The following is a 230686-nucleotide window of genomic DNA, read 5'->3' on the forward strand; positions in this document are numbered from 1 at the left end:
GCCTATCTGTATGCCCAGCGCGGTCGCCTGTTCGATCCCGCATGTGTCGACGCGCTGATCCGTGGGCGGGCGCGGCTGGACGACATCTGCGAACGCTACTCGACGGTGCAGAGCCGTCCAGGGATGGAGTGAGCCATGTCCAACGTCCTTACCTGGGTCAAATCCCGCCTTGAGCATCGCGGCGACAGCGAGCACGGCCAGGCGCTGATCCGTGTCGCGCTGATTTCCATCATCCTGGTCTACGCGCTGCTGCCCTCGTCGCGCGCGGCGCTGCCTACCGACGAGTATTCCATCGTCCTGACCATCATCGTCTCGGGCCTGGTCAACGGGCTGGGCATCATTGCCTGGCTGCTGGTGCAGCCTGGCAAGTCGCACGTGCGCCGCGGGCTGGGCATGATCGCCGACTATGGCCTGCTGGCCGCCGCGATGAACGGCATGGGCGAGCCGCTGTCGTGGGCCTACGTGGTGCTGATGTGGATCACCGTGGGCAACGGCCTGCGCTATGGCAACCGCTACCTGGTGGTCGCGGTCACCATGGCCAGCACGGCTTTCGCCGCCGTGGTGTGGATGAACGATTATTGGCGCGCCAACGCCACCCTCGGCGTCGGCCTGGTGCTGGGTCTGATCGCCGTGCCCATGTACCTGTCAGGCCTGCTGCGGGACCTGACCCGCGCCACCGACGAAGCGCGCCGCGCCAACGAGGCCAAGAGCCGTTTCCTGGCCAACATGAGCCACGAGTTCCGCACGCCCCTGAACGGCCTGGCCGGCATGTCGGAACTGCTGGCCACCACGCGCCTGGACACCGAACAGCGCGAATGCCTGTCCACCATCCAGGCGTCCACCCGCACCCTGCTGGGCCTGGTGGAAGACGTGCTGGACATTTCCGCGATCGAGGCGGGCAAGGTCAAGCTGAACGTCGTCGAGTTCTCTCCACGCGAACTGGTGGAGAGCATCGGCCTGATCCTGATGCCGCAGGCGCGCGGCAAGCAGGTGCGCTACGAAGGGCGGGTGGACGACGCCATTCCGGCCAAGCTGCGGGGCGACGCGGGTCACCTGCGCCAGGTCCTGCTGAACCTCGCGGGCAATGCGGTCAAGTTCACCGACGAAGGCGAGGTGCGCCTGACGGTGGCCCCCACGCTGGTGGACGGCCAGCACCTGCGCCTGCGTTTCACCGTCACCGACACCGGAATCGGCATCCCCGTGGCGTTGCGCGAGCGCCTGTTCGAGGCGTTCGAACAGGCGGACGGCAGCCTGTCGCGCCGCTACGGCGGCACGGGGCTGGGGACGACCATCGCCAAGGGTCTCACCGAGGCGATGGGCGGCACCATCGGCTTCGAGAGCAACGAGCAGCGCGGCAGCTGCTTCTGGGTCGAGCTGCCGTTCGACGCGGTCCCGGAGCGCGTCATCGTGCCCGCCGTGCAGGGCCACGCCGAATGGCTGGAGGAAACGCCGGATACGGCCAGCGCCGAGAACATCATCGCGTTCTCGGATCCGTTCCTGCGCCACCGCGCGCGCGTGCGCAGCATGCAGATCCTGGTGGCCGACGACCACGAGGCCAACCGCATGGTCGTGCAGCGCCTGCTGCAGAAGGCGGGGCACCGCATCACCTGCGTCAACGGCGGCGAAGAGGTGCTGGACGCGCTGGAATCCTCGTCCTACGACGCGGTCATCTGCGACCTGCACATGCCGGGCTTGAGCGGCCTGGACCTGCTGAAGCAGCTGCGCGTGATGGAAGCGGGCAGCGGCAGCCGCACCCCGGTACTGATCCTGAGCGCCGATGTCACGCCCGAGGCGATCCAGCGGTGCGAGCAGGCGGGCGCGCGCGCATTCCTCGCCAAACCGGTGGTCGCGACCCGGCTGCTGGATGCGCTGGCCGATGTCGCCACGTCGGGTCGCGTGGCCGCGACGACGGTTTCGAACACGCCCGTGCGGCCGGAGGTGTCCGACGGTGTGCTGGACGTCAGCGTGCTGGACGAACTCACTGCCTTGGGCATGGGGGACGCGTTCGAACGGGAATTCATCGAACAGTGCCTCAACGACGCCGATGGCTGCATCGGCGCCATGGCCCATGCGATGGAGCGGGGCGACGGCGAACATCTGCGCGAACATGCGCATGCATTGAAAGGCGTAGCCAGCAATCTGGGCTTGGTGAAGCTGGCGGCGGCCGCAGGCGAGATGATGGGTCTGGCCGACTGGCAGATCTCGCGCGAATGGCGCCACCGCCTGGCCGCGCTCAACTCCCACCTGAGCCATGGCCGCGCGGCACTCGATGCGCGGCAGCGGGTGCGCGGCGCGACGGAGAAGGGCGGCGAAGGCTCCTCGTCCTGACCGCGCGTGGTTCCGTCATGCGGGTGGCGCGAGCGCGATCCGGCGGGATAGCTCACCGGGCACCGGCAGAAAGCCAGGCCCGTGGCGAGTACGGTGTCCCGGACTCGCCCTTGAAGGCGCCTGCGCGCGCTCCAACCCCTGATGCCCCTGTAGTCCCCTGTACTTGCAGCAGACGTGCGGGTGCCGCTCAGGCAGCGCGGATGGAGCGCTTTTCCTGGGCGCGGACGATGCGCTCCATCATCTTCAGCGACTTGTCGCCCAGCGTCAGGGCCGTATCCACCCAGACTTCGGTGATGCCCATCAGCTCGTCGTAGCCGACCGGCTGCGCCAGGTTGCGGCAGGCATTCAGCGCCAGGTGCGCATGGGGTGAACGGCGCTGCTTGTCGATGATCGTCTGCACGGCCGCCGCTCCCTGGCCCTTCGGCACCAGCACGTCCACCACGCCCATCTTGTATAGCTCGTCGCTGGTGTAGATGTTGCCCTCCAGGATGATCCGCTCGGCGACCTGCGGCGACACGCGCTTGCACAGGAAGGAATAGGCGCCCATGCCCGGGAACAGGCCGAACAGCACTTCCGGCAGGCCCATGTCCACGCCTTCTTCGGCCACGATGGTGTGGCAGGACAGCGCGATCTCCAGGCCGCCGCCCAGCGCGTCGCCCTGGATCAGCGCGATGGTGCGTACGTCGCCGCCCAGGCCGGTGTTGAGATGATGCACGCCGTCGATGCAGCGTCGCGCATAGCTGAGCAGGCGGTCGCGGTTGTTCTCGCGGATCAGCTGCGAAAACAGTTCGAGATCGCCGCCGAGGTTGAAGGCGCTCGCATCGGACGCCACGACGAGGTGGCGCAGCTTGCCCGGCTGGCGCTGCGATTCGCGCAGGGTGATCGAGTTCATGAAGCTCAGCACGTCGTCGAGCATCTGGCTGCGGAAGCACGGACGCACGCCGGGCGCGACATCCGAATGCATGTACATCCAGTGGGCATCGCCGCTGGGTTCGGACTCGACGCGGATGGTCGGGAAGGAACGGGTGCGCTGCAGTTTTTCGACGTTGTTCATGGAGAGCTCCTTGGAGGGGTTTCTTGCCCGCGGCAGGGGAAAGCGGGTGACGGATTAATGTGACGCAGGTGGCATCACGCGCCGATCCTACACCTGAACGAATAATTAAAATCCAGTGCACACGCGCGCTTGCGGCAAGATGCCGGGGGCAGGAAGGCATCAGTCTCGATATTTGTGACAAGCGTCTAGAATCCACCCCTAAAGTCCTGAACCAAAAGAAAAAGGCCGGCACAGGGCCGGCCTTCTCCATAAAGCTGAACAGGGGTCAGCCAACCTTGGCGGGCTCGCGCAGTTCCTTGCGCAGGATCTTGCCCACGTTGGTCTTCGGCAGTTCCGTGCGGAACTCCACGTAGCGGGGCTGCTTGTAGCCGGTGAGGTTGTCGCGGCAGTACGCCTTGATCTGCTCGACGGTGAGCGACGGGTCCTTCTTCACGATGAAGACCTTCACCGCCTCACCGGACTTGTCGTCAGGCACGCCCACCGCCGCCACCTCCAGCACGCCGTCCAGGCCGGCAATCACGTCTTCCACCTCGTTCGGGTACACGTTGAAGCCGGATACCAGGATCATGTCCTTCTTGCGGTCGACGATGTAGAAGAAGCCGTTCTCGTCCATCTTCGCCATGTCGCCGGTGTGCAGCCAGCCTTCGGCGTCCATGACCTTCGCCGTCTCCTCGGGACGCTGCCAGTAACCCTTCATCACCTGCGGACCCTTGATGCACAGCTCGCCCACTTCGCCGAGCGGCACTATGTTGCCGTCGTCGTCCTTCAGGCAGGCATCGGTGGACGGCACCGGCAGGCCGATCGCGCCGTTGTAGTCGTGCAGGTTCATCGGGTTGATGCAGGCCGCCGGCGAGGTCTCGGTCAGGCCGTAGGCCTCGACCAGGGTCACGCCGGTGACCTTCTTCCACTTCTCGGCGACCGCCCGCTGCACGGCCATGCCGCCGCCCAGCGTCATCTTGAGGTTGGAGAAATCCACTTCATCGAAGCCGGGCGTGTTGAGCAGGCCATTGAACAGCGTGTTGACGCCGGTGATGGCGGTGAAGCGCGTGGCCTTCAGTTCCTTGACGAAGCCCGGCATGTCGCGCGGATTGGTGATCAGGTGGTTCAGGCCGCCCAGCTTCATGAAGACCAGGCAGTTCGCCGTCAGGGCGAAGATGTGGTACAGCGGCAACGCGGTGATGATCACTTCGTTGCCGTAGTCCAGGCCGGTACCGACCCACACGCCGGCCTGCTGCATGTTGGCCACCAGGTTGCGGTGCGTGAGCATCGCGCCCTTGGCCACGCCGGTGGTGCCGCCGGTGTACTGCAGGAAAGCGATGTCGCCGGAATCGATGTCGACGTCGGGCAGGGCATGCAACTGGCCCAGGGTCAGCGTGTCCTTGAAGCGCACCGCGCCCGCGATGTCGTAGTCGGGCACCATCTTCTTCACGTACTTCAGCACGAAGTTGACGATGGCGCCCTTGGGGAAGCCGACCAGGTCGCCCAGCGCCGTGGTGATGACCTGCCTGACCTGGGTGCCGGCGAGGGCCTCCTGCGCGGTCTTGCCGAAGTTGTCCACCACCAGCAGCACGCTGGCGCCGGAATCCACCAACTGGTGCTTTAGCTCGCGCGGCGTGTACATCGGATTGACGTTGACCACCGTCAGGCCCGCGCGCAGCACGCCGAAGATGGCGATGGGATACTGCAGGCAGTTGGGCATCATGATGGCGACACGGTCGCCCTTCTTGAGCTTCAGCTCCCCAAGCAGGTACGCCGCGAACTGGCGGCTGAGCTTGTCGATCTCGCCGTAGGTCAGGGTCTTGCCGAAGTTGCGGAACGCGGGGCGGTCGCGATACTTGCTGATCGCCTCATCGAAGACGGACACGATGGAGCGATACTGCTCCAGGTCCACTTCGTGGGGCACGCCTTGCGGGTAACTCTTGAACCACGGACGTTCCTGACTCATCGTTCTGCTCCCTCCCCAGGGTCTTCTGGCTTCGTTGCGGCGTACTGTGGGCCGGCGCCCGGTCGCGGCGCCTTTCGGGAGCATACCGTTCCGGATGGAAAAGGCGAAGGTTTCGATGGCAGTCACGGAAAAGAAGATGCGGGTCGCCGCGCTGGCATTGCTGTTGGGACTGGTGGCGTGCGCACCCGCAGCGCCCGAGCACAGGCTGCGGGCGCGCTTCGGCGAGATGCAGGCGGCGGTGGAAAAAGGGCAGGCCGGCGACTTCATGGAAGGCGTCAGCCCGGATTTCACGGGCGAGTCCGGGATGGATCGTGCGGCGCTGCACAATCTCCTGCGGGCGCGCATGCTGGCCGACTCACACTTGGGCGTGACCACCGGGCCGTTGGAGGTGGTCGTGCAGGGCGACAACGCAACCGTCGCGTTCGATGTGGTGCTGACCGCAGGCAACGGGCGTCTGCTGCCGGATCAGGCACGTGCCTATCGGGTCACGACCGCGTGGCGGACGGAAGACGACGAGTGGCGCGTCTACCATGCGCGCTGGAACGGCACGCCTTGATCATTTCACCGGCGTGAGCTTCCCGGGCGTCCAGCGGTAGCGCAGTGTCTTGGCGACGGAGGGACAACAACGGGGATCGTTCGGACCTGGCCATTTGGTCTTCAGCTCGATGGTGCCGTTGCGTACCAGCATGCCTTCCACGCTACCAAGCGGCTCGCCGGTCTCGCCGGCGGGCATATAGCGCTGTCCTTTGTGCGCCAGCACCGTGACGCCGTGGTGCCAATAGGTGGGGCCCAGCATCGTCCACAGCACGACGACCTCCGCCTCTCCGTCGCCATCCAGGTCGGCCACGGCGATGTCGCCCGCTTCATAGGCTTCCTGCGGGCTCGCGCTTGCCTGCTGTGTGGCCAGGAACTGCTCGGCGATACGCCTGGCCTGGTCGGCGTCGGGTGGTGCGGCGCGTGCGTTGGCATGGACGGCGAGCAAAAGGAGCAGGCAGGTGGAACGCAGGACAGGGATTCCCATAGCGGCGTCTCGGCTGACCTCCAGCGAAGGCCTTCAACGTCCCGAACGCCGTAAGCGCGCCCAACCGGCAACCTTCCCGTGCGTGGTCTTGCCTTGGCAGGGGAGGAGCCATGATGATCGGCTCGTCCAAATGGGGAAACCGCTCATGTCGATTCGCTGGAAACTCTTGGCGTGCCTGTGGCTGGCCGCTGGAAATGCCCTCGCGCAGGACGCGCTGCCGTACCAGACGCCCCCCGCCGAGATCCTGCAGCTCGCCGACGTGCAACGCCCGCCCACCGTTGTGACGGACAGCCGCAAGCAGCACCTCGTACTGTTCTACCGCGATACGTTCAAGTCGCTGGCGGAACTGTCCGACGAGGAGCTCCGTCTCGGTGGCCTACGGGTCAATCCGCGCACCAACATCGCCAGCACCACGACCTACTACAACCACGTGCAGGTGCAGGAGCTGCAGGGCGGAAGCGCGCGGCATGTGACGGGATTGCCGGCCTCGCCGCGTCTGGCAAATTTCACCTGGTCGCCCGACGAGCGCCGGCTGGCGTTCACGCACACGACACGGACCGGTGTGGAAGCGTGGGTGATGGAACTCGCGACCGCGCATGCTACACGCCTGACGGAAGCCCGCGTCAACGCCAATGTCGGCAATCCGCTCACGTGGTTCCGCGACAACCAGGCGTTGCTGGTCCGCATGTTGCCTTCACAGCGCCCGGCGCTGCTCGACACTTCACGCGCCGTCCCGACGGGACCGACGGTTTCGGTAAGCGATGGCAGCAAGGCCCAGAACCGCACCTATCAGGACTTACTGAAGAATCCCTCGGATGAAAGCAATTTCGCCGTGCTTGCCACCTCCGAGCTGCACCGCGTGCCGTTGAAGGGCCGCCCAACGCTCTGGCGTGCGGCGGCCATGTACACGGGGGAGTCGTTCTCGCCGGACGGCCGCTATGTATTGCTGCACACGCTGAAGAAGCCGTTCTCCTACTTGGTGCCCTATGGCCGCTTCCCTTACCGTGCGGAAGTGGTGGAAACCACGGGCAAGCCGGTGGTGACCGTCGTCGATGCTCCCTTGGCGGAAAACCTGCCGAAGGGCTTCATGGCCGTGCGCGCGGGGCGTCGCGACATCGAATGGCGCGCCGACCAACCCGCGACCTTGGTGTGGGCAGAGGCGCTCGACAAGGGCGACCCGGCGAATGAAGTGCCGTTCCGCGACGAGGCCTTTGCCTGGCAGGCGCCGTTCTCCAGCACGCCGCAATCGCTGTTCAAGACCGTCGATCGCGTGCAGGGCATCCTGTGGGGCGACGACACGCATGCGATCGTCACCGACTACTGGTGGAATACGCGCCACACGCGGACCTACGTGCTGGATCCGTCGAAGCCGGGCGCACCACTGCGCGAACTCGTCAGTCGCAGCTACCAGGATCAATACAGCGATCCGGGCCAGTTCGAGACGCGGAAGAATGCAGCCGGCGAGACCGTCCTTGCACTGGATAATGGGCAGGTGCACCTGATCGGCGAAGGTTTCACGCCTGAGGGTCAATTCCCCTTCATCGACAGGATGGAACTGGCCACCGGCGAGAAGGAGCGCCTGTACACGTCGAGGCTGGAAGGCCAGAAGGAGAGCATCCAGGCGCTGCTGGATCTGCAGCAGGGCACGGTACTGGTACGCATCGAATCGCCGACCGAGTTCCCTAACTATTACGTTCGTCACCTGAAGCAGCGGATCGCACCCGTGCCGGTGACGCGCTTCGAGAATCCGTTCAAGGCGTTGCAGGGCGTCTACAAGGAAGTCCTCGCGTACACGCGAGCGGATGGCCTGCCGCTGACCGGCACGCTGTACCTGCCGGCCGGCTACGACCGCAAGGCCAGGCGCGAGAAGCTGCCGCTGGTGATGTGGGCGTATCCCACCGAGTACAAGGACCGCGACAGCGCCGGCCAGAACACCACCAATCCTAACGAGTTCATCTTCCCGAGCTACGGCTCGCCTGTGTACTGGGTCGCGCGCGGCTATGCCGTGCTCGATGATGCCGCGTTCCCGATCGTGGGCGAGTGCAAGGACGAGCCGAATGACACCTTCATCAAGCAGCTGGTGGCCAACGCAAAGGCGGCGATAGACGCCGTCGACGGCCTCGGCTACATCGACCGTTCGCGCGTGGCCGTGGGGGGGCATTCCTACGGAGCATTCATGACGGCCAACCTGCTGACGCATTCGGACTTGTTCGCGGCCGGCATCGCGCGCAGCGGCGCCTACAACCGCACGCTGACGCCATTCGGCTTCCAGCAGGAGGAACGCAACTACTGGGAAGCTCCCAGCGTCTACAACGACATGTCGCCCTTCATGCACGTGGACAAGATGAAGACGCCGCTGCTGCTGGTGCACGGCGAGGCCGACAACAATTCCGGCACGTTTACCATGCAGAGTGAGCGTTACTTCAATGCGCTCAAGGGCTTCGGCGCGCCGGCGCGACTGGTGCTGCTACCGAAGGAGAGCCACGGCTACGCAGCGAAAGAATCGGTGCTTCACCTGCTGTGGGAACAGGACCAGTGGCTGGAGCGCTACGTGAAGAACAAGGGGCAGGCCACCGGCGCGTCACCAGCGGCCGCTCGCTGACCTCGGACGCACCTGCATGAAAAAGGCCGCCCGAGGGCGGCTTTTTTCTTTCCGTGTCAGTGCTGTCAGGCGGCCCTTCGCCCAGCCAGCTGGCGCAGCACGTAGTGCAACAGGCCACCGTGCCTGAAGTACTCGACTTCCTTCGGCGTCAGCAGCAGGACCTTGGCCTGGAACTCCACCGCCTTGCCGTCGGCCTTGTGCGCCGTGACCGTCGCTACCTTCGCGGCGCCGTCCTGCAGGCCGGTGACGTCGAACGTTTCCGATCCATCCAGGCCCAGCGACTGCGCATTCTGGCCATCGACGAACTGCAGCGGCAGCACGCCCATGCCGACCAGGTTGGAGCGGTGGATGCGTTCGAAACTCTCCGCGATCACCGCCTTCACGCCCAGCAGATTGGTGCCTTTGGCCGCCCAGTCGCGAGAGGAACCCGTGCCGTATTCCTTGCCGGCGATGACCACCAGCGGCACGCCGTCGGCCTTGTACTTCATCGCTGCATCGTAGATGGACAGTTTCTTCGGCGCGCCGCTGCCGTAGTACAGCGTGTTGCCGCCTTCCTCGCCGCCGAACATCAGGTTCTTGATGCGGATGTTGGCGAAGGTGCCGCGCACCATCACGTCGTCGTTGCCGCGGCGGCTGCCGTAGCTGTTGAAGTCGACCGGCTGCACGCCACGCGAGATCAGGAAGCGCCCTGCCGGCGAGTCCTTCTTGATGTTGCCGGCGGGCGAGATGTGGTCGGTGGTGATGGAATCGCCGAACAGGCCGAGCACGCGCGCGCCGTGCACGTCATCAATGCTGCCGACGGCCATCGACATGCCGTCGAAGTACGGTGGGTTCTTGATGTACGTCGAGCTGCCGTCCCACGCGTACAGGTCGCCATCGGGCGAGGCGATGGTGTTCCAGCGCGTATCGCCCTTGAACACGTCGGCGTAGTTCTTGGCGAACATCTCCGGCCCGATCGTCGCAGCGATGAAGTCGCCGATTTCCTTGTTGGTCGGCCAGATGTCCTTCAGGTAGACCGGCTGGCCATCGCTGCCGATACCCAGCGGCTCGGTCGTCAGGTCGATGTCGGTGGTGCCGGTGATGGCGTAGGCCACCACCAGCGGCGGGCTGGCCAGGTAGTTCATCTTCACTTCGGGATGCACGCGGCCCTCGAAGTTGCGGTTGCCCGACAGCACGGAGGCCACCACCAGGTCGTCGGCGGCGATCGCGGCCGAGACGTCGTCCGGCAGTGGACCCGAATTGCCGATGCAGGTCGTGCAGCCGTAGCCGACGACATAGAAGCCCAGCTTCTCGAGATCGTCCAGTACGCCGGCCTTCTCCAGGTAGTCGGTGACCACGCGCGAGCCCGGCCCCAGCGAGGTCTTGACCCAAGGCTGCGCCTTCAACCCCTTGGCCACAGCGTTGCGGGCCAGCAGGCCGGCCCCCAGCATCACCGCCGGATTGGACGTGTTGGTGCAGGACGTGATGGCCGCGATGACCACGTCGCCGTCCCGCAGCTTGGTCGCGCCGCTGTCGGGCGAGGATTCATGCGCCGCCTCTTTGGCCCCGACGGCGGTACCGCCACCGCCTTCGTTCTTCAGCCGGTCTTCCTGCACCAGGTCGTTGCGCTTGCGGCGGGCATCGGCGAACGGCGCCAGGTTGTCGCGGAAGTTCTGCTTGACGTCCTGCAGCAGCACGCGGTCCTGCGGGCGCTTGGGGCCGGCGAGGGAGGGCTTCACGTCGCCCATGTCCAGGTGCAGCGTGGCGCTGTACTCCGCATGCGGGCTGTCCGGCGTGTGCCACAGGCCCTGCGCCTTGGCGTAGGCCTCGACCAGCGCGATCTGTGCTTCGCTGCGACCGGACAGGCGCAGGTAGTTCAGTGACTCGCTGTCGATCGGGAAGATGCCACAGGTGGCGCCGTACTCCGGTGCCATGTTGCCGATGGTGGCGCGGTCGGCCAGCGGCAGGTGCTGCAGGCCGTCGCCGTAGAACTCGACGAACTTGCCCACCACCCCCAGCTTGCGCAGCATCTGGGTGACGGTCAGCACCAGATCGGTGGCGGTGGCACCCTCCGGAAGTTTGCCGGTCAGCTTGAAGCCGACCACCTGCGGGATGAGCATGGAGGAGGGTTGGCCCAGCATCGCGGCCTCGGCTTCGATACCGCCCACGCCCCAGCCCAGCACGCCGATGCCGTTGATCATGGTGGTGTGGCTGTCGGTGCCGAACACGGTGTCGGGATACGCGATGGCCTGGCCGTCACGCTCGCCCGTCATCACCACGCGGGCCAGGTTCTCCAGGTTCACCTGGTGGACGATGCCGGTATTCGGCGGCACCACCTTGAAATTGTCGAATGCCTTCTGGCCCCAGCGCAGGAACCCGTAGCGCTCCTTGTTGCGGTCGAACTCGATCTTGCCGTTGAGGTCCAGCGCGTCGGGCTTGCCGAACACATCGACCTGGATGGAGTGGTCGATGACCAGTTCGGACGGAATCAGGGGGTTGATCTGGTCCGGGCTGCCGCCCAGCTTGACCACGGCGTCGCGCATGGCGGCCAGGTCGACGACGCAGGGCACGCCGGTGAAGTCCTGCAGCACCACGCGGGCCGGCATGAAGGCGATCTCGGTGTCCGGTTCGCGGGTCGCCTCCCACTGCGCCACCGCCTGGATGTGTTCGGGCAGCACGGTCACGCCGTCTTCGCAGCGCAGCAGGTTCTCCAGCAGGATCTTCAGCGAGTAGGGCAGGCGGGCGAAGCCTCCCTGCGGGTCCAGCCGTTCGGCGAGCGCCGGCAGGCTGTAGTAGGCGTAGGACGTGCCGTTGACGTCCAGGGTTCGGCGGGTGGCGAAGGAATCGCTCATCGCGGAGGCTCCTGTAGCGGGGGAAAAGGGTGCGAGGGCAGCATAAAGCGTCCGTCCCGCGCGTCTTGTCGAGGCTTGCCCGGATTATCCGCCAACCCAGGCGCGGGCCGGGACCCGACCAACGGATGGGGTGGCGGACCGGGGAGGCATGCGGTACGTCAATGAAAGTATGTATAATTCATCCATACTCAAGAGGGCGTGACGATGGAAGCCACCGTTGCCGAACGCGGACAGATCACCCTCCCCAAGGCCGTGCGCGATGCGTTGGGCCTGACCAAGGGCAGTGTGCTGAAGGTCGAGCTGGAAGGTAGCCGCATCGTGTTGCGGAAGAGCGTCGACGACGCGATCTCGCGCGTGCGTGGCAAGTTCGCCCTCGATGCAGACGTCGCGAAAGGCGCCGCCAGCGAATGATCGCCGTCGATGCCCCCGTGCTGATCGAGCTGCTGACCGACGGTCCGCGCGCGGACGCCGTCGAGGCCGGGCTGCGCCAGAGCCTGGGCAGCGGCCGCGTCGTCGTCTGCGATGCCGCGCTGGCGCAGCTGTGCGCGTCGCTGCGCAATGGCGCGGAAGCGCTGGCGGCGCTGGAGGAGATGGGTGTGCATTTCAATGCCGTCGAAGCCAAGTCCGCGCTGCGCGCGGGCGAGATGCAGCGCCGCCACCGCCAGCGTGAGGGCGACGCCAGGCCGATCGCCGACTTCCTGGTGGGTGCGCACGCCCTGCTGCAGTGCGACGGCCTGATCACCTTCGACACCGCCTTCCACCGCGACTATTTCAAGGGCCTGAAACTGATCGTGCCCGCGAACGAATAAGCAGCACCCCGCTTTCCCATTCCACCGCATCAACGAACGACCGGAGCCACCCATGTTGGAAGCCTATCGCCACCACGTAGCCGAGCGCGCCGCGCTGGGCATCCCGCCGCTGCCGCTGTCGGCCCAGCAGACGGCCGAGGTCATCGAACTGCTGAAGAATCCGCCGGCCGGGGAGGAAGACTTCCTGGTCGAGCTGATCACCCACCGTGTGCCCGCCGGTGTCGACGATGCCGCCAAGGTCAAGGCGTCCTACCTGGCCGCCGTCGCATTCGGCACCGAGAAGACCCCGCTGATCACGCCCAAGCGCGCCACCGAGCTGCTGGGCACAATGCTGGGCGGCTACAACATCCACCCGCTGATCGAGCTGCTCGACAACGCCGAGCTGGGTGCGACCGCCGCCGAAGGCCTGAAGCACACGCTGCTGATGTTCGACAGCTTCCACGACGTGCAGGAGAAGGCCGAGCAGGGCAACGCCCACGCCCAGGCCGTGCTGAAGAGCTGGGCCGATGCCGAGTGGTTCACCAGCAAGCCGGAAGTGCCGCAGTCGCTCACCATCACCGTGTTCAAGGTGCCCGGCGAGACGAATACCGACGACCTGTCGCCGGCACCCGACGCGACCACGCGCCCGGACATCCCGCTGCACGCGCTGGCGATGCTGAAGAACAAGCGCCCCGACGCGCCGTTCGTACCCGAAGAAGACGGCAAGCGCGGTCCGGTGCAGGAAATCCTGTCGCTGAAGGAGAAAGGTCACCTGGTCGCCTACGTCGGCGACGTGGTCGGCACCGGTTCCTCGCGCAAGTCGGCGACCAACAGCGTGCTGTGGTTCACCGGCGAGGACATCCCGTTCATTCCGAACAAGCGCTTCGGCGGCGTCTGCCTGGGCAGCAAGATCGCCCCGATCTTCTACAACACCATGGAGGACGCCGGCGCGCTGCCGATCGAACTCGACGTGTCGCAGATGAATCACGGCGATGTGGTCGAGCTGCGCCCGTACGAGGGCAAGGCACTGAAGGACGGGCAGGTGATCGCCGAGTTCCAGGTCAAGTCCGAGGTGCTGTTCGACGAAGTGCGTGCCGGTGGCCGGATTCCGCTGATCATCGGCCGCGGGCTGACCGCGAAGGCGCGCGAAGCGCTGAAGCTGCCGGCGACGGACCTGTTCCGCCAGCCGCAGCAGCCGGCCGACAGCGGCAAGGGATTCTCCCTGGCGCAGAAGATGGTCGGCCGCGCCTGCGGCCTGCCGGAAGGCCAGGGCGTGCGCCCGGGCACCTACTGCGAACCGAAGATGACCTCGGTGGGCTCGCAGGACACCACCGGCCCGATGACCCGCGACGAGTTGAAGGACCTGGCCTGCCTGGGCTTCTCGGCCGACCTGGTGATGCAGTCGTTCTGCCACACCGCGGCCTATCCCAAGCCGGTCGACGTGAAGACGCACCACACGCTGCCCGAATTCATTTCCACCCGTGGCGGCATCTCGCTGCGTCCGGGCGATGGCGTGATCCACAGCTGGCTCAACCGCATGCTGCTGCCCGACACCGTCGGCACCGGTGGTGATTCGCACACGCGTTTCCCGGTGGGCATTTCGTTCCCGGCGGGCTCGGGCCTGGTCGCGTTCGCCGCGGCCACCGGCGTGATGCCGCTGGACATGCCGGAATCGGTGCTGGTGCGCTTCAAGGGCCAGATGCAGCCGGGCGTGACCCTGCGCGACCTGGTCAACGCCATCCCGTACTACGCCATCAAGTCTGGCCTGCTGACGGTCGCCAAGCAGGGCAAGAAGAACATCTTCTCCGGCCGCATCCTCGAAATCGAAGGCCTGCCGGACCTGAAGGTGGAGCAGGCGTTCGAGCTGTCCGACGCCTCGGCCGAGCGTTCCGCGGCCGGCTGCACGGTGCGCCTGAACAAGGAACCGATCATCGAGTACCTCACCAGCAACATCACGCTGCTGAAGTGGATGATCGCCGAAGGCTATGCCGACGCCCGTTCGCTGGCCCGCCGCATCGCCAAGATGGAAGCATGGCTGGCCGACCCGCAACTGCTGGAACCGGATGCCGACGCCGAGTACGCCGCCGTCATCGAGATCGACCTGGCCGAGGTGCACGAGCCGCTGCTGGCCTGCCCGAACGATCCGGACGACGTGAAGACGCTGTCCGACGTGGCCGGCACCCAGATCGATGAAGTCTTCATCGGCTCGTGCATGACCAACATCGGCCACTTCCGTGCGGCCGCCAAGCTGCTGGAAGGCAAGCGCGACATCCCGACCCGCCTATGGGTCGCGCCGCCGACCAAGATGGACGCGTCCGAGCTGACCAAGGAAGGCCACTACGGCACCTTCGGCACCGCCGGCGCGCGCATGGAAATGCCGGGCTGCTCGCTGTGCATGGGCAACCAGGCGCAGGTGCGCGAGGGCGCGACGGTGTTCTCCACCTCGACCCGCAACTTCCCCAACCGCCTGGGCCGCAACTCCAACGTGTTCCTGGGGTCGGCCGAGCTGGCCGCGATCTGCTCGCGCCTGGGCAGGATCCCGACCAAGGCCGAGTACATGGCCGACATCGGCGTGATCAACGAGAAGGGCGCGGAGATCTACCGCTACATGAACTTCGACCAGATCGAGGAGTACCAGGACGTGGCGAAGACGGTCGCCGCCTGATCGCCCGCTGCAACGAAGAGGCCCGGCAATGCCGGGCCTCTTCTTTGGGACGGTGGCGGATGGGTCAGGACAGCCAGTCGTCGACGGCGTCCAGCATCTGCCGGCGGCTGAAGACGAAGTCCCACATGCTGCCGCCCAACTGGCGCCACAGCACGGCCGAACGCACCGCCGCCAGCAGGATCGCCCGGATCTCCGCCACCACCCCCGGTTGGCCGAGGTAGTGCGGGTTGCCCTGGACCATCACGCGCGGGCGCAGGTGGCTGATGGTGTCGGCGTAAAGGCCGCCGAGCGCCGACAGCACATCGGGATGCGTGCTGCCGTGCTGCTCGGCGCGCGGCGCGATGTCGGCCAGGCCGCAGGTAACGGCGTGCACGGTGTCGTCTTCGCGCACGAACCGCCGCTCCAACTGCAACACCGCCATCGCCAGGCGTGGCAGGCCGTCGTCCTGCGCCTCCTTGGCCAGATAGCCGCGCAGTACCCGCAGCCCGGGGGCGATGTCGCCGAGACGGCCGTACACCGCCAACGGCGTGGCGGCTTCGATGCGGAACACGCTCTCCAGCGACGCCTGCACGGCCGAGGATTCGGATTGACCCGTTTCGGCGATGCGCCGCACCTGGTGGAGGGCCTGTGCCAGCCCGGCCAGGGCCAGCACACGGTCGGAATATCGGTTGCTCAAGCTGCTTGCTCCGCGAAACGGGTTTCCAGAGGGGCGTCGGTGCGCGCGATGACCGCACCACCCAGGCATTCGTCGCCGTCATACAGCACCAGCGACTGTCCCGGCGTGACGGCACGCTGCGGCGTGGTGAACTCGACCATGACGCTGCCATCCTCCATCACCTGCACCCGGCACGGTTCGTCTGGCTGGCGATAGCGCGTCTGCGCGGTGCAGTCGAAGCGCCCGGCGGGCGGACTGCCCGACACCCAGTGCGCCGTTTCGGTCCACAACCGCGTGGACATCAGATAGGGACTGTGCGTGTCCTGGTCGACGTACAGCACATTATGGGCCACGTCCTTGCCCACGACATACCACGGCGCCTGCGGACGGCCACGCACGCCACCGATCTGCAGGCCTTCGCGCTGGCCCAGCGTGAAATAGAACACGCCCGGATGCTCGCCGACCACCTGGCCCTGCGGGTCGCGCATCTCGCCGCGCCGCGCGGGCAGATAGCGCCCCAGGAACTCGCGGAAATCGCGCTCGCCGATGAAGCAGATCCCGGTGGAATCCTTCTTGTCGTGCGTGGGCAGCCCCGCCTCGCGCGCGATCCGGCGCAGGTCCGACTTCTGCAGTTCGCCGATGGGAAACAGCGTGGCCGACAGCTGGGTCTGGCCCAGCTGGTGGAGGAAATAGCTCTGGTCCTTGCCGCGGTCCATGCCGCGCAGCAGCCGCCAGCGTCCGCCCGCTTCGCCCACGCGGGCGTAGTGGCCTGTTGCGATCTTCTCGGCCCCCAGCTCGCGGGCGGCGTCCAGGAAATGCTTGAACTTCACCTCCCGGTTGCACAGTACATCCGGGTTCGGGGTGCGGCCGGCGGCGTACTCGGCCAGGAAATGTTCGAACACGCCCTGCCAGTACTCGGCCGAGAAATCGCGGAAATGGAACGGGATACCCAGCCGGCCGCAGACGGCCACGGCATCGCGGCGGTCGTCTTCGGCACGGCACTCGCCGGTGCCGTCGTCGGCCCAGTTCTGCATGAAGAGCCCGGCGACGGCCTCGCCCTGCTGCACCAGGCGCAGCGCGGCCACCGACGAATCCACGCCACCGGACACGCCAACGATGACCCGCGGAGCGCTCATGCGATGTGCTGCAGCGTGGACAGCGGCGAACGACGGCCGGCCAGGTAGTCCTGCACGACCCGCCAGACCAGCGGACTGCGATGGCGGTCGGCCTGCGCCTGCAGTTCCGCCGGCGTCAGCCACACGGCCTGGACGATGCCGTCATCCAGCGGACGGTCGGGCAGGTGCCGAACGGGATCGGCGGAAAAGGCGAAGCGCAGGTAATGCCGCCCGGTCTCGGCTTTCCACTGGTAGGCGCCGATGAAGGCGGTCGGCGCCACCTCCCAGCCGGTTTCCTCGAGGGTTTCGCGACGGGCGGCGTCCAGCAGGCTTTCGTCCGGCTCCAGGTGGCCGGCGGGCTGGTTGAACACCAGCCGGCCCTGAGCGCGCTCTTCCACCATCAGCAGCCGGCCGTCGCGGACCACCACGGTGGCCACGGTGACGTCGGGCTGCCAGAACCGGCCCTCGCGATAGCTCACTTACAGGTCGTCCTGGTCGCCGGAGAGTTCGATCTCCTGGTTGTCGGCTGTCTCGGCCGCGATGTCCATCGCCGCTTCCAGCGCCGCCGCATCCACGTTGTCCGGCAGCTTGATGACGAAGTACAGCACGTCGCCGGCGATCTCCCAGCTGCCCAGCTTCTTGGTGCGGCTGTCCGCCAGCAGCGCCAGCGCCTGTTCGCCGTCGATGCCGTCGGCCGCGATGCGTCCGGCCGGCGAGAACACTTCGCGGATGCTCAGGCCGCTGATCTGCTCGGTGCCGCCCGACACGAACACCAGCTGGGTGCGGTTTTCCTTGTCGTACGAATAGGTGGCCTTGTAGTCGCCGTCGGCATCGATCTCGTACTGGATGCCGCGCGCCTTCAGCCGGGCCTCGACCGACGCATCGGCGGCGGTGGCGGGTGCCGCGACGGCGGCGGCGACGCACAGCAGGGCGGGGATGGGCAGGCGGGACAGCGTCGGGATCATGGTCGGCTCGGGGTGGATGGAATGGCGCATTGTGGCCGGGGTCACGCATGGCGTCCATGCGGGCGACAGCGGCCAGCGCCTATAATCGGCACATGCCCCGCAAGAACGAAAACGAACGCGACCACGGCCTCATGGTGGAGACCAGCCGGCCCGAGGTCGCGCCGCCGCCCCTCTACCAGGTGCTCCTGCTCAACGACGATTACACCCCGATGGATTTCGTGGTGACCGTGCTGCAGCAGTTCTTCGCCATGGACCTGGAGAAGGCCACCCAGGTGATGCTGCACGTGCATACGCGCGGCCGCGGCGTGTGCGGGGTCTACACCCGCGAGGTGGCCGAGTCCAAGGTGGCCCAGGTCAACGAGTTTTCCCGTATGAACCAGCATCCCTTGCTGTGCACGATGGAGAAGTCCTGAGGGATTCCGGCACGGGCAGGCCGGACCGGCCCGAGCGGTCTGGGGGCGTCGTGGCCTGGTGCAAGGCAACGATCCCTGAACACTGAAATCCGGTAGGCTGATGGAAAACCGCCCGCCAGGCCGCATATTGTCGGCATAGGCCCCGGAGGCAACCATGTTCAGCAAAGACCTCGAGCAGACCATCGGCCAGTGCTACAAGCGCGCCCGTGAAGCTCGGCACGAATTCATGACCGTCGAGCACCTGCTGCTCGCCCTGTTGGAGAATCCCTCGGCACAGGCCGTCCTGAAGGCGACCGGTGCCGATGCCAACCGCCTGCGCGCTGACCTGGAGCAGGCCATCGAGGCCTCGGTCTCGCGCCTGGCCGAAGACGATGGCCGCGATACCCAGCCGACGCTGGGCTTCCAGCGCGTGCTGCAGCGTGCCGTCTACCACGTGCAGTCCTCGGGCAAGAAGGAGGTCACCGGCGCCAACGTGCTGGTGGCGATCTTCGGCGAGAAGGATTCGCACGCCGTGTATTTCCTCAACCAGCAGGACGTGACCCGGCTGGACATCGTCAACTACCTGTCCCACGGCATCGCCAAGCAGGGCGAGGAAAACGAGGCCTCCGGGCATCCGGAGGGCGAGGGCAAGGCCGAGGGTGCGGAAGGCGAGGGCAAGGGCGACGCCCTGGCCGAGTTCGCCAGCAACCTCAACGAGCTGGCGCGCCAGGGCCGGATCGACCCGCTGGTCGGCCGCGGCGACGAGATCGAGCGGACCATCCAGGTGCTGTGCCGCCGGCGCAAGAACAATCCGCTCTACGTGGGCGAGGCCGGCGTGGGCAAGACCGCGCTGGCCGAGGGCCTGGCCAAGCGCATCGTCGAGGGCGAGGTGCCCGACGTGCTGCTGGATGCCGTCATCTATTCGCTGGACCTGGGCGCGCTGGTCGCGGGCACCAAATACCGCGGCGACTTCGAAAAGCGCCTGAAGAGCGTGCTGGCATCGATCAAGAAGATCCCGGGCGCCATCCTGTTCGTGGACGAGATCCACACCATCATCGGCGCCGGCTCGGCTAGCGGCGGCACGATGGATGCCTCCAACCTGATCAAGCCGGCGCTGGCGTCGGGCGAGCTGCGCTGCATCGGCTCGACCACGTTCCAGGAGTACCGCGGCATCTTCGAGAAGGACCGCGCGCTGGCGCGCCGCTTCCAGAAGATCGATATCGTCGAGCCCACGGTGGGCGAGGCCTACCAGATCCTGCAGGGACTCAAGCCCAAGTACGAGGCGCACCACGGCGTCACCTACGCCGACGATGCGCTGCAGGCCGCGGTCGACCTGTCGGTCAAGCACATCGGCGACCGCCTGCTGCCGGACAAGGCCATCGACGTCATCGACGAGGCCGGCGCCCGCCAGCGCCTGCTGCCGCAGGAAACGCGCAAGGAACTGATCGACGTCGAGGAAATCGAGACCATCGTCGCCAAGATGGCGCGCATCCCGGCCAAGCAGGTGTCCTCGTCCGACAAGGACGTGCTGCAGCACCTGGAGCGCAACCTGAAGATGGTCATCTTCGGGCAGGATCCCGCCATCGAGACGCTGGCGTCGTCCATCAAGCTGGCCCGCAGCGGCCTGGCCAACCCGGAGAAGCCGATCGGCAGCTTCCTGTTCGCCGGTCCGACGGGTGTGGGCAAGACCGAGGTGACCAAGCAGCTGGCGCTGCAGCTGGGCATCGAACTGGTCCGTTTCGACATGTCCGAATACATGGAGCCGCATTCGGTCAGCCGCCTGATCGGCGCGCCCCCGGGTTACGTGGGCTTCGACCAGGGCGGTCTGCTGACCGAGAAGATCGTCAAGACGCCGCACTGCGTACTGCTGCTGGACGAGGTCGAGAAGGCCCACCCCGACATCTTCAACATCCTGCTGCAGGTCATGGATCGCGGGGTGCTCACGGATACCAACGGCCGCGAGGCGAACTTCAAGAACGTCATCCTGGTGATGACCACCAACGCCGGCGCCGCGCAGGCGTCGCGGCGGACGATCGGCTTCATGCAGCAGGACCATTCCACCGATGCGATGGAAGTGATCCGCCGCAGCTTCACGCCGGAGTTCCGCAACCGACTGGATGCCATCGTGCAGTTCCAGGGCCTGGGTTTCGACCACATCCTGCGGGTGGTGGACAAGTTCATCATCGAGCTGGAAATGCTGCTGCAGGAGAAGCACGTCAGCCTGTCGGCCACACCGGCGGCGCGCGACTGGCTGGCCCAGCACGGCTTCGATCCGCTGATGGGGGCGCGTCCGATGGCCCGCCTGATCCAGGACAAGGTGAAGCGGCCGCTGGCCGACGAGCTGCTGTTCGGCAAGCTGGTCAATGGCGGGCGGGTCGGTATCGACGTACGCGATGGCGAGCTGGTGGTCGATGCGCAGGCAGAACCGGAGCGTTTGTTGCCGGCGACCGTGTAGATCACTGCCGGAATCGATTGCAGGCGAGAAAAAAGGCGGCCCGCGGGCCGCCTTTCTCGTATCGCTTCCCGCGGCTCGATCGCCGCCTCAACGCCGCGCGCGTTGCTTGCGCTTGGCGAACTCTTCGGCGGAAATCGTCTCGACGACGCTGACATCGCAGGTCGAGGTCTTGGTACGCACCTTGGTGCCGGCGGGGCACAGCCGGTCGGCCTGGCCATCGGCGCTGATCTGGATGGTCGGCGTCATCGTCACCGAATCGCAGTTGCGGGCGAAGCCGAGGCGGTAATGGGATTGACCATCGCGAAGGAAGATCTGGCCGCCGCCGCCGGCACGGACGATCTCCTGGCTGCTTCCCAGTGCGACGCAATCGGCAACCGGTTCGCCAGCCATGGCGAAAAACGGAGAGAGGCCCAAAGCCAGCAGGGCGGTCATGGAGAGATGACGAGGTTTCATGGCAGTCGTGATTGGAGGCAGCCCGTATCGGCCGACATCCATGCTAGGGATCACGCTGCCGACGCGAATCTGCCCAAAGTCGCCATGACCACCGACCCAATGACGAAGGTCATTGAGAGGCGACCGCAATAACGAAGAAAGCGGCCCAGGGCCGCTTTCCGATCAGACGCATCAAGAAGCTTATTTCATGCGGTAGGTGATTCGACCCTTGGTGAGGTCGTAGGGGGTCATTTCGACCTTCACCTTGTCGCCGGTCAGGATGCGGATGTAGTTCTTGCGCATGCGGCCGGAAATGTGGGCGATGATCTCGTGCCCGTTTTCCAGCTTGACCCGGAACATGGTGTTGGGCAGCGTCTCGGCGACGGTGCCTTCGAATTCAATGGAATCGTCTTTCGACATGTAAACCTGTGTGTGCCGCGAGGGATGGCGGGTGCCATGAAGCCCGGTATTGTACGCCCCGCGCGCGCCAGGTGCAAAAATTCCGTTATGGCACCGATGCTTGCGCCAGTTCGGCGGCCGGCATGCGTCCGAATCGGAGGGTCCAGGGGCCTGCGGGCGCCGGCAGGTCCACCAGGCCTGCGACCTCGGCCAGGAAACGATATCGGGGCATCCGGACGGCTCCCAGCGAGACCAGATGGTCGTTTTCCACCTGGGCATCGATCAGCGGCCAGCCCCACCCGTGCAGCCGCGCCGCCAGCGCGGCCAGCGCGACCTTGGAACCGCCCGACCGGCCACTGAACATGCTCTCGCCGAAGAACATGCGCCCGATCGCCACGCCGTAGATGCCGCCCACCAGGGCGTCGCCCTCGAACACTTCGACCGAATGGGCGTGCCCGTGGCGATGCAGATCGATGTACGCCTGGCGCATGCCCGAGGTGATCCAGGTGCCGTGCTGGCCCGGCCGTGGCGCCTTGGCGCAGGCCGTGATCACCTGCTCGAACGCGGTGTCCGCCCGGACCTCCCACGGGCTGTGCCGGAGGCCGCGGCGGAAGCGGGAAGACAGGCGCACGCCATCGGTGGCGAACACCATGCGCGGATCGGGCGACCACCACAGCGGCGGCTGGCCGGGCGAGAACCAGGGAAAGATGCCGTGACGATACGCATTCAGTAGGCGCGGCAGCGACAGGTCGCCCCCGATCGCGAGCAGGCCGTCGGGCTCCTGCATGGCGCTGTCCGCCGGCGGGAAGGGCGCGCGGGGATCGGAGGAAAGGACGAACGGCCGCTGGCGCATCGGGTGATCCTGGGCTCGGGCCGCGCGCTCAGGCACGGTCCTGCTGTTTGAACGGCGAGTGCGACTGCAGCGTACGCGCATAACGGCGTACCGCCTGGCTTTCCTCGTCGCACCAGTGCGCCAGCGCACCGGCGAACTCCGGGTCGGCGATCCAGTGTCGCGAGCGTACCCAGGCCGGCAGGAAACCGCGTGCGATCTTGTGCTCGCCCTGGGCCCCGGGCTCGAACCGGGCCAGACCCTCGCGGAGGCAGTAGGCGATGCCCTGGTAGTAGCAGGTCTCGAAATGCAGTCCCGGCAGGGGCGCTTCGGCCCCCCAGTAGCGGCCGTACAGCGTGTCGTGCCCGCGCAGGCACAGCGCGCCTGCGATGGTGCGGCCGTCGTGGTCGGCCAGGAACATCACCAGCTGCCGCGGCATCGTCTGCGCCAGATGCTGCAGGAACGGAAGCGTCAGCGCAGGCGAATTGCCGTAGTCCTGGAACGTGCGCAGGTAGAAGCCGAACATGGCCTCCAGGTCGGCCGCGGTCGCCTCGTCGCCGTGCACCGTGCGGATGACGACGCCGGCCCGCTGGACCTTCGCCCGTTCCTGGCGGATGTTCTTGCGGTGCTTGTGGTCGAAATCGGCCAGGAAGCCGTCGAAGTCTCGCCAATGCCCCGGATTCCGCCAGTGGTACTGCACGTCGATCCGCGGCAGCCAGTCGGAAGCGAACGCATCGTCCTCGTCTTCCGCATGGAAGTTGACGTGCGCGGACGACAATCCCAGGCGCAGCACCTCATCGCGCACCGCGGTCAGCAGCGCCTTGCGGTGCGCGGCGTCCTGCGCCAGCAGGCGCGGTCCGGTGACCGGCGAGTAGGGCACGGCACAGAGCCATTTGGGGTAGTAGTCCCGCCCGTAACGGGCATAGGCATGCGCCCAGGCATGGTCGAAGACGAACTCCCCGTGCGAGTTGTCCTTCAGGTAGCCAGGTGCGGCCGCAACCAGCGTGTCGCCCTCCCACAGCGTCAGGTGGTGCGGTGTCCATCCCCAGTCCCGGCGCAGGCATCCCTGTGACTCCAGCCCGTGCAGGAAGGCGTGGGTCACGAAGGGATTCCGACCATCGTGCAGGGCGTCCCAGTCGCGCGCGCGCACGTCGGCCAGGGACGGAAGGAAGCGGGCGTCGTACATCGTCCGCGATGCTAAGGGCGCAGGTCCAGCACGTCGATGGTCGGCGGATTGAACAGGCGCATCGGCAGGCCGATCTCCCCCGTGCCCACGGTGGTGTACACGCGGACGCGGCCGTGCGGCGTGCGCAGGAACTGTTCGCCGCGATCGAAGCCGTACTGGCTGGGAATCACGTGCCGGTACAGCCAGGGAATGCGGATCTGTCCGCCGTGCGTATGGCCCGCCAGTACCAGGGCGACGCGGGCAGGGTCCAGCGCGATGGCGCTGTCGGGATTGTGCGCCAGCACGAGGGTGGGGCCAGGGGCTGGACCGGCCGCAAGGAAGCCCGGATCGTCCTTGCCCGCCCAGCGATCCCCCAACCCGGCGACGCCGAAGCCACGCACGGTCACCGTCCGGCCTTCGATGACCTGCACGCCGTGCGTCGCCAACGCCGCACGCAGCTCCGCATCGATGTCGGGGCCGGGAGCCTGCTGGTCGTGGTTGCCCAGCACCGCGTAGACCGGCTTCTGCAGGGTCTCCAGGGGGGCGAACATGCGCTCCAGCGGCTCGCCGTCAGGCTCGTAGGTGAAGTCGCCCGCGATCACGACCGCGTCGGCCCGCAGCGTGTTGATGCGGTCCACCAGCCGCTGCAGGTAGGCGCGGTCCTTGTAGACGCCCAGATGGATGTCGCTGATCAACACCAGCCTTGCCTGCGCGCCGGTGCCCGTCAGCACCGTTTCCTGCACGCGGATACGCTGGGGCTCGACGAAGCGCGCCCATGCGAACACCAGGCAACCGGCCAGCAGCAGGGCGACCAGCCAGCGGCCACGGCGCTCGCGCAGTCGCCATCCCAGCCACGCCATGAACGGCACGACGAGCCAGCTCCCGTGGAACAGGCACTGCTTGATCAGCAGCTTGTCCATCCTTGGCGGGTGTCGCTGCCCGGATCAGCCGTCCTTGTCCAGGAAGCGCTCCGCATCCAGCGCCGCCATGCACCCGAAGCCGGCCGAGGTGATGGCCTGGCGGTAGTGCTGGTCGGTGACGTCGCCGGCCGCGAACACGCCCGGGATGGTGGTGGCGGTGGCGTTGCCCTCGATGCCGGAGCGGATCTTCAGGTAGCCGTTGCTCATGTCCAGCTGGCCTTCGAACAGGCCGGTATTCGGGGTGTGGCCGATGGCCACGAAGAAGCCGTGCACGTCGATGTCACGCGTGCTGCCGTCCTGCACCGACTTCACCCGGATGCCGGTGACGCCGGCATCGTTGCCCAGCACCTCGTCGACCGTGTGGTGCCACACCGGCTCGATCTTGCCGGCCTGGATCTTGGCGAACAGCTTGTCCTGCATGATCTTCTCGGCGCGCAGGGTGTCGCGGCGATGCACCAGATAGACCTTGCGGGCGATGTTGGACAGGTACAGCGCTTCTTCCACGGCCGTGTTTCCGCCGCCGATCACCGCCACGTCCTGGTCGCGGTAGAAGAAACCGTCGCAGGTCGCGCAGGCGGACACGCCGCGGCCCTTGAAGGCCTCTTCGGAAGGCAGGCCCAGGTACTTGGCCGTGGCGCCGGTGGCGATGATCAGCGCGTCGGCGGTGTATTCGCCACTGTCGCCGATCAGCTTGAACGGCCGCTTGGACAGGTCGGCGGTATGAATGTGGTCGAAGATCACTTCGGTCTCGAAGCGCTCCGCATGCGCCTGCATCCGCGCCATCAGGTCCGGACCCATCAGGCCATGCGCGTCCCCCGGCCAGTTGTCCACTTCGGTGGTGGTCATCAGCTGGCCGCCCTGCTGCAGGCCGGTGACCACGACGGGCTTGAGGTTGGCGCGGGCCGCGTAGACGGCCGCGGTCCAACCGGCGGGGCCGGAGCCCAGGATCAACAGGCGGCAGTGCTTGGAAGTGCTCATGTATACTCGCGAAAAGGGGTGATCGGGCAGGCAACGACGCGTTGGCGCATCATCCGCAGGCACATAGAGTGGCGGGGCGTATCCGGCGAATCAAGGCACGCTGCTGGAATGCGGCGATGCAGCCGGGACCATGCCGGGCTCGATCCAGGACGCTGCGCCACCGCGCGGCGTTTTTGCTATCCGGGCAGACCCACGGTGAGAACGGACCGCTGTTGCCGTACTGACGATTCGTTTACTATCAATCACTAACAGAAATTTCCTAAGGTCTGGTCCCAAGGTGGCGAAGCAGCTCCCGGACAACGGCAAATCCAAGGGCGGCAACGCCGCCGCGCGCAGGCAGGCGTCACCGCCGAACCCGCGCAGGCAGCGCCTGTGGCGCGATCTGGCGCTGATCGCCATCGCGCCGCTGCTGCTTTATCTGCTGGCCAGCCTCTTCACGTTTTCGCCTCAGGACCCCAGTTGGTCGCAGGCGGGCAGCCTGACGGCGCCGGTCCACAACATGGGCGGACTGGCCGGCGCCTACCTGGCCGACATGCTGTTGTGGCTGTTCGGCTACGTCGCCTTCCTGCTGCCGTTGATCCTGGGCGCGGTAGCCTGGATCGCGCTGTTCGGCATGGATACCGACGGTGATGGCGAAGCCGACCTCGGCCCGGCGCTGCGCCTGATCGGCATGGTGGGCTTCCTGATCTCCGCCACCGGCCTGCTGCACCTGCGCGGCGTGCCGGCGGAACATTTTTCGGCCGGTGCCGGCGGCATCCTCGGTACGCTGGTCGGCAAGTCGCTGCTGAAGCTGTTCGGCGGGCTGGGCGGCAACCTGTTCCTGCTCGTGCTGTTCCTGACCTCGGTGACACTGGCGACCGGCCTGTCGTGGTTCGCCGTGATGGAGCGGATCGGCAAGTACGTGCTGATGCTGCCGGACCTGTTCCGCCGCGGCAGCCAGCAGGCCAACGAGTGGCAGCAGACCCGCGCCATGCGCGAGGAACGCGAGACCGTCCGCAAGACCGACGCCATCGCGCGCGCCAAACGCGAGCCGGTGAAGATCGAACCGCCGGCGCCGGCGGTCGTCGAGAAGAGCGAACGTGCCAAGCGCGAGCAGCAGATCCCGCTGTTCCACGGTACCGGCGGCGACGAATCCGGCCTGCCGCCGCTGTCGCTGCTGGACGATCCGAAGCCGCAGACCAAGGGGTACTCGGAAGAGACCCTGGAAACGCTGTCGCGGCAGATCGAGTTCAAGCTCAAGGATTTCCGCATCGACGCCCAGGTGGTCGGCGCCTATCCGGGCCCGGTGATCACCCGCTTCGAGATGGAGCCCGCGCCGGGCGTGAAGGTCAGCCAGATCAGCTCGCTGGACAAGGACATCGCCCGCGGTCTGTCGGTGAAATCGGTGCGCGTGGTCGACGTGATTCCCGGCAAGTCGGTGATCGGCCTGGAGATCCCCAACACCAGCCGCGAGATGATCTTCCTGTCCGAACTGCTGCGTTCGAAGGAATACGACAAGTCCGGCAGCGTCCTCACGCTGGCGCTGGGCAAGGACATCGCCGGCCGCCCGACCGTGGCCGACCTGGCACGCATGCCGCACCTGCTGGTCGCCGGCACCACCGGCTCGGGCAAGTCGGTGGCGGTCAACGCGATGGTGCTGAGCCTGCTGTACAAGGCCTCGCCGAAAGACCTGCGCATGCTGATGATCGACCCGAAGATGCTGGAGCTCAGCGTCTACCAGGGCATCCCGCATCTGCTCGCGCCGGTGGTCACCGACATGAAGGAGGCCGCCAACGGCCTGCGCTGGTGCGTGGCGGAGATGGAGCGCCGCTACAAGCTGATGAGTGCGGTGGGCGTGCGCAACCTGGCCGGCTTCAACAAGAAGGTCAAGGACGCGATGGATGCGGGCCAGCCGTTGATGGACCCGCTGTTCAAGCCGAATCCCGATCTGGCCGAGGCGCCGCGCCCGCTCGAGCCGATGCCGTTCATCGTCATCTTCATCGACGAATTCGCCGACATGATGATGATCGTCGGCAAGAAGGTCGAGGAGCTGATCGCCCGCCTGGCGCAGAAGGCACGCGCCGCCGGCATCCACCTGATCCTGGCCACGCAGCGTCCGTCGGTCGACGTCATCACCGGCCTGATCAAGGCCAATATCCCCACCCGCATCGCCTTTCAGGTCAGCTCGAAGATCGATTCGCGCACGATCCTGGACCAGTCCGGCGCGGAAACGCTGCTTGGCCACGGCGACATGCTGTACCTGCCGCCGGGTACCGCGATGCCGGAACGCATCCACGGCGCCTTCGTCAGCGACGAGGAAGTGCATCGCGTCGTCGAGCATCTCAAGGCCAGCGGCAGCGCGGACTACATCGAAGGCGTGCTGGAGGAAGTCCAGACCATGGGCGATGGCATCGTCGTCGGTCCGACCGGCCTGCCGGAGTCCGGCGGCGGTGGCGGCGACGAGTCCGATCCGCTGTACGACGAGGCGGTGAAGATCGTCACGGAGAGCCGCCGGGCCTCGATATCGGGGGTACAGCGCCGCCTGAAGATCGGCTACAACCGCGCCGCGCGCTTGATCGAAGCCATGGAAGCCGCGGGCGTGGTCAGTCCGCCGGAACACAACGGCGACCGCCAGGTGCTGGCGCCGCCTCCGCCGCGCTGACGCCGCCTGAATGGACGGGGTTGGGGCCGCCCGTGGTCTGCAGCCTGTTCAGTTTCGCCACGGCACACTCCTCACCACGTCCCCACAACCGGAACGCCCATGCTCCGTACCGCCCGCTACGCCCTCCTTGCCACGGCCCTGTTCGCGACCACCGCGCTCGCCGGTGCGCGCGATGAGCTGAAGACGTTCACCACCGGCCTGAAAGGCCTGGATGGCCAGTTCACCCAGAAGGTCTACGACGGAGGCGGCAAGCTCAAGGAAACCTCGAATGGCCGCGTTGCGCTGTCCGCGCCACGCCTGTTCCGCTGGGAGTACAACGCGCCGTACGAGCAACTGATCGTCGCCGACGGCAAGCAGGTGTGGGTCTACGACCCCGACCTGCAGCAGGCGACCGTACGCGAACAGGGCATTGAAGAAGAAAACAGCCCGCTGGCGGCGCTGATCGACCCCAGCAAGCTGGACCGACAGTTCAAGGTCGCCGAAGCAGCCGGGCAGGGTGGTGTGCAGTGGCTCACCCTCACGCCCAAGAACGAAGGCGAGGCCAGCTTCCAGACTGCCCGCCTGGCGTTCGCCAACGGGACGCTGGTCAGCATGGAAGTGAAGGACGCCGTAGGCCAGCGCACCGAGATCCGGTTCTCCGGCTGGAAGCGCAACCCGGCGTTTGCGACGGGCACGTTCAAGTACGCGCCCGCGAAGGGTGTGGACGTGGTCGGCGGCCCGTAAGCCCGAACGCATTCTGGCGGGCGCATGCAACGCCGCCCCCGCATGCGGACATGATCGTGCATCGGGCGTGGTGAGCCGCCGCCGATGATTGCGTGCGCCGCGGCTTCTGCCCGGCGCCGCTACAATGGGCCGTGGCCCGATCGAAAACGCCCCTGGAACCGTCGACCGACCTGTTGAGCGTCGACAACGAAACGCTGCGCCCGCTCGCCGAGCGGATGCGTCCGCGCACGCTGGACGACATGGTGGGCCAGCGCCGGCTGCTCGCGCCGGGCAGTGCGCTGCGCCGCGCCGTGGAAAGCGGCCGCGTGCACTCCATGATCCTGTGGGGCCCGCCGGGCTGCGGCAAGACCACGCTGTCACTGCTGCTGGCACGCTACGCGGACGCCGAGTTCAAGGCGATCTCCGCCGTGCTGTCCGGGCTGCCGGAAGTGCGGCAGGTACTGGCCGAGGCCGCGCAGCGCTTCGCCAGCGGGCGGCGCACGGTGTTGTTCGTGGACGAGGTGCATCGCTTCAACAAGGCGCAGCAGGATGCGTTCCTGCCGCACATCGAGCGCGGCACCATCATCTTCGTCGGTGCGACCACCGAGAATCCCTCGTTCGAACTGAATTCCGCGCTGCTGTCGCGCTGCCGCGTGCACGTGATGGAAGCCGTTTCGCCCGACGACATCCGTCAGGCGCTGCAGGCCGCGCTGGATGACGCGGAGCATGGACTCGGCGGCCTGGGCCTGCAGGTCGATGACGCCGCGCTGCTCGAGATCGCTGCCGCCGCAGACGGCGACGTGCGGCGCGCGCTCACCCTGCTGGAGATCGCCGCCGAGCTGGCGGCCGACGAAGGCGGACGCATCACGCCGCAGACGCTGGTGCAGGTGCTGGCCGACCGGACGCGACGCTTCGACAAGGGCGGAGAACAGTTCTACGACCAGATCTCCGCGCTGCACAAGTCGGTACGCAGTTCCAATCCCGATGGCGCGGTGTACTGGCTGGCGCGCATGCTGGATGGCGGCTGCGATCCGTCCTACCTGGCACGCAGGATGACGCGCATGGCGGTGGAGGACATCGGCCTGGCCGATCCGCGCGCCCTGCAGATGGCGATCGATGCCTGGGATACGTACGAGCGCCTGGGCAGTCCGGAAGGCGACCTGGCGCTGGCGCAGCTGGTGATCTACCTGGCCAGCACCGCCAAGTCGAATGCCGGCTACAGGGCGTTCAACGCCGCCAAGGCCGACGTGCGCGAGCACGGCACGCAGGAGGTGCCCATGCACCTGCGCAACGCGCCGACCAAGCTGATGAAGTCGCTGGGCTACGGCACCGGCTACCAGTACGACCACGATGCCGAGGGCGGCATCGCGCTGGACCAGACGGCGTTCCCGGATGCGATGGGCGAGCGCATCTACTACGCGCCGGTCGAACGCGGGCTGGAGATCAAGCTCAAGGAAAAACTCGACCGCCTGCGTGAGGCGCGCGTGCAGGCGCGCCGCGCGTCCGGGCGCGAAGACTGAGCGGACAGGAGCACGACGCATGCCGGTACAGGCCTGGGTATGGTGGCAGCAACTGGGGCTGGTGATGGCCGGCGGCGCGCTGGGTGCCGCCGCGCGCTTCTGGCTAGGCGGCGTGTTGATGCGGCACCTCGGCAGCGGGTTCCCGTGGGGGACGTTCGCCGTGAACATGATCGGCTCGTTCGCGGCCGGTTTCCTGGCGATCTGGCTGGAATCGCGCGGCCCCTCGGCGCTGTACTGGCGTGCATTCCTGATGGTGGGTGTGCTGGGCGCTCTGACCACGTACTCGGCGCTGATGGTGGAATGCCTGCTGTTCGCGCGCAGTGACCGGCAGGGCCTGGTGCCTGCGTATCTGGCCGTCACCCTGGTGGGCGGTCTGGCGCTGGTCTGGCTTGGCGCACGCCTTGCCGGCCTGCTCCGCGGCTCCGCCTGGTAGCGGCACAACGTCCACGCCGGACGCGTCCGGCCACCTCCCATGCGCTCATGACAGGCCCGGTCCGCCTGCGGACGAGCGGCGCGTGCCGGAACGAAAATTTAACGCCTGAGGCGGATACGCCTAACGATTCCCGTGCAAACGTGACCCGCGTCGCTCTTTAGGGGCTTCCCCTGGGCTCCGGATCGACCACAAGGAGAATCAACATGTGCATTCGCAAGACACTGATCGCTTCGGCGGTACTGCTGGCACTCGGTACGACGGGACAGGCACTCGCGCAACAGACCAACAACGAGAGCGGACGGGGTGACGACATCCTTGTCAACCTCGCTGTGGACATGAGCAACAACAGCACCAACACGGACAACAGCGACAACTCGGACAACTCGGACAACTCCGACAATTCCGATCACAGCGACAACAGCTCCCACGACGGCGACAACCGCGACAACCGGGGGCGCGCCAATGCGGAAGGATTCGGCTCGACCGCCGCGAACAACGGCAGCACGGCCACATCCACCTTCTCCAACTCCTTCAACCACAGCAAGGCGGTCGCCGAAACCAAGCTCATGGGCTCGGTGTCGGGCGTCACCGTGCACGACATCGGCAACGTCGCGCAGAACTGGGGCGACGCCAATGGCGGTGACGGCGGCAAAGGCGGTGCCGGCTACGGCGGCAAGGGATACGGCGGAAGCGCGGCCGGCGGCACCGGCAATGGCGGTGACGGCGGCGATGGCGGCAACGGTGGCAGCGGCGGCAGTGGTGGCGATGCCAACAACGGCAGCGCGACCGCGGGCGACTCGTCCAACGGCAGCGCCACCATCGGTGATGCGACTGCGGGCAACGGCGGCCGCGGCGGCAACGCCAACGATACCGGTGGCGCCAATGGCGGCGACGGCCAGGGATGGGGCGCGGACGGCAACGCGACGGCCGGCGACGGTCGCGGCCGCGGCGGCGATGCCGGCGGCTGGGGCGGTGACGGCGGCGGGGCCAGTGGTGCGTCCGGCGGCGATGCCGGCAGCATGAGCGGCGACACCGGTTCCATTGCGGGGGCCTCGGGTGGCGACGCCGGTGCGGGCAGCGGCAACGTGCGCGAGCGCGGCAACGGTGACGGGACCAGCGGCGACGGCACGGCCACCGGCGGTGCCGGGACCTCGGGCGACGCGACTGCGACCGGTGGCGCCAGCACGGCGACCGCGGGTGCGGGCACCTCGGGCGACGGCACGGGTACGGGCGGCGACGGCTCCGGCACCGGCGGTGCAGGCTCCGGCACGGGTGGCGATGCCACCGGCACCGGTGGTGCAGGCAATGGCTGGGGCGGGGCCGGCGGCAGCGTGACCGCGACCGCAGGCAACGGCGGCGACGGCGGCGATGCCAGCAACGGCGATGCCACCAACGGCGGCGCGTCGTCCAGTGCCAGCAATGGCGACGCCACGGCCGGCAACGGCGCCAGTGGTGCGGTGGGTGCGACCGGTGGTGCGGGCGGCGTCGGCAACGGCGGCGACGGCAACGGCGGTGACGGCAACGGCGGCGTGGGCAACGGCGCGACCGGCGGAGCCGGCGGCGCAGGCGGTTCGGTCGCGGTCGACGCGGGTGCGTTCGACATGTCCAACAACATGACGAGCGTCGGGCAGTCGGCGGCCGGCATCATGGTGGCGGCGCAGAACAGCGGCATGGCCTCGCTGATCCAGCAGGGCATCACCGTCCAAGCCAACCTGACCGTAGGCCCATAAGCGATCCGCCGGCGTCCCGGCCCGTACGGCCGGGGCGCTCCGCGCGGACGTCGGGCGCCCCGCTTCGCGGCGGGGCGCCTTGAGGCCGCACGGTGGACGCATGGCAAGGGAGACTGACCATGCATACGCACCAACAGGCCGGGTTGCGCATCGCAACCTGTGGATTGCTCGTCCTGGCGTTCGCCGCTTCGGCCGAAGACGGCATCGCGACCGGCGCCGCACAGGCACCCGTACTCGTGCTCGAATCCCCCGTACCGGAGCTCCCGGTCGTGGCGGTCAGCGAACTGGGCCACGCCGTCGCGGTGGACCGGCTGTCCGCCCTGCGGGGAGGCGACGGCAGCCAGACCGAGAACCTCATCAATGTCGATGGTTCCGTGGACGACAACACGGCGCACCACATCACCAGCGGCACCAACAGCATCGCCGACGGCGCCTTCAGCAACGCCAGCGGCATCAACACGGTCATCCAGAATTCCGGCAGCAACGTGCTGATCCAGAACGCGATGATCGTGACCGTCGACTTCGCCGGCGGCCCGCAATGAAACGTCGCGTCCGGTCCTGGCGATGGCCTGCCTACGCGGCACTGGCCTGCGCGTTCGCCGTACTGGGCGGCGCGTCGGCCGCGACCAGCGACGTGCGCGTGCCCGGCGGCGCCTACAACGTCCGCCTGACCAGCCTGAAGGAAGCGCGCTTCAAGACCACGTTGCCGCAGCAGTACGACTTCAGCTGCGGCTCCGCGGCCACGGCCACGCTGCTGACGCACCAGTACGGCCATCCGGTCAGCGAAGTGGACGTGTTCGTGCAGATGTACAACAACGGCGACCAGGCGCGCATCCGCAAGGAAGGCTTCTCGCTGCTGGACATGCGCCGCTACCTGCGCTCGAAGGGCTACGAGGCGGATGGCTTCGAGCTTCCGCTGGACAAGCTGCAGCAGGAGAACGTCCCGGCGATCGTGCTGCTCAACGATCGCGGCTACCGCCACTTCGTCGTGGTGAAGGGGCTGCGCGACGGCCGCGTGCTGTTGGGCGATCCGGCACGGGGCACGCGCGCGATGCCGCGCTCGCGCTTCGAAGCGCTGTGGGACAACCGGGTGATGTTCGTGGTGCACAACCAGCGCCAACGCGCCCGCTTCAACCAGGCCCGTGACTGGCAGACCGCTCCTCCGGCGCCGCTCGACATGGGAATCCAGCGCGACGGCCTGCGCAACGTCACCGTGCCCCGGCGCGGTCCAGGAGACATCTGACATGGACGCAAGACGACACCCGGCCCTTCGCCTGGCGCTGCTGCTGGCGGTACTGCTGGTTCCCTCTGGCGCGCGCGGGCAGGGTGGCGAACTGGGCACCGAATGGCAGCCGGTGGATCCGGCGCGGCTGGCGCAGATGCGCGGCGGCTTCCAGATGCCGTCGGGCATGATGCTGTCGTTCGGCATCGAGCGCGTGGTGTTCCTCAATGGCGAACTGACCGCGCGCATCGCCGTGCAGATTCCCGACGTGGCGCGCATCACGCCCGAGCAGGCCCAGGCCCTGGCCGACTTCAACCGCGGCATGGTGGTGCAGATCGGCGAGGGCAACCGCTTCGATCCGGCCCAGGTCGCCGGCGGGCTGGTCATCCAGAACACGCTGGACGACCAGGACATCCGCACGCTCACCCGCATCGAAGTGGGCGTGGACACGCTGGGCGCCTACCAGAGCCTCAATGCCAACGGCGCGCTGACCGATGCGCTGATCCGCGCGCCGGGCGGCCCCTGATCCGCACGCCGTCCTCCACGCACACGAAGGGGAACACCATGAAAGGGACGTCTCTGATCGAAGTGGCACCGCTGGCGCTTGCCGTGGGGCTGGGCGTGCAGGCCGGACAGGCGAGGGCGCAGGTGGGGGTCGATCCCGCCCCTCCAGTATCGCCGGTCCCCCTGCAGCCCTACGAAATCACCGCCGACGCACGCCTGGACGCGCTGCAGCGGCAGCTCAACGAACAGACCCAGCGCCTGCAGCAGATGCGCGAGGCGATGCTGGCGCAGGAGCAGCAGATCTTCAGCCTGCAGAATGCGCTGAACGAGGAAATCCTGGCCAATGCACGCGCACGCGGCGCGCCGGCGCCGGTCATCGTGCCGTCGCTGAACCAGGCGCCGACCTTCCGCGACACGCCGGCGCCCGAGCCCACCTACATGGTGGTCGGTCCCTCGCCGCCACCTGCGTCCGCTGCCGTTGCGCCGGTCGCATCCGCCGGCCAGGGCGTGCAGGTCGCGCAGGCCGGTGCGCCTGCGCAGCAGACGGACGGCACGCAGGCGCCGCAGCGCGTGGGGCAGGCGCCCGAAAGCGACTCGCGCCCGCCGGAAGTGGCGCAGATCTTCGACCAGCCCGGCGTGCTGACGCCCAAGAACAAACTGGTGCTGGAGCCGGCCCTGCAGTACGGCTATTCGGCCAACGACCGCGTCGCCCTGGTGGGCTACACCATCATCCCGGCCATCCTGATCGGCCTGATCGACGTGCGCCAGGTGAAGACCACCACCGCCGTGGCCACGCTGACCGGCCGCTATGGCGTGAGCCGGCGCATGGAGGTGGAAGCCAAGGTGCCGTACGTTTACATCCACAGCGACACCGTCAGCCGCGAGATCTTCACCGGCTCGGCGCAGGACCGCGTGTTCAACGCGCGCGGCAGCGGCATCGGCGACGTGGAAGTCACCGGCCGCTACCAGCTCAACCGCGGCGGCCCCGACAAGCCGTTCTACATCGCCTGGCTGCGTTACAAGAGCAGGACGGGACAGGACCTGTTCGACGTGACCACCGATTGCGTGACCCGCTGCGTGGCCAACACGACCGGCACCGGCCTGCCGCTGGACCTGCCGACAGGCAGTGGCTTCAACGCGGTACAGCCCGGCCTGACCTGGCTGTATCCCTCCGACCCGGTGGTGTTCTTCGGCAGCTTCAGCTACCTGCACAACTTCAAGCGCAGCAACGTCTCGCGCCGCGTGCTGGGCGGGCAGACCGAATTCCTGGGCGACATCAAGGCCGGCGACATCATCGGCTTCAATCTGGGCATGGGCCTGGCGTTGAACGAGAAGGCCGCCATCAGCATCGGCTACGACCAGAGCATCGTCGGCAAGACCAAGCAGGACGGGCGGGAAGTCGCCGGTGCGGTGCGCACCACGCTGGGCACCTTGCTGCTGGGCGGCACGTACCGCTTCAGCGACCGCATGTCGTTGAACGTCGCGCTCGGCGTGGGCGTCACCCGTGACACGCCGGACCTGACGCTCACCGCGCGCGTTCCGATCAACTTCTGAGGCGCGCTCGCCGCGCCTGGTTCAGACGGACCGGCCCTGCCACCACAACCCAAAGGCCGCCGCCAGCATCAGCCACTCGGTCACCGCGAGCGCGAGCGTAGCGGTTTCCACCGGCCACCAGCGCAGCAGGGCGACGCTGCGGAACAGCACGATGGGCAGGTAGAGCGCCATCGCCAGGACCAGGCCCGTGCGCATCTGCTGGGTCCAGGCGAACCACGCGAACAGGAAGGCAAGGCCCAGCTGCAGGCCACCGTAGATGGTCAGATACTCGGTCTGCCCGGACCGCGTCAGCGATGCGTAGCCGACGGCCGCGGCGGTGCGCGCGGGTGCCAGCGTGCACCACACGGCCAGCAGCAGGTAGATCGCCGCGTTGAGGTACAGATAGGCGCTGGTCATGGTGTTGCTCCTGCAATGGAATGACGCGGTTCTCGCATGGCAGGGGGTGATGGCGCAGTGAATGCGCGGAGAAATCCGATGCCCGCATGCGGTGTGCGCCGATGCCACGCCCGGATGATCCACGCGATCCTGCGTGCCCGCCCTCAAGGAACGCGCCATGTCCCGCTCCCATGCCCCTGCAGGACGCCTGCTGCTGGCCTGCGTGCTCATCGCATTGGGCTCGTCCACGTGGGGCAGCGATCCCGTCTACAAGTGCCGCGACCACGCCGGCCAGGCGCACTACCAGGCCAGTCCATGCCCGGCCACGCAGCACACGGAATGGAGGCGCGAGTATCCGGACAAACCCTCTGCGCAGACGGACACCCGCCCCATTGCGGCCCGCGTGGCGGAGCAGCCACACCCAACCGTTAGCCGACGTGCTGACCACAGGCCACGCCGTGGCGCGGCGGCCCAGGGCGCGGTGATCTCGCTGTATCGCGACCCGGCCGCCTGCGAACGCGCGCGGCAGGCCCGCGACAGGGCGCACGCGCGGTTGGGGCTGCGCCGGGACTTCGCCACCAGCCGTCGCCTGGACGACCGCGTCCACGACGCCTGCCGCTGAACGTCGGCGTCGGCCGGATCAGACCGTGCGGGAGAACCGGGGCGCGTCGGGGGCGGGCGTGGCCGGCAGGTAGCGGTCGAAGCACATCGCGATCACGCGCAGCAGCAGGCGGCCCTTGGCCGTGGCCTGGAAACCCACCCGCGTGAAGGTCAGCAGGCCGTCGTCGGCCAGCGCCTGCAGGCGGGGCAGGGCGTCGGCGAAGTACTCCGCGAAGTCGATGCCATAGCGCCGTCCCACGCGTGCGTAGTCCAGTCGCCCGTGGCACATCAATTCCTGAATGACCTCCGCGCGCAGCACGTCGTCACGGTCCAGCGGCATCCCGCGCCAGACCGGCAGGCGACCGTCGTCGATGGCGCGTTCCCAGCTGGCGATGTCGCGCGGGTTCTGGCTGAAGCTGTCGCCGATGTGGCTGATGGCGCTCACGCCGAACCCGATCAGGTCGCTGTCGGCATGGGTGGTGTAGCCCATGAAGTTGCGGTGCAGGTCGCCGCGTGCCTGCGCGCGCGCCAGTTCGTCCTCCGGCAGCGCGAAATGGTCCATGCCGATGTACACGTAGCCGGCCGCGCCCAGGCGCTCGATCGCGCACTGCAGCAGCGCCAGCTTGTCCTCCGCGCTGGGCAGATCCTCCAGCACGATGCGCTGCTGCGGCTTGAACAGCTGCGGCAGGTGCGCATAGCTGTACACGGCGATGCGGTCCGCACGCGCCTGCACCACGATGTCCAGCGTGCGCTCGAAGCCTTCGCGGGTCTGCTTGGGCAGGCCGTAGATCAGGTCGATGTTGACCGACCGCATGCCGTGCTCGCGGCACGCGGCCACGATGGCCAGCGTGTCCTCCACGCTCTGCTCGCGGTTGACCGCCTTCTGTACCTTCGGGTCGAAATCCTGCACGCCCAGGCTGGCCCGGTTGAAGCCCACCTTCGCGAGTTCGGCGATGTCATCCGGCGTGACGAAGCGCGGATCCAGCTCGATGGAAAAATCCATCGTCTCGCGCGGTGCGAAGCTGAACTGGCTGCGCAGTTCGGCCACGCAGTCCGCGATCTGGGCCGGGGTAAGGAAATTCGGTGTGCCGCCACCAAAGTGCAGCTGGACCACGGGACGGCCACTGTCGAACAGCGGCGCCATCCGCGCGATCTCGCGGTACAGGTAGTCCAGGTAAACCTCGCCGCGGGCCTTGTCGCGGGTGATCACGCGGTTGCAGCCGCAGTAGAAGCACGGACTGGTGCAGAACGGGATGTGCACGTACAGCGACAGCGGCCGCGCGTGTTCCTGCTGGTTGCTCGCCCGCGCATGCTCGCGCAACTGCTGTGCACCGAAGTTGCCGCTGAACTGCGGCGCGGTCGGATAGGAGGTGTAGCGGGGGCCCGGCGTGTCGTAGCGCCGCAGCAGGTCCGCATCGAACAGGGGGGAAGGGGAGACTTTGCCCATGCGGCACAGGCTAGGGCGCCGCATCTTCCCCCGCATTGATCGGGATCAATTCCGCGCCGGTTCCCCGCGTCCGTGGTCGGCCGTATCGGGAATCTCCGGCAGCATCTCCAGCGCGGTCGGCGTGGTGCGCAGCATGGGGTGGAACCGGCCTGGATGCAGCAGCCGGCGCGCCTTGAACAGGCGGCGGCCGCCGGCCACCAGTGCCAACAGGCCCAAGGTGCAGGCGAAGAACAGCGGCAGTGCCTCCGCACCGAAGCGCTGCATCAGCGCACCGGCCACGGCGGGCCCGATCGCGGCGCCGATGCCGTTGAGCAGCAGCAACGCACTGCAGCCTGCGAGCAGCTGTTCGCCCGGCAGACGATCCAGCAGGTGCGCGACGGCCAGGGGATACAGCGCGAATGCCAGACCGCCGAACAGGAAGAACAGGGCGTGCGCCTGACTCTCGAAGCGCAGCGCGAGCAGGGCGGTAGCCGCGCCTGCGGCGGCGACCAGCGCCAACGTGCTGCGGCGGTCGCCACGATCGGACAGGCGGCCGATCGGCAACTGCAGGGCGGCGCCGCCGATGATGCTCACGGCCATGAAGGTACCGACGCCTGCGCGATCCAGCCCCAGCGAGGCCGCATACACGGCGCCCATGCCCCAGAACGCGCCCAGCGCCAGGCCGGCGAGCACCGCGCCGGCGGCCGCACTCGGCGCTGCCCGGCAGATCTCCAGCAGGTGCACCTTCGGAGCGACGGTCATCACCGGCGGCGAAAGCCGTGTCGCGCTGACCGGCAGGATGGCCAGCGCGAACAGGATCGCCACGACGCTGAACAGCACCGGGCTGCGCGGAGGCTGCAGGTCGAGCAACAGCTGGCCGGCCGCCAGGGCGAGCAGCGAGACCACCATGTACACGCCAAACACGCGGCTGCGATGCTCGGGCGCGGCCTGCGCGTTCAACCAGCTTTCGATCACCGTGCACAGTCCGACCAGCGACATGCCGGTGACCACGCGCAGCAGCATCCACCCGACAGGCTCCCTCCACAGCGGGTACACCAGCACCGCCGCCGCCGCGAGCGCGGCATGGAACGCGAAAGCACGGATGTGGCCAACGCGCCGGATCAGAGGCGGCGCCGTGAACGTACCCAGGAAGAAGCCAACGAAGTAGCCCGACATCACGAGGCCCGTCGTGCGCTCGCCCCAACCTTCCGCCTGGCTGCGCATGGCCAGCAGCGTTCCAAGCAGGCCATTTCCACCCAGCAGCAGCGCAACGCTGGCGAGCAGGGCAGTGAGCGGAAGCAGGAGGCGGATCACGGGAGGCAGGCGGTACCGGGGCAGGGGAGGTCCACATGCTAGCAACCCGATGCTGAGCGTCCGGTTCACGGGCGCCACGCATGCATGACGCATGCATGCCGTGCGAAGCCATCGGGTATCCTGCAGGCGTCTCTTTCTCCGGCACGCAAGGGCAGGGATCCGATGAGTGAGCGCAAGGTCCCGGGCATCGACGAGTACGACGGCGCAGCCGGCGGATGGGGCGCACTCGCCGCCGTCGCACGCGCGGTGAAGGGCCAGATGGCGGTCGGCCGCGAAACCGCCGCCCTGCGACGCGTCAACCAGCCCACCGGTTTCGACTGCCCGGGCTGCGCCTGGCCGGATCCGCAGCACACCTCGTCGTTCGAGTTCTGCGAGAACGGTGCCAAGGCGGTGTCGTGGGAAGCCACCGGCAAGCGCGCGACTCCGGACTTCTTCGCACGCCACACGCTGGCGGAACTGTGGGAATGGAGCGACCACGCGCTGGAGGACGAAGGCCGGCTGACGCATCCGATGGCGTACGACGCCGATGCGGACCGCTACGTGCCGATCGGCTGGGACGAAGCCTTCGCCCGCATCGGCGCGGCGCTGCGGGCGTTGCCGCATCCCGACATGGCCGAGTTCTACACCTCCGGCCGCACGTCCAACGAGGCCGCCTTCCTGTACCAGCTGATGGTGCGCGAGTATGGCACCAACAACTTCCCCGACTGCTCCAACATGTGCCACGAGGCCACCAGCGTGGGGCTGCCCGCATCCATCGGCGTGGGCAAGGGCACGGTGACGCTGGACGATTTCGCCCTGTGCGACGCGCTTTTCAGCTTCGGCCACAATCCCGGCACCAACCACCCGCGCATGCTGTCCACGCTGCGCGAGGTATCGAAGCGGGGCGTGCCCATCGTGGCGGTGAATCCGCTGCGCGAACGCGGCCTGGAGCGCTTCACCTCGCCACAGCATCCCGGGGAGATGCTGACCAACACCGCCACCCCGATCGCCCAGACCTATTACCAGGTGAAGATCGGCGGCGACCTGGCGCTGCTGAAAGGCATGATGAAGTGGCTGCTGGAGGCCGACGCGGCGGATCTGGCTGCCGGCGGTGCCGGCGTGCTGGACCATGCTTTCATCGCCGAACACACCGAGGGCCTGGACGCGCTTCGCGACGACCTGGCACAGACGTCGTGGGACGACGTGGTGGCGCAGTCGGGCCTGTCGCGCGACGACATCGCCGCGGCCGCACGCCTCTATGCGCAGGCCGAGCGGGTGATCCTCTGCTACGGCATGGGCATGACCCAGCACCGCCGCGGCACGCAGAATGTGCAGCAGATGGCCAACCTGTTGTTGCTGCGCGGGAACATCGGCAAGCCCGGCGCCGGCATCGCACCGATCCGCGGTCACTCCAACGTGCAGGGCGACCGCACGGTGGGCATCACGGAAAAGCCGACGCAGGCGCTGGTCGATGCCATCAGGCAGCGTTACGGCTTCGCGTTTCCGCTCACCCATGGCCACGATGCGGTGGACGCCGTGCGTGCCATCCGCGACGGGCGCTCGCGTGCGCTCGTCTGCATGGGCGGCAACCTGGCCGTGGCGATGCCGGACCCGGACACCACGATCCCGGCGATGCGCAATCTTGACCTGGCCGTGCATATCGCCACCAAGTTGAACCGCTCGCACCTGATCCCCGCCCGGCAGGCGTTCCTGCTGCCGTGCCTGGGCCGCACCGAGCGCGATGTGCAGGCCAGCGGCCTGCAATCGGTGACGGTGGAGGATTCGATGTCGATGGTGCACGCCTCGCAGGGCGGGTTGCCGCCGGCGTCCGAGCACCTGCTGTCCGAACCCGCCATCGTCGCCGGCATCGCCAAGGCCACGCTGCCGCAGACGAAGGTGGACTGGGATGGGCTGGTCGGCGATTACGACCGCATCCGCGACGATATCGAAGCGGTGTTCCCCATCTTCAGGGATTTCAACCGGCGCGTGCGCGAGCCGGGTGGGTTCCGGCTGTACATCGGCGCATCGGAGCGCGACTGGGGCGCGGCGGGCAAGGCGCGTTTCCTGGTCGCGCCCGGGCTGGGCGAGGATCCGGCAGGTGACGGGGACGCCTTGCTGACGCTGACCACGGTGCGTTCGCACGATCAGTACAACACCACCATCTACGGCTTCGACGACCGCTACCGCGGCGTCAGTGGGCGGCGCGACGTGGTGTTCCTCAACCGCAACGACATGCGGGCGCGTGGCCTGCAGTCGGGCGACCGGATCGAAGTGGAATCGCGCGTCGGTGACGCCGTGCGCCGGCTCTCGGGCTTCATCGCAGTCGAATACGACCTGCCGCGCGGCTCGGCGGCGATGTACTACCCGGAAGGCAACCGGCTGGTGCCGTTGGACAGCCACGATCCGCACTCGGGCACGCCGGCCTACAAGTCGATTCCCGTCATGGTGAGCAAGCTCGACGATCCGGCCGTCCATGCCGGCTGATCGCGTCGACGGAGTGGCTTGGCGCGAGGTCGTCGATGTCGCCGGCGGCGTGTCGGCCGTGCGCCGTGACCAGGTGGCCGAGGAGGTTCCGCTGGCGATCCACTGCAACGGCGAGCCGTTGGCGGTGATGATGGTGTCGCCGTGCGACCTGGAGGATTTCGCGCACGGCTTCGCGCTGACCGAACTCGGGCTGGGGCCGGCCGATCTCGTTTCGGTGGTCCTGCAGTCGTTGCTGGAGGGCATCCAGTTGGATCTCCGCACACGCGATCCCTTGCCTGCACGCGCCTTGGATCCGCAGCGCTGGCTGCCAGGCCGCAGTGGCTGCGGCATCTGCGGTCACCGGCATCTGGAGGATGTGGTCAGACAACCTGCGGCCGTGGGGCAGGGGAGTGCCATTGCATCTTCCGCGCTGGAGGTGGCGCTGCGCCAGATCGAGCAGCGGCAGCCGTTGAATGCGGCCACCGGCGCGATCCACGCGGCGGCATGGGCGAGGGTGGATGGCTCGCTGGTCCTGGTCCGCGAGGATGTCGGGCGCCACAACGCGCTGGACAAGTTGATCGGCGCCATGCAGCGCGAAGGTGTCGATCCGGCATCGGGCTTCGCGCTGGTCACCAGCCGCGCGAGCTACGAGATGGTGGCGAAGGCCGCGACGGCCGGCATCCCGCTGCTGGCCGCGATGTCGGCGCCGACGGCATTGGCAGTGGACCTGGCGACGGGATGCGGAATGACGTTGGTGGGGTTTCTGCGCGCGGGTCGATATGTGGTTTACAGCCATGCTCATCGGCTTGCATCAGACTGAAGATGCTCCGTTAAGTACTGCAGGGCATCGCTGGTAAAGAAAGCCATCATCATGGGCGGTTGCGCCCGTCGCGCAAGCTGAGCCTGCCTCCGCTGGCACCGTGGTCGGCTACCGCCCCGGATCGCGTGGCGACTTGTTCCCGCGCAGCCCCGGCTACGATCCGGGAAATACCTACACGGGGCTGACTACAGGGCTCTAGGCCGGTCGATTTGAAGGTATATTCGCGCCCAGCAGCGTAGGGGTGCGCAATGAAATGGATTTTTGGAGTGCTGCTGGCCGGGCTTGCGGTCAGTGCTGGGGCTCAATCTGTCTACAAGTGTCGGGATGCCAAAGGGCAGCCGGTCTATCAGTCTGACCCGTGCCCGGACGCCGAGAAGCGCTGGGACACCCAGCCGTCTACCACGACGTGGGACGACTATTACAAGCGCCAAGCGGCTGATCGCAAGATTGCGGCGGATCGTCGGCACATGCGGGCAAGAGCGCGGGATATTTCCGCCGGCGGAGGGCCTGTTGGGACCGCCGTCACCTCTTCCAATGCAAACGCTTGTGCTGACGCGAAGCGCGCACGCGATAAAGCGTACGAAGCTATGGGAGTCAGTCGGACCTTTGAGGCCTCGCGCTATTGGGACAATCTCGTCTGGAACGCCTGCAAGTAAATTCCATTTCGGAGAAAGAGGATGAGCGTTGAGTCACTGATGTCCGGCTTGATCGGCGCACTTGCCGGTGGGTTGATCACGGGGGGATTCACCATTTATGCGATCAATCGCACCGAAACGTTTGCGAAATCCAGTGCCGCTGAGAACGAAGCTGGATTGGTTCGATCGCTTCTGCATGCAATCCACGACGAGCTGGAAGTTGTTTTTGAACGCTATCGGCGGCACGTCGCGCCTCAGGTGGAAGCGCTGCAGCCAAATACGCCATTTGCGCTATTTTTCCCGGTTAACAATGACTACTTCACCGTGTTCAATGGGAACGCCCATCTGGTTGGTAAGATTAAGGATCACGATCTGAGGCGGTCCCTAGTCCGCACCTACGTATTGGCAAAAGGGCTTGTCGACACCTTTAGGATGAACAATCACATGCTGGCTGAGCTTGAGCGCGCGGAGGAACTGGCGGCGGCTACCGGACTAGAGTCGGACGAAAGGGTGAGAAGAGAGAGGTATGCCGCGCTTTGCGACTATGGTGCGTTGATTCAGAAAGATCACTATGAGGCGCTCAGTGCCTACGAAGATCTATTTCGTCGGCTTCATAAGAATGGAGTTCTTAGCCAATAGCGAAAGTAGGGGCGCGAGCCCCTACAGTGGAAGCGACTGGAAAGAGCGGGCTTTTTACCCGGCGCGGCTGCCGAAGTGGCGCGCGTGCCAGTCGGCCAGTTCCACGACAACGACCTTGACCGGTCCCTGCGAAACCTTGCGCTTGGCGTTCCGGGCCCTGGCAGCGTCTAGGCGGGCCTCAGCATCAAGCCGCCACATGATTCCGCGCATGCGTTCCGGGCTGATCCGCTGGCCGTCCGGCGCGACCAGGTATCGGCCGCGCTGCTTCCAACCGAGCCAGTCCGCGCGCAGATCGGTGTGACCATGCACAACGCGCTCGTAGTGCGCCAAGGCGCAGGGATTCTGCTTCTTGCCGTCTTGCCAGCATGGCGGGCGGTCCATCATACGAAAGCCTCCAAGGATCCTTTGGAGGGGGTATCGGCACGGGCAGGGCCTTTCAGGAACCAACTGGCGGGATCAGTAAACCCGTGACAAGCGCGCCTCATAAATAACAATGACTTAGAGCGATCCCGATCCGAAATGTCACAGCTCTCCCGATTTTTGAGATCGGTAAAACTGTTACATATTCTGGGCTTGCCGGCATATTTGAGACATTCCCCAAGCGCGCTGCACGCACGGCCGCCGACCCCATGGTCCTGAGCCTGCCTGTGGAAGGGGGCCGTGCAGGGCGATGAGCATCGTCACCCGCCGTTAGTGGGACACATCGACGGCTGACCGCTGCGAGGGCTGCAGGGTTGATAGGACCTCGTCGAAGCCTTCCTCGTGGATGTGCGGCAGTACGCGTCGCCGCTGCATTGGTCGATCAACTGAGTGTCAGCCAGGCCTCATGCCAAATGCGGCCGCGGCGGCCTCCGCCTGGAGCCCGTTCTTCACGCCGGCCCAGTCAGAGGACAGGGTGGCGTAGTCCTCAGGATCCAGCATGGGCTCAAAACCGTAGATCGAAGAGCGAAGACTCAGTGCACGCATGCGTTGCTTATTCTCCACGGTATCGTGGACAAGGACGATCCTCGTCGGGAATCTTCGCAACATTTCGCGTCCACTGTGACTACGGTGTCCGACGCGCTTTAGCCAAAGCAGGGCACTTTCTACCGCGCTGTGCAGGCTGTTTGCCACGTCAGCGCCCCCTTCGCTATGCCTTACCCATTCCAGTTGGCCAATCGAAGCGGCTGACCGTCGGCAGCACTCTTCGAGCGTTTCAATCAGCCCCGCATCCGAGGTCTCATCGCGGCGGTCCGGCAAGAAGTGCCAGACCGCCATATGAAGCAGGCCCAGTAAGAGCGTCAGGGCTTCGGGGGTAGCATCGACGGCCAACCCATCCAGTGAGAGGCGCTCCGCGGTGGCCAGCCCCTCTGGATCGTGCTCACGCCAGGCGTGGACGCTCTCGGGACTCAATAGGGCCATCGACCGTGCTTGCAGCATCGCGGCAACGTTCTGTGCACTTTGATCGATGGTTGGCTCACCGCTGAAGTACGCATCTGCCTCACTCAGCAGCCAGGGCTGGGACTCAGGTACACGCGCCACTACGCGCTGAAAAAGATTGAACTTCTGCCCTGAACCATCGGGCTCGTTGAAGTAGGCGCCGTCAGGATTCTTGCCGAGCTCATAGGTTCGCCTAAACATGTCGGGAATCGACGGGTCCGGGTTCGGCGTCACGCCGAAAACGAAGGTCCCCTCTGTTTCGACGACCTGCAGTGCCAGCTGCGCGTTGAGCGCACCCAGTTCGCAGGAGAACCGGTGCAAGAGGAATCGCACCCAAAGCAGGGGGCCGATGGTGTCCGAATACGACTGCTTCTTCTGGGCCATAAGACTCTCTGACCAACGAGGGAATGGATTGCGGCTCAATCCATCTCTGACAGCTACCCGAGCTCTGTCCTAGCATCCGTCAATTGCGCGCAACGGAGGCAAGGCGATGAGCTGATCGAAATGTATTCCATTCGGCAGGCAAAAAAAAACCGGCTGGCGGGCCGGGTTTTTTCTGAAGCGGATTGGCACAACGATTGACGACTTGACTCTAGCGCGCGGGTTTTCCTGTGTCAACAGGCTCTGCTGCGCCGGACGATGCCCTCCGTTTTACGCCTGCCTTTCCCTAATCCCTAGATAAGGAAAGGTATGAAGACGTCAAAATCGCCCGCGCAAAAGGGGCGAAGCGCCATCGCGGACGCGGTTCGCAGGCGAGGGCAGAGTCCCTACAACCTGTGGATCATCCGTCCACCTCTGCAACAGCAAGACATCATCGTCAACTCCGATCCAAAGATGGAGCTTGTCTATCTGTTGGAGGGTGATCCGACGCTGGAAGAGATCGACTACGGCCCTTTGCGGAGAGCACCTGACGAAGAGCGAAAAGCCAAGCGTCTGAGCGCATCCGAGCAGCCCGAGCACTTCGCAGATGTCGTGCGCTCCGGAGTCAAAGGACGTGTTTTCTGGGGAGGGACGCAGCCGCCACCCCCAGAAATGTTGGCGCCATCGGATCTCTACCTGAGCATTCCGGACCTGGACGCCAACGTTATGCGGATAGACAACTGGCGGCGCATTGCGCCGGCCATTCGCCGCGTGAGCGCTCATCCCACCGACGCGTTGGAACGCCAGATGATCACGCTGCTGAGCAAAGGCAGCAAGATGTCGGTGGCAGACATTCTCTCGGCCCTGATCGGACACCCTCCTGCGCTGGTTCTTGGCGTCGTGGGCATTCTTCTTCGCCAACGACAGCTGGAGGGCGACGTCGACCAACGCCTATGGTCGTTGCATACCCGGGTGTGGGCGCGGAGGCCAGCATGAACCGGTACACCCGAAGCAACGCACCCGTTGACCTGCTGAAGTACGACGAATGGCCCGAGGTCAGCCTGAGCGCGCTGGATGATGAGGCGGTTGCGCGCTTCACGGCGCTCAAGAAGGCACTGATACGGTACATGGAGGGAGACAAGGTCCAGGAGATTCAGGACGACGAGGGCTACTCCCGTGAGGCGCTCATTCGTGCGTTCAATCGCTGTATCACACGACGGCCGGATGGCCGCTTGGTCGGATGGCTGGGACTTGTGCCAGGCGTTCGAATCGGCGCGCCGGCGCGCGTCAAACCGCTGGCGCCCAGCGGGAGAAACGGAAAATCTGGGCTCACCGGTGCATGCGCCTTGTTTATGAATCAGCATCCGAAAATCGAAGCTGCTTTCAAGAAGTACCTTTTCAAGACCGCAACCCGCCAAGTGGCGCACGAGAACAAGGTTCGCCCCGGTATTGCCCACAAGTGGTTCATTGCTCACTGCCGAGAGCAGGGAATCCCTGAGAACCAGTGGCCCTTGAATACCGACAAGCTCGGCAGGGGCGCGATCAGCGAATACATCCGCCTCTACTTGGCTGCGAACTACGATGCCATCGTGGCGACACAGTACGGCCAGAAGGCCAAGACGAAATCGCACAGTGGCACCGGCACATTCTCTCGCCTGCGTGCAAGTCAGTTCCTCGACGTGGTCGAACTGGACGAGCACCTGTGCCATTTCAAGGGCTGGATCGCCTTTGAGACTCCCGGTGGGAAACGCTGGGTCAAGAGCCCTCGACTGAGCCTGATTGCCATGGTCGATCGCTTGATCGGTTTGGTGGTCGGACTAAAGATCATCTTTCGATCCCAGGCTCGGGGCGATGACATTCTTGAGGTGTTGCATCACGCGTGCACTGGGGGTGGGGTGCTGGTTGATGCGTCTGCGGAGGGGGAAGCGAACGAGCCTGCAATGCCAATCGATCTGGGCGTGCCATTCGAATGGTGCGGCTTGAATCAACTTCTGGTCGACAACGCCTTGTCCCATCTTGCCGAAGAGATCCAAGGCCGCGCGCGGGCCCTTTTGGGATGCGACATCAACTTTGGTCCTGTGCGACGCCCGGAGCGGCGACCCAACGTCGAAGGGCTTTTCAGTGATCTGGAACGCCTGGGTTTCCACAGACTCGATGAGACGACCGGCTCGGGCCCGCAGGATCCCATCCGGATCGAGGCGCCGCCGGCCCGGGAACCGCAGATGACCGAGGCCGCTGCCATTGCGTTGATCTATCGCAGCGTCCGGTTCCACAACCGCAAACGCTCCAGCGGTGCGTACGGCGTGCGGCGCATTGAGCAGTTGCAAGGCTGGGTCAACGACACCGAGCAGGGTCTGATCTTCCCCATGCTTCCACCGCCCCTGGATCACCTGCCCAGCCTGGATGTCAGCGTGACTCGGCTCAAGGTCAAGGGCAGTGAGCAGACCGGCGTGCGAGCGCACCTCTACCTCCAGGAGGAATCCTACGCGGGAGAGGTGCTGTCTGAGCGTTGGGACTTGATCGGTCAGTGGGTCATGGTCCACATGAACCGTCACGATGCGCGGTACATGCGCTTGTTTACCCTGAAAGGGGAATCCCTGGGCACGGCCACGGTGACGGGGAGGTGGCGGCATCCCCCTCATACGCTAAGTCAACGCATCATCACCAACAAGCTCATCCGCGACGGACAGCTGCGTATTGGCTACGACGAAGATCCAATCGCAGCGCACTTGGCGCAGATTGCGCACGACGCTGCAAAAGACACGCCGCTGTCGGCTGACCAGATCAAGACACTGACCGCGCACGCCGAGAACGAACATTCACGCCAACAAAGCGCCAACTCAGTTGCGCAGGCGGCCGTCACCGCGGCCATTGAGAACGCCAAGAAGGAGCCAGCAAGGGATGGCAAAGAAGAGCGGCGCTTTGTCATGCCGCAGCTGAGGGCCTTCAACAGGGGGCAGCGGTGATAGAGGAGTTGATCGTTGAGCGTGAGCGACTATGGGCCGTGCATCCGATCATCTGTGAGGCAGCGGTGCTGCCGTCGACATCGGTACAGAATGCCGTTTGGGCGGTCATTGAAGGGGCCAGGAAGACGCGCTTCTCCTATGCGTCCTGGGCTGATCCGGTTACCGGAAAGTCCAGCTGTCTGACGGCTATCGAGAACTTCATTCGACAGGAGCATCCCGGCAGTGGGGTGCTTCGCTATGAAGCCATGCGGGAGGAATCCTCTGCGGAAGGCCGGTTGCTGGAAGACATCCTGCTACAGATGGCGATCGCCGCGCCCATCGCGCGAAGCCTGGCGGGAAAGCGTGACCAGCTGACGCGTGCTCTTTTGGCCCTTGCCGGAGTGGACATGCACTTGTACATGCTGATCGATGAAGCGCAAGAGCTGCACATCAGAGAGCTCAACTGGCTCAAAGGGGTAATCAACAAGGTGATCCTAAAGCAGGTAAAGGTCACCGTGGTGTTGATGGGACAGAAACAGCTACTCACCCGCATCGATGAACTTAAGGCGGCGGGTCGGCAGGACTTGTTGGAGCGCTTCTTCAAGCGCGTGGTCGAGTTCAAGGGGTGCCGTACCGTCGAGGACCTGGCCACGTTGTGCGAGGCGATGGACATCAAATCCGAGTATCCCGAGGGGAGCGGTTGGAGCTACACGATGTTCTTGTTCCCGCGCGCCTACGAAAACGGCTTGCGCTTGCAAGCCAAAGCTCAGGTGCTATGGCAGGCATTCACAGCCCAGCGCAGCGCTTCCGAAGTCCAGCGCGGCATACCCATGGAAGCCATTTCGTCATATCTGGCCCAGATATGCCTGTTACACAAGGACCTGGACAGCGCGGATATGGAACTGGATCTGGGGCTGCTGGAAGAGGCGGCAAAGGAGACCCTGTCGTGACAAGCAAGCGTATCGTCCCGTGGCGCGATGACTGCTTGCTTCCCGAGGAGTCGTTGTACTCGGTGATCAGCAAGATCGCCTGGTTCCAAGCCATGCCGCCACTCCGCTATCTGTCGACCATTCTCGGGCGCAGCCACGTTGAAGGCCTTGTACTGGGTCCTACCGAAAAGTGGTTGTCCACCATTCGGGACCATCACATGGCGCCGGACGTAGGAGGTCTGCCGTTCGCTGACGGGATAGCCGAATGGGTACTCACGGAGAAGGTGGACACGCCGATCGCGTGGAGAAGTCGCAGCCTTCGCGTGTGTGATCACTGCTTGGCCGACGGGGTGCATCTAAGAATTCACCAGGACCTGGCGGTCCACAAATGTCCGCTACACATGGAGCCGCTGCATAGTACGTGCGGACATTGTTTCGGTCATCTGACCCTTTCCTACGCTCGGCGTACGGAAGCGTTCTGTTGTCCTCGTTGCAGTGCTCCACTGACAGCTGGCCATGTCTTCGGTATGCCGCGCCCGGAGACCCAGCGCCAGGCCGTCCAGACGGCTGTGCGAGCTGTGAGAAGCTCGGTGCTGAAAGTGCGCAAGATCATAGGGCCGCATGTCGACTCGGTACTGAGACCTTCATCTTCCGGATCATGCGCCAATATGAGTCATTTGCGCCTGGATAGCGTTTGTGCACAGGCAGGCGTCCATCCCGCGCTCAAACGCCTGCACATTCCGAAGGTGGAACTGAAAACGGAGTCGGTCAAGTTCAGAACCGCAGACGATCGGGCCGCCCATCCCGGAGGTCTGATAGAAGCTTGCAGCATGGCAGAGTTCCAGTTGGCGATGTCCTGCATCGTTCGTTGGTTCGTCAAGGCCAAAGGCAGATCGCACGGGCAGTGTCTGGATTCCCCTCTTCGGATGTTTGGGCCTGACTTCGGCCTCAGTATCCGGAATGCGCAGGATATCCTTGGATGTTGCCCGGTGGCTGCTGGCTTCTGGCTGTGGAGGCTCTCAAATTGCCGACAACTGGAACGCTATCTCAGGCAGCCGCCATCTGACGATGCGCCCATCAGGCGCCATCGCCTGTTGATCCTCTACAAAGCCTTGAAGAGCCATCTGCACTACTGCCTGCACGTGGCGCAGCGCATGCTGCACACCGATCTCAGGCATCTCGATGATCAGCTGAGAGTGCGGGCACTGCATCGTGTGTGCGCCATGTCTGTGGAGGACCTTCAGTTCAGTACCCTGCGCTCAGTCTCATCAACGCTGGTGCGCTACGAGATGCAATGGCGCTGGATGGATGTGCCCTGCGACGGCTTTGCCGCTTACGCCACGCGCCTGCGCAGGCAGTGCGAGGAGGAAGCAGCGCCACGGGAAAACTTCGCGGGAGGGCCCCTGTATGGCGTCGACGTCGAGCCGCCGGCAGAGGGTCGTGCTCGGATGCCGTTCACGCTCATGCGGTTGGAGGGGTTTCTTCGCTGATGAAGCCGCTACCGGTTCCCCGCAGTGCGTCCCTGGCGTTGCTACGTATCAGCACCGCGCTGTCTCGTACCCCGAGCACGTTGCCGGAAAGGGACGCTTGGGTGCCCACGCAAAGCTGTCAGCAGACAGTTCCTACAGCCCCACGCGCGCGGCCGCCCTGAGCAACTGGTCCCGGTTGCCTTCGCTAGGCCACCCCTCAACAGTCGATACCAATTTTCCATCCTGGAGGAAATAGAACGTGGGTGTTGACCACGAATCGAAGTCAGGCCACTCCGCCCGATCGAAAGCGATGACCATGGGGTGCTCGGGATGTTCGCGGTTCCATTGCTGAAGAATCTGCAGGTTGAGCTTTCGGTCCACCGGGGCCAGCCATAGCGAGCGGGCCATGGCCTTGGACAGGGCTGGGTCCGCCTCAATGGCGGCCATGGCATTGCGCGAAAAGTGGCAGAGCGGGTGGGAGATGACGACCACCCGAGCGCCCCGATCCACATCCAATGGGGTGCGCGTGACGGTGGTGCCCGATGCCGGCACTGCAAGCGCGGTCTTTCCCGAGTTCGATGCGGCCGCCAGTGTCGGCGCAGTCTCGACATCCCACTGGGGAAATTCTTTCTCCAGAGCCGAGGCCTGCTCAAACTGACGCGAGGCCATAAGGGCCGCGTGCATATCCGAGAAGCTGCGCTGCTCGACCAAACCCCGCGCCTGGAGTTCACCAAAGGCGCGCTGCATCGCCTGCAGGTGCGTGGCCTGGATCGAGTAAGCGTGAGCGATGTTGGCCGAATTGAAGAGGGTCGCCAGATCCTGGCTATCCATGCTGGCCGGATCACGCGCCAGCGCGGCGGCGAAGCCGTTGTCGAAGGCGACCGACATCGCCGTCGCACGCTCGGCCGTGGACTGCCCGCGCGTCTGCTCGTGGACCTCCATGAAACGGTCGTAGCGCCCATCAAGCGTTTGGCCAGCCAGCGTATGGGCCGGCCAAGCGCTCAAGGCACCGATGCCGATGAGTAGCAGGGCGCAGAACTGCCGCTGGATCCTGTGCATGGATCTTCCTGAGCATCCGGTAGCCGACAGACTAGCAATTTCTCATGCAGATCGTGTTGATGTTGTAGGAACAGGTCGCTTTCTTGGCGCACTCGTAGCCTTCGTAGTCACAAGGCTGAGATGGGCACACGGGACCGGGCGGGCCGCCCAATGGGCGCATGATCTGCTCATCGACTGTGTTCTGGATGCGCACATTCCGCATCATGGCCACGGTGTGCTGGGCACCAAACAGGCTCATCACCTGATAAATCTGCGAGGCGTTGAGTTCAGCCTGCAGGTCGCCGTAACTGAAGCTCGTGATGCCGCTGTCACTGAACTTCAGACTAGCGATGAAGCGGCGCTTGCCCGATTCCGAAAGCGCGGCCAGCGGCGAAGCGCTTCCCGAGTTGCGTAGATGTTGCTCGAGATCCCGACGCGATTTGATCGGGGCCAATTGCAAGGCCACATCCTGTTGCAGCATCTCCTGCTGTTGTGTGACGCCGTTGACATGCGTGGGTTCGACACTGGCATTCTGTGCGTGTAATGACGTACTAGAGGCCAAGACGGCGAGTAGACCAACTAGTACCGTAATGAATCGGCTCATCGTTAGTTCCTCCATGCGACGTTGGAAGTAGTTGCTGGAGCCCGTCGCCTGTCCAGCACACAGCACGCTAGTTCGCTGATGTTAGTGATGTGTGGTAGGCCAGACACCTACATGAACGCATGATCGCCATCTAGCGCCTGCTTAGCCGCGAATGTGCCAGTAGGCGGTAGCTTGCGGCCCGCGCAGGAGTAGAACTGTTAGAGCGAAGAGAGGCGCTCTGGCAAGCTCATTGCAACATAAATGCGTGAATTCAGATCGCAAGCAGACAACTGCGACAACACATCAGTACCCGTCACCGGTGCTCACGGGGTGCATGACGCAACTGAGCGACCGAAACGGTGCTGCGCTGGGCAAAGCCAGACTCACCTGCATCGGTTGTCACGTTCAAGTCGGACAACACCGCACTCGTAGCTGAGAGAACTCCTACAACAAGTCAGAACGTGCCACTCTCGGGCGCTACTGATCGTGAGCTATGCTGTCAGTCAACAGAGAGTGTATTCCCAGGCCCATCGATTGTTGACCTGATGATCTACTTGGGCTTGTTTCTGGCTGCGTTCCTGGCCGCCACGCTGGTGCCGGCACAGTCCGAAGCCGTGCTGGTGAGTCTGCTGGTCGCCGGCTATCCGGTGTGGGCATTACTGCTTGTCGCCAGCGCCGGCAATGTGCTCGGCTCGGTGGTGAACTGGTGGTTGGGCGGGCAACTGCTGCGCTTTCGCACCCATCGCTGGTTCCCGGTATCGGGCCAAGCCCTGGAGCGCGCCCAGCGCCACTACCAACGCTATGGCAGCTGGTCGTTGCTGCTGAGCTGGGTGCCGATCATTGGCGATCCGCTGACCTTGGCCGCCGGGGTCATGAAAGAGCCGCTCTGGCGCTTCCTGCTGCTGGTGACGCTGGCCAAGGTGGGCCGTTACCTCGTGCTGACGCTGATTACCCTGCAGGTGCTGTAGCCATCGCTGCGCTCGCGCAGCGTCATGCCCCTTGGCCGCGACGGGCCTGGATCTTGGCTCGCCGCCGTGGCACGTCCGACAGGATGCTGCGTCGCTTGTGCTCGGTGTACTTGCGCCAACTGCGGATCTCCTCGGTGGTGCGAAAGCAGCCCACGCATACGTCGGTCTTCCGATCGAACTGGCAGATGTCCGTGCAAGGGGAGGGGCGGCTCATCGCGGCGTTTCACTGAGCGCGGTCCGCGCCTCGATGGTGACGTGCACGATCTCCTGGTGAATGGCCAAGGCGTTCTTGAAGTGATCCGGATGCACGGCCGCCTCGGTCACCACTTCGGCCACACAGGCGAACTTGCCACGTCCCACCTGCCAGACATGCAGATCGCTGATCCGTGCCGGCACCGGGCCTTGTTCGATGGCTTCGCGAATTTCCTCCACTACCGGGGCATCCATCTGCGCATCGAGCAAGACCTTGCTGGTCTGCCGAATCAGGCCCCAGGCCCAGACCGAGACCAAGGCCGCGCCGACCAGGCCCATCACCGGATCCAGCCAGGCCGCGCCGAAGTACATGCCGCCCAGCAGCGCGATGATCGCCAACACCGAGGTCGCTGCATCGGCGATGACATGCAGGTAGGCCGAGCGCTGGTTCAGATCGTGATGCGCGCTGTGTCCGTGATCAGCTTGATGCTCATGGTGATGATGATCGTCGTGGCCGTGACTGTGACCATGCCCGTGATCATGATGATCCCGCAGCCACCAGGCGCACAGCAGGTTGACCGCCAGGCCCACGAGGGCGATTGCAATGGCCTGTTCGTAGTGGATGGTGCTGGGGCGGAACAGGCGTTCGATGGATTGGAACGCCATCAGACCGGCTACACCGAGCAGCAGGATGGCGCTGGTGTAACCGCCCAGGATTTCGATCTTCCAGGTGCCGAAGGCAAAGCGACGGTCCTGTGCGAAGCGGCGCGCGCAGGCGTAGGCAAACACCGACAGGCCCAGGGCCAACGCGTGGGAGCTCATGTGCCAGCCGTCGGCCAGCACGGCCATCGAGTTGTACCACCAGCCTCCGGTGATCTCCACGACCATCATGATCAAGGTCAGGATCATGGCCCGGCGGGTGTTGCGCTCGGCCAGTGGATTGCCTTGGTCGAAGGCGTGGGAATGGCGCCGCGTAGCGGCCAAAGCATCGAGGTTCATGACGGGGCAGGGCGGGTTGCTGGATACCCCCTAAGGGTATATGATCGCGTCCATGGCGCATACCCACCGCGACAAGAAGAAGCTGCTCACCCGCGTTCGCCGCATCGGCGGCCAGGTCGCGGCGCTGGAGCGTGCACTGGAAGCCGAGGGCGACTGTGGCGATCTGCTGATCCAGATCGCCGCGGCCAAGGGCGCCATGCATGCGTTGATGATGGAAGTGCTCGCCGGTCATCTGAGCGAGCATGTGGTGGCCGCCGAAACCGAGGCCGAGCGGGCCAAAGAAGCCGGCGCCATCATGGACTTGCTGACCCGTTATGCCCGTTGATCGCAGACCGTTGGTGGGTGGTGCTTTCCCGAACGTCTGTGCTGGACAGGCCCGTCCTTGACCCCGTAGGCTAATGCAGTGATCCGGTTCTCCGCCCGCGCCCAGAGTGTCCTGCACATCAGCATGCTGTTGCTGCTGGTGCTGGGCGTTCTCGTGCGGCCGGCGCTGAATTTCGTCGGTGAAATCCACGGCGCCGCGCACGCGGCCGAAGTCGCCAGCGAGCACGGCCATGGCCATCCCGGCGATGGCCACGATGCCGATCACGATCAGGACCACGCCTCGGGCACGCACCTGCTGATGCACCAGGCCGATTCGGGTTCTTCCTCCGGCCTGCTCACCAGCTTCCGCTTACCGCCCGTCGTGGTGGCAGCCTCCCCGCGTCTGCAGTGGACGCCGGTCTCCTCGCTGCCCCAGCGACTCTCATCGCCGTTTAGACCTCCGATTGCCTGATGACAGGGCCGGCCGCCGTTAGCGCGGCCTGAGTACGTCTGTCCATCAACCAATCGGAGATATTCCGTGAACTTGCGTTATGCATGGGTTCTGGCCTTGGCCGGAGCCTGTGGTGTCGTGCCATGGGCACACGCCACTGAACCTCTGCGCCTGCAGGAGGCGGTTTCCCGCGCCTTAGGTGCAAATCCGGCCCTGGCGGCCGAAGCAGCCCAACTCGATGCCGTCCGTGCCCGCGCCCAGCGCGAGGGCTTGGCTCCGCAGTACTTCGTCACCGGCGAACTGGAGAACTTGGGCGGTACCGGTTCGCTCAGCGGGGTGAACTCGGCCGAAAGCACGCTCCGTGTCGGCCGTTTGATCGAGTTGGGCGGCAAGCGCGCCGCACGCCAGGCCCTGGGTGCGGCGGAGATCGATCAGCAACAAACCGCGGCCGATGCCACGCGGATCGAACTGGCCAGTCGCACCGCGGCGCGCTTCATCGAAGTGGCCGTGGATCAGCAACGCCTGGACTTTGCCAACGAACGCGTTCGCCAGGCCGAGCGCACGCGTCGCGAGGTAGCCGGCTGGGTCTCGGCCGCGCGCAATCCCGAATCGGATCTGCGTGCGGCAGAAATCGTCGTGGCCAACGCCGAGTTGGATCGTGAGCATGCCGAGCACGAGCTCAGCAGCGCACGCACCACCTTGGCCGCGAGCTGGGGCGACTCGATCCCGGACTTTGACACGGTGGCGGCCGATCTGACCGATCTGCCCGAGGTCGAACCGCTGGACACGCTGCTGGCGCGCTTGCCCAACACGATCGATCAGCAAGCCTTCTCGCGTGAGGCCCGTCTGGCCGAAGCACGGCGTCGGATCGCCGAGGCCGCGCGCAAACCCGATCTGAACTTCAACGTCGGCGTGCGTCGCCTGGAAGGGCCCAGCGATCAAGGTCTGGTGATGTCGGTGTCCGTGCCGTTGGGCAGCCGCACGCGGGCGGGGTACTCCATCGCCGAGGCCGACGCGCAACTGGCGGCCATCGAAGCACGCCGCAAGGCCGAGCAGTTCGAGCGCCATCAGCTGGTCTTCGAGAAGTACCAGGAACTGGGCCACGCCCGCACCGAAGTGGAGTCCTTGCGCGGACGCGTGGTGCCCAAAGCCGAGCAAGCCCTGGCCTTCACCCGGCGCGGCTTCGAAGCAGGGCGGTTCTCGTTCCTCTCGCTCTCCCAGGCGCAGACCACGCTCTTTGAACTGCGCGAGCGCCTCGTCGAGGCCTATGCGCGCTACCACACCTTGCTGGTGGAGCTCGATCGGCTCACCGCAACCACCCAGGACACCCTTCCATGAGTCGTCATCTCACTCTCTTGCTGTTGCCTTTGCTGTTGGTGGCGTGCGGCGGTGAACCGGCATCCCAGGCCGGCGAAGCCGCCGCTGAAGCGGCCCCGGCCAGCGGCGACTACGAGCGTGGCCCCAATCGCGGCCGCATGCTGCGCGATGGGGATTTCGCCATCGAAGTCACCATCTTCGAAACCAACGTCCCGCCGCAGTTCCGTCTGTATGCCTACAAGGACGGCAAGCCGGTCAATGCCAGCGAAGTGGTTCCCACCGTCACGCTCAAGCGACTGGACGGGGAAACCAACGTGTTTACCTTCAAGCCGGAAGGCCAGTACCTGACCGGCAGCGGCCAGGTGACCGAGCCGCATTCCTTCGATGTGGAAGTCAAAGCCCAGTACGCCGGCAAGACGCATACCTGGACCTACGATTCCTATGAAGGCCGCACGACGATCCCGGCCCAGGCCGCCAAAGCCGGCGGTGTGGTGGCCGAGAACGCCGGGCCGGCTGTGATCCGCGAGACCATCCAGGTGATGGGCAACGTGGCCGTGGATGACAACCGGCGCGCGCAGGTCAAGGCACGCTTCCCCGGCATCGTGCGCTCGGTTCAGGTCCAGCAAGGCGATCGCGTCAAGCGTGGCCAGACGCTAGTCACGGTCGAGGGCAACGACAGCATGCGCACCTACGCGGTCACCGCCCCCTTCGATGGCATCGTGCTGCAGCGCCCGACCAACGTGGGCGATGTGGCCGATACCAACACGCTGGTAGAGATTGCCAACATGTCGGATGTGTGGGTGGATCTGCGGGCCATCGGCCCGGATGCAGAGAAGATCATGCCCGGCCAGGCGGTCAAGGTGTCCTCGGCCACCGGCGGTACCAGTGCCGAAGGCACGATCGAGACGCTGCTGCCGCTGGCCTCCGGTCAGACGGTGGTGGCACGCGTGACCCTGCCCAATGCCGAAGGGCGCTGGCGCCCGGGCATGGCGGTCTCGGCCGAGGTGACCGTGGCCTCGCGCGAGGTCCCGCTGGCGGTCAAAGAGTCGGGCCTTCAACGCTTTCGCGATTTCACCGTGGTCTTTGCCCAGGTAGGGGAGACCTACGAGGTGCGCATGCTCGAACTGGGCGCGCGCGATGGTGAGTTTGTCGAAGTGCTTGAGGGTCTGAAACCCAATACGCCCTACGTCAGTGAGCAGAGCTTCCTGATCAAGGCCGACGTCGACAAGTCTGGCGCCAGCCACGACCACTGAGGACAGGACAATGCTAGAACGCGTCATAAGAGCCGCGATCGCGCATCGCTGGCTGGTCCTGCTGTTGGTGTTAGCCGTCAGTGCGCTAGGCGTCTGGAACTATGGGCGTCTGCCCATCGACGCCGTGCCTGACATCACCAATGTGCAGGTCCAGGTCAACAGCGAGGCGCCCGGCTACTCACCGCTGGAAGCCGAGCAACGGGTCACGTTTCCCGTTGAGACCGCCTTGGCCGGCATGGCCGGCATGCAGTACACCCGCTCGATCTCCCGCTATGGCCTGTCCCAGGTCACGGTGGTGTTCGAAGACGGCACCAACATCTACTTCGCCCGACAGCAGGTCAGCGAACGGCTCCAACAAGCCGCCTCGCAATTACCCGCTGACGTGAAGCCCACGCTCGGTCCGGTCGCCACCGGTCTGGGTGAGATCTTCATGTACACGGTCGAGGCCGATGCCGGCGCCAAGAAGCCCGATGGCACCGCGTGGACATCGACCGATCTGCGTACGTTGCAGGACTGGGTGATCCGCCCGCAGCTGCGTAATCTGAAAGGCGTCACCGAGGTCAACACCATCGGTGGCAATGTCCAGCAGTTCCACATCACGCCTGACCCTGCCAAGTTGCTGGCCTTCGATCTGAGTATCGATGACCTGCTCACGGCGGTGGAGCGCAACAACGCCAGCACCGGCGCCGGCTACATCGAGCGCGGCGGTGAGCAGAACCTGATCCGCATCCCCGGTCAGATCGGCGATGAGGCCGGCCTGCGTCAGGTGGTGGTGGCGACCCGCGAAGGATTGCCGCTCAAGGTGCAGGACGTGGCCGATGTGCATATCGGCTCGGAACTGCGCACCGGTGCGGCGACCAAGGACGGCCACGAGGTCGTGCTGGGTACGGTGTTCATGCTGGTAGGCGAGAACAGCCGCGAAGTGGCCCAGCGCGCCGGCGAGAAGCTCAAGCAGATCGAAGCCGGCCTGCCCAAGGGCGTGACCGCCAAGGCGATCTACGATCGCACCAACCTGGTCGATCGCAGTATCGCCACCGTGCAGAAGAACCTGCTGGAGGGCGCGCTGCTGGTCATCGCGGTGCTGTTCCTGCTGCTGGGCAATATCCGCGCGGCGCTGATTACTGCGGCGGTCATTCCGGTGGCGATGCTGCTGACCATCACCGGCATGGTGCAGAACCGGGTCTCGGCCAACCTGATGAGCCTGGGTGCACTGGACTTCGGTCTGATCGTGGACGGTGCGGTGATCATCGTGGAGAACTGCCTGCGTCGCTTCGGCGAGCGGCAGCATCAGTTGGGCCGTCTGCTCACCCGCGAGGAGCGGTTCGATCTGGCCGCCGTGGCCAGTGCCGAAGTGATCAAGCCCAGCCTGTTCGGCTTGTTCATCATCGCGGCGGTGTACCTGCCGATCTTCGCCCTGACCGGTGTGGAAGGTAAGACGTTCCACCCGATGGCGATCACCGTGGTGATGGCGTTGACCGCAGCGATGGCCTTGTCGCTGACCTTCGTTCCGGCCGCGGTGGCCCAGTTCGTCACCGGCAAGGTCGAGGAGAAGGAAACCAAGATCATGCGCGGCATGTCGCGCCTGTACGGCCCATTGCTGGAAAAGGCGTTGGCCATGCGGGTGGCGGTGGTCTCGGCGGCGGCGGTGTTGGTGGTGCTGTGTGGGGTGTTGGCCACGCGACTGGGTACGGAGTTCATTCCGAACCTGGACGAGGGCGATATCGCCTTGCACGCCCTGCGCATTCCCGGCACCAGCCTGACCCAGGCCATCAGCATGCAGGAGCAGCTGGAGACGGTCATCAAGGCCTTCCCGGAGGTCGACAAGGTCGTGGCCAAGCTCGGTACGGCCGAGGTGGCCACCGATCCGATGCCGCCCTCGGTGGCCGACACCTTCATCATGCTCAAGGATCGGGATGAGTGGCCCAATCCGCGCAAGCCGAAGGCCGAACTGGTGGCCGAGTTGGAGAAGGCCGTTCGCGCCATTCCCGGCAACAACTACGAGTTCACCCAGCCGGTGCAGATGCGCATGAACGAGCTCATCGCCGGCGTGCGTGCGGAAGTGGCGATCAAGGTCTTCGGCGATGACATGGAGCAACTGGAAGCCCTGGGCTCCCAGGTCGAGGACGTGGCCAGTCGGATCGAAGGCAATGCCGACGTGAAGCTGGAGCAGGTCACCGGTCTGCCGTTGTTGGTCATCGATCCGGACCGTGCCGCCTTGGCGCGCTACGGCTTGGCGGTGGCCGACATCCAGGACACGGTGGCCGCCGCCCTGGGCGGTGCCAACGCAGGCCAGCTGTTCCAGGGTGATCGACGTTTTGACATCGTCGTGCGACTGCCCGAAGGCAAGCGTCAGGATCTGAAGGTGCTCGCCGCACTGCCGATCATGGTGCCGGCACAACGCGATGCCAGCACCCAAGGCATGGCGTTGCCGTCTTCGGTTCCGCTGGGGGCGGTGGCCAAGATCGCCATCGAGCTGGGACCTAACCAGGTCAGTCGCGAGAACGGCAAGCGGCGCGTGGTGATCACTTCCAACGTGCGCGGTCGCGATCTGGGTTCCTTTGTCGAGGAGCTGCGCGGCAAGGTGGCCAGCGAGGTGGAACTGCCGGACGGCTACTGGATCGAGTACGGCGGCACCTTCGAGCAGTTGATCTCGGCCAGCGAGCGTTTGACGGTCGTGGTTCCGGTGGTGCTGGTCATGATCTTTGGCCTGCTGTTCATGGCCTTCGGATCGGGCAAGGACTCGGCCATCGTCTTCAGCGGTGTACCGCTGGCGTTGACCGGTGGCGTGCTGGCATTGGTGCTGCGCGGGATTCCGTTCTCCATCTCGGCAGGCGTGGGCTTTATCGCCCTGTCCGGTGTGGCGGTGCTCAACGGCCTGGTGATGATCACCTTCATCCGCAAGTTGCGCGAGGACGGCAAGTCCTTGCACGAGGCGGTGGTCGAGGGTGCGTTGACGCGCTTGCGGCCGGTGTTGATGACCGCACTGGTGGCCAGCCTGGGCTTCGTGCCGATGGCGCTCAACGTGGGCACCGGTGCCGAGGTGCAACGTCCGCTGGCCACGGTGGTCATCGGCGGCATCATCTCCTCCACCTTGCTCACCTTGCTGGTCCTGCCGGCGTTGTACCGCATGGTCCATCGCAAGGAAGAGCCGCGCGCCGAGGCGCCGCCGAAAGTCGAGCACGTTCCGAGCGCCCCGTAATCCAGTGGGGTGGGGCGCGCGTGCGCTCCACCCCCTCCTGATCCCTTCCACATACCTATAGATGCGAATGAACTCACTTCTCTACAAACCCTCCGGATGGGGCGGCATGATCTCCGCTTCCACCACGCGCACGCTGGTTCTGTTGGCAGGCCTGCTGCTGTTGTTGTTCACCGCCAATGGCGCCTTGGCCCATGCCGTAGCCGAAGGCGATAAGGGCTACATCCAGGAAATCAGCGGGGTGCACCTGCTGTCGTTTGCCTACCTGGGCGCCAAGCACATGGCCACCGGGTACGACCACATCCTGTTCCTGCTGGGCGTGATCTTCTTCCTGTACCGCATGAAGCAGATCGCGTTGTACGTCACGCTGTTCGCGGTGGGTCACTCCACCACGATGCTGTTGGGCGTGTATTTCAACGTGGGCATCAACAGCTTCCTGATCGACGCGATCATCGGCCTGTCGGTGGTCTACAAGGCGCTGGACAACATGGGCGCCTATCAACGCTGGCTGGGTTTCCAGCCCAACACCAAGGCGGCCACGTTGATCTTCGGTCTGTTCCACGGCTTTGGCCTGTCGACCAAGATCATCGAGTACGACATCTCCCCCGATGGCCTGGTGCCCAACCTGCTGGCCTTCAACGTGGGCGTGGAAATCGGCCAGCTGCTGGCCCTGGGCGCAATCCTGATCGTGATGGGCTACTGGCGCCGCTCGCGCGGCTTCTGGAAGCACGCCTATACCGCCAACGTCGCGATGATGTGCGCCGGTTTCATCCTGATCGGCATGCAGCTCACTGGCTACTTCGTTTCCTAATTCAAGACATTGCGAGAACACACCATGTACAACAGCAAGCCTCTCAACACCGATCTGCCGTCCTCGCGCCAGTTGCTGCGCTCGACCATCATCGCCTTCATCGTCGCGGTGGTGCTGCTGGTCACCGTCGTGCTGCCTTCCGAGTACGCCATTGATCCGACCGGCATTGGTCGCATGCTCGGCTTGACCGAGATGGGCGAGATCAAAGGCCAGTTGGCCGAAGAAGCCGCCGCCGATGCCGCACGTGATGCGGCCGCGGCCGCAGCAGGCGCGCCGGTCTCATCGGCCGCTACCTCCGCCAGCCCGGCCGCACCGGCGGCCGCGCCGGCCGTGGACGCCACGCAATGGCGCGATCAGATGCAGGTCGTTCTGGCGCCAGGAGAAGGCGCCGAGGTCAAGCTGGCGATGACGGCCGGTCAGAAGGCGAACTTCACCTGGACCGCGCAGGGCGGTGTCGTGAACTTCGATACCCATGGCGATGGCGGTACCGGCGGCGAATCGACCAGCTACGAAAAAGGACGCGGCGTAGCCGCCGACGAGGGCGTGCTGGAAGCGGCCTTCAACGGCAGCCATGGCTGGTTCTGGCGTAACCGCAGCGAGGCCACGGTGACGATCACCTTGCGTACGGCCGGCGACTACGCCCAGATCAAGCGCGTGATGTAACCCCGTGGCGGCCAGGCGCCTTAAGCGGGTCGTGGCACTGCCGCGACCCACCGTCGCGAGCCTGGGTCCTCGCGACACCTACCCATCCTCGGCCACGCGCCGATCACGAAGGAACTGAAGATGAAAGCTCGTTCACTGTCCATTGCCGGCCTGGTTGCGATGTCGCTGGTCTCGCTGTCGGCCCTGGCCCATCCGGGCGCGCACGACGAAGAGAAGGAAATCCCCAAGACCTGTGAGGATCTGAAGGACACCAAGCGCTTCACCGACGACTCGGCTTTCCCCGAGGTCAAGGCGCTCAAGCAGAAGTGCGGCGTGCCGGAGAAGCCGGCCAAGGCCGAGGGCGCCAAGAAGCCCGCCGCCGAACCCAAGAAGACCAACTGATCGTTCGCCGTCCCGGGCGGTCGGCTTCCGACCGCCTGGGGACATTTTCTCTGTCGAGGTGAGGTATGTCCGCCCAATCCAGCGCAGGTCAGGGGCGTATCCAGCACGCTCTGGTTCGCCTGGCACGCGAGGTGATGGAGCTGCCCGGGCTCCAGCGCATCGGCAAGCCGATGTATCGACGCTATTTCTCCAAGCCCTACGAGCACGGCAACCTGTACTACGGCATCTACGGCAGCTATGAGGATGCGCTGCTCGATGCCGAGCGTCTGTCCTCGGAGCGATTGCCTGCCAGCTACGACCTGGATCAGGTCACGATCATGTATCGCCAGCAGCTCAACCGGCTGCGCGCCTGCGACTACCCGGCGCTGTACTGGATCGATCAGCTCATCGCCGATGGGGCCAGACGCATCTTTGATCTGGGCGGACACGTAGGCCTGGCCTACTACGGCTTTGGTCGCTACATCGACTATCCGGCCGGCCTGATCTGGAACGTCCACGACTTGGACAAAGTGTTGCAGGCCGGTCGGTTGTTATCGGCGCGACGAGATCCCTCAGGCCAGTTGCGTTTCGTCCATATTCCGGAAGCGGCCGATGGGTGCGATGTCCTGATCAGCACCGGTGCATTGCAGTACCTGGAGTACAGCCTGCCCGAGCTGCTGGACCGGCTGATCGCGCCGCCGCGCCATGTCCTGTTCAACCTCACGCCGCTGCATGCCACCCGCGAGTTTTTCACCTTGCAGAACCTGGGCGTGGCGGTGTGTCCGTATCGGGTCCAGTCCGATGCCGCGCTGGTGCAACAGATGGCCGAACGCGGCTACCAGATACGCGATCGCTGGGAGCTGCCCGAGCGCCACCTGCGCGTGCCCTTCGCGCCGGACTACGACGTGAGCGCCTACTTCGGCATCTATTTCCAGCGGCAGAGCCTGTAACCGTCATCGCGCGATCGCCATCACCCCTGAGGTCTTCCCATGCTGGACGTCCTGACCAATCTCACTTTCCGCAAGCTCTTCGCCGCCCAAGTCATCGCCTTGCTGGGCACCGGCCTGGCGACCGTGGCGCTGGCGTTGCTGGCCTACGACCTGGCCGGCGATCAGGCCGGGCAGGTGCTCGGCCTGGCCCTGGCCATCAAGATGATCGTGTACGTGCTGCTCTCACCAGTCTCCGGTGCGGTGGTGCCGCCGCACCGTCGCAAGCTCGTGCTGATCGGCCTGGATGTGATCCGCGCCCTGGTCGCCCTGGCACTGCCGTTCGTGACCGAGATCTGGCAGATCTACGTGTTGATCGCCGTGCTGCAGTCGGCCTCGGCGTGCTTTACCCCGCTGTTCCAGTCGGTCATCCCGCAGATCCTGCCCGACGAGGCCAAGTACACGCGGGCCCTGTCCCTCTCGCGTCTGGCTTACGACCTGGAGAGCCTGCTCAGTCCGGCCCTGGCTGCCGCGCTGCTGACGGTGATCGCGTTCCAGGGATTGTTCGTGGGCACCTCGGCCGGCTTCCTGCTGTCGGCACTGCTGGTGATGTGGACGACGTTTCCTGCCGGTACGCGCAGCACCAGCGCCGGTGGGCCCTACGATCGGGCCCTGCGTGGCATGAAGATCTACCTGCGTACCCCGCGCCTGCGCGGCTTGCTGCTGCTCAATCTCTGCGCCGCTGCCGGCGGGGCGATGGTGTTCGTCAACACGGTCGTGGTCGCGCGCACAGTGTTGCAAGGCGGCGAGCGTGAGGTGGCCTGGCTGCTGGCCGCCTTCGGCGTGGGCTCGATGCTGGTGGCCCTGTGCCTGCCGCGCCTGCTCGATCGCATCGCCGATCGCCGCATCATGCTCTCGGCCGCCACCGCGATGACGCTGGTGCTGAGCGCGGCCACCGTGTACTGGTTCAGTGTCGGCGGCAAGCCTGCCTGGCCGGTCGTAGCAGCCATCTGGCTGCTGCTGGGCATGTCGTACGCGGGCCTGGTGACGCCCGGCGGCCGGCTCATCCGTCGTTCCGGCGCCGAAGAGGATCTGCCGTTCCTGTTCGCCGCACAGTTTTCCCTCTCGCACGTGTGTTGGCTGCTGGCGTACCCGATCGCAGGTTTCCTGGGCGCCAAGCTGGGATTTGCAGCAGCGTTGGGGATTTTGTCCATGGTGGCCTTGCTGAGCGCAGTGCTGGCCCGCTGGGTGTGGGGCTCTAGTGATCCCGAGCAGATCACGCATAGCCACGAGGAGCTGCCCGAGGGCCACGCCCATCTGGGGCAGGGCGGAAAGCAACATGCCCATCGCTATGTCATCGACGATCTGCACTCGCGGTGGCCGCAGTGAAGGCGTACGTGCGCGTCCTGTCAGGAACTGCGACGTGATCTACGCGCTGTCGGCCATCTTCGTGCTGGGTGTGGGCCTGGGCACGGTCTGCGTCTTCGTCATGCCGTGGAGCGGGATGCACTTCGCGCTGGCCTGGCTGGGATCGGTGATCGGGGCGGTCTTCCTTACCTTGCTCGCGCTGCACGGATGGGACGTCAGGCTCGCGGCCACGCAAGGGGATCTGTCCTCCCTGAAGCGTTTCTGGCACGCACTGCGTCCTTCGCTGGCCGATACGCTACTGGCAGGGGTGCTGACGATCGCCGGCCTCTGGCTGGCACGCACGGCCACCTCGCTCTCGCTGCTACACATCGCCGTGTCGGGCCTGCCGGTGTACCTGCTGGCCGTGGCCCGGATCGCGACCAAGCTCGGACGCCCGCACGTGGCGGCGCCCAAGGCACGGGCCCTTGTCCTGTGTGCCGCGCTGCTGATGATGAGCGCGGGCAGCCTGTACATGATCTGGCTGGTCGTCGCCGGCGATGTGCCGGTGCTGGCCAAGGCCTGGGTGATCGCGCTGCAGTTGGTGAGCGCGCTGTGCTGTTACATCGCCGCCTCCAACTATCAAGTGGCCATGGCCACCGGTGAGATTCGGCGATCCCCCACCGTGATGCTGATGCTCAAGGAGCTGTCCGCGGTAGGCATGGGCGATATCGCCACGCCCGATCCCAAGGGCAAGCGGGTCACGCAGGACGCGTTGCCGCCCCTCGGGAAGCGGCCGGTCAAACGACCCCGACGACCGCGCGGCCGATAGGCCGTATCCACGCTCCAGCGCGCTGCCGCCTCGCCAGAGCACCTTTCATCATTACGAGGAAACCCTCATGCGCCTGCATCCACAACAGACTTCATCGCGTGTATCGCGGCAGCCGATGCCGCTGCTGCTGGCGGCCTGCCTCTTTGCATTGGCGGCCTGCAGTAAGCCACCGCAGGCAAGCGATGAGGACCTCAAACCCGTGGCCGCCGCCGCGGGCGAGGTCAACCTGTACACCACGCGCGAACCTTCATTGGTACAACCGTTGCTCGATGCGTTCACCGCGCAAACCGGCACCCAGGTCAACACGGTGTTCGTCAAAGACGGCCTGCCCGAACGCCTGCGCGCCGAAGGCGAGCGCTCGCCGGCCGACGTGCTGATGACCGTGGACAGCGGCAACCTGATCGAGCTGGTCGATGGCGGACTGACCCAGCCGGTGACCTCCGAGGTGCTTAGTGCGGCGATTCCCGCACACCTGCGTGCGGCCGATGGCCAGTGGTTCGCGCTGTCGCTGCGCGATCGCGTGCTGTATGCGCGCAAGGACCTGTCGCTGGCAGGCTTCACCTACGAAGACCTGGCCAAGCCGGAATGGAGGGGCAAGGTCTGCATCCGTTCCGGCCAGCATCCGTACAACGTCAGCCTGATCGCAGCGATGATCGCGCACGCCGGCGAAGCGGCGACCGAGCAGTGGCTGCGCGGGGTAAAGGCCAACCTGGCGCGCAAGGCCGCCGGTGGCGACCGCGAAGTGGCGCGCGACATCCTCGGCGGCATCTGCGAGATCGGGATCGCCAACGCGTACTACGTCGGCCGCATGAAGAACAGCGAGGCGGGTTCCGAGCAGCGCCAGTGGGGCGATGAGATCCAGGTGGTGCGTCCGGTGTTCGCCTCGGCCACGCCCAGCGGCACCCACGTCAACATCAGCGGCGCGTCGGTGGCGAAGTTCGCGCCCAACCGCGACAACGCAGTGAAGCTGCTCGAATACCTGGTCTCGGACGACGCCCAGAGCCTGTACGCCAAGGCCAACTACGAGTACCCGGTGAAGGCGGGCGTGGCACTGGATCCGGTCGTGGCCAGCTTCGGCGAGCTGACCAGCGATCCGCTGCCGTTGCCGCAGATCGTGGCGCAGCGCAAGAAGGCCAGCGAGCTGGTCGACCGCGTGGGCTTCGACAACTGAGGCGCGCGCCGTGCGGCAGATCCTCGATCTGATCCCAACGGCGCGGGCTGAAGACCCGTTTCGAGGAATCGTTGGCCTCAGACTGCCGGGGTGGATGTGACTTGGGATCGAGGAGCCCGCCGGCCATCGGTACGCAAGCGCCATGGCCATGCGGAAGGCCTCGCCATTAAGATTGAGGCCCTGACATGCAGCGGTTCTTGTAATGGCTAGAGCTCTCACCGAAGAAAGCAACATCATGGGGCAGATCCCAGAGGTCATCGCCTGGATGTCGAGCTTGGGCCTTCGCGCCAGAAATTCACGCTATGCGCGCTACGAGGAGCACATCAACGCGTTCTTCAAGCAGGGATACGATCCGGCCTCGGAGGAGGGCGCGCTGCGCTGGCAACATCTCACCCAGGCCTACCGCGAGTGTCTCGATATCTGCCTGGTCTACAGATGCTTCAAGGATGTGCGACACCCGAGCCTGATCAAGACACTTTCCCACGTCATATCCGGTCAAGATGTTCCCGACCCGCATGACGCAGCGGCGTCGCGCAACTTTCTGTTTGAGCTATTGGTAGCTGCCCGCTTTCACCTGGCCGGCTATGCCATCGAGTTTGGTGAGAAAGGGGATGTCGTCGCGCGACGCGGTCCGGTCCTCGTCCGCGCCGAATGCAAGCGGCTGGTCTCGGAAGCGCAACTGGTCAAACGCATCAAATATGCCGCCGGTCAGCTTGAGGAGGTCGTTGACGCGGAGAAGGGCGAGATCGGCCTGATCTTTGTCGATGTCTCGGCCTGCATTGCCTCCGATGCTCGTACGATGGTCGAGACTCGGATTGAGGCAAGAGATGAGATAAGAAATTCTCTCCAACGGCTTGTTGTGCGCAATGGGAACAACCTGGAGACCCTGAATGCAAAGCATCAGCACGTCTCGCACGGCACCTGTTTGGTCGGGGTACTGCCAATCTGGAGCGACGGGGGAGTGCTCAATACATGTATGGGAACGCGGGTTGTCGTTGCAAAGGAGCTCAGCGTCGATAAGTACAACGCGCTCAGGTTCGCCTTGGCGAACTTCGAGGAAGCCTTCGTGAAGGCATTTCATTGATTACGATGTTTCCGGGCAAGCAGTGCATCACAATCCACCCATGACGAACCCAATCAAGCTCACGGACGAGATCTATGTATGCCTGCACGAAGCCGGACATGCATGGGTTACCTACCTTGAAAAGGGGTATGTGGAGTTCGTGGAGTTGTCTGTTGAATCAGACGGAAAGTGCAAAGGAAGAACCCGGGCCAATCGGCCACCGGCGAGCAAGCAGGCCATTGCATGTGGCGGATTCGCTGTGGAGTACCTGCTTTTCATGCGAGATCGCATTGTCGATGAAGATGGTGTACCGATTACTGAGAGCGCCTTCATCAATGCTGCAATGAACAACGCTAGGGAAGACAAGATTTCTTACTTTGGTGTGGATTTGAATGACGCCACGGGCAGGTGGCCAGCGGAGAAGGACGACGCGTTCATGACGGCGGGAATACGCCTGTCCGGCAAGCTTCAGCCGTCCTTTGCCAACATCGAGGCACTGGCCCGTGCCCTGCAATCGAGCAAGAAGGTCGAGCGGACCGAGATCGAACGCATTCTCGGGTTCTAGGACGAATTTCCCTCCCTCACGCTGTTCGCCCGCACCTGCGGTCAGTGGCTGACGACAGCTCTGCAGCTGCGGACGCGTGGTACGCAAGCGCATGACGTCACGCGGCGTCCGCCATTCTGATATGATAATGGTTGTCATTTGCACTTGATCCATTGGCGCTCGTACCGCGAACGCGCTGACGATGCACTCGAACCCTAGCCAGCCTTCCGGGCACCGGATGCGCGCCACCGCGTGGCTGCATCGACACACGCGCCTGGTGGCGGTCACATGCAGCCTTGCGTTGCACCTGATGCTGCTGCTGTTCGCGTTTGGCCAATGGCGCCTGCAGACGCAGCTACCGGTCCTGATCGAAGACCGCGTCCGGATCCAGATGTACCTGGCACCGCCCTCCGCGCCGCCGGTCCCCGTCGCTCCCCAAGAAGCCCCCGTACTCACGCCCGATAGTTCGGCGGCAGAGGATCGACCGGAGCAGGCCGCACCCGCGCCGGCACCGGCGCCCGTGCTGCCGCCTCAGCATGCGCTGCTGATGCCGGCAGCGCAGGAGGTCGGGCCCAGCACGCAATCGAGCAACGGCCCAGCCTCGTCGACCTCAGTGGCGTCAGTGGCTTCGCAAGCGGCAGCGCCCCCCTCGCCATCGCTGCCGCCCGCGCCAACGTTGGCAGGCATGAGCGAGCCGGATTGGGTCGGCGAGGTGCTGGCACGACTGGAGAAGTTCAGGCGTTACCCACGCTCGGCGCAGATGCACGCGCAGCAGGGCGTGGTGTATGTCCGCGCCCGGATCAGCCGAGAGGGCAAGGTGCTGGCCGTGCAGATGCGTTCCAGCAGCGGCTATGCACTGCTGGACCAAGAAGCGCTGGAAACCTTCCGTCGCGCGCGATCGCTGCCGCCACCGCCGCCGGCCCTGCCGGACCCGGTGGAACTGGATGTCCCGGTGGAGTTCTTCCTGCGCTGATGCTGCGGCTTACAACGCCTCGAGGAAGGCGACCAGTGCAGCGCGCTCGTCCTTGTTCAACTGCAATGGCTTCAACAAGGGATCGGTCTTGGGGAACAGCGGATCGTCGAGCTGGTCCGGCTTAGGGCGAGGATGCGCCCCGCCGGCGTTGTAGAAGTTCACGATGCCGCGCAGCTGGGGGAAGGTGCCGTTATGCATCCACGGTCCGCTGCGGGACACGCCGCGCAGGGATGGCGTACGGAATGTGCCGCTATCGCCGGGCATGCCGGTGACCTCGTAGCGCCCGAGATCTTCCAGCTCGCGGCCGCGGAAATGCAGGCCCAGATTGTGGAACTTGTCGTCACTCAACGTCGCGCCGTTGTGGCAATTCATGCATCGGGCGCGGGTGCGGAACAGATGAAGGCCTTGCAGCTCCTGGTCATTGAGCAGATCACGACGGCCGGCGAGGAACCGATCCAGACGACTGTTGCGGGGCGCCAGGCTGCGCTGAAACGTGGCCAAGGCCTGCGCAATCTGTTCGGTCTGGATACGGCGCACGCCGAACACACGGGCGAACGCATTACGGTAGGCGCTATCACGGTTCAGACGCCGCTCCAGCTCCTTGCTGGTGAACGCCATTTCCTTGGCGTCTTCGATGGGATGAAGCGCCTGCTCCTCCAGTGAGGACGAGCGGCCATCCCAGAACAGCGATGTGGCGTAGCCTGACATGGCCAGGCCCATGGAATTGCGTCTGCCGCGCTGGCGGTCGTGTCCAAAGGAGACGCTGCGCCCGTCGCTCCAGCCCAACTGGCGATCGTGGCAGTTGGCACAGGCGATCTGGCCCGAGAGGGAAAGGCGAGGGTCTTCGAACAGCTTGCGCCCCAGGGCGATCTTTTCCGGTGTCGCCGGATTGTCCGCAGGCGCGGGGGGCGTACTCGGCAAGGTCGCCAGCTCTTTCCAGGCCACGCCGGTATCGATGTGCGGGGCCGGCCACTGCGTTGTCGGTTGCGCGTAGAGCAGTCGAAGACAGGCGATCTCCAGGGAGGCGCCCGTGGTTAGGCGCTCATCGCACGGCAAGCGCTCGAGCACCTGACCGTTCTGGGTTTGCGCATGGACGAATGCCGCACCCAGGGCCAGCGGTAAGCCGGCCAAGACGAGAAGGAAAGGGAGGTGTCTGAGCTTCATGGGAGGCGATCAGGCGGGCGTTCGCTTCATGGGAAGCGGCGTGCCGGGAAGTAAGCCGCGCGCCTACGCCGTACGTAGTGCGCGCGGGTGAGGCGCTTGCTCAGAACTTGTAACCCAGCTCAAGCCAGAACGAGCGGCCGGTCTCGTAGTAGCGCGAGGCGTTGGCACTGGTGAAACTGGACTGCGCATACACATTGACCCTGTCCAACACGTTGAACACGTCGATGTTGGCGAACAGCGCATGGCGTCCGGCCAACGGCAACTCAAAGGCCAGGCGCGTATCCCAGGTGAAGGCAGCGCCGAACTCACGCCGATCCCACACATCAACCTGCGCTCCCTGGTACTCGGTGTTGACGCCGGTGTCGCCGATGTCGATGTAGCCAGCGCGATAGCGCAGGAAGTTACTCCAGGTCAGATGCAGTTTGGGTACGTCGGTGATCGTGCTCAGGCGCGCGGTCCAGGGACGATTGAAGTTCTCGACCGGCCGGTCGGAATAGCGAATGAACGCGCCGCGGTACTGGATGACGGGATTGTCGAAGTACCGATTGCCTTCTGCATCGTCGAAGTAGGTCGGGGAGGCGTACTTGACGTCGGTGTAGTCCAACGCCAGCAGGGCGGTGGTGCGCGTGCCCGCAAAGTCGATGCTCTTGAGCGGGGCCACCGTCAAACTGTAGATGTCGGCCTCGCTGCGGCCATCGTTGGTCCAGGTGGTGTAGCTGTTGGACAAGGTGGGATCGTCGGCAGGCTCGCCCAGGGTGGTGCCGCTGACCTGGATGACCTGGTCGCGGCCCTTGCGGTTGACGAACTTGAAGTTGAATTCCATGCCCTGCCAGCGCTGCGCCAGACCAAGCATCAACTCATCGTTGTAGGCGATGTCCAGTTCGCTGAACTTCACGCTGTTGGGTGACTGCGTTCCTACGGACCATGCCTCATCCAGCGAGTTTCGGGCCTCGTTGCGCCAGGTCAGCTGACCCAGTCCCTCGCGCAGGCGCCACGCGGCAATGTTGCGGCCGTAATAGCGGTTGGCACCGGCCCTAATCAGCGTGGTGCCCTGGCCGGTGACGTCGAAGCTGGCGGCCAGTCGGGGCGCCACGGTCGTTTGGTCCATGTACGAATCCTTGTCCACGCGCAGGCCCGGGCGGACCTGCAGGCGACCGATCTGGATATCGTCCTCGGCCCAGAGTCCGACGCTGTTGGTGTCGTAGGCAAAGCGCCCGGTGGTGACACGGGTGCGGCGCGTGAGGAACTGGCCGGGCCAGTTGCCGCTCTCCGTCAGGCCCATGGCACACGTCAGCGTGTCGGTCACGCCCGCGCTGTTGGTGCAGGTCGTGGTGGTCCTAGGTGTGGTGTAGGTGCTGGTCTCATCCAGGCGCGCGTAGTGCGTGGTCTGCGTGGCCAGTTCGAGGCCGGCGCGCACGCGGTGCGTCGAGGTGCCTAGCGATAGCGGGTTCAGCCCGGCAGTCAGCTTGTAGCTGAGCGTCTTCTGCTGCTGTTCGATGTCGCCATTTTCGCCTTCCAACGTGAGCGTCGGGGAGGTGCCCCAGGGCTTGGACGTCGAGCGCCGCCAGGTCATCCAATTACTGGATTCGGTGTCGCGCGAGAGGTCGTAGCGACTCCAGCCCAGCTGTTGCTCCAACTCGCCCCAATCGGCCTGCCAGAATGCTTTCAGGTTGGCCTGCAGGCCATCGCGCACGATCTCGAAATCCGACCCCTGCATGCCCGATCGGAAGTAGCGATTGCGCTCGGGCGCATAGGTCACGCTGCCTTCCACGTTCCAACGGTCGCTGGCCTGCCAGACGCCTTTGACGAACCAGTTGTCGATGCGCAATTCCGAGTTCTTCTTCTCGGCGCTGATCGTATCCTGGTAGTTCTCCTGGTACAGGTAGGTCGGAAGCACCGAGCGCTTGCTCACATAGCTGGCCAACACGCCGAAGTTCTCGGTCACGTGGCCTTCTAGGCTGGCGCGCACGGTTGTCTTCTCGAACTCGGGCTGGTCGCCCCAGCCGGAGGCGTGCTCGAAGCTCTCCCGCATGCGTTCGTCGATGTGATAGTTGGTCCATTCCGAGCGCGACTGCTGCATCGAGAACTTGCCGCTGAGCTCTCGCGAGGGGTTTCGCGTGGTGGCCTCCACCACGCCGCCGTTGAAGCCGCCAAAAGCGGCTGAAATGTTGCTGTCGAGGACGACGATGTCCTGCAGAAGATCCGTATCCAGGGCCATGCCCTGGCTGGAGCCGGGCACGGCGAAGTTGCGGTAAGGCGTCTCTTCCTGGGCCGGATCGATGTCGTTGTTGAAGTTCACGCCATCGACAATGAAGGCGTTCTGATAGAAGTGGGCTCCATTGATGCTGATCTCGGCCGGCTTGATTTCGCCGGGAGTGAAGCTGCTCTGCGCCGCATTGTCGTACTGCACGGCCGGTTGGATTTTCAGCAGGCTGGTGATATCGCCGTTGCCGCTGGCTTGGCTGGCGATGTAGCGCTCATCCAGCGCCAGCCCGCCCTGGTAGGCGATGCCGGGTTGGCCGCCGCCTACGCGCAGGGTGGGCACGGGGATCGCGCCATCGCTGGCGGCTTTTAGCAAGGTGTAGCTCCCATCAGCCCGGGCCGACAACTGCAGGCCCGATCCGGCGAGCAGGCGTTGAAGACCTTCTTGATCACTGACGTTGCCCTGCAGCGCCGGGGCTTGCAGACCCGTGGTCAGCGCCGGGTCGAAGGACAGGGCGATGCCACGCTGGCTGGCGAACAAACTCAAGGAACGTCCAAGCGGACCGGCAGGCAGGTTGACCGGACGCTCGCCCGCGGCCTGAGCTGCGTGGGCGGGTGCACTGTAAAGGGGCAGGGCGGCAGACAGAGCCGCCGCCAGCAAGGTGGCGGGCAGGTAGCGGGAGCGGGAGGTACGGGACATGTGGGGAGGGTCGAGTGGCAGGGATTCGTTGCTTTGCCACGCGAGAACAGAAAAAGGGTCACCCGGCCCGCAACGGCGTTCTCAGCTCGCGTGCAGTAACCGTCGCCAGACGTCTCACCGTGGCCCGACGGTGGTCCAGTAACCGCCCGCGGCCTGCCGAATGTCCAGCGGATAGGTAGAGGTCAGCATCGTCAGGCTGCGCTCGGTGTCGTCCAACGGAAACGCCCCCGAGACCGGGAGCGTGGCCACCGCGGGGTCGCAGCGCAGCAAGCCGCGGCGATAGCGCCCCAGTTCTGCCACGACCTCGCCCAAGGGCAGTCGGTCCGCTGCCAGCATGCCGTGGCGCCAGGCGACCAAACGCTCATCTGCCGCGGTAGCGGTGGCCACGCGGTGCGCATCGAACCAGGCCTGCTGCCCGGCCTGGATGATCGTTGCGCCGATGCCGGCGATGCTGGTGACCCGCACGGCACCTTCCAGCACGGCCACACGACTTTGGCTGTGCTCGCTCAGCACGCTAAAACGGGTGCCCAGGGCGTGCAGCAGGCCGTGAGGCGTGGCAACGGTGAAGGCACGTGCGGGGGACTGAGGATCGGGGGAGGTTTCCACCAGGATCTCACCCCGCCGCAGTTCCAAACGCCGCTGGCGGACATCGAAGGTGATGTCTACTGCGGTATTGGTATTGAGTTCGAGATGGCTGCCGTCGGGCAAGGGCACGGCGCGGCGCTGACCGACGGCCGTGCGCGCGTCTGCGGTCCAAGCAGCCTCATTCCACGCCTTCAACGCCAGCCAGCCACCGGGCGCGCACGCCAGCAGCAGCCCCAGCTGTTTGATCGCCGAGCGTCGGCCAGGGGAGGAGGGACGGTCGAGGACGCGTGCACCCAGCGCCGGCGGAATCTGATCGAGCAACTTTCGCAGCTTCTCCGCGCGCTCCCACGCGCGTGCATGCTCAGGATCACTGTCGCGCCAGCGAGCCAAGGCTGCACGCTCTGCGTCGGTGGCGCTGCCGGAGTTCAGGCGCAGCAGCCAGTTCACGGCCTGATCTAGCACGAGCGGGTCCAACGGTTCGTCCGTGAGAGATGTCATCGGTCAGATCGCGGCCAAACAACCGAGGAAGGCACGTTTCATGTGCCGCTTGACCGTGCTGAGTGAGATGTCGAGGCGGCGGGCGATGTCCTCGTAACCCAGACCCTCGAGCTGCGACAGCAGGAACGCCTGCCGCGCCACGGTTGGCAGGCCATCGAGCATGGCGTCGATCTGCAGAAGTGCCTCACGGACTAGCGCCTGCTCCTCGACCGAAGGCATGACGCTTTGCGGGCAGGCGGCCAGCTGTTCGAGGTAGGCACGCTCCAGCGACTGCCGGCGGCACCAGTTCGCCACCAGTCCCTTGGCCACAATTGTGAGAAAGGCCCTAGGCTCGCGAAGACCGCCCAGATCCCGACCACTCGAGATTCGCAGGAAGGTGTCCTGTGCCAGGTCCGCCGCCGTCTCCCGACACCCCAAACGCCCCATCAGCCAGCCGTGCAGCCAGGATTTGTGGTCGCGATAGAGCGTCTCGACCAGGTGATGTTGGTGGGGCATGGGCGGATGGGTCCAGCCGGATCTACCCCCAAATGATAGTGAGAATCGTTGTCAATTGCCATCCGCGACGGGGAAGGCGAAGGCCCTACATCGCATGCGCCCACGCAGGCATCAGCCCGAGGGCACCGAGCCCCATCCAGACCGCCATGGCGACCATCATTAGATTCTCGGTCAGCGAAACGAAGCCCAGCGGCACGTTGCTCGATCCACCCACGCAGGCACATTTCAGTTCCCGACGGTCGATATACACCGCCTTGAACACCGACATCGCCCCGACTGTGCCGATGAACAGGGCAAGGGGCACCGAGAGCCAATTCAACACGCCGGCAATCATCAGGATCCCCGCCAGGCCCTCGGCAAAGGGATAAAGGTAGGAATACGGCACCCAACGCTTGGCCAGAAGATCGTAGTTGAGGAACATCGTCGCGAAGGACTCGATGTTCTGCAGCTTCAGCAGCGCCAGTACGGCCATGCTGAGCCGATGAACCATTCGCCGGCACGGATTGTGAAGGGTGTGCCGTACATGGCGAGACTCGTCGCAAGCGCAATGAGCAGCGTCATGCCGAAGAGCGCGATCACCGGCTGATAACTGGTTGCCTTGGGATCGGCTACGGGCTTGCCGAAGTAGCGACGCAGATCGTCATAGCCACCGATCCGCTGGCCTTCGATGAAGATTTGCGGCGTTGTCTTGACCTGGTGCTCGTCCTTGAAAGCGTCCACCGCCTCATGCGTGGTCAGCCAGCGGTCCTCGACTTCGTAACCTTGGCGGCGCAGTAGATCCTTCGCCTTCAGACCGTAAGGGCAGACATGCTGGACCATCACCATGCGATACAAGGTGGCGCGCTTGGGGTGCGGTGGGCTTTGAGCGTTCATTGATTTCTCCGGCGAGCGTTTGGCCTCGAATGGCAGTCATCCTAAACTCCGTACCATAGTACGGAGTCAAGCCCATGAGCCTATCGATCAAGAAGTACGCCGAAGCAGGGGGCGTCGGCGTCGAGACCGTCCGCTTCTACCAGCGCAAAGGGCTGCTGGAGACGCCTGGAAAAGAGGTCGGCATGCGCCGCTACGGCGAGGCAGATATTCGCCGCCTGAGGTTCATCCGCATGGCGCAGCACGCTGGATTCACGCTTGAGGAAATCAGGGAGTTGTTGGCGCTGGACTCAGGTCAGGATCGGCAACGGGCGCGCGAACTGGCCCAGACCAGGATCGCCAAGCTCAATGAACAGATCACGCAGATGGAACAGGCGCGCAACTACCTGCAAAAGCTGGCTCGGCAATGCACCTCGAAGGCGTCTGGACCTTGCCCGATTCTGGCGTCCTTCGATGGTTAGTCGCCGGCGAGCCCTTAATAGAGAGGGCTGAGCGTCCCACTTGCCATCGCAAAAGCTGGCCGGCATTCACGGACGCCCGCTTTCGACCCAAAGCAGCCCCCGCAGTTGGCGCGCCTCGCTTCTCTCGGTTGGGTTGCACGTCTACTTGTTGGGCGACCCAGCCAACCATAAGATCGAACTGTACAAAGGGACAGCCCGTCATACGACGCGCTGTGAATAAGTCGCATATTCGGGTCCGTGGACCCGGTTCTAAGATAGTTAGGGATGACATGACACTTGTGATTGCAGGAATGAAAGACAATGAAACGGCATTCTTCTGTGCCGATAGCACCATCTCCAGTAATGGAAGAACCTTGCTGGGCGGATTTCGAAAAATCTACTCAATTCCAGTCATAGCATGGCAGCCCTACTTCATTGGGGAAACGTTCAAAGACTACTTGCAGGAGCACACTTCCACTCAGTGCGTGATTACATTCTCTGGAAACACGCTAACTGCACAACATCTTCTCAATAGCATCACTTCGCATCTATCGAAGCTGAGACTTAGTTGGTGCTCAACAAAAGCTTCGTACGTGATCCTGCGCCACTGCGACGCCAGGAATGAGCTATTCAAGGATGGGCACCTGTGGGACGAATCAATGTTTCTGGAGAGTGATTTTCAAGGACTCCTGACCTGCGACCTGATCTTTGACATCATTTTATACAGCGTAAATGAGGCCATTTCTTCAGCCCGAAAGTACAAGCTGGATCAGGATGGATATAACTCATTGACTACAGCATTTATTGCCGCAGCGTACGACCCGGCAAGAAGACAAGCCAAACTGGCGCGCTTTGATATGAAGAGTGAGATAAGTGAAGATGGATATCTCAATCCCGTTTTCGAGCTGACACATTTATCGAATCAAGACGTTTCGCAGATTGGAGACTCTCACCTCATAGGCGAACAGGACGAGATTCGTCGAATTTCTGAGCGGGACGGCGTATCAATTGATCACGCAAGCTTCAAGCACTTGCTAGAAAAGATCGACTCAAGCCTAGACGAAGGAAGGCGTTCTGTTGACTATCCTGCTGTCATGAAGCACTTCAAGTCGGGTGAGCTCAGTGTTGTTAGGCATGTTAAAAGCCGCTAGAGCAATCAACATGTGAGTCAGCGCTATCAATTTTTTTCCAGCCGACGCCGCTTTATGGCGCAGCTTGACCGTCGGCACTCTTGATGGCTCGCTATTGGCCGATAGTAGACATCCGCGAGTTCCTTAGGCGTTGGAGCTCTGCGTTGGCTGGCGTAACGTCGAAAGAATCACGCAATCGGCCCGCTGTCCGCCACGGCAACTAACGATGACGCGCTCCAGTTCATCGGCCATCCGGCGAAGATCTTCCTGGCGCGCGCGAATATCGATCAGATGTTTCCGCGCCAGACGGTCGACGTCGTCGCACGACATGCGCTCATCGCTGGCCAGTTGCAGGAGGCTGCGGATCTCTTCCAGGCTGAAGCCCAGATCACGCCCCCGTGCAATGAACCTCAGTCGCTCGATGTCGACGCTCGTATATACCCGATAGCCACTGTCCGTCCGCGTAGGGTGGGGTAGCAGTCCGATCTTCTCGTAGTAGCGAATGGTTTCAAGGTGACATCCGCTGGCCTCGGCGGCCTGGCTGATCTTCATGGGAGACGGGCTTGACTCTGTAGTTGCTACAGACTTTACGCTAGTCCGGTCCCACTGTGCCCATAGGTCCTCGACGGAGAGCGTGCAATGTCTGAATGCTGTGGCTGCGGCAAGGTCGTGGATGTGGCGCGTATGCAAGCCAAGCAGCGCCAGGTGCTGGTCATCGTGCTGATCATCAACCTTGCGACCTTCGCCATGATGGCCTTGGCGGCCTGGCGCTCCCATTCGTCCTCGTTGCTATCTGGCAGTCTGGACAACTTGGGCGATGCGTTGACCTATGTTGTCAGCTTGGCTGTGGTGGGTGCGTCTGCGCAAATGAAGGGTCGCGTCGCATTGCTGAAGGGCTTTCTGATCCTGGGGGCCGCTATAGCGGTGGGTGTGCAGATCGTATGGCGCTTGGCCAATCCCCAGATCCCGCTCTTTGAGAGCATGGGCGTGGCCGCGTTGCTGAATCTGGGCGCTAACGCGGTATGTCTGTGGCTGCTGACCCCGTATCGCTCAGGCGACATCAATATGGCCTCGGCGTGGGAATGCTCGCGCAACGACATCTACGAAGGTTTCGCCGTCATCCTGGCCGCGCTGCTGGTTTGGGTGTTTGGCGCAGGATGGCCCGATCTGCTGATCGCGGCCGCGCTGCTCATTCTGTTCCTGCGTTCGGCAACCCGGGTGTTACGCGCGGCGTGGAAGGAGAGCCGGCCCAATCCGGCCCGCTCTCAACCATTGGGTCCGCAGCACGAATAGTCCTGCGGACACGACCCAGCAAATGAGCACGGTTACGACGTCGTGCGAGAGGAAATGCGCACCCCGTAGCTGTTGTCCAATGCCAAACACCAGACCGATACCCGCGCCCAGCGCCAGCCCCATCCATCGGTACCGGGGGGCGACTTCGGCAAAGAAGAAGTACAACGCAAGCCATGCGTATCCACTGCTTGCATGTCCGGCAGGGAAACAACCCCCTGCCAGCATCCGGGAATCAAACAGCGTGATGTAGGGATGCGTTCCGCCAAGCCCCACGATGCTCCACGGACAGTCCAACCCTGAGTACCGTTTCAGAATGGACACAAGCGCTGTGGAGATGACAAGGGCCAACAACAGCCTGATCGCAGGCCCGCGCCACCGCGTGAGCAGGGGGCGCAAGTAGCTCAGCGCGATCAGGATGAGAACCGACAGTGCTCCCAGCCCGGTCATCAGCCGGCCGGCTTTGTGGATGATCCGCTCCGTCCAGAATCCGTTCTTGTAGATCCACTCATTTCCTCCGGACGAGTAGATCCACGAGGCGATCCTCATATCCCATTCACCGGTTAGAACGAGGGCAAGCGCCGTGAGCACAGCGGTAGGCAACACCAGGCCCAGCCATCCACTAAAGTGAATTGCCGTTGGATGGCCGCGCTCGAGCGTACCGGTTGCATCCACGGCAAGGCGGGCGCAGGCGGTCTGGGCGCAGGTCTCTTCAATCATTGACGCTCTCGCGCGTAGTGGCCTTGGTTGACCCTCGCCGCGTTCAACGGTCGCGCCCCCCCAGATCACCTTCAGGCCGCGCGTTGCTTGAATCTGACCCTCCTCGACCGGTGCGCAGATCCAGATACAAGCTGTACGCGGCCGTGAAAGCCGGCAGCAGGTTCTGCAGGACACCGACCGCGTCCTGTTTGGAGGAGAACAGGAAGTAGCTCAACGCCATCAAGCTACCGCACAAGCTCATGTACCAGAACAGGCGCGGGATCACCGGTCGGCCCGCACGCCTGGACGCTACGAACTGGACCAGCCACCGCACCCCGAACAAGGCCGCGCCGGTCAGACCAATGAGCTTCCACGGCGTGGTGTGCAAGCCCGTCCAGCTCAGCCACAGGATTTCCTGGTCCATGACGTTCATGACTTGGGGCCGGCGCTAAGCTCGCTGGTGGCGGTCACGTGGCTGCGCTGGATCAGCCAGGCCACGCCCATCAGGTCGCGGATGCCCACCAGGGCACGGCCCAGGTTGGTGTACTTGGACTGGCCCGATCCCCGCGGTCGGTGAGTGACCGGCACACTGAGCGTCTTCCAGCCGGCGCGCTGCATCAGTGCCGGCAGGTAGCGGTGCATGTGATCGAAGTACGGCAGGTCCAGGAAGGCAGCGCGGTCGAACAGCTTGATGCCACAGCCGGTATCGGGCGTGTCATCCCGCAGCAGCGATTGCCGGATGCGATTGGCCCAGCGCGAAGCCCAGCGCTTGCTGGCCGTGTCCTTGCGCTCGGTGCGCCAGCCGGCGAACAGCCGTACCTGCGGTGACGCGGCCTGGCGAGCCGCTAGCAGCTTGAGGATATCGGCTGGATCGTTCTGGCCATCGCCATCGAGCGTGGCGATCCAGGGCGAGAACGCGTGCTTGACGCCATTGCGGATGGCGGTGCTTTGCCCACTGCGTTGATGGTGCAGCAACACCCGCAGTTCGGGTACCTCGACTTTGAGCCAGCCGAGCACCTCGCGTGTGTCATCGTCGGAGCGATCATCCACACAGATGATGTCGAAGGCGATCTTGCCGCGCAGGTGGTGAACCACCTCCTGCACGAGCGGCCCGATGTTGCCGCGTTCGTTGAAGACGGGAATGACGACCGACAGACTGGGCATCCGGGGCAGTGACGGGCTTTGCATGGCGAAGGACTCAGCAGTGAGGCGTGCGGGAAAGGAGGGGAGAAGTCAGTCTTCGCTGACATCGGCTGACCACGTGGCCGGGACTTCGCAGTCCGCGATCCAGGCCGTGCCCGGTGCAAGAATCCAGGCGCGTCGATTGGAGGCGCCGATGTCGATGACCTGCGTTGGATCCAGGCAAGGCCCAATGGCTTCCTTGCGCAGGAACAGCCAGCGTCGCGTGGGGTCCTGCAGCAGCCAGGTGTGCGCCTGCTGCCATTGCTCTACCCAGGGCTTCTTGAAACCGAACTCGGTAACCGGTCGGTCGGCCTGGAGCAGGTGCTGTTCGCGCCAGCCGAGCATGGCCAGTTCCGCATCCAGATCGATGGTGGCCTCCACGCGCTGCATCAGCGCTTTGGCAGAACTGTCAGGACTGAGCGCCGGCATGAATCCCACGCCATAGGCGATCCACAGCGAGGCGGTGACTGCCACCAGCGCAAACACCACCCGCCGGCGTGCGGCGACCATCACGACCAGGCTCACGACGGTGAAGGCCAGCAGCCAGCCGCTGACCTGCTTGACGGTGCTCATGTCCATGCCGCGTCCGTCGAGCAGGCCTTGCACCCGCTCGGGCGAGGCGGTCAGCAACCACAAGCCCAAAGCGCCCGTCAGGGTGACCACGACCGACAGGTATGACCACAGCACCGCGCGTACGCCATGCCGGCGTAGCAAGCCGGCCAACAACGGCGATGCGGCGAGCGCCAGGGCAGGCAGCATCGGGAAGATGTAGACCTCGCGCTTGCCCGGGCTGGCACTGAAGAAGACCAGCACCAGCAGCGTCCAACCGAGCAGCAGCGCGTAACGCGGATCCACGCGACGCAAACGCCGCCACCACGCCGGCAGCAACCACGGCGCGAGCAGCACACCCGGCAGCCACAGCGTGAGCATGGTCTGCAGGTAGTACCAGGCGGGTTTTACGTGGTGCCAGGCATTGGCGTAGCGGGTGCCAGTCTGCTTGAACAGCATTTCCCGCGCGTAGGTGTGCAGGGCCGGATCCGATGAGGCCGCCACCGTGGCCAGCATCGGTACCAGCCACACACCCGCGCCCAGCACAAAACCCGCAATGCCGGCCAGCACATGCACCCCTCGGTGCGAGGGCAGGGGGTGGGGCGACTTCCACCGCACCCACAGCCAAGGCAGGAATACCAACAACGGCAGAAAGCCCACGCCCTTGGTGACCGTGCCCAGGCCGGCGGCGAAGGTGCCCACCATCAGCAGCCAGGGGCTGGGCTTTTCCAGCAGGTAGCGCACCAGCGCCCATAGCGAGAGCGTGGTCATGCCCACCAGCACCATGTCGATCTGCGCGCGCTTGGCTTGCAGCACGAACTGCAGGCAGACGAACAGGCCCAACACGGCGTAGTCGGCCGTGCGCTTTCCCCACAGGCGCCGGGCAAGATCGCCGGTCAGCCACAGCGTCAGCAGCGCGGCCAGCAAGGACGGCAGCAGGAATGCCACATCCCAACTGCGCACCAGCACATAACTGGCCGCCTGCAGCCACATGAAGGTGGGCGGCTTCTCGGCGTAGAGCTCAATCCCGCGCTGCGGGAACAGCCATTGGCCGGTCTCCACCATGGTCTTGGCCGCCAGTACGAAGCGTGGCTCGTCTGCGGGCATCGGCTCGCGTAAGCCCAGGCCGGCCAGCAGCGCCGCGATGACCAGCAAGATCAGCAGCCACGTCTGGCCAGAGGAGAGGTCGCTAAGGGAATGACGCATCGGCGTATCGCTCGTGCAAACAGAGGAAAAAAGAGGAACCTTCGGTGCGGGACCGCGCGATCTAGAAGCGGCGTCGACGCTTTCGTCCGCCCTGCGGCGGCCCGGAGGGGCCTTTGCGCGAACGCGGCGACGTCCCGTCCGGTGGGGACGGCCGGTTCTGATGGCGGGGAAAGGGATTGCCGAAGCTCTCGATCACCGGCGATGACAGGGCGCGTGCCTGCTCGATCGAAGCTCTGAACTTGGCGGCCGACACCCAGGCCGCGATCGCTGCCAGGGCCGACGTCACCCCCAGCCACGGCGCGGCGCCCTGCATGCCCGTGCGGGTGGCGACAGCCGACTGCAGGACCGCGGTGATGGCGAACAGGGCGCCGTAGATCACGCTCAGCACAAGGCCCGTGCGCCGCCGACGCCCCTGCGTGGCCTGCAGGGGTCTGGCCATCAGCGCTGCCGCGATGGCCAGCGCATAGAACGGCGCCTCCAAAGCGGCGACCACCGTGCCGGCAGTGCCCACGGACCGATAGGCGATGAGCAAGCCCAGCACCATTACCGGGGCGGCCACCAGCAACTCACGCGGGCGTGGCCGCATCGCAGCCGCGAACTCGGACAGATACCGGCGATCGTCGCGCTTGAACGCCACCAGCAGATCCAGCGCATGCAGGGTGACCACCACCCAGAACAGCGCGCCGGTCAGCACCACCGTGCTGCTGAGGATGACGGTCAGGCCATCGGGGTGGGGAATCGACATCGCCGATTTGAGGCCCCAGCCCACCGCAAAGATCAGTGCTGCTAAAAGGATGTACGCCATATCAACCTCCAGCCCGATGACATCAGCTGGCCAAGATGGCCAGCCATGTCAGGGCGGTAACCGCCAACGTCATGAAAACCGCAGCCGAGCCCATGTCTTTGGCACGACCGGCCAGTTCGTGATGCTCGGGGCCGTAGCGCTCGATGACCGCCTCGATCGCCGAGTTGAGTAGTTCGACCGGCAGCACCAGCAAGACCGTGGTGGCCAGCAGGGCGCGCTCTACACCGGTCTCGCCCAGCAGCAGGCCCAAAGGGGCAAGCACCAGGGCGAGCACAACCTCGAGCCGAAAGGACGACTCATGCAGCCAGGCCGCACGCAGTCCTTGAGCAGACCAACGTGCCGCCATCATCAAACGCTTGGGACCACGCGGCAGGTGGCCATAACCGTCAGCCATGGGAAATTCCTTCAGAAGAAGTGGGTGCCTGCTCCAAGCGCGAGGCGCGAAGCGGCCGAAGGCCCGGCAACAGATGCCGGGCAAGAGGTGAGGGGCCATACGGGAGCCTCATGGCGAGGCTCCTGCCGTGGTCTGGCATCCCGAGAACACATCCAGCTTCGGGTCGTAAGCCGTGGTGCTGACCTGCATCAGACCGAGCACCGAATGGAACAAGTTGTCGTGACTGATCGGCTGGCTTGCCCGACTGCGCACACACGCGGTGTTGACGCCCTTGCCGCTGGCCATGCCCGGTGAGAGCCAGGCCACCATCGGCACCTTGATCTGGGTGTCCGGCGCAATGGAGTAGGGCAAGCCGTGCAGATAGACGTTGCCCTCGCCCAGCGACTCGCCGTGATCGGAGACATAGATCATCGCCGTGTCGTGCGTGGTGTCCTGCGAGAGCATCTGGATCGTCTTGGACAGGAAGTCATCCGTTTCCAGGATGGCGTTGTCGTAGGCGTTGACGATCTCCTGCCGCGTGCAGCTGCCAAGATCCGCGGAACGACAGTCAGGCCGGAACTGGCGCAGCGCTTCCGGATAGCGCTTGAAGTACGCCGGCCCGTGATTACCCAGTTGATGCAGGACCACCACCGTGTCGCCGGGGTTGTCATCGATCACATCGTGCAAGCCCTGCAGCATCACCGCATCACGGCAGGCTTGGTCATCGCACAGCGAGCTGTCCGGCGGCTTGCGGTAGGACTCGAAGGACAAGCCATCGCAGACGCCCTTGCAGCCGGTCTGGTTGTCCCGCCACAACGTCTTGACGCCGGCCCGCTCCAGCACGTGCAGCAGCGACTCGGAGCCCACGATGTTCTCGCGGTCGTAGTTGCGCCGGCCCGCAAGGGAGAACATGCAGGGCACGGAGACTTCCGTGTTGGACCCGCACGCGGTGACGTCGCTGAAGTTGATGACATTCAACTTCGACAGCTGTGGCGTGGTCTGCCGTTCGTAGCCGTTGAGTCCCCAGTTCTGGGCGCGCACGGTTTCACCGACTACAACCACCAGCAGGTGGGGTTTGGTCGATGGCGCATGCACCTGTTGCTTGGCATCGGCAGCCACCACTTTCCGTGGGCCCTTCGGACTCTTGGCTTCCTCGCTGAGTACGCGGGAGATGGAGACGATGTAATTGCCCGGCGCGATCAGATAGCGAAGCGCCTTGTCATTGCGCATCAGCGATGACAGGTCCTGGAAGGTCGCCATCACCCCGACGCAGGCAATCAGCAACATCGCGCCCAGGAAGAACGTGCGCCGCAACAACGCTCGCTTGATCGACACCCGAGGAAAGTGCACCAGCCACAGCGCGGCGGCAGGCAGCACGCCCATCAACAGGACGGTCCCCAGCATGTCCCACGTCAGTAGCTCGCGCGCCTCCTGCGTATCGGTCCTGATCACGTTCCGGACCATGCTCGGATCCAGATAGACCGCGTACGTGCTGGCGAAGTAAGCCGCCGAGGCGGTGGCCACCAGCAGGACCGCCAGAACAGGTCGGGCAATCCAGCGGTTGAGCACCACGCCGAACAGCAACGCATGCAAGCCGACCAGGGCGGCGGTCACCCCGATGTAGAAACGCAGCTCTCGCGCGCCGCTCAGGACGCCTGACTCTTTGACACTGGCCCAGAAGGCGCCGTTCGCGCTGACCGCAAAGAAGATGGCAACCATCAGGATGACCAGCTCCAGGCTCAGCGCCACCCGCCAACGCGGACGGTGTGCGCTTGTTGAACCTCGGAGCGATGCGTCTTGGAATCGGGCGAACACCTTGCGGAAACTCGCTCGATTCCGGTCAGGCATGGCCCACCTCGCTTTTGCACGAGGTGCGTTCCACCTGCAAGGTCACGTCGTGGATATCGAACTGCTGCTCGATCACCCGGGTGAGCTCGACCTGGATCGTCTCCGGATCGGGCACATCGGCGGCCAGCACGATGTGGGCCGTCAGCACGACCTGGCGCGTGCCCAACGACCACACATGAAGGTCGTGGACCTCTTGCACGGCCGGCATCTCGATCAGCCGCTTACGGATGGCCGCCACATCCATGCCTTCCGGAACGCCTTGCATCAGGACATGCCCGGCCTGCCGGAGCAGGGTCCAGGTACGGGGCAGCACCCACAGGCCGATCAACACCGCAATGATCGGATCGACCAGTGTCCAACCCGTGACCTTGATGACGATCGCGCCAATGATCACGCCCACCGACCCGAGCATGTCGCTCCACACCTCCAGGTAGGCACCCTTCACATTCAGGCTGGTGCCACTGCCGGCGCGTAGCAGGCGCATGGAGATCAGGTTGACGATCAAACCCAGGATGGCGATGACCAACATGCCCGTGGAGGCCACTTCCGGCGGCTCACGAAAACGTCCCACCGCCTCCCACAGGATGTAACCGGCGACCACGAACAACAGGCCGCCGTTGATGATCGCGCCGATGGCTTCCATACGGGCATAGCCATAGGTACGGCGAGCATCGGCCGGACGTCGACTCATACGCACCGCGATCAAGGACACGGTGAGGGCGATGACATCGGTCATCATGTGCGCCGCATCGGACAGCAGCGCCAAGCTATTTGTTACCAGACCGCCGATGATCTCGGCGATGAGGAACGTGGAAGTCAGGCCGAGCGCCCACCATAGGGGCTTCTCGTACCGGATCTCGGACGTTCCATGATCATGCCCTGTGCTCATGCGTGTTCTCCTGGGAACAGATGCAAAAGAGCGGCGAGGAACGGGGTAGGGCGGCGGTGCGTACACCGCCGCCGTGCCCTGTCACGATTTCATGTGCGCCGGGGTGCGATTGAAGCGGGTGTGCACCCACCGGTAGAACACCGGCAGTACCACCAGCGTCAGCAATGTGGAGGAGATGATTCCGCCGATGACCACGGTGGCCAGCGGACGCTGCACCTCCGAGCCGGCACCCACGTTCAGCGCCATCGGCACGAAGCCCAGCGAGGCCACCAGCGCGGTCATCAGCACCGGTCGCAAGCGGGTCAGCGCGCCTTCGCGAATGGCTTCGGCCATCGGCTGACCGCTCTCACGCAGGCTGCGGATGAAGCTGATCATCACCAGGCCGTTGAGCACCGCCACACCCGAGAGCGCGATAAAGCCCACGCCGGCCGAGATCGACAGCGGAATCCCGCGCAGCGCCAACGCCAGCACGCCACCGGTCAAGGCCAGCGGGACACCGCTGAAGACGATGAGCGCGTCCTTGGCCGAACCAAAGGCCATGAATAGCAGGGCAAAGATCAGCACCAGGGTCACCGGCACCACGATGGACAGACGCTTACTGGCCGAGATCAGCTGCTCGAAGCTGCCGCCGTATTCGATCCAGTAGCCGGTAGGCACGGTGACCTGCTTGTCGATGGTGGACTGCAGTTCGGAGACGAAGCTGCCCAGATCGCGGTCACGGACATTGGCGGTCACGATGATGCGCCGCTTGCCGTTCTCACGATTGATCTGGTTGGCTCCCTCGGAGATCTCCACGCGCGCCACCGAACTCAGCGGTACGACCTGTGCCTGCGCGGCGTTGGCCTGCGTACCCACCGACTCATCAGCCTGGTTGGCCGCAATGGCCGCCGTCAGCGAGATGGGCAAGGCGGAGAGCGCCGTGGGATCCAGTCGCTGCTGTTCTGGCAAACGGACCACGATGTCGAAGCGTCGATCGCCCTCGAACAGCTGGCCGGCGACTTCACCCCCGATGGCGGTGGCCACGTTGCGCTGCACGTCAGCCGGATTCAGGCCATAGCGCGCCAAGGCATCCCGATCGGGCAGCACCGAGAGCATGGGCAGGCCAGCGGCCTGTTCCAGACGCACGTCGGCCGCACCCGGTACGGTCCGTGCCGCCGCCTCCAGCTTCTGGCCCACTTCCAACAACGTGTCCAGGTCATCGCCGTACAGATTGATCGCCACGTCCGCACGCACGCCCGAGATCAGCTCGTTGGTGCGCATCTGGATCGGCTGGGTGAACTCGTAGTTGTTGCCGGGGATCTTCTTCATCTCCGCCTCAACTTCGGCCACCAGATCCGCCTTGAGCTTGCGCGGGTTGGGCCACTGATCACGCGGCTTGACCATCACGAAGGTGTCCGCCACCGAGGGCGGCATCGGGTCGGAGGCGACCTCAGCCGTACCGATCTTCGACCACACGCGCTCCACTTCCGGGAACTGCAGCAGGCGTTCTTCCACGATGCGTTGCATGCCCAAGGACTGGGTCATGCTGGTACCGGGAATACGCATGGCCTGAAGCGCGAAGTCGCCTTCATCCAGGCTGGGAACAAACTCGCTACCCATGCGAGAGGCGAGCAGGCCACTGCCAACCAGCAGGGCGATCGCGCCGACGGCCACCAGCTTGCCGCTACGCAGGCTCAGATCCAGCAAAGGCTCATAGCGCCCGCGGAACCAGCGCATCAGCCAGTTTTCCTTCTCTTCGACCTTGCCACCGAGCAACATCGCCACGGCAGCCGGTACGAAGGTCAGGGACAGGATCATCGCGCCCGTCAGCGCCAGCACCACGGTGATGGCCATCGGGTGGAACATCTTTCCTTCCACACCGGTCAGGGCAAAGATCGGCAGGTAGACGGCGGTGATGATGCCCAGACCGAACAAGCTCGGACGGATCACTTCAGCCGAGGCGCTGGAGGCCACTTCAAAGCGCTCTTCCAGCGTCATCTCACGCCCGAGTTCATGCTGACGTTCGCCAAAGCGACGTAGGCAGTTCTCGATGATGATGACGGCACCGTCCACGATGAGACCGAAGTCCAGGGCGCCCAGGCTCATCAGGTTGGCCGACACGCCGCCACGCGCCATACCGGTCAGGGTGAACAGCATCGACAGCGGAATCACCGCGGCCGTAATCAACGCCGCACGGAAGTTACCCAGCAGCAGGAACAGGATGACGATGACCAGTAGCGCGCCTTCGATCAGGTTCTTGGCGACCGTGGTAATCGTGCGATCCACCAGCGAGGTGCGGTCGTACACCGGCGTGGCGGTCACGCCCTTGGGCAGACTCTTGGCCGCTTCCTGAAGCTTGGCGGCCGCGGCTTGGGAGACGTCACGGCTGTTGGAACCCACCAGCATGACCACCGAACCGAGCACGACTTCGTGGCCATTCTGGGTCGCCGCACCCGTACGCAGTTCTTCACCGTCGGCCACATTGGCCAGATCACGAACCCGAATCGGCACGCCATCACGACGGGTGACGACGATCTTCTGGATGGCGGGGATGTCCGAGACCTGGGCCGGTACACGCACCAGGAACTGCTGGCCGTTACGTTCGATGTAGCCGGCGCCCACGTTCTGGTTGTTGGCCTGCAGGGCCGTCACTACATCTTCAAAGGTCAGGTCCAGCGAGCGCAGCTTGGCCGGATCGGGCGTGACGTGAACCTCACGCTTGAAGCCGCCCATGGTGTTGACTTCGGTCACACCGGGAACGTTGCGCAGCTGCGGACGAATCACCCAGTCTTGCAGCGTGCGCAGATCGGTGGCGGTGTAGGGCGTGCCATCGGGTTTGCGGGCTTTGGGATCAGCATCGATGGTGTAGGAGAAGATCTCGCCCATACCGGTGGCAATCGGACCCAGGGTGGGTTCGATACCTTCGGGCATTTGCGCCTTCACCTGCGCCACGCGCTCGGAGACTTGCTGACGAGCAAAGTAGATGTCCGTCCCGTCCTTGAACACGACGGTGACCTGGGACAGGCCATAGCGGGAGATCGAGCGGAAGTACTCCATCTTCGGCAGACCGGCCATGGCCGTCTCGATGGGGAAGGTGACGCGTTGCTCCGCTTCCAGCGGCGAGTAACCGGCCGCTTCGGTGTTGATCTGAACCTGGACGTTGGTGATGTCGGGGGTGACATCGATAGGGATCTGACGGGCACTCCAGATGCCGATGGCGATCAAGGCCACCGTCAACGTCATGACCAGCCAGCGATGATTAATCGCGACTTTTATGATTTTTTCGAGCATGACGGTCTCCTTAGTGCGCGTGTGTCGCGCCGGACTTTTCGATGTCCGCCTTGACCAGGTAGCTCTGGGTCACCACGATGTCCTCGCCGGCCTTCACGCCTTCCAGCACGGCCACTTGCGTGGAGTCACGATCACCCAGCTTCACCGGCCGCGCCGTGTAGGTATCGCCGTCACGCACAAACACCACGTCCTTGCCGTCCATGCTCTGGATGGCCGACTGCGGAATCACAACGCCCGCATCGCTGGTGGACATCGTGATTTGCGCTTTGACTGCAGTGCCTGGACGCCAGAAGCCATCCTCGTTGGGCAGTGCGGCACGGGCGACCAGGCTCTGGCTCGCCGTTGACGTGCTAGGCAGCACGCGTTCGATGGTCGTCGTAGCGCTGACGTTGTCGTACAGGCGACTGACCGTGACGGCCACGCCCGGACGCAGGTACTGCGCATCGGCCCCGAACACGTGCAGGTCGACCCACACCTTGGACAGGTTGCCGATCTCAAACAGCGGCTGGCCTTCGGCGGCTACGCCACCGACACTGCCTTGTCGACTGAGGACAACGCCGCTGATCGGTGCGGTGATGGTGTAGGTGGTGAGGCTGAGATTGCTGTGCACCACGGCCAGCGCCTGGCCTTGACGCACGGTATCGCCCACGTTGGCGCGCAGGGCACGCACCACGCCCGGGTAGCGCGCAGTGACCTGGGCCACGCCGCCTTCCATCGGCGTCAGCACGCCTTGGACTTCCAGTTCGTTCTTGATGGCACCCTCACTGACCTTGGCCACTTTCACGCCACTCTTGTCAGCTTCTTCCTGCGGGATCGTGGTCTTCTCGGCACCTTCTTCTTCATGACCGCCGGCTTCCTCACCGTGGCCAGCTTCCCCTTCCTCGTGCCCGGCTTCGCCTTCGGCGCCGTGATCGTCGCCCTTAGCGCTGGCCTCTTTGGCAGGCGCCGTTTTCTCTTCCGTGGCGTCCTTGGAACCACCGCAAGCGGCCAGCATCAGGACAGCGCCCAGCAGCAACGTCGGAGCTGCAATCTTTGCAACGTTCTTCATGTGGAAATCCTTATGGGGTGGTGGTGCCGCTGGCGACGATCGGCTGCCCGGTCAGGCGCTGGATCTCGATCAGGGCAGCTTGTGCATCGACGGCCACTTGCAGCTGGCGCACGCTGGCTTCCACGCGTTGCGCCTGCAGCTGCGACCACTCCAGATAGCTGATCGCACCGGCTTTCCACGCGTACTCGGCGGCCTTCTCAGCCTTCTCCAAGCGCGGGATCACGTCGGTACGCAGGCGACCGACTTCCAACCGTGCCGTGGAGTAATTGCCGTAGGCGTTGGTGAGCGCGGAGTACAGATCGATGCGCAGGGACTCGCGTTCGATCGGCGTCATGGCCAGTTCGGCTTCAGCCGCCCGGATGCCCGGTGCGGCACGGCGTGCCGACCCCAGCGGAATGCTGATGCCGGCCATGAACCCCACATCGCTGGTGGCACGGTTGTAGCGTCCACCGGCCTGCCACTGCAGATCAGGCGTTGCTTGCGTGCGGGCCAGGCGTAGCTGAGCCTCACGCACACGCTCCACACCCGCCAACTCAGCGAGTTCGGGCGTGTTCTGCAGGTAGTCACTCAGTGCATCGAAGCTCTGCAGTTCCGGCAGCACCAAGGGATTGCCCGCGGCCACGGTGAAGCTGGGCGTGCGCTCATTCCACAGGGCCGCCAGGTTCTGGCGCGTGGCCGCTTCATCGGCAATGGCACGATCCCGATCCAGCTCGGCCGTGGCCAAGGCAGCCTGTGCGGTGAGCACGACAGACTCGGGCGAGGCACCGGCGGTCAGGCGGGTACGTGCCGCATCGACAGCGCGCCTGCGTTGGACGATGTCCAACTCGGCGATGCTCTTGCGCTTGGTCGCCGCGGTAACCGCTAGATAGCGCTGCGCCGTCTCGGCCAGCAGGTCCAGCCGTGCCATTTCGCGCTGCGGCGCCAACGTATCAATGTTGGCCAACGCCAGGGCTTGCCGGGCATTGAGCTTGCCGCCGCGCTCGATCACCCCGGCCAGGGTGACGGTGAGCTCGGCCTCGCTGAAACCGCGATAGTTGCCGGTGCCGAGCGTGTTTTCGATGGTTGCGCCGAGTGTCATCGGGGGCTTGAGGGCCGCCGATGCCAAGTTGGCATCCAGGACCTGACGACGTCCGTCGAAGATGCGCAGGTCAGGGTGTGTCGTGGCAACGCGCGCGATGGCGTCGTCCAACGAAAGGGTAGAAGAAGGCGCCGTCCCCGTCTGCGCGTACGCAACGGGCACGACCAAAAAGGCAGCGCATGCTGCCAGTCGCAACCACATGAGGTATCTCCGATTAGGCGAAAAAACGATGCACCGGCAAGCCGGCGTGCAGCGTTAGGCCGTAATCGGAGGACGGGTCAGGGACAGCGGCTGCAGGGAATCCAGCGGCTGGATCTCGTGCACAGGCGCGATCGCCTGAGGAGCGAGCGGTTCGACCACAAGGGCGGGCGAGGGAATAGCCACCGGGTGGCCGCAGGCATGGGCGCCATGGACCAGCGCGTGCAGCAGATCGCCGGCCGAACCCTCGTCCTGATCGCCGGCATCCTGATCAACCACCGCGCTGGTGGCGTCATCGCTGACATCGCAGTGCTCGGGATCGGCATGATCGGCCACGGCCTGGGCCGACTCGTGGATATCGCCCACGGCCGCCAGCACCGGATTGGCCACCACCGCGAACAACAGCAGTGCCAGCGCCGGCAGGCGCAGGAATCGGCTGAGTTGGCGTAGGGCACGCGTCATGGTGCGCGCATGGTAGTCAGTCCCTTGCGCGTTAGACAATCACGCAATTCAGGAAACTGTCATCGCGCTGCAGCGTTAGGGTGTAACAGCGCTTGGCGTGCGCGACCGGGTTGGGTATCGTCGGGCCATTCGTGCAGCCCGGGACCCCCGCGTGCGCCTTCTGACCGCCCATCCCCGATCCTGGCTCGCCTTGGGCGCGCTGTGGCTGATCGTGGCGGCGGTGCTGGCCCATCCGGTCCTGACCCAGCTCGGGCAGCTGCATGGTCTGGAGCACAGCGCGCCGCACCTGCGCGCAGCCGCGCATGCGCACGATGCCAAGGGCGAGGTGCCCGATGAGCACGCCAAGGGAGCGCACAGCCTGTTCCATCACTCGGACGTGTGCGCACACGCGGTGATCCTGCCGGACTTCCCGGCCCCTGGGCCGCTCATCCCCGGCCAGGCCTATACGCCCATCGCCGCGGTCCTGGCGCTGGCCCAGCGCTCTACGCACCCCTTACGCCCACCCATCGCGTGATCGCGCCAGCGCACGCCGCCTTGGCGTAGCCGCTGCTTCGGGATCGCGTGCGCCGGTCGCAACGACCGTGCTGTCGCGTGGCACTCACTTGCGCTGTGGACACTCAGGTTCATCTGCGCAGCACTTACGAGATCGATATGGATACCTCCCCTGGCAAGTTGCGCCTGGACATTCCCGTTGTGCTTCCCCACGTGCGGGATGCCGCCGATGCGTGCATCGAGCGCCTGCAGAGCGAACTGCTCGCACGCCCCGGTGTGGATCGCGTCCACATTCGACCTGCCGAAGGGGAGGGGCTGGGCCAGCTGTGCGTGCACTTCGATCCGCAGGTGATGTCGCTGGCCCGCATTCGCGAGCTGGCCCAGGCCGCGGGCGCACGTGTCACCGAAAGCTTCGGCCACCTCACCTGGACGGTCACCGGCATCGGACATGAGCGACGCGCCCGCACGGTGGCCGAACAGATGAGCTCGGTGTTCGGCGTGCTGGAGGCCCGCGCCAGCTCGGCCGGCACGGTGTACCTGGAGTTCGAGCGCGAGAAGATCGACGAGGGCGGGTTGGAGGCCTCTCTCAAGCGCATGGGCGTTACACGCGTGGTGACGGGCAAGCCGTCCCAGCACGAGGATCATGCCGGTCATGCTCATGACGGCAAACAAGGGGAGCACGGAGAGGAGAAGCACGACCACGACCACACCGGCGGCCTGCTCGGCCCCAACACCGAGCTGATCTTCGCCCTGACCTGTGGTGTGTTGCTGCTGGTGGGCTTTCTGATCGAGAGGTTCGCCGCTTCATTGCCGGGGTGGTTGCCCACCGCCTGCTATATCGGTGCGTATGTCTTTGGCGGCGCCTACACGCTGCGCGAGGCCTACGACAACCTCAAGCTCAAGCGCTTTGAAATCGACACCTTGATGCTGGTCGCCGCCGCCGGCGCCGCCGCGCTGGGCTCCTGGGCCGAAGGTGCGTTGCTGCTGTTCCTTTTCAGCTTGGGTCACGCGCTGGAGCACTACGCGATGGGACGCGCCAAGCGCGCCATCGAAGCGCTGGCCGAACTCGCGCCGGATACGGCGATCGTCATCCGCGGCGAGTCCACCACCGAGATTCCGGTCGGCGACCTGCAGCTCGGTGATCGGGTACTGGTGCGTCCCAACGAGCGCCTGCCGGCCGATGGATTCCTGCTGAAGGGCAACTCCAGCATCAACCAGGCACCGGTGACCGGCGAGTCCATTCCGGTGGACAAGCGGCCGGTGGAAGATGCCGCGCTGGCACGAAGCCGGCCCGACAGCGTCGATGCGGCCAGTCGGGTCTTCAGAGGCACCATCAATGGGGCCGGTGCGATCGAAGTGGAAGTGACCAAGCGCGCCGAGGACTCCGCGTTGGCGCGGGTGGTGAAGATGGTGAGCGAGGCCGAGACACGCAAGTCGGCCACCCAGCGCTTCACCGATCGCTTCGAGCGGATATTCGTGCCTGCGGTACTGGCGCTGGCGTTCCTGCTGCTGTTTGCCTGGGTGGTGGTGGATGAGCCGTTCCGCGACAGCTTCTATCGCGCCATGGCCGTGCTGGTGGCCGCCAGTCCGTGCGCGTTGGCCATCGCCACCCCGAGCGCGGTCCTGTCCGGTATCGCCCGCGCGGCGCGTGGGGGCGTGCTGATCAAGGGCGGTGCGCCGCTGGAGGATCTGGGTTCGTTGAAGGCGATGGCCTTCGACAAGACCGGCACCCTGACCGAAGGGTGCCCGCGCATCACCGATGTGGTGCCGGTGGACGGGGCGTCGGAGACCGAGCTGCTGCAGGTGGCGGTCGCGGTGGAGTCGCTGAGTGATCATCCGCTGGCGGCCGCGATCGCGCGTGATGGTCGCAGCCGATTGGATGCGGGCAAGTTGCCAACGGCCTCGGACTTGGAAAACCTGATCGGCCGCGGCGTCAAAGCCCGTCTGGGCGATCAGCCGGTATGGATCGGCAAGGCCGAGATGTTCGGCGCAGACGGGGTTCCCGCCCTGGGCGCCGCCGCGGCAGCGGCCATCGCCGCGTTACGCGAGCAGGGCAGGACGACCATGGTCGTGCGGTTGGGCGATCGGGAGCTCGGCGCGATCGGCTTGATGGACACGCCACGCGAGGCGGCCAAGCAGGCGCTGGTGCGCCTGAAGGCAATGGGCATCAAGCGCATGATCATGATCTCCGGCGATCACCAGAAGGTGGCCCAGGCCGTGGCCAAGGAGGTCGGCCTGGACGAGGCGTGGGGCGACCTGATGCCCGAAGACAAGGTCGAGGCGATCCGCAAGCTGCGCGATCAGGACAAGGTCGCCATGGTTGGCGACGGCGTCAACGATGCGCCTGCGATGGCCAACGCCACTGTCGGCATTGCCATGGGCGCGGCCGGCTCGGACGTGGCCCTGGAAACGGCCGATGTGGCGTTGATGGCCGATGACCTGAAGCACCTGCCATTCGCCGTGGGCCTGAGTCGTCACACGCGCGGCATCATCCGCCAAAACGTCTTCGTCAGCCTCGGCATCGTCGCCTTCCTGGTGCCGGCCACGATTTTCGGGCTCGGCATCGGTCCGGCGGTGGCCGTGCACGAAGGCTCCACATTGTTGGTGGTCTTCAACGCACTGCGTCTGTTGGCCTATAAGGACAGGTCCTAGCGCCACAGCCTCAAGCTGATGACCTCACGGTCGCGGCAGTGCCATGTCGAGATCCTTCTCCACGTCGTCACGGCCTGCCGAATACGTCGGCAGGCCGCGCCAAGGTCAGGGCTTCTTTCGGGTGCGCTGGAGTTCGGCTGCCACGAGCGCGCTCAGTTGCTGAGGACCCAGTTCGGAAAGCAGCTTGCCGTTGACGAAGAATGTCGGCGTGCCGCGAATGTCGGCCGCTTCCACGGCGGCCACTTCGCGCTTGATCAGGGTCTCGACGACCCCGGTCGCCAGATAGCGCTCTGCGCGTGCACGGTCCAGGCCCGCGACGACGGCGAACTCCCACACCTTCTTCGGGTCCGACGCGCCATGGCTGGCCCAGACAGGCTGGTTTCGCATCAAGGTCTCCAGCACCGGCTCAAACTTCTTCTGTTCCCGGGCCGCTTCCAGCACACCAATCGCTTCCTTGGAGACCTGTCCATGGAAGGGCACATAGCGGATCACCAGACGCACGTCCTTAGGATGGGCGGCCAGCAGTTGCTTCACGTGGGGATACATCGCACGGCAGGACTCGCAGGCCGGGTCCAAGAACTCCACGATCGTGACCGGCGCACTCACCGGTCCCAGAGCCGGTGCGCCGGCAGGTGCCAAGGCGGCGGCGCGGGTAGGGGTTTGAGCCATCACCGGGCTCACCGCAACGAGCAGGCTGAATCCAAGCGCGATCAGGAGGGATTTGAAGGACATCAGCTGGCATCTCCGGGTCAAGGAAGTCGCATTGTCGCAGATGCATCAACGCCGCCGCGCAGGCCCTGAGTGCCGTTGCGATCCTCTTCCGGCACAGCCGAATGCATGCAGCTAGCGGGAGCCCCGTCGGCTGATATTATCGACTCAGGGGTGGGCGTCCCTGCCTGTGGTTCAGGGCGCGAGTCGCGTCCGCCATCGCGGTATCACTTGCTTCTCCAGCACGGCGCCCACCCCTGCTATGAGCCTTGATGACTACATCCCGCAGTTGGCTCGACCGGCCAACGTTGAGCAACTGGCCAAAGCGCTGGGCGTTGCGACGCAGATCTTCACGTTCATCGCAGACAACAGCGAGCCTGAGCGCATCTATCGCCGGCATCTGATCCCCAAGCGGGCCGTCCGTGCATTGCCCTCGGTGCCTGTTGAGGACGCTCGGGGGATCGTCACGCTCTCGCTCGATAGCTTTGATCTGAGCAAGTACCGCGTCGTGTGGGAAGCGCACAGCCCGGTCATCAAGCATGCCCACAAGTCTGCCGCCCGGGTTCTGGAGCGTTACCTCTCCCGGCCCGGCGCCCTGTTTCCCCATGAGGCCGCCTTTGGCTACGTCAAAGGCCGCTCCACACGACACAACGCAAGACGCCACGTGGGTGCCAAGCGGCTACTTAGCGCAGATATTCAGGACTTCTTTCCCTCCATCACGTTGGCGCGCGTCGAGCTCGCCCTGGAAGCGGCAGGCTTGCAGCCGGCAGTGACCAACGCCTTGGGGCGCTTCCTGACCATCGAAGGCTCGCTTCCTTTGGGACTTAACGCCAGCCCGATGATCGCCAACCTGGTGGCAACGCCCCTGGACCACGATTTGAGTGCGTTGGCCAAGGAGTGGGGGCTCACCTACACACGCTATGCCGATGACATTACGTTGTCCGGCGATGGCGAGCTGCCCACACGAGAGATCATCGAAACGGTACTCAAGCGTCACTTCTTCCGACTGAACAAGAGCAAGTTCCGCACCTCAAAGCTCGGCCAGAAGCACTACGTCACCGGCCTGAGCGTGGCCGACAAGGCCGCGCCCCACGCCCCGCGCGCGATGAAGCACAAGCTCAGGCAGGAGCTCTACTACATCGAGAAGTTCGGCTTCCTGGAGCATCTATCGCGGGGCGGCGAGGGGGGCACCGAGCAGCACAACGTCAATCGTCTGGATGGCACGGTCAACTATGTATCCAGCATCGAACCGCGTCTGGCGCATCGACTGCGCGCTGCCTGGAAAAAGGTATGCGACGAGAATGACATCGCCAAATCATTCGAGCCCAGGCCCGTCATCCAGCTGCGACCTGCTTCGTGGTTCGTTGATGAGGCCGAGATCGTCCATCCGGATGGCACACGGCTTCTCGCGCTCTGCCTTGCCGACGTTCTGGAGCCTGGCCGGTTGGATACAGAACTACGGACGCTGTTCGCCGAAGAGGCCGGAGATGCGTTCGGGACAGCCGATCCGCTGTCCATCATCCAGAAGGGGTTGCATTGGAGCGATGCGACGTGGTCCCAGCGTGAGGCCGTGGTCAAGCTTATCGCCGCCTCGCCTGTCAGGGTCATGGTCGCTATGGCGCCGCTGACTAGCCCAAGCGAGTACACCACGACCTACACCGACCTGCTTTGCGAGATTCTCGAGACAGCCCTGAAGATTGCTGATGATGCAGAGATCGCGATACACGTTGAGGAGAACCGTTCAAAGGTCTCGAAGGCAGACGTGCAGGGGGCGGTGACCCGCGCCTACACGGAGCTGGAAACCAAGAACCAGCGTCGACCGTTGCAGGCGCCGGAGGTCAACATCGTGTCCAAGGGAGCGACACCCTGCTGCTGTGTACCCGACACCGTACTGGGCGCACTGCATCGCTATGCTGTCTCTCGCAAAGACGGAAAAGAGGGCTCACTGGCGGTCACCCTGTTCGAAAGACTGCGTAACCATTACTCCGTCATCTTCGACCACCACGCCAACAAGATCTATCACCATCGATCACCCTTCAAGCGCTGGTGAGAGCAACGCGTCCGGCATACTCATACAGATTCCCGCCATCCTTCTCGATAGGGGGCCAATGGATCCTTCACCAGAAAGCGGGGCACCCTCATCGACGGCGGCTGCCGCCATATCCTCTGATCGGCATGGCTTCCCGACCGGCCGCATCCTGGCCGCCGGCCTGATCCTTGGACCGATGTACGGGGTCCTCGCAGTTTCCCTGTCGGCCACGGCATCTGCTGTCGTCATTTCGATGGCGCTCGTGGCCGGCATCTTCCTTCCTGTGATGTGGATCCTTGCCAGAGATCTGAAGCAACATGGCCTCAGTGGTCTATCTATACGGAAGCTACTACTGGTTGCATGCTGCTTTGCGGGCGTCTGTATCGTGTCCTTCCTTGCATGTGTCATCGCGGTTGTGACGGTGTGGCCACATTTGGGTTTACCGCCAATGCCCAGCGATTAGAGCTCAGTGCTTGTCGACGAGGATCACTTAGCGGCGTTGGCGGACGTTGCCGCAGGCGCTTGGGTGGGGCTCTCGGCTCAGGGGCAGGGCGCCGGCGTGTGCGATCGCCTCGCCGAGATCGCCATGGCGTAAGATGAGACAAAGGAGATGGCATTCCTCCTAAACCGCCTCTGGCTGATGATGCCTACGTAACCCTGGGAAGGGTCGTAGGCTACTGCGTCCTTTTCCAGCACTCACTCCCTGCCTGGAAAATCTCATGTACAGCTCTCTTCTTGCCGTCGTTGTAGGCGGATCACTGGGATGTGTCGCTCGCTGGCTCCTGGCCATCAAGCTCAATCACCTGCTCCCGAACCTTCCCTTGGGTACGCTGCTGGTAAACCTTGTGGGCGGATTCATCGTCGGCATGGCGATGGCATTCTTCCTGAAGTTCCCGGCCGCCAGCCCGGAATGGAAGCTGCTGGTGGCCACCGGCTTCTGCGGCGGGCTGACGACCTTCTCGGCTTTCTCTGCCGAGGTTGTTCTCATGCTGCAGCAGGGACGCACGGGCTGGGCAGCCGCGACCGTAGTCACCCATGTAGTGGGCTCTCTGCTCATGACATTCGGGGGCTACCATCTGATGTCCCTGATCGTTTCCTAGAACCTGCGCCGAATGACAGCCGATTCACCCCACGTCGGGCCCACCGAAGATCTTGCTCAGATCATCCAGCGCTCGGGGGAACTGACCGCCCTGATCGTCTCGGCCTGGCAATCGGTGGAGCGGCCGAATGATCCGCCCTCACATGCCGCTGAAGGCCTGTGCTCACTGGCCATTGAGCATGCCGTGGCGATCCAGTCTCTCTTGGGCGCGTTCCCGGCGTCGGCCATTGCCCTGATTCGCCCCCAGTTCGAAAGCCTGGTACGGGCCGTATGGGCGAAGCATGCGGCAAGCCCATCGGATCTGGATCGCCTGATCGCGCCTCTGAGCGCCCAAAGTCAGCAGGCCGCCAAGAAGCTGCCCGCCGTTCCCGAGATGCTGGCGCGACTGGAAAAGCGTGGGCCGCGCGGCACGGCGGCCCTGCTCGCCAAAGCGCGTTCGCGGTTGGGGGATGGATTGAATTCCTTCGTGCACGGCGGCATCCATCCTTTTGCGCGCAATCGTGATGGCTATCCGATCAGCCTGCTGATCGACATGCAGAAGAACTCCAACGCGCTCTCATTCCTGACGTTGATCGTTCTGGTCGAGATCACGCTGGATCCTGACGTTTCGGACTTTATGGCCACACTGCATCAGGAATTCGATGATGTCTTGCCTGCGTTAGAACCTTTCGATGTGCCAGCGCCCTGACATTCTTGCGCGTCGAAGCGTGGGCCTCAGATGGCATGACCGAGCCTGATCTGACGCCATAAGCAAAAATGTTGACACATAAGCATTTTTGCGTATTCTGTCAGTCACCCTTTCCCGGAACCTAACCCATGGCCGAACCTTTCCCAGTCCAATCAATCACTTAATTCGAGGAACCATTGAACAGCCGTTTGTTACGGCGGTGGTTGGTCAGTTTGGGTGTGCAGATGATTGAAGGATCCAGGCACACGAAGCTGTACTACCAAGGCAAGCAATCTACGTTGCCTCGCCATACTCAGATTCCTGATGTACTTGTTAAGGCAATACTGAAGCAATTGGGAATTGTGGAGCCGCCCCCATAAGGGGGCGGCGTTAGCAAACCGGCATGTCAACCAGACAAGAGAGAAAACCGAGGAGCCGTCCCCATGTATCGCTATCCCGCCAGGATCCTTCCTGACGGCACCGGATACGTCGTCAGCTTTAGGGATATCCCTGAAGCCCTAACGTCAGGATCAACAATGGAGGAAGCCATCGATATGGCTCGCGATGCTCTCGCGACCGCGATGGACTTCTATTTTGAAGACCGCAGAGAAGTCCCAACGCCCTCAAAAGCAAAACGTGGAGAGGTCGAGATCGACCTTTCCGCGAGTCTGTCTGCAAAAGTTCTTCTCCTGAACGAAATGCTTCGGGAGAAGGTCACCGCGGCTCAACTGGCACGTAAGCTTGGAACAAGCCCGCAAGTTGTGAACCGGATCGTTGACCTGCATCACGCAACAAAGATCGATACCATTTCCGATGCACTTTCGGCGATGGGCAAGCGGTTGGTGATGTCGGTCGCTTGAAGTAGCTGAAAGACTCAACGTCATAGATGCGTAACTACCGAGACCCCCGGCAAATGCCGGGGGTCTTTTTTTGGTCAACCGTGTCGCGCTCGAGCTGTCTATGAAAGAAGGGCAGGGACGCGCTAGCGGACCTAGGCCTGACTGTTTGGCGGCCGCTCAAGCCGTTGGCGTCCGCACTACCCACAGACCGAGTAGGGATGACCACAGGCTTTGGGCAAGGACCACCGCCGTCATCCCCGCCACGTCCAGTGAAATCAGCCCTGTCGCATAAGCCGTCAGGCAACCGATGCCGGCGAGCAAGCCGTAGCAACCGCAGGCCGCGGCGAGCCAGCCGCGCTCCTGGACCGGCCAGAGTTCTGTAGACACTCAGTCGCCGCTCTGCGCGTAGCGCCTTTCAAACTCTACCGGTGACAGTCCGCCAGCGGAACCATGCCGGCGGATCGGGTTGTAGAACATCTCGATGTAGTCAAACACGTCCGATGCCGCCATGGCGCGTGTCGGGTAGATCCGCCGCTTGATCCGCTCCTTCTTCAAGACGCTGAAGAAACTCTCGGCCACGGCGTTGTCGTGGCAGTTCCCGCGTCGGCTCATGCTCGGCACCATCCGGTGCGCTTTCAGGAACGACTGCCAATCGCTGCTGGTGAACTGACAGCCCTGGTCGGAGTGCACCATCACGCCAGGACCGGGCTTGCGCCGCCAAGCCGCCGCCACCAGTGCCTGCAGCACCAGATCGCTGGTCATCGTCGAAGCGGTTGCCCAACCCACGATCTGGCGCGAATACAGGTCCATCACCGCCGCCAGGAACAGCCAGCCCTCGTAGGTCCGGATGTAGGTGATGTCCGTGACCCAGACCTTGTTCGGTGCCTGTGGCCCGAAGTCCCGGTTGAGCACGTTGGCCACCACGCCCGCCGGGCCGCCGCGATGACGCGGCTTGCGGCCATAGCCGACTTGGGCACGCAGACCTTCTGCCCTCATCAACCGCAAGACGCGGTGCCGACTGCATTGCTCGCCGGCCTCGCGCAGGTCCAGGGTGATCTTGCGATAGCCATACACCGTGCCGCTGGCCAGCCAGTGGTGCTTGATCAGCCCCAGCAGACGCTGATCTTCGCGCTCACGAGCGCTGGCGCCATGGCGCAGCCAGGCGTAGTAGCCGCTGCGCTGCACGCCAAGCACCCGGCACATCGCCACCAAGCGGAACTCCCGGGCGTGCGCGCGCATGAACGCGTACTTCGCCCTTACCCCTTGGCAAAGTACGCGGCGGCTTTTTTTAGGATGTCGCGCTCCTCGGTCACCCGCCGCAGCTCAGCCTTGAGCCGTCGGATCTCGGCCGAGTCGCTCGGCGCAACCGTGGCTCCAGGGGCCGGTACCGTCTTCTTGGCCGCCTGCACCCAGCCATACAACGTGTGCTTGGGAATCCCGATCCGGGAGGCGACATCCACGACCGTGAAGCCACGCTCGATCACCTGCTTCACCGCTTCGGCACGGAACTCATCCGTGTACTGCTTGCTGTTGCCCATAAACACCTCGGTCATTGCCATGAATTATGGCAACCGGATGTCTACGAAAGGCTGGCCGGTCCACTGTCTGGCACGCTCGCGGCCACCACCGCCTTCCTTTACGCCACTGATATGGTTTCGTCTGCGCGAGGCCGCAACACGGTCTACCTGCAGAAGTTCTACAAGTCGCTGCACTATGACCTTCTGATAACAGCAAGTAACAGCTTGGTGATCTACGTGATCCTGAGCGCTTCTGCCCAGCAATACGTCCTATCGAACATCGATATCGGGCTCTCGGCAGTGCCGTTCTTCTTGGCCGGCATCTACGCCTTGGTCTTGCCTCATTCCGCCACGCTGGCTTTTCGTCCCAAGAAGCGCATGATCTGGCTGATGGCGGCCGTCCACGTCATGCTGATGACGGCGTGCTGCCTTCTGCTTGTGCGCATCCATTCGGGGCAGTTCTCAGGCCCTGCCTCGCTCTGGTTGCAGCTCTCAATCTTCGCTGTTGGCTGGACGCTCTATGTGGGCGGGAAGCAAGCGCGTTACCTCGTAGCAGGCGGACGTTTGGACTTTTCGGAAACCCATCGCCAGTTGTTCTTGCAGCTTAGAGGCGGAAGACCTGGGCTATACGACGAACTAGCAGCCGTAGCGGAGGCCACGAACAGTAAGTTGCGTACGCTGAAGGCCAAGCAGGCGGCCGACCTTAGAAGTCAGCGTAGGCAAGGCAAACCCAGGGGCCGACTCAAATCGGGCAAAGGGAGCCGGTCCTGACACCCTCTTGGGTAGGTTCCGTCTCAGATCAACCCTAGTGCCGGTGGAGACATCCAGAAGGTATCGCCAAGATCAGTCGCAATCGTCGAGAACACCTGAGTAAGTGCACTGTCGGGGAGCGAATGCGAGGGTGAGAAGCATAGCTTGCCGTCCATCGCGGCCCGAGCGTACCTGAGCCGACGCGGCAGCTCACTGCTCAGAGTGAACTTCAATATCTCCGCATTGCCTGGATACTGCAGCGACACGGAAGCCATGCTGCGCACGGCCGCCCAGCAGGCATAGCGCCAATGCCCCAAGCCGTACTGACTTTCGTCACGCGCCAGGATCGGAGCCAACTCAGAGAGAAAGACGTCACCGAATTGGTGGATACGCAACTGATGCTGGAGGTAGGCCGTTACTTCCTGGGGTATCAGCTCCTGCCATATCTCCAGCCAACTCGTCGCGTATGCCGATTGACGACCATTGCTCGTCAGGTAGTGCTTAAGGCAGCCCTCCAGTTCAGTGAAGGGGGTCTGGGTCCAGGTGTAGGTCCATGCGATCTTCTCGCCAGCCACGATGTTGCTATCTGGCTGCAACTGGGGGTCGACGCGGATCAGGCCCAGCATCACCAGTACGGAAAGCAGGGCATGAGTCGCCTGAGGCGTGGGCGCTAGCCGAGCGCGCGTGTTGTGGGCATGTACGAGCGAAAGCAGGTAGAGCGCACCACGGGCGCCCAGGTGTTGGACATCGCTAATGATCGGCGCGTCGGGGCGGCTTGCGTCAGCAAGGAGCGGCTTTGTGCTGTTCATGATCCGACAAAGGCACCCAGGCCGATCGATCTCAGGGCTGCTGGCCCGGGAGGGCCGTTGCCTACCCTCTAAGAATATCTTAGTATCCAAGTGCCCGTCACTTCCGCCATCCTTATTGCTTCCTTGAGGGGGCAAAAGTGGCCAGGCGGACAGCAGAACACCCGGTTTTCGCACAACGGCTCGCGTTTGCGCGCGAGCGTGCCGGGCTGTCGCAGAAACAGCTCGGCATCCTTGCCGGCATGGACCCCGCCGTGGCCTCTCCGCGCATCAACCAGTACGAACGGGGCAAGCATGAGCCCCAGCTCAAGACAGCCAAGCAACTGGCTGAGGCACTGGGCATACCTGCAGCATTTCTCTACACCGAGGACGAGCTGTTGGCGCAGCTGCTGCTGCAGTGGAATGGGCTCTCGCTTCGTCAGAGAAAGGACGTGCTGAAGAGCCTCGAGAAGGCGTCCGGCACACGTAAGCCCACGGCCTGCTAGGGACGAACCCACACTGAGAGCTTGATAGCGGGGCGGGCTGGATTTGCCCGGCACCTCACGGGCGCGGAGGCGGAGACTTAACGCGGCTCGGCTACATACACATGCACCTGTCCATCGTCGGGGTGATGCATTTGTACGATCAGTCGCTTCTCACTCTCCGCCACCTGCAACATGTGCACGCTCAGCAATTGCCAGATCAGTTCCGCCCATTCTTTGACGGGCCGGACCAGATCGATCACTCGGGGGCCGGGCTTGTATGGATTCCAGGTATGCAGGACTTCACTGGTGACGTCATAGAGCAGGGTGAAGTCTGAGCGTGTCAGGGCGGGAGTATCGACTGGGACCAGATGCCCGGAGCCTACACCCGAGACGGGAACCGGAAAGAAGTCCGGGTTGATCAATTCCAGCTTCTTCAAGATGCGCTCGGCCTTCCAATGATGGCCAAAGTCCTGGTGATGCTTGGCGTAGGCGTCCTTGTTCGCGGCCAAGGACGAAAACGCGATGAGCTCGAGCACACGGCGCAGACTGAGGCAGGCCAACTCAAGGTCGAATTCGGTACGCGAGGTGGAGAACTCGCCCGCATCCAACTGACGTATGAGCCCGACGCGCTGTTTGGCATCGGTCATTAATGCACAGTAGAGCTGGGCTTCGGCTTCCATGAATGCAGGCAGTTGGTTAGCGCAGTGGAGCAGACACTAGCGGGGCGACAGCGTGTTTTCAATCGAACACAGCCCCCCGGCTCGCGTTCTCGGCAAGCCGCCCAACACGACTCACATGCGGTGATGTGCCAGGACGCTCTATCATTGCTAGTAGCCGACATCAGGACGCCCCTCACCATGCCACTGAAAGTCATCCTGGATACAAACGTGTACACCAGCGACCGATTCCGGCAAGGGCAGGGGTTCAAGACGCTGAGTACCTTGTGCACCAACGGGCACACGGAGGTGCTGCTTCCTCACATCGTAAAGCGCGAATTCGAGACGCAGCTCGATGCCAACGCCGCCAAAGTAATCGCAGAGTTCGAGAAGGCCAGCAAGCAGTTGGCACGCGGCCCTATTCCCAAGGATCTTCGAGCTGAACTCGATACCCTTCGGGAAAAGTTCAAGACACGGAAGCCGGAAGTAATCGGCTCCCACGCAGCGAGCTTTGCCGAGTGGCAGCAGGCCCATGGAGTGAGCGAACTGGCGCTCAATGGCGACCATGCCGTGGCGGCCATGCTGAACTACTTCACCGGCGGCCCACCGTTCAAATCAGCCAAGAAGCGAGATGACATTCCTGATGCGCTGCTGTACCAACAGGTAGTCGACCTGGCACAGCAAGGCCCCATCGTCTTTGTATGCAAGGACGCGACTCTCTCCGCGTCTGTCGGCGGTATCGCCAACATTACGCACTACGCCGACCTCAACAGCTTTGTGGCGTCGCCGCAGATTCAAGCCGTCATAGCCCAGCAAGAGGCTGCGGAGAATGCGACAAAGTTGTTGCAACGGCTTAAGGCCTTTGCAGCCGACCTACCGAACGCACTAACCGAGTATGTCTCCGATCACGGCGCTGAAGATTTGGCCAGCACCCACTTCAGCTCGCCCAGCATTCCCGGTGATGACCGCGAAGCCTACATCTACATGTTTGGCAGCTTGTACGACATCGAATTCGATTGGGACAGTGCGAGCTATCACGGCGACATGGTCTTCGTGGTGCCCTTCTCAGGGGAAGGGGAGTTCAACATCACCTACTACGTGCCGAAATGGGACGTGGAGGAGATCGATAACCGAGGCGGCAGTTATAGCTACCACAACGACTACGTAGTGGAGGCCGACGAGGAAGCCGCCCTGTGGGTCAATGGCAGGTTGCGCATCAAGCTTGCTGACGACTATCAACCCGGGGACGAACTTGAGGATGCAATCGAGGAATTGACGATCGACGAGGTGGATCCACCGGTTCTAGTCGAAGACAAGAACTAACGCTTCAGCGGCGACAAACGCTGCTTGATGCGGAGCCGACACACTACGCCTCCCGGTCCAGCATGGTCGCCGCCGGATTGGCTTCGGCACTGCCAGCCTGAAAATACCCGATCGCCTGGGCGACCGAGCGGTGCTCGGTCAGCGCCATCAAGGCGGGCAGGGCGATGCCCTGGCGGCCACCTTCGGTGATGAAGCCCGAGCGCAGGCTGTGGCCGGCAAAGTCGCCGCTCAATCCAGCCAGCACCGCCCGCCGCTGCACGATCGCCGCGACCGCCTTGGGCGAGAGCGCCGGGCCCACCCGATCGCCCCAGAGACGGCGGAAGAGGGGACCTTCGGCAATGTTCGCCGCCCGCAACCAGGCGTCCAGCGCGGCGCCGGCGCGCCCCAGCACCGGCTTGTCCGGCGTGGCGGACGCACTGGGGCCGGCCTGCTGGGTCTTGCTGTGCTCCAGCCGGTAGACGAAGGCGGCGGCGCCGACACGACGCAGGTCCTGCCAGTCCGCCGCGGCGATCTCGCTGCGCCGGCGCCCACCACTGGCGAAGCCGAACAGCAACAGCGCCGCATCGCGCCGGCCCTCCAGCGAGTCATCGCAGGTGGCCAGCAGCGCCTCGAGCTCGGCGCGGGTGATGGCGGTCTTCTTGTGCGGCCGCTCGCCGCGTTTGACCGAGGCCCGGCGCCCGCGCTTGAGCAACTGGCGCACCGCCGGCGCTTCGCACGGGTTGCTCGCCTTGTGCGCCTGGTGGGCGGCCGAGAGCACGGCCACGCGGTGCACGACGGTACTGAGCTTGAAGGCCCCGGGTTTCTGTTTCAGGCCGGCGGCGATCAGCTGCGCATCCAGCGCCGGCGGCAGCTCCCAGGCCAGCCCGGTTTTGCCGCGCCGGGCCAGATGGTCGACCACGAACTGGACCACGGCCGGCTCGGGCACCGGCAGCGCGATCGGCTGGCCGAAGCGCCCCTGGAACCAAGCCGCCCAGTAGCGCAGTGCGCTGGCGTAGCTGCGGGTGGTATTGGCCGCGGCGGCCTCGGCCAGCAGCTCGCGCACGGCCTCGGCCGCCTGCGCGGCCAGCCGGTCCGGGGCGAGGGCAGGGAGGTTGTCGGGGCGCGGCACCAGTGTGTTAGATTTCATATGTCGTATGTATCACTTTGTACGAAATAGAGCATCTACTGCCGATAACTATCCCTTATCGGCGGTAGATCAGCAACGGGGCAGGGCGCGCGCGTAGGAGGCAGTGAGATGGCCAGAGGCGTACAGGAAACCGAGGTATTCGAGGCGGCCGACGCCTTGCTTAGCGCCGGCGAGCGTCCCACGGTCGAGCGCGTGCGCCTGCGCCTGGGTCGCGGCTCGCCGAACACGATTGGGCCGCTACTGGACGCCTGGTGGGCCCAGTTGGCCGCGCGTGTGCAGCACCGGCTGACGCTGCCGGCCGTGCCCGAGGACGTCGGCGTAGCGTTGGCCCAGGTGTGGGAGCTGGCCTTGCAGGCGGGGCGCACCCTGGCCGAGGCCGACATCGCCCCGGAGCGGGCGGCCTTGGCGCAGGTGCTGGCCACCCTCGATGCGCGCCTGGCCGCCGAACGCGAGGCCGTCGCCCTGGCCCAAGCGGGCCAGCAACAGGCCACGGCCGAGGTCCAGGCCGCGACGGCTGCGCTGGCCATCAGCGAGCAACGCGCCAACGATCTCAGCGGCCAGGTCCGCCAGCTGCAGCGGCACCTGGAGGAGGTAGCCCAGCGCGAGGCCGCGCAACACGCACAGCTGCAGGCCGCGCTCACCCAGGCCGAGCAGGAGCGGAGCACGGCCACGCGCGAGCGTGAGGCGCTGCAGGCGCATCTGCGCCAGAGCGAAGACCGCGCCTACACCGAGATCGATCGGCTGCGGCAGGAGCTCAAGGCGACCAAGACCCAGCTCAGTACGCAGGCACGCGAGCATGCCAGCGCGTTGCGCGCCGCCGAGCAAGCCCAGCGGGCCGCGGAGAAAGCCCAACACGTGGCCGAGCGCAGCAGTGCCGCAGCCCAGGCCCGCGTGCACGCGCTTGCTGCCGCGGCGCCATCGAAAGCGCGCCCTGCAAAGAAGACGGCCACGAGCGCCCGCCGTCGCGCGCCCGCGAGCTGACGCCGGGCGCTGGCTCGCCTCTCGCTTCGCAGGTAAGCTAAGAATTCCTTAGTACTGGATGGTGGAGCTCAGCGATGACGCTGCCGGACGAGCGCACGCGGAATGTGCTGCAAGCGGGAGCCTTCCTCAGGCAGCTGGCCGCCAGCCAGGCCGTGCCGAAACAGGTGCGGCAAGAGGCCTACCGCCTGCTGCGCCACTATCCCACCGTCAGCGATATCGAGGCCATTGCCGAGCACGAGGAACGGTTGCGCACGCTGACCCAGTCGGCCTTCGTGCGGCCCTACCTGACCAGTCAGATCGAGCCGGACTGGTTCCGCGGCTACCCGCTCGGCCCCCATCGCCTCTGACGATGAAGCGATCGAGCAGGCCGCGGGGAAGCGGGGCCACGGCGGCCGAAGCGGCGCTGGAGGCTTCGTTTGAACGCGCCCGTGACAGCGCGGGCGAGGAACGCGCCTTCTTCAAGCGGCTGATGGATGCGATCGTGTACGTGCATGCGCCGGTGTCGGACGATGCGCGAACACCGCGACTGGTCCAGTTCCGCCATCCTGACGGGTTCGATGCGATCCCTTTCTTTACCTCGCTCGGCAAGGCGCAGGTAGCCAGCTCGGCGGCGGTCAAAATTCTGGGCGTGTCCGGCCGTGAGCTGCTATCCGGTACGCGCGGGGCCACCTTGATGCTCAATCCCAACGACGGTGGCGTTGTCCTCTATCCGGAGGAAATCGCGACGTGGCTGGATAGGGGCTTTCTGGCCAGGGTAGAACGGCTGGCGCCGGCGGAGTTCGTGGTGGGACCTGCCATCGGCGCACCGGCTTGGCTCGTTCCTGCCATTAGCCGCAGCCTCGAGCACGCCACCTTCGTGTCGTCGGCGTATCTGTTGGAAACGCACGCGTCAGCGGGCACCGAACAGCCGCCTGGGCTGTTGATCTGGCTGGTGGTCGAGCTGGCCTTCGCCGAGCGGGCCGCGCGGCTAGTGACCACCGCCATACAGCCTTTGTGCGCCGAGGTGGACGTCATCATCGACGTGGCGGTCCACGACGTCTCGCAGCCGCTGCCGGCGGGCCTGGAGGATCCCCAGATCTTGCCCGTGTTCACGAGAATCCCGCCCACCTGAGCGCAGCTCACCCGTGCCATGAGCCCTGAAGACAAGCTACTAGCACTACTTCCGGAATTGACCGAGGAAGAGAAGGATCGCCGGACCCGCGAGGGTTTGGCCGACGTCGACGCCGGACGGACGATTCCGCACGAGGAACTGCTGCGATGGGTCAGGCGGCTGTCGGCGCCTTCTTAAGGCTCAGGAGTGTAGAAGCGGGGCGCAGTAGCTGAGTATGTGAGTTAGAACCCACCCGCATTGCCATCTTCAATGAACTCAATGCGGGCCGCTTCAAGGACAGCCTGCGGATCGTGTGCGAGCACCTCGGCCGGACACTCCCCGTTGAGAAGCACATGCGGGGTAAGAAACCATTCGACTTCACTCCAGCCGGTGGGCGAGCGGTCCTTGTCGAGGTAGCCGCCGTGGTCCCGCATGATGCGCAGCATCTCTGAGAAGTGAGCAACGGGCCATCCGTCTTGCTGAAACTGCCACGCGGGGAATCGGTAGTGGGGCTGGGGGTCGGTGAGATACACCCCGAGCAGCTGCCCAGACTTCCGCATCTCGGTAGCGCCCGCGCCAAGGTCTTCTGCCGTGGCCCAGTTCCTGGACAGCTCGGTGCGCCGTGCTGCGGCCATCGCTAAGATCGATGTTGGGTCAGGCACGCCTGGACTTGAGGTCATGGATCCGTTCCAAATCGGGGCGGCATCAGGCTGCGACGTGCAAGAACCTGGGCCGTCCAGTAAAGCCGTGACATTTCCTGGAGTGGCCTAGATCGGGAAATGTCACAGGTTTACCGGCCGGGATGTAACAGATATACCGATCCCGCTGTTCATCGCAGAGAAACTGGTAGCCGCTAAGTAACTGTTTCTTGGTACGCCTCGGCGCACCAGAGCGACTGGGCTTGCAATGACCATTGCAAGCAATGTGGGACTTCTCGGGACCAATGTAGACATTCTTACCGCTTTGGTGCCCATCGCAGAGATTTTTCGGGCTGTAGAGTGTCTGCCTTTCTAACCAGTAGGCTGGTCTCCAAACCAGAGGAAGTCCAATCGGCTTCGCTGCCACCTTCTGCGAACGAAGACGACCGGCTTCCAGGCCACTCCCGGTGGCGTATGGGGGGACTCGATTTTGGCCAAGGTGTGATAGGCCGCGGTCGCGTATCCTCGGAACAATACTCGTCCGTAGGCACGCATGTAGTCGTCGAGGCGATCACAGTCCGCGTGTTGGGCCATCGTCAGGCAGATCTGCCGGAGAATGGCTTGGACGGGCCGAGAAAGGATGCGCCCGTCAAAATAGAGCCTGTCCTTAACACTATATGCCCTCACCAGAATTACAGAGGGGCGGGGCTGCCACTCCTCATACTCGGATGTGCCATCGATCCCCAAGCAGATTCGCTCGCGCTCGGAGAAGCTGCCGGCCGGAAACTTGGAAGCCACACAGCGCGACACCCGCTTCATGGGCAGTTCGAAGGAAAGGGGTAGCTCCAGGAAGAGATCCTTGGCTCTACCTGTGTCACTTGCTATCCGTAAGAGATTAGCCCGTTCAGCATTCTCGGTTCTCTTAGCTTGATGTTGAACGGTCGACCGTCTGGTCAGGACATCCGTTGCTGTCGGTGAGGGGTGGCGCCAGGGGAGCTTGGTCTTGAAAAGCCCCATCGCCGCATCCTCCCAGAGGGGCAAGTCCTGCTCCAATCCGAATACGTCTCGCTGGATACGGCTTTCGCGGGCCCACTTCAGATACCGCCCCACGTGCCTGGTTCTGGCATTTATCAGCTTCGCAGGTTCCTGGAGCAGTTGCCGGTCATCCACAAAATCCATTCCGCACACGCACACTAGAGGCGATACGTCGGGCCGAATGCTCTTCCAGAGGGGCGCAGCGCAGGTAGGGCAGCGTGATGTCAGTGGGACATCATGCCAGGGACAGCGATTGACCCAAGGCATTTGAAACAGCAGCGAGTGATATCCGGTCTGAAGGCATTCGAGACATACAGTCAATGTTGTGCGCCAGTGGATATGCGCATTACCGAATGCCTGCCACTGTTCAACATTCCACGAAGGACGCAACGCCGATGCAGATGGCACCGCCTTTAGTAGCGAATCAATCAGTTTCCGTGATCGGCATAAGCGCTGGCTCCAGTCTTCGCTATAAGTCAGGCGCACGCCCATTGTGGCGAAGGCGTCCGATGGGACGAAGTAGTTGATCCGTAGGTTCTGGACGACAAATCCAAAAGAGGAGATGCCAGCGAGATCACAGACATCGCGGTGACCAATGGTAGGTAGGCTGCTGCAATCAGAGGTCATCACTGAAAACCACCTCGCCTGATTCGGCGTTGTACAGGGCCAGATCCGAGAAGCGAACGGCCGCGCCGATGTGCTCAGGAGTAAGTCCAGAAAAGCCAGGGGAGCAGATCACTCGAGTCGAAAGGAAGTATGCGATCAAGCTGGTTGCCTTCATGGGCCAATCATCAAACTGCGATCGACGAGCAGCCACTCTCTGGATGCAGCCCTCTTCCCATATCCGAGCGCTCTCATTACACATGCGGAACTCGCCCTCATAGATTCGCGGGGCGAGGTGCCTTGGTAAAGAAACACCGGCTCCCGCTGCATGCTCTACTTCGTCCTCGAATCGCTGTAGAAATACATAGAGGTCGTCTGGGCCACGAATTCCGTGCATGCGGTGGTAGCGTGTCAGATAGCGACTTCGAATCTGCGGCGGAACCATGAGTGTGTTGATGCCTTCTTTCTTTCCAGAGGTATGGCCGTCCTGAAAGAGGAATATTCCGAAAAATGAAACTCCGTTCTTGTAAAGAGCTTTGTCGATCGTGCAGATGTGGTTGAAAGCATCAGCCTCCAGTAGGTTGGCGTCGTCGAATATCGGCATGAAGCGACGTGCTCCTGTGGGCTGGAGCTGCATCTGGACATTGCTCACAATTCTTTCGAGCTTCTGATCACTACCCTGTCGAGCAACAGTTCTTACTCCGATCTGCGTTAGGAACCAGTCGAATACGGCGCCCTCACCGCTTCCAACCGCTCGCAGATCGAGATGTTTGGCCACGTAAGCCACTCTCTGCCAGGCGTGGTAGACGCATATAAACTCTGCAAGCGTGCTCTTTCCAAAGCGGGTGAAAGAATGCAACCCCATCCCGTGGTATTCCGCCTCTATGGCTGATGCAACCTGCGTGAGCTGATCCTCCATTGCCGCCGTCGGGATGATGGGACGCCCCTCATGATCGAAGAAGGTGGTCATGGCGGACTTGCCTTCTTGCCAAGATTCACCCGTCCCGTGAGCGGGACGTACACGTCGACCAGACGGGAGGCTGGTTTGGCGGAAGCAGTACTGGAAGCGGGTTCTGTGACCAGCTGGGTAGGAGAGGGAAATGAACCTGCGGCAGCCAGCTCCGTACGGTGTTTTGCCATCAGGGTGGCGGCCTCTCGACTTTCCGAGAACTTTTCACGTAAGTAGTGCTTCAGTGCATAGACGGCGCAGGCGGCGCCCTTGATCTCAAGCCTGCCCGCGCGCGACAGACGGTGGATCGTTTTTCGAAGTCCTAAACTATGCGGCGTGCGGCTCCATGGCCGCAGGGCTCGAAGGACAACAAACAACTCCCCCTTTTCGTCATACAGGTTGATAAACCTAGCATCGAGGATGTCGACCGTTGCAGAGTACTTCTTTCCCACTAGATCCCAACGGCCCCGCAAAGAGATGGAGCGGTATCGCGCATGTCGGAATCTCACGTAGGGTTGTCGCTTGCGCTTCTTAGATCCCGAGATCTTGACCGAGCATTGCAGAGTGGACAGCATGTTGGCACGCTCCGCATGGTCACGCGCGGCGAACACCCAGCCACCCGTTCCCACAAATGTTTGAAGCACCTGGATGGGGGAGCGATTCTGTAGCGCATCCAGTTCCGTAGCGTTTGCGCCGCTGATCGTGACATCCATCAGATCCTCAAGCGCAGTGGTATCGGCGGGGTAGACCTGAGGATCGGACGTGTTTGTGTTGGTGGCCGTATCGCTGTTCTCACCCGCGGGGCGATAGGCTCCGGGAATTTCCCTTATGACAGTCTCTTCGATTCTCTTGTTCCACGCTTCCAAGTGACCGCGCGTCTCCGGAACGTGAGCGCGACCGAAGTGGATGACTCCCAGCAGCTGGCTCGCCATACGTTGGCGATTGACGTCCAGCCGATGCGCCATTGCGTTGTCTGCGCTGGTTATTGATGGCATCGCCACGACGCCGATCGCCGGTGCCGTGCCAATGCCACTGCCAGGCACGTAAACCATCGTCGGCGCAACCAGGTCGCGTGGCGCCCATTGCCGAAGACTGTTAGCGCACGTCACATTGAAGTCAGTGCCGCTATAATTGAGGCCGAAGGACAGCGTCCAGCTCGAGCACAAGCGCAACAGCGCAAAGTAGCCGACGATCAGCCAGGACCGGAGGATCTGCTGCAGAAAGGGCTGGCCGTTGCCATCCTCACCTTCAATATAGAACGGGCAGTCCAAAGCATGTCCGTCGTACTGTGCCCAGTCGGTGAGCTGCAGGGCAAACACCTCGCCCAGTTGGCCCGCTGCATTTGCATCCTCGACCTCAAAGTCCTCATCGATGAACGGTTGTCCTTCGCGCTGCACATGCAAGAATGCGAGAATGCTGCGACGCGCGTAGGTCTTGTCGTTGGCGGGATAGCGATCTTTAGGCACGTTGTCCCGTATCCACTTGCACAGGTTCTTGAAGAAGGATTCGAACCTCCTGCTGGGAGCATTGCGGCCTGGAAGCGGACCGGAGTAGTCGGTCAGCAGTTCCTGGAAGGCAGTAGCCTTCTTCAGAAAAGCCTTGAACGCACCAGGGGCGGCAAAGGCTGGGTACTCATCGGCTTCGGCGGTGTTGGTATGCCTGACGCGATGGGGAATGCAGGCGCGCCAGCCCCAAGGCTTGCGGTCTGGTGCGATCGTGCGGGCCTTCTCTATGGTCGCTGCCAGCGTCTTTACGTGGACGCCATACTGTTTGGCGGCCGACGTCATGGACGATCCCGCCGCGACGGCGCGTACAGCTTTGCGCCGAGCGTCGAAGGCATTCTTTTGATCAGGCAGCAATTCGCTGGGCTCAAACTGATCCCACTGTCCAATCTCCAAGAGGTTCAGCTCATGCATGGGCTGCCTCCGGCAAGGACACCCGTGTGGAGACCATGAGGCGCTGGTTCACATCGAGATGGAGAAGGCCGCGATGGATGAGCCAGCACGTCGCGCTGCGCACGTCACGCCAGTCAAACGGGCCGCACAGGGTTCTTTCAATGGCATGGAAGGAACTGAAGGGATGGGTCCGCATATGCTCAAGGACGGCATCGGTGAATACGGTGAGACCTGCCAAGGCATCGGCCGCTTGTACGTAAGGCAGCAATTCCAAGCGCGTGGCATTTGCGACCCTGGCCAAGATCAGCGACTGGGGCTTGCGGATGGCCAGTGTCAACCCGGCGGTTCGGGCCGCTTCCAGGAGCCTGCTGCATACACGTTCTTCGGCTCGTACAGCCTGAATGCTGGGCTTGGACTGGCGGCGAAAGATGGAAAAACTCTCGGCGCCGCTTCTCCGACTGACCCAGAAGCACAACTCGATCTGACGATCCTCGACTGAAAGGAACCGTGGTCGCTCGACGTAGCTCACCACATCGGGATCGAACTCATACTCCAGCGCGAGTGCAAGTCGGCAGGGTTCTACGACGGAAACGACCCGCATCTTGTGCTTGGGTGACAGGTAGTAATACACGTCGTTCTTGCGCTCTTCACGGGGGGTAAGAGCGCGAGAAGTTAGGGGTGGGTGCGGATCCTCTGCATAATACGCACGCGATTCGGGGTTCAGGGGGCTAGTCACGTGCTTCCCCACCTTCGGTAGATGCACGTGAGGAAGACTGAGCTCCGGTCGTGAATAGTCCAAGGGTTGGGCGGACCTGTGTCGAGAGGACCGGAATGTCCATGACGGTATCGGGCAATGGCAGTCGCCACTCAGTCAGCACGTGCTCTGGCTCTTGGTAGACAAACAATCGAACCAGACGGTTTCGGGCCACGTCATAGACCGCGTAGCCTTCGTACTGACGTCGGCCAAGCTGGGGACGGGGCGAGGTATCGTCGTGGATCACTTCCACCCGGTGCACATACATTTCGGGCAAGTGATAGGGACGCGGCTCAGATCTGGAAAACACCAGATACCGGGGCTCGACCTTTGAACGGATAGGGCTCATGGCGCTACTCCAAGCAGTTCTCTCCCGCACCCGAACTTCCAGATAGGAAGAGGTGTACCAAGTGGCGAAATGGGAGTAGGATCAGCGCGTTCGTGCTGTTCGCTGCTCTAAAGACGCCCGGTCGCCACCGGGCGTCAACATTTCTGGCTTAGGCCGCTGGTCTGAAATACTCTTGAGGTGCCTGCGTGAGGTCGGCACTGTCACCTATCGCGGACGCGGGAGTGCGGCATAGCTCCCGGATGCACTTACTGGGTTGAGCTAAAAGTGAAAAGACGGTCGCCGCCAGAACGGCGATACTGGTGCGCCAGCCAATTGGCGACGTCTTGGGCCAAAGCGAACTTGCCGCGCCGGTTTTCCACGGCAAACACACGCACAGGCACGGTGCCACGCAATTGCGCCTGGCGAAAAGCGTCCAGCGAGCTGTATCCGAGAGCCCGCCAAAGCTCCTCCTGGCCGATCAAGGGCCCATAGGTACGGAGCAGATCGCGCGTCAGCAGGTCTTCCAACGCCTCAGGTGTTGGTCCCAGTGGAGATGCAGCAGGCTCCGCCACACACATGCTCCTTCGGGTCTATGTCATGACAACGCTAGCGCGTTGCTCCGTGGGAAGGTAGGAGTAAAGGGTTTACTCTAGCGGTGTCATAAGCCACTGGGCGGCCTACTGATGTCCGAGTACGAGTCCAAGCGCATTGCGCAAATCTACAGGCGGATTGATGCCGGAAATAGTGCCTACTTGATGGAGCAGGTAATCGGTGTACTACGGGTCAGTGCATGGTTTGAGTTTTTACGCGCCAATTTGCCTGGCGATGCACCGCTTACACCCTATGCGGTAGGAAGACTGCTTCAGCCCGAAACCTATGTGAAGGAGGGAGCGCATCACCAGAACCTCTGGGCGAAGTATGCGCAGGGACAACATGTTCCAAGTGCTCTCACTCTCAGCAAGATTGAGGTTCATGTGCCCGGAAGCGCTGCAGTGCTGAATTCGCGGTTATGGTGGATGCTCGATTGCAAGCGGCCGAGGCATATGGATGTGGCGATGCTGGATTCGCTGCCTTATCCGATACGCGACTGCATGTTTGTCCTCGAACAAGGTCGAGTCGTCATCGCCCGATCTTGGGATGACTCGCTCGATCGCCTATGTGAGCGAGCCAGCGGCTTGGAAGCGTTGGTGGCGGCCGTCTGGGTGCTTAGGGAGGCTCTGCATGCCGGAGATGAGGATAATTACCTGAGCATCGGGGAGTATCTTCACTCCATCCTGCTGATGGTGCTGGCATCGAAAGAGCTGCACTGCATCCGCTACACGTTGATGGCCTTCTTCTTCGAGTTTGTTTTCCCGCTTTGCAGCGGCAGGGACCTGACGTTAAATCCTGACCCCCAGCAGTTATTGGAGAGCGCCGAGGCATTTGATGAGGTCCGCTGGCTCTACGAGGACAGTGGAACCGTCGAGCCTGTCCACCATGGCGATTCCTCGTCTTGCTACGCGTTGTTTGAGGGAAGTTTGGGCTGGGATATGCGCCTTGGGCTCGGTCCCCACTATGGCGTCCGCGAAGGGGCCAGCAATCCGGAGGCTCACTTGTACGCTAGGCGCTGTCGAATCTATCGGACCTGCGCGCTGGCTGTATTGGGGCAGGGCCCTGCCGTGAGTGTGCCGCCTAGAGCGGTGCGCCTGAGAGTATGTGGCGGTGAAGCCAGCGCTGCGTTTCGATCGCGGCGTCTGCGCGATATGGCTGTTTCATAGGAGCGTCGTACCTGCGATACTGCACTAGGAGAGCTTGCTGAGCGCGAGCGTCGTGATTTCGCGCGGCAATATGGTCACGCAGTTCAGCCGGACCAGGAGTCCGCTTCTCGGTAGGGATGCGATCGATCCAAGCGGGCATCAAGCACACTCACAGCAGGGTGTTTACACTCCATTTCCCGCTGCTTTCTTTTCCAAAGGTCACCACACCGCATGAGTAAGCCCACCCTGGACTCCATCGCCACGGCCAAAGCCAAGCTGGAAGAAGAACTTCGCAACCTGGAACGGCAGGAAGTCCAACTGCGCCAACAACAGGCGGCTGATGCTTTTGCCGAGGTTATGAATCTGGTGGGCCAGTACAACGCGCATTTCAGCGCCAAGCAAAAGGCAGAGATAGTGGCAGCGGTCGGGGCTAGCAACGCCGCTCGGGTCAAAAAGTCCACCGGCAATCAGGGGGTGGCGCCCAAGTACTGGTTGCCACACACGCAGGAGACGTGGAGCGGCCGCGGGCGCCCGCCACGCTCCTTTACCGCCTGGGAGGGCACCGCGGCCTACAAGGAATGGAAGGCCAAGCATCCCAACGAGAAGTTCCCCAAGTATCCGGGCGCCTAGCCAGACGTCATAAGTGCAGGGTGCAGGGCCTCGGTACTTGGCAGGGCGGTCCAGTAGGTGGGTCCGAGATTGAACCACTGACACGCAAAGCCTTGCGCCAGCGCCGTCGGCGGCCGCACCGAAGATGGGGTGAAGCCACAGCGGCCGTAACGACCGGCCGCCACTGCCGCGGCACGTCGCAGGATCTCGCCATACATGCCTTCGCGTACCCGGGAGGCGGGCAGGGTGCCTTGGCGCGCCAACGCGGCGCCTTGGCGGACCGCCGCCCACGCGCAGTATCGCCATTGCGCGGCGCTTAGCGACAGGCGCGACAGGCGCTGGGCAAAGGCCATGTCCTGCTGCCAGTGAAGGTCGAATTGGCAGCGGACTAACTGCTCGGCGTAGAACGCTTGGGCCTCATCGCACACTAGGCGTTGCCACAACGCCGCACCTAGGGTCAGGACCAGTTCGTCGCAAGGTACCGAGGCCAGAAAATCCTCGATCGCCGGCAAGGCGCTCTCGGCCTGGTAGGAACTCCAGGTCCACTTCCATGGAATGCCCTCCAGCGGCGTCTGCCGCGCTCCTAGCATCGAAACTGATGCCTCCCCCGGCAGGGCCAGGATCTGATGGGAAGCCAGGATCTGCAGGGCTTCCATGGCCAGCTCTGTCGTGGGCGCAATCGCCAAACGCTGCTGGTGAGCTTGAAGCAGGGCCCACAGGTACACGGCACCAGGCAATCCCAGGTCATCCAGCGTGTGAGGCGTCATCGAAGCCGGCCGCATTGCAGGGATACTAAGATTAACTTAGTATCCAGCGGCAGGCACTTCGGCCATCCTTTTCATCTGGATGCGACCCGAGGCCTGTGTGTCCGAATCAGCTGACAAGCGATCGAATTTCGCCAGGCGCCTGAAACAGGCGCGCCTGGGACGAGGCCTGACGCAGGCTCAGCTGGGTGTTTTGGCTGGTATGGAGCCCGACGTGGCGAGCACCCGCATCAACCAGTATGAGCGTGGCGTCCATGAGCCGCGCTCGGCCACGGCCAAGCAGCTGGCCGAGGCCTTGGGCGTTCCGGCCGCCTTTCTCTATACCGATGACGATCTGCTGGCCAAGCTGCTGCTTCGGTGGGGATCACTGACCAAGCAGCAGAAGCGCGAGCTGGTCAAGCTGGTCGAGGCCACGCCCGGAAAGTAGAGGGACAATCGCATGGGCGATAGCCTTGGGGAGGTGTCCCGTCGGGCACTGACTCCGCCAGCGTGCTCATTCACCCTACCGAGCCCTGACATGGGGTCGTCATCTGCTGATGGCGAAAAGACCAGTTCGGAATAACCTCCGAGATTCTGGGCAATGAATCGGATTGAACGATTAGGGATCGTTATCGAGGGTAGGGCAGTTGTGGGTCAGTGGTGCCGGCTACTACCTACGGATGGGCACGGTAGCCGGCCAGTGGCGCTACCTGGCGACTGTGATGGATCGCTACTCCCGCCGTCTGCTGGGCTGGTCGCTGGAGCCCGAGCGCACGGCTTTGCTGACCCGTCGCGCCCTGGCTGCTGCCCTGCGGACACGCGCGCCGGCCTGCGGTACGCTGTCCACAGTGATCGGGGCATCGAGTTCATGGCCAACGGCTTCAGGCGGGGATTGGCGCGGGCCGGGCTGGCGCAGTCGGTCAACCGGCCGCACCGCATGAACGACAACGTGCACATGGAGTCATGGAACAAGTCGATGAAGTCGGACATGTATCACCGCTACCGCTTCGACAGCGAACGTTCGCTGCGCTCGGCGATCAACTACTACATCTAGTTCTACAACCGCCAGCGCCTGAACTCGGCGCTATCGTTCGCCGGTGGAGTTCGAGCAGTGTTGCTAGAGAATCGGTGTCCACTGTTCCGTAGGAGCTGCCCGCCACTTCGCGGCACAGCTTAACTCAGACACTAGGTTGCTTATGGAAGAGTCCCGCCATCGAGCGAAAATGGATATTCTCCAAGCGCAGCCCCATGTAATTCGCCGTTCGGAATCTGCGGCGGTTCGCCCTTCAGGCATGCCGTTCGATATTCTGTAGGCGTGATTCCCATGAGCGCTTTGAACGCGCGATTAAAGGGCCCTAGCGAAGCAAACCCACTCTCACCACTGACATGCAAGATATTATCGACGGCTGTGGGCATCGCTAGCAGTTTGCAGGCATGAGCGACGCGGTACCGGTTGAGCAGCTGATTGAAATTTCGTTCGCCCAGTTGCCGAGTGATCAGTTTGCTCAGGCGATACTCGGCAGTACCCAGCCGCGCCGCGAGTTCGGCCACCTTTAGGTGGGGCTCGCGGTAAACCTGCAGGACCTCTAATTGTTGTTTCAGCAGCGTCGCCAGCCGCGCATCGTCTTCGCATGGGGCCGGGGCCTGCTTGGTCGGGGCGGGGCGATCGCGATGATTGGATGGTGCGGGAACCTGGCGCCGATAGCGGAAAGCAAGGTGGGTGAACGTGATCATCGCGGATGCGCAGAGCGCTACAATGCCGGCGCGCCACGGAGCCAATGTCGGGAATGCATGCGCGAGTTCACCGAGTAGGGTGGTGGACAGCACAGAACTGCCATAAACCACCATGAACGACAGACGCAGCCGTCGTTCAGAGGGCGTCCACTTCATCGACCAGCCGCGCAGCGGCTCGAGAAAACTCAACGCCAGCAGGGATGTGCTCGTCAGGGTGAGCATGGCATCGATTGCCACCACTAGCATCGATGGCGAGGCGTTCGCTTGCATGGCGGTGCCGCGGTGGATGGCGATCAGGAGTGCGACCCCAACCGCCAGTAGGAGATGCCGTAGATGGACGCCCTGCTCGCCGCGGAACAGGGCCCTCGACACGAGCCAGAAACCATTGCAGGTCGCCGAACCCCCAATCGCGACGGACCATCTGATCCATGCCGGCGCATCTCCAATCCAGGGCGACATCAAGGACAGCGCCAGCGATCCGCTAACCACCGCAAACAAAACCTCAGCGTCCCGCTTGGCCCGTCGCAGCAGCAAGATGAACAACGACAACAGCGACATCGCAACCGCTACCGCGGTCATCGCAATCGCCACTTCGTGCATCGCCATGTCCCCCCGAGCGCCTGAGCGGAAATTGTAGCAGACAGACTGGACTGCATCCGCCAGGGGTGGCTGCTAAACGGCGCTTGAACGACGATTTCCGTTCACGCAATTCGATTAGCCGATTCGCGAAACGGCGAGATGCAGGGGGGGGTAACCCGGCAAGGTTCTGCCATATCCGCCCATGCCTGCGCCCGTCGAATGACCCCAATCCCCACCCTCTCCCCCACGCGTGCCTTGCAACTTGGCGCCTCGGCCTGGTTTGTTGCCGCAACACTGGGCCAGTGGGCATTCGTCCTCTTCATCTTGGCGTTCTTCGGCGGGCACACCTTGGGTGGCGACCTGGCCGGCCTCAACGACAAGCCGCACGTGACCGGCTACGTCCCCGGGGATACGTTCGGCAACCTCCAATTCATCGCACACGCTCTGATGGGGGGCATCGTGACCTTCAGCGGCACGTGGCAGCTCATTCCTGCATTGCGACGCCGCTGGCCGCACATCCATCGCTGGAATGGACGCCTGTTCCTGGGCATCTCCCTGCTGGGCGCATTGTCCGGGCTGTATCTCACCTGGATCCGTGGATCCCGATTGGGGACGGGAAGCAACGTGTCGATCACCCTGAACGGGCTGCTGATCCTCGTCTTCGCCACGATGGCCTGGCGCAGCGCATTGAAACGCGATTTCGTTCGGCACCGCAGGCACGCCCTGCGCGCGTTCCTGCTGGTCAATGGTGTCTGGTTCCTGCGCATTGGCATCATGCTCGCTGGCTTGGTGCTGGCTCCGCTCGGGGTCGAGATCAACTACCAGGGGGTGGTCTTCGTCGGCGTCAGCTTCGCCAGTTGGGTGCTTCCGCTGGCGGTGCTGGAGCTGTACCTGCGCGTCGAACGCTCGCAGCGGGCTGCGCCCCGATACGCCATGGGCGGGACCCTTGGCGTGCTCGCGCTGTTGATACTGACTGGCAGTGCTGCGGCCGTCGCCTTCATGTGGCTACCGGCGCTGAGCCCGGGGAGCGCGCCATAGTTCCCGCAGAACACGTTGAGTCGGCCCCAATTACGCACTACCCCTCCGCGAAACAGCGTGGTCGACCACTGGTCGGCCGGCCAGGGACTAGACCAGAACTTTCTTTGTGAAATGCCAGGAGACTGAAAATGAAACGCAATGCTGCAACCACGGCGGTCCTTTTTCTGCTGCTTGCCGGTAGCGGTCCCATTATCTCGAACGCCGACGCGCGCGATGCGGACACGCGGACCGATGGCGGCGGACCCCGCGGTACGGATGCGATCGACGTCAGCGACAAGGCCACGAGGAAGATCTCGATGGCGCTCGGCATGGAAATCAATGATTTTGTCGTCACCAGGCAGGAAGATGTCGAGTCGGCCGCAGGATCAACAACCACCCAGTACACGGTGAGGACGTCCGACGGCGGAAACTACAAGTGCCAGATCATCGAGCCTTCCCGCGCTGGAAAGTTCTTCTCGTTCGGTACTGCTGCAGGCGCGGATGCACTGTGCACAGAATTCACTGGCTCGAACGTCAACGAGACACGAACGGCGAGCACCGCAGGTGGAAAGGGCGCCAGTTCCAGCTCAAGGTCGGAACCAGTTGCCCCGGTCACAATCAGCGCCAAGGCCGCGAAGAAGATCTCGATGGCTATCGGCGAGGATACCGACCGCTTCGTGGTGACAATGCAGGAAGACGTGGAATCTTCCGTGGGCATGAACGGCACCGAATACACGGTCAGGACGAACGGCGGGAGGACCTATAAATGCCAGGTCCTGGAGCCTTCGAAGCTGGGAAAGATTGTGAGTTTTGGGACCGCCGGTGGCGCGGATGCCCTATGCACAGACTTCACCAAAGGTTCCCCCGATCGAGGCAAGACCAACCAGGCCAACTGCAACGCCCTACTGCGTGCGGCGCACAAGTGCGACTAACCTGCGGCGCGTCGCCGAAACTGTCGAGAGCGTGATGAAAGCAGCCAAGATACTGTTGCCGTGCCTCATTGCATGCCTTGTGTTTCCCACGCAGGTCTTCGCCTTGAGCGTGATCGTGCAATACCAGGGCGCGGTCGAGAATCGCGAGGTGTATTTCGCCGACATGCGTTCGGTCTCGAACCAGCCTCCGGCGGACATGGAGGCAACAGGGATGCAAGTTCGAGCCCTCCCCGTCACGGTGGTGTACGAAAACCCGAACAAACCAGAGTTCGTGCACATGGAGTTGTTCTTCAAATGCCCGGAGCGGTTCAGTCTAGATCACGAGCAGCGGACAACCTCCGAGGACAAGAAGGCCACGGGTACGAGCGATGCAGTGACATTTCAGATTGGTCCGGGCAGCTACATGCTGCGGCGTATCGACTTGAAGACCGAAGAAGTTCCCCAGAGCGACTGGAAGACATCCAACGCCCCCATGCTCTCCAAAGCGGCCATCCTTGCCTGCAACCACTTGGAGATCGACCAGGCACTAAGGGCAGCCATCAAGGATGATAGCTTCGACTTCGACGGCTTCGGTCAGCGCATCGCCAAGCTCGGCCTTCCGGCCGACATGGCCGTGATCGGCGAGCACTTGCCATCGGAGTACATGGATTTCGCCTGGGAGACGTTCTGGTGGGACAAGGTTGTTGCCAAGAAGCGCCCTGATCCCACCGGGAAGTGGGCTGAGGCGCTCTCCGGAGCTAGCGGTCATGCCGTCATGGAGGCGGTCAACAAAGAACAGCAAAGACCGGATGCCGGCCCTGCGTCTATGCAGGCCAGTCTGCTTGGGCGCATCAAGAGCAACCGGTCCAAGATGACGTCGGATCTGGCAGCCGCTCCTAGCGCAGGCAAGCATCCCGATGGTTCGAAAATGAACAAGCGTGAAGCGAGGCTAATGGCCGCTTTCGGAGGTAGGACCGAGCAGGAGGTGGTCGCGACCATGGGCAATCCCGATGACTTCTACCAGGGCGCGGGCTCGCGCTTCCTGCGCTATAGCGCTTGGTGGGAAGAGCAGGGCGTCATCGTCTACGGTGCCTACGGGGTTATCGGTGGCCAGTCGGGCGGGTATGCCGAGTGCTACGCCGAATTCAACACGCGTCAGGATGCCTACGGTGACTGGCGTGTGTACGACATTATCGTCCAGGGAGACTACGAAGGGACGGGGTCACGCGAAATCCGGCTTGTTTGCAACGATGCCACGAGGCCAAAGCGCTGATGCCTCGGCCATTCCCACCCCATTCGGCAGGGTTTTGTCATCCCAACCCACCATCCTGCAGCGATCAGATGCCTGACTCTAAGGGACTTATGGCGATAATCAAACGTGTCGTTCTGGCAGCCGGCTTGCTGGCCGCAACGGCGTCCATGCAAGCGTTCGCCCAGGTGGAGGGCGGAGCATTCGACGTACTGGCCTCTGTCATGGAAACCCACGACACGGAGATCAACGCCAACGATGCCCTAGACTCGAACCGGAAGCAGGCGCAGCAGTATCGAGAGAAAGTAATCGCCGGCTGGTGGGAGTTCATGCAGGCCAGTTCGAAGGCCGGGCCGGGAGAGTATTGCGCGGCGTCATTCCTGCGTGCCAAGCGCCAGACACGACCCGGCAAGGGCGACGGGCTGAAGGAAGGAATCGTCGTCACCTTGTTCGGTCCCGGCGGAAACTACCGAGGTGCCTTGCTGGCCTTTTCGCCGCTGGGCAAAGACTCGGTCGCGGCGTTCCCAAAGCTGGAGAATGGGAAGCCGGTTCGCGTCACGCTGACGCAGGGCGACATCAAGCCCGTGACGCTTAATGCGATCTATGTGCAAACCGGCCCGAAATCACCCCCACTGCTGGCGTTCGCCGTGCCCGACATCGAGGCATTGATGGCCGGCATGAAAGACAACTGGAGTTTCGACGTCGGCTACGAGGGTAAGTCAATCGCAAACATCGAGTGGCACGATGGACTCATGGCCCGCAATGAGCTCAAGAAATGCCTCGCCGGCAGTTTTCCCACACCATGAACGTCACTGGAAAGACTGAATTCGATCAAATCGTGGAGTGGGCTCGTTTAGCGTCACGGCGTATGCACAAGGCCATAAACATCGGGTGCAAGATCTACGCTAACCCAACGGTTGCCGACCAGTTGAGCCGCGCCGTCCGGCAGGAACGTGTCCTAACGGCACGTACAGAAGGCAGCATTAACTCTGGGTTGAAGGATCGCTCCGGATTGCTCGCCGAGAAGCCGCGATCCGCCACGCCGCAGGGAACGCAACAAGCGGAAGTGGTCACAAGGCTGGTGAGGCCTAACAATTCGTGCAAGCCGATTCACTTCGCGGCCTCGGCGCTGGCGAACAAGATTGAATTGTCGCCGTGTCAGCTGCGCAACCTAGCTCAACTAACGTGTCAAGCGAAAAGGAGATTTTGTGGGCCATTCGACTAAGGGAACACAAAGGCAGGTTGTGACGAAAATTCTTGTCATCTCGATGATGATGGCTTTCTCTGGCGCTGGCGCTATCTTTCAAACGGCAGAGGCGGAGCAAAGTATGCCCGCCTACGCTGACACATTGCGCCGAGCGGTCGTCTTTGAGAATGAGTCTGGCAACAAGCTGTCCCTTACCGATCGCATGGAGCGATGGAAAGTCCCGGGCATAAGCGTTGCTGTCATCGACAACTGCAAGATTGTAGATAGACATGGCTTCGGCATCACCCGGAAGGACGGTGCCAAGATCCGGAGTGACACGCTGTTTCAGGCCGCATCGGTGACCAAGCCGGTGGCTGCGTTTGCCGCTCTCCGACTCGTCGATCAGGGGTTGCTATCGCTCGACAGTGATGTGAATGTCGAATTGCAGAGTTGGAAGGTACCTGCGAGCCCATTTCTTGAGGGGCACCCAATTACGCTGCGAGGCATCCTTGGTCACAGCGCTGGCCTGATCCCCGGCGGATATGGCGGGTATTCCCACGGCGAACTGATACCAACGCTGCTCCAAACCCTTAATGGAGTCGAGCCAGCCCGGCCGAAACCAGTGCAGGTCGCTTATGTGCCAGGTTCGGACTGGCGCTACTCCGGGGGCGGCTATCTCGTTGCGCAACTGCTGATGACCGAAAAGATCGGCCAGAGCTTCGACAAGATCGTCCATGATCAAGTTTTAGAGCCGACTGGCATGATCCGGAGTGGCTTTGCGGAACCATCCGCGAGCGCGAGAGCCGACGTCGCCGCAGGCCACGTCGCAGATGGCTCGATGGTTCCGGGGGGCTGGCACGTTTACCCGGAGCTCGCTGCTGCTGGCTTGTGGAGCACGGCACCCGATCTGGCTAGTTTTGGTTTGGCGGTAATGAAGGCCGTCCGCGAAGAGCCCAACACCCTACTCAGCCCAGCACTCGCCAATCAGATGGCTACTGTGCAATCTGGACCACGCAGCTTGGGCTTTGAAGTTGGTGGTGAAGGCAAAGCCCGCCACTTTGGGCACGATGGCACAAACGAAGGTTACAACTCGTCACTCATCCTCTATCCAGGAACATGTCAAGGCGCGGCAATCATGGCCAACTCGGACAATGCAAAGCCGCTTATCGCGGAGCTTCTTCGAGGCATCGCCGATACCTATCACTGGCCTGACGCCATGGCTTCAACTGTGATGAAGCTGGATCCGCAAAGCCCAATTTCAGTCGCTAGATTCCAGGGGACTTACAGCTTTACGGACATCTCCGGTGTCGCGCCATTCAAGATCATTTCGACTGGCAACGGCAGTTTCACCTTCGACCGCGGCGATGGACACCGGGAGCCCTTGTATCCGTCAAACGAAGGGCTGGTGGGTGCCGATAGCGGCATCATCATTAAAGCCATCTCACCGGCTAATGGGCCGGCTGAAACCATCACCTATGCCCGGATTGGCGGTCGCGGCGCTGCTAGGGCGAAGCGAGTAGAGCCGAGACCATGAGTGCGGACAAGTTGCCGCATAACAACTTTCTCACGCTGATGCTGGTTCCTGCCTCGGATCAGCTCAAGCGTTCTTTCGATGTCCGCTTCTGCCCGCGAATTCATATGATCGATGCGAGACGCGGATAGCTGCATATGCAGCAGGAGTGTTGCGGGTGAAGCGCAGGAAGAAGATCTACTACACCGACCCCCCAGATGACACTGATGTGAGATCGCTGGCAGCAAGGCGAGTCCCTGTACCAGATCGCGTCCCTGGTCGATCGGCACCGCCGCTCCGTCCGAAACATCCTGGCCGAGCACGGCGGCATTCGTCCGCAGGTGAGGCGAAGGTCTCGAAGGGTGTTGAGCCTGGCTGAGTGCGAGGAAATCTCCCGCGGCTTGGCGGCGGAACAATCGATCCGCACGATAGCGGTATCGCTGGCGCGGGCCCCTTCCATGATCAGCCGGGAGATCGGTCGCAAAAGGCGCTGAAGGCTACTGTGCCAGCCAGTTGCTCGATCCCCGACCATTCTTCAGCGACCGACGCGGCCTTAGGCGCGGAGTACATTTGCTTTTACAGATTAGTGACGCTTTGCCGTGAACAAGTAGTTAGATCGCCGACCGATTACGTTTGTCCAAAATCGATAAAAGCACCGCCTGGGTGTATGGCGCGGTCGATCTCTCGAGGTTATTCCAGATAGAAGCTAGGTCTGTCCATGAAAATCGTGTGAACTCAAAATTCTATGACAACGTGGGTGCCAGGGCTCTCCTTCGCGCGCCGAAGAATGAGTAACTCGAACCCTGATGTCGACGCTGCTTATAGCGTGACCAAAAAAAGTAAGACTTGTCGCCGCTGGTGTTCATCCATCTGATTGTGCTGTTCATCCCAAGGGATGCGCTTTGGTTCTCGCTCAAGTGCAGGCTCGGCGTAGGTCAAGCCAAGCCGATGACAAAGCGATAGCGAACAAAGCCATGTTCTCGATAGAAGGACAGCTACGTAGCGCTCGATCAAGCGGGGATCTTTGGCACATGCGATAAGCCAAAAGCCTGTAGTCAGGGGATTGACAAAAAACCGGGAGGATAGGCATGAAGTTGCAATCGTACGCCGTACTGATGGCTCTTGGCATGGGGCTGCTCTCCACGTGTGCACACGCTGTCGAGCCCTACCAGGAGTATCGCAAGCGGATCGAATCGTCGCAGAGGCTGACCGCATTCACTGATCAAATGATGGGCGACAGCATCAGTCTTTACAACGGATCCACCGAGTTCTCGTTGACCGATATCGACATTGCAGGAAACAACGCGCTACCGGTCCAACTCACGCGTCGCCTTCACATCAAGATCGAGCCCGCCGGTGTTACCAGCTACAACCCGGATCTGGGAGGAGCGGGCAACTGGGATCTGGACGTCCCCCACATCTCGGGAATGTTCGACTCACGGTACGGATGGGGCTCCTCGACGGTCCCGAGTCAGCGATGCTCATTGCTTGGCGCACCGCAAGTCAACGGTGCGTTCAACACCACCGACATCTGGCAGGGCAATACGGTCCACATTCCGGGCAGCGGTGATCGCACGATGTTGTTGACCGAGCCTAAGACCCTCGTCCCTAGCGATGGTCAGCTACACCGTTGGACGACGCGCGAGCGCGACGCATTTACGTGCATACCGATGAAGAAGGGATTGAGTGGAGAAGGCTTCGCGGTGACCACGACCTCTGGCATTCGATACGACTTCGATGTGGCAGTCACCCGTGCCGGAGGAACGATGAATTACTACGTCCATGGCCTATTCTTCGAACTTCCAAATGGTGGAACGGTCGTTCGAACAAAGATCTACCTGTTGGCGAGCAAGATCACCGACCGCTTCGGAAATACGGTCAACTTCGAATACAACGATGCCGGGTATCCAACAAGCATCTCTTCGAGCGATGGTCGCTTGATCGCCTTGACCTATGCAAACGGCCGGTTGTCTGCGGCGCGGGCCAATGGACGCGAATGGCGATACCAGTACGAAACCGGCACGGACGAAGGCTTGCTGACTACTGTGGTACGTCCGGATGCCAGTCAGTGGAAGTACGCCTACAACGGGACATTGTCGCCCAACTACGAACCCTGGGATGGCGGCAGCAATTCCGGCTGCACCTTGAAACCACCGGCCATTGTCAACGACTTCGGTCTGACGATTACCCATCCGAGTGGCGCAATCGGTGCATTTCATTTCTCCAACGCTCGCCATTATCGTTCCGGAATACACGCGAGTGCCTGCCAGGACCACGTGATTCCATCGGACGGATCGACCTACGTCCATACGTACGTTCTTGCCATCCCGAACTACTTCGATGTTATGAGTCTGCAGAGCAAGACCATGAGTGGTCCGGGGCTTGTCCCCATGACATGGATTTACGACTACGGCATCACCAGGGAAGGCCTTTGGGGGACGAACGCACAGGCGGGGAACTACCCCTGCGGGACATGCGATACGGAGAAGCTAGTAACCGTCGCGCAGTCAGATGGGACGCTTCGCCAGTATCGCTATGGATTCTTGTATGCGCTGAATGAAGGCCGCTTGCTGGGGAGTAGCGTCATCGATGCTAAGGGAGCGGTCCAACGGACTGAATCGACGACGTACCTGCCTGAGTCGAGCGCCAGCGGACAGCGATTCTTCCCGCGCTATGGCGTGATCATCAATGGCGATGATCCGTCGACGGCCGTCGTCCGTCCGGTCGTTTCGCAGACGACCCAGCAGGACGCTGCCACCTTCACCATGCAGGCTGATTCCGGCAGTGCCTGCGGAGGAGCCGGGATCTATTGCTTTGATGTCTACGGCAAGCCCACCCGAGTGATCAAGTCCAGCAAACCCAACTAGAACATTCGCCTTTCCGAACAATAATCAAACCCTAGCTACACGCGATGCAAAGAAGCGTGGCACGCGAGGATGGTCATACAAGCCAATCGGGAAGAAGGAGAAACCTGAGATGAATCCCAGCCACATAAAAAGTGATGGAAGAAGTATGCGGAAGACCGTTCATCTGTGGATGGTAGTGATGGCTGCACTGCCTGCCGGCGCGGTACAGGCACAGACATTCAGCAAGACCGAGGCCTTCACCTACAGCAATAACACGTCCAAATGGGTGCTTGGCCAGTTAGCATCGACGACATGCTCGGCTTCACTGCCGGTCGATCCGTCTTGCAATGGCGGAAGCGGCTCCATTGAATCCGAAACCATCTATGACTTGGAGTGGGCGGTGCCCATCCAGAACAAGGCATTTGGAAAAGTCACGCAGACCCTGCACTACGACACCGCCTCCACCGTGGAAAGTGGGCAGCGCGGAACGCTCAGAACCGTCAAAGATGGCAACAACAACATCACTTCGCTGACTAACTGGAAACGGGGCGTTCCGCAATTGGTCTCCTTTGCCGACGGAACTACGATCTCTGCAACGGTTGACGACAATGGATGGCCCGTGTCCGCAATCGATGAAACGGGCGCCAAGACCTGCTACACCTACGATGCGATGGGACGCATGGCCTCGGTGAAATATCCGTCCGAGAAGGCATCAGGTACATGCGACGACTCTCGCTGGAACATGACGGGTTACATTTTCCGGCCCCTGGCCGCCAGTGACTGGATGCCGGCGGGGATTCTTCCTGGCCAGTGGGTCCAGATGACCTATACGGGCAGTGCCCGTAAGATCACCTACTTGGATGCAATGTGGCGGCCGGTGCTGACGAATGAGTACGACGAGGCCAACACCGCGGGCACATTGCGTGCCGCAAAAACCATCTACGACAGCAGAGGTCGGGTCAGCTTCCAGTCCTTCCCCGCGTCGACGAATGTTCCGGGTGCTGTGGGCACCCGCACTTTTTACGATGCCCTCGATCGTGTCGTTCGGGTTGAGCAGGACAGCGAACTTGGCGTGCTGGCTACGACCACCGAATATCTGTCGGGCCTGAGAACGCGTGTGACCAACCCTCGCGGGCAGCAGACCACCACCAGCTTCATGGCCTGGGACCAGCCGACCTACGATTTCCCGATTCGCAGCGACCAACCCGAAGATAAGGTCATCCGCATCATTCGCAATCCCGCGTTTGGCTGGCCAACCGAGCTCATCCAGCAGAACTCTGCTGGCACCCAGTTTGCGATCCGACAGTATGTCTACGATGGCAACAGACGGCTGTGCAAAATGATCGAACCGGAAGCCGGGGTTACTGTCACAGGCTATGACGGCGTGGGCAATCCGACGTGGACGGCGACTGGCCTAGATAGGCAGATCTTTGGGGGTACCACTGATTGCCAGCATGTCGACGCCTTCCATTCCGGACGCACGATCTTGCGCACGTACGATGCGCGCAATCGGTTGGTGCAGCTCAAATTCCCCGACGGTCGCGGCGACCAAGTGTGGACCTACACCAAGGCCGGAAAGCCGGCCAGCATTACAGCTTACAACGGCAGCGGCAATACCTCGCCCGTAATTACAGCTTACAAGTACAACAATCGGGGCCTGCTGACGGGCGAGTCGCTGGGCCTTCCGGGCTTGTACGCGTGGGGGCTGGGCTACGACTACGACGCCAACGGCAACTTGCGCTGGCAGTCGTATCCGACAGGGCTGACGCTGGACTATGCGCCGAACGCACTGGGCCAGGCAACGCAGGTCGTTGATCAGGTCGGCACGGCCTACGCTTCGGGTGCGCGGTATTTTCCGAATGGGGCGCTTCGGCAATTCACCTACGGAAACGGCATCGTCCACACGATGGCCCAGAACGTCCGGCAGTTGCCGGAGCGGATAACAAGTAGCGGGGGAACGGCCGATTTCGATTATCTCTACGATCAGAATGCCAATGTTGCGAGCATCGTGGATTATGCCCGCGGTTCCGGCTATGACCGCATCATGACCTATGATGGGCTGGATCGCCTGTTGACCGCCAACTCGCCGATGTTTGGCGGCAGTGACCAGACCCACCGCTTCTCCTACGATGCCCTGGACAACCTGAAGTCATGGAAACTGGCGGGTGTGAAGGACTACGCCGAGTACGTATACGACGCCAGCAACCGGCTGGGCAACATCAAGAGTAGTGTCGGAGCCACCATCGTGGGGTTGGGCTACGACGCGCAAGGAAATCTACAGAACAAGAACGGCCAGATCTACGACTTCGACTTTAGCAATCGCTTGCGTGGCGCGATCAACAAGGAGATATACCGCTATGACGGGCTGGGCCGGCGAGTCATGGCTTCGCTGCCGGCCGGGAAGTCGACCTATTCGCAGTACAGCCAAGGTGGGCAGTTGGTCTATCAACAGGACGAACGCCAGGCGACGCCGCTCAAGTTGGAGTACATCACGCTGGCGGGAAGCATGATTGCCACTCGGGAAACTCCCGTCGGAACGGCGGGCGCGACCGTAAAGTACCTACACAGCGACGGTCCCGGTAGTCTCGTAGCGATCACAAGCGAGGCAGGACGGATCATCGAGCTGAAAGACTACGAACCATGGGGTGGTGTTATCGGCAAGCCCGCGTACAGCGGTGTTGGCTACACCGGTCATCTCATGGATGGCGCAACCGGTCTTACCTACATGCGCCAGCGCTATTACGATCCAATGATTGGAAGATTTTTGTCCGTTGACCCAATGCCTGCGAATGCAACAAATGGAACAAACTTCAATCGATACTGGTATGGGAACAACAATCCCTTCACTTTCATAGATCCGAATGGAGAATTGGGAGAATATTGGCCATGTGTTACTCCCGGAAGCTGTGTTCCTAAAAAAACCATGCAAGGCCTTACTACGGTTGCGAGCTATGTCAAAGATAATTATCAGGATCCAGTGGTCAATTTTTTGGTCGATTCCGGAGAGTGGTTGGCCCATCAGTCAGTAGAAGGGGCTCTCGATAAAGTGCCTGTGGCTGGTAAACACCTGGCGTCGTACTACAAGGAAGTGATCAAGCCACGCATCAATGACGCGGCTGAGTCGTCCATAAAGGGAGAAACTGATCGAGAGGATCCGGGTTCTAGCGAAGACTACGTGCCAGAGTCTGTAACCATAATCAAGCCAGACGGAACTCGTATCGAAGTGAATTTTGGACCTCGCCAGCCACATCCAAGCGACAAGCCGATAGAAAACGAGCCGATCCTGCCATCGGAGCCAGTGCCGCGGAAATGATGCGGTATGCGACGATGGATAAGGCTGCAAGCCAAAAAGCTAGCTCGACCGTGCCAATATTTCAAGAAGTGTCCGCTTGCGTATTTACCTGATCCGTATCGGCGAAGATGGCGGGCGGCCCCCGATCAAACGGATGTTCAATTGTCCTTCAATGAGGAGTGAATCGTCCCGGGTTCAGTAGACATCTCCAAGCCGTACATTACGGCAATCACGGAGGTGTGTATGAGCGGAAAGCGGTATTCGGATGAGTTCAAGGCCGAGACGGCCAAGCAGGTGATCGATCAGGGGCGCTCGGTGCGAGAGGTCTCGATCCGGCTGGGCGTCAGCATCGACTCGCTGTACGCATGGGTCAGGGAACAGCGCAAGGCACCGGCTACGCGGCAGGCGGATGTTTCGTTGGCGGAGGAGAACCGTCGTGTGCAGGCCGAGCTCAAGCGGATGACCGAGGAACGCGACATCCTAAAGAATGGCCGCTGCGTACTTTGCCAAGGGGTAAGAGCGAAGTATGCGTTCATGCAGGTGCATCCGGACGAGTTCCGCGTAGCCAGCATGTATCGAGTGCTGGGTGTGCAGCGCAGCGGGTTCTATGCATGGCAGCGCCAGCCGCAGATCGATCGCCATCGCGAGGATCAACGTCTTCTGGGCATCATCAAGGAGGCATGGCTGGAGAGCGGCACGGTCTACGGCTACCGTAAGGTCACCGACACTTGCGCGACCTGGGCGAGGCTTGTGGCAAGCATCGCGTGGCGCGGCTGAGAAAGAGGGAAGGTTTGCAGGTGCAAGTGTTACGGGTTCGTCCGCGGCCTCGTGGTGGCCGGGTCTCGACGGTCGCGCCGAACCACCCGGATCAGCAGTTCGACGTGGCCGTGCCCAACACGCACCGGGTCACCGACATCACCTACATCCGCACGTACTAGGGCTGGCGGTACCTGGCGGTGGTGCTGGATCTGTACTCACACCAGGTCGTGGGCTGGGCGATGCAAGGCCCGATGCACGCCAATCTGGTCCTGTAGGCTCTGCGCTCGGACCAAGGCAGTCAGTTCACCGGCGCCGAGTGGGAGGGTTCGTGAAGGCCCAAGGGATCGTCTGCAGCATGGGCCGCCGCGGCAATCGCCACGACGACGCCGTGGCCGATGGAAGCGTCTCTCCGGTAGAGTTCGAACGGCAGGCAGAACTATCAGGCTCGTAGGTGTATACGAAACCCCAGGCGATTCACCTGTCACAGATCGCAACTAAACCAAATGTGAATATTGATTTACGGAATGGCGATTCGGCTGGTCGATTCGCAAAATGGCGAGATTGGCGACGTTATCGGCGGGCAAATTCGTGGCTCACCCCCGCCCTTGACGCACCAGAATGACCCTGCACCGCATTGCCTCACCCCCCCTCAAACTCTGCGCGTGGGGTTATCTACCTGGTTCGTAGTAGCCACTCTGGGCCAATGCGCCTTCTTCCGAATGAATGATGACTGGACTTTCGAGGTGATCTACCAAGAAAAGTCCATCGTTGACATCGAATGGCTTGACGGCCTCGGGGCGCGCGTGCAATCGAAGCAGTCTTTGGTCGGGGAGCCATTTGACAACGGAATCCAACCGGGACTGACATGTGTCAGATATCTATAGCCACTCGGGCGGTGGGCCAAGCGGGGGTATTGTCAGATTCTTCCCAGTTGCGACGAATCTTTGTCGAAGGTTCGCTGGTCAAGGTCGGAATCGGTCTCTTCTTCTGTACGACGCGCGTGCGCGCCGCGCGTTGTCAGTAGCCACATGCCATGCGCCACTAGCGCGGGAAGCTTCGCCTTCGATAGTTGCGTGCCGCACAAAATCTCCATCGACACCTATGACAGATCACGCCATCTTGTTCAAGCTACGCGCCATCATTTAACGCAATGTTCGGTTCACGAAAGGATATAGGAGAGACCAGCAATGGCATCAGCCATATATGAAGATACGAAAGTTCCGGCAAGATGCAAGCTTGCCGCAATGTGGACGTGCGTGATGTTCTGCTACGTTTATGGCGACTACTTTGAGCTGTACGTGCCAGGGAAGCTGCAAGACATGCTCAATGGGGAAATGGCGCTAGGTGCGGTAACTCAAGGCCTGTTAGTTGGCACGGCAGTTCTAATGGCAGTTCCAAGTCTCATGATTCTTCTATCGCTTGTCCTTCCCCTGCCAGTATGTCGTTGGGTCAATGTGTGTGTCGGCCTCTTCTATGCTGCGATAATGCTACTTATTCTATTCAATGGGGCGTGGTCGTTCTACATGCTGTTTGCAACAATTGAAATTATTCTAACGTTGCAAGCGGTTTGGCTAGCATGGCACTGGCCGAAGAATTTACAAAGCGCGACGTAAGAACAGGGGCAGCGAGAAGAGTAGGTCTCGGCGAGATCTGGTGTCGCCGAGACTCTGAGCATTTGCGACCGGATTTGCGCACTGGGAAGGTTGAATCCGCACAGCACGGCTGTTTGAGCCGCGGCAGAACATCTTCAATCAGGTCGACTCTCTCCGACTGTGGCAGCCAAGGCGTTAGCTGATGGCCGCTGGGTGCCCGGCGATTCCAGGCAACAGTAGTGCAAGCAGACAGCATCGTCACCCTCCAGGAAAGCGACATCTGAGTCACGGAGCGTAGGTATTTCCCCATGCCACTTGCTCTGTTTACGTACGCATATCCTGGGCCCCTATTGAGCCGTCGACAAGAGCAATCAGGCGACGAACGTAAGACGAGGATGCGCCGCCTTGGTGCCTAGCTCGGATGAGGCCAAACCCATGTCTACCGGAAAAACCAAAACGCTGAGGTTCTTCATTGCCGCTGTCATCTGGTGGGCCGCATATGCGGTGATGCTAGCAAGCCAAGCGGTTGACTACCATCGGATGAACGGGCAGTACATCACTTGGACGTTCGCCCTGAAATACGGTTTTGGTGGAACGTGGACGTGGATTCCCATGACCATGGTCTGCTATTGCCTGGCGCTGCATCGTCCGATTGGCAAGACCAATCTCGGGTTCACACTGTTGGCAAATAGCCTCGTGGTTGCAGGCTTCATTATCGCGAAAGGGACGTATATGTATTACACGTGGGACTACTTCGGATGGTATGACGAATTGCCGTCATTCATCGAAGTTCTCGATACGAGCTTGCGCATAAACATGATGATGGGGTGGATGGTGGTCGGTCTTGCGCACGGGGCCGTCTTTTACTCAAAGATGGAGGAGCGCGGCCAACGCCTATCGGAGCTGTCGAGAAGCATCATTTCCGTGAAACTCGAGGCGCTACGCGCTCAGGTCAGCCCGCACTTCCTTTTTAATGCTCTCAATTCCGTCGCCGAACTGATGCACGAGAACTTGGAGACTGCGGATAAGATGGTCGTGGCGATATCCGGGACGTTGCGTGACAGTCTGAGCCGTGAAGATCAGCAAGTTCGTTCACTTCGGGATGAGATCGAGCAACTACAGAACTACCTCTTTATCGAGAAGATACGTCTTGGCGATCGCTTAAAGATTATGGTCGACGTGGATGAAGAGGTGCTTGGTTTGTGCATTCCCGTCCTCACGCTACAGCCAATTATCGAGAATGCGATTATTCATGCCATTGCGAGGAGTAAGACCCAGGGATGGCTGGTAATCAGGGCTTGGAGACAGGCGGACAACCTACGTGTAACCGTGGAGAACTCCATTTCGCTTGAGGGCGCCCGAAAGGACGGAAACGGGATCGGCCTGAAGATAGTTGCCGATCGGCTGGCGCTACTTTACGGCGAGAAGGCCAAGATCAGTTGGGGTGAGGTCGAGGACTATTGCTACCGAGTCGGTATCACGGTTCCCATACTGGAAGGGTCGAGCACAAGGGAGGTGCGCATGAACAAGGTTCCAGCATGATCTTGAGAGCAGCGATTGTCGATGATGAGCCATTGGCACGAGGCAGACTTCGCCGGCTTCTCCGGTGCGCATCGAGCGGTGACATCACAGTGGTAGTTGAGTGCGTCGACGTCAATGATGTCCTCACAGAGGCAATGCAAACGCCAATCGATGTACTTTTTCTTGACATCGAACTTCCGGGCGAGGATGGATTCTCTGCTTTGCGGCGGTGGGTAGGGCCGCCACCATTAGTAGTCTTCGTGACGGCCTACAGTCAGCACGGTGTTCGTGCATTCGAGGATCGTGCGGTCGACTATCTGCTAAAGCCCGTTTCGCTTGATAGGCTTCGTGATGCGGTACAGCGGCTCAAGGAGCGCGCGGCCTTGCACGATGGAAGGATGGAGGCCATTGACCAGGATCGGAGACACCCTTTGCCGATTGGCCGAAGAACCCAGTTTGTCCCCGAGCGATACATCGAAGTGGTTCGCGCATCCGGCAACTACCTGGACATCATCACAACGCAAGGGCGCTTCACGATCAGGCGAACATTGGCCGATTTCATCTCTGATCTTGATCAAGCCCAGTTCGTTCGAGTGCATAGGTCGACAGTGGTCAGAGCATCGGCGATCAGGCAGGTGATGTCGTTGGGGTCCGGACGCTATGAACTGCTGTTGGAATCAGGCGAACGGGTGGTCTCGGGTCGCAACTACCGCGATCACGTCCAGCACCTGACGATTCGGGACAGCATCGTTCAGGAGGCTAGGATGTTTTCGAGGGGACCTGGACCGACCAGCCCTCCATAGACACCAAGCGACCGTTGCTCGCCGGGAACGGGCGACGTGCGATTTGGGATGTTTATCACGGGTAGGACATATCTGCTATCGACCAGTTGCTTTCAGTTGTCCGGCGAAGTTGAATGACTGCAGTCACGCCAACGCACATGAGGGCCGGCGACGCCAATGCGTTCGGCTTCTTCAGCGACGCAAGCGCTTGGTCAGAATTGTCGAACGCCCAGCAGCGCGAGAGCGTCAGCGGCCTGCCGAAGCGCCTCGGCTCGCTCCTGCTCGAGCCGTTGGGGGTAAGGCGGGTCGATAATGTAGGTCGTGCAAAGCGAGTTATTGCATTGACAGGGTCGGATGGCGTTCGCTTTGATGCCCTCGTCGAGCGTCATGCGCAGCGTGTTGAGCTTTTTCGAGCAATTTGCGAGTCCCTTCGAGACACGCGAGTTTGGAAAGGCGTGGCTAGGCGGCACGCGCGAAATGATCGCGCCCTCGCGGTCGCGCCAAATGCCGGTGTTAAGTGCCCCAATGGTGTCCGCGATGGCCTGCCTGAATGCCGGCATTGAACTCTCGCAGTGAATTGGGGTTTGAAAAGCAGGCCGGTTGAATAGGCGCGCGACAAGTAAACCAGCCTCTTTCTCGGTCGTTGGATCGAGTTCCAGCATGAACCTGTGAAGCTCTGCCTCGTCGTCTGGCAAGGTGTCGCCATTGAAGAAACGGTTAAGAACTGACGACGCGTGAAATCGCAGGTTCTCCTCAAACTCCGAGCCAGACCACACCTGGCAAACGTTGATCTTCTTTGATTTCGCGTAAGTCTTACACTTGTCTTTAGTCCCGGCACTCACGTCCCCGCCGGCTATCACGATGACCTCATGGGGCTGTGTAGCTTGCGTGCTCGTTAGTCGGTTGATGTCTTTGTTGGCTTTGGTCAGCGTGAACTTCTGCCAGTTCGCACACGCGACCACAACAGTGACCTCGTTGCCATGTTCATCCTCGCAGACACCGATGATGTCGCGCCCCTCGTCGCCGCCGGTTTGCCCGTGCCAGTTCAGTGAGCGCCATGCGCGCATGCGCAAGAGCGTTGCGAAGACCATGCGCTCGAAGTCGCGACCTGACAAATTCTTGAAGTCGATGGGGTGAATCGTGCTTGTGAAGACGAGTTTGGATCTATTAGGCGTTGATGGCGACATGGCTTTTAATGGACCGCTGGGCTTGCCCCACCGGTTTGCGCGCTTGTAGGAGGCTACATTGTTAATTGAATCTCTCAGATTTCCTAGACGCCATCAAGCCGGTGGAAGCGGAGTCGTTCGAACTCGCTTGACGGGATGCTCAATGTGTTTGCCGATCAAGGCACTCTCGGCACGCCGAACTACCTCTAGCCCCGTCTCATACTTCATCTGGCCTCCCTACAGCGTTTGTTTGCGCCACCCTTGAGCCACGCCTCGCGCCCGCATCCGCTTTGGCAGGCATGGGCGATCACGAATCGAACAAGCGCCTTAGTCCACTGCCCCGACAATCGGCGGCCCTTAGCCGGAGGTGTAGTACTGTTTCAGATGGACGTGGTGCCTCAGTGCTTCCGGGCGATAAGGCGCCTTCGTGTCGCAATCCAGAATGCACTTGGCCTCAAAGCGCTCATACACACTGGGGTCAAGATCCGCTTCAACATTGATCGTGCGAGGTGCGCTAGGCCACGCCACCAACCTGGTGAACCATGAGCCCTGCTGCTGGGCAAAGACCTCAGAATGCTGTGGCCCCGCTGGGTCTGGATACAGATGCAGCTTGCTTCGATCCACTAACAGAGGGTGCGGCAACGCCAAGACCTCGTTGAGCATCCATGTCAGCGAAATATCTGAAAGCCGGGACTCTTCTTCCGGATAGCTGCCGCCGATGTCAGAGTGATTGCCGGCGAACCACCGCTGCTTGAACCTTTCTTCTACCGCCTGTTTCTGGTTGGCAGAGCCACCCCATGTCACGCGACCGAACTGCACGCGAGTCTCGTCGATGGCCAAGGCATGCCGGACTTGAGGAATGCGCGGGTCCAGCAAACGATCGTAGTTGTCCGAGTTCCACAGGGCCAGATGCCAGCCGGGCGCATCGCCTTTGATATCCGCGGGGGCCCATCGCAACGTCGTGTGCAGGTACGCCAGTCCGACACCCAGCACACCCAATGCCATGAGTACACTGAAGGAGATCCAACCGTTGGCGCCAAGCCAGGCGGTACTGATCCAGCTTAGTACGCCGCTCGCTACGGCGAGGGCCAACAATCCTAGGCTGGCCAGCCCGATACGCGCACGCCAAGGCAGCCCGAGGGCAGCAACCGCATCGAATACGCCAACGAACTCCGGGAAGACATCACCCCGTGACGGGTCGCTGCCCGCGCCGTACTTGAGCCTGAAGGCGCGAGCCAAGGCTTCGCGTTGAGCTTCAAATTTCTTACGTGGATGCCCGGCGCCATGCTCGTACACGCGCACCACCGCCTCTCGTGCGATGGCGCGTAGCCGGCGCCCTGTGCGTGGCAAGGGTCCACCCTGTCCGTCGGTGGTGGGAACACCGCACAAGTTGAGCACATTCGCTAGCGAGCGCACGGTGTATCCCCCGCGACTGAACCCAAACAGGAAGATCCGGTCACCGGGTTCGTAACGCTTGAGAATGGCCTCATAGCAGTCGATCACATTGCCGCTAAAACCCAAGCCCACCGCCAGCCCGGCGATCGATTTGAGCCACTGCCACACGCTCAGGCGCACCTGCCCCCCGGCCACGGTAGTGCCCAATCCGGGATCGTAGAACGCGACCTGTTCGTTAGGATTGATCGGACTATCCGGGCCCACGCGAGTGGCACGATACAGTTTGTAGATATTGCTCAGCTGCTGATCGGGCCGCACACCGCCGGCTTGTCCGGTCCCATCAGCGAAGATCAGGATGTTCTTGGGCATGCCAGGCACGACTCCTGTATTGATTAGAGACAAGCGACGACAGATCCGGATGGACTCATCGAAGGATTGCTAGGTGAGATCGGCCACGGCCTTGCCCGCCTTGACGATGGACTTGACCTCGCCGGACGCCAGCGCAGCGGCCAAGGTCACCAAGGCGGCCACGATCTTCAACCCGTTCTTGACCGAGCGGATGGTCTCAATACGCGTCTTGGCATCCACGATGGCCTGCTCGATGTTCTCCCCCGCCTCGGTGGCCTGCTGAAGGGCCGCGCTCAGATTGGTGGCCACGATGACCTGGAGCTCCGATCGCAACTCCAGCTCTTGGGCGCGTGCATCCATGTACTCATCCAGGCTCATCTTTCCGGCGCCATAGGCCTGCTTGCTGCGATCCCGGATAGCATCGGCCGCATCGTCGAGCAGGTTGGCGATCTCAAAGGCAGGTTTCTTGGTCGCTGCAAGTTTGGTTGCCATGATCGATCTCCTTGGCTTACAGGTCTGAGATGCTTTGACGGATGGACTTCAGGTCGGAGGAGGCCTGGCGCAAGATGGCTTGGACATCTTTGGCGCTGAGCCTGTCCACATTCTTCAGCATGACCTCATGCGCTTGCCGGACCCGGTCCAGTCCCGCCGCGGCCACTTGCTGTGCCTTCAACGCCTGTTGCTGGGCGGCAAGGTCAGCCTGGGTGGACCGACGCAGCACGGTGGCAATCACCTCGCGCCGTTCGGGGGTCAGCCCGGCATCGCCAGGCAGCTTGGCCGACCACTGCGCTTGTCGATAGTCCGCCACCAGCTCATAGGACTGGATTTCCTGCTCCAGCACGATGCGGTAAGCCTGCGTGGCCAGTTGCATCGCCTCCAGCAGCTTGTCCATGTCTACGCCGTTCTGGCGGACCATCTGCTTGACGTCTTTGGCCTGCTTGGCCGCCAACGCCCAATCGGCAACGCGCTGGGCGATGTTGCTATAGGCGCTGACATGGTCTGCATTGATCTTCAGCGATTCCGAGGCTTGGATGGCGCCGGACACCTGCTTGATCTGCGGAGAGATCGAGTAAGCATCCTCACCGGCCAGCTGGGCCAATGCAGTCATGTAACCGGTCGTGATCGCGTGCAGTTTGAGCAGGGTTTCCTTGTCCTGCGCGGTGACCGCCTTCAGTGTCCAAAGGTTCTTTCGAGTGCTATCGAATCGCTTGTCTGGCGGAAGGTCAGCCAGTTGCCGATCGGCACTACTGACGTAATGCTCGGTGACGGCTTTGTAGCCTGTCATGGTGGCCGAACTGGCCGCGAACTCCCTCACTGCCCCGAGGTTCGCGCAGCCACTGGCCAGGCTTGCACAGATGAGCAATGCCAGGATCGTGCGATTGCGCCTGCCTACTTGCATAAGCCTTCTCCTTTGGCCAACGTTGTCAGAGCTTCCCAGCGTAGGGGCGGCGTCGTAGCGTTGCGAGCAGATCAACGCACGCGAGGAGCTGCAATGATCTCGCTGCAATGACCACGACAGATTCACACTGGCCCTGTCGCCGCATCGCGTCCGCCAAGGCATCAGCACGCTGCCAGCCAGAGAACGAGTGCTTGCCCTGGTGCGTCCGTCATTAAGCGCCTTGCCTGCGGTTCGCGCTGTGGCAGATGAGGATTGTTTAGCGGTGCCGGCCTGGGCGAGCGCGCTACCGGCCAGTGACTTGGCCGTCTTGCTTGCTCCCGGATCTCGCAGTACCGACGAAGCGGTGCGGGTGACTTTGGGGCCGGACTGTTCACGTTTGGACATCGTGATCGCTCCTAAATCGTGGGAGGGAAGTCACCGCGGGCTTCCACGCAGGACGCGGTATTGGGCTATACGTCGATGCAAGAGCCTAATGAAATGCTCAAATCGCGCTCTCCGACAATCAGCATGACGCCGGGAATACCATCTGAAGCTAAAGCCGTGGCCAGATGCGCGAGGAGTTCGACGTCCAAGCTACTGGGAGTGGCAACGACACCGCGCGGGTGGGAGTGCCATTCGCCGATGTAATCGACCATCCTCGCCGTCCGGGCCAAACAATCCCGCCGGGCTTGCGTGACGCCATCTCGTCCTCGCGTGAAGCCTTCGGGGCTTGAGGAGCTATCCAACGGCGCGCTTAGCGCATCCACCAAGTGGATCGTGCGCAACTTGTGGTCCGTCACGCCCAGCAAAATGCCTCCGGTTTCGTTGGGAAGCGAACGCGCACGCAGAGCGCGCAGGTGCTCATCGAGTCCGTCGTCCCAGTAGATCTTCCAGTTTCCGCATGCCAGCTGCCGCATGTCACGGACGGGCACGTCATGGAATGACACGGCCCCACTCTCGCTATCTGCGCTCCAGACTCCGATCGAGGCAGTAGTACCGTTTGCCGATTGCCGTAGGCGACGCGATAGCAGCGCGGCGTGAAGCAGGATACTTTCTGCTGACATCACCAAAGAATGGTCACGACACCCTGCACCTGTGCGTCGTACCGCAGATTCAGTGGTTAGATGACCGGCACCCCAGGAAGATCGCAATACTGCCCGGTAGTACTGAGCCTCTAGCGAAGCCGCTCGCACGCGCCGCGCCGCATCTTCGAGCAGCAGTACCGATGCCTGCCCGGACGGAGTGAGAAAAACCGACGCCGTGCGCGGAACGTCGCGCTCGGACCAATCCCGGGGTACCGACAGCGTCGTGGTCGCATCAACCAGCAGGCTGGCGCGAGCGATTGCGGTCGCCAGGGCTGCCTCATCGCCAGCGTTGGCTTTTACTGGAAGATCGTTCGAGTCGGAGCATGATTCGCCCAGCGTAGCCGCCGTCAGCTCCCGAACCACGTCGACCTTCGGTCGCCCCACATCGCCTTGGCGTGCAAGGTGGCGGATGGGGTTGTGAGGTTCGATCAGATCGGGGTCCACATAGTCCCAGCAGCCCCAACCCGAACGGGCCCAGAGATCAGCCAAGGTGCTGCCCAGCGCGCCTACACCAGCCAATAGTCCCCGAAACTCGCCAGCGCCTTCGCTGATACCCGACCAGTGCCGCGCGCTTGCGCGCGTAGTACTCTCCCGCAAGTCCACCGGCATCAGGCCGATTTGCGACCAAACCCCATCGCTGACAGCCGCAGTTTGCGCTGTGTTTAGTTGATGGAAAGGAAATGCAGGGCCATTCGGCTGGGTTTGCTGCAACACACCCAGTGCCAAGCCCAAACCGGCGAGGTCCGCGTCCAACAAAAAGCCCAGCACATCGATGCGTTCACGGACGTTTTCGCGTAGCCGCGGAATGCGCAGCAACAACATGACTTTCTTGCGCGTCTCTCCCTTGGCAGGAGTCGCGCCGTCGCGTGCCTTCGCGCAAATAATTTCCGTCAACGCTGGAAACAATGAGGTGCCGACTCGCTCCAGTAGGCCTTGCAACTGCCCCAGCGTGGTTGGCGGCGCCTGGATGGGCGGATGGGCGACTCCATCGAGTGCGATACTCAACACCTGGAAGGGCAGGGCCGAGGAAACTGCTGGATCGCGGTCATCTACCGTACCGATCAGCACGATACGCTGCGGACTCCCGGGTGCTCGGTGCAGTCGCAACTCATGTCTGGGGCTATCAATTTCAGCGGCGAAGTTGGCGGGTAATACGAGTTGGATGCCGGAGCCATAAAACACCTGCTCGAGCGCTTGATCCTGCGCGTGGAGCGTGCCGTCTGCTGTTTTTTCCAACCAACGCAGAATTTGCGCCAACAGCTTGGGGGCCGTCCAACTACGCTCGACCGTGTCCCAATCCTGTTCGTACAGGCACAGGGATTTGGGGGTACCTGACTCAACTCCGTTCTGATGCAATGTATCGGGAAAGTCTAGACGCAGCGCACGGACCTGGAATGGGATCCCGTTCTCGTTCTGGTAGTAGAGAGCGAGTCGTTCCCGACGATGGATGCCCGCCTCGTTGCGAGGCGCCACCGTACCATCGCCCGCTTCGACCACGATTAGGTCGAAGCTCGTATCACCCGAGACACGCCGCAACTCCCGCACTTCGATATCGGGGTGAGTCTGGCACGCACTAAGCAATGTCCGCAGCCGCTCATCCTGCAACAGTGCCGGGTCGACTTCCGGCAGCGGCTCCCCCAACTCGAAGTACGCCATGCCTCAGCCCGCGCGAGGCGCTGCAGCGGCAGCAACCGAAGCCACGGCCGAAGATCGTGCGGCCTTCTTTCGCGCCCCCGCCGCCGTGATCTCGATCTCCAGCGGCTCCGGCGCCCAACTCTTCGGGTGTTCGCCGGTGCAGAGAAACATGCCGGAGGCACTTGAGAGAATGTCTTGGTACTCGCGCTTGGCACGGATGCAGGGCGGATCCGCGTCATCGTCCTTAATCGGCTTGGAACTCGCCACCACAAAAGCGCCAAACCGGGCCTGGCCAAGGGCCGCCCGCGCGTCGGGCGCCACCTTGGCTTCTTCACCCAATTGCGACCAGCTGTCGTATGACAGGGAATGCCAGGAGCAGTGGTGCGGAGCCTGCAGCACGTCGTAGGCGAGTACATCCGGGGTGTGTTTGTGACGTTCCCACACACGTTCCCAAATCGCCACTTCCGCGTCGCCCCCGGTCAAGAACCGGCAACTGTCCGGACGCAGTGTCGAGGATGCCAGTTGCATGTTGAGGATGGTGCTGGAGTGATTCTTGCTCAACAGCTCCTCGTCATCGTCGTCTTGACAGGGCAGGGGCGCCAGCAAATGAGCCTGGAAGTGGGCATTCGCATTTCCGTTGATGCGATTGAAGTACTCCCCCGCGCGCACGAGGATCGCTCCGAGATCGTCGGTTTTACCGTTCTCGTCCTCGCCCAGGATCAAGATGCGTTCGCCGTCGGCATTACCGATGCCATCCCGGAAGCATTGGACCCGGCGCTTGGCTTCGCGGTTGAACGCTTTGGCATCCGAACACAGCGTGTGGTACTTGGAGGCGCGACGAAACACCAGCGGGGATGACCAGATCTCCCGGATCACGATCTTCTTCTCAGCGTCGGGCTTCTTGTCGTCGGGGTAGTCCGACAGCGGCCCCAGGTGGAAGTGGGTCTCCAAGCCGCTGCAGTGATCCTTGTCGGGATGGCTCAGCAGGAAGGCGTCCACGTAAGGTCGGCCCTGTGCATCACGCGGCAGCCGTTCGCGCAGGTCGCCGGCAACGTCGCGGGCCGCATCATCCGGGTCGTCGGCCGCCGTGCGAATGTTCACATCGACGAGCACAGCGGTCGCGTTGCTATCGGCCAGGCGAACGAGGGTCATGTCGCCGCAGCCAACGGGGAAGAAGGTGATCGAAGCGCTCATTCAGCGAGTACCTTTTTGGATGTAGCGGGCTTTGTGGCCGCGGTCCGGGCTATAATACGTCCAGTCATTGGATGCGTCTAGTGAGTGGATGTGAAATTTAGGCAAGAAGGAAATATTGATGAAAAACAATGAGATAGCGATATCACCCCCCGGCAAGCGCGGGCGATGGGGGCAGGAGCGCCGTCTAGAGTTCATTGATTCCAGGCTCTACTGGGAAGGGCGGCTCAACCGGGGCGCCTTGACCGACTTCTTCGGCATTTCGGTGCAGCAAGCCTCGCTGGACCTCGCCGAGTACATGCGAGTGGCTCCCAACAACACCATCTATGACCTGTCCCAGAAGACGTATCTGGCGACCGAGCAGTTCCAGCCGGTCTTCACCGATCCGAGCAGTGCCCGCTATCTGGCCGAACTCTATGCACTGACTACGGGCGTGCTAGCGGCGGATATCAGCTTTCTCGGCTGGACCCCCAGCGCCGACATCGTGCGCCACCCGACGCGGTTGGTTCCGCACGCGGTGCTCCGCCAAACCTTGGCAGCCATTCGGGAGCGGCGCAGCCTCAAGATCACCTACCAAGCAATGGGACGAGCGGAACCCACGGAACGGGTGATCAGCCCGCATGCATTGGGCTACGACGGCTACCGCTGGCATGTGCGTGGCTACTGCCATTTGCGACGCGACCACCGCGACTTCGTCTTCGCGCGGATCCTTGCGTTGTCCGTTGGAGATTTATCGGATGTAGATGCTCAAGCGGATGTCGAGTGGCATCGCATCCTGGACGTGGTTATTGCGCCCAATCCAGCGTTGACCGCCGCACAGCAACGCGTCATCGAACTGGATTATGGAATGGCCGAGGGGCAGTTGATTGTAAAGACGCGTCAAGCTTTGGGCTTTTACCTGCTGAAGCGCTTGGGACTGACGCAGCCACCCGCACCGGCGCGAGCCCACGAGCAGCAGATCGTGTTAGTCAATCGTGATGCGCTGATTCCGTATTTGCCGCAGCTTGCATCTGGCAGCGGCGAATGATGTCAGCGCGCGAACCCGTCCCTTACCCGTGAACCGCTGCGGTTCGCATCCTCGTTAACAGGCCGGCCATGGATAGCAAAATTCCGTTTACCTCGTATGACTTCTGGGCTTACTTGTCAGCGGGATTCTTGCTGCTTTTCGTAGGGGACTACGTAATCGGCGCGCACATGTTTAGCCGCACGTCGTGGACGCTGGTACAGGGAGTTGTGGCAGTGTCCGCTGCCTATGCGGTGGGGCAGTTGGTTGCCAGCGCTTCGGCGTGGATGTTTGAACGAGGCCTTGTCGGGCGATGGCTGGGTTACCCGCGCAATGTACTGTTCGGAAACGCCCGTGCGAGTCGTTGGCTGCGTCGGGCGCTACCGGGGTATTTCCACGCATTACCCGACGAAACCCGACGGGCTGCGCTAGCGCGCGCCCGAGCCGCGGGCATTGATGATGCCGGGGAGGCACTGTTCTGGGCGGCGTATGGGCATGCTCGGTCATCACCGGTGGTGATGGGACGGCTGGACAACTTCCTGAACTTGTACGGCTTCTGCCGTAACACCGCGCTGGTGGCGTTCTTGGATGCGGGGTTACTGGTAGCTCACTACCAGTGGGGCGGGGGCAGTAGCAAAGACGTCTACTTCGCCGGCGTGGCAATTGTCGCTGGCGCGGGCCTGTTGCTGCGCTACCTAAAGTTCTTCCGCCACTTTGCGGTAGAGCTGTTTACCGCTTACGCAGTGGCGGATGGCTCTGCTCCAAGATGACCTTTCCCTCTCTCGCGGACACTACAGTCAGCAACGCTTCAAACGACCAAGGATGATGCATGCGCTTTGTTGATGCGGGGCCTGACATTCCGTACGACCTGATCGTGGGTCAAGAACGCGGCGAGACTATCTTCGTTTGCGGTGCGGGCGTGTCACGCACCGCCGGCCTCCCGCTTTTTCATGGACTGGTGGAGGACGTTTATCGCCGGCTGGGGGAAAACTGGACCCACCATCCCGCCGAACGGGCGGGCATGGCTCCGGACGGCAAGCTGTACGGTCAATATGACCGTGTACTTCGATGCCTGGAACGACGGCTGTCTGCCTCGGATGCGCCGCGCAACCGAAATATGAAGGAACGCATTCGCGCGGCAGTGCGTGAAGCTCTCGCGCCACCGCAGGGGACGGATCTATCCAATCATCTGGCTCTACTGGAACTGTCACGGGACGCTGAAGGACAAGTGCGTCTGCTCACCACCAACTTCGACACACTATTTGAACGGGCTTGGCAGGCCGCCCATCACAACAACATTCCCAGCCACGCGGGCGTGGCGCTTCCCCAGCCCAAGACTGTTGCGTTCAGCGGAGTACTGCACCTCCACGGCCGACTTGCCGACGCTTCGGCCCAAGTGACAGAAACCGATTGGGTGCTGACCAGCGCCGAGTTCGGTGATGCCTATCTACGCTCGGGATGGGCCTCCCGGTATGTATATGACCTGGTGCGAGGGCACACGGTGGTTCTGGTCGGCTATCAAGCCGAAGACCCACCCATGCGCTACTTGCTGGAGGCGTTGGAAGCGGATCGCGAACGCTACCCAGACCTGAAGAAGGTCTACGCCTTTGGGCACTACGAAGCAGGTGAGCGTGAACTAATCGAGGCGCTATGGCGCGCCAAAGGCGTCGAACCCATCCTCTATCAAGTCGAGCATCACGATCACTCTGCGCTTTACAACACGTTGCAGGAATGGCGACGTTATGCCGACGATCCCACCGCCTGGCGAAGCGAACAGTTGAGAGGAATGCTGGATGCCCCGCCGACTACGGACGAGCAGATCCAACGTTGTCTCGCCTTGTTGAACCGGGGAGACGCCCAGCAGCTTCTGGGCGAATTGTCGCCAGTGGCTGCTTGGCTGCCCATTATCGTTGAAGCCGGGTTGCACAATGCCCAATTGCCCGACGTCTGGATTGCAAGCCGAATCAACGACTCCGAAATGATCCGAGCATGCGCCGGATTAGGGCCGCTCGACGAACCCACCCGTTGGCGGATCGAGCGGGCTTTGGACCAAGAAAATGTCGCTTTGACGCCCGCCCAAGAGCGAGCGTGGCGGCTCTTGCTGGGCCTGCGGCCGCAATCGGACGGTGGGGCCGCGAGTAGTGACTGGTACGACTGGGTACCATTGATCCGTCGTGGCCAAACGCATTTGCAAGCGCGGCAGATCGTGGCCCGCATCGTGCAACCTCGCTTGAAGATCGGCAAGGTCTTTCATTGGCACGATGAAGATGCCACTGATGGCGCTGGCGGTGAGACGCTGCACGACCTGCTTCGATTCGAACTTGAACCGGCCGATCATCCCGGGGCGATCGAAATCTTGGAGGTATGGCCCGACACGGCAGAGCAGGGCAGTGCGTTGTTCCGTACGCTCGATCGAGCCATCTTCGAGGCTCTGGAGCAGGCTTCGGACTTGGGACTGCTCGATGCCTGGGACACGGCAAGCCACGATGTCCCGTCTATTGCCCCCCACCCCCAAAACTCGGATCGTTCTGGATTCCAGCCTATCACCCGCGTTTTAGCGGAGCTTTGGCAGCGTGTCGCAGGCCACGATCCGACGCTGGCGCGCGTATTGATTGCACACTGGCCTGATGCTCCCTATCTGTTGCTTCGACGTCTCTATCTCTTCGCACTCGCCAACGAGGCTTACGCTTCCGGCGAGGTTGCAACGGCGATATTGGCTCTAGATGATGAGACCTTTTGGGATAGCGAAGCCCAAGTCGAAGTCATGCGCCTTTTGATAGCCCGTTGGCCGCAATGGACCCAGGTAGAACGCGAGGCACTGGAGCAACGTATTTGTCGGGGTGTTCCTGCGCAGTTGTATGTCGATGGTATTGCAGCCGACGTCGACCATTGGTCCTCGATCGTTGACAACTCCATCTTCCGGCGATTGAAACGGATCGAGGCGGCAGGCGGCCTGCTGACAGACGCTACGCGCACCGTGCTTGATCAAATCGCCGAGCGGCACCCCAAGTGGCAGCCGCAAGCGGGCGACCGGGATGACTTCGGCTCGTGGCATGAAATGCGTGTGGGGCCGGACGGCCATCCCGAGCTGTTGGCGGGAATTGCAGACGACCATTTGGTCCGGGAAGCATTCCGCCTTCAGCAGGAGCGGCAATACGACGAGGGAGATCTGTGGCGTGTGTTCTGTTCCGCCGATCCTGAGCGTGCCTTGCGCGGCCTCAAGCATGAAAGCGAGGGAGGTCAATGGGCACCGGAAGCTTGGCGATACCTCCTGTGGACAGCGAGCGAACAGGGAGACTTGGGGTTCCAGCGCGACCTGGCCGACCAAGTCCTCCAGATGCCGCCGGAGTCGTTAGGTGAGCTTCTGTCGGCGGCCAGTTCGTGGATCCAACGGCAGCGAGAGGCGCTATCGCAAGGGGATGCAGACAGTCACGCGCGTTTTTTCGCAGTGTGGGATAGCCTTTCCCACCTTGCCTATAACTCACCGGATGCAGGCCCGGTCGAGCATGGCTTTGGCGATGATCTGATTTCCGAGGCACTGAACCGATCCGGCGGCATACTGGCGGCTTCCTTGCTCGATGCGTTGGCCGCTACCCAGCCCGAGGCCGGCAGCGAATTGAATGCTGAGTTTTCCCCGCGGTTCGAGTGTCTAATCGCTGCCGGTAACCATGCTGGCTTACTAGCGCGCGTTTACATCATGCGAGCCTTAGCCTACTTGGATGCGATAGCGCCCGAATGGACCTCGCGCCACCTGCTGCCGCGGCTGGACTGGGCCCATCAAGAAGCATTTCCCCTGTGGCGCGCCTTCGCTCACGGCAAGATCGGCTCGGCGCGGCTGTTCAATGCTCTTCGCCCCGCCATGCTGGATGCATTCGAGCGCAAGGGCCTGCCCGAGAAGGAACTTGAGGGAGTCTTCTCAAAGCTTCTGAGTGTCGCGATTTGGCACCGCAAGGGGCAGGGCGGGGACTATATCGTCTCGCCGGCCCAGCTCAAGCATGCTCTGAGCATAGCGCCAAGCGAAGTTCGGCGGAACGTAGCTTGGAACCTATGGCGGATGATGGCTGACGAAACGATTGTCGATAAGGCCGCCCACTGGCGAGGAATGGTAGGCCCGCTGTTCTCCGACCTGTGGCCCTTGGACGTGAGGGCTCGCGGCGAGACCTCTTCTGAAAGGCTCGTGTTGATGGCCTTGGAGTGTGGAGCTGCATTTCCTGAAGCCGTGTCCGCAATTATGGACGTCCTGGTGCCCTATCAGCTCTACCGGATCGCCCATGCCTTGCGGCTTGAACGTCACCATCAGGATTTACTCCACGCGCATCCGCGTGCGTTCATTAGACTAGTCAATGCCCTGATCGACCCGACGAAGTTCCCAGTACCGAATGATCTGCCTGCCGTCCTGCAGGAATGTGTTGCGAGTGACGCAGGGGTCGTCGATGACCCCGCCTACATCCGGCTCAACGGCCTGCGGCGGCTACTTAATGCCTGAATAAAGACCTGCAAGAGAGGACAATGATGATGGGCGAAGCAGCACGACGAAAGGCTGCGATTGAAGCGCTAAAGACCAGGAACGTCCTCTGGCTGGCGTCATTGTCACCTGTAGAACATCTCATCGCCAATGCCGCACAACGGGCCTACGACGGCATTGTCATAGGTTTGGGCATGACTGAAGGCTGTTATCACTTGGCTTTTTTCTTGCGCGAATACATGCGCCTCCAGCACAGTATCGAGCTTGATGTAATTGTCGGATGGGTCAATGATGGCCAGTGGGACGGCGCGACCTCCCATGCTTGGCTCGAATACGAAGGGAAGAAGATCGATATCTCCTTGCACAGGACGTCGCACCCCGATGCCCAGCCACCCGGCGACTTGGTCGTCCTGGACCATGTGATCAGGAAAGGGGCAGTGACGTATCAATATTGGGTCGTTCTTCCTGAGCGAGCACGCCTTGCGCTGGAGCAGATGGAAGAAGACAGCCCGGAATTGTCGGCTCTCATCCGGAAGAAGGCTGACGAACATAAGCGAATGGTGGAGTTCTCAAAGTCGCCAAACGGCGCAGCTGAGTATCTAAGTCAAGCGCCATCCGAAGGTTCCTACACAGCGCTATTGCGACGGATGTAGACCGAGTTTCGATCGAAACTGTCCCGATTCGCTTAGTTCGATGCGAGACAGCTCATCTGCCTGTGACGTCGCACTTCAGGCCGAATCGTCCAACAAACGAGCTGCGGGATTGTCAGCCGCCCCTCCGGTCCGGAAATACCCCACGACACTCGACACCGACCGGTGCTCGGTCAGTTGCATGATCGCCGGCAGAGAAACACCCTGGCGGCTGGCCTCCGTCACGAACCCCGAACGCAGGCTGTGTCCGCCAAAATCCCCCTCCAGTCCGGCTAGGCGCGCCCTACGCTGCACGATCTCACCCACGGCGGCCGGGGAGAGGGCAGGGCCGATGCGCTGCTTCCAGAGCCGCCGGAAAATTGCCCCTTCGGTGATTCCCGATGCCTCCAACCAGTCTTCCAGCGCGAGGGCGGCCCGGTCGAGCACCGGCTTATCGGGGGTTGAGGAGGCTGTGACACCGGCCTGCTGGGTCTTGCTGTGCTCAAGGCGATAGATATAACCCTTGTCACCGATCCGACGCAGATCGCGCAGGTCGGCGGCCGCGATCTCGCTACGCCGGCGTCCGCCGCTGGCGAATCCGAAGCAGAGCAGGGCACGGTCGCGCAGCCCTTCCAGGCTGTCGTCGCAGGTGGCCAGCATTGCCTCGAGCTCGGCCAAGGTGATCGCGGTCTTTTTGCGGGGTCGCTCGCCGCGTTTGACCGAAGCACGGGCCGCACGGCTGAGCACGGTGCGGATCGCTGGCTGCTCGCAAGGATTGGGTTGCTGCTTAAGTCGGTGCGCGGTAGACAGTACCGCCACCCGATGCCGGACCGTGGACAAGGTCCAGGGACCGGGCTTGGCCTTCAGGCCGGCGGCCACCAGCGCTTGGTCAACGGCCGGCGGCAGTTCCCAGGCCAGCTCGCCGTCGGCGTTGCGCCGGACCACATGGTCGACCACGAACTGCAGGACAGCGGCCTCGGGCACCGGCAGGGTCAGTTCGATCCCGTAGCGCGCCGCGTGCCAACCGGCCCAATAGCGCAGCGCGCTGGTGTAGCTGCGGGTCGTGTTCTCGGCGGCCGCTTCGGCGAGCAGCTCGCGCACTGCGTCGGCGGCCTGTTGGGCCAATTGGTCGGGCAGGGTCAGGCTGACCGCCGGTTGCGCGAGAGTTGGAATCGCGGGAATATCTTTCATAGTATGTATGTTTTACTACGATTCTAAGCCCGTAACCACGATAATCATCACTTATCGTGAGTACGGAATCAACAGAGTAGGGCGCCCGCGTAGGAGGCACTTCCATGGCTCGAGGCATCACCGAATCCGACGTCCACACCGCCGCCGACGCGCTGGTCACCGCCGGCGAACGGCCGACCGTCGAGCGCATCCGCGCACACTTGGGCACCGGCTCGCCGAATACGGTCACCCGGTGGCTGGAGACCTGGTGGCAGGGACTCGGCGATCGGCTGCAGACGCAGCAAGGTCGCCTCGCGGTTCCGGACGCACCAGAGGCGGTCGCCACCCTGGCGGGGGAGTGGTGGGGTCTGGCGCTCGAACATGCCAGCGTCGCGGCGCTGGAGGCCCTTGCTGCCGATCGCTCCGCCCTGCAAGCGGAACAGCAAGCCCTGCAGCAGGAACGGGACGGCTTCGCCGCTAAAGTCACAGCCTTGCGTGGACAGGTGGACGCGGCGGCCCAAGCTGAGCGCCTGGCGTCTACTCAGGCTACCGAACTGCAGCGGCTGGCCAGCCGACTCGAGGGGCAAGTCGAAGAAATGGCCCGGCAGCGCGATGCGGCGCTCGCGCGGGCAGGAGAGGCGGAGAGCGCACGGCAGGCGGCCGACCTGCGGATCCAGACACTCCAGGATGCCGCCAGCGCCGAACGGGAAAGCCTCGCCCAGCATGTGCGGGCGGTCGAGGATCGTGCCCATGCGGAGATCGATCGCGCTCGGCAAGAGGCCAAAGAACTGGAAGCTCGCCTTGCAACAGTCACGAAGGAGCACGCGGCGATCACGAAGTCTCTCGTGGACACCGCAGAGCATGCAAAGTCGGTGGCTGCCGACGCTGTGCGGGAGGCAGGCGCCCAACTTGCCCGCGCGAATGCGCTTGAGGCGCAGTTGGCCAAGCTGCAAGATTTGCCTGCCGCCCTTGAAGCGGCGTGGCGCAGAAACGAAACGAAGCCTGCCGCCAGAAAGTCGTCGGCCAGGAAAGCAAAGGCGGTGCGTCACGGGTAGGTAATCCCAGCGCGAGACGAATACGATCGGGAGGAAGCAAATGAGTCGGGATGATGACGAACACTACGTCGCCAACAAGGTTCCCGGGCGGATCTATGGGTCTCGCGCTTTCAATGTCGACGGTTACGTCCGCACGGATCAGGCGCTGGAAAAGGTGGTACGCAAAGCGCGCTATCTAGATCGAGTTTTTCCCGACATCGATGGCGATGTACTTGGCATCGTGAGGCACGAGCAGGTATTGCGGACCACCCCGACCGGCAAACGGCAAGTCAAGTTGCTGCTAATCGAAGACCCGCGCGGCATAAGGACGCTGACGCTGCAGAACTTCGACATGAGCGATGGGAAGGATGCTCCCAGCAAGAACACTCATTTCTCCTTGATCGGGAACGAGATCGACGACCTGCTTGAGATCGCCTATCTCGCGAGAAACGCAGATTTTCAGGCGGATGGGAAATTCCGCATTGGCGTGAATCAGCTCCAGCGCATTGCCCTGACGCAAGATGCGGCGAAAGCCTTGATAGGCAAGGACACGAAGCTCATTGAGAGCATCCTGGAGAACGGTTCTATATCCGGAGGAGGTCGCCGCCCTCTTGGACACCGGCTTCGTGGCTCGGATATCCGCGGGACCACACGCTGGTGCTGTCGCGCACGGTGGTGATCGCGCGCAACGCGCCCAACCCGGTGCTCGCGCACAAGTTCCTCGACTACCTGCTGTCGGTGCGCGGGCAGCGCGTGATGGCCGCGCAGTGCGGGCTGCCGCCGATCCGCAAGGAACTCGACGGCGTGTACGAGCGGCTTGGCGTCAACGAATCGCAGATCGGCGTCCTGCGCCCGATCTCGCTCGGTCCCGGCCTGCTGGTCTACCTGGACCAGCAGAAGCGCCGGCAGATGCTGGGGGCCTGGCGCGCGATCCTGGGGTCCTCCCCGCGATGATGCGCGTGCGGCGCGCTTCGTTGCGGCGAGGATGCGGCCCGGCGACGCGTTCCGGGCGACGGCGGGGAAACCGATCCGGTCGCGGGGCGAGGGGGATCGCCCGCAATGGTTTTAGGTGGAACGATTCGCCGCGGGCGAGGTCCCGTCGCTGACAAACCGCTGACGGGGCAGGTCGGTCTGGTGTCAGGAATCGGTCGATACGCTCCATCCGCCGGCTTTCGTGCATGCATTGTCCGGTTTCGCACCCATCAGTGGCGGGTATCGGGAGGCCTGCGGCATGTCGAGACGGTTCGTCACCAGCGTCCTGATGATGCTTGCGCCCGGGCTGGCCGCACTCACGGCGCCGGGTCCGGCGATGGCGAGCGCGTACGAAGTCGGCGACACCGACATCGGCGCTGGGTGGAAGGTGAAGTTGCAGGTGGCCAGGCTCCGGTCCGGCGACGAACTGGGCTGGTCCCATCCCGAACTCGAAGTCGGCTGGGGATTCGCCGATTCCCTCGAGCTTGCCGTCGGCACCGGCTACGGCAGGATCGAGACGACGGGCGGGCCGCGACGGCATGGCCATCACGACGCGCGGGTGGCGCTGAAATGGGGCATCCGGCAGGAGTCTCCGGGAACCGTGGGCATCGCGTTCGAGCCGGACGTGACCTTGCCCACCGGCGACCGGGCCGCGGGCACGGGCGGGGACGGCGTGGAGCTGGCGCTGCCCATGCGCATCAGCCAATCCTTCGGGCGCGGCCGGCTGACGGCGCAGTTCGCCTACCTGCACGCGTTCGCGGACGACGCACGGATGCTGAGCCTCGGCGTCCTCTACGAGCACTAAGTGGCGACCGGACTCTGGGCCGGCGCGGAAGTCCTGCACGACCATGGGCTGGGCGAACAGGACGACCGGGAGCGGCGCATGGCGGTCGGGCTGCGCTGGCAGCGCTCGGAACGGTGGATGCTGTTCGGCGGCTACGGGAAAGGGCTGTATCCGGGCGACGCCGGGGACTCGTCCTCCGCGCGGATCGGCATCGAGTACGTGTTCGACTAGGGGAAAGAACAGGTGTCGTGCCGGGGGACGGCGACGAAGAAATCCCGGAAGCGATGTCGACGGATTCACATGGGTACCGGCCCTCCCGGATCAGGACATTGACGTGGAGCAACCGAAATGGGTGATGCAGACAAGACGTTGACGTTCAATCGCTGGTCCATCGCGCTGCATTGGGCGATGGTCGTCCTGTTCGTGCTGGTGTACGCCTTGATCGAGCTGCGCGTGCTGTTCGAGAAGGGAAGCGTGCCCCGCGACACCATGAAGAACCTGCACTTCATGTTCGGGCTGCTGATCTTCGCGCTGGTATGGTTGCGCCTGTTCCTGCGCCTGCGGTACCCCGCGCCGCCGATCGTTCCCGCGGTGCCGGCATGGCAGAGGCTGGCGTCGGGGAGCGTGCAGGTCGCCCTGTACGCCTTCATGATCGCCCAGCCGCTGATGGGCTGGATCGTGCTGAGCGCGGCCGGCAAGCCGATCCCGTTCTTCGGCCTGCACCTGCCCGCGCTGGTGGGGCTGGACAAGCCGTTCGCGGAGTCGGTCGAGCACCTCCATTCGACCGTGGGCAGGGTGTTCTACGCGGTCATCGGCCTGCATGCGCTGGCGGCGCTCGTCCACCACTACCTCTGGAAGGACAACACGCTGCGCCGCATGCTGCCCGGTCGGGCGTGAGCGTGCGATGCGGAAAGCGCTTGTGGCGCCGGCCCCGGCCCGCGACGCAGTGATCGGCGCGGGCGCTGGCGTGGCGAAACGATTGGCCTGCGGATGGCCGCCATCGGCGGCCGTGCCGAGCGCCTCCGCAACCGTCAATCCGAGCGCCTCCGCAATCGTCATTCCGAACGCCTCCACAATTGTCATTCCGAGCGCAGCGAGGAATCTGCTTCTCGCCAGACGATCAGGTCGCAAGAGCAGATTCCTCGCTGCGCTCGGAATGACAGCGGTGGTGTTCGTTGCCCCGGTTGCGAACCTTGCACCGGCGGCGGAGCCGGAGATCGCCGAGGTACCCCAAGGCGATCCGCGCGCGTTGCCGGAACCGGAAGCCTGGCGGCCGCCATTGGACGAGCGCCTGCCGGATTACGTGCCGTGTCGGAACGAGCACCGGCGCGTACTGTCGGGAAGCGCGCCGCCGATCCTGCCCGCGCTGGTCGAAGCCTGGATCGCGGGGTTCCGCGAGCGGCAGCCGCGCGTGTCATTCGAGATCGGCCCGCCCTGGCGTCCGCCGCAGGGGCGCCTCGACCCCGCGTTGCGGGGCTTCCTGGAAGGCCGCCGCGACTTCGCCTTCCTCTCGCGCGAGCCGTCGGTGGAGGACCAGCGCAACTTCGTCCGGCACCACGGCCACGCGCTGTGGGCGATCCCGGTGGCGATGGGCAGCTGGCGCCATTTCGGTTTCGTCGACGCGGTCGGGATCATCGTGCACGCCGACAACCCGGTCCGCTCGTTGGACTTCGCGCAGCTGGACGCGCTGTTCTCCGAAAGCCGCCTGCGCGGCCACCCGCCGGTGACCCATTGGGGCGAACTCGGCGTCGCGCAATGGGCGGGGAAGCCGGTCCACGTGGTCGGCGCGGCCGCGTGGCGGTCGGAGGAATCGGCGCGCGCGCTCACCATGCGGAAACAGGTGATGGAACCCGCAGGCAAGGACGGGCAGGGGCGCTGGCGACAGGACCTGGTCGCGGGCGCGCATACCGAGGCGCAGATCCCGGAGCAGGTGGCCGCCGACCGCTACGCGATCGGGTTCACCGGCCTCGGGCACCTCGCGCCCGGCGTGCGCGCGCTCGACCTCGCGGTCGAACCCGGCGCGCGCTCCGTGCCCGCGGACGCTTGGCATGCCGCCAGCGGCGAGTATCCGCTGGCACGCCCGCTCTACCTGCTGGTCGATCCTGCGCCCGGCAGGGGCGTGGATCCGGCGCTCGCGGAGTTCGCGCGCTATCTGCTCAGCCGCGAAGGGCAGCGGGCGGTGGCGGAGCAGGGCGTGTTCCTTCCGCTTCGCGAACGCCAGCTGGCGGAACACAGGCGGCGGCTGGACGTCATCGCGCCGGCCTGCGATCGCTGAGGACGGCAATCCGGCGGGAACGCTTGCGCGTCGAAACCACCCGCGTTGACACGACGCACGTCCGGCGCGGCTTGTTGCATCGCAATGTCAGTTGTTCGACAGCAACGCGTGCTTAGTATCCGCCCACGCTCGGCGATGTCCGGGCGCGGATGGCGAGGTGGGGCGGGCGCCCGCCGCCACGCATCGGCCACCAACGACGGTCTGGGGAGCGGACAGTGCTGACATTGCTCGGTTTCGGGATGGTGCGGGAGGCATAAAGACACCTGCCGCCAGCTTGTACGACGCAGGGGCTAACCCCCACGTTGACCCGTCCAGTAGGTCCATTCCATCGGCACGACGCGCTCGATGAACAGTTGCGCTACTGCGGAGCTCGGCACAGGCTGGAAAGGTGTAAACATGCCCAAGTGCGGCGGTCCACTGATGACATAGCGCAGGCGCTTGTGAATCTCCTGGAAGATCGCTTCCCTGACGCTGGCCCCATCCGGCGCGCTTTGACGTAGCGCCACCGACGCACCTTGGCGCACCGCGGCCCAACAGCAGTACCGCCATCGCGCAATGGGCAGGCCCGACGGCGCTGAGGCGAACACAAAGCCCAGATCACGCGCCCACCCCGTATCGAACTGGTGCTTGCGCAGCTGCTGCTCGAAGAACTGTTCGGTCTCCCACAGCGCCAGTTCCTCCCACAGCGCAGTGCGTTCCTGCGTGAGCGCATCCTCATCGGCCAGCTCGCCGAGCTGGTCTTCCAGGGTGGCCAGCAAGTGCGTCCGTTCGTGTGTAGACCACGCATAGGCCCACTGCAGGTCTTCCATGGGGGTTACCTCGGCGTCCGGACGGATCTGCCAGCGATCGGCCGGCCAGGGCACCTGGATCAGCGCCCGGCTCTGCAGGGCATCGAGCACACGCACCGCGGCACTGCGCGTGGGGGCCAACGGGATGCGCTGGGCCTGGGCTTTGAGCAATGCGGCCAGGAACAGCGCTCCGCGAAGCCCCAGCTCGTCGAGCGTGGCGATACCGCCGGGCCTGGCGGTGTGGCTGGCCGAGCCAGCGGTGCCGGTGCCGGCGGGACGGCCTGTTGCGCGGGTCATGACACCAAAAACTCTGGCAGTGGCGGTTGCCCAAAAACTAAGGATATCTTAGTATGCAAGGCAGGGTACATCCGCCATCCTTATGGGGTTTCCATAGGGTGCGCGCGTACCTGTGTCCGTCGACTCACTACCGACCTTTGCCCGACGCCTGAAACAAGCCCGCATGTACACGGGCCTGTCGCAGAAGGACGTGGGCATCCGGGCAGGTCTGGATCCTCACGTGGCCAGCCCCCGCATCAACCAGTACGAGCGTGGCACGCACGAACCCAAGCTGGAGACCGCCGAGCGGCTGGCCCAGGCCTTGGGCGTTCCGGCCGCCTTCCTGTACACCAACGACGACCTGCTGGCCAAAGTGCTCCTGCGGTGGGCCTCTTTGACCAAGCAGCAGAAGCGCGAGTTGGTGAAGCTGATCGAAGCCGTCCCGGAGAAGTAGCCAAGGACGGCTGGGCCAGTGCGCTGTCCTCAGGACCCCGGCGCCCGGCAGGACCGATACAGGTCCTGGTCCGGTTGGTACAGGGCCGTACGCACATCAGTCAGGCCCAGCAAGGTATGGAACAGGTTGTCGTGGCTGTAGGCGGCACTGGCGTTCTGGCGGACACAATGTAGGTCCAGGCGCGTGTGCTGCTGCCAGCCATGGGAGAACCAGGCCACCATCGGCACCTGCAGTTGTTCCTTCGGCGCAATGGCGTAGGGCATGCCATGCAGGAAGAGTCCATTCTCGCCGAGCGATTCGCCGTGATCGGAGACGTAGATCATCGCCGTGTCGTAGTCCGACATCTGGGCCAAGGCATCGATCGTGTTGCCCAGGACGTGGTCGGTGTAGAGCAGGGCGTTGTCGTAGGCATTAACGATCTGCTCGCGCTCACACCGTCCCAGATCCGAGGTCGTGCACTCGGGCGTGAACCGCGCGAACTGGCGGGGGTAGCGCTCGGCATAGGTGGGGCCGTGATTGCCCAGCATATGCAGCACGATCACCTGGTCGCCGCGGTGGGTCCGCGCTTGCTGGGCCAGGTCCTTGACCAAGATCTGGTCGTAGCAGCGATTGCCCTCGCAGACATCGGCGTCGGTGCGGGCGTGCAGATCCTGGATCTCCAGACCACTGCACACGCCTTTGCATCCGGATTGGTTGTCGCGCCAGAGCACCCGCACCCCGGCCCGTTGCAGGACGTGCAGCACGGACTGGTGGCCGCGGATCGCCTTCTCGTTGTAGTCCTTGCGCCCATAGGGAGAGAACATGCACGGCAGGGAAACTTCGGTGCTGCTGCCGCAGGCGCTCACGTGGGGATAGTTCACGACATTGCGCTTGGCCAGGGCAGGGGTCGTCTGGCGGGTGTAACCACTGAGTCCCCAATTGGCGGCCCGCGCGGTTTCGCCCACCACCAGTACCAGCAGGCGTGGCTTGCGCGTGCCGGCGGCCGGACGCTGGACCGCATCCTCGCCGATCGGTAGCTGCACCCGGGCCTTGCCCGGAGGCTCCTCGCTGATGACCTTGGCCAGGGACACCACCACGTTGGCCGGAGTCACCAGGTAGCGCACTTCACGCTGGTTGCGCAGGAACGAGCTCAAGGCCTGCAGCGACGTGGCCGCGCCTAGTGCTCCCAGCAGGGCCATGGCCACCAGCAGTCCCACGCGGGCCAGAAGCGCGCGGGCCCACGGTCGGCGGGTCAGCTCGATGCGACTCACCAGCAGTATCGCTGGCGCCGCCGTCACCAGCGGGATGAGTAGGTCCCAGCCCAGCAGGTCGTGCGCCTCGCGCCAATCGGTCTTGATCACGTTGCGGACCATATCGGCGTCAATGTAGATGCCGTAGGCGCTCATGTAGTGGCCCGCCATGGCGGCCAGCACGATCAGCACCATCAGCGTGGCGCGCCACAGGCGAGGCCACAGCAGCAAGGCCAGCAAGAAGCCGTTGACCGCGGTGATCAGGACCGCCAGGGAGAAGACCCAGCGGATCTGGATCGGGGAGGGCACGGCCGCCTTCCAGAACATCGCATTGCTGGCCAAGGTGAAGTACACGCTGGCCCACAGGATCATCGCTTCGCTGCTCAAGCGCAGGCGCCAGGCCCACACCGCCCGCAAATGATCGCCCCAAGCAGCCGGGGCCAAGGTCTTGAGCGCCGCGCTCATACCGCGCTCCTTTCAGAGGGGCGCGCCAGCAATTCAACCGCGCAGGCCACCCACCAGCACAGCGTCAGGCTGGCGATGTCGTGGGAGAGGAAATGGGCCCCGCGTACTTGCTGGGCCAGGCCAAAGCTCAGTCCCAGCAGCAGCCCGATGGCCAGGCCGGCCCAGCGCCATGACGGCCGTACCGCGGCAAAGAAGAAGTACAAGCCGATCCATGCAAAGCCCGTGGCGGCATGGGCGGCAGGGAAGCACTTGGGCGAGCCGAGGATTTCCGGGCGCGGTGTAAGCAGGGAAATGAACGGTCGGGTGCCATCAAAGGCACTGAGGTCCCACGGACAGTCCATGTGGGTCGTGGCCTTGAGCACTCCAATCACGATCGTGCACAGCAGCGTGGTCAGCAGCAGGCGAGCCAATGGCGCGTGCCAACGCAAGCGCGCTCGTTGCGGCCAGCGCACCAGCAGCAGCGCCAAGGCGGTCACCCACGCCAGCATGCTGAGCATGCGGCCGCCGCGATGCAGGAGCGATTCCAACAGCCAATGCTGCTTGAGCGACCAGTGGCCGCCCTGTAGCTCCAACAACGCGTGCGCCAGCGGGAAGTCGGCCCGCTGGGCTAGCAGGTACAGCGCGATCAGGACGAAGGAGGAACCGGCCAGCAAGGCCAGCAGGGAGCGACGTGCGGGCAAAGCCATCGCGCGCGAGCTGGAGACAACCAACATGAGCACACAGGGGGTGGGAAACGATGGTGCGCATGCTCAGGCACACGGTGTCCGATTGCGGTCGGACTGCTGTCGCCATCGTGTTAATTCATCCCCGGGGCCAGCTTGGAACTGCCCGCATTGCGCCGGCATTCATCTGGATCGCACGTGCATGGCGCTACAGGTCCGTGCAGCGATGACACAGCGCCAGGATCAAGACTTCTTGGTCGCTGTAGCCCAGGTTGCTCATGGTCTGCATCAAGGCCGGACCCAGCATTGCCTCCGGTGCCGTGGCCGATTGGCCACACTGGGGGCAGGCCAGACGCAGGGCAGGCTGTGCTTGCCCTGCGCTGTAGACGATCTTGCCACCGGGTAGGCGAAAGCTGTTGACCAGATCCGCGCGCGCAAACTCGGCCAAAGCCCGGTACACCGAGACACGGCTCAGGCGACCATCCAACTGTTGATAGAGCGCATTGGGCGTGACCGGGCGATCGAGCGCTCGCATGTGCATGAGGATGCGCACGCGGGTGGGGTTGGCCGGCAACCGCGCGCGACGCAGGTCCGCCAGGACGCTCGGATCCCGGATGTCGGGAGCTGCTTCTTGGGCTGGCAGGCCGGCAGGGCGGCGGTGCGGGCGTTCAGAACGGGGCACGTGCAACGACGATCTCATGTCCAGGAGGTAACGCGCGTGCGGCCAGCGGTTGACCCGCTGGCCTGCACCTTGCGCACTCAGAAGCGCCAATCAATGCCCACGCGCAGCGCACGCGGCGTGCCGGGCATGATGTTGGTGTTGCTATGGGCCGAGGCGTAGTACTCCTCATCCAGCAGGTTCTCGATGTTGGCCTGCAGACGCAACGAGGGGGTGATGGCGTAATAGACCGCGGCATCCACGCGGGTGAAGCTGGGCAGCACCACCGCCTGGTCCGAGGAGACGAAGACGTCGTCGCGGTAGATCACGCCCAGACCGGCGCCGAAGCGCGGCGTGAAGTCGTAGCGGTTCCACAGCGAGAACGAGTTCTCCGGCACCTGACCCAGCTGATTGCCATTCTGGGCCCCCGGGGTCTGTACCTGGCTATCCTGATAGGCATAGCCGGCCATGACCTGCCATTGCTCGGTCAGGTTGCCCGCCAGGCCCAATTCCAGGCCCTTTACCCGCTGTCCGTCGACCAGTACCAGTCGCGTGGCATCTAGGGGATCGGTGATGGCGACATTGGTGCGATCGAGCTGATATAGCGCGGCGGTGAAGGACAGGGCATCGTGGATATCCCACTTGAAGCCCACTTCCTTGTTGGTGAACTTTTCCGGATCCAGGGCACGGTTGCTGATTGACAGCGAGGCGAGCTGCTCGCCGGCACGCGGCACGTAGGAAATCGCGTAGCTGGCATAGATGGAGGTCGCCTCGGTGGGCTTGTAGATCAGGCCCGCACGCGGAGAGACCAGGTCATCGCTGCTGGACAGCGTGGCGTTGTTGCGACGGTTGTACAGATCCGCCTCGAACCGGTCAAAGCGCACGCCCAGCAAGGCCTGCCAGTGCGGGGAGAACTCGATCTGGTCCTGGACGTAGACCGCGGCGGTCTTGGCCACACTGTTGTTGTTCGCATCGGAACCACTTTGCGTGAACACCACAGGATCGGTGTAGTAGGTGTTGGGAAGGGTCACCCAGTGTGAGGTGGCCAGTTGGCCGGGCGCGGGCTGTGGCGCAGTTGGGAAGTAACCCGTCTGACGGAAGTTATCGGTCTCCTGGCGGCCCAGCTCCAGACCGGCCAGCAGCGTGTGCTGCACCGCGCCGGTTGCAAACTTCGCGGTCAGATCGGTCTGATTGAGGATGTTCTTGCGCTCGGTCAGATTGTTATAGGCGCTGATCGCCACGCGGTTGGTGGCCGCCGTATACGCGCCGGGGAACACGTTCTGGTAGAACTTGTCGTAGTTGGCCACGCGCGTCTGATTGACCAATGTGACCTGCGGGCTGAACTCGTGGCGAACGCGCGCCGTCAGGGCATCGATCTCGGCCCAGGTGGGGCTCAGCTCGGCGCTGCCAAAGAAGGTCGCCTCGTCGATGCGTAGGGGACGGCCCAAGTAGGAGGGCACGCCACGGTCGGTCACGCGGTCGTCCTCGAAATGCTCATAGCCCACTTCCAGTTGGGTGTCATCGCTGAGGCGCCAGGTCAGGGTCGGGTTGACCGCCCACCGCTCCAGGGTGACCTCGTCACGGAAGCTATCCGAGTCTTCGTAGAAGCCCGTCACGCGTACGGCCACACTGTCGTTGAGCGCCTGATCCACATCGCCGGTCACGCGATAGCTGTCCCAGCTACCCACCGTCAGACCCAGGTTGCGCGCATTGGACCAGTCGGCCTGCTTGGTGACGCGATTGATCAGGCCGCCGGAAGCATCGCGGCCGAAGATCATGCCGCCCGGGCCCTTGAGCACTTCCACGCGCTCGACGTTGTACAGGTCACGGTAGTACTGCACGTCATCGCGCAGGCCATCGATGAAGAAGTCGGCCGTGGAGGTATTGCCGCGCAGGATCGGCGCATCGCGGTGGCCTTCGCCCTGAGCCATCTGCACGCCAGGCACATAGCGCACCACATCGCCCATGTTCTGCATGGCCTGATCGCGGATCAGGCCTTGCGAGATCACCGTCACCGACTGCGGCACATCGCGCAGCGGGGTATCGGTCTTGGTCGCTGAACTGATGCGAAGGACCTGATACGCATCCTTGTCACCGACAACTTCAATGCCGTCTAAAGTAGTGGCGTCCTGCGCCGTGGCCTGCTGGGCCAGCGCGTTGGTGCTGAGCACCAGCGCCAGCGGCGCACCGTACAGAGCGCGACTGATCAACTGGGACAACGGATTGACGGGGGTCTTTCGGGTGGTTCGAGGACCGGACATCGGGGAGGGACTCCAAGTGGGAAAGGGTTGTTGCAAACAGAAACGCGAACGATTCGCATTAGGGCAGATTTAGATATGTCAGATCCTTGTCAGACTGTGGCGGCCCGGCGGGCCGCGGCCGCCCAGCGCCAGAGCGGGCCATCCATCCGGGTGCTGTTCGTGGAGGACAACCAGGGCCTGCTGGCCAACGTGTTCGACTTCCTGGAAAAGCGCGGATTCGTGCTCGATGCCGCCCCTGATGGGCCCTCGGGATTGCAGTTGGCCTTGGAGGGGCAGTACGACGTGGTCGTGCTGGATTGGATGCTGCCGCGCATGGATGGCATCGAAGTCCTGCGCCGTCTGCGCAGCGCAGGCTCGGATGTGCCGGTGTTGATGCTGACCGCGCGCGATCAGATCGAGAGCAAGCTGGCCGGCTTCGAATCGGGCGCCGACGACTACCTGGCCAAACCCTTCGACATCACCGAACTGCAGGCACGTTTGCAGGCCCTGTCGGCGCGTCGCTCAGGCCGCCAGCGCGTGCTCAGAGTGGCCGATCTGACCTACAACCTGTCCACCCACGAGATCAGCCGCGGCGACCGCACGCTGCAGCTCTACAGTGGCAGTCGCGCGATTCTGGAAATCCTTATGCGCGAAAGCCCCAATGTCGTACCCAAGGCGCGGCTGGAAGCGGCGATCTGGGGCGAGGAGCGACCCGACAGCGACATGTTGCGCACCCACGTGTACGAACTCAGGCGTCGTTTGGACTTGCCGGGCGAGCCCCCGTTGTTGCACACGATCAGTCGGGTCGGCTATCGCCTTTACAGCGCGGATGACACCCCATGAGCCGGCCGAGCCTTCGTCGTCGCCTGATCGTGGGTTTGATGGCTTACCTCGCCATCCTTTCGGCGGTGTTTGTCACCCACGGCTATTGGGTGAACGAACGGACCGAGCAGGCGGTGTGGGAGTCGCTGCTGCGTAGCGAGATGGAGTTCTTCACCACACGCCGCGCGCAGGATCCGGATCACTTCGCCCCCAATACCGATTTGCTGCAGTTCTTTGATGGCAATACACCCGCGCCCGCAGCCTTCGAACGACTTGCCCCGGGCGTCCACGATGAACTGGCCATCGGCCATCGCCAGTATGTAGTGCTGGTGGAACAGGTCCCGGGCCAGCCGGGCAAACGGGTGCTGGCGCTGGACATCACCGATCAGGAACAGGACGAAGTGGTGCTGGCCACCCGGCTAGGCGCCTCGGTGCTGTTGGTGGCGCTGCTGTTGTCGGCGTTGATCTACTTTGGCGTGGACAGGCTGATCAAGCCGTTGACGCAGCTGGTCAAGACCATTCCCACGCTCAAGCCCGATGGGCGCGGTCCCGCGCTGGAAGTGGCACCTTCGGCGCCGAGCGAGATCGCGCTGATGACCGACGCACTCAATGGCTACGGCCTGCGGATCCGCGATCACATCGAGCGCGAGAAGGAGTTCATCAACCTGGCCAGCCATGAGCTGCGCACGCCCATTGCCGTGATCACCAATGCCATGCAGGTGGCGCTGGATCGTGAGGACACCGCCGATACGGTGCGGCCCTACCTGGAGCGCGCCCATCGCACCTCGGTGGAGATGAACGAGCTGTCCAACATGCTGTTGGCCCTGGCGCGCGACCCGACGCGAATTCAAAAAGAAGCGCGTGAAGTCGACCTGGCCGAAGAACTGCCCAGCATCATCGAAGACCACACCCTGGTGGCCGACAACAAGGAGTTGTCCATCGAGTCGCAGTTGCAGGCGCCGTTCCGCGTCGATGCGCCCCCACAGGTGGTGCGTGCGGTGATTAGCAACCTGCTACGCAATGCCATCGAGAACAGCGATCGCGGCAGGATCCTGATCCAGGCCAGCGGACTGGCTACACTTTCGATCCAGGATCCCGGGCATGGCATGTCCGGGGAAGAAATGAGCGCGCTGTACACCCGCCTGACCCGAGGCGGCATTGTGCGCTCGGGTGGGATCGGACTGGGATTGATCGCGCGCATCTGCCAGCACTTTGGTTGGAAGCTGCAGCTGGATTCGCAGGTACAGGGCGGCACAGTGGCCAGCGTCACCTTTGCCCCGATCGCGCAGGATCGCCCTCTCGGCCACTAGGTGGTCGGTGCCAGCATCGACCAGCGCAATGTCACCTGCAGGCCACCCAGAGTAGAAGTACCCAGCGTGAGTTGGCCTTGGGTGGCTTCGATGATGTCGCGGGCAATGGATAGCCCAAGTCCGTGGTTGCCGCTGCCGGTTTCATCCAAACGGCCCCCGCGAGAGAGCGCTTCCTCGGTGCTGATGTTCAAGCCCGGCCCGTCATCTTCCACCGACAGTTCCAGGACCTGGCCGTCGGCGTGCCCGGCCACGCGCACCTGCCGTCGGGCAAACCGGGTGGCGTTCTCCATCAGGGCGCCGAGCACTTCCATCAGGTCGTCCGCTGCGATCGGCACCTGCAGGTCCGCGGCCAGGTCGATGTCGTAAACCAGCGCACTGCCGCGCTCAGTTCGCTGGAGCACATCGACGATGCGATCTGCCACCTCGTTGGGGTGGGCGTGGGCGGTGGTGATGCCATCGCGGATGGCCGCTGCGCGCGAACGCGCAAGCTCGGCCTCCAACGCCGCGCCGGCTGTGGCGATCACGCGATCCAGGTCGTCGGCCAGATCCGATTGCTCCTTAGCCCGCACGCGCCGGCTTAGCGCCGCCATCGCCGCCAGCGGCGTCTTCAGCGAGTGGGCCAGATCCGCTGCGCGACGGCGGGCGCGGACTACATCGCGCTCGCGTGCTTCGGCCAGACGGTTGATGGCCATCGTTAGCGGTGTGACCTCGCTGGGATAGCGGCTATCCAGGCGTTCGCTGGGGCTGCGTTGCAGACGCTCAAGCTCCTTGCGCAGGCGCCCCAACGGGCGCAGTCCCAGGTAGATCTGCAGCCAGGCCGCCACCATCAACATCAGCCACAGCCCGGTCAGGAACAGCCCCAACTCGCGTCGGAACTGGTTACGCGCCACCCTCAGGTCGGCAATGTTCTGCGCCAGCTGCACGGTGACCGGACCGCGCGCGCCCTGCACGCTGACCGCACGTTCCAGCACCATCACCCGTTGGTTGAACGGACCGGTGGCTTCGCCCACGCGCCACTGATCCGTGGGCGGCGTGCTGGGGGAGGGCAGGTCTTCATCCCACAGCGACAGCGAGCGTGCGGTTCCGCCTGCGGTGGTGAGCTGCCAGTAGCGCCCCCCCACCGGACTGTCGTAGCGCGGGTCTGCCGGTGGCGCGGCCAACTGCGGCTTACCGGCGGCATCGACGCTGATCTCGGCGACCAGGCGCAGGGCTTCACGTTCCAGGTCTTCGGCCACACGACGCTCGATGTGGCGGGAGAACAGCAAGCTCATGGCAAACAGTGCCAGCGTGAGCGTGGCCAGCATCGTGATCGCCGCGCCGAGCATCAAGCGCCATCGCAGCGAGCCAGAACTCATGGATCCGCAGCGCCTGGACCGCGCCCGATCTGGTACCCGAATCCGCGTCGGGTCACGATGATGCCGCTGCCGTGCTTGCGGCGCAGGCGCAGCACCAGTGCCTCGATGGCGTTGGTATCGCCCGACTCGCTGGCCCCGTACAGGTGCTCGGCCAACTCGCCGGCCGAGACCGCGCGATCGGCCTGATGGGCCAGGTAGTCGAAGAAGCGGTACTCCAGGGCCGACAGTTGGATGGGCTTATCATCCAGCGTGGCACTCATGCGCCGGGTGTCCAGGATCAGGCGCCCACACTCCAGCTGCGCGCTGGTGTGTCCGGCGGCGCGCCGCACCAACGCACGGGCACGGGTGACCAGCTCACCGATCTTGAAAGGTTTGGACAGGTAGTCATCCGCGCCGGCTTCGATGCCCTCGACCTTCTCGGTCCAGTCCCCGCGCGCCGACAGGATGAGAATAGGGAAGCGGCGTTCGGCCGAGCGCCAGCGTCTCAGCACCGACAGGCCATCCATGCTGGGCAGGCCCAGATCCAGGATGCAGACATCGTAGTCCTCGGTATCGCCCAGAAACCAGGCCTGCTTGCCGTCCTCGGCGCACTCGACCACGAAGCCGTTAGCGCTCAGCGCCGAGGCCACGTCCGCGCGCACATCCGGATCATCTTCCACCAGCAGGGCGCGCACTCATTTGTCCTCGATCTTGATGATCTCGCCGGTCTTGGCATCCAGATTAACTTCCCTGATGCGTCCATCGGGCGTGAGGATCTTGACCTCGTACTTGGGGCCGGCCTTGTACTCGATCTCGATGATGTCGCCCGGCACCCGGGTAGTGGCAATCTGCATGATACGCGCCAGGGGCAGGATCTCGCCGCGCTGCAAGGCGGCCAAGGCGGCCTGCTGGGCTTGTTGTTTGGCCGCGCGCTCTTCGGCCTTGCGGTCCTTGTCTTTGCCCAAGGCGGGCACGCACACGCTGGCCAGTGCCACGCAGCAGGCCAGGAACAGGAAAGGCAGACGAGAATGCATGCCGGCTAGGATTCCACCCTCTAGCTGACACGAAACTGACGTGCCCATGCGGGTCGATGTCAGCTGCCAGCAGGTACAACGTCCCCATCGCCTCCCACCGGGGCGGCCATGGGGATGGGAGCGCCCCCTCACGTGCGGGTTCTCGTCATGTCTCGCACACCATCCCCATGCGTCGTCCCGGACCTCACTGTCAGGTCCTGAAGATGCCCGTTGCTGTTGCCGCTGTTCGCCCTCGCTGGTTGATTGCCGCCTTGCTGTTGCTTGGCGGTGCTGCGACCGCCGGTTACCTCGTACTGGGAAAGGGCGCCAACGCCAAGGCGCCCACTGCCAAGGCCGCCCCGCTGGTGGAACTGGTCAACAGCAAGGTCGTGGACCTGCCGCACATCGTCGAAGCCCAGGGCCATGTGGTCCCGCTCAACGAGGTCGAGGTCCGCGCGCAAATGGACGGTGCTGTGGCCTCCTTGCACCTGGAAGAGGGCCAGGACGTGACGGCCGGACAACTGCTGTTCGTGCTGGATCCTGGTCAGACCGGCGCGCTGGTGCGACAGGCCAAGGCCAAGTACGCCCAGATCACGGCTGAGTTGACCGATGCCCGGCGCAACTACACCCGCTCGCAGGAACTGGTGGCCTCCAAGTACATCTCTTCCAGCAGCCTGGATGCGGCCGCCAGCAAGGTCGACATGCTGCAGGCCCAACAACAGGCCGCGCGCGCCGAGATCGAAAGTAGCCAAGTCATGGCCGGGTATGCCCGCATCACCGCGCCGATCTCCGGGCGCGCCGGCGCCATCGCCGTGCGACGGGGTGCGCTGGTGGGCCCCTCCGATGCCACCAGTCTGGTTCGCATCGTGCAGATCAACCCGATCGCGGTGGAGTTCAGCCTTCCCGAACGCGAACTGGCCGGACTAACCCAGGCGCTCCGACAAGGTCAGGCTCAGGTGCAGGCGCAGACCGAGCAAGGGCAGGTGGCGGGCAGAATCATCTTTACCGACAACGCGATCGACCCGGCCACCGGTACCATCCGTTTGAAGGCCGAGTTCGACAATGCCGATGAGCGCCTGTGGCCCGGTGCCTTCGTCAGCTTGCGCGTACAGGCTGGGATCAAGCACAACGCCGTGGTGCTGCCACCGCAAGCCGTGCTCGAAGGCCCGGAAGGGCATTTCGTCTACCAGGTCGATGCCGACGGTGCGGTCAGCATGCATCCGGTTACCTTTGCTGGCCTGCAGGATGGCCAAGCGGTGGTCACCGGGTTGCCTGCGGGTCAGTCGGTGGTGGCCGAGGGTAATCAGACCCTGAGCCCGGGCGCGCGCGTACGTACACGCGCCCCACTGACCGCGGCACGTCAGCCATGAGCCTGTCCTCGCTGTGTCTGCAGCGGCCGGTGGCCACACTGATGCTGTGGCTGGCGGTGGTCATCGTGGGCATCGTGTGCTGGTTGCAACTGCCCATCGCGGCCTTGCCGCGCTATGAGACGCCTACCATCGAGGTGGAAGCGAAGTTGCCCGGGGCCAGCCCGGAGAACATGGCCACCTCCATCGCCACGCCCCTGGAGAAGGAGTTCTCCGCCTTGCCGGGGCTGGTCGGCACCACCTCCTCCAGCATCCAGGGCGAGACCAAGATCCAGTTGGAGTTCGACGCCTCGCGCAACATCGATGCCGCCGCGGCCGATGTGCAGGCCGCTTTGTTCCGCATCAGCCGCTCGTTGCCCTCCGAACTGCCGGCGCCGCCCAGCTACAAGAAGATCAACCCCGGCGATGCGCCGATCATCTCGGTGGCGCTGGATTCACCGACCATGCCCATGGCTCGCCTGAACACCTACATCGATGAAGTGGTGGTGCCGGCGTTGTCCACCGTGCCGGGCGTGGCACAGATCACCGTCAAGGGCCGCAAGCGTTACGCGGTGCGCGTGCACGTGGATCCTCAGAAGCTGGCCGCACTCGACCTGACTTTGCTGGAAGTGGGTACCGCGCTCAAGACCGCCAACGTCAACACACCGCTGGGCCAGTTGGACGGCGATCGGCAGATGTTGATGGTGCAGATGGACACCGGCTTGCTGCGGGCGGCCGACTTTTCCAGCGTCATTGTGGCCACGCGGAACGGGCGCACGATCCAGTTGCGAGACGTGGCCCAGGTCATCGACAGCGTGGAAGATGCGCAGAACACCAGCGAGGTCAATGGCCGATATGCCATCGTGCTGGATGTGCGCCGTCAGCCCGGCGCAAACACGGTCGCCGCCATCGATGGCATCAAGTCCACGCTCGAGCGGCTGCAGAGCCAGATGCCGGCTTCGATCCAGGTGCGTGTGTTGGGCGATCGCTCGCTGTCCATCCGCCATGCCATCCATGACGTCAATCTAACCTTGGGCCTGACCGTGGCGCTGGTGGTGCTGGTGATCTTCCTGTTCCTGCGCCGGTTCTCGGCCACGGTAATTCCGGCCATCACCGTGCCGGTCTCCTTGTTGGGCACGTTTGCCCTGATGTGGGTGCTGGGCCTGAGCTTGAATAACATCTCGCTGATGGGCCTGACCATTGCCGTTGGCCTGGTCGTTGACGATGCCATAGTGGTGCTGGAAAACATCATGCGTCATCGCGAGCAGGGCATGCCGATCCGGCAGGCGGTGGAGCAGGGCAGTCGTGAGGTCGCCTTTACCGTGGTGTCCATCTCCATCTCGCTGGTGGCCGTGTTCATCCCGATTTTCTTCATGCCCGGCACGATGGGCCTGCTGTTCCATGAGTTCGCCATCGTGGTTTCCACCGCGATCCTGGTCTCGGCCCTGGTGTCCCTGACGCTGATCCCGGCCATCGCCCCGACCATCCTGGGCGCCAGCCGTGCCCACGCACCCGCCCACGAGGATGCACCGCCGGGCTGGAGCGCGGCCCTCTATGCGCGCGCCTTGCAGTGGGCGCTGGACCACCGGCGCACGGTACTGGGCATCGGTGTGGCCACCTTGGTGCTGACGGGTGCGCTCTACCAACTCTCGCCCAAGGGCTTCTTTCCACAGGAAGACACCGGCCAGCTATCGGTCAAGCTCAAGACCCCGCCGGACATGTCCTACACGGCCCGGCTCAAGGCGCTGCGCCAGGTTCAGCAGATCCTGCTGGCCGATCCGGCCGTGGCCACGATGGCCTCGAAGGTCGATCACGACAGCACCAAGTTCGACATCGACCTCAAGCCCCCCGCCGAGCGCGCATCGATGGAGCAGGTACTGGCCAAGATGCGCAAGGACACCAACATCCTGCCGGGCATCTCGGTCTCTTTCAGTCCGGTCCAGAACCTCAAGGTGGGCGCCAGCACCAGTGCCAGCGCCTACCAGTACACCCTGCAATCGATCGGCTCAAACGAGTTGGACGTGTGGGCCAATCGTCTGTTGGCGCAGCTCAAGCGCACCGAGGTGTTCGCCGACCTCGAGTCCGACGCTGAGGATCTGGGGTTGGAAGCCTCCGTCCAGGTGGATCGCAACAAGCTGGCCATGCTCGGTGTGGACATGGCCACCTTTCGCAGCACGCTGTATGCCGCCTTTGGTGCGCGCGAGGTCTCCACCATCTACGCGCCGGAGGCCAGCTACAAGGTCATCATGGAGCTGGCCGACATACAGCGGCAGGACGAGCAAGCGCTGAACCGGGTGTACGTCCGCGCGACCGATGGTGCCATGGTGCCACTGGGCGCCATCGCCACCGTCTCCCGTGCTACCGGCAAGACTATGGTGGCGCACAAGGCGCAGTTGCCTTCTTACACGCTGTCATTCGAGTTGGCGCCGGGCAAATCGCTCTCCGATGCGCAGCAAGCCATTGCCGAGGCCACGACCGCAATCGGCATGCCCGATACGATCTTCGGCAGTTTCGATGGTCAGGCCGCGCTGTACGAAAAATCCCAGACCACGCAGATCTTGTTGTTGGTCGCCGCCGTGGCGGTTATCTACCTGATCCTGGGCGTGCTGTATGAAAGCTGGATCCACCCGGTCACGATCCTGTTGGGTATTCCCTCCGCGGCCGTTGGCGCGCTCCTGGCGCTGCGCCTGACCGGCTTGGAACTGACCTTCGTGGCCATGATCGGCATCTTGCTGCTGATCGGCATCGTCAAGAAGAACGCGATCATGATGATCGACTTCGCCCTCGAGGCGCAGCGTACCCGGGGCTGGTCGGCCGAGCAGGCGATCACCGAAGCCTGCCGGCAACGCTTCCGCCCGATCATGATGACCACCATCTGTGCCTTGGTCGGCGCGCTGCCGTTGGCCTTGGGGCTCGGCGCAGGCGCCGAGCTGCGTCAGCCCATGGGCGTGGCCGTGGTCGGTGGATTGCTGGTATCACAGGTGATCACGCTGCTGATCACACCGGTGTTGTTCCTGACGTTTGAGCGACTGACCGGCTATGCGAAGCGCGCACGCCCTAGCCTGGAGCATACCTCGCCCGCGCTCGGCGCCTGAGCGCCCTGATACGACAGGTTCAGTGGCTTTTGCAGTGACCGTGCTCGATCAGAGCTCGCCGCGATGCGCGGGCGATGCCGGGATGTGCACCTGTCGCAAGTAATCGTATTTACCAGTGGCCGCCCGCTGAAGAGTCCCGCGTATGAAGGGAAAAGTCCCACGGGGAAGGCGCTATGTGCCGAGGACGACGGGCAAGGACGGTATTGCTGCTGGCCGCATGCTGGTTGAGTGCCTGCGCCAGTGGCCCCGTGCGCAAGGCGCACGCCCCCACCACGAGCGCTCCACCGCCGGCGGCCGACGCACTTCCCCCGGCACCGGCTGCTGCGGTCACCCTGGCGGCCGACACCCTGGCCGCCGTCAGCGCCGAGCCCGTGCTGCAGCCGGCCACGCCGCATCCAACGCTGAAGCAGCGCGGAGGCGAAGACCTCCGTCGCTTCGCCTTGACCCGTGCGCTGGCGGGGGATGATGCCTTTCGACCCGATGCGCTACCGCGCGGGTCGATGGCCGTACATGCGATCAACGTCGGTCAAGGCGATGCCTTTCTGGTGGAGTTTGCCTGCGGTGTGGCGCTCATCGATGCCGGTTATCAGAACCGCATCGTGTACAAGCAATCGCTGATCGACTACCTGACGTGGTTCTTCCAGGAGCGCCGACCGGATCTGGATAACACGCTCAACCTGGTCGTGTCCTCGCACAGCCACAACGATCATGCCTTGGGCTTTCCGTTCGTACTGGGAAAAGCCCCTGCCGAGGTGGCCCTGACCGTGGAGAACGTCGTGGATAACGCCTACGACGTCACCGGCGGCGCCGACAAGCAGGTGTTGCTCCGCGAGGCCGCTACCCAGGGCTATCACCCGATTCGGGTCGAGCAGATCAAGTGGTACGAGGGCGGAACCTCGCCCGTGATCGATCCCATCGGCGCTTGCCCGCAGGAAGCCACCGACCCGCTGATCCGGGTGCTGTGGGGCGGCTGGGATGAGCAGGGCGATGCCGACCCCAACCCAAATCATCACTCTGTCGTGGTGCGCATCGATTTTGGCCAAGCCTCATTCCTGTTCACTGGCGATCTGCAGGTAGGCGAAACCAAGAACAAGCGCGGGGGCGTGGATTATTTGCTTGAAGACTACGAGCGAGACCTCACGGCCTTTGATGTGGATGTCCTGAAGGTCGCCCATCACGGCGCCACCAACGGCACCGAGCAAACATGGCTGGAGGCCATCAGACCTTGCATCGCGATGATGGGCGTGGGGGATCCGAACGATAAGGGGGTGGGGACGGCCCACGATCATGGCCACCCCCGGATGGACACGCTGAAGCTACTGACCTCCGATCAGCTTGGTGTCAGCGGGCGGCGCCCGCGCATCAGCATCCCGGCTGCCAACGCCGGCGATGCCGAATACGAAGCCATGACCACCAATCGAGCCTTGTTCGGGACAGGCTGGGATGGCCACTACGTCGTCTACGGGTTCAAGGATGGCGGTTACCGAGTCAGTACGCAGCACAGCGGACTGGATGGTCACGCGATCACATGCAGGTAGGTAACTGAAGGAGAACATCCATGGCAACCCCGCAAGCTCATGTGGCTGCCGTCCGCGGCGCCGTTGCGCACTGGTGGAACAAGCCGTACACCAAGGCGACTTTCGTATCCAAGGTGGGGCGCTACGCGCCAGGTCCGGTCGTGACGTTGCTACCGGACGTGAACCACGCGCTGAGCAGCTTAGTGGGATTCAAGCGCGGCCTTACAGTCCAAGAGTGGAAGGCTATTTCACTTACGTCCCTCGTCAGGGACGTTTACCTGCTTTCCGCCAAGTGCTTCTGAGCGTGGCTATGAACCGCACTCTCATGCTGATCGTCCTGTGCTTTCCAAGCATCGCGCTGGCGCAGGTCGATGCCCTGCAGCAATGCAAGGACGAGAAGAACTTTGGGCCCACCTGTACGCAGGCACGTGTTCTGGCGGCCGATGCCGATGGCAATGGCGTCATGGAAGAGACCGAGATCCGTGCATATGTAACTGAAGGTGATTTCGACCACAGCCAATCCGTGGCCGTGATCGAGTCAGCCATCAGCGCGGCCGGCATGCAATCTGATGCCAGTTTGAGGGAGCGTTTAGACCGCGGTTTGCTTGACCAAACCCTCAAGGGAATTGGTAACGGCCCTTGCGAGCCGAACTCAGGACTTGCCTGCGCCAACCAGTGGCTAACGAGCGCGTTCCTGGAACATGCCCAGGAAAGGAACGTCGACTGGCGGCCGCAGGCCAAACTGTCACTGCCAGTCAAGGTTAACAGGAAAGCCACCGACCCCTTGGATCCCCGCGGTGGAAGCGACCTGAAGCCGCGGCCCTTCGTGGTCAGCTACCGGGAAGATGATGTCAAAGGCGAGAAAGGCGTGCAGTTAATGGGAACCATCGTGGGATCCTCGCTGTGCCCTCCGGCGGCTCAACCCATGCCGGGCGACACCATCGTCCAGTGTGGCCCTGTTCTCGGGCTGGATGTGGACTCCTTCACCTCCAGCAAGGGCAAGAACAACAGCGATGTTTCGTTGGGCTTCAATATCGAGTGGATCAAGACCCGGGATGCGCACAACGATGCCATACACCGATTCTCGTTGACGCCGTCCTACCTGACCGATGGCGATTTTGGTCGCGATGTCGTGTTGGCCACCGCTACCTATGCCGTGTCGACGCCGCGCTTCGGAGGGCCGGGCTACTACCACTGCTTGTCGTCCGAGGTGTGCGGCCCCAACAGCTGGGAGCTGGTCTGGCTGCCCTCGGTGTCCGTACAAGCCGGCGACGTGCGTGATGCCAGCGGCAACACGACATTGGACAAACAGCGCTTGGCAGGCAGCTATGTGCGGGTGGTTCCCACCTTGGGCCTGAGGCTCTATGGCTGGGATCGTCGGGCCGCCTTCGGCCTGGACTTGGCCCATGTCCGCGATATCGATACCGGGCAGTCCAGATCCTACGGCGAGCTCTCCTACACCTATGACATTGCCTCCAATGTGGCCCTCACCGCCATCTTCCGCAAAGGCTACAAGATACAAACGCTGGATGAGATCGATAGCCTCCTGCTCGGGCTAGGCTTTACCTTCTGATGATGGCTTACTGGCGCTGGTGCGGATCAGGACCATCACGTCTGGCCCGTCGTCGAAGCGCGGCGGGGGGCAAGTCGACTCACCGCCTATGGGGTAAGAGCAGGGATGGCTAGCCTTCGTCACCGGGAAAAGTTCAATGCCGCCCTGTATTACCTAGCCGTGGGCGAGGGCGACGTGCGCGCCCGCCTACGCCATGCCTACACACAGCTGCGCAGACTGCGTGAGGATGAAGTACCGGCCCCACTGCGCGCGGAATGGCGATCCATTCTCAACGCCTTGACCGCACGGGGTCCGCAACGCTCGAGTTCAGGCGATATCCAGAAGCACGCGCTGGAGCATACGCTCGATCGCATGCGCAACACGTCCGGACGAAGGATTGCCGAGCGCATCTACGCTATGGTCGGTCATGCCGAGGAGTTGCTAGCGGTGAGATGGAGGGGAACATGACACGGGAGAGCTATGGACGTGATTCAGTAGCGCAGAACTGAGAGGTGGCCCGATGCAGCCCATCGATACATTGCAGACCGACTTCGCTCAGACACTTGGGTTCATCGACAAGTGCGATGACCACATCTTCAAGGTCAGGAACTGGGCGCTACTGACGACCTCGGCGGTCATTGCCTTCTCCATCTCTCAAGACTTTGACCCCATCGCGCTGGCCAATCTGGCCTTGCTGGTGGCCTTCATCTATCTGGAGCTGATCTACAAGTCTTTCCAGGACAGCGCGATCGAGCACACCACAGACATCTCGCAACGGATAGATCTGCACCTTGGTGGGGCGAACAGCGCGGCTGTCATGCAAGGTTACGCCCATAGCTTCGGACGCAAGCTGCAGTATCCCTCCGCACGGCACGTGTTTGCGATCCTGGGTAATCGCAAGCGCTGGCATATTCTCAGCTTCTACCTCCTGCTCGCGGTGTTCTCGGTGGGCGCCTTCATCGTGGCGCAGTTTGTAGAGCGGGCACCGACCTAGATCACCTCAGCTCAACAGCACCAGAGCCCAGGTGGCCAAGGCCGACGCGATGCCGATAAAGACAGCGGCCGAGCCCATGTCCTTGGCGCGGCCGGCCAGTTCATGGTGCTCATCGCCGTAACGCTCGATGACCGCCTCGATGGCGGAGTTCAGCAGTTCCAATGCCAGCACGGCCATCACCGCGCCGATCAGCAGGGCTTTCTCCACGCCCGTGTCGCCCAACAGGGCTGCAAGCGGAACCAAGGCGACCGCCAGCACGACCTCCAGCCGGAATGAGGCCTCATGTAGCCACGCCGCCCGCAGGCCTTGTAGCGACCAACGCAAGGCTTTGAAGGTGCCCAGCATGCCGCGGGGCATGTGGCCATAGTGTCCTGCCATAGGGAAATGAGCGCGGGGGGAGGTGCGCGCAGGGTAGGTAGCGCAATGTCGGAGTGCCGTGCGAGCTTTGTAGGGAACCCGTAAAGCCAACGGGGCGCTTCATGCACCAGTCAGCGCCGGCGCTGCAGGTGACGCAGCAAGCGAAAGCCTGGGCCCACGGTACTGACCACCACGGCCAGGCGAATGATGTGGAAGGCGGTCACCACCGGCACCCCCAATTGCAGCAGCTTGGCCGTCAGGCCCATCTCGGCGATGCCGCCCGGCGCGGTAGCCAGCACCATGGTCGTCCAGGGGATGCCCGATAGCAGCGCAATCAATACGCCGGTGGCCATGCAAAGCGCGATCAACGCGCCGCCACTGACCAGCACGCCGAGCAAAAAGCGGGGCGAGCCGCGGAAGAACGCAGGCGTGAAGCGTGCCCCCAGCGAACAGCCGATCAACCACTGCCCGAGATTGACCAACCAGCCCGGCACGGAGGAGGGCGCATAACCACTGGCAGTAAGGGCGGCACTGAGCACCAAGGGCCCGAACAGCCAGCCATTGGGAATACCCACTCGCGCCGCCAGCGCGCCCATGGCCAGACCGGCGCCCAGAAGGCCGAGCAGCCCCTGCGGGTGAAGGGGTACGGATACGGCATGGTAGAGATCATCGCCATGTAGTCCGCTGAGCTTGAAGCCCAGTGGGAGTAGGAGCACGACCAGCAGCACGCGCGTGACTTGCGAGGCGGCGACCTGATCGACTCGCGCGTCGTAGCGTTCGGCTTGATTGGCCATCTCCGCCGCCCCGCCCACGGTACCGGCGAAGAAGGCCGTGACCGGATCCACACCACCGATACGGATCAACAATTGGGAGGCCACCAAGCCCGCGCCCAGGGAAAGCACGGTAGCCAGCACGATCCAGCCGGACAGGTCGATCAGCCGCTCCACCACCGGCGCGCTGAAATACAGGCCCAGCGCCGCGCCGACGATCCACTGCCCTGCAAAGCGCACCTGGCGCGGCACCTGCACGTTGGCGTGCATGATGTTGCTCGCCGCAAAGGCCAGTAGCGGCCCGATCATCCACGGCAAAGGCGCGCCCACAAGATGCAGGCACGCCCCGGCGGCAATACTGGCCACTACCGCGAGCAGCCATCGCCACTTGGATCTCATACGCGCCCGGGCCAACGCATCAGAAGTTCACCAGGAAGAACAGCCGGACGCGGTCAAGCCAGTCATTGGGCGCATTGCTGCCCGCGTAAGCCGGATCGTTGGGTTTGTAGTGGTACCAGATGGCGCTGATCAGCGTCTTGGGCATGGGCGTGTAATCCACCGTCAATGCATGCAACTTGTAGTTGGTCGCGATGCCGATATTGTCGTGCGAGAAGGCCGAGAGCACCGCGTCTACGTCGGTCTGCGAGTAGCCGTAGGTGAAGCGCCAGTCGCCCGGCTTGCTGGCCCGGCCTAGGCTCACGTCGATGCCGTAACCTGTATCCTGATCATCCACCGCGCCCAGATTCTTGACGTAGTCACCCACCACGCGCAGCGGCCATTTCTCGTTGGAACCCTGCCATGTCGCCCCGACCAGCAGGTTCGCCAGTTCGAAGTCGGACAGGAAGGTGCCATCGGGATTGAGGCGGTTGGTGCGCCAGTCGCCGGCATCGGCCCCAGCCAGGCTGCCCAAGCTGTAGCGGTAGTAGGCGCCGGAGAGGTCGTACTTGAATCCACTCAGATCAGGGGAGTCGTAGCCCACCTGCACGCCGCCCATGGTGCTGTCCACGCCGCCGGCCTGCTCGTCGACCACGAAGAACACACCGTTGGTGCGCAGCGCGCCACCGTTGCCCAGCGCATGCTTGTAGGTCGCGCCCAGACCTTGTGGATTCACATCGCCGTCCCACACTAGGTCCGTGCGAGCGAACGGCTGCGGGAACTTGCCGCCATAGAGCTTGAGATCGCCGAAGTTGAGTTGCGCGTAAGCCAAGTCCAGGCTGATGGTGAGATCGTCCTTCCAGTTGGACAACTGCACATCGGTGCTGTTCGGGTCATCCGAATCACCGGTGACCAGGCGCGCGCCCACGCTTACCCGCTCGTTGACAGCATAGGTCGCGCCTAACCGCGCGCGCACCTGGCCACTGGTGCGATCGCGCGCGTCGTCGTCAGAGCGGTCGTACTGGCTACGCAGGCGAAAATCGCCGCTGACTTTGAGTCGATCGGTCGGTGTGGGCGCCGCAGGCACGGCCGGCGTACTGGGCGGTGCCGGTGCTGACGGCGCAGCAGCGACCGCTGGGGTCTCAATCCCCATCCGCGCTTCCAGCGCGGCGATGGCCGCTTCATTCTGTTGCTGCAACTGGGAAATCTGCGTTTGCTGCTGGCGCAACGCCTGCAGTTCCTGACGAATAGCCTCGCTATCGTTCGCGCTCTGCGCCAATGCCGAACCTGTGCTCAGGCTCATGGCGATGGCCACGCTCAAGCCCAACTTATGCAGCCGTCCTGGCCTGGCGACGAGGGTGTGAGAACGGATCATCTTCAACGAACTCCTCTTGCGTATACGGGCGCCGCATCGGCGCGAACGGAAATCACGTGCTGCATCGCAGCAGCGAAAACCAAGGATTTTTACGCTTCGCTCTGCGAATTCCTTAGCCCTTGCACACGTCATTGCACCTGCGTGTACGATGCAGGAAAGCTAAATGCGGAAGCTGTCGTGAAGCTGACAAGTTAGCTATGGGTTGTGTCAGTCGTGGCACTGCGGGGAGGGGTCCCAGCATGCGAATTTTGGTGGTTGAAGATGATGCGGATCTGGGCGATGCGGTCCAGCGCCGGCTAAAACGAGAAGGCTATGCCGCGGACTGGCAACGCGATGGCCAGTCGGCGGACGAAGTTCTGCGCTATCAAAGCTATGAACTGGTCATCCTCGATATTGGGCTGCCGCGACGGGATGGTTTTTCGATCCTGCGGGGCATGCGCGCGCGTGGCGAACGCACCCCGGTGCTGATGTTGACGGCGCGTTCGGAAGTCGAAGACCGGGTAGGCGCGCTGGATGTCGGCGCGGATGACTATTTGTCCAAGCCATTTGATTTTCGCGAGTTCGATGCGCGCTGCCGGGCGTTGCTGCGACGCGCACAAGGCATCGCTTCAGGCAGCACGAGCATCGGCGAGTTGGTGTTTGATCGCACTTCCAAGACGGTGATGATCGGCAACACCCTGATCGATCTGCCGCGCCGGGAGTACCGGCTACTGGAGATCCTGATTGGCAACCTGGGGCGTGTGCTCAGCAAGGAGGACATCTCCTCGCAGTTGTTCGACTTCGATGATGAGGCCGGTGCCAATGCCATCGAGGTCTACGTCGGGCGTCTGCGCCGGAAGTTGGGCGATCACTTGAACATCCGCACGATGCGTGGGCTGGGCTACGTGGCTGAGCCTCGGGTAGATGCTGATGCCTGAGCGCGTGCGCTCACTCAAGGCGCGACTGGTCACCACGATGGCGCTGCTGTTCCTGGCCGGGACGGTGGTGATGTACTTGGCTGCGCGCGCGTACGGCTTGCGCGCAGCTGATCTTTCCTACGATCGCCTGCTGGCGGGCTCGGCGCTGTCCATTGCCGAGACGTTGTCCGTGGACGGGGGCCAGGTGCGGGTGGATATTCCGTATGCGGCGCTGGACATGCTGTCGGCAGCGCCGGAGGACAAGGTCTTCTATCGGGTGTATGGCCCCAGTGCGCAGACCGTGACCGGCTATGAGGACCTACCCACGATTCCGCTGGCGCGTTCGCGCGGAGAAGGACCCTCTGAAGTGCCGGCGCCACGCTTTTTCGATGCGACCTATCGAGGTGATGTGGTGCGCTTTGTCGTCTTGGGGCGGCAGATTGCCCAGCCCGAGTTGCGCGGCTGGGTCTGGGTGCAAGTTGGACAGACGCGACAAGCGCGCGAGGAACTGGCAGGCGAGCTGGTGTTGGGCGCGCTGGTGCCTATCGCCGCCCTGACGTTGCTGGCACTGACCTTGGCCTGGTTCGGCGTGGGCCGGGCGCTGCGGCCCCTGGAATCGCTCAGCCAGGACTTGGCCGGACGCGAACCTTCCGATCTACGCGCGTTGAAGGCCCCGGTGCCGGCGGAGGTCCAGCCCCTGGTCACTGCCTTGAATGGCTTCATGCGTCGTCTGGAAGGCAACGTGGCCGGCCTGCGCGCCTTCATCGGCGATGCGGCCCACCAGATCCGCACGCCCTTGGCGGCATTGCGCGCCCAGGCCCAGTTGGCCCTGGACGAAGATGATCCCCGCGAGATGCGGCGCGGTTTGCTCAAGGTGGAGCGCAATGCATCGCGCCTGACCCGTCTGGTCAACCAGTTGCTCAGCGATGCGATGGTGATGCATCGCGCCGATGTCCGACGCTTTGAGGAGTTTGATCTGGTGGATGTGATCAAGCGCGCGATGCGCGATGCCGTGCCCATGTCCGGCGATGTGCAGGTGGGCTTCATCAGCAGCATGGCCCGCGCCCCTATGCGTGGGGATGCGGTCCTACTGGGCGAGGCAATCAAGAACCTCATCGATAACGCCATTCGCCACGGCACGCCGGAGGCGTTGGGACCGGACGCGGAAGTGGAAGTGGCACTGCATGAGCACAACGATCTCTACGCGCTCACCGTGGCCGACAGGGGGCCTGGCATCGACATAGTGAACCGGGAACGCATCTTTGAACGGTTCGAGCGCGGTGATACCCAGTCCTCTGGTGCGGGCCTGGGCATGGCAATCGTCTCACGCGTGGTCAGCAGTCACGGCGGCACGATCGAGCTCATCGATCGCGAGGGCGGGGGACTCATCGTTCGCCTGTGCCTGAAGGGGACCCCATGACGCGCTGCGCATGGACAGTGCTGCTGTGCCTGATGATGGGATCGGCCTGGGGCAAGGAGTACCCGGCGAAAGGCACGCCGGAGGGCACGCTGACGCTGTACAGCACCCTGGATACGGCTGTCTTTGAGCCCCTGCTGGTGGACTTCCAACGCCTGCATCCGGGCATCGGCGTGCGCTACGAGAATCTGGATGCCACCCCGCAATACGAACGGTTCGTACGCGAAGAGAAAGCTGGCACCCATCGGGCGGACCTGTTGATCAGCACGTCCATGGACCTGCAGGTCAAGTTGGTCAACGATGGCTACGCGGCCCGCCACCTGTCCTTGAGCGCCGGCGCGCTACCCAACTGGGCGCGTTGGCGCGACGAGGCGTTCGGGTTCACGTTCGAGCCGGCGGTCATGGTGTTCAACCGCCAGGCCATGCAGGGGCGCCCGATCCCTCAGTCACGCGCCGAACTCATCGATCAGATCCGCAAGGACCCCGGTTTCTGGCGCGGACGCATCGGCACCTACGATATTTCCAAGAGCAGCGTGGGCTATCTGTTGGCCTCGCAAGATGTGCGCCACAGCAATGAGTTTGGTGCCCTGGTCGAGGCCTTCGGCGATGTGGATCTGCAGGTGGAAGAGCACACGGCCACCTTGCTCGAACGTATTGAAAGCGGCGAGCTGGTGGCTGGCTACAACTTGTTGGGATCCTATGCGCGCGCCCGAAAGGGAAGTGAGCGCAATTTCCTGTTGGTGTACCCCCGCGACCACACCTTGGTACTGGCCAGAACAGTGGTCATTTCCAAGAACGCGCCCAATCCCGGGCTCGCCCATCGCTTCCTGGATTACCTGCTTTCGGTGCGCGGCCAACGTGTCATGGCGGCCGAGTGCGGACTGCCACCGATCCGCAAGGAGCTCGACGGCATCTACGAGCGTCTTGGCGTGAACGAGTCGCAGATTGGTGTGCTGCGTCCCATCGCACTCGGGCCCGGATTGCTGGTTTATCTGGATCAACAAAAGCGCCGTCAGATGCTCGAGGCCTGGCGCGCCATTCTTGCCAAGCCGCCGCGCTGAATACGGGAAGACGGCGTCACGGCGCCAGCAAACCCTGACAAAAGTCCGACCTATCACGCGTCGGCTTTAGTGCGAAATATCCCTATTTTCTAGGCCTTTCCTGCATGTTCCTTGCACGGAATCGCCCTTGAAAATGCTGCGCTGCAATGTCAGGTGTTCGACAGTAAGGTCTGCTTAGTATCCCTCCACGCTCAGCGCCGCCTTGAATCTGGCGCCGGGTGGACGGCAAGGCAGACGCCTGTCGTGACCCGACGGTCCCTGGGGAAGGGGATAAGGAGCAGGCAGTGCTGACCTTGCTGGGATTTGGAATGGTGATCGCGTTCATGGCGCTGATCATGACCAAGCGGCTCTCGCCGCTGGTGGCGCTGATTACGATTCCGATCCTGTTCGCCCTGATCGGCGGCTTCGGCGGACCGGAGTTGGGCAAGATGATGCTCGAAGGCATCAAGACGCTGGCGCCGACCGGCGTGATGCTGATGTTCGCCATCCTCTACTTCGGCGTGATGATCGATGCGGGCATGTTTGACCCGGTCATCCGCCGCATCCTCAAGGCCGTGGGCGGCGATCCGCTGAAAGTTGTTGTAGGCACCGCGCTACTGGCCGCCTTCGTCTCGCTCGACGGCGATGGTTCAACCACCTACATGATCACCGTGGCCGCGATGCTGCCGCTGTACCGTCGCCTGGGCATGGATGCATTGAGCCTGACCTGCGTGACGATCCTGGCCGGCGGGGTCATGAACCTGACGCCGTGGGGCGGGCCGCTGGCTCGCGCGGCCAGTGCGCTGCACGTGGACCCTTCGAACGTGTTCGTGCCGATGATCCCTTCGATGATCGTGGGCATCGTCGGGGTGTTCGGCCTGGCCTATGTGCTGGGCAAGCGCGAGCGCCAGCGCCTGGGCACGATCGATCTGCATGGTTCGCCGGAGATCCTGGACAGCGCGCTGCTGCCGGCCGAGGAGGGTGCCCTGCAGCTCAAGCGGCCGCGCCTGCTGTGGTTCAACGCAACCCTGACGGTTGCCCTGATGGTGTGCCTGGTGCTGGGCGTACTGCCGCTGTCGGTGCTGTTCATGGTCGGCTTCTCGATCGCGGTGGTGGTCAACTACCCGTGCGTGAAGCTGCAGCGTGAGCGCATTTCCGAGCATGCCAAGAACGCGCTGCCGGTGGTGGCGGTGATCTTCGCCGCCGGCGTGTTCACCGGCATCCTGTCCGGTACCGGCATGGTCGAGGCCATGTCCGGCAGCTTCCTGGCCATCATCCCCGATGCGTGGGGCCCGTACTTGGCCACGATCACGGCCCTGGCCAGCATGCCGTTCACCTTCTTCATCTCCAACGACGCCTTCTACTACGGCGTGCTGCCGATCGTCTCGCAGGCCGCGCAGACCTACGGGATCACACCGGTGGAGATGGCCCGCGCCTCACTGATCGGCCAGCCGGTGCATCTGCTCAGCCCGCTGGTGCCCTCGACCTACTTGCTGGTGGGCCTGGCCGGTGTGGAGTTTGGCGATCACCAGAAGTTCACCTTGAAGTGGGCGGTGCTGATCTGCCTGCTGATGATGTTCACCGCCATGGCCTGTGCGGTGTTCCCGTTCGTAGTGCGCTGAGGATCCGGCGCCAACGTTGCAATTGATCTGTGGTAGTTCCGTAACTCAACAATCCATGTGTGTTTGGTCGCCTTGGGAGGGGAGATCATGGCTCGTAAGAATCTACTTGCTGTCGCTGTTGTGATGGGACTGGCGCAAGGTGCGTATGCGCAGGAAACCCCGACGGAGGAGCCCCAGAGCACGGAAGCGGCTGCATCCAGCCAGGATGCCACCACCCTGGATGCGGTCCAGGTGCAGGGCAAGTTCGTCGCCCAGGGCGCCAAGAGCGCCATGAAACAGGACATCACGGTGATGGAGACGCCGTTCTCCGTGGCCGCCTATAGCGACTCGTTCATGAAGTCGATCGAGACCACCAGCGTGGCCGATCTCTACAGCTACATGACCGGCGTGCGCCGTGGTGGCAACACCGGCTACGACATCTCGATTCGTGGCTTCAAGAGCACGCAGGCCGACAAGAACGCCATCATGGTCGATGGCATGCCCGGCGTGGCCGGCCGTTTCGGCTCCCCGCCCACCTTCGCCGCCGAAGGCGTGGAAGTGGTCAAGGGCCCGGCCTCGATCCTGTACGGCGGCGCCCAGCCCGGTGGCTTCGTCAACATCATCACCAAGAAACCCAAGGCCAAGTCTGCTGCGCTGATCGACCTGCGCGGCAGCACCTACAGCGGTGCGGGCCTGTCCGCCGGCGATGCCAACGGCTACAACCTGGGTGTGGATTTCACCGGCCCGATCGACAGCGAGCAGCGCTTCCTGTATCGCCTGGTGGCCGAGTACGCCGATAAGGATGGCTTCCGTTACAACAGCTGGGACGAATCGCAGTACATCGCGCCGAGCCTGACCTGGCACGCCACCGATGCCACCCAGATCACCGCCGCCTTCGAGTACCGCAAGCGCGAGAACTCCTACGAGAACAACCAGCTGGTGGCGCCGAACAAGGACGCCAACCGGATCGCCGACATCCGCACGCGCTACCAGGAGAAAGGTGATACCGCCGATGAGAAGGCCTACTCGGGCACGGTAACCGTCTCGCACTATTTCCAGAATGGAAGCACGTTGAACTTGGCCGCGCGCAGTGTGCGCGGGGAAGACTACGCCCAGGGCTTTGACAACGTTGGCGTGCTGGCCGATGGGGTGACCTTGCGCCGACGCGCGCGCCAGCAGTTCAACCAGCGCGACTACGACTACTTCGATGGCAACTTCTCCATTCCGTTCGCCACCGGTCCGGTCGAGCACAAGTTCCTGGTCGGCGCTACCTACGGCGTGGATACCACCGACTTTGAGCGCATCCAGTTCTTCGATGGTCCTGCCAGCGGTGCGGCTTCGCTGCCCGGCCCGGGCCGCATCAACGTCAGTGTCTACAACCCGATCCTGGGCCAGACCCCGCCGCTGAGTAGCTTTCCTACCGGCCCGGTCAACCGCCGCTACACCGAGAACACCTCGCTGGGTGTCTACGTGTCGGACCTGATGACCCTGTCTGAGCGCTGGAAGGTCAGCCTGGGCCTGCGCTATGCCGATGAGAAGCAGGATGCCGAGGAGCGCAAGACCCCGCCGTTGACGCGCAACTCCACCTCGTCCTCGACCGTGCTCCCCAGCGCTGGCCTGCTGTTCCATCCCAAGCCCAACTGGACCCTGTACGCCAGTTACGCCACCTCCTACGTCCCGCAAGCGGCCGGCGTGCAGGATGCGGCCGGCAACCCCAATCCGTTCGACCCCCAGGAGGGCCGCCAGTACGAGATCGGCGCCAAGACCGAACTGCTGGATAACCGCCTGACCGCCACGCTGGCCTTCTTCGATATCGAAAAGTCCAACACCGTCGCCCCGATTGCCTGTAACGCCGGCGTCGGCGGTACCTGCTCGCAGCAGGTGGGGGCAGAGCGCTCCAAGGGCACTGAGTTCGAACTGAACTACCAGGTCAGCGAGAACCTGCAGCTGATCGGCGGCATTGCCTACACCGACGCCTACGTATCGGAGACCTACGCCGCCGGTGCTGCGCCGCTGGTCGGTGCACGCCTGACCAACTCGGCGCTGAAGTCGGCCAACCTGTGGACACGCTACGACTTCAGTGAAGGTCCCCTGCGCAACCTGGGCATCGGTGCGGGTCTGTCTTACAGCAGCGAGATCGCCGGCAGCCTGCCCAGCGCCAACGATCAGCGCATCCTGATCCTGCCGTCCTACACCGTGGCCGATCTGGCCTTCTACTACCGCGTGGCCGATCGCTACGACTTCACCCTCAAGATCGGCAACGTGTTCGACAAGCTGTACTTCGAAGGCGTGAACTCCACGACCAACGAGAACGGCGTCGTGCCGGGCGTGCCGCGCAACATCACCCTGTCCGTGAGAATCCCCCTATGGTGAGCCGTCGCAGTGCTGCCGTCCTCATCCTTGCCATGGCATTGCTGATGATGACCTGTGCGTTGACCTTGGCCAATGCGGCGCTGGCCGCTGAGGCCGGTCCGGCCAAGCCACGTCCGCAGCTGAGCGGTCCGGTGGAGTGGCTGGAAGCACCGCTGCCGGTCAACGCACCGCAAACCGAAGAAGAGAAGGAAGCAGGACGCCAGCGCGGGCGTCGTACGCCTGCGCCGGAGCTGATGCAGCCCAGCGTGGATCTGCAGCTGCCCAAGTACGTGCCCACCCCGGGCGTGAAACTCAGTGGCAGCTTCAATGGCGCCTCTTCCGATGTATTGGTCGGCCTGGTCGGCATGTGGTTCGAGCGCTTCGCGACCTATCACCCGGACGTGAAGCTGAGCATCGAGCCGCCGTTCGCCGGCAGCCTGGGCACCAAGGAACTGATCAAGGAGTCGGTGGACTTCGTGTTCGTCTCCCGGGAGCTCAAGCCTGAGGATCTGACCGAGTTCAACGCGCGCTTCGGGTACGGCCCGACCAGCATTCCGATCTCCGGCGGCAGCTATCGCCACTACGGCTTCCTGGATGCGATGGGGTTTTTCGTCCATCCGGACAATCCGATCCGGCAGCTGAGCTACGACCAGATCGATGCGATCTACTCCAGTACTCGTCACAGCGGTCAACCGGCGATCACCACGTGGGGCCAGCTGGGCCTGACCGGGGAGTGGGCCGACAAGAAGATCAACGTGCACGGCATCAAGCCCTGGAACGGCTTCGAAGAGTTCATCCGGCAGAAGATCCTGGATCGCGACGGCAAGCGCGGTGAGTGGCGCGAAGACATCCACTTCGAGAAGGTGGTGTTCCCCCTGGCAGCCAACGTGGCTCAGGACCGCTATGCACTCGGGTACTCGGGTCTGGCCTACATTGATGCCCCGGTGCGCATGCTGCCGCTGGTCACCACGCCTGGCAGCGACCCGGTGGCGCCGAGCTACGAGAACGTGGCCATGGCCAAGTACCCGCTCACCCGACTGGTCTATTTCAATCTCAACAAGGCGCCGGGCAAGCCTCTGCCGCCCGCACTCAATGAATTCCTGCGCTTTGTGCTCAGCCAGGAGGGCCAGCAGGTCGTGCGCGACCACGGCATCTTCCTGCCATTGCGCGAGGTGCAGGCTGCACCCGGACGTCAGACCCTGACGCGCTGAAAAGCACGTCGAACTTCCTACAGGAATTTCCATGAAACCCATTTCGCTCGCATTGACTTCGCTGTTGCTGGCTGCGGCTTGGATGCCAGCGCCGGCCATGGCGCAGGGCTACAAGGCGCTCAGTACGCTGGGTAGCGACAGCCCCGGCAGCGCCCAGGCGCTGGCCGTAGACAGCAAAGCGCGCCGCCTGTACGCCGGCCGGCAGGGCGGGGTGGATGTCTATGACATCGACAACGGCCAGAAGGTGGGCACGCTGGCCATCGAAGGCAATGTGGGTGGCCTGGCGCTGGCACCAGATCTGCGCCGGGGCTACGCCACCGCCGTGGATCGCGCCACGGTGGTGGTCTTTGATCTGGAGTCGCTGGCCGCGGTGAACACCGTCAGCTCCGGTGGCAGTGAGCCGCGTGAGCTGGAGTTCGACGCCAAGGCCGGCGTGGTCTATGTCTCCAACGCCAAGGGCGGCCAGCTCGTGGCCCTGGATGCACGCAACGGCGCGCGTAAGGGCTCGCTCGCCTTGGGCGGACGCCTGCGCCAGGCCTCGGCCGACGGCCGCGGCCATCTGTTCGTGGCCGATGAAGCGCGCGATCTGCTGCACGTGGTGGATACCGCTTCCTTCAAGTCGCTGGGCACGATCTCGGTGTGGCCGGGCAAGGCGCCCACGGCGCTGGTCAATGACGTCAAGGAACGCCGCATCTACGTGGCCACCGGCAACAGCAAGATGATCGTCGTGGATCCGGATCCGGGCCAGATGCTCAATGTGGTCAGCACCGAAGGCACCGGCGCGGCCGGCATCGCGATCCAGTACGCCCCGGCGCGTCTGGTGCGCCTGTACATGCCCAATGCCGACGGCAGCTTGGACGTGGTGCAGAACGCCAAGCTGACGCCGTCCCTGGAGGCCACCGTGCCCAAGGTCGCTGGTGGTACCGCGGTGGCGTTTGACGAGAAGACGGGCAGGGCCTTTGTGGCCGGTGCCAACGGCATCCAAGTGGTGGGCAAGTGAGCACGAGCCGAGACAATCCCATGATCAAGACCTTCAAACATCTGGCCGTGCTGTCGCTGGCCCTGCTGGCCACGCACGCCCACGCACAGCAGGCCGTGCGCGATGATGCCCTCAAGGGCAAGCAGATCCTGTTCGTCATCGGCGCCACCGCCAAAGACGTGCCCAACGATGATCCGTTGATCCGCGACTACCTGGGTACGCTGGGAGCAACGGTTACCACGGCGGCCGCTTCGGACGCGGCCAAGGTCAGTGGCAAGGACCTGGTGCTGATCTCCTCCACCGTCAATGCACGCGAGCTGGGCAGCAAGTACCGCGACGCCAACGTGCCGGTGGTGACCTGGAGTGCTTACAGCTTCCCGCTGTTGGGCATGACCGGGGACAAGTTGCACGAAGACTTCTCGGTGGTGCGCGAGAAGCCGTTCCACAACGAGAACCATGCCGACTACTACGCCCACGCCACCAGCTCGACCAATCCGATCCTGCGTGCGGCCAAGATTCCGCAGGGCATGTTCGCCCCGCTGCTGTTCAGTGGTGGCGTGACCGATCCAAGCTGGGGCAAGCCCAGCCGCGGCGCCGACATCGCGGTGGTGTTTGGTGGTGATGTGGACCAGGCCGCGGTGTTCTCCTACGAGCGCGGCGCCGCCATGATGGGCGATGCAGTGGCCCCGGCCCGGCGAGTGGGTCTGTTCCTCGGCCACAACAGCTGGTCGATCCTGTCCGATGCGCAGGGTCCGGCGGCCGAAGATCCGAAGGAGTACGCCTGGTTCAGTGGCCGGCGCCTGTTCGATGCGGCGCTCAAGTGGGCGGTCAGCCCGCCGCAGGCGCGCGTGAGCGCCTCGCTGGCCGAGCAACGCGCTGCGCTGGAACGCACCGCGCGTGGCAAGAAGGTGCTGTTCGTTCGTCGCTACGATCTGCCGTGGCCCGAAAACGAGGCCTCCGATCAGGCGCAGCTGGCGTGGTTGAAGTCGCTGGGCTTTGAGGTGAGCACGGCCGATCACATGGAGCCGGACAGCCGCGCCAAGGGCATGGACCTGGTCATCATTTCGGCCAGCACCAACAAGTACAAGCTCGGTGTGAAGTACGCCGATGCCAACATCCCGGTGCTGCTGCTGGAAGCCAAGGCCGTGGATGCCCTGGGCATGGTCAGCCGTCGTCGCAACACCGACTACGGCGTCAACGACCACAAGGAAAGCCTGTATCCACCGGAAAACTACGTGCACCTTGTGCGCTCGTACCATCCGGTGGCCGCCGGCCTCTCGCCAGGCCAGCTCAAGCTCTACCGCACGCCGGGCGTGTTGGCCTGGTCGCGTCCGCCGGCCGGCGCGCAGGTGATCGCTACCATTCCCAACCAGCCCGAGCACGCCACCATGTTCGCCTTCGAGAAGGGCGCCACGATGGCCGATGAGAGCCAGGCACCGGCACGCCGCTTCCTCTTTCCGCTCGATGCCCCGCGCTTTCCCGACCTGACCGAAGAAGGGCAGGCCGTCTATGGCGCCGCGCTGCAGTGGCTGCTCACCCCGCCCACTCCTTGATCCTCCCCCCGCGCGGCGTCGGTCCTCGTCGTCCGGCGCCGCGCACCCTCCATCGCTTGTGGCGTCATCTCCTTGCAGGAACGTCCTATGAAAACGGCTTCGCTCTCTCGTCCCATCCACTGGCTCGCGGCCAGTGCTTTGACCACCAGCCTGCTGCTGGCCGGCCTGCAGGTCGCCAAGGCCGCGGATGATCTGATCCTGGTGGTGCCTGAAGGCGCCGCCAAACCGGCCGCGCTGTCGGGCCACGTCGCTCAGTGGCGCGCCGAACTCGGTGCGCAGAACGTGGTGTGGGTGGACAGCGTCAAGCGCGAGAAGCCCTCCGGCTTTGGCGCGATGGCGGTGCTGAACTTCGCCGATGCCGCGCAGCTGGCGGCGTGGCAGGCCAAGAATGCCGCGACCTTGGCGGCCCCCATCAAAGCCATAGCAGCCGATGTGCTCACCGAAGGCGGCAGTGCGCCGGCGGCCGGCAGCCAGCCGGTCTACAAGATCAGCTATTACACCCTGACGTCCTCACGGGAAGCCTTCCAGGCCTGGGTGGACGGTTACCTGACCAAGTACCTGGAAGCCCAACACAAGCACAAGATCCTGACCCGGTATGCCATGTACCTGGAACACGGGCAGGGAGGGCGCGCCCTGCTGGTACTGGAGTACACCGATGCCAAGACCGAACAGGCAGCCGAGCCGATCAAGGAAAAGCTCAGCGAGGACATTGCGCGCGTGGACGCTGAGTACACGCGCCAGTACGAGCTGAAGGAATCCCTGCGGACCACCCAGAGCTGGACGCTGGCCGTGCCGGCTCGCTGATCCCTTGCATCACGACATGACGAGCACCTCCCCCGCGTCACCGATGCGGGGCACCCCTTAGGAAAGTGGAGAGACCGATGAAATACCCGCTTCAATCCAAGACGTCGACATGGCTGGGCCTGATGCTGGCCTGCGTGGCCCTGGTGGCCTGCGGCAAGAAAGAGGCCGCCACGGCCACCCCAGAGCCAGTCGCGGCAGCCAGTGAAAGCGCACCGGTGGCCAGTGCCACCGAGACGCCGGCCCACGCCCTGCTGTTCGTCCTGCCCGACAAGAAGGCGCCGGCCGATCTGGCGCAGAAGCTGGCCGGCTGGAAGGCCGATGGCACGCTCTCGGACGTGGTGCTGACCCAGTACGTCGAGCATGAGGTCAAGGAAGGCTACAGCCAGGCCTTCGCCGATTTCGCGCTGCTGGACTTCCCCAGCGAGGCAGCCTTCGAGACGTTCAAGGCCAACAGCGCGAGCGCGCTGGGCCCGGATGTGATTGTCAGCCGCGTGGATGTGCTGCTCGACAAGCGCAGCCGCAAGAACGATCCGAGCCAGTCGGTGTTCGTCACCGGCGTGTACGAGTCGCTGGTGGACAAGGACAAGTACCAGGAGTTCACCGACGACTACATCGATCCGAACATGGGTAACCAGTACTCGTCCGGCATCATGACCCGCTACACGATGTATCTGGAGCGCGAAGCCACCGGTGGCGTGGCTAAGCCCAAGGCGTTCCTGGTGACCCAGTACGCCAGCCAGGATGAGTTCAAGCGCAAGGACTCGGTGAAGGGCAACTACAAGAAGCTGCTGCTGGGCGGCGACTACCCGGTGTGGCAGCACATCGATGGCACCAAGAAGGAACTGCGTCGCGACTACTCGGAAGTGATCTCCAAGCCCGTTCCGCTGCCGTAATCAGGGGCCCTGTGTCACACACGCATCCACCCAGGCCTCCGATGCATCCCCCATCGGATCCCTGTGGTGGATGCGTTCTGATGCTGTAGCACCAGCACTACCGTTCTGTTCCATCTCTCGCGCCGCCCACGGTGGGCGGCCATCTTCATCGACTCCCCTAAAGTACTGAAGCAGATGACCGAGGAATTCCGCCAGGCCGCGCTGGAGTACCACCAGCAATCACCGCCGGGCAAGATCAAGGTCACCCCGACCAAGCCAATGCTGACCCAGCGCGATCTCGCGCTGGCCTATTCCCCAGGTGTGGCTTACGCCTGCGAGGCGATCGTCGAAGACCCGAACACCGCCAGCGAGCTCACTGCGCGTGGCAACCTGGTGGCCGTGGTCACCAACGGCACCGCCGTGCTGGGCTTGGGCAACATCGGGGCGCTCGCTGGCAAGCCGGTGATGGAAGGCAAGGGCGTGCTGTTCCAGAAGTTCGCCGGCATCGACGTGTTCGACATCGAGATCAACGAGACCGACCCGGACAAACTGGTCGACATCATCGCCTCGCTCGAGCCGACCTTCGGCGGCATCAACCTGGAAGACATCAAGGCGCCGGAATGCTTCATTGTCGAGCGCAAGCTGCGCGAGCGGATGCAGGTCCCGGTCTTCCACGACGACCAGCACGGCACCGCGATCATCGTCGGTGCCGCCGTGGTTAATGCGCTGGAAGTGGTCGGCAAGCGAATCGAAGAGGTTGTGCTGGCCACCAGCGGAGTCGGCGCGGCCGGCATCGCCTGCTTGGATATGCTCGTCGCATTGGGCCTGAATCCGGACAACATCCTGTCTGTGGATCACGAGGGCGTGCTGTACGCCGGCCGCCCTGGCCTGGAGCCAGACAAGGCGCGCTACGCGCGTCCTACCGGCAAGCGTTCGCTGGCCGAGATCGTCGAAGGGGCGGACATCTTCCTGGGCCTGTCGACCGGCGGCATCCTCACCCCCGAGATGATCGCCACGATGGCGCGCCAACCGATCATCCTGGCCCTGGCCAATCCGAACCCAGAGATATCCCCGGCGGCGGCCAAGACGGCGCGTCCTGATGTGATCATCGGCACGGGTCGCAGCGACTACCCGAATCAGGTCAACAACGCGCTCTGCTTCCCGTACATTTTCCGTGGCGCGCTCGATGTGGGCGCCACAGTGATCAACGAAGAGATGAAGGTCGCCTGCGTGCACGCCATCGCCGCCCTGGCCCGGCGCGAGGCGACCGATCTGGGCGCGGCCTATGGTGAGGACATCCCCAGTTTCGGCCCCGATTACCTGATCCCGCGTCCGTTTGATCCGCGTCTGCTGGTCGAGGTCGCCGCGGCCGTGGCACAGGCGGCAATGGACTCAGGCGTGGCCCTGCGCCCGATCGCCGACATGGCGGCCTATCGCGAGAAGCTGGGCCAGTTCGTCTACCGCACCAGCTTGATGATGAAGCCGGTCTACGAACGTGCGCGGTCCGAACGCCAGCGCGTGGTCTATGCCGAAGGCGAGGAAGAAACCGTGCTGCGTGCGGTGCAGACGGTGATCGACGAAGGCTTGGCGCTCCCGGTCCTGATCGGCCGCCCGGACGTGATCGACGCGCGCATCCGCCGCCTGGGCCTGCGCATGCGCGCGGGCGAGGATTTCGAGCTCACCAACATCCTCGACGATCCGCGCTTCAACGACTATTGGCAGCACTACCACGGCCTGACCTGCCGGCGCGGGGTCACCGAAGCCGCGGCAAAGAACCTGATGCGCTCACGTCCGACGCTGATCGCGGCGGTGATGGTCGCACGCGGGGAAGCTGATGCCATGATCACCGGGCTGGTTGGCCGCTTCCACAAGAAGTTGGGCTACGTGCGCAGCGTGATCCCGCTGGACCCGGGCCTGCAGTCGACCTCGGCCATGACCGGAGTGATCAATCAGCAGGGCGCCTATTTCTTCCTGGATACGCACGTACAAGAAGACCCGACGCCCGAACAGATCGCCGAGGCCACCCTCCAGGCGGCCTACCGCCTGAAGCTTTTCGGCATCGAACCACGTATTGCGCTGCTCTCGCACTCCAACTTCGGCAGCCATGAAACGTCTGGTGCGCTGAAAATGCGACGGGTCCGTGAACTGTTGTTCCAGCTCAAGCCCGAGCTCAACGTGGATGGCGAGATGCAGGGCGACACGGCATGGGATGAAGCCCTGCGCGCGCGCATCATGCCCGGCAGCACGTTGAAGGGTCGCGCCAATCTGTTCGTGTTTCCCACGCTCGATGCGGCCAACATCACCTTCAACATGGTCCGCATGATGACCGATGGGGCCGCCATCGGTCCGATCCTGATGGGTGTCTCCAAACCGGTCCACATCCTGACCACCAGCGCCACCCCACGCCGCATCGTCAACATGACGGCTATTGCGGCGGTGGACGCGCAGCTCCGCAAACGGGACGCGCTGGAAACCCAGCAGCTCAAACAAGCGGCGGCTCGTCAGTACCAGAACCGCTTCGAGAACAAGATGCGGGCCAAGAAGTAGTGTCGTGCTCGCATTGACCGACCCAATGTGATCTGCCTGAGGTTCGCCACATGCATTTAAGGCTCGCTGTCGTGGATGACCAGCCCGTGTTCCGGCTCGGGCTGTCGCATGTGCTGGCAGAGTTTCAGCACCCGCGCGGCCTGCTTGAACTGGGTAGTGCGGATGAACTGGAAGCAAGAAGGCTTCGTGCCGAGGACATCGGCCTGGTGCTGTTGAGCCTGAACGGCCCGGTCGCGAGCGGGCTGGATGAACTGGCAAGGGTTCACAGGGCCGTGCCCGAGCTCTCATCGATTGTCTTGCCGACCCATTGTCACCCTCACATCATCGATCAATGTAGGAAGATTGGCGCCTCCGGATGCCTGTCGAAGACAAGTTCCGAATCCATGCTCCGCTCTGCGGTGACGACGGTCATGTCCGGCGGCACTTGGTTCAGAAGTCAGGAGCGCATGGCCGGATCGCAGGATGCCGCGCTGGCCCTGCAGATGGCGGAGTTGACCCCCAAGCAGAGGCGGGTCCTTGAGTTGGTGGCCAAAGGCCTGTCCAACAGACAGATCGGTGCTGAGCTCGGCGCTGCAGAAAACACGGTCAAGTGCCATGTAGTGGCTATCTTGAGCAAACTCGAATGCAGGTCCAGAACCCAGGCCGCGTTGCTCATGAATGCCTCCCGCCTCGAGCATCAGGTCGCATAAGGCTTCCAAAGCAGCTTGCCTGCGGTGAGTCATCCTGACAGCGCGCATCAGCCCGGCATCAGGCTGGCGCCGCTAGAAAGAGGCACCAGCCGGGATCAAAGAGGACTGCCTCATGGGATGGAAGCGCCACGCGTCTGCTGCGCCCTTGCTCACCTTCGCCTACATGTTGGCCACGCCAGGTGCCGAAGCTGGCCCCTGGGAGGTCGGAGGCACGGGCGTTGATAGCAAACGCAAGGTCAAAGCCGAGCTCGCGCTCAAGCAGGATGCGGGCGGCCGTGTCTGGTCGCGCCCGGTGCTGGGCTATGCGCTGCCGTTGAATGCGGCGATGTCCGTCGAGGTGGCATACGGCTACGGCGTGATCGAGCGGAGCGATCACCGCACCAGCGGCGCCCGCGATCTGGATCTGAAGCTCAAGTATCAGCTGGCCAGTCAAACGCCGACCCGGTTGGCCTGGCTGGTCGAGCCCAAGCTCAGTGTGCCGATCGGGGATGAGCGTGCCGGCATCGGTCGAGGCCGCTACGCCTTGGAGGTGCCGTTGCGAACCAGCCGGACGAGCGGCGCGCTGACCTATACCGCCGAAGCGCGCTACACCCACGTCTTCGGCACGCCCCGTGCCCAGCAGCTGTGGGGCATGGGGGGCTTGGTGGAGTACGTGCCATCACCGGCATGGGTGCTGGGCATCGACGTCTTTGCCGATACGCCCCGTGGCGATGCCAGCAGCTATCACCTGCGCTCCAACGTGGCCGCCAAATGGCGCCCCACCGAAGCCGTTGAAGTACAGGCGCTGGTGGGCCGCAGCCTAAGCAACCAGCGAGGCGCTGCCCAAACGTCCTACAAGCTGGTGCTTGAGTACAAGCATTGAGCGGCGGTGATCTTGCGCTGACATGGACCTGACAACGGCGATGGCGCGCATGTCAGCGACGCGGACGTACACATAAGGCGCCGGATAGCGGCACACGCCATAGGAGTAACCCATGACTGCACGCACCAAGCTGACATTCGCCGTCGCATTGGCGGCACTGACGGGCCTGTTCATTCACATCGCCATCGCCCAGACGCCAGCACCCCCTCACTACACCGAGACGGCGCGCCCCACCGCGGCCGTACTGCCCTTTGAGCAACTCGAGCGCATCGCCGCGCGCGAGATGGCGCAAGTGACCCAACTGGAGGTGCGCGATCTGCTGCTCAAGGCCAAGGGCTACGACGCCCAAGGCATGAAGGTGGAGCTGTTGCTGGATCGTCGGGATGGCTATGTGCTTTCCCGTCGGGTGAAGGTACCCAAGCACCTGCAGCGATACGCGCCTTACCCCGAGCCGGCCATGCGCGCACGCTGAGGCGGGCCAGCACGATCACGCAGGGCAGGGCGCCGCTGTCGCATAACGGTCACACCAAATCTGACGAAAGTCCGACCTGCGTATCCGGACCATGAGCACATCCAAGGCCAAGGGCGGGATGTGCTCAACGTTCGCACCCCAACTCCACGCATGGTCACCCCGCTCGCGCCGCCGGGGGTGCCGCTGTACACCTTGCTCACCGTCAGTCTGATCCTGGCGTTTGCCTTCCTCGGCTTGCGCGGGATCTGGGATCCCGATGAGGGCCGGTACACCAACGTGGCCTTGACCATGCTGGATACCGGCAACTGGCTGGACCCGATGCGCAATGAAGACACCGGGCACTGGACCAAGCCCCCGCTGACGTACTGGCTTATCGCCGCCAGCGTGGCCACGTTCGGGCAAACCCCGTGGGCCGCACGCCTGCCGGTGGCGCTGGCTTACCTGGCGTGCATCGCACTGGCGTGGGTATGCGCCAGGCGCTTGGTAAGACCGGCCGCCGGCTGGGTGCCCTTGGTCTACGCCACGATGTTCCTGCCGGTGTGCGCCGCCCAGCTGATTACCACGGATTTTTTGCTCAGCGCCTTCCAACTGCTGGCCATGGCCGGCTTTATCGTCCATCGCTTCCCCAACACGCAGGAGCGGACCCAGCCCTGGGGACTGCTGGTGATGTACATCGGGTTTGGCCTGGCGTTTCTGACCAAGGGTCCGCCGGCCTTGCTGCCCGTGCTTGCGCTGTTGCTGCTGCGTTGGCGTTGCCCGCACCCGGTGCCGGCCTCGCCGCTCTGGCATCTGGCCGGCGTGGTCCTTTTCCTGGGAATCGCGCTGCCCTGGTACGCCGTGGTGGGGACCCGCCATGCAGGGCTGTGGGAGTACTTCCTCGGCGCCGAACTGGTTGATCGCGTCGCCAGCGACCGTTTCGGCAGGAACGGGCAATGGTATGGCTGGTTGGCCGTCTACGGGCCGACGCTGCTGCTGGGCACGGCCCCCTGGACGATCGGTTTGCTGCGATGGGGCAAGGGGGTACCGGCCATGCTGCGGGCCGCTTTCCGGACCGACCCGGCCAAAGCGCCGGTGGAGCCGGGCGCACTATTGCTGGCCTTGTGGATCCTGGTGCCGTTGCTGATCTTCTGCCTATCCCGCTCCCGCCTGCCGCTGTATGTGTTGCCCCTGTTTGCCCCGATCGCCATCGCGATCGTGTCCAGTTGGTCGGCCCGGCGTTGGCCCTCGCTGTCCTGGCTCTGGGTCTGGATCGGTTTCATCCTTGCGCTTCGCTTTGCAGCGGCCTACTTCCCAACCCACAAGGATGCTTCAGCGTGGGCCAGCATGCTGGAGCAGCGCAGCCACGCCCCGGTGCGCGAAGTCATCTTCGTGGAGGACATGGCCCGCTACGGCCTGCACCTGCACCTGGATGTGGAGATCGAGCGCGTAGCCCGCGAGCTGGCGCCCCAGGCACGCTTCAATCCCAGCTACGACGAGAGTCTGTGGGATGAAATCAAAGAGACCGGACTGGAGGACGGCCTGGTTTATGTCACCAAGCAAGACCTCTGGCCAGAAGTGGAACGGGTGGTGCGCGAGCATGGTTTTGTGGCCCGACCGCTGGGCGAGCGATATCAGGGGCGCGTGATCTTCGAAGTGACCCATCCACCCGGGGTGCCAGGCCCGCCACCGAAAAACGCCTTTCGCTAGCACTCACACGAAGGAGGACTCCCCATGCCGATGCCCGAACACTGGGTGATCTGGGCGCTGCTATCGGCCGTGTTTGCGGCCCTGACCGCGGTGTTGGCCAAGCTGGGCGTCAAGGACGTGGACGCGGATCTGGCAATGGCCCTGCGCACGGTGGTGGTATGCGCTTTGGTTCTGCCGCTGGTGTGGATCACGGGCAAGTGGAGCAACCCCTTGCAGCTGCCCGCACGCACCTTGGGATATCTGATTCTCTCAGCGGTGGCCACAGGTGCATCCTGGTTGTGCTACTTCCGTGCCCTGCAGGTCGGGGAAGCCTTTCGAGTAGCGCCGGTGGACAAGCTCAGTGTGGTGCTCGTGGCGGTCTTTGCCTTCTTCATCCTGGGAGAGCGACCCGCGCCAAAAGATTGGTTGGGCATTACGCTCATGGCCGCTGGACTGCTGTTGTTGGTCATCAAGAAGGGTTGATCGTGCGCAGGTCGACTCAACCGTAGGTGGCTGCATCGCGCCATCGCCCATGATCGGCAACGCGCACCCCGGCTGGCTGCTGGTAAGTCTCATGCAGCAACCGAGCCAGGGCATCGGCGTAAGCCAGGGCCGTCTCCACGCTCGGTAGGTTTATCAGCTCATGCGACATACCGCGGCTGACCCACCAGCGGCCCTCGCGCTCGACTACGTAGTACCAAATGCGCACCGTGCGCTCGTCCCATCGAAGGTCTCATGGGACGCCCACGGCCGTGTGGGGGACTCGCTCATGCGGCTCAGAAAGAAGGTGGGCCCGCCCATTGTTGGCACGCCCTGTCAGATCCCTGTCAGGGTCGTCGCCCCGAGGCCGCACCTCTCACCAGGCGGGCGAGAGGGTCGTGATCGGCGAGCACGCGGGGTCAGCAGGGATGACCCACCACCGATGCGATCGGTAGCGAAGCGGTGGGCCATCCGCTGCTGATAGAGGCAGTGCGACCAGACTAACAGTCCAGCGCGTCGGGCCACGTTCTCCTAGTCACTGTGAGGCCACCTGACCCCGGCACCAGGAGAGCGGAGCAGGGCGCACTGATACAGGACGGCGTTAGGCCGCAGGTTGGCTTGCCGGCGAGTGACCGTATCGCAGCGGCGCAGGGCCGGCTTATGTCTTTAACCAGAACCGAACAGCGCTAGGACCGTTTTCGGACACGGTGCGCCAGACCATGGGCATCAGGCTGCAGGCACCGATCCTGCCGCTTGCCCTCGTTGCCCGACTATTCCATCGCAAGACCGCGCGAATGCCACGCTCCTCCGACCTCGATCTCCTCGTGCGATCGCCCCGCACCGTCAGAATCATCATCCTGCTGGGGTGCGTTGTACTGGGCGGCTGCGCCAGCTATCAGTCCGCCCCCTTGCCCCCGACGGCCGAGATTCTGGGTGCGACCCCGGACCTGACGACCCTGACGGCCCAAACCTCACCCGATCACCCCCTGGTGTCCGCCGGTTCAATCGCCCTGGATCAACCGCTGACGGACGGCGATGCAGGGCGGTTGGCCTTGATAGGCAGCCCCGACCTGGCCGCCGCCCGCGCGCAGGTGGGGGTCGGGCAAGCCCAGTTGTTTGCCGCAGGCTTGCTACCCGATCCCCAGCTCTCTCTCTCGCTGGACCATCCTGCCGGGATCGGACTGATCAATGCAGTGGGGCTGGGCGCCAGCTTCGATATCGCCTCTGTGTTCGTCAGGGGCGCCAAGGTCGAAGCGGCGCGCCATGATGCCGAAGGCATTCGCCTGGACGTCGGCTGGACGGAGTGGCTTGCCTTCAACCATGCCCGCTTGCTCGTGCGCCGGATCGGCTACCTGGAGCTCCAGTCCCAGCTTGCGCTGCAAGCCGAAGCAACGGCACAGGAGCTCTACAGCAGCGCGCACGCGGCCATGCAGCAGGGTGATGTTCGGCTCGACGACGTCACCATCTACCAACTGGGCGTGCTCGATGCGCGTGACCGACGTCTGAGCTATGAGAAGCAAGCGCAGGCCAGCCGCGATGAGCTCAATGCGATGCTGGGACTGGCGCCAGGGACGGTGGTTGTCTTGGCGCCACCGGCCCCGCTGAAGCCCGCACCTGACACCGCGGCGCAGACGCTTGCCCTCTCGGCCGCCGAGCGCCGTTTGGACTTGATGGCCTTGCGCGAGCGCTATGCCGGCCAGGAACAAAACCTCAAGCTGGCGACGAGGCAGTCCTTGCCGCTTCCGCAGCTGAGCCTCAATCGTGCCCGGGATACCGGCGGAATCTGGTCCAACGGCGTGGGCATTGGCCTGACGCTGCCGCTATGGAATCGGGGCCGAGGTGAGATCCAGACAGCCACGGCCACCCGCGAACAACTGGCCACCGAATACGCCGCCCGCGTTCACCAAATGCGGGCCGACATCGCAGCGGCCCTGCAGGACCTTGCTGCGCTGGTCGCCCAACGTCAGGCGATCGAAGAGCAGCTGCCGATGTTGGAGACCTCCACCAAGGTCATCGCACAGGCCACGCGCGAAGGCAGCTTGCCTTTGACGACGTATGAAACGGTGCGTGCGTCCATGCTGGATAAGCACCTGACCCTGCTTGCTCTTGAGCAGGCGCAATCGGAAGCCGAAGTGGCCTTGGAGGCCGCGGCAGGCGCGCAGATCTTGAGCCAAGGCCCCTGACCATGAAAAAAACTGCCTACGTGATGGCCATCGCCACCTTGCTTTGTGCGTGCAATCGCACACCATCGGCCGCGTCGGAAGCAACCGGACCCACGGCCACCGTTCAGGTCCAGCGCGCCGCCTCAGGACCGATCGAGCAGGTCTTGCAGGCCTATGGCACGGTCGAGTATCCGCCCCAATCCCAAAGCACTGTTTCTTCCCAGTCAGAGGCCACGATCGAGCAGATCCTCGTGGCCAATGGTCAGTCTGTTCGACGCGGCGAACCGCTGATCCGGATCAAGCCCAGTGCCGCGGCACTGCAAGAGCTCCACAACGCGCGAAACGATGCCACAGCCGCTACGCAGGAATTGGCACGAGTGACCCGCTTGTTCGGCCAACATCTGGCCACCAACGCCGACCTGACTCAGGCGCGGCAAGCCATGGGCAATGCGCGCAGCGCGCTGACCAGCGCCAATACCCGCGTCGGTGCCGGTGGAACCCGCGTGCTGTATGCCGAGAGCGACACCACCGTGGTCAGCATTCCGGTAGCCCGCGGGGACATCGTCGCCGCCGATGCGCCCTTGATTCATTTGGCCCGCAAGGGCGGGGTCATGGTGCGCCTTGGCATCGAGCCTTCCGATGCAAGCGCGGTCAAACCGGGCATGCCGGTCGTGGTTTCTCCGGTCTACGACAGCACCCAGCGCTTGGAGGGCGTGGTCGCCGAGGTGATGGATCAGGTCGATCCACAAACGCGCCTGCTCCAGGCCACGATCACGCTGCCTGCGGCCGATGGTTTGCTTCCTGGCTCCACCGTCCGGGGCGCGATCGGCATCCAGCGACGCAACCAAGCAGTGCGGGTTGCGCGCTCAGCGTTGCTCTATGAGGGCGACCAAGCCTATCTGTTCATCGTTGAGCGCGGCACAGCCCGGCGCGTGCTCGTCACGCCTGGCATCGACGATGGCACCTGGGTCGAAGTGCAGAAAGGACTCAAAGCCGGTGAGGAGGTGGTCGTGGCCGGCAATTACGAGCTCGAGGACGGGATGTCGGTGGCGAGCACACCGCCGCAGGGAGCCCAGACGCCATGATGCCGCAATGGATCCAGCGGCACCGCGGCTCGGTGCTCCTAGCCTTTCTGCTGTTGACTTGCGCGGGCATTATGAGTCTGCGGGCATTGCCGGTCGGACTGTTTCCGTTGATCGACTTTCCCAGGATCGTGGTCAGCGTGGATGCCGGTGATCGCCCGGTCGATCGGATGGTGGTCGAGGTCACCCGCCCGTTGGAGCAGGCCCTGCGCAGCGTGCCTGATGTAAAGACCATACGATCCAACACCAGTCGCGGATCGGCCGAGTTCTCGCTTTCCTTCGGCTGGGGCACCGACATGGTGACCGCCCTGTTGCAGACCCAAGCCGAAGTGAACGCCGCACTGTCATCCTTGCCGGCAGGTACGAGTTTTGGCATCCGGCGCATGGATCCGACCGTGTTCCCGGTGCTGGGGTTGAGCCTGACCTCACCAACCCGTTCGCAGACCTCGCTGCGCGATGTCGCCCAGTACCAGATCGCGCCCGAGCTCACGGCCATCGGTGGCGTGGCCAAAGTCGATCTCATGGGGGGCAGACAGGCGGAGTATCACGTCCTGCTTGATCCGGTGCAGCTGCAGTCCTATGGCCTCACGCCCGCCGATGTCAGCACGGCCCTGAGTGCCAGCAATGTCGTGACCGCCGTAGGCCGCGTCGAAGATCGTTATCGCCTCTACCTGATTCTTTCCGATAGTCGCCTGCAGAACCAGGACGACATCGGCAAGACCATCCTTCGCAGCGGCAAGGACGGCATCGTCGAGCTGGAGGACGTGGGCACGGTCGCGCTTGGTCAAGCCCCTGAGTGGACCCGCGTCAATGCCGATGGCAAGGATGCGGTACTGCTGAACATCATGCAGCAGCGCGGCGCCAATACGGTGGCCATGGTCACCGCCGTGCAAGACAAACTGGCTCTACTGCGAGCGTCATTGCCTCCGGACATCACGATCCGACCCTACTACGATCAGTCCGAGCTGATCGTCTCCTCGGCGGGCAGCGTACGCGATGCCATTGTGATCGGGGCGGTATTGGCCGGACTGGTCCTGCTGGTATTCCTTCGCAACAAGCGCATCACCCTGATCGTGAGCCTGGTATTGCCCATGGTGCTGTTGATATCGGGCGTGGCGCTGCACTTGGCCGGACAGAGCTTGAACATCATGACCTTAGGTGGCATGGCGGCCGCAGTGGGTTTGGTGGTGGACGATGCGGTAGTCATGATCGAGCACATGGCGCGTCGCCTGGTGCAGCACACGCATGAGGGACCGACAGGGCAGTCCCCCCCGGTGCTGAAGTTCGCCATGGAGATGTTTCGACCTTTGACGGGCTCCTCGGCCGCCACCGTGGGGGTGTTTCTTCCGTTGGCATTCCTCAGTGGCGTGGCCGGTGGGTTCTTCCGTCCGCTGGCCATCACCATGGCTTTTACCCTGATGGTCTCCTACTGCGTGGCCCTGTTCGTGGTGCCGATCCTGACCAAGATGCTGGTGCGCCCTGAGGATGCCGAGTCCCTGGAGAAATCCGGACGCTGGCAGCGCAGCATCGAGCGGCAGGCGCAGCGCGGGCTACAGCTGGGATTCAAGCGCCCGGTCTTCCTGTTGGTGCCCATCATGCTGTTGGTCGTCGTGGGGGCCTTCGCCTATCGTCTGGTAGGAAGTGGCTTCATGCCGCGCATGGACGAGGGCGGCTTTATCTTCGATTACCGTGCAGCGCCGGGCACGTCGCTGACCGAGTCAGACCGCTTGATGCAGCAAGTTGAAGCGATCGTGCGTAGTTTGCCCGAGGTCGAGAGCTACTCCCGCCGGACCGGAATGCAACTGGGAGGAAGCCTGAGCGAGTCCAACGAAGGCGACATGTTCATCAAACTCAAACCCATGCCACGGCGAGGGATCGAGGAGGTGATGACGGACCTGAGAGCGCGGGTAGAGGCGAGCGTACCCGGTCTACAGGTGGAAACCGCCCAGTTGATGGAAGATCTGATCGGGGACCTGACCTCGACGCCGCAGCCGATTGAAGTGAAGCTGTTCGGGCCCGACGATACGGTCCTGCGTGCCCAGGCGGGCAGGGTGGCGCAGGCCATCAGCAAGATCCAAGGCGTCGTGGAAGTGTTTGACGGCTCGACCATCGCCGGTGATGCGATCCAAATCAAGGTCGACCGGGTGAGAACTTCGCTGGAGAAGTTGACGCCTGATGAGGTGACCCAGCAGGTCGATGCGCTGCTCAATGGCGTGCCTTCCAGCAGCATACAAACAGGCGAGCAGATGCTGGCGGTGAGGGTCTGGACGCCTGAATCCCTGCGTCAACGTCTGGACCAGATCGCCCGGTTGCCTATTCGAGGACCCGACGGGCAAACCTTGCCCCTTTCACGGGTGGCGGCCGTCACCATCGAGCAAGGGCAGATGCAACAGGCGCGTGAGAACTTGCGGCCGATGGTGGCCGTGACCGGCCGTCTGGAAGGGATCGACCTGGGCTCGGCCATGCAGGCAGTGCAGGCCGAAGTGCAGGCTCTGAACCTGCCTGCGCCCATTGTGGTGGAGTACGGCGGTCTATACGACCAACAGAAGCAAAGCTTTCGCGACCTCTCCCTGGTCTTCGTAGCGGCCTTCCTTATCGTGGCGACGTTGCTGATGTTCCTGTACGAGCGGGCATCGATCGTGCTGTCGATCTTAGCGACGATTCTGCTGACGCTGCCTGCTGTCTTCATCGGGCTATGGGTCACGGGAACCGAGTTGAACCTGTCCTCGATGATCGGGCTGACGATGATCATTGGCATCGTTACTGAGGTGGCTATCTTCTACTTCGCCGAGCTCGAGACTTCTGAACCAATTAACATCGAGGATCTTAAGCAGGCCGCGACCGCACGACTGCGGCCCATCTTGATGACCTCGCTCATTGCGATCCTGGCCCTCATGCCGCTCGCCTTGGGAATAGGATCTGGATCGGAGATGCAGCGCCCGCTGGCCATCACCATCATCGCAGGCTTGCTGGTCGCCGTCCCCATGGTGCTTGTTGCCATGCCTGCAATCTTCTGGCTCATCGACAAGAAAGCGTCAAGTTGGCGTGGCCGCGAGCACGCCAGTGCCTGATACCGTCAACGGGCCAGCGAAGCCACGCCATCAAACGCCAGCCGGGAGGGGGTACCACTTGCGACCACGTCGAGCCGGTACCCTGTCCAGACCGCGGCGGCACCGGCGCATCCGATGGATTGGACCCCACCTCACCAGCCTGACATCTTTCCGACATTCTCGCGCCGGGTGATCATCAATGCGGGCACTCGACTAAGGCGATAAGACGACGCCTGCGGCCTCGGCCTCGTGATAGGGTGAGCCTGCGAAATGCGCAGACACCGTCTACCCAAGGCCCGACCCCATGCGATTACATCTCTATCGGGTCGATGGTGGATACCTCCTCTGCCGAGGCGATGTCCCGCTGCCCGAACCGCATGCTTCCGAGTTGAAGAACCAACGCCCAGATCTACACCTTCTTTCAAGGCAAGCGGCGGGGCGTCACTTCATCGAAGACCACATGCGCAACAACGGAGCCGTACTGATGGATCAAGACGTCGCCGAACTGGTCCTGTCTGGTTGTCCTGAATGGATGGAAAGATCCTTCTAGATCAGCTTTATCCAGCGTTGCGCCGCATGTCATCCGCGTAACAAGACTGTCACGCGATCGGGATTCGCACAGCAGCCGGAAGCGGACTGGACCTCGCGACCGCGTTGGCCGAGCGGCGTAGGCTATTTGACGCCTGGTGGCGGCCCAATTCTTGCAGCCTCGAGGACGCATGCCTAAAACAATTCACAATGACGTTGACCAGCGGATAGCCGAGGCGGTGTGTTTCGAGCGCATCCGGCCGGCGTTCCAGCCCATTGTGACTCTGACTGAAACTCGCATAGTCGGTTTTGAAGTGTTAGCTCGCTGGCACGACGTGACTTTAGGTGAAGTGTCGCCGGATGTGTTCGTGCCGGCTGCGCAATCTCGTTCGCTGCTGGGGTTGATGACATTCAATCTTATGCGCAGCGCGTGTCAGGCCGCCGTTTCATGGCCAGGAACCTTCTACCTGGCGTTCAATGTCCCGCCCACACTTCTACAGGACCGCTCCTCCGTTGATCTGCTGACCGACGCCATCCAGATCAGTGGATTTCCTTCGCACCGAGTGCGCGTCGAGATGACCGAAGCGGAAGTCATTGAGGATGAGACTGCCGCCGGGGCCGCGATCGCGTTCCTGAGGTCATTGGGCATACGCGTCGTTCTGGACGATTTTGGCACGGGCTTCTCGAGCATGACCCGGCTGCACCGGTTCGACTTCGATGAGATCAAGATCGACGGCAGCTTTGTGCGTGCCATCGAGAGTGATCCTGGAAGCCGCAGGATCGTCTCAGCGATCGTGGGACTGGGACACAGTCTGGATATCCCCGTGGTCGCCGAGTCGATTCAGGACCAGCATCAGCTGGACTATCTTCGCCAACTCGGGTGCGACTACGGGCAGGGATGGCTGTTCGGAACGGCCATTCCTGGTGAGCAGGTGCCTGCGCTGTTGGCCACACCCGTCCAGGTGAGCGCCACGGGCGGGCATCTGCAGCTTTCCCCTTACCGCCGTCAACATCAGCTGCAGGCCCTCTATACCGATGCACCCGTGGGATTGTGCTTCGTGGACCCCGAGAAGCGATACTTAAGCGCCAATGCGCGATTCTGCGACATGATCGGATACCCCCCCGAAGCTGTCGTCGGCAGAAGTATCCACGAAGTCTACGAACCCGCGTTTGCTGTACTGGTGGAGCAAACGCTGGATGCACTGATGGCCGGACCTGCAAGCGTGCCGCTGGAGTACCAGATGCCGGGCAGGCCTGGAACGTTCCTGGCCTATTCACAGCGCGTGCTGGACGACACAGGCGTGTTGCTGGGCATGTCGATCGTCTCCATCGATATCACCGCACGCAAGCGCGCCGAGGAAGCACTGCTTGAAAGCGAAGCGCGCTACCGCCACTGCGTAGAACTGAGCCCCACGGTGATGTGGGTCGCCGAAGCCGACGGCGCGCTGTCTTACATCAGCCCGCTGGCCGACGAGCCCGAGGGCCAGTCCATGGAGCAGCGCCTTCAGACCTGGTACGAACGGATGGATCCCGAAGATCGGGAGCGGGTCCGTGATGAGTGGTTGGCCGGCTTGCCTCGCGGGGAAGCCTTTGAGACCCGCTTTCGCGTCCAGTGGCGACCGGGGCAGTGGGGCTGGGTCCTGAGCCGGGGTCGTCCTTACATCGAACAGGGACGACCCACGCGCTGGTTTGGTGTCTTCAGCGACATCACCAATACTCAGACGCTAGAAGCACGCGTTCTTGAGCTAGAAGCTGCGCTAGCTGCCGCAAGCAAGGCGGAGTAGAAGCCTGCTATAGGGGCTGCGGGCTTACGGTTAGATCAGCGCGACGAGCTTCAGGATCGAAATGCGAATCTCATCAAGCGTTCTCGCATCGTCCCCCAACTGCTCAAAGAGTTCCCTGATTTCAGGCGACACCTTCATCTTGCCATCATCGATGCGCTTGATGACCTCGTTCCAGAGCTCTTTTGCCATTGCGCCAGTTCGACCGACGGGAATAGGGAACACGCCATTCTTCAGCGCAAGGTTGAACTCTTCACGCATTCCGCTCGATGGCACCACCTCACCGTCAATGAGTTTGTCCCCAAAGACGAAGATAGCCGTTCCGGCGCGCTTCAACATATCCGCCCGATATGCACTCCAAAGCTCATCCAGGGCCATCTCACCAGGACCCGCTTGCGGGAATGGGCGCACTACAAGGCGATCGTCATTCAGCGCGTGACCTGCCTTGACTGTTGCCTCAATGACGCCAGCAACGACTGCACTGCCGACGCCAAGACCGAATCCTGAGAGTATTCGTTTGTCACGACGACTCAAGTCTTTGGCCAGCTCGAACACGAAAAGCTCGCCTTCTTGAGCCGTGAAGGGACCGTAGTCATAAGCGGCGCCCGAGATGAAGACTGACTGCCTTCTGTATCTTGATTCAAGTGCACGCAGGATATCGGTAATCTCCTCGTACTCATTGACGTGAGTGACGATCAAGCCGTACCGAACCAGCTCCCTCTCGAAGAACTCTTGCTTTCGCTTTCGATACTCAAAGCGCTCTTGGGACTCGCCATTTCCCCTATGCACTCTACGTAGAATGCATTCGCTTTGCTTTCTGTTCTTCTCGTACAGAACGCGAACACGACTGAGAATGTAATCGAGATTGGGGTCTGTGAAAGAGAAGCCAATGAAGAGCAGGGTCTTTGATATTAGATCGCCCTTCAATGCATCAATGAACGGCGCCATCTCAAGGTGGTAACGCTCGCAGTCATCACGCGTCAGAACAGCATCATTGGGATGCTCCACATCACCATGCATCTTGAAAACGACCGCGTCGCGCCTGTACTTGGTAATGGGCAGATGATCTAGGCAATACTTCACGTCGACGACCTTATGAGCGTCCTTTAACGACTTCTCAATCAATCGATCGTAGTTTGTGGTCCAGTAGGTGGCGATCGGCAGTCGGGCCAGAATCCTGTGATTCTCGGTGGGCTCGGCATCCTTAGAGAATGCCTCGACCAACTGGTGATTCAACCTATTTCGGTTTTCGCCATGCTTGGTGAAGTGGTACTGGGCTAGGGCGACAAGATCTGTCTCCTCATCGACATCCAGATCCAAGTCCACAGCAATCGGACGAAGTAGCTCCTTCCAGTTGACGTAACCAGCCCCTTGCGAGAAGCCAGCACCCGCGAAGATACCCAACGATCCGGACAAGAGCTCTTTGTAGAGCCTGTCGACCAGCTTTATGTGCGCCTGCTCCATCTATTCCTTCTCGAAGTCCACGCCATACGAATCTTGTTCAGTACTCAGCGCCGCATGCTCACGCGCGCCGGCGCCAGTACAGCTTGTCCAGCAACGCCAACCCCTTGGCGCCGGTAGCTTTGAGCTCATCAAGATCCACAGGCGCTAATGACGCAAGATGATCCATGGGAGGCTTATGGAGGATGGTCATGGAAGCCTCCACCGTGACCTCTCTCAATGTCCTCAGAGGCCTTGTCTGACTGAGTTTCCTGCCTTTGAAGCCCACTTCACGAGCAATCTTTGTCGTCACGAGCTCATGATAAATCCATGGCGATGCGGTGACGGCATCACCAGGAGCGGAAGAGCTGCTAGCGCGGATCGAGTTAGGCGTGTTGAGAAAGATCACTGCATCCGTCCGATCGATCATCTCCGTCAGAGCGGAGGCCAGCATCATATGGACGTGGCTAGTCGAATAGTTCCGCTTCTGATAGTCAAAGTTCTCGCCCTGGGCGCTCTTGCAGAACTTCTCATCAATCCCTCTAAGAAGCTTGCTTGAGTCACCCCACACAAGGGAGTCAACGAAGGGGGCAAGCTCCATGCTGTGCAAGTAGCCCGCCAGGCCTAACGCGAGCTCCCGGTCTTGGTGGGAATGGGATATGAATACATGCGTGTCGGCACTCGAAAACCAATGTTTCTTGAGAGCGTCCCCAGAAATGTCCCCGCCTTGAACGAAGGCTTCTAAGCCGCGTGCGCTTCTCGGCCAAGTATCGGCAAAGTATTTCTGGCCACGATCAACCCAGTCAGAGTACCGTCTTGGGTCGTCACACCGCATATTGAATGCACGAATCACGCACACGTCCTTGTCAACTGAAAGAACATCATCGCCGTCAACTCGACTTCTGAATAGCCACTGCTGCCGTTGCGATACTCAGCGCCGCAATGGCGCCTGGAACAGACGGTCAAATAGCTCGGCAAAATCCACGGTACCACTGACAAGATCAGTATCCTTACTCTGACTGCCAAGTTGCTGCGCAGCACCTCCGGGCGAGGTGAGAATGATGCGACGGGCCTCGGGCCGATGGGCGCATACCAAATCGTATTCTGCAAACACACCCTCCATTCCGCCAATGAAAACGGCCGCATCGATGGGTCCATCGGTCAGCATTCGTTGCCGCATCAGAGCCAAGCTTGCAGGCATGTCGTTATCGACGGCGGCAACGTGCACCACGTTGTCGAATCGCGCATTCTCCTCTGGAAAATCATCCTGAAAGAGAAGACTCTGATACAGGCGCACGCGCTCTGCGTAGTGAACGCCAAGGTCCTCGCATACAGCCCAGATCATGGGAGTGATGGACGGATGCCCGCCCCACACCAAACTGCAGTGGCGGACAATGGTGGTAACTAGTTCGCGAACGGCAACTTGAATCAGGAAAGGGTCCGCGTTCTCATAGAAGTTCCCCCGGCCAACTTTGGGGACACTGGCTGACAGGAATATCCGCATGCTCAGTCCCTCCAGTCCGCGAACTGCCAGGCTGCATTGCTGGCCTTGACCCACTTGACGCTTGGAATGTTGTCCCCTAGCCAATCCAGATGTGCCACCCAACTCGGCAACATGCCAATCTCATCATAGGCCACCGCCGCTGCACCATCGCCAGGCTGGTTCGCCGCCAATTGCAGGGCGTCAGAGGTGGGCACACCGACATTGGGAAGCAGGCGGATCTTGCGGCCGTCAGCCAACTGCAGGTGCACGCTGCTTTGCACGCCCTGTCCCAACATCTGACCACCGACTTGCTGCACCGCCGAACGCAAGCGACTGATCAAATTCAGATTGCGAATAGCGTGGCTTCGAGCGCGCAAGGTCTCTAACTGCTGAGCAATGCGCTCGATCGCCGCATCGGCCAGTCGACCCGTGACCGGATCTACCTCTGATTGAACGAGTTCGGCCCGAGCGGCGGTCTGCGTGCGGACATCGGGCGTGTCGTCGGGCCAAGTGACACGCAACACCGGGATGTGTTTGGCCAGTGCACGACCAAACTCGGCCGATGTCCACCGACTCTCGAAATAGCCTGGCGTGTGCAGCATCAGCAAGACATCGCAGTCACAAAGTTTGTGCCACAGCTGGGCCTGAAATTCTTCGGCCGGCGGGACACCGCGAGTGTCAAGGAACACTTCAAACTGGCGATTGGCCAACGCATCAGCCAGCTGCACTGCTGCCTCACGCGCCTCGGTACGCTTGTAGCTGAGGAAGATGCGGCGCTGACGGGGCAGAAGCCCCAATGTTTCCAGGAGCACGCCCGCGCCGCGATCCAACCCCTGCTCGACAAGCCCCAAGCAGTTCAGATGTTGCAGCGGTGCGGGAATCAGCGCATGGACCTGGGTGAGGTCCGGCACCACCGGCAGGATCGGGACCTTCGCTTCGAGCAACGCCTCTGGCGCCGGGGCGTAAGTCTGCCCGAGATAGAGAATGGTGCTTGCAACGGTCTGCGCCAGCGCCAGGTTCGGCGGATTCACGGTCCAGGCAAAGTCCCGGCCGATCTGAAGCTCAAAAGGGGCGATCAATTCCTCCACCTTCTCGCGCCACGGCTGGAGTAGCAGAGGGTCCCCATACGCCACGACTTCATACAGAACGCTCATTGCTCAAATCCTTTGTGCAGTTCGTCAGGGCACACCGCGACCGTCGCAAGCAGGCGTGAGATCGGTACTGGCGCACCCCCATAATGTGATGTATACATGGTATTCACAAGTATTAACCTGCGATCAGTCATGGATAGACGCTGGCAAGAACGGATACCCGCCCTCCCGCCCATGGGACGACACGCCCGCGCTAGCTGTCAGCGCAGGGGGGCAGGGACATGATCCGGACCGACCAACTCAGCACGGCTGCGCGCTTCAGCCCAACGCCGCCATATACCTCCTTGTACTCGGCCAAGATGGCGCGGCGGCGCACCGCATTCTTGTGCCATAGCCACAAGGACGAGTTACTGGCGAAGGGGTTGGCGCACTTGCTCTGGCAATGGGGCTGGCATGTGTACATCGACTGGCAGGACGCCTCGATGCCGCCCACGCCAGACCGGACCACCGCCCGCAAGATCCAGGACAAGATCCTGGAGACTGATTTTTTCCTGTTCCTAGCCACGAGCAACTCGATGGCCTCGCGTTGGTGCCCCTGGGAACTGGGGTTTGCCGACGGCAAGAAGAGCTTGGACTCAATCTTGGTGGTGCCGACGCGCGATGGCACATCGATCCACGGCAATGAGTACTTGGCGCTTTATCGGCACATCGATCACAACGCCCTGGATCATCCCGTGGTCCGCGCAGCAGGCGGCTCACGCTTGTCTGAGATCGGACTGAGCTCTCTCTAGAATCCAAGGAAGCGATCATGGGACGAAAGATCTTTATCTCGTACAAGTATCACGATCCGTTCGTGCAGCAGCTGGCGAGCGCAGGCGCACAGATCACCACCGCGAGGCATTACGTCGACGAGTTGCAAGAACTCCTGGACGACGAGGACCATGTCAACAAGGGCGAGAAAGATGGCGAGAGCCTGAAAGGCCTTTCCGAAGAGTCTATTGAAGACAAGCTTCGAGACAAGATCTTCGACAGCACGGTGACCATTGTGCTGCTGTCGCCAGGCATGCACGACGGCACGCTCGAAGCAGAGCAGTGGATCCCGTGGGAAGTCTCCTACTCGCTCAAACGCAAGACCCGCGACGGCGTTACACGCAATCCCAATGCGTTGCTGGGCGTCGTGCTGCCGAACAATCAGGGCAGCTATGACTATCACCTCAAAGAACCTGGCTGCGTGACCTGCAAGTGTCAAACCATCAATCGAGACAACATGTTCTCGATTCTCAAGAACAACCTGTTCAACGCCAAGGAACTCAAGCCGGCCGCGCCGTGCTCAAACCATACAGGGCTGGCACCGGTGTATGCCGCGGGCCATTCCTACATGGTGCTGGCCACGTGGGCCAACTTCACCCGCGACGTCAACGCCTACATCGCACGCGCAATAGAGCGCAACGAGAGCTGGGACGACTACGACGTTTGCATCCAACCGTAAGACTGACGGCACAGACCCTCTTCATTTCCGTGTCTGCCCAGGCGGGGAATTATCATGCTTCGCATCGGACCTGTTCTCTCCTTCAGAGGCATCGTGGCGCAGCAGTGGGGCGTCACCGCGATGATTGGCATCGCACGCAACCAGGCGCCGCCGTCCCTGGAGCTTGAGGGGCAGCCTTGTGCGGCGCCGGTACTGCTGTACCAGGATGCGAACGATGCATACTGGCGGTACGACCTCAGCTGCGACTTGCAGGCCAGCGAGCGCAAACTGACCTACGCGATCGTTGGCGCAGACATGCGCTGGTCGTTCACCGTGCCCGCTCGCGGCCAGGCGCCTCGCGTGGCCTATGTCTCATGCAATGGGTTCTCCGATCCCAATGGCATGCGCAAGCTCGTCAGGCCGCAGAACGCGGTATGGACCGATCTGCTCTGCAATCACCAAGCCGCGCTTCGGCCGGATGGTTACGTACTGGATCGGGAGCAACTCTGGCATGAAGCCAAGGTGCACGACAAAGGCCTTCAGCGCTTCCACGTGCTGACCATGGGCGGTGACCAGATCTATTTCGACTCCATCTGGGAAGATCTTCCGCCCTTGAAACGATGGGTCGGTCTTTCGCGCAAGAAGCAATTGGACTTCAAGGTCAGTCCTTCGCTGCGGCAAAGCATTGAGTCGTACTACATGGAGCTTTACCGCCAACGTTGGCTCCCTCGCACACGGCCAGCGTGGGACAAGGAGCGACGCCAGGTGAGGGACCGGGACAAGCAGACGGACCTCTACGATGCGGCCGATGCGATGGCAAGAATCCCCACGGTGATGATGTGGGACGATCACGACATCTTTGATGGTTGGGGCTCCTACACCCCGGAGATGCAGCACTGCGAGTTGTTCCAGACGCTGTTCCAATGCGCACGACGGGCCTTCTGGGTCTTTCAGATGCAACATGCGGTGGAGCACTTGCCGACCCTGACTCCAACGCCTAGACCAAACGTTTCCCAACAAGATCCCCAGTTCGCGCCCATTCTCTGGGCATCCCACCGCGATCAAGACGCGCTCGCACTGCCCATTCTCGAGCGCCAGCCAGGGTTCACTCAGTGCTATTTGCTCGGCACGCTGGCCTTGGTTGTGGCGGACCTGCGTACCGAGCGCTCCCGCACGCAGATCCTTGGCAATGCAACCTGGACTTCCCTGCAGCACTGGCTCGAAGCCCTGCCTTCCGAGCGGGACGGCGCGGCGGGCTGCGCGCACGTGGTGGTACTTTCGTCCGTACCCGTGGCGCACCCAAAGCTCTCCCTAGCGGAGGTCTTGCTCGACTCTCTGGGCCACGATCATGTGCTTGATAGCAACGCCGACGATCTTCGTGACCACTGGTCTCATGATGATCACGAAGGTGAGCGCAAGCGCCTGATTGAAACGCTTTCACGGCTTGCAGAGAAGAAACGGCTACGCACCTGTATCGTTTCGGGTGATGTCCATGTAGCCGCTCGCGGCGGCATCTATCGGCAGGACACGCCACCTGCAGCCAACTGGGCGCAGATCCACCAATTCACCTCTTCGGCGGTCGTGCACCCCTCATTGGTCGGAATTATGGAGCGCTTGTTCCTGCAACTGCTCAATAGCACGGCGGCCAAGGCGCAGTCCATCGATGTCCAGCACACCATCGAGATGATGCTGTTCCCGGGCCATCACCGCTACGTCATGGCGGCACGGAACTGGCTTGCACTGGAAGTGGATGTCGACACTCAACAGCAACAACGCAGTCAGCTATGGGCAACATGGCGCTGCGAGAACGAGAAGGGGTTCTCCAATCATCTGCAAGCGGTGCCCGCCGCTGTGCTCGACTGAACTACATGCGAACTGACTGAAGCACATCAACCGCCGAGGACGATATGGCCAAGCGACAGATCTTCTACAGCTTCCACTTCAACAACGACGTGATGCGCGTGCAGCAAGTGCGCAACATGGGACTGGTCGATGGCAATACGCCGGTGTCCGTCAACGATTGGGAAACGATCAAGAAGAGTAGTGCGTCCGTGGAGAGATGGATCGATAACAACATGAAGGGCACCTCGTGCGTCATCGTGCTTATCGGCACCGATACCTCCAAGCGGCCATGGGTCAACCATGAGATCAAGAAGGCCTGGGAGGATGGCAAAGGCCTGCTCGGCATCCATATCCACAACTTGAACTGCCCTAACAACGGCACCTGCCATAAGGGCGCCAACCCGTTTGCTGGACTGAGGTTCCAGCAACGAGGCAAAGTCTTGACCCCTGCGGTCTATGATCCCAAAGCCAGCGACGCGTATAACGATATCAAGGCCAACTTGCCTGGCTGGGTAGAAGCGGCCATTGCCCAGCGAGCGCTTTGAACGCGCCCTGGAAGGGTGGTTGATGCTCGCACCGTAGCGAACGGTCGATATCGCCTCTCGCAGGATCGCACTGCAGTCCAACGCGTCGGATGGACCGGGATCAAGTAAACGCAGATACCAGTGCAGTTGCTCATGCGCCGATGAGCGGTGGCCGCTCTCGGAAAGCGCCCCTCGTTCAGCTTGACGAATGCTCGACACCATCCAGCAAACCCACACCGTTCAAGGAGCGCAGGACGCCATGAATGCCCGGGACAACGAGGAACAGGTCGATCCACCTACCAGGCGTCTTCGCTACGCGGACCGCGATAAAACCGTCTTTGAAGAGTTCGCCGAACACCTGGATGCCGAGATCCTGGTGAAGGACGAGGATCAGACTGGGCAGCCGCCTGCCAATGCCAGAGGAATCAAAGACCAGTCCGACGCTTACGTGCGTGAAGTAGTGCTTATTAGGCACATGAGCCACGCCGAGCTTGTCGCGCGTATCCAAGCCTTGCGTCAGAACCTACGCGAGATGATGAGTCCGCCCGACTATGACGATCTCATGCGTCAGTTGGCCGCGGTCAGTTCTGCCCAGGCAGCCCAGGTTGCCAATGCACCGCAGCCGCCACTGGACGGCCAGCCCGTTTCGCCTCTGGATCCATTGCAGTACTTGCGCGAGGAGGCTAAAGCCCTGCTGGATCGTGCCTATCGCCGCTACGTTCTTCTGCCCAAAGTGGAGCAGCAGCGCTCGGCGATCAGCGGCCGCATGCTGCGCTGGGTCGGTGGGGCGGCCTTTGGCCTGTGGGCGCTGTTGTTCCTATATCGCTATACCGGGATGGCCTGGCTGGGAACGGTATCCATCGCTTATCTGACCGCCGCGATCGCCGGTTCGGTCGGCGCCACCGTCAGCACCCTGATGCGCCTGCAGAAGTTGGACACGCGGCGAGAACCCCTCATGCTGTGGATGAGCCTGCAAGAAGGCGCCATCTCCCTTTGGCTATCGCCCATTCTCGGGGCTCTGTTCGGTCTGCTCTTCCTGCTGTTGATGCGCTCAGGCTTGGTGAGCGGCACCTTGTTTCCCGACTTCGAGTTGGAGCATTGGCAGCGCGGCGGACTGCATCTTGATCTGAACCAGTGTCCGGGAAACGAAGCGTGTGGCGGCCTCTACCGGGACTACACCTGGCTGATCATGTGGACTTTCGCCGCTGGCTGGGCTGAGCGGCTAGTCCCAGATGTACTCAACCGATTGACCAGCCAGACGCTGACCTATGTCAGGGACGGCGGAGCAAAATAGCTCCGGCGACCCACGCCGTGCCGCACGGCTAGAAATCCGGCCAGAACCGCTGACTAGCCGTCGCGTTGGCCGCGGTGGGTGGACGCATCACCTTGAGGCTGGAGGGTCCACAACTGACGCCAGAGCAGGAAATCCGCTGGCATGTGCAGTTCCACGGCTCGGCCCGCTATGGGTACGAACCGGGCGACGTGGGCGGAGTCGAAGGTCGCAAGCGGCAACGGATAGTCCGCGTAAGGATTGTGGGCGACATACAAGCCATCGAGCAGGTGCTCGCGGTAGGCACCCTGTTGGCTTACCCGGTAGCGGGGCACGATGCTGGTGGGATTGGGATGTAACGTCTGGTATGCCGTGTGCCGCTCAGGCGCATCGGCCAACGCACGCACCTTGCCCCACGTTGCCAGCGCGCTGTACACCACTGCCGAGACTTGCCGATAGGCCGTCGAGGTGAATAGCCCGACCGGGACGCTGGCGCCAGCATGCTTGCTGACCGAACTGATGTCATAGCGCAGAATTTCTGCGGACCGCTCTCGAAGCGTGGCTTCTTCATCGTCGTAAACACCGTAGAGAGCCGCGTTCAATGCACGGTGGGAGGCCAGGTGCGCAGAAGGACGATCGAACGGCGCCAGCGCGATGACAAACGGCTTGTCCTTCACATGCGGTAAGCCGGCGTAGTAACTCAAGAAGCGGGTCGACTTGGCAGATAGGCTGTTGCAAAGACGCAGAATCGCTTGGCGGTTGAACTCATTCAGATCGGTTGGCACGACGGGCGGACCGGGCCCGAAAGCGGGCGGCTGGCCTTGGGCTGGACCAGCGATCGTGGCCTCCACGACGAAGGAAGTCGGGGTACTGACCACGAAGTCCGGCGAGGCATGAGAAAAGTCGATTTGTGCTCCAGAAGCCCGCAAGGCGGCGTGCACATACAACTCCCAGAAGCTGGACTCGAAGGTGGTCTGGAATTCCTTTGTGAACTTGCCGCAACGATCCACAAAGCCCGAAGCCCATGCATCGATGACCGCCCGCTCCGGTGCATTGCTGGGCTGAAGCAGCATCCGGAAGATTGGGTGCTGACGCTCATCGGGGACCACAGGAACAAACAGATCAAGCATGGGCGAGCGTCCTGCAGGGCGGCATATGAGTGGCAGCATCAGGCACAGGCCACTTGCCGCTTTGGACCAAGGTCCTATTTTCGGTCATGGCCGCATGAGCCGGCAAGACGACCGCCAGATGGCACTGTTGCGCAAACCCCGTACAGACGGCGTACGTCAGCCCTCATGTCTGCGCGAAATGAGCCGATAGTTTTCCTGAGTGCGCGACAAACGCGCCGCAGACGTATCGCGCCACGACACCCTGGCCATCGGGCAGCCGGGCGGTCGTAACGACACGGTGGCTTCCGATTCATCAATGCCCAGCACAGGAGTCTTATGCAGCACGGACCTAGCCATCACGCCAACTCCGGCCATACACCAGCGGCCACATGGCTCGAGCGGAGCGCGGCATGATTCCAGACGGCAAGCGCTGGGCCAAATGGAGCATGCCCTCCAAGGCCACGTACGTCAGCCTCTGGGTGGGCTTGGCCGGCCTGGTGATCGGCGTACTCGGGGGTGGACTAAGCGTGTACTTCTACCTCAATCCACCCGCCAGTGCGCCCACGCCGTCGGACGAGTACGTGCGCCGTACCAACCCGGTGCATCTGCGCATCGAGCGGGTGGAGCTCATGCGCTGGCTGGGCGATCAAGAAGACAGCATCAACGTGACACTGGTCAACGACGCCCCCGTTCCCGTGGACAACATCGAGATCGATCTCGGGGATGGGACCACCTTTTTTCCTCGTTTTGAGTCGCAGGAGTTCAAGGCGACACAAGGGCGCTTGTCCCTTCCCGCGCGATCTCAGATGAAGGTCCCTGTGGCCGGCATCGACACCCTGGGTGCGCTGCTATCAAAGTCCATCTGCGCAGTGGCGACGGAGGATCCAGGATTCCAACGGCCTGCCAGCTGCAAGAAATCCGCGGCAATGGACTGGATGCTGATGACCGTGACGGTGCGCTACGCGACGATCTTTGGCGAACGCAAGACCGATCACACGCGCATCCATGTGTACGCTATTCCACAAGAGCAGAGCTAACTGCGATCTGACGTGGTCATGGGATCGGATCGCGCGTCGTCCAGCAGGCGTGCAGCAGGATTCTGTTTAGCGCTACCGGCATGGAAATAGCCCGTGACGCTGGCCAAAGCCCGGTGCTCGGTCATCGCCATCAGAGCGGGTAGGGCAATCCCTTGTCGGGCGCCCTCGGTGACAAAGCCCAAGCGCAGGGATCCTGGTCCGAGCGGGATTGATCCGTGGCGCAATGCGTGCCTTGGGGCCTAAAACGAGTGGACTCGTCGTCGGAGTCGGGTGCAGCTATGTGCCCGGCCCCTGGGCGATCGCTTGTGCCGCGGGCGGGAGCTATGACCTTGCTCGGACCTTCGGCGCATCACCCAAGGAAGCTCGAAAAGCAGCTGTCGCCGGCGCATTCACGGCTGCGATAAGCTATGGCATAGACGTCAAGTATGGTGGAGAGCTTTCCTATGAGAAGGTTCTAGTTAGCGCTTTCGCAGGTGGTATCACAGCAGAAGTTCAGGGCGGAAACTTCGGGGACGGCTTCGTGGCGGCCGGCGTCATGGCGGTTGTCATGCCGCAACTCGGCTACATCGACAACGATTTCGTTAGAACGGTGGTCGGAGCCATCGTTGGCGGAACCGTCTCTGATGCTACCGGCGGAAACTTTGCAAATGGCGCCATCAGCGGAGCCATCCAAGGTGCCTTGACACAAAGAAATGAAGTCCTTTTTCAAACGAATGACGGTCTTCTCCCGATGCCCGAAGCAGGTGAAACTCCCGCATCCAGAAGAGCAATCTTTGATCAGATCGTTGAGAACAGGGAACTTTACGGAATAAACATACCTGCGGGCGTCACCATTAGTTTTGAGGACTACTACCTATCCGTGACTTCGAGCGGCAAGCGCCTGCCATGCTATTCGTCTTGCGACGATCAGTTCTACGAACACGGAGTTGTCCTTGGTCAGTACAACAGGAGGACCAAAGAGATAACTGTCTTTAGGGCAGGAGTTCAGCCCTTCATCACTACCGGAGTCATGCGGAGTGCTGATGGAATGAGCGCGGTCATCGGCATCACGTCCCGCGTATCCGCGTTCGAAGCAATGGTTAGAACTCTGGGACATGAAGCCGCCCATGCACGCGGCATCGATATCGGAATAGGCGGCCATCTGTATCATCCAAACGCCGAAGCCGCGGGACTTGAGGCTGCACGGCGTTGGAGAGAGCTTTTCAGCAGCGTACGATCGAGGGTTCTATGAGAAACATAATGCTTACAAGCGTGCTTCTCGGATTGGGATCGAGCCATCTCGCAGTAGCCCCGGCCTTCTCTGCGGACGCAATTAGGCCACCAGCAGCACTTTCTTCCGTTCACACCGCGCGTGCGTCTGAAGACGTTGTGATAGCGAGGGTTGTCTCCGGGCGTACAGGGAAAGATGGCTCGCTCTACTTTGGAATTCTAGCCGAGCAAACCGTCCGCGGAGAGCTTAAGAGAAGCTGTGCACGAACATCGCAGTCAATGAAGGTAGGCGCAAAGTACGTTTTCTTTCCCACTACTAACAGTGAAGATGAATGTGTCGATGCCGGAAAAGCGATTCTTCGCGCGATCGAAATTGTTACCTTTGAGGGCGAGGAGTACGTCGCTTTCATTGACCCCAAATATCTCTATCCCGGGCCCGCAAGCTCAGTAACGACAGTATCAGGAGAGCTTGTTGACGGAACGGGGACGGTAGTCAACTGGTCTGGCATGCCACTGATCCACTTCCTTAAACTGATCGATAACAACCCTTCGCCCTTGAAGAACCCAAGACCAGAATGACCAACCCCAGTGAGCTACCTGGGCCGACCTGTACGAGATGTGCGCTTGAACCAGGCGTTAAGGCGGAGTACGGCGATCACTTAATCAGTGCCCCGTGCCACTGTTTCATCACTGCAATCGCACCCTCTAAGTCCAGTTCGGCAGCCGCATAGCCACGGATAAGTAGCTCAGGCTGCAGGAATTGGTCGAACTTGTTCCGCTCCAAACCTTCCTTCCGCGCCGCCAAGATCGTCGCATCTGCTGGTATCCGCTGTAGGGCCACCTCGATCAGCTGGGACACATCTTGTTCGGCCACCCCAATCACCTCTACGAACGGCCCCACGTTGACGACCTCCACCTCAACCTCCAGCCACTGCAACCACAATGCGATGGTCAGGCCAACCCGGTGGCCCGCCCAATGCGCGAGATGGACGGCATCCCCAGAGGCGATCAGAGGACTCTGGTCAAACGCGAACAAGCTGTAGGCCTCGCGAGCGTCCATCAATCCCTGCTGAGCCGCTGCGTCCAGATAGACCGGTATGGAGGCCTCTTCAAGGAGCTGCCGCATGCGCTGGTGCACGATGCGGTGTACGCCCAGCGGACCGCCGCCAAAGCTGGGAGGTTTGCCCCCCTTGGAGGGCGCCAGCAGGACGACACGAGCCTGGGTGTCGACCTCCAGGATGCGCCAGCGTCGACCGGCAAACAGCATCAAACGCCCCGGCACGAGTGGCTCAATGATCGGCACTGTGCCCAGTCGCTTGCCATTGCACAGCAGCTGGTACTCCTCAGGGGTGAAGAAGGTGGCATAGAAGCTGAAGTGCTCAATGAGCCGCTCACCTACCGCACCCGGGAGCAGGCTGCCATCACTGACCTGCTCGATGAGCTGCGCGCTCCCTAAAGATCTCAGCACCTCGGCAAACGTGGCTTGATCGATGCTGGAGAATGCGCCGCGCTGGCACAGTTCCCGGAACAGCTCGGCAGCCGTACAGCCGCCACCGATTTGCGCGATGTATGACAGAATCTGCTGGACCAGGGTCGACAGATGCAGGTCGTCCTGCATCGGAGGCTCGAAGCGCCCAGCCAGCATCAGCTCGATCGCCGCGATAGCTTGCAGCAGGCTCAGGCGCAGCCAGTCCACGGGATGACTGCGTGAGGTCAGTGGCGGTAGGACAACATACTGGCGCAGGATCTGCGGCTGACCCGGGCGGCGTCCGGAGCGTCCAATGCGCTGTTTCAGGGCCGCCACTGAGGGCGCCGGGCCGATCTGGGCCACCGATACGACGTCACCCAGGTCCACGCCCATTTCCAGCGTGGACGTGCACACGGCGCTCGTGGGCAGTTTCCCATCCCGCAGCCGTTCTTCCACGCTCAGGCGCAGCTCGCGCGATAGGGCGCCGTGATGGGGGAAAAACTCATTTGGCAGCGCACGACCTTCAGCGCGCTCGCGCAGCTGGTCGGCCACGATCTCCACCTGCGCACGCGCATTAGCGAACACCAGATGACTCTGACCCCGCAGGCGTTCGAACAGGTGGTCCGCAATCTCATCCAGCGCGGTCGTGTAGCGATCGGCTGGTGCTTGCTCGTTGTCCTCCAGTTCCTCAAAGGTCTCAGGTGGGGCCGGCAGCGGCACCCGCTCATCCATGGGCTGGCGTGCGATCTGGGCTAGTAGCTTCTCTACCGCATCTCCAGCGGCCTCCATGGTGGGCATTGGGCCATCGTCATGCGCTCGTCGCTGCTGGATGGCGCGCACCTGCAAGCGCAGCTCGCCGCCGTCGGAGGCCGTAGCCAGCACCTGGCATGGAAATCCTCCCCGTGAGCGCAAGAAGTGGCCGGCGTGTGCCGGCTCTCCCAAGGTGGCCGACAAGGCAATACGGGGCAGGGGATGGGGCACTAGGCGTTCCACGCGCTGGAGCAGCGAGCGCAGTTGGGCCCCGCGTTCGCTGCCGAAGAACGCGTGCAACTCGTCGACAACCAGATAGCGAAGCTCGCCCAGCAAGCCGCCGAATTGCGCGCCACGACGCATCAGCAGAGCCTCCAAGCTTTCCGGGGTGGTGATCAGGATATTGGCCGGTCGCTTCCAGAAGCTCGCGCGTCCAGCTGACACATCGCCATGCCAAGGCTGCACACGCAGATCCACCGCCTCGGCCATCGAGGTGAGGCGACGGGTCTGATCGTTGATCAGGGCGCGCAGCGGCGACACGCACAGACAGCGCAGTCCTGGGCCTTCGAACTGCGCCAGATCACTCATGATCGGCAGAAAAGCGGCTTCGGTCTTGCCCCCGGCGGTTGGCGCCGAGATCACCACATCACTCTGTCTCCCCAGCACGAGCGGAATGGCCTGCGCCTGGATCTGCCGCAAGGACGGCCATCCTTGTTGCCACACCCAGCGTTGGATCCCTGGATGCAGCTGCTCGAACGGGTCGATGGCCATCTCAGAGCCGGAACGATGAGAGCTCATCGTCCGGATCGGCCGCTCCCGCCTGCAGTGCAGCCGGAGCAGGAGCCGTACCGTCCTCTTCGATGTCGCGATCGGTATTGAGCTCCTGACTGACATCCAGCTCTTCGATTAGATGGTTCCAATCCAGGTCCGCATGCTGCTCCAGGACACTGAGCAAATCGAGAAAGGCCCTGACGGTATTGCGCGGCGTCTGGAAGTACGCAGCGCCGATACGCTGATTGCAGTGGCTCAGGAAGGCGGGCAGGGCCTCATCGGGCAGCGCGTACTGAGCTGCATCGCCGCTGGAGTGCAGGTGTCGCAGCTTGGTGAGCAGGACGTACAGATCTTCCGGGGTGAGGTTGGCCAGCCGGATTACCGGACCGCCGAAATCCTGCAGCCCTTGCTGGGCGGCAAATGCATTCTCGGATAGACGCGATTGAAGTGCCTGGTAACTGTACAAGCCGCGACGGGCATCCATCAGCGTTTCTGGTGTTCCACCGAACACAAAGCCCACGCCCTCGCTGCTGCCCTGCAAGGTATCGTTGAGGATGCGGAGGATCTGCTCGTAGTTGGTATTGCGTGCCGTGGCGTGCGGCAGCTTGTACAGGTTCACCAGTTCGTCCAGACATACCAATAGGCCGCCATACCCAGCCAAGCGAATGAACCGCGCCAGTAGTTTGACCCCATCATAGACCTGGTCATCTTCGATGATGGTGCGTACCCCCAGCGCTTGGCGCGCATCGGTCTTGGTGGTGAACTCACCGCGCAGCCAGCGCACCGCATCGGCTTTGAGTTGCTCGTTACCCTGGTCGTGGCCACGCCAATAACACTCGATGACTTGAGCGAAGTCGTAGCCACCCACCAACTCGGTCAGCGACTGCAACCGCTGCTGGATGATCGATTCCACCGCTTCGCCCGTGCTCTTGGCCTGTTGCAACGCTGTGGTGATGAAGCGCTCCACCACGCTCGCCATCGCGCCGCCTTCGGGCTTGGTCCGGGTGGCGATGTTGCGGGTCAGCTCGCTGTACAACGAGCGCGCCTGGCCACCGCTGCCATACAAGCGACGATCCGGATTGAGATCGGCGGTCATCGTGACCAGACCCTTCTCCAGCGCCACCGCACGCACCAGGCTTAGGAAGAAGGTCTTGCCAGCGCCAAAGTCCCCGATCACAAAGCGAATCGCGCTGCCGGCCTGATTGATGCGATCAATATCCTTGATCAGGGCCTCGACTTCACGGGCGCGACCCACCTGGATGTACTGCAGGCCACGACGCGGCACCACGCCAGCCCGCAGGGCTTGGAGCACGGCATCGCGATCACGAGGCGGAATTCGAACAGCGCTTGTCATAGGCGTAGCTTCTTCTGGTCGGACAGGGTTTGCGCGAGCTGATCGCGCACGTAATCGTTCATGTACAGCGGGTCGTCTCCTTCCAGCAGCGGTTCGCCGGCGAGGGAGAACGCCGCTTCATTGAGCATTTCGGCCGCACCATCGGGCAGCAAGCCCAATGCATCGCAGGCGGCTTCGAAGTCGGCACGAGACCATTGGTCGCCGGCCACCTCCAGTACCCGCTCCAGCAAGGCCATATGCTCATCATCCAGCCCAGGTATTGAGTCACTTGGACCTTCTACTGGTGCTGCGGATACGCTCGCTGGAGTGACTGATGGAGTAGGGGAGCTTATCTCGGCCGTGGCAGCGGACTCGGCTTCATTAAAGATCTGCGCCAGCACCGATTGCACCCTGCCGGTTTCGGCAAGCTTCTGGGCAATCACATCGGCGTTGAGTCCACCGCCTGCGGCAGTCTTGGGACGTCCGCCGACGCTGGCGTGGTGCAGATCGGCCGGTACTCGGGCCGGATCCAGTTCCAGAGCGCGGTAGAATCGCTCGATCACCCGTATTTCGGCCGGACTGACATGGCCATCAGCCGCGGCGATCTCCAGCAACACGCCTGCGAACGCCTCGCGCTCGCTGGCTGGCAACAGACGCACCCGATTCTCCAGACGCGCCAAGGTGACCGGGTTGAGCTGCAACCACCGTAGGTGCGCCTCGATGCGTCGCTGCTCACTCTCTGGCAAGGCAAACTGCCGCTCGATCGCGGCGACGGCCACATCCAGCTCCGACTGGTTGATCTCGCTGCCTTGGCCGGCCACGGCAAGCGCGGCCTGCAGCATCAACAAGGCGGCCGCATACGCGGCGCTGGGCGTGCGCGCGGCCTGGTTAGGTAATCGGAATACCACCACGTGGCCATCGGGCGTAGGCGAAGGGCCATGGAAGCGGACGTCAGGCTCGATCGCAAACCCCAAGGCTTCCAACGCTTGGATCAGCGAGGTCGCCTCGCGCTTGCCCAGCCGTTCCGGTGCGCCCATTCCGCATCCTTGGGTCAGGCGAGAGGTCGCCATCACGGCCACGGTCTGCTGGGCCAACGCCGCGTCCAGGTCCGATACCAAGGCGCGGAACGTCGGCGGGACCTGGTTGCCACGTAACGGTTCGGGCATGGCCGCCAGCTCGGCCATCGGCGTGCCGTTCTTACTGCGTCGCACCCGTCGCAATGCTTCCAACTCGCCCATCGCCTGCTGAACCAGCGCGATCAGGGGCCGCATGGGTGCTTGGCTGCGGGTGATGTCCGGCAGGTCGGTCTGGATTGTCTCGGTGCCTACTTCGGGACCCGCCCAGCGATAGCTTAGGGTGAGCTTGGAGCGTCCCGGCTTGATGATCAGGCCCTGACCGAAGCGCTGTGCGTAAAGTTGGCCAAACCGGGTTTTGATCTCCGGCCGAACAACATCCCACGTAGTGGAGCGCGCCTCATCGGTCAGTGCCTGAGCCCAAGCGAAGGCCAGATCCGCACTCAGCGCCTGATGGCGCATGACCATCTGGGCTGCTTTGATGTGCTGGGCCAGGCTCCAGTCGTTGTCCGTGACGTCACCAGGCACTCCTAACTTGAAGCGCCCCACCGCCAGGAACTTCTGGCTGTAGGAGCCAAAGGAGCCGTGGCTGCCATAGTGCTGTTGCAGGCGCGCCACTTCGCTCAGGATTCGCAGGCCTTCGGTTCGGCCTTCTTCGCCGGCGGCCAGGCCGCGCAGCAAGCGGTACTCAAGACCATAGAAATACAGGAACACGTAACCGATACCGACGGTAGCTGCTCGTCGCTCCGAGTTCAGGAATGCAAGGAAGGTCCCTCGCTCACGATCATTGAGTCCGGCATACCTGGGCCAGTAGCCCAATCCTTCACCGCGCCAATCGGCCTGTCCCGAAAAGGCTAGGGTCGGATCAACCGCAGCCAAGCGGCTGTCTTGATAGTTTCGCGGCGTACCGAGATAGAAACCGCCACCGGCAATTTCTTGGCCACGAATGGAAACGGTCTCGCCAAACGGTATCCAGCGCGGCGGTGCCGGTTGCCGGATCGGACTGGCCAGATCCAACAGCGCACGCAATGGTGATGTCGTCCGGACCGGGACGGGATCTTGCACAGGAACGGGGCGGCTGTACGACACGGCGGCTGGAGCTTCGCTGTCCGAAACCTGGCTTCTGAGCGGCGGTAGTTCAACTACGGGACTTGGGGGCAGGGAAGGAGGGGAAGGGACCTGTTCCTGCGAGGATGAAAAACTGGCCTCCCCTAACGGCTTTCGAGCGCTCGCGTCAGGTGTAGGCGTGAACCCAGGTTCCGTTGACTCCTCTGACAAGCCGGACGCGTGTGGAAACTTCGCACGCAGCCTTTCCGCCCGTTGACGGTTCTCGCTCGCAACTTGATCTCGTTCAATCTCCCAGGGCGATTGTTGCGAGCTCGCGCTAGCTGCAGAATCCGCGGGCGGTTCCTCAACGGATTGTGTATTGGTGAATTCCGCTGCAGGAAGACGCGGTGCACGGGACTTATGGTCCGCTTCACTCGCAGCGATCTTGGCGCGCAGCTCGTCTGAGCGCACACGATTGACAGCGGCAACTGCGTCCCGATTGTCCGCCCAGTTGCCAAGCGGCGAGGTTGTTCGTACCGGAACTGGTTCATGTGCAGGCGTGGGGGGGTTAGGCTCGATGACGACCCTCCCAGTGCCTGTCGAAGCTTGCGATCTGGGGGCTGGTAGCGTGATCGCGGGCGTCGAGGGGAGTGGGGGAGGAGCAACCTGCAGGACGGAGGCGGATCCACCCGCACCGCGTGCCGTCGGAGGACTCCTACCGGAGGACTCACTCAGGATTTCTGCTAGTGTCTTGCCGGTTTCCTCCGGTGGAGGGGGCAACACAGAGGCCTGTTGGGCACACTGCCATTTGCGGAACATGCGCCAACCCACCCAACAAAGGAGGGCCACGACCGCAATCCAAAACAGCGCAATCCAGATCTCCTTGGGGATCAGCAAAGTGACAACTAGCGCACCCAACAGCAATGCGCCGATACCGCCCCCGTTTCCCTTGCGCCGCCCCATCGTGTCAGCCCCTGCTGTCCGCTAGCCGAAATACTTCCCCCCCCTCCACTCTACACCTCTGTCGTAGTGCGTTGTGGGAGGCAGACAATGCGGGATAGGGCGACCGCTACGGACAAAGCTAAGCGTAGTATCGAGGTCCTATCCCAATTGAACTGAAGGGGCTCCACATGGAGAGAGGGAAGTTCGATCTGGCCATTGCCATTGCATTGGTCCCAATCCTCGGCACAGGCCTTGTTCTCATCAATCAACTTGGGCGCCTGATGTTCTACGGGGTGCCGTTTGAGCTCTTAGAATTGGACGCCTACAAGATTCTGATAAGTAGCCTTTCGATGCTTTTCATGGGAACGGCGGTCTGCTACGTAGGCGCCACCTTTTATGACCCCCGGGAATCGCCATTACCAGTTCGCCTGCTGTTTCATCTCATCTTCGCCGCGGCTGTGACGTCGCCATTCTGGCTCAGCGACCTGGACTTTGACCGACCGATCTCTTGGCCCGGCGTCATACTCGTTGTGCTTACAGGGATGATCATCTTCGGGATCGATTACTGGCTGAAGCGCGAGAAAGAAGCGAATCCGAAAGAACGTCTTTCGAACTGGTTACTTACCACCTTCTTTGGTTCACTTCTTGTGCTTGGAATAGCGACTACCCATGGCTACTTGGCCGAACGAGACCGAGTCTCTTTTCCTTTCCTCGGTGATTCAGATGAGGCTGTCGTAGGCAAAGTTGGCGATCTTCTGATCGTAAAGACATATGATCGCGAGCGCCGCACTTTCGATACAGACCGCACGAAGCTCGTGAGTAGTGAAGGCGCCACCTTGGTAACGCGCACGATCGAGTAAGCCACGCCAACTGGGCCTCTACATACCTGCAACCGTCTAGTAGTTTGATTCTGGAACAGTGACACGTGAGGCAACCGCTGTGGATTTTGAGCCTAGCTCGCCGCCGAAGAA

General features: G+C 63.0%; 204 protein-coding genes, 2 pseudogenes and 1 riboswitch (1 of these 207 running past the window's edge). Of the genes and pseudogenes, 125 read left to right on the forward strand and 81 right to left on the reverse strand.

What is annotated here, in order from left to right:
• Nucleotides 1-132 carry the 3' end of a cyclic di-GMP phosphodiesterase response regulator RpfG gene (rpfG, locus tag IAE60_RS12325; RefSeq protein ID WP_162109313.1) on the forward strand. The gene continues 1008 nt to the left of window position 1, outside the view, so 132 of the gene's 1140 nt are visible here — the last part of the coding sequence; its start codon lies beyond the left edge, outside the window; the stop codon is at nt 130-132.
• Between the two features lie 3 nt (nt 133-135).
• Nucleotides 136-2328, forward strand: coding sequence for an ATP-binding protein (locus IAE60_RS12330; protein ID WP_187572471.1), 2193 nt, complete (start codon nt 136-138; stop codon nt 2326-2328).
• Between the two features lie 187 nt (nt 2329-2515).
• Here IAE60_RS12330 and IAE60_RS12335 read toward each other — a convergent pair whose 3' ends face one another.
• Both IAE60_RS12335 and IAE60_RS12340 read right to left on the reverse strand, forming a co-directional pair.
• Nucleotides 2516-3382 carry a crotonase/enoyl-CoA hydratase family protein gene (locus IAE60_RS12335; RefSeq protein WP_187572472.1) on the reverse strand — a complete coding sequence of 289 codons (867 nt, stop codon included), beginning with the start codon at nt 3380-3382 and terminating at the stop codon, nt 2516-2518.
• Nucleotides 3383-3647: 265 nt separating this feature from the next.
• A complete protein-coding gene (locus tag IAE60_RS12340; RefSeq protein ID WP_187572473.1) occupies nt 3648-5327 on the reverse strand; it encodes a long-chain fatty acid--CoA ligase in 1680 nt (559 codons plus the stop codon).
• 94 nt (nt 5328-5421) lie between these two features.
• On the opposite strand from IAE60_RS12340, the gene IAE60_RS12345 reads away from it, so the two are divergent.
• Nucleotides 5422-5883 (forward strand): Cif family virulence factor, encoded by a 462-nt coding sequence (locus tag IAE60_RS12345; protein WP_244966563.1) that lies wholly within the window; start codon nt 5422-5424, stop codon nt 5881-5883.
• Here IAE60_RS12345 and IAE60_RS12350 read toward each other — a convergent pair whose 3' ends face one another.
• On the reverse strand, nt 5884-6348 hold the full coding sequence (locus IAE60_RS12350; RefSeq protein ID WP_187572474.1) for an LppP/LprE family lipoprotein: 465 nt from the start codon (nt 6346-6348) through the stop codon (nt 5884-5886).
• 145 nt (nt 6349-6493) lie between these two features.
• On the opposite strand from IAE60_RS12350, the gene IAE60_RS12355 reads away from it, so the two are divergent.
• Nucleotides 6494-8950 (forward strand): S9 family peptidase, encoded by a 2457-nt coding sequence (locus IAE60_RS12355; RefSeq protein WP_187572475.1) that lies wholly within the window; start codon nt 6494-6496, stop codon nt 8948-8950.
• A 65-nt stretch (nt 8951-9015) separates the two neighbouring features.
• Here IAE60_RS12355 and acnA read toward each other — a convergent pair whose 3' ends face one another.
• Nucleotides 9016-11781: an aconitate hydratase AcnA gene (gene acnA / locus IAE60_RS12360; protein ID WP_187572476.1), complete on the reverse strand. Its 2766-nt coding sequence runs from the start codon at nt 11779-11781 to the stop codon at nt 9016-9018.
• Nucleotides 11782-11985: 204 nt separating this feature from the next.
• On the opposite strand from acnA, the gene IAE60_RS12365 reads away from it, so the two are divergent.
• Genes IAE60_RS12365 through acnB form a run of 3 tightly spaced genes read left to right on the forward strand, consistent with a single transcriptional unit; the run spans nt 11986 to nt 15234 of the window.
• Complete coding sequence (locus IAE60_RS12365) at nt 11986-12192, forward strand: AbrB/MazE/SpoVT family DNA-binding domain-containing protein (RefSeq protein ID WP_187572477.1); 207 nt, start codon at nt 11986-11988, stop codon at nt 12190-12192.
• Nucleotides 12189-12590: a type II toxin-antitoxin system VapC family toxin gene (locus IAE60_RS12370; protein ID WP_187572478.1), complete on the forward strand. Its 402-nt coding sequence runs from the start codon at nt 12189-12191 to the stop codon at nt 12588-12590. The genes IAE60_RS12365 and IAE60_RS12370 overlap by 4 nt, the downstream gene beginning before the upstream one ends.
• A 52-nt stretch (nt 12591-12642) precedes the next feature.
• Nucleotides 12643-15234: a bifunctional aconitate hydratase 2/2-methylisocitrate dehydratase gene (acnB, locus tag IAE60_RS12375; RefSeq protein ID WP_185896071.1), complete on the forward strand. Its 2592-nt coding sequence runs from the start codon at nt 12643-12645 to the stop codon at nt 15232-15234.
• A gap of 64 nt (nt 15235-15298) precedes the next feature.
• On the opposite strand, the gene hflD is transcribed toward acnB, so the two are convergent.
• The 4 genes from hflD to IAE60_RS12395 are packed head-to-tail and all read right to left on the reverse strand — an operon-like array spanning nt 15299 to nt 18014.
• A complete protein-coding gene (gene hflD / locus IAE60_RS12380; RefSeq protein WP_244966564.1) occupies nt 15299-15910 on the reverse strand; it encodes a high frequency lysogenization protein HflD in 612 nt (203 codons plus the stop codon).
• The gene (gene mnmA, locus IAE60_RS12385; RefSeq protein ID WP_185896073.1) at nt 15907-17025 is read right to left on the reverse strand and encodes a tRNA 2-thiouridine(34) synthase MnmA; all 1119 of its coding nucleotides are present in this window, start codon (nt 17023-17025) and stop codon (nt 15907-15909) included. The genes hflD and mnmA overlap by 4 nt, the downstream gene beginning before the upstream one ends.
• Entirely contained in the window at nt 17022-17483 is a 462-nt protein-coding gene (locus IAE60_RS12390) for an NUDIX hydrolase (protein WP_185896074.1), read from the reverse strand. The genes mnmA and IAE60_RS12390 overlap by 4 nt, the downstream gene beginning before the upstream one ends.
• Nucleotides 17484-18014: a hypothetical protein gene (locus IAE60_RS12395; protein WP_187572480.1), complete on the reverse strand. Its 531-nt coding sequence runs from the start codon at nt 18012-18014 to the stop codon at nt 17484-17486.
• A gap of 47 nt (nt 18015-18061) precedes the next feature.
• Between IAE60_RS12395 and clpS the strand changes: the two genes are divergently transcribed.
• Both clpS and clpA read left to right on the forward strand, forming a co-directional pair.
• Complete coding sequence (gene clpS / locus IAE60_RS12400) at nt 18062-18382, forward strand: ATP-dependent Clp protease adapter ClpS (RefSeq protein ID WP_185896076.1); 321 nt, start codon at nt 18062-18064, stop codon at nt 18380-18382.
• A gap of 154 nt (nt 18383-18536) precedes the next feature.
• Nucleotides 18537-20816 (forward strand): ATP-dependent Clp protease ATP-binding subunit ClpA, encoded by a 2280-nt coding sequence (gene clpA, locus IAE60_RS12405; RefSeq protein ID WP_185896077.1) that lies wholly within the window; start codon nt 18537-18539, stop codon nt 20814-20816.
• An 87-nt stretch (nt 20817-20903) separates the two neighbouring features.
• On the opposite strand, the gene IAE60_RS12410 is transcribed toward clpA, so the two are convergent.
• The 6 genes from IAE60_RS12410 to trxB all read right to left on the reverse strand — a co-directional run bounded on the left by IAE60_RS12410 (nt 20904) and on the right by trxB (nt 25539).
• On the reverse strand, nt 20904-21248 hold the full coding sequence (locus IAE60_RS12410) for a hypothetical protein (protein ID WP_185896078.1): 345 nt from the start codon (nt 21246-21248) through the stop codon (nt 20904-20906).
• A gap of 201 nt (nt 21249-21449) precedes the next feature.
• Nucleotides 21450-21668: a translation initiation factor IF-1 gene (gene infA / locus IAE60_RS12415; protein ID WP_055943174.1), complete on the reverse strand. Its 219-nt coding sequence runs from the start codon at nt 21666-21668 to the stop codon at nt 21450-21452.
• A gap of 85 nt (nt 21669-21753) precedes the next feature.
• Nucleotides 21754-22500, reverse strand: a complete 747-nt coding sequence (aat, locus tag IAE60_RS12420) for a leucyl/phenylalanyl-tRNA--protein transferase (protein ID WP_187572481.1) — start codon at nt 22498-22500, stop codon at nt 21754-21756.
• A 28-nt stretch (nt 22501-22528) separates the two neighbouring features.
• The gene (locus IAE60_RS12425) at nt 22529-23662 is read right to left on the reverse strand and encodes a GNAT family N-acetyltransferase (RefSeq protein ID WP_187572482.1); all 1134 of its coding nucleotides are present in this window, start codon (nt 23660-23662) and stop codon (nt 22529-22531) included.
• An 11-nt stretch (nt 23663-23673) separates the two neighbouring features.
• Nucleotides 23674-24561 carry a metallophosphoesterase gene (locus IAE60_RS12430; RefSeq protein WP_187572483.1) on the reverse strand — a complete coding sequence of 296 codons (888 nt, stop codon included), beginning with the start codon at nt 24559-24561 and terminating at the stop codon, nt 23674-23676.
• 24 nt (nt 24562-24585) lie between these two features.
• The gene (gene trxB, locus IAE60_RS12435) at nt 24586-25539 is read right to left on the reverse strand and encodes a thioredoxin-disulfide reductase (protein ID WP_162109334.1); all 954 of its coding nucleotides are present in this window, start codon (nt 25537-25539) and stop codon (nt 24586-24588) included.
• Between the two features lie 277 nt (nt 25540-25816).
• Here trxB and IAE60_RS12440 point away from each other — a divergent pair, with 277 nt between their 5' ends.
• From IAE60_RS12440 to IAE60_RS12480, 9 genes are all read left to right on the forward strand, one after another.
• A complete protein-coding gene (locus IAE60_RS12440) occupies nt 25817-28180 on the forward strand; it encodes a DNA translocase FtsK (protein WP_187572484.1) in 2364 nt (787 codons plus the stop codon).
• A 99-nt stretch (nt 28181-28279) separates the two neighbouring features.
• Nucleotides 28280-28903, forward strand: coding sequence for an outer membrane lipoprotein periplasmic chaperone LolA (lolA, locus tag IAE60_RS12445; protein ID WP_187572485.1), 624 nt, complete (start codon nt 28280-28282; stop codon nt 28901-28903).
• A gap of 131 nt (nt 28904-29034) precedes the next feature.
• Entirely contained in the window at nt 29035-30402 is a 1368-nt protein-coding gene (locus IAE60_RS12450; RefSeq protein WP_187572486.1) for a replication-associated recombination protein A, read from the forward strand.
• A 19-nt stretch (nt 30403-30421) separates the two neighbouring features.
• Complete coding sequence (gene crcB / locus IAE60_RS12455; protein WP_185896085.1) at nt 30422-30835, forward strand: fluoride efflux transporter CrcB; 414 nt, start codon at nt 30422-30424, stop codon at nt 30833-30835.
• Between the two features lie 203 nt (nt 30836-31038).
• On the forward strand, nt 31039-32565 hold the full coding sequence (locus IAE60_RS18935; RefSeq protein WP_202923495.1) for a hypothetical protein: 1527 nt from the start codon (nt 31039-31041) through the stop codon (nt 32563-32565).
• 119 nt (nt 32566-32684) lie between these two features.
• Nucleotides 32685-33107 (forward strand): hypothetical protein, encoded by a 423-nt coding sequence (locus IAE60_RS18835; RefSeq protein WP_187572487.1) that lies wholly within the window; start codon nt 32685-32687, stop codon nt 33105-33107.
• The gene (locus IAE60_RS12470) at nt 33104-33808 is read left to right on the forward strand and encodes a C39 family peptidase (protein ID WP_162109340.1); all 705 of its coding nucleotides are present in this window, start codon (nt 33104-33106) and stop codon (nt 33806-33808) included. Before IAE60_RS18835 ends, IAE60_RS12470 begins: the two co-directional genes overlap by 4 nt.
• A gap of 1 nt (nt 33809) precedes the next feature.
• Nucleotides 33810-34313 (forward strand): hypothetical protein, encoded by a 504-nt coding sequence (locus tag IAE60_RS12475; RefSeq protein ID WP_162109341.1) that lies wholly within the window; start codon nt 33810-33812, stop codon nt 34311-34313.
• Nucleotides 34314-34351: 38 nt separating this feature from the next.
• A complete protein-coding gene (locus IAE60_RS12480; RefSeq protein ID WP_244966567.1) occupies nt 34352-35845 on the forward strand; it encodes a transporter in 1494 nt (497 codons plus the stop codon).
• Between the two features lie 21 nt (nt 35846-35866).
• Here IAE60_RS12480 and IAE60_RS12485 read toward each other — a convergent pair whose 3' ends face one another.
• On the reverse strand, nt 35867-36241 hold the full coding sequence (locus tag IAE60_RS12485; protein WP_187572488.1) for a DUF4345 domain-containing protein: 375 nt from the start codon (nt 36239-36241) through the stop codon (nt 35867-35869).
• A gap of 157 nt (nt 36242-36398) precedes the next feature.
• Between IAE60_RS12485 and IAE60_RS12490 the strand changes: the two genes are divergently transcribed.
• Nucleotides 36399-36842 carry a DUF4124 domain-containing protein gene (locus tag IAE60_RS12490; RefSeq protein WP_187572489.1) on the forward strand — a complete coding sequence of 148 codons (444 nt, stop codon included), beginning with the start codon at nt 36399-36401 and terminating at the stop codon, nt 36840-36842.
• A gap of 18 nt (nt 36843-36860) precedes the next feature.
• Here the strand turns inward: IAE60_RS12490 and hemN are convergent, their stop codons facing one another.
• Complete coding sequence (hemN, locus tag IAE60_RS12495) at nt 36861-38267, reverse strand: oxygen-independent coproporphyrinogen III oxidase (protein ID WP_187572490.1); 1407 nt, start codon at nt 38265-38267, stop codon at nt 36861-36863.
• Nucleotides 38268-38312: 45 nt separating this feature from the next.
• Entirely contained in the window at nt 38313-39548 is a 1236-nt protein-coding gene (locus IAE60_RS12500; protein ID WP_187574749.1) for an MFS transporter, read from the reverse strand.
• Nucleotides 39549-39722: 174 nt separating this feature from the next.
• On the opposite strand from IAE60_RS12500, the gene IAE60_RS12505 reads away from it, so the two are divergent.
• The 4 genes from IAE60_RS12505 (at nt 39723) to IAE60_RS12520 (ending at nt 44096) form a co-directional block, all read left to right on the forward strand.
• Complete coding sequence (locus IAE60_RS12505) at nt 39723-42023, forward strand: FdhF/YdeP family oxidoreductase (protein ID WP_187572491.1); 2301 nt, start codon at nt 39723-39725, stop codon at nt 42021-42023.
• Nucleotides 42013-42822, forward strand: a complete 810-nt coding sequence (gene fdhD / locus IAE60_RS12510; protein WP_187572492.1) for a formate dehydrogenase accessory sulfurtransferase FdhD — start codon at nt 42013-42015, stop codon at nt 42820-42822. The genes IAE60_RS12505 and fdhD overlap by 11 nt, the downstream gene beginning before the upstream one ends.
• Nucleotides 42823-43070: 248 nt before the next feature.
• Nucleotides 43071-43478 (forward strand): DUF4124 domain-containing protein, encoded by a 408-nt coding sequence (locus IAE60_RS12515; RefSeq protein WP_187572493.1) that lies wholly within the window; start codon nt 43071-43073, stop codon nt 43476-43478.
• Between the two features lie 39 nt (nt 43479-43517).
• The gene (locus IAE60_RS12520) at nt 43518-44096 is read left to right on the forward strand and encodes a hypothetical protein (RefSeq protein WP_187572494.1); all 579 of its coding nucleotides are present in this window, start codon (nt 43518-43520) and stop codon (nt 44094-44096) included.
• 54 nt (nt 44097-44150) lie between these two features.
• Here IAE60_RS12520 and IAE60_RS12525 read toward each other — a convergent pair whose 3' ends face one another.
• Nucleotides 44151-44480: a DUF3653 domain-containing protein gene (locus IAE60_RS12525; protein ID WP_187572495.1), complete on the reverse strand. Its 330-nt coding sequence runs from the start codon at nt 44478-44480 to the stop codon at nt 44151-44153.
• 429 nt (nt 44481-44909) lie between these two features.
• Nucleotides 44910-45899, reverse strand: a complete 990-nt coding sequence (locus IAE60_RS12530; RefSeq protein WP_187572496.1) for a hypothetical protein — start codon at nt 45897-45899, stop codon at nt 44910-44912.
• Between the two features lie 306 nt (nt 45900-46205).
• On the opposite strand from IAE60_RS12530, the gene IAE60_RS12535 reads away from it, so the two are divergent.
• From IAE60_RS12535 to IAE60_RS12550, 4 genes are read left to right on the forward strand one after another with little or no spacing between them, the layout of a single operon-like run.
• On the forward strand, nt 46206-46871 hold the full coding sequence (locus tag IAE60_RS12535; protein WP_187572497.1) for a hypothetical protein: 666 nt from the start codon (nt 46206-46208) through the stop codon (nt 46869-46871).
• Nucleotides 46868-48841 carry a hypothetical protein gene (locus IAE60_RS12540; RefSeq protein WP_187572498.1) on the forward strand — a complete coding sequence of 658 codons (1974 nt, stop codon included), beginning with the start codon at nt 46868-46870 and terminating at the stop codon, nt 48839-48841. The genes IAE60_RS12535 and IAE60_RS12540 overlap by 4 nt, the downstream gene beginning before the upstream one ends.
• A gap of 38 nt (nt 48842-48879) precedes the next feature.
• Nucleotides 48880-49770: an ATP-binding protein gene (locus tag IAE60_RS12545; RefSeq protein ID WP_187572499.1), complete on the forward strand. Its 891-nt coding sequence runs from the start codon at nt 48880-48882 to the stop codon at nt 49768-49770.
• Nucleotides 49767-51239 carry a hypothetical protein gene (locus IAE60_RS12550; RefSeq protein ID WP_187572500.1) on the forward strand — a complete coding sequence of 491 codons (1473 nt, stop codon included), beginning with the start codon at nt 49767-49769 and terminating at the stop codon, nt 51237-51239. Before IAE60_RS12545 ends, IAE60_RS12550 begins: the two co-directional genes overlap by 4 nt.
• A 132-nt stretch (nt 51240-51371) precedes the next feature.
• Here IAE60_RS12550 and IAE60_RS12555 read toward each other — a convergent pair whose 3' ends face one another.
• Both IAE60_RS12555 and IAE60_RS12560 read right to left on the reverse strand, forming a co-directional pair.
• Nucleotides 51372-52277: a hypothetical protein gene (locus IAE60_RS12555; RefSeq protein ID WP_187572501.1), complete on the reverse strand. Its 906-nt coding sequence runs from the start codon at nt 52275-52277 to the stop codon at nt 51372-51374.
• Between the two features lie 31 nt (nt 52278-52308).
• Nucleotides 52309-52860, reverse strand: coding sequence for a hypothetical protein (locus IAE60_RS12560; protein ID WP_187572502.1), 552 nt, complete (start codon nt 52858-52860; stop codon nt 52309-52311).
• A gap of 524 nt (nt 52861-53384) precedes the next feature.
• On the opposite strand from IAE60_RS12560, the gene IAE60_RS12565 reads away from it, so the two are divergent.
• On the forward strand, nt 53385-53807 hold the full coding sequence (locus IAE60_RS12565) for a YqaA family protein (protein ID WP_187572503.1): 423 nt from the start codon (nt 53385-53387) through the stop codon (nt 53805-53807).
• Nucleotides 53808-53829: 22 nt separating this feature from the next.
• On the opposite strand, the gene IAE60_RS12570 is transcribed toward IAE60_RS12565, so the two are convergent.
• Both IAE60_RS12570 and dmeF read right to left on the reverse strand, forming a co-directional pair.
• Nucleotides 53830-54021 (reverse strand): DUF1289 domain-containing protein, encoded by a 192-nt coding sequence (locus IAE60_RS12570; RefSeq protein WP_187572504.1) that lies wholly within the window; start codon nt 54019-54021, stop codon nt 53830-53832.
• The gene (dmeF, locus tag IAE60_RS12575) at nt 54018-54998 is read right to left on the reverse strand and encodes a CDF family Co(II)/Ni(II) efflux transporter DmeF (RefSeq protein WP_187572505.1); all 981 of its coding nucleotides are present in this window, start codon (nt 54996-54998) and stop codon (nt 54018-54020) included. The genes IAE60_RS12570 and dmeF overlap by 4 nt, the downstream gene beginning before the upstream one ends.
• Nucleotides 54999-55050: 52 nt before the next feature.
• Here dmeF and IAE60_RS12580 point away from each other — a divergent pair, with 52 nt between their 5' ends.
• The 15 genes from IAE60_RS12580 to IAE60_RS12650 all read left to right on the forward strand — a co-directional run bounded on the left by IAE60_RS12580 (nt 55051) and on the right by IAE60_RS12650 (nt 70205).
• A complete protein-coding gene (locus IAE60_RS12580) occupies nt 55051-55323 on the forward strand; it encodes a metal/formaldehyde-sensitive transcriptional repressor (protein ID WP_187572506.1) in 273 nt (90 codons plus the stop codon).
• A 123-nt stretch (nt 55324-55446) separates the two neighbouring features.
• On the forward strand, nt 55447-55773 hold the full coding sequence (locus tag IAE60_RS12585; RefSeq protein ID WP_187572507.1) for a hypothetical protein: 327 nt from the start codon (nt 55447-55449) through the stop codon (nt 55771-55773).
• 66 nt (nt 55774-55839) lie between these two features.
• Nucleotides 55840-57090, forward strand: coding sequence for a TolC family protein (locus IAE60_RS12590; protein WP_187572508.1), 1251 nt, complete (start codon nt 55840-55842; stop codon nt 57088-57090).
• Complete coding sequence (locus tag IAE60_RS12595; protein ID WP_187572509.1) at nt 57087-58322, forward strand: efflux RND transporter periplasmic adaptor subunit; 1236 nt, start codon at nt 57087-57089, stop codon at nt 58320-58322. Before IAE60_RS12590 ends, IAE60_RS12595 begins: the two co-directional genes overlap by 4 nt.
• A gap of 10 nt (nt 58323-58332) precedes the next feature.
• Entirely contained in the window at nt 58333-61521 is a 3189-nt protein-coding gene (locus IAE60_RS12600; RefSeq protein ID WP_187572510.1) for an efflux RND transporter permease subunit, read from the forward strand.
• A gap of 106 nt (nt 61522-61627) precedes the next feature.
• Complete coding sequence (locus IAE60_RS12605; protein WP_056881673.1) at nt 61628-62329, forward strand: HupE/UreJ family protein; 702 nt, start codon at nt 61628-61630, stop codon at nt 62327-62329.
• Between the two features lie 24 nt (nt 62330-62353).
• Nucleotides 62354-62992: a transmembrane anchor protein gene (locus IAE60_RS12610; RefSeq protein WP_187572511.1), complete on the forward strand. Its 639-nt coding sequence runs from the start codon at nt 62354-62356 to the stop codon at nt 62990-62992.
• Between the two features lie 120 nt (nt 62993-63112).
• Nucleotides 63113-63373, forward strand: a complete 261-nt coding sequence (locus tag IAE60_RS12615; protein WP_187572512.1) for a hypothetical protein — start codon at nt 63113-63115, stop codon at nt 63371-63373.
• 65 nt (nt 63374-63438) lie between these two features.
• Nucleotides 63439-64302: a methyltransferase, TIGR04325 family gene (locus IAE60_RS12620; RefSeq protein ID WP_187572513.1), complete on the forward strand. Its 864-nt coding sequence runs from the start codon at nt 63439-63441 to the stop codon at nt 64300-64302.
• Nucleotides 64303-64341: 39 nt separating this feature from the next.
• A complete protein-coding gene (locus IAE60_RS12625; protein WP_187572514.1) occupies nt 64342-65667 on the forward strand; it encodes an MFS transporter in 1326 nt (441 codons plus the stop codon).
• 34 nt (nt 65668-65701) lie between these two features.
• Nucleotides 65702-66454, forward strand: a complete 753-nt coding sequence (locus IAE60_RS12630; protein WP_187572516.1) for a hypothetical protein — start codon at nt 65702-65704, stop codon at nt 66452-66454.
• A gap of 67 nt (nt 66455-66521) precedes the next feature.
• A complete protein-coding gene (locus IAE60_RS12635) occupies nt 66522-67625 on the forward strand; it encodes a Fe(3+) ABC transporter substrate-binding protein (protein WP_222937122.1) in 1104 nt (367 codons plus the stop codon).
• 202 nt (nt 67626-67827) lie between these two features.
• Nucleotides 67828-68709, forward strand: coding sequence for a hypothetical protein (locus tag IAE60_RS12640; protein ID WP_187572517.1), 882 nt, complete (start codon nt 67828-67830; stop codon nt 68707-68709).
• Nucleotides 68710-68749: 40 nt separating this feature from the next.
• A complete protein-coding gene (locus IAE60_RS12645) occupies nt 68750-69253 on the forward strand; it encodes a hypothetical protein (protein ID WP_187572519.1) in 504 nt (167 codons plus the stop codon).
• Between the two features lie 181 nt (nt 69254-69434).
• Entirely contained in the window at nt 69435-70205 is a 771-nt protein-coding gene (locus IAE60_RS12650) for an energy transducer TonB (RefSeq protein WP_187572520.1), read from the forward strand.
• Nucleotides 70206-70214: 9 nt separating this feature from the next.
• On the opposite strand, the gene IAE60_RS12655 is transcribed toward IAE60_RS12650, so the two are convergent.
• The 6 genes from IAE60_RS12655 to IAE60_RS18845 all read right to left on the reverse strand — a co-directional run bounded on the left by IAE60_RS12655 (nt 70215) and on the right by IAE60_RS18845 (nt 76722).
• Nucleotides 70215-71369, reverse strand: coding sequence for a cytochrome-c peroxidase (locus IAE60_RS12655; protein WP_187572521.1), 1155 nt, complete (start codon nt 71367-71369; stop codon nt 70215-70217).
• A 100-nt stretch (nt 71370-71469) separates the two neighbouring features.
• Nucleotides 71470-74271, reverse strand: coding sequence for a TonB-dependent receptor (locus IAE60_RS12660; RefSeq protein ID WP_187572522.1), 2802 nt, complete (start codon nt 74269-74271; stop codon nt 71470-71472).
• Between the two features lie 114 nt (nt 74272-74385).
• Complete coding sequence (locus IAE60_RS12665; protein WP_222937255.1) at nt 74386-75303, reverse strand: FecR domain-containing protein; 918 nt, start codon at nt 75301-75303, stop codon at nt 74386-74388.
• A gap of 54 nt (nt 75304-75357) precedes the next feature.
• Nucleotides 75358-75849: a sigma-70 family RNA polymerase sigma factor gene (locus IAE60_RS12670; protein WP_187572524.1), complete on the reverse strand. Its 492-nt coding sequence runs from the start codon at nt 75847-75849 to the stop codon at nt 75358-75360.
• 85 nt (nt 75850-75934) lie between these two features.
• The gene (locus tag IAE60_RS18840; RefSeq protein ID WP_244966568.1) at nt 75935-76321 is read right to left on the reverse strand and encodes a MauE/DoxX family redox-associated membrane protein; all 387 of its coding nucleotides are present in this window, start codon (nt 76319-76321) and stop codon (nt 75935-75937) included.
• Nucleotides 76300-76722: a glutaredoxin gene (locus IAE60_RS18845; protein ID WP_244966569.1), complete on the reverse strand. Its 423-nt coding sequence runs from the start codon at nt 76720-76722 to the stop codon at nt 76300-76302. Before IAE60_RS18845 ends, IAE60_RS18840 begins: the two co-directional genes overlap by 22 nt.
• A 74-nt stretch (nt 76723-76796) precedes the next feature.
• On the opposite strand from IAE60_RS18845, the gene IAE60_RS12680 reads away from it, so the two are divergent.
• Nucleotides 76797-77180, forward strand: coding sequence for a MerR family transcriptional regulator (locus IAE60_RS12680; RefSeq protein ID WP_187572525.1), 384 nt, complete (start codon nt 76797-76799; stop codon nt 77178-77180).
• Nucleotides 77181-77449: 269 nt separating this feature from the next.
• Nucleotides 77450-78310 carry a hypothetical protein gene (locus IAE60_RS12685; protein WP_187572526.1) on the forward strand — a complete coding sequence of 287 codons (861 nt, stop codon included), beginning with the start codon at nt 77450-77452 and terminating at the stop codon, nt 78308-78310.
• Nucleotides 78311-78433: 123 nt separating this feature from the next.
• Here IAE60_RS12685 and IAE60_RS12690 read toward each other — a convergent pair whose 3' ends face one another.
• A complete protein-coding gene (locus IAE60_RS12690) occupies nt 78434-78841 on the reverse strand; it encodes a MerR family transcriptional regulator (RefSeq protein WP_187572527.1) in 408 nt (135 codons plus the stop codon).
• 87 nt (nt 78842-78928) lie between these two features.
• Here IAE60_RS12690 and IAE60_RS12695 point away from each other — a divergent pair, with 87 nt between their 5' ends.
• Nucleotides 78929-79582, forward strand: a complete 654-nt coding sequence (locus IAE60_RS12695) for a cation transporter (protein ID WP_187572528.1) — start codon at nt 78929-78931, stop codon at nt 79580-79582.
• On the opposite strand, the gene IAE60_RS12700 is transcribed toward IAE60_RS12695, so the two are convergent.
• From IAE60_RS12700 to IAE60_RS12755, 12 genes are all read right to left on the reverse strand, one after another.
• Nucleotides 79511-80299 (reverse strand): phosphatase PAP2 family protein, encoded by a 789-nt coding sequence (locus tag IAE60_RS12700; protein WP_187572529.1) that lies wholly within the window; start codon nt 80297-80299, stop codon nt 79511-79513. The genes IAE60_RS12695 and IAE60_RS12700 overlap by 72 nt on opposite strands.
• Nucleotides 80300-80342: 43 nt before the next feature.
• Complete coding sequence (locus tag IAE60_RS12705; protein ID WP_425504427.1) at nt 80343-80702, reverse strand: lipid-A-disaccharide synthase N-terminal domain-containing protein; 360 nt, start codon at nt 80700-80702, stop codon at nt 80343-80345.
• A 5-nt stretch (nt 80703-80707) separates the two neighbouring features.
• Nucleotides 80708-81442 (reverse strand): glycosyltransferase family 2 protein, encoded by a 735-nt coding sequence (locus IAE60_RS12710; protein WP_187572531.1) that lies wholly within the window; start codon nt 81440-81442, stop codon nt 80708-80710.
• 69 nt (nt 81443-81511) lie between these two features.
• Nucleotides 81512-83215 carry an ArnT family glycosyltransferase gene (locus IAE60_RS12715; protein ID WP_187572532.1) on the reverse strand — a complete coding sequence of 568 codons (1704 nt, stop codon included), beginning with the start codon at nt 83213-83215 and terminating at the stop codon, nt 81512-81514.
• Between the two features lie 61 nt (nt 83216-83276).
• On the reverse strand, nt 83277-84020 hold the full coding sequence (locus IAE60_RS12720) for a hypothetical protein (RefSeq protein WP_187572533.1): 744 nt from the start codon (nt 84018-84020) through the stop codon (nt 83277-83279).
• A 22-nt stretch (nt 84021-84042) separates the two neighbouring features.
• On the reverse strand, nt 84043-84414 hold the full coding sequence (locus IAE60_RS12725; RefSeq protein WP_056881660.1) for a diacylglycerol kinase: 372 nt from the start codon (nt 84412-84414) through the stop codon (nt 84043-84045).
• 108 nt (nt 84415-84522) lie between these two features.
• Nucleotides 84523-86112: a phosphoethanolamine transferase gene (locus tag IAE60_RS12730; RefSeq protein WP_244966727.1), complete on the reverse strand. Its 1590-nt coding sequence runs from the start codon at nt 86110-86112 to the stop codon at nt 84523-84525.
• Between the two features lie 121 nt (nt 86113-86233).
• Nucleotides 86234-87130: a cation diffusion facilitator family transporter gene (locus tag IAE60_RS12735; RefSeq protein ID WP_187572535.1), complete on the reverse strand. Its 897-nt coding sequence runs from the start codon at nt 87128-87130 to the stop codon at nt 86234-86236.
• Nucleotides 87131-87211: 81 nt separating this feature from the next.
• Nucleotides 87212-90400 carry an efflux RND transporter permease subunit gene (locus tag IAE60_RS12740; protein ID WP_187572536.1) on the reverse strand — a complete coding sequence of 1063 codons (3189 nt, stop codon included), beginning with the start codon at nt 90398-90400 and terminating at the stop codon, nt 87212-87214.
• Between the two features lie 10 nt (nt 90401-90410).
• Nucleotides 90411-91448 carry an efflux RND transporter periplasmic adaptor subunit gene (locus tag IAE60_RS12745; protein WP_187572537.1) on the reverse strand — a complete coding sequence of 346 codons (1038 nt, stop codon included), beginning with the start codon at nt 91446-91448 and terminating at the stop codon, nt 90411-90413.
• Nucleotides 91449-91458: 10 nt separating this feature from the next.
• Nucleotides 91459-92727, reverse strand: coding sequence for a TolC family protein (locus IAE60_RS12750; protein ID WP_187572538.1), 1269 nt, complete (start codon nt 92725-92727; stop codon nt 91459-91461).
• A gap of 54 nt (nt 92728-92781) precedes the next feature.
• Nucleotides 92782-93186, reverse strand: coding sequence for a hypothetical protein (locus tag IAE60_RS12755; RefSeq protein WP_187572539.1), 405 nt, complete (start codon nt 93184-93186; stop codon nt 92782-92784).
• A 151-nt stretch (nt 93187-93337) separates the two neighbouring features.
• Here IAE60_RS12755 and IAE60_RS12760 point away from each other — a divergent pair, with 151 nt between their 5' ends.
• Both IAE60_RS12760 and IAE60_RS12765 read left to right on the forward strand, forming a co-directional pair.
• Entirely contained in the window at nt 93338-93700 is a 363-nt protein-coding gene (locus IAE60_RS12760) for a hypothetical protein (RefSeq protein ID WP_187572540.1), read from the forward strand.
• Between the two features lie 137 nt (nt 93701-93837).
• Complete coding sequence (locus tag IAE60_RS12765) at nt 93838-96330, forward strand: heavy metal translocating P-type ATPase (protein ID WP_187572541.1); 2493 nt, start codon at nt 93838-93840, stop codon at nt 96328-96330.
• Between the two features lie 105 nt (nt 96331-96435).
• Here the strand turns inward: IAE60_RS12765 and IAE60_RS12770 are convergent, their stop codons facing one another.
• Nucleotides 96436-97062: a DsbA family protein gene (locus IAE60_RS12770; protein WP_187572542.1), complete on the reverse strand. Its 627-nt coding sequence runs from the start codon at nt 97060-97062 to the stop codon at nt 96436-96438.
• 238 nt (nt 97063-97300) lie between these two features.
• Between IAE60_RS12770 and IAE60_RS12775 the strand changes: the two genes are divergently transcribed.
• The 5 genes from IAE60_RS12775 to IAE60_RS12795 all read left to right on the forward strand — a co-directional run bounded on the left by IAE60_RS12775 (nt 97301) and on the right by IAE60_RS12795 (nt 101693).
• The gene (locus IAE60_RS12775) at nt 97301-99088 is read left to right on the forward strand and encodes a reverse transcriptase family protein (RefSeq protein WP_187572543.1); all 1788 of its coding nucleotides are present in this window, start codon (nt 97301-97303) and stop codon (nt 99086-99088) included.
• Between the two features lie 576 nt (nt 99089-99664).
• Nucleotides 99665-99724: riboswitch (Fluoride riboswitch) on the forward strand.
• A 62-nt stretch (nt 99725-99786) separates the two neighbouring features.
• Nucleotides 99787-100167: a fluoride efflux transporter CrcB gene (gene crcB / locus IAE60_RS12780; RefSeq protein WP_187572544.1), complete on the forward strand. Its 381-nt coding sequence runs from the start codon at nt 99787-99789 to the stop codon at nt 100165-100167.
• Between the two features lie 12 nt (nt 100168-100179).
• Nucleotides 100180-100854 (forward strand): DUF6988 family protein, encoded by a 675-nt coding sequence (locus IAE60_RS12785; protein ID WP_187572545.1) that lies wholly within the window; start codon nt 100180-100182, stop codon nt 100852-100854.
• Between the two features lie 224 nt (nt 100855-101078).
• Nucleotides 101079-101213 carry a hypothetical protein gene (locus IAE60_RS19050; protein ID WP_222937125.1) on the forward strand — a complete coding sequence of 45 codons (135 nt, stop codon included), beginning with the start codon at nt 101079-101081 and terminating at the stop codon, nt 101211-101213.
• A 63-nt stretch (nt 101214-101276) separates the two neighbouring features.
• A complete protein-coding gene (locus IAE60_RS12795; RefSeq protein WP_187572547.1) occupies nt 101277-101693 on the forward strand; it encodes a type II toxin-antitoxin system HicB family antitoxin in 417 nt (138 codons plus the stop codon).
• A 366-nt stretch (nt 101694-102059) separates the two neighbouring features.
• Here the strand turns inward: IAE60_RS12795 and IAE60_RS12800 are convergent.
• A protein-coding gene (locus IAE60_RS12800) for an IS3 family transposase (protein WP_229767007.1) occupies nt 102060-103210 on the reverse strand; the annotation gives its coding sequence in 2 pieces (ribosomal slippage) (nt 102060-102964 and nt 102964-103210; 1152 coding nt in all).
• A 207-nt stretch (nt 103211-103417) separates the two neighbouring features.
• Between IAE60_RS12800 and IAE60_RS12805 the strand changes: the two genes are divergently transcribed.
• Nucleotides 103418-103960 (forward strand): hypothetical protein, encoded by a 543-nt coding sequence (locus tag IAE60_RS12805; protein ID WP_187572548.1) that lies wholly within the window; start codon nt 103418-103420, stop codon nt 103958-103960.
• 23 nt (nt 103961-103983) lie between these two features.
• On the opposite strand, the gene IAE60_RS12810 is transcribed toward IAE60_RS12805, so the two are convergent.
• A complete protein-coding gene (locus IAE60_RS12810) occupies nt 103984-104748 on the reverse strand; it encodes a hypothetical protein (protein WP_244966570.1) in 765 nt (254 codons plus the stop codon).
• Nucleotides 104749-104885: 137 nt separating this feature from the next.
• On the opposite strand from IAE60_RS12810, the gene IAE60_RS12815 reads away from it, so the two are divergent.
• Entirely contained in the window at nt 104886-105230 is a 345-nt protein-coding gene (locus IAE60_RS12815; RefSeq protein ID WP_187572549.1) for a helix-turn-helix domain-containing protein, read from the forward strand.
• A 77-nt stretch (nt 105231-105307) separates the two neighbouring features.
• On the opposite strand, the gene IAE60_RS12820 is transcribed toward IAE60_RS12815, so the two are convergent.
• The gene (locus tag IAE60_RS12820) at nt 105308-105889 is read right to left on the reverse strand and encodes a hypothetical protein (protein ID WP_187572550.1); all 582 of its coding nucleotides are present in this window, start codon (nt 105887-105889) and stop codon (nt 105308-105310) included.
• Between the two features lie 177 nt (nt 105890-106066).
• Between IAE60_RS12820 and IAE60_RS12825 the strand changes: the two genes are divergently transcribed.
• On the forward strand, nt 106067-107188 hold the full coding sequence (locus tag IAE60_RS12825; RefSeq protein ID WP_187572551.1) for a PIN domain-containing protein: 1122 nt from the start codon (nt 106067-106069) through the stop codon (nt 107186-107188).
• Nucleotides 107189-107231: 43 nt separating this feature from the next.
• Here the strand turns inward: IAE60_RS12825 and IAE60_RS12830 are convergent, their stop codons facing one another.
• A complete protein-coding gene (locus IAE60_RS12830; RefSeq protein ID WP_187572552.1) occupies nt 107232-108314 on the reverse strand; it encodes a site-specific integrase in 1083 nt (360 codons plus the stop codon).
• A 108-nt stretch (nt 108315-108422) separates the two neighbouring features.
• Here IAE60_RS12830 and IAE60_RS12835 point away from each other — a divergent pair, with 108 nt between their 5' ends.
• From IAE60_RS12835 to IAE60_RS12850, 4 genes are all read left to right on the forward strand, one after another.
• Complete coding sequence (locus IAE60_RS12835) at nt 108423-109295, forward strand: DNA-binding protein (protein WP_187572553.1); 873 nt, start codon at nt 108423-108425, stop codon at nt 109293-109295.
• Nucleotides 109296-109369: 74 nt separating this feature from the next.
• Complete coding sequence (locus tag IAE60_RS12840; RefSeq protein ID WP_187572554.1) at nt 109370-109642, forward strand: BPSL0761 family protein; 273 nt, start codon at nt 109370-109372, stop codon at nt 109640-109642.
• A 2-nt stretch (nt 109643-109644) separates the two neighbouring features.
• A complete protein-coding gene (locus IAE60_RS12845) occupies nt 109645-110406 on the forward strand; it encodes an SseB family protein (protein ID WP_187572555.1) in 762 nt (253 codons plus the stop codon).
• An 18-nt stretch (nt 110407-110424) separates the two neighbouring features.
• Nucleotides 110425-110583, forward strand: a complete 159-nt coding sequence (locus IAE60_RS12850) for a hypothetical protein (RefSeq protein WP_187572556.1) — start codon at nt 110425-110427, stop codon at nt 110581-110583.
• Nucleotides 110584-110627: 44 nt separating this feature from the next.
• Here the strand turns inward: IAE60_RS12850 and IAE60_RS12855 are convergent, their stop codons facing one another.
• The 5 genes from IAE60_RS12855 to IAE60_RS12875 form a co-directional block, all read right to left on the reverse strand.
• Nucleotides 110628-111065 (reverse strand): hypothetical protein, encoded by a 438-nt coding sequence (locus tag IAE60_RS12855; RefSeq protein WP_187572557.1) that lies wholly within the window; start codon nt 111063-111065, stop codon nt 110628-110630.
• A gap of 1609 nt (nt 111066-112674) precedes the next feature.
• The gene (locus tag IAE60_RS12860) at nt 112675-113631 is read right to left on the reverse strand and encodes a hypothetical protein (protein WP_187572558.1); all 957 of its coding nucleotides are present in this window, start codon (nt 113629-113631) and stop codon (nt 112675-112677) included.
• Nucleotides 113628-115526, reverse strand: coding sequence for a hypothetical protein (locus IAE60_RS12865; RefSeq protein ID WP_187572559.1), 1899 nt, complete (start codon nt 115524-115526; stop codon nt 113628-113630). Before IAE60_RS12865 ends, IAE60_RS12860 begins: the two co-directional genes overlap by 4 nt.
• Nucleotides 115519-116136 (reverse strand): hypothetical protein, encoded by a 618-nt coding sequence (locus tag IAE60_RS12870; protein WP_187572560.1) that lies wholly within the window; start codon nt 116134-116136, stop codon nt 115519-115521. The genes IAE60_RS12865 and IAE60_RS12870 overlap by 8 nt, the downstream gene beginning before the upstream one ends.
• Nucleotides 116137-116853: 717 nt before the next feature.
• The gene (locus IAE60_RS12875) at nt 116854-117114 is read right to left on the reverse strand and encodes a hypothetical protein (protein WP_244966571.1); all 261 of its coding nucleotides are present in this window, start codon (nt 117112-117114) and stop codon (nt 116854-116856) included.
• Between the two features lie 156 nt (nt 117115-117270).
• On the opposite strand from IAE60_RS12875, the gene IAE60_RS12880 reads away from it, so the two are divergent.
• Complete coding sequence (locus IAE60_RS12880) at nt 117271-118344, forward strand: hypothetical protein (RefSeq protein ID WP_187572562.1); 1074 nt, start codon at nt 117271-117273, stop codon at nt 118342-118344.
• A gap of 210 nt (nt 118345-118554) precedes the next feature.
• Nucleotides 118555-118953 (forward strand): H-NS histone family protein, encoded by a 399-nt coding sequence (locus IAE60_RS12885; protein ID WP_187572563.1) that lies wholly within the window; start codon nt 118555-118557, stop codon nt 118951-118953.
• Here the strand turns inward: IAE60_RS12885 and IAE60_RS12890 are convergent.
• The gene (locus IAE60_RS12890; RefSeq protein WP_187572564.1) at nt 118950-119699 is read right to left on the reverse strand and encodes a hypothetical protein; all 750 of its coding nucleotides are present in this window, start codon (nt 119697-119699) and stop codon (nt 118950-118952) included. The two genes, IAE60_RS12885 and IAE60_RS12890, sit on opposite strands and share 4 nt — an antisense overlap.
• A 79-nt stretch (nt 119700-119778) precedes the next feature.
• On the opposite strand from IAE60_RS12890, the gene IAE60_RS12895 reads away from it, so the two are divergent.
• Nucleotides 119779-120123 carry a helix-turn-helix domain-containing protein gene (locus tag IAE60_RS12895; RefSeq protein ID WP_187572565.1) on the forward strand — a complete coding sequence of 115 codons (345 nt, stop codon included), beginning with the start codon at nt 119779-119781 and terminating at the stop codon, nt 120121-120123.
• Nucleotides 120124-120543: 420 nt separating this feature from the next.
• Nucleotides 120544-120729 carry a hypothetical protein gene (locus IAE60_RS12900; protein WP_187572566.1) on the forward strand — a complete coding sequence of 62 codons (186 nt, stop codon included), beginning with the start codon at nt 120544-120546 and terminating at the stop codon, nt 120727-120729.
• 140 nt (nt 120730-120869) lie between these two features.
• On the opposite strand, the gene IAE60_RS12905 is transcribed toward IAE60_RS12900, so the two are convergent.
• Entirely contained in the window at nt 120870-122015 is a 1146-nt protein-coding gene (locus IAE60_RS12905) for an AraC family transcriptional regulator (RefSeq protein WP_187572567.1), read from the reverse strand.
• Between the two features lie 192 nt (nt 122016-122207).
• Between IAE60_RS12905 and IAE60_RS12910 the strand changes: the two genes are divergently transcribed.
• From IAE60_RS12910 to IAE60_RS12965, 12 genes and pseudogenes are all read left to right on the forward strand, one after another.
• Nucleotides 122208-123026 carry a DUF2306 domain-containing protein gene (locus IAE60_RS12910; RefSeq protein WP_187572568.1) on the forward strand — a complete coding sequence of 273 codons (819 nt, stop codon included), beginning with the start codon at nt 122208-122210 and terminating at the stop codon, nt 123024-123026.
• 128 nt (nt 123027-123154) lie between these two features.
• A complete protein-coding gene (locus IAE60_RS12915; RefSeq protein ID WP_187572569.1) occupies nt 123155-123937 on the forward strand; it encodes a hypothetical protein in 783 nt (260 codons plus the stop codon).
• A gap of 34 nt (nt 123938-123971) precedes the next feature.
• The gene (locus IAE60_RS12920) at nt 123972-125189 is read left to right on the forward strand and encodes a hypothetical protein (protein WP_187572570.1); all 1218 of its coding nucleotides are present in this window, start codon (nt 123972-123974) and stop codon (nt 125187-125189) included.
• Nucleotides 125190-125278: 89 nt separating this feature from the next.
• On the forward strand, nt 125279-125971 hold the full coding sequence (locus IAE60_RS12925; protein ID WP_187572571.1) for a hypothetical protein: 693 nt from the start codon (nt 125279-125281) through the stop codon (nt 125969-125971).
• Nucleotides 125972-126409: 438 nt separating this feature from the next.
• Nucleotides 126410-127885 carry a serine hydrolase domain-containing protein gene (locus IAE60_RS12930; RefSeq protein WP_187572572.1) on the forward strand — a complete coding sequence of 492 codons (1476 nt, stop codon included), beginning with the start codon at nt 126410-126412 and terminating at the stop codon, nt 127883-127885.
• A gap of 209 nt (nt 127886-128094) precedes the next feature.
• Nucleotides 128095-128343, forward strand: a pseudogene (locus IAE60_RS19055) (helix-turn-helix domain-containing protein); the annotation flags it as partial.
• Nucleotides 128344-128949: 606 nt separating this feature from the next.
• Complete coding sequence (locus tag IAE60_RS12940) at nt 128950-130728, forward strand: hypothetical protein (protein ID WP_187572574.1); 1779 nt, start codon at nt 128950-128952, stop codon at nt 130726-130728.
• Nucleotides 130729-130837: 109 nt separating this feature from the next.
• Nucleotides 130838-134020: an RHS repeat domain-containing protein gene (locus tag IAE60_RS12945; RefSeq protein WP_187572575.1), complete on the forward strand. Its 3183-nt coding sequence runs from the start codon at nt 130838-130840 to the stop codon at nt 134018-134020.
• A gap of 222 nt (nt 134021-134242) precedes the next feature.
• On the forward strand, nt 134243-134776 hold the full coding sequence (locus IAE60_RS19060) for a transposase (RefSeq protein WP_425504429.1): 534 nt from the start codon (nt 134243-134245) through the stop codon (nt 134774-134776).
• A gap of 1241 nt (nt 134777-136017) precedes the next feature.
• Complete coding sequence (locus tag IAE60_RS12955) at nt 136018-136371, forward strand: DUF6326 family protein (RefSeq protein ID WP_244966572.1); 354 nt, start codon at nt 136018-136020, stop codon at nt 136369-136371.
• Nucleotides 136372-136785: 414 nt separating this feature from the next.
• The gene (locus IAE60_RS12960) at nt 136786-137892 is read left to right on the forward strand and encodes a sensor histidine kinase (RefSeq protein ID WP_187572577.1); all 1107 of its coding nucleotides are present in this window, start codon (nt 136786-136788) and stop codon (nt 137890-137892) included.
• A complete protein-coding gene (locus IAE60_RS12965; RefSeq protein ID WP_187572578.1) occupies nt 137889-138674 on the forward strand; it encodes a LytR/AlgR family response regulator transcription factor in 786 nt (261 codons plus the stop codon). Before IAE60_RS12960 ends, IAE60_RS12965 begins: the two co-directional genes overlap by 4 nt.
• A 191-nt stretch (nt 138675-138865) precedes the next feature.
• Here the strand turns inward: IAE60_RS12965 and IAE60_RS12970 are convergent, their stop codons facing one another.
• The 6 genes from IAE60_RS12970 to mblB all read right to left on the reverse strand — a co-directional run bounded on the left by IAE60_RS12970 (nt 138866) and on the right by mblB (nt 146854).
• A complete protein-coding gene (locus IAE60_RS12970) occupies nt 138866-139744 on the reverse strand; it encodes a hypothetical protein (RefSeq protein ID WP_187572579.1) in 879 nt (292 codons plus the stop codon).
• A 432-nt stretch (nt 139745-140176) separates the two neighbouring features.
• Nucleotides 140177-141583: a phospholipase effector Tle1 domain-containing protein gene (locus tag IAE60_RS12975; RefSeq protein WP_054665626.1), complete on the reverse strand. Its 1407-nt coding sequence runs from the start codon at nt 141581-141583 to the stop codon at nt 140177-140179.
• Between the two features lie 69 nt (nt 141584-141652).
• Nucleotides 141653-142054, reverse strand: coding sequence for a hypothetical protein (locus tag IAE60_RS12980; RefSeq protein WP_054665622.1), 402 nt, complete (start codon nt 142052-142054; stop codon nt 141653-141655).
• Between the two features lie 16 nt (nt 142055-142070).
• On the reverse strand, nt 142071-143345 hold the full coding sequence (locus IAE60_RS18850; RefSeq protein WP_187572580.1) for a hypothetical protein: 1275 nt from the start codon (nt 143343-143345) through the stop codon (nt 142071-142073).
• Nucleotides 143346-143410: 65 nt separating this feature from the next.
• Entirely contained in the window at nt 143411-145681 is a 2271-nt protein-coding gene (cap2-3, locus tag IAE60_RS12990; protein ID WP_187572581.1) for an anti-phage 6A-MBL system cap2_3 protein, read from the reverse strand.
• Between the two features lie 3 nt (nt 145682-145684).
• Nucleotides 145685-146854, reverse strand: coding sequence for an anti-phage 6A-MBL system MBL-fold protein (gene mblB, locus IAE60_RS12995; protein ID WP_187572582.1), 1170 nt, complete (start codon nt 146852-146854; stop codon nt 145685-145687).
• 118 nt (nt 146855-146972) lie between these two features.
• Between mblB and IAE60_RS13000 the strand changes: the two genes are divergently transcribed.
• The 4 genes from IAE60_RS13000 (at nt 146973) to IAE60_RS13015 (ending at nt 152972) form a co-directional block, all read left to right on the forward strand.
• Complete coding sequence (locus IAE60_RS13000) at nt 146973-147878, forward strand: helix-turn-helix transcriptional regulator (RefSeq protein WP_054665610.1); 906 nt, start codon at nt 146973-146975, stop codon at nt 147876-147878.
• Between the two features lie 68 nt (nt 147879-147946).
• Complete coding sequence (locus tag IAE60_RS13005) at nt 147947-148624, forward strand: hypothetical protein (RefSeq protein ID WP_054665609.1); 678 nt, start codon at nt 147947-147949, stop codon at nt 148622-148624.
• A 59-nt stretch (nt 148625-148683) separates the two neighbouring features.
• The gene (locus IAE60_RS13010) at nt 148684-152340 is read left to right on the forward strand and encodes an SIR2 family protein (protein ID WP_082393990.1); all 3657 of its coding nucleotides are present in this window, start codon (nt 148684-148686) and stop codon (nt 152338-152340) included.
• 29 nt (nt 152341-152369) lie between these two features.
• Nucleotides 152370-152972 (forward strand): hypothetical protein, encoded by a 603-nt coding sequence (locus tag IAE60_RS13015; protein WP_162486410.1) that lies wholly within the window; start codon nt 152370-152372, stop codon nt 152970-152972.
• Nucleotides 152973-153047: 75 nt separating this feature from the next.
• On the opposite strand, the gene IAE60_RS13020 is transcribed toward IAE60_RS13015, so the two are convergent.
• Nucleotides 153048-154139 (reverse strand): tyrosine-type recombinase/integrase, encoded by a 1092-nt coding sequence (locus tag IAE60_RS13020; protein ID WP_054665599.1) that lies wholly within the window; start codon nt 154137-154139, stop codon nt 153048-153050.
• 104 nt (nt 154140-154243) lie between these two features.
• Here IAE60_RS13020 and IAE60_RS13025 point away from each other — a divergent pair, with 104 nt between their 5' ends.
• The 7 genes from IAE60_RS13025 (at nt 154244) to IAE60_RS13055 (ending at nt 159183) form a co-directional block, all read left to right on the forward strand.
• Entirely contained in the window at nt 154244-155173 is a 930-nt protein-coding gene (locus IAE60_RS13025) for a DNA-binding protein (protein WP_187572584.1), read from the forward strand.
• 40 nt (nt 155174-155213) lie between these two features.
• Nucleotides 155214-155831 carry a hypothetical protein gene (locus IAE60_RS13030; protein ID WP_187572585.1) on the forward strand — a complete coding sequence of 206 codons (618 nt, stop codon included), beginning with the start codon at nt 155214-155216 and terminating at the stop codon, nt 155829-155831.
• Nucleotides 155810-156106, forward strand: a complete 297-nt coding sequence (locus tag IAE60_RS13035) for a hypothetical protein (protein ID WP_187572586.1) — start codon at nt 155810-155812, stop codon at nt 156104-156106. Before IAE60_RS13030 ends, IAE60_RS13035 begins: the two co-directional genes overlap by 22 nt.
• A gap of 277 nt (nt 156107-156383) precedes the next feature.
• Nucleotides 156384-156929, forward strand: coding sequence for a hypothetical protein (locus tag IAE60_RS13040; protein WP_187572587.1), 546 nt, complete (start codon nt 156384-156386; stop codon nt 156927-156929).
• The gene (locus IAE60_RS13045; protein ID WP_187572588.1) at nt 156930-157139 is read left to right on the forward strand and encodes a hypothetical protein; all 210 of its coding nucleotides are present in this window, start codon (nt 156930-156932) and stop codon (nt 157137-157139) included. It abuts the gene before it with no gap.
• Between the two features lie 117 nt (nt 157140-157256).
• On the forward strand, nt 157257-157805 hold the full coding sequence (locus IAE60_RS13050) for a cytochrome b (protein ID WP_187572589.1): 549 nt from the start codon (nt 157257-157259) through the stop codon (nt 157803-157805).
• Nucleotides 157806-157827: 22 nt separating this feature from the next.
• Nucleotides 157828-159183, forward strand: coding sequence for a substrate-binding domain-containing protein (locus IAE60_RS13055; protein WP_187572590.1), 1356 nt, complete (start codon nt 157828-157830; stop codon nt 159181-159183).
• 290 nt (nt 159184-159473) lie between these two features.
• Here IAE60_RS13055 and IAE60_RS13060 read toward each other — a convergent pair whose 3' ends face one another.
• Nucleotides 159474-160268 carry a hypothetical protein gene (locus tag IAE60_RS13060; RefSeq protein WP_244966573.1) on the reverse strand — a complete coding sequence of 265 codons (795 nt, stop codon included), beginning with the start codon at nt 160266-160268 and terminating at the stop codon, nt 159474-159476.
• Nucleotides 160269-160431: 163 nt separating this feature from the next.
• Here IAE60_RS13060 and IAE60_RS13065 point away from each other — a divergent pair, with 163 nt between their 5' ends.
• Nucleotides 160432-160701 (forward strand): helix-turn-helix domain-containing protein, encoded by a 270-nt coding sequence (locus IAE60_RS13065; protein ID WP_187572591.1) that lies wholly within the window; start codon nt 160432-160434, stop codon nt 160699-160701.
• 29 nt (nt 160702-160730) lie between these two features.
• Here the strand turns inward: IAE60_RS13065 and IAE60_RS13070 are convergent, their stop codons facing one another.
• From IAE60_RS13070 to IAE60_RS13085, 4 genes are all read right to left on the reverse strand, one after another.
• Nucleotides 160731-162395, reverse strand: a complete 1665-nt coding sequence (locus IAE60_RS13070) for a phosphoethanolamine transferase (RefSeq protein WP_187572592.1) — start codon at nt 162393-162395, stop codon at nt 160731-160733.
• A complete protein-coding gene (locus IAE60_RS13075; RefSeq protein ID WP_187572593.1) occupies nt 162392-163108 on the reverse strand; it encodes a phosphatase PAP2 family protein in 717 nt (238 codons plus the stop codon). Before IAE60_RS13075 ends, IAE60_RS13070 begins: the two co-directional genes overlap by 4 nt.
• A 157-nt stretch (nt 163109-163265) precedes the next feature.
• Nucleotides 163266-163739, reverse strand: coding sequence for a transcriptional repressor (locus IAE60_RS13080; protein ID WP_187572594.1), 474 nt, complete (start codon nt 163737-163739; stop codon nt 163266-163268).
• Nucleotides 163740-163816: 77 nt separating this feature from the next.
• Nucleotides 163817-165925: a TonB-dependent receptor gene (locus tag IAE60_RS13085; protein WP_244966574.1), complete on the reverse strand. Its 2109-nt coding sequence runs from the start codon at nt 165923-165925 to the stop codon at nt 163817-163819.
• Between the two features lie 195 nt (nt 165926-166120).
• Here IAE60_RS13085 and IAE60_RS13090 point away from each other — a divergent pair, with 195 nt between their 5' ends.
• The gene (locus tag IAE60_RS13090; RefSeq protein ID WP_187574753.1) at nt 166121-166798 is read left to right on the forward strand and encodes a response regulator transcription factor; all 678 of its coding nucleotides are present in this window, start codon (nt 166121-166123) and stop codon (nt 166796-166798) included.
• Nucleotides 166795-168087, forward strand: coding sequence for a sensor histidine kinase (locus tag IAE60_RS13095; RefSeq protein WP_187572596.1), 1293 nt, complete (start codon nt 166795-166797; stop codon nt 168085-168087). The genes IAE60_RS13090 and IAE60_RS13095 overlap by 4 nt, the downstream gene beginning before the upstream one ends.
• Here IAE60_RS13095 and IAE60_RS13100 read toward each other — a convergent pair.
• From IAE60_RS13100 to IAE60_RS13110, 3 genes are read right to left on the reverse strand one after another with little or no spacing between them, the layout of a single operon-like run.
• Nucleotides 168084-169442 (reverse strand): sensor histidine kinase, encoded by a 1359-nt coding sequence (locus IAE60_RS13100; protein ID WP_187572597.1) that lies wholly within the window; start codon nt 169440-169442, stop codon nt 168084-168086. The genes IAE60_RS13095 and IAE60_RS13100 overlap by 4 nt on opposite strands.
• Nucleotides 169439-170116: a response regulator transcription factor gene (locus tag IAE60_RS13105; RefSeq protein ID WP_187572598.1), complete on the reverse strand. Its 678-nt coding sequence runs from the start codon at nt 170114-170116 to the stop codon at nt 169439-169441. Before IAE60_RS13105 ends, IAE60_RS13100 begins: the two co-directional genes overlap by 4 nt.
• Nucleotides 170117-170416, reverse strand: coding sequence for a PepSY domain-containing protein (locus IAE60_RS13110; RefSeq protein ID WP_187572599.1), 300 nt, complete (start codon nt 170414-170416; stop codon nt 170117-170119). It abuts the gene before it with no gap.
• 242 nt (nt 170417-170658) lie between these two features.
• On the opposite strand from IAE60_RS13110, the gene IAE60_RS13115 reads away from it, so the two are divergent.
• From IAE60_RS13115 to IAE60_RS13140, 6 genes are all read left to right on the forward strand, one after another.
• On the forward strand, nt 170659-171804 hold the full coding sequence (locus tag IAE60_RS13115; RefSeq protein WP_187572600.1) for an efflux RND transporter periplasmic adaptor subunit: 1146 nt from the start codon (nt 170659-170661) through the stop codon (nt 171802-171804).
• Nucleotides 171801-174875 (forward strand): efflux RND transporter permease subunit, encoded by a 3075-nt coding sequence (locus tag IAE60_RS13120; protein WP_187572601.1) that lies wholly within the window; start codon nt 171801-171803, stop codon nt 174873-174875. The genes IAE60_RS13115 and IAE60_RS13120 overlap by 4 nt, the downstream gene beginning before the upstream one ends.
• Before the next feature lie 248 nt (nt 174876-175123).
• Nucleotides 175124-176413, forward strand: coding sequence for a ComEC/Rec2 family competence protein (locus IAE60_RS13125; RefSeq protein WP_187572602.1), 1290 nt, complete (start codon nt 175124-175126; stop codon nt 176411-176413).
• A gap of 20 nt (nt 176414-176433) precedes the next feature.
• Nucleotides 176434-176694, forward strand: coding sequence for a hypothetical protein (locus IAE60_RS13130; protein ID WP_187572603.1), 261 nt, complete (start codon nt 176434-176436; stop codon nt 176692-176694).
• A 23-nt stretch (nt 176695-176717) separates the two neighbouring features.
• Complete coding sequence (locus IAE60_RS13135) at nt 176718-177965, forward strand: hypothetical protein (protein WP_187572604.1); 1248 nt, start codon at nt 176718-176720, stop codon at nt 177963-177965.
• A gap of 499 nt (nt 177966-178464) precedes the next feature.
• Nucleotides 178465-178938 (forward strand): hypothetical protein, encoded by a 474-nt coding sequence (locus IAE60_RS13140; RefSeq protein WP_187572605.1) that lies wholly within the window; start codon nt 178465-178467, stop codon nt 178936-178938.
• A gap of 6 nt (nt 178939-178944) precedes the next feature.
• Here IAE60_RS13140 and IAE60_RS13145 read toward each other — a convergent pair whose 3' ends face one another.
• The 3 genes from IAE60_RS13145 to IAE60_RS13155 all read right to left on the reverse strand — a co-directional run bounded on the left by IAE60_RS13145 (nt 178945) and on the right by IAE60_RS13155 (nt 181815).
• On the reverse strand, nt 178945-179316 hold the full coding sequence (locus IAE60_RS13145; protein ID WP_187572606.1) for a diacylglycerol kinase: 372 nt from the start codon (nt 179314-179316) through the stop codon (nt 178945-178947).
• A 110-nt stretch (nt 179317-179426) separates the two neighbouring features.
• Entirely contained in the window at nt 179427-180431 is a 1005-nt protein-coding gene (locus IAE60_RS13150) for an AbrB family transcriptional regulator (protein ID WP_187572607.1), read from the reverse strand.
• A gap of 52 nt (nt 180432-180483) precedes the next feature.
• Nucleotides 180484-181815: a putative porin gene (locus IAE60_RS13155; protein WP_187572608.1), complete on the reverse strand. Its 1332-nt coding sequence runs from the start codon at nt 181813-181815 to the stop codon at nt 180484-180486.
• Between the two features lie 239 nt (nt 181816-182054).
• On the opposite strand from IAE60_RS13155, the gene IAE60_RS13160 reads away from it, so the two are divergent.
• The 20 genes from IAE60_RS13160 to IAE60_RS13255 all read left to right on the forward strand — a co-directional run bounded on the left by IAE60_RS13160 (nt 182055) and on the right by IAE60_RS13255 (nt 209861).
• On the forward strand, nt 182055-182732 hold the full coding sequence (locus IAE60_RS13160; protein ID WP_187572609.1) for a response regulator transcription factor: 678 nt from the start codon (nt 182055-182057) through the stop codon (nt 182730-182732).
• Nucleotides 182719-184131 (forward strand): sensor histidine kinase, encoded by a 1413-nt coding sequence (locus IAE60_RS13165; RefSeq protein ID WP_187572610.1) that lies wholly within the window; start codon nt 182719-182721, stop codon nt 184129-184131. The genes IAE60_RS13160 and IAE60_RS13165 overlap by 14 nt, the downstream gene beginning before the upstream one ends.
• Nucleotides 184128-185189, forward strand: coding sequence for an ABC transporter substrate-binding protein (locus IAE60_RS13170; RefSeq protein WP_187572611.1), 1062 nt, complete (start codon nt 184128-184130; stop codon nt 185187-185189). Before IAE60_RS13165 ends, IAE60_RS13170 begins: the two co-directional genes overlap by 4 nt.
• A 284-nt stretch (nt 185190-185473) precedes the next feature.
• Nucleotides 185474-186790: a CitMHS family transporter gene (locus tag IAE60_RS13175; RefSeq protein WP_187572612.1), complete on the forward strand. Its 1317-nt coding sequence runs from the start codon at nt 185474-185476 to the stop codon at nt 186788-186790.
• 123 nt (nt 186791-186913) lie between these two features.
• A complete protein-coding gene (locus tag IAE60_RS13180; protein ID WP_187572613.1) occupies nt 186914-189142 on the forward strand; it encodes a TonB-dependent siderophore receptor in 2229 nt (742 codons plus the stop codon).
• Between the two features lie 32 nt (nt 189143-189174).
• Complete coding sequence (locus IAE60_RS13185) at nt 189175-190332, forward strand: PstS family phosphate ABC transporter substrate-binding protein (protein WP_244966575.1); 1158 nt, start codon at nt 189175-189177, stop codon at nt 190330-190332.
• 31 nt (nt 190333-190363) lie between these two features.
• The gene (locus IAE60_RS13190; RefSeq protein WP_187572614.1) at nt 190364-191332 is read left to right on the forward strand and encodes a YncE family protein; all 969 of its coding nucleotides are present in this window, start codon (nt 190364-190366) and stop codon (nt 191330-191332) included.
• 20 nt (nt 191333-191352) lie between these two features.
• Nucleotides 191353-192864: a hypothetical protein gene (locus tag IAE60_RS13195; protein WP_187572615.1), complete on the forward strand. Its 1512-nt coding sequence runs from the start codon at nt 191353-191355 to the stop codon at nt 192862-192864.
• 87 nt (nt 192865-192951) lie between these two features.
• Nucleotides 192952-193668 (forward strand): hypothetical protein, encoded by a 717-nt coding sequence (locus tag IAE60_RS13200; RefSeq protein WP_187572616.1) that lies wholly within the window; start codon nt 192952-192954, stop codon nt 193666-193668.
• A 77-nt stretch (nt 193669-193745) separates the two neighbouring features.
• On the forward strand, nt 193746-194561 hold the full coding sequence (locus IAE60_RS13205) for a hypothetical protein (RefSeq protein WP_187572617.1): 816 nt from the start codon (nt 193746-193748) through the stop codon (nt 194559-194561).
• Between the two features lie 174 nt (nt 194562-194735).
• Nucleotides 194736-197087: an NADP-dependent malic enzyme gene (locus IAE60_RS13210; RefSeq protein ID WP_187572618.1), complete on the forward strand. Its 2352-nt coding sequence runs from the start codon at nt 194736-194738 to the stop codon at nt 197085-197087.
• A 71-nt stretch (nt 197088-197158) separates the two neighbouring features.
• Nucleotides 197159-197776: a LuxR C-terminal-related transcriptional regulator gene (locus IAE60_RS13215; protein ID WP_187572619.1), complete on the forward strand. Its 618-nt coding sequence runs from the start codon at nt 197159-197161 to the stop codon at nt 197774-197776.
• Nucleotides 197777-197921: 145 nt separating this feature from the next.
• A complete protein-coding gene (locus tag IAE60_RS13220; RefSeq protein WP_222937130.1) occupies nt 197922-198638 on the forward strand; it encodes a hypothetical protein in 717 nt (238 codons plus the stop codon).
• Nucleotides 198639-198750: 112 nt separating this feature from the next.
• Complete coding sequence (locus IAE60_RS13225; protein WP_187572621.1) at nt 198751-199110, forward strand: hypothetical protein; 360 nt, start codon at nt 198751-198753, stop codon at nt 199108-199110.
• 150 nt (nt 199111-199260) lie between these two features.
• Nucleotides 199261-200796 carry an ArnT family glycosyltransferase gene (locus tag IAE60_RS13230; RefSeq protein ID WP_187572622.1) on the forward strand — a complete coding sequence of 512 codons (1536 nt, stop codon included), beginning with the start codon at nt 199261-199263 and terminating at the stop codon, nt 200794-200796.
• 24 nt (nt 200797-200820) lie between these two features.
• A complete protein-coding gene (locus IAE60_RS13235; protein WP_299347306.1) occupies nt 200821-201258 on the forward strand; it encodes an EamA family transporter in 438 nt (145 codons plus the stop codon).
• A gap of 716 nt (nt 201259-201974) precedes the next feature.
• On the forward strand, nt 201975-203438 hold the full coding sequence (locus IAE60_RS13240; RefSeq protein WP_187572623.1) for a TolC family protein: 1464 nt from the start codon (nt 201975-201977) through the stop codon (nt 203436-203438).
• 2 nt (nt 203439-203440) lie between these two features.
• Entirely contained in the window at nt 203441-204502 is a 1062-nt protein-coding gene (locus IAE60_RS13245) for an efflux RND transporter periplasmic adaptor subunit (RefSeq protein WP_187572624.1), read from the forward strand.
• Nucleotides 204499-207570, forward strand: coding sequence for an efflux RND transporter permease subunit (locus IAE60_RS13250; protein ID WP_222937132.1), 3072 nt, complete (start codon nt 204499-204501; stop codon nt 207568-207570). Before IAE60_RS13245 ends, IAE60_RS13250 begins: the two co-directional genes overlap by 4 nt.
• 698 nt (nt 207571-208268) lie before the next feature.
• A complete protein-coding gene (locus tag IAE60_RS13255) occupies nt 208269-209861 on the forward strand; it encodes a sensor domain-containing phosphodiesterase (RefSeq protein ID WP_187572625.1) in 1593 nt (530 codons plus the stop codon).
• Between the two features lie 30 nt (nt 209862-209891).
• Here IAE60_RS13255 and IAE60_RS13260 read toward each other — a convergent pair whose 3' ends face one another.
• The 4 genes from IAE60_RS13260 to IAE60_RS13275 all read right to left on the reverse strand — a co-directional run bounded on the left by IAE60_RS13260 (nt 209892) and on the right by IAE60_RS13275 (nt 213935).
• Complete coding sequence (locus tag IAE60_RS13260) at nt 209892-211322, reverse strand: SIR2 family protein (RefSeq protein WP_187572626.1); 1431 nt, start codon at nt 211320-211322, stop codon at nt 209892-209894.
• Nucleotides 211323-211380: 58 nt separating this feature from the next.
• Entirely contained in the window at nt 211381-211899 is a 519-nt protein-coding gene (locus tag IAE60_RS13265; RefSeq protein WP_187572627.1) for a hypothetical protein, read from the reverse strand.
• Between the two features lie 330 nt (nt 211900-212229).
• A complete protein-coding gene (locus IAE60_RS13270; protein ID WP_187572628.1) occupies nt 212230-212802 on the reverse strand; it encodes a Thoeris type III anti-phage system protein ThcA in 573 nt (190 codons plus the stop codon).
• 2 nt (nt 212803-212804) lie between these two features.
• The gene (locus IAE60_RS13275) at nt 212805-213935 is read right to left on the reverse strand and encodes a Thoeris type III anti-phage system protein ThcB4 (protein ID WP_187572629.1); all 1131 of its coding nucleotides are present in this window, start codon (nt 213933-213935) and stop codon (nt 212805-212807) included.
• 218 nt (nt 213936-214153) lie between these two features.
• Here IAE60_RS13275 and IAE60_RS13280 point away from each other — a divergent pair, with 218 nt between their 5' ends.
• The 5 genes from IAE60_RS13280 (at nt 214154) to IAE60_RS13300 (ending at nt 219000) form a co-directional block, all read left to right on the forward strand.
• Complete coding sequence (locus tag IAE60_RS13280; protein ID WP_222937134.1) at nt 214154-214663, forward strand: toll/interleukin-1 receptor domain-containing protein; 510 nt, start codon at nt 214154-214156, stop codon at nt 214661-214663.
• A gap of 17 nt (nt 214664-214680) precedes the next feature.
• On the forward strand, nt 214681-215361 hold the full coding sequence (locus IAE60_RS13285; protein ID WP_187572630.1) for a TIR domain-containing protein: 681 nt from the start codon (nt 214681-214683) through the stop codon (nt 215359-215361).
• 54 nt (nt 215362-215415) lie between these two features.
• Complete coding sequence (locus IAE60_RS13290; RefSeq protein WP_187572631.1) at nt 215416-217203, forward strand: alkaline phosphatase D family protein; 1788 nt, start codon at nt 215416-215418, stop codon at nt 217201-217203.
• 44 nt (nt 217204-217247) lie between these two features.
• A complete protein-coding gene (locus IAE60_RS13295) occupies nt 217248-217727 on the forward strand; it encodes a TIR domain-containing protein (protein ID WP_187572632.1) in 480 nt (159 codons plus the stop codon).
• 187 nt (nt 217728-217914) lie between these two features.
• The gene (locus IAE60_RS13300) at nt 217915-219000 is read left to right on the forward strand and encodes a hypothetical protein (RefSeq protein ID WP_187572633.1); all 1086 of its coding nucleotides are present in this window, start codon (nt 217915-217917) and stop codon (nt 218998-219000) included.
• A gap of 53 nt (nt 219001-219053) precedes the next feature.
• Here IAE60_RS13300 and IAE60_RS13305 read toward each other — a convergent pair whose 3' ends face one another.
• Nucleotides 219054-220106 carry a hypothetical protein gene (locus IAE60_RS13305; protein ID WP_222937136.1) on the reverse strand — a complete coding sequence of 351 codons (1053 nt, stop codon included), beginning with the start codon at nt 220104-220106 and terminating at the stop codon, nt 219054-219056.
• 389 nt (nt 220107-220495) lie between these two features.
• On the opposite strand from IAE60_RS13305, the gene IAE60_RS13310 reads away from it, so the two are divergent.
• Complete coding sequence (locus IAE60_RS13310; RefSeq protein ID WP_187572634.1) at nt 220496-221122, forward strand: hypothetical protein; 627 nt, start codon at nt 220496-220498, stop codon at nt 221120-221122.
• On the opposite strand, the pseudogene IAE60_RS18855 reads toward IAE60_RS13310, so the two are convergent.
• A pseudogene (locus tag IAE60_RS18855) lies at nt 221119-221322 on the reverse strand (hypothetical protein); the annotation flags it as partial. The gene IAE60_RS13310 and the pseudogene IAE60_RS18855 sit on opposite strands and share 4 nt — an antisense overlap.
• A gap of 80 nt (nt 221323-221402) precedes the next feature.
• Between IAE60_RS18855 and IAE60_RS13315 the strand changes: the two are divergent.
• Complete coding sequence (locus IAE60_RS13315; RefSeq protein ID WP_187572635.1) at nt 221403-222353, forward strand: hypothetical protein; 951 nt, start codon at nt 221403-221405, stop codon at nt 222351-222353.
• On the forward strand, nt 222350-222910 hold the full coding sequence (locus IAE60_RS13320; RefSeq protein ID WP_187572636.1) for a hypothetical protein: 561 nt from the start codon (nt 222350-222352) through the stop codon (nt 222908-222910). Before IAE60_RS13315 ends, IAE60_RS13320 begins: the two co-directional genes overlap by 4 nt.
• A gap of 76 nt (nt 222911-222986) precedes the next feature.
• Here the strand turns inward: IAE60_RS13320 and IAE60_RS13325 are convergent, their stop codons facing one another.
• Genes IAE60_RS13325 through IAE60_RS13335 form a run of 3 tightly spaced genes read right to left on the reverse strand, consistent with a single transcriptional unit; the run spans nt 222987 to nt 228743 of the window.
• Entirely contained in the window at nt 222987-225320 is a 2334-nt protein-coding gene (locus tag IAE60_RS13325; RefSeq protein ID WP_187572637.1) for a DEAD/DEAH box helicase, read from the reverse strand.
• Nucleotide 225321: 1 nt separating this feature from the next.
• Entirely contained in the window at nt 225322-226674 is a 1353-nt protein-coding gene (locus IAE60_RS13330; RefSeq protein ID WP_187572638.1) for an ATP-binding protein, read from the reverse strand.
• Complete coding sequence (locus IAE60_RS13335; protein WP_187572639.1) at nt 226671-228743, reverse strand: tellurite resistance TerB family protein; 2073 nt, start codon at nt 228741-228743, stop codon at nt 226671-226673. The genes IAE60_RS13330 and IAE60_RS13335 overlap by 4 nt, the downstream gene beginning before the upstream one ends.
• A gap of 1160 nt (nt 228744-229903) precedes the next feature.
• Between IAE60_RS13335 and IAE60_RS13340 the strand changes: the two genes are divergently transcribed.
• The gene (locus tag IAE60_RS13340) at nt 229904-230575 is read left to right on the forward strand and encodes a hypothetical protein (protein WP_187572640.1); all 672 of its coding nucleotides are present in this window, start codon (nt 229904-229906) and stop codon (nt 230573-230575) included.
• The last annotated feature ends 111 nt before the right edge of the window (nt 230576-230686 follow it).

It is taken from the genome of Pseudoxanthomonas mexicana (assembly GCF_014397415.1).
Lineage (GTDB): Bacteria > Pseudomonadota > Gammaproteobacteria > Xanthomonadales > Xanthomonadaceae > Pseudoxanthomonas_A > Pseudoxanthomonas_A mexicana.

Excerpts from the sequence above, each read along its gene's own strand:
- IAE60_RS13245 (WP_187572624.1), top strand. The coding sequence starts at position 203,441 with ATGAAAAAAACTGCCTACGTGATGGCCATCGCCACCTTGCTTTGTGCG.
- IAE60_RS12900 (WP_187572566.1), top strand. The coding sequence starts at position 120,544 with ATGGCCAACGGCTTCAGGCGGGGATTGGCGCGGGCCGGGCTGGCGCAG.
- IAE60_RS13120 (WP_187572601.1), top strand. The coding sequence starts at position 171,801 with ATGAGCCTGTCCTCGCTGTGTCTGCAGCGGCCGGTGGCCACACTGATG.
- IAE60_RS13310 (WP_187572634.1), top strand. The coding sequence starts at position 220,496 with ATGATTCCAGACGGCAAGCGCTGGGCCAAATGGAGCATGCCCTCCAAG.
- IAE60_RS12725 (WP_056881660.1), bottom strand. The coding sequence starts at position 84,414 with ATGGCTGACGGTTATGGCCACCTGCCGCGTGGTCCCAAGCGTTTGATG.
- mnmA (WP_185896073.1), bottom strand. The coding sequence starts at position 17,025 with ATGAGCGCTCCGCGGGTCATCGTTGGCGTGTCCGGTGGCGTGGATTCG.
- IAE60_RS12770 (WP_187572542.1), bottom strand. The coding sequence starts at position 97,062 with ATGTCCTTCAAATCCCTCCTGATCGCGCTTGGATTCAGCCTGCTCGTT.
- IAE60_RS13210 (WP_187572618.1), top strand. The coding sequence starts at position 194,736 with ATGACCGAGGAATTCCGCCAGGCCGCGCTGGAGTACCACCAGCAATCA.
- IAE60_RS13145 (WP_187572606.1), bottom strand. The coding sequence starts at position 179,316 with ATGGCAGGACACTATGGCCACATGCCCCGCGGCATGCTGGGCACCTTC.
- IAE60_RS13225 (WP_187572621.1), top strand. The coding sequence starts at position 198,751 with ATGACTGCACGCACCAAGCTGACATTCGCCGTCGCATTGGCGGCACTG.
- IAE60_RS12925 (WP_187572571.1), top strand. The coding sequence starts at position 125,279 with ATGGCGATAATCAAACGTGTCGTTCTGGCAGCCGGCTTGCTGGCCGCA.
- IAE60_RS13270 (WP_187572628.1), bottom strand. The coding sequence starts at position 212,802 with ATGCGGATATTCCTGTCAGCCAGTGTCCCCAAAGTTGGCCGGGGGAAC.
- IAE60_RS12730 (WP_244966727.1), bottom strand. The coding sequence starts at position 86,112 with ATGGTTGCCATCTTCTTTGCGGTCAGCGCGAACGGCGCCTTCTGGGCC.
- IAE60_RS13160 (WP_187572609.1), top strand. The coding sequence starts at position 182,055 with ATGCGAATTTTGGTGGTTGAAGATGATGCGGATCTGGGCGATGCGGTC.
- IAE60_RS13135 (WP_187572604.1), top strand. The coding sequence starts at position 176,718 with ATGCTGATCGTCCTGTGCTTTCCAAGCATCGCGCTGGCGCAGGTCGAT.
- IAE60_RS12535 (WP_187572497.1), top strand. The coding sequence starts at position 46,206 with ATGAAGACGTCAAAATCGCCCGCGCAAAAGGGGCGAAGCGCCATCGCG.
- IAE60_RS13070 (WP_187572592.1), bottom strand. The coding sequence starts at position 162,395 with ATGAGCGCGGCGCTCAAGACCTTGGCCCCGGCTGCTTGGGGCGATCAT.
- IAE60_RS12980 (WP_054665622.1), bottom strand. The coding sequence starts at position 142,054 with ATGGCAACCAAACTTGCAGCGACCAAGAAACCTGCCTTTGAGATCGCC.
- IAE60_RS13265 (WP_187572627.1), bottom strand. The coding sequence starts at position 211,899 with ATGGAGCTTGCCCCCTTCGTTGACTCCCTTGTGTGGGGTGACTCAAGC.
- IAE60_RS13050 (WP_187572589.1), top strand. The coding sequence starts at position 157,257 with ATGGGTGATGCAGACAAGACGTTGACGTTCAATCGCTGGTCCATCGCG.
- IAE60_RS12765 (WP_187572541.1), top strand. The coding sequence starts at position 93,838 with ATGGATACCTCCCCTGGCAAGTTGCGCCTGGACATTCCCGTTGTGCTT.
- IAE60_RS12565 (WP_187572503.1), top strand. The coding sequence starts at position 53,385 with ATGATCTACTTGGGCTTGTTTCTGGCTGCGTTCCTGGCCGCCACGCTG.
- aat (WP_187572481.1), bottom strand. The coding sequence starts at position 22,500 with ATGCGCCAGCGGCCGTTCGTCCTTTCCTCCGATCCCCGCGCGCCCTTC.
- IAE60_RS12965 (WP_187572578.1), top strand. The coding sequence starts at position 137,889 with ATGATCTTGAGAGCAGCGATTGTCGATGATGAGCCATTGGCACGAGGC.
- IAE60_RS13025 (WP_187572584.1), top strand. The coding sequence starts at position 154,244 with ATGGCTCGAGGCATCACCGAATCCGACGTCCACACCGCCGCCGACGCG.
- IAE60_RS12910 (WP_187572568.1), top strand. The coding sequence starts at position 122,208 with ATGACCCCAATCCCCACCCTCTCCCCCACGCGTGCCTTGCAACTTGGC.
- IAE60_RS12890 (WP_187572564.1), bottom strand. The coding sequence starts at position 119,699 with ATGACGCCTCACACGCTGGATGACCTGGGATTGCCTGGTGCCGTGTAC.
- IAE60_RS12610 (WP_187572511.1), top strand. The coding sequence starts at position 62,354 with ATGTACAACAGCAAGCCTCTCAACACCGATCTGCCGTCCTCGCGCCAG.
- IAE60_RS13095 (WP_187572596.1), top strand. The coding sequence starts at position 166,795 with ATGAGCCGGCCGAGCCTTCGTCGTCGCCTGATCGTGGGTTTGATGGCT.
- IAE60_RS13325 (WP_187572637.1), bottom strand. The coding sequence starts at position 225,320 with ATGGCCATCGACCCGTTCGAGCAGCTGCATCCAGGGATCCAACGCTGG.
- IAE60_RS13140 (WP_187572605.1), top strand. The coding sequence starts at position 178,465 with ATGCAGCCCATCGATACATTGCAGACCGACTTCGCTCAGACACTTGGG.
- IAE60_RS13200 (WP_187572616.1), top strand. The coding sequence starts at position 192,952 with ATGAAAACGGCTTCGCTCTCTCGTCCCATCCACTGGCTCGCGGCCAGT.
- IAE60_RS12570 (WP_187572504.1), bottom strand. The coding sequence starts at position 54,021 with ATGAGCCGCCCCTCCCCTTGCACGGACATCTGCCAGTTCGATCGGAAG.
- IAE60_RS13240 (WP_187572623.1), top strand. The coding sequence starts at position 201,975 with ATGGGCATCAGGCTGCAGGCACCGATCCTGCCGCTTGCCCTCGTTGCC.
- IAE60_RS12475 (WP_162109341.1), top strand. The coding sequence starts at position 33,810 with ATGGACGCAAGACGACACCCGGCCCTTCGCCTGGCGCTGCTGCTGGCG.
- IAE60_RS12430 (WP_187572483.1), bottom strand. The coding sequence starts at position 24,561 with ATGGACAAGCTGCTGATCAAGCAGTGCCTGTTCCACGGGAGCTGGCTC.
- IAE60_RS12580 (WP_187572506.1), top strand. The coding sequence starts at position 55,051 with ATGGCGCATACCCACCGCGACAAGAAGAAGCTGCTCACCCGCGTTCGC.
- IAE60_RS13295 (WP_187572632.1), top strand. The coding sequence starts at position 217,248 with ATGGCCAAGCGACAGATCTTCTACAGCTTCCACTTCAACAACGACGTG.
- IAE60_RS12905 (WP_187572567.1), bottom strand. The coding sequence starts at position 122,015 with ATGGCGATGCACGAAGTGGCGATTGCGATGACCGCGGTAGCGGTTGCG.
- IAE60_RS12540 (WP_187572498.1), top strand. The coding sequence starts at position 46,868 with ATGAACCGGTACACCCGAAGCAACGCACCCGTTGACCTGCTGAAGTAC.
- IAE60_RS13115 (WP_187572600.1), top strand. The coding sequence starts at position 170,659 with ATGCCCGTTGCTGTTGCCGCTGTTCGCCCTCGCTGGTTGATTGCCGCC.
- IAE60_RS13260 (WP_187572626.1), bottom strand. The coding sequence starts at position 211,322 with ATGGAGCAGGCGCACATAAAGCTGGTCGACAGGCTCTACAAAGAGCTC.
- IAE60_RS12945 (WP_187572575.1), top strand. The coding sequence starts at position 130,838 with ATGAATCCCAGCCACATAAAAAGTGATGGAAGAAGTATGCGGAAGACC.
- IAE60_RS12885 (WP_187572563.1), top strand. The coding sequence starts at position 118,555 with ATGAGTAAGCCCACCCTGGACTCCATCGCCACGGCCAAAGCCAAGCTG.
- IAE60_RS12975 (WP_054665626.1), bottom strand. The coding sequence starts at position 141,583 with ATGCCCAAGAACATCCTGATCTTCGCTGATGGGACCGGACAAGCCGGC.
- IAE60_RS13000 (WP_054665610.1), top strand. The coding sequence starts at position 146,973 with ATGAAAAACAATGAGATAGCGATATCACCCCCCGGCAAGCGCGGGCGA.
- IAE60_RS12530 (WP_187572496.1), bottom strand. The coding sequence starts at position 45,899 with ATGGCCCAGAAGAAGCAGTCGTATTCGGACACCATCGGCCCCCTGCTT.
- IAE60_RS13065 (WP_187572591.1), top strand. The coding sequence starts at position 160,432 with ATGTACACGGGCCTGTCGCAGAAGGACGTGGGCATCCGGGCAGGTCTG.
- IAE60_RS12835 (WP_187572553.1), top strand. The coding sequence starts at position 108,423 with ATGGCCAGAGGCGTACAGGAAACCGAGGTATTCGAGGCGGCCGACGCC.
- dmeF (WP_187572505.1), bottom strand. The coding sequence starts at position 54,998 with ATGAACCTCGATGCTTTGGCCGCTACGCGGCGCCATTCCCACGCCTTC.
- IAE60_RS13205 (WP_187572617.1), top strand. The coding sequence starts at position 193,746 with ATGAAATACCCGCTTCAATCCAAGACGTCGACATGGCTGGGCCTGATG.
- trxB (WP_162109334.1), bottom strand. The coding sequence starts at position 25,539 with ATGAGCACTTCCAAGCACTGCCGCCTGTTGATCCTGGGCTCCGGCCCC.
- IAE60_RS12560 (WP_187572502.1), bottom strand. The coding sequence starts at position 52,860 with ATGAGCCGATTCATTACGGTACTAGTTGGTCTACTCGCCGTCTTGGCC.
- acnA (WP_187572476.1), bottom strand. The coding sequence starts at position 11,781 with ATGAGCGATTCCTTCGCCACCCGCCGAACCCTGGACGTCAACGGCACG.
- IAE60_RS18835 (WP_187572487.1), top strand. The coding sequence starts at position 32,685 with ATGCATACGCACCAACAGGCCGGGTTGCGCATCGCAACCTGTGGATTG.
- crcB (WP_187572544.1), top strand. The coding sequence starts at position 99,787 with ATGTACAGCTCTCTTCTTGCCGTCGTTGTAGGCGGATCACTGGGATGT.
- IAE60_RS13190 (WP_187572614.1), top strand. The coding sequence starts at position 190,364 with ATGAAACCCATTTCGCTCGCATTGACTTCGCTGTTGCTGGCTGCGGCT.
- IAE60_RS19050 (WP_222937125.1), top strand. The coding sequence starts at position 101,079 with ATGATTGAAGGATCCAGGCACACGAAGCTGTACTACCAAGGCAAGCAA.
- IAE60_RS18840 (WP_244966568.1), bottom strand. The coding sequence starts at position 76,321 with ATGGCCGTACTGGCGCTGCTGAAGCTGCAGAACATCGAGTCCTTCGCG.
- IAE60_RS12520 (WP_187572494.1), top strand. The coding sequence starts at position 43,518 with ATGTCCGGCTTGATCGGCGCACTTGCCGGTGGGTTGATCACGGGGGGA.
- IAE60_RS19060 (WP_425504429.1), top strand. The coding sequence starts at position 134,243 with ATGAGCGGAAAGCGGTATTCGGATGAGTTCAAGGCCGAGACGGCCAAG.
- IAE60_RS12810 (WP_244966570.1), bottom strand. The coding sequence starts at position 104,748 with ATGAACAGCACAAAGCCGCTCCTTGCTGACGCAAGCCGCCCCGACGCG.
- IAE60_RS12755 (WP_187572539.1), bottom strand. The coding sequence starts at position 93,186 with ATGACGCGTGCCCTACGCCAACTCAGCCGATTCCTGCGCCTGCCGGCG.
- IAE60_RS12595 (WP_187572509.1), top strand. The coding sequence starts at position 57,087 with ATGAGTCGTCATCTCACTCTCTTGCTGTTGCCTTTGCTGTTGGTGGCG.
- IAE60_RS13180 (WP_187572613.1), top strand. The coding sequence starts at position 186,914 with ATGGGACTGGCGCAAGGTGCGTATGCGCAGGAAACCCCGACGGAGGAG.
- IAE60_RS12615 (WP_187572512.1), top strand. The coding sequence starts at position 63,113 with ATGAAAGCTCGTTCACTGTCCATTGCCGGCCTGGTTGCGATGTCGCTG.
- IAE60_RS12330 (WP_187572471.1), top strand. The coding sequence starts at position 136 with ATGTCCAACGTCCTTACCTGGGTCAAATCCCGCCTTGAGCATCGCGGC.
- IAE60_RS12775 (WP_187572543.1), top strand. The coding sequence starts at position 97,301 with ATGAGCCTTGATGACTACATCCCGCAGTTGGCTCGACCGGCCAACGTT.
- IAE60_RS12685 (WP_187572526.1), top strand. The coding sequence starts at position 77,450 with ATGACACTTGTGATTGCAGGAATGAAAGACAATGAAACGGCATTCTTC.
- IAE60_RS12335 (WP_187572472.1), bottom strand. The coding sequence starts at position 3,382 with ATGAACAACGTCGAAAAACTGCAGCGCACCCGTTCCTTCCCGACCATC.
- IAE60_RS13015 (WP_162486410.1), top strand. The coding sequence starts at position 152,370 with ATGGGCGAAGCAGCACGACGAAAGGCTGCGATTGAAGCGCTAAAGACC.
- IAE60_RS12370 (WP_187572478.1), top strand. The coding sequence starts at position 12,189 with ATGATCGCCGTCGATGCCCCCGTGCTGATCGAGCTGCTGACCGACGGT.
- IAE60_RS13005 (WP_054665609.1), top strand. The coding sequence starts at position 147,947 with ATGGATAGCAAAATTCCGTTTACCTCGTATGACTTCTGGGCTTACTTG.
- IAE60_RS13320 (WP_187572636.1), top strand. The coding sequence starts at position 222,350 with ATGAGAAACATAATGCTTACAAGCGTGCTTCTCGGATTGGGATCGAGC.
- IAE60_RS13275 (WP_187572629.1), bottom strand. The coding sequence starts at position 213,935 with ATGAGCGTTCTGTATGAAGTCGTGGCGTATGGGGACCCTCTGCTACTC.
- IAE60_RS13010 (WP_082393990.1), top strand. The coding sequence starts at position 148,684 with ATGCGCTTTGTTGATGCGGGGCCTGACATTCCGTACGACCTGATCGTG.
- IAE60_RS13185 (WP_244966575.1), top strand. The coding sequence starts at position 189,175 with ATGGCATTGCTGATGATGACCTGTGCGTTGACCTTGGCCAATGCGGCG.
- IAE60_RS12720 (WP_187572533.1), bottom strand. The coding sequence starts at position 84,020 with ATGGCGTACATCCTTTTAGCAGCACTGATCTTTGCGGTGGGCTGGGGC.
- IAE60_RS12705 (WP_425504427.1), bottom strand. The coding sequence starts at position 80,702 with ATGGACCAGGAAATCCTGTGGCTGAGCTGGACGGGCTTGCACACCACG.
- IAE60_RS13075 (WP_187572593.1), bottom strand. The coding sequence starts at position 163,108 with ATGTTGGTTGTCTCCAGCTCGCGCGCGATGGCTTTGCCCGCACGTCGC.
- IAE60_RS12785 (WP_187572545.1), top strand. The coding sequence starts at position 100,180 with ATGACAGCCGATTCACCCCACGTCGGGCCCACCGAAGATCTTGCTCAG.
- IAE60_RS12820 (WP_187572550.1), bottom strand. The coding sequence starts at position 105,889 with ATGGAAGCCGAAGCCCAGCTCTACTGTGCATTAATGACCGATGCCAAA.
- IAE60_RS12750 (WP_187572538.1), bottom strand. The coding sequence starts at position 92,727 with ATGTGGTTGCGACTGGCAGCATGCGCTGCCTTTTTGGTCGTGCCCGTT.
- IAE60_RS13300 (WP_187572633.1), top strand. The coding sequence starts at position 217,915 with ATGCTCGACACCATCCAGCAAACCCACACCGTTCAAGGAGCGCAGGAC.
- fdhD (WP_187572492.1), top strand. The coding sequence starts at position 42,013 with ATGCCGGCTGATCGCGTCGACGGAGTGGCTTGGCGCGAGGTCGTCGAT.
- IAE60_RS12515 (WP_187572493.1), top strand. The coding sequence starts at position 43,071 with ATGAAATGGATTTTTGGAGTGCTGCTGGCCGGGCTTGCGGTCAGTGCT.
- IAE60_RS13230 (WP_187572622.1), top strand. The coding sequence starts at position 199,261 with ATGGTCACCCCGCTCGCGCCGCCGGGGGTGCCGCTGTACACCTTGCTC.
- IAE60_RS13130 (WP_187572603.1), top strand. The coding sequence starts at position 176,434 with ATGGCAACCCCGCAAGCTCATGTGGCTGCCGTCCGCGGCGCCGTTGCG.
- IAE60_RS12365 (WP_187572477.1), top strand. The coding sequence starts at position 11,986 with ATGGAAGCCACCGTTGCCGAACGCGGACAGATCACCCTCCCCAAGGCC.
- IAE60_RS12940 (WP_187572574.1), top strand. The coding sequence starts at position 128,950 with ATGAAGTTGCAATCGTACGCCGTACTGATGGCTCTTGGCATGGGGCTG.
- IAE60_RS12745 (WP_187572537.1), bottom strand. The coding sequence starts at position 91,448 with ATGAAGAACGTTGCAAAGATTGCAGCTCCGACGTTGCTGCTGGGCGCT.
- IAE60_RS12715 (WP_187572532.1), bottom strand. The coding sequence starts at position 83,215 with ATGCGTCATTCCCTTAGCGACCTCTCCTCTGGCCAGACGTGGCTGCTG.
- IAE60_RS12655 (WP_187572521.1), bottom strand. The coding sequence starts at position 71,369 with ATGAAGCTCAGACACCTCCCTTTCCTTCTCGTCTTGGCCGGCTTACCG.
- IAE60_RS12700 (WP_187572529.1), bottom strand. The coding sequence starts at position 80,299 with ATGATTGAAGAGACCTGCGCCCAGACCGCCTGCGCCCGCCTTGCCGTG.
- IAE60_RS13155 (WP_187572608.1), bottom strand. The coding sequence starts at position 181,815 with ATGATCCGTTCTCACACCCTCGTCGCCAGGCCAGGACGGCTGCATAAG.
- IAE60_RS12660 (WP_187572522.1), bottom strand. The coding sequence starts at position 74,271 with ATGTCCCGTACCTCCCGCTCCCGCTACCTGCCCGCCACCTTGCTGGCG.
- IAE60_RS12795 (WP_187572547.1), top strand. The coding sequence starts at position 101,277 with ATGTATCGCTATCCCGCCAGGATCCTTCCTGACGGCACCGGATACGTC.
- IAE60_RS12585 (WP_187572507.1), top strand. The coding sequence starts at position 55,447 with ATGCTGTTGCTGCTGGTGCTGGGCGTTCTCGTGCGGCCGGCGCTGAAT.
- IAE60_RS12350 (WP_187572474.1), bottom strand. The coding sequence starts at position 6,348 with ATGGGAATCCCTGTCCTGCGTTCCACCTGCCTGCTCCTTTTGCTCGCC.
- IAE60_RS12695 (WP_187572528.1), top strand. The coding sequence starts at position 78,929 with ATGTCTGAATGCTGTGGCTGCGGCAAGGTCGTGGATGTGGCGCGTATG.
- IAE60_RS12845 (WP_187572555.1), top strand. The coding sequence starts at position 109,645 with ATGAAGCGATCGAGCAGGCCGCGGGGAAGCGGGGCCACGGCGGCCGAA.
- IAE60_RS13340 (WP_187572640.1), top strand. The coding sequence starts at position 229,904 with ATGGAGAGAGGGAAGTTCGATCTGGCCATTGCCATTGCATTGGTCCCA.
- IAE60_RS12860 (WP_187572558.1), bottom strand. The coding sequence starts at position 113,631 with ATGACCACCTTCTTCGATCATGAGGGGCGTCCCATCATCCCGACGGCG.
- IAE60_RS18850 (WP_187572580.1), bottom strand. The coding sequence starts at position 143,345 with ATGTCCAAACGTGAACAGTCCGGCCCCAAAGTCACCCGCACCGCTTCG.
- IAE60_RS12855 (WP_187572557.1), bottom strand. The coding sequence starts at position 111,065 with ATGACCTCAAGTCCAGGCGTGCCTGACCCAACATCGATCTTAGCGATG.
- IAE60_RS12710 (WP_187572531.1), bottom strand. The coding sequence starts at position 81,442 with ATGCCCAGTCTGTCGGTCGTCATTCCCGTCTTCAACGAACGCGGCAAC.
- IAE60_RS12915 (WP_187572569.1), top strand. The coding sequence starts at position 123,155 with ATGAAACGCAATGCTGCAACCACGGCGGTCCTTTTTCTGCTGCTTGCC.
- IAE60_RS12640 (WP_187572517.1), top strand. The coding sequence starts at position 67,828 with ATGGCTAGAGCTCTCACCGAAGAAAGCAACATCATGGGGCAGATCCCA.
- IAE60_RS12825 (WP_187572551.1), top strand. The coding sequence starts at position 106,067 with ATGCCACTGAAAGTCATCCTGGATACAAACGTGTACACCAGCGACCGA.
- IAE60_RS12605 (WP_056881673.1), top strand. The coding sequence starts at position 61,628 with ATGATCTCCGCTTCCACCACGCGCACGCTGGTTCTGTTGGCAGGCCTG.
- IAE60_RS12355 (WP_187572475.1), top strand. The coding sequence starts at position 6,494 with ATGTCGATTCGCTGGAAACTCTTGGCGTGCCTGTGGCTGGCCGCTGGA.
- IAE60_RS12480 (WP_244966567.1), top strand. The coding sequence starts at position 34,352 with ATGAAAGGGACGTCTCTGATCGAAGTGGCACCGCTGGCGCTTGCCGTG.
- IAE60_RS12690 (WP_187572527.1), bottom strand. The coding sequence starts at position 78,841 with ATGAAGATCAGCCAGGCCGCCGAGGCCAGCGGATGTCACCTTGAAACC.
- IAE60_RS12620 (WP_187572513.1), top strand. The coding sequence starts at position 63,439 with ATGTCCGCCCAATCCAGCGCAGGTCAGGGGCGTATCCAGCACGCTCTG.
- IAE60_RS12410 (WP_185896078.1), bottom strand. The coding sequence starts at position 21,248 with ATGACCGCCCTGCTGGCTTTGGGCCTCTCTCCGTTTTTCGCCATGGCT.
- IAE60_RS13195 (WP_187572615.1), top strand. The coding sequence starts at position 191,353 with ATGATCAAGACCTTCAAACATCTGGCCGTGCTGTCGCTGGCCCTGCTG.
- IAE60_RS12880 (WP_187572562.1), top strand. The coding sequence starts at position 117,271 with ATGTCCGAGTACGAGTCCAAGCGCATTGCGCAAATCTACAGGCGGATT.
- IAE60_RS12635 (WP_222937122.1), top strand. The coding sequence starts at position 66,522 with ATGCGCCTGCATCCACAACAGACTTCATCGCGTGTATCGCGGCAGCCG.
- IAE60_RS12740 (WP_187572536.1), bottom strand. The coding sequence starts at position 90,400 with ATGCTCGAAAAAATCATAAAAGTCGCGATTAATCATCGCTGGCTGGTC.
- IAE60_RS13290 (WP_187572631.1), top strand. The coding sequence starts at position 215,416 with ATGCTTCGCATCGGACCTGTTCTCTCCTTCAGAGGCATCGTGGCGCAG.
- IAE60_RS13250 (WP_222937132.1), top strand. The coding sequence starts at position 204,499 with ATGATGCCGCAATGGATCCAGCGGCACCGCGGCTCGGTGCTCCTAGCC.
- IAE60_RS12425 (WP_187572482.1), bottom strand. The coding sequence starts at position 23,662 with ATGTACGACGCCCGCTTCCTTCCGTCCCTGGCCGACGTGCGCGCGCGC.
- IAE60_RS12345 (WP_244966563.1), top strand. The coding sequence starts at position 5,422 with ATGGAAAAGGCGAAGGTTTCGATGGCAGTCACGGAAAAGAAGATGCGG.
- IAE60_RS13060 (WP_244966573.1), bottom strand. The coding sequence starts at position 160,268 with ATGACCCGCGCAACAGGCCGTCCCGCCGGCACCGGCACCGCTGGCTCG.
- IAE60_RS12600 (WP_187572510.1), top strand. The coding sequence starts at position 58,333 with ATGCTAGAACGCGTCATAAGAGCCGCGATCGCGCATCGCTGGCTGGTC.
- mblB (WP_187572582.1), bottom strand. The coding sequence starts at position 146,854 with ATGAGCGCTTCGATCACCTTCTTCCCCGTTGGCTGCGGCGACATGACC.
- IAE60_RS12895 (WP_187572565.1), top strand. The coding sequence starts at position 119,779 with ATGCGACCCGAGGCCTGTGTGTCCGAATCAGCTGACAAGCGATCGAAT.
- IAE60_RS12920 (WP_187572570.1), top strand. The coding sequence starts at position 123,972 with ATGAAAGCAGCCAAGATACTGTTGCCGTGCCTCATTGCATGCCTTGTG.
- IAE60_RS12830 (WP_187572552.1), bottom strand. The coding sequence starts at position 108,314 with ATGAAATCTAACACACTGGTGCCGCGCCCCGACAACCTCCCTGCCCTC.
- IAE60_RS12865 (WP_187572559.1), bottom strand. The coding sequence starts at position 115,526 with ATGCATGAGCTGAACCTCTTGGAGATTGGACAGTGGGATCAGTTTGAG.
- IAE60_RS18845 (WP_244966569.1), bottom strand. The coding sequence starts at position 76,722 with ATGAACGCTCAAAGCCCACCGCACCCCAAGCGCGCCACCTTGTATCGC.
- IAE60_RS13280 (WP_222937134.1), top strand. The coding sequence starts at position 214,154 with ATGATCCGGACCGACCAACTCAGCACGGCTGCGCGCTTCAGCCCAACG.
- infA (WP_055943174.1), bottom strand. The coding sequence starts at position 21,668 with ATGTCGAAAGACGATTCCATTGAATTCGAAGGCACCGTCGCCGAGACG.
- IAE60_RS12485 (WP_187572488.1), bottom strand. The coding sequence starts at position 36,241 with ATGACCAGCGCCTATCTGTACCTCAACGCGGCGATCTACCTGCTGCTG.
- clpS (WP_185896076.1), top strand. The coding sequence starts at position 18,062 with ATGCCCCGCAAGAACGAAAACGAACGCGACCACGGCCTCATGGTGGAG.
- IAE60_RS12670 (WP_187572524.1), bottom strand. The coding sequence starts at position 75,849 with ATGCCCCACCAACATCACCTGGTCGAGACGCTCTATCGCGACCACAAA.
- IAE60_RS12340 (WP_187572473.1), bottom strand. The coding sequence starts at position 5,327 with ATGAGTCAGGAACGTCCGTGGTTCAAGAGTTACCCGCAAGGCGTGCCC.
- IAE60_RS13170 (WP_187572611.1), top strand. The coding sequence starts at position 184,128 with ATGACGCGCTGCGCATGGACAGTGCTGCTGTGCCTGATGATGGGATCG.
- lolA (WP_187572485.1), top strand. The coding sequence starts at position 28,280 with ATGCTCCGTACCGCCCGCTACGCCCTCCTTGCCACGGCCCTGTTCGCG.
- IAE60_RS12960 (WP_187572577.1), top strand. The coding sequence starts at position 136,786 with ATGTCTACCGGAAAAACCAAAACGCTGAGGTTCTTCATTGCCGCTGTC.
- IAE60_RS13100 (WP_187572597.1), bottom strand. The coding sequence starts at position 169,442 with ATGAGTTCTGGCTCGCTGCGATGGCGCTTGATGCTCGGCGCGGCGATC.
- IAE60_RS13235 (WP_299347306.1), top strand. The coding sequence starts at position 200,821 with ATGCCGATGCCCGAACACTGGGTGATCTGGGCGCTGCTATCGGCCGTG.
- IAE60_RS13305 (WP_222937136.1), bottom strand. The coding sequence starts at position 220,106 with ATGCTTGATCTGTTTGTTCCTGTGGTCCCCGATGAGCGTCAGCACCCA.
- IAE60_RS12490 (WP_187572489.1), top strand. The coding sequence starts at position 36,399 with ATGTCCCGCTCCCATGCCCCTGCAGGACGCCTGCTGCTGGCCTGCGTG.
- IAE60_RS12680 (WP_187572525.1), top strand. The coding sequence starts at position 76,797 with ATGAGCCTATCGATCAAGAAGTACGCCGAAGCAGGGGGCGTCGGCGTC.
- IAE60_RS12645 (WP_187572519.1), top strand. The coding sequence starts at position 68,750 with ATGACGAACCCAATCAAGCTCACGGACGAGATCTATGTATGCCTGCAC.
- IAE60_RS13165 (WP_187572610.1), top strand. The coding sequence starts at position 182,719 with ATGCTGATGCCTGAGCGCGTGCGCTCACTCAAGGCGCGACTGGTCACC.
- IAE60_RS12850 (WP_187572556.1), top strand. The coding sequence starts at position 110,425 with ATGAGCCCTGAAGACAAGCTACTAGCACTACTTCCGGAATTGACCGAG.
- IAE60_RS12650 (WP_187572520.1), top strand. The coding sequence starts at position 69,435 with ATGCACTCGAACCCTAGCCAGCCTTCCGGGCACCGGATGCGCGCCACC.
- IAE60_RS12970 (WP_187572579.1), bottom strand. The coding sequence starts at position 139,744 with ATGGTCTTCGCAACGCTCTTGCGCATGCGCGCATGGCGCTCACTGAAC.
- IAE60_RS12955 (WP_244966572.1), top strand. The coding sequence starts at position 136,018 with ATGTTCTGCTACGTTTATGGCGACTACTTTGAGCTGTACGTGCCAGGG.
- IAE60_RS12625 (WP_187572514.1), top strand. The coding sequence starts at position 64,342 with ATGCTGGACGTCCTGACCAATCTCACTTTCCGCAAGCTCTTCGCCGCC.
- IAE60_RS12470 (WP_162109340.1), top strand. The coding sequence starts at position 33,104 with ATGAAACGTCGCGTCCGGTCCTGGCGATGGCCTGCCTACGCGGCACTG.
- IAE60_RS13040 (WP_187572587.1), top strand. The coding sequence starts at position 156,384 with ATGTCGAGACGGTTCGTCACCAGCGTCCTGATGATGCTTGCGCCCGGG.
- IAE60_RS18935 (WP_202923495.1), top strand. The coding sequence starts at position 31,039 with ATGTGCATTCGCAAGACACTGATCGCTTCGGCGGTACTGCTGGCACTC.
- IAE60_RS12840 (WP_187572554.1), top strand. The coding sequence starts at position 109,370 with ATGACGCTGCCGGACGAGCGCACGCGGAATGTGCTGCAAGCGGGAGCC.
- acnB (WP_185896071.1), top strand. The coding sequence starts at position 12,643 with ATGTTGGAAGCCTATCGCCACCACGTAGCCGAGCGCGCCGCGCTGGGC.
- cap2-3 (WP_187572581.1), bottom strand. The coding sequence starts at position 145,681 with ATGGCGTACTTCGAGTTGGGGGAGCCGCTGCCGGAAGTCGACCCGGCA.
- hemN (WP_187572490.1), bottom strand. The coding sequence starts at position 38,267 with ATGGGCAAAGTCTCCCCTTCCCCCCTGTTCGATGCGGACCTGCTGCGG.
- IAE60_RS13020 (WP_054665599.1), bottom strand. The coding sequence starts at position 154,139 with ATGAAAGATATTCCCGCGATTCCAACTCTCGCGCAACCGGCGGTCAGC.
- IAE60_RS13330 (WP_187572638.1), bottom strand. The coding sequence starts at position 226,674 with ATGACAAGCGCTGTTCGAATTCCGCCTCGTGATCGCGATGCCGTGCTC.
- IAE60_RS13030 (WP_187572585.1), top strand. The coding sequence starts at position 155,214 with ATGAGTCGGGATGATGACGAACACTACGTCGCCAACAAGGTTCCCGGG.
- crcB (WP_185896085.1), top strand. The coding sequence starts at position 30,422 with ATGCCGGTACAGGCCTGGGTATGGTGGCAGCAACTGGGGCTGGTGATG.
- IAE60_RS12735 (WP_187572535.1), bottom strand. The coding sequence starts at position 87,130 with ATGAGCACAGGGCATGATCATGGAACGTCCGAGATCCGGTACGAGAAG.
- IAE60_RS13285 (WP_187572630.1), top strand. The coding sequence starts at position 214,681 with ATGGGACGAAAGATCTTTATCTCGTACAAGTATCACGATCCGTTCGTG.
- IAE60_RS12555 (WP_187572501.1), bottom strand. The coding sequence starts at position 52,277 with ATGCACAGGATCCAGCGGCAGTTCTGCGCCCTGCTACTCATCGGCATC.
- IAE60_RS12505 (WP_187572491.1), top strand. The coding sequence starts at position 39,723 with ATGAGTGAGCGCAAGGTCCCGGGCATCGACGAGTACGACGGCGCAGCC.
- IAE60_RS13255 (WP_187572625.1), top strand. The coding sequence starts at position 208,269 with ATGCCTAAAACAATTCACAATGACGTTGACCAGCGGATAGCCGAGGCG.
- clpA (WP_185896077.1), top strand. The coding sequence starts at position 18,537 with ATGTTCAGCAAAGACCTCGAGCAGACCATCGGCCAGTGCTACAAGCGC.
- IAE60_RS12525 (WP_187572495.1), bottom strand. The coding sequence starts at position 44,480 with ATGATGGACCGCCCGCCATGCTGGCAAGACGGCAAGAAGCAGAATCCC.